The sequence below is a fragment of the Acidovorax sp. JHL-3 genome (assembly GCF_000526295.1).
Classification (GTDB): Bacteria; Pseudomonadota; Gammaproteobacteria; order Burkholderiales; family Burkholderiaceae_C; genus Acidovorax; species Acidovorax defluvii.
The window spans coordinates 2,442,091-2,671,659 of the sequence record NZ_JAFU01000001.1 but is presented as its reverse complement, the minus strand read 5'-3'; the positions used below and the strand labels follow the sequence as shown (position 1 = coordinate 2,671,659).

General features: G+C 63.8%; 207 protein-coding genes, 3 tRNA genes, 3 pseudogenes and 2 riboswitches (2 of these 215 cut by a window edge). Of the genes and pseudogenes, 96 read left to right on the top strand and 117 right to left on the bottom strand.

The genetic code is table 11. The features are described 5' to 3' along the window. The 4 genes from K226_RS0112525 to bioB all read left to right on the top strand — a co-directional run. Positions 1-95: the 3' end of an acetyl/propionyl/methylcrotonyl-CoA carboxylase subunit alpha gene (locus tag K226_RS0112525; protein WP_024815140.1), read on the top strand. The gene continues 1,960 nt to the left of window position 1, outside the view; 95 of the gene's 2,055 nt are visible here — the last part of the coding sequence; the start codon falls outside the window, past its left edge; its stop codon occupies positions 93-95. Positions 96-228: 133 nt separating this feature from the next. Continuing rightward, positions 229-705 (top strand): VOC family protein, encoded by a 477-nt coding sequence (locus K226_RS0112520; protein WP_024815139.1) that lies wholly within the window; start codon positions 229-231, stop codon positions 703-705. A 123-nt stretch (positions 706-828) separates the two neighbouring features. Next, positions 829-1,014 (top strand): hypothetical protein, encoded by a 186-nt coding sequence (locus tag K226_RS19545; protein WP_081739376.1) that lies wholly within the window; start codon positions 829-831, stop codon positions 1,012-1,014. A gap of 258 nt (positions 1,015-1,272) precedes the next feature. After that, positions 1,273-2,298 carry a biotin synthase BioB gene (bioB, locus tag K226_RS0112515; protein ID WP_369795471.1) on the top strand — a complete coding sequence of 342 codons (1,026 nt, stop codon included), beginning with the start codon at positions 1,273-1,275 and terminating at the stop codon, positions 2,296-2,298. A gap of 158 nt (positions 2,299-2,456) precedes the next feature. On the opposite strand, the gene K226_RS0112510 is transcribed toward bioB, so the two are convergent. From K226_RS0112510 to K226_RS0112470, 9 genes are all read right to left on the bottom strand, one after another. Beyond that, positions 2,457-2,813: a carboxymuconolactone decarboxylase family protein gene (locus tag K226_RS0112510; RefSeq protein WP_024815137.1), complete on the bottom strand. Its 357-nt coding sequence runs from the start codon at positions 2,811-2,813 to the stop codon at positions 2,457-2,459. A gap of 114 nt (positions 2,814-2,927) precedes the next feature. Continuing rightward, complete coding sequence (locus K226_RS0112505) at positions 2,928-3,119, bottom strand: DUF2892 domain-containing protein (RefSeq protein WP_024815136.1); 192 nt, start codon at positions 3,117-3,119, stop codon at positions 2,928-2,930. A gap of 86 nt (positions 3,120-3,205) precedes the next feature. After that, a complete protein-coding gene (locus K226_RS0112500) occupies positions 3,206-3,586 on the bottom strand; it encodes a rhodanese-like domain-containing protein (protein ID WP_024815135.1) in 381 nt (126 codons plus the stop codon). A 60-nt stretch (positions 3,587-3,646) separates the two neighbouring features. Next, the gene (locus tag K226_RS0112495) at positions 3,647-3,946 is read right to left on the bottom strand and encodes a rhodanese-like domain-containing protein (RefSeq protein ID WP_024815134.1); all 300 of its coding nucleotides are present in this window, start codon (positions 3,944-3,946) and stop codon (positions 3,647-3,649) included. 26 nt (positions 3,947-3,972) lie between these two features. Beyond that, a complete protein-coding gene (locus tag K226_RS0112490) occupies positions 3,973-5,346 on the bottom strand; it encodes a TolC family protein (protein ID WP_024815133.1) in 1,374 nt (457 codons plus the stop codon). Between the two features lie 14 nt (positions 5,347-5,360). Next, positions 5,361-5,570 carry a DUF2892 domain-containing protein gene (locus K226_RS0112485; RefSeq protein WP_024815132.1) on the bottom strand — a complete coding sequence of 70 codons (210 nt, stop codon included), beginning with the start codon at positions 5,568-5,570 and terminating at the stop codon, positions 5,361-5,363. A 48-nt stretch (positions 5,571-5,618) separates the two neighbouring features. Next, positions 5,619-6,908, bottom strand: a complete 1,290-nt coding sequence (locus K226_RS0112480; RefSeq protein ID WP_024815131.1) for an NAD(P)/FAD-dependent oxidoreductase — start codon at positions 6,906-6,908, stop codon at positions 5,619-5,621. 48 nt (positions 6,909-6,956) lie between these two features. Then, positions 6,957-10,277, bottom strand: a complete 3,321-nt coding sequence (locus K226_RS0112475) for an efflux RND transporter permease subunit (RefSeq protein WP_024815130.1) — start codon at positions 10,275-10,277, stop codon at positions 6,957-6,959. A gap of 1 nt (position 10,278) precedes the next feature. After that, positions 10,279-11,328, bottom strand: a complete 1,050-nt coding sequence (locus tag K226_RS0112470) for an efflux RND transporter periplasmic adaptor subunit (RefSeq protein WP_238324224.1) — start codon at positions 11,326-11,328, stop codon at positions 10,279-10,281. A gap of 146 nt (positions 11,329-11,474) precedes the next feature. On the opposite strand from K226_RS0112470, the gene K226_RS0112465 reads away from it, so the two are divergent. Both K226_RS0112465 and K226_RS0112460 read left to right on the top strand, forming a co-directional pair. Further along, positions 11,475-11,822, top strand: a complete 348-nt coding sequence (locus K226_RS0112465; RefSeq protein WP_024815128.1) for a helix-turn-helix transcriptional regulator — start codon at positions 11,475-11,477, stop codon at positions 11,820-11,822. 125 nt (positions 11,823-11,947) lie between these two features. After that, positions 11,948-13,093 (top strand): FAD-binding oxidoreductase, encoded by a 1,146-nt coding sequence (locus tag K226_RS0112460; RefSeq protein WP_024815127.1) that lies wholly within the window; start codon positions 11,948-11,950, stop codon positions 13,091-13,093. A gap of 71 nt (positions 13,094-13,164) precedes the next feature. Here K226_RS0112460 and K226_RS0112455 read toward each other — a convergent pair whose 3' ends face one another. After that, on the bottom strand, positions 13,165-13,878 hold the full coding sequence (locus K226_RS0112455) for a Crp/Fnr family transcriptional regulator (RefSeq protein ID WP_024815126.1): 714 nt from the start codon (positions 13,876-13,878) through the stop codon (positions 13,165-13,167). 62 nt (positions 13,879-13,940) lie between these two features. On the opposite strand from K226_RS0112455, the gene K226_RS0112450 reads away from it, so the two are divergent. The 5 genes from K226_RS0112450 to K226_RS0112430 all read left to right on the top strand — a co-directional run bounded on the left by K226_RS0112450 (position 13,941) and on the right by K226_RS0112430 (position 20,246). After that, on the top strand, positions 13,941-16,079 hold the full coding sequence (locus tag K226_RS0112450; protein ID WP_024815125.1) for a TonB-dependent receptor domain-containing protein: 2,139 nt from the start codon (positions 13,941-13,943) through the stop codon (positions 16,077-16,079). A 234-nt stretch (positions 16,080-16,313) separates the two neighbouring features. After that, the gene (locus K226_RS0112445) at positions 16,314-17,366 is read left to right on the top strand and encodes an ABC transporter substrate-binding protein (protein ID WP_238324223.1); all 1,053 of its coding nucleotides are present in this window, start codon (positions 16,314-16,316) and stop codon (positions 17,364-17,366) included. Then, complete coding sequence (locus tag K226_RS0112440) at positions 17,366-18,160, top strand: ABC transporter permease (RefSeq protein WP_035241047.1); 795 nt, start codon at positions 17,366-17,368, stop codon at positions 18,158-18,160. The genes K226_RS0112445 and K226_RS0112440 overlap by 1 nt, the downstream gene beginning before the upstream one ends. Next, a complete protein-coding gene (locus tag K226_RS0112435) occupies positions 18,157-19,017 on the top strand; it encodes an ABC transporter ATP-binding protein (RefSeq protein ID WP_024815122.1) in 861 nt (286 codons plus the stop codon). The genes K226_RS0112440 and K226_RS0112435 overlap by 4 nt, the downstream gene beginning before the upstream one ends. Further along, the gene (locus K226_RS0112430) at positions 19,008-20,246 is read left to right on the top strand and encodes an NnrS family protein (protein WP_369795433.1); all 1,239 of its coding nucleotides are present in this window, start codon (positions 19,008-19,010) and stop codon (positions 20,244-20,246) included. Before K226_RS0112435 ends, K226_RS0112430 begins: the two co-directional genes overlap by 10 nt. Before the next feature lie 411 nt (positions 20,247-20,657). Here the strand turns inward: K226_RS0112430 and K226_RS19540 are convergent, their stop codons facing one another. Continuing rightward, entirely contained in the window at positions 20,658-21,128 is a 471-nt protein-coding gene (locus K226_RS19540; protein WP_024815120.1) for a type I restriction-modification enzyme R subunit C-terminal domain-containing protein, read from the bottom strand. On the opposite strand from K226_RS19540, the gene istA reads away from it, so the two are divergent. Both istA and istB read left to right on the top strand, forming a co-directional pair. Further along, complete coding sequence (istA, locus tag K226_RS0112420; RefSeq protein WP_051463537.1) at positions 21,085-22,545, top strand: IS21 family transposase; 1,461 nt, start codon at positions 21,085-21,087, stop codon at positions 22,543-22,545. The two genes, K226_RS19540 and istA, sit on opposite strands and share 44 nt — an antisense overlap. Next, the gene (gene istB, locus K226_RS0112415; protein ID WP_024813819.1) at positions 22,538-23,323 is read left to right on the top strand and encodes an IS21-like element helper ATPase IstB; all 786 of its coding nucleotides are present in this window, start codon (positions 22,538-22,540) and stop codon (positions 23,321-23,323) included. Before istA ends, istB begins: the two co-directional genes overlap by 8 nt. Before the next feature lie 1,081 nt (positions 23,324-24,404). Here the strand turns inward: istB and K226_RS19830 are convergent. Next, the gene (locus K226_RS19830; RefSeq protein WP_155886518.1) at positions 24,405-24,734 is read right to left on the bottom strand and encodes a hypothetical protein; all 330 of its coding nucleotides are present in this window, start codon (positions 24,732-24,734) and stop codon (positions 24,405-24,407) included. Positions 24,735-25,217: 483 nt separating this feature from the next. After that, the gene (locus K226_RS0112410) at positions 25,218-25,418 is read right to left on the bottom strand and encodes a hypothetical protein (RefSeq protein WP_024815118.1); all 201 of its coding nucleotides are present in this window, start codon (positions 25,416-25,418) and stop codon (positions 25,218-25,220) included. Positions 25,419-25,589: 171 nt separating this feature from the next. Between K226_RS0112410 and K226_RS0112405 the strand changes: the two genes are divergently transcribed. Then, positions 25,590-26,387, top strand: a complete 798-nt coding sequence (locus tag K226_RS0112405) for an SDR family NAD(P)-dependent oxidoreductase (protein WP_369795470.1) — start codon at positions 25,590-25,592, stop codon at positions 26,385-26,387. Positions 26,388-26,462: 75 nt separating this feature from the next. Here K226_RS0112405 and K226_RS0112400 read toward each other — a convergent pair whose 3' ends face one another. After that, on the bottom strand, positions 26,463-27,869 hold the full coding sequence (locus K226_RS0112400; protein WP_024815116.1) for an MATE family efflux transporter: 1,407 nt from the start codon (positions 27,867-27,869) through the stop codon (positions 26,463-26,465). 77 nt (positions 27,870-27,946) lie between these two features. After that, entirely contained in the window at positions 27,947-28,435 is a 489-nt protein-coding gene (locus K226_RS0112395) for a MarR family winged helix-turn-helix transcriptional regulator (protein WP_155886517.1), read from the bottom strand. A gap of 94 nt (positions 28,436-28,529) precedes the next feature. On the opposite strand from K226_RS0112395, the gene K226_RS0112390 reads away from it, so the two are divergent. Together K226_RS0112390 and gloA are read left to right on the top strand one after the other, a co-directional pair. Continuing rightward, positions 28,530-29,081: a PaaI family thioesterase gene (locus K226_RS0112390; RefSeq protein WP_024815114.1), complete on the top strand. Its 552-nt coding sequence runs from the start codon at positions 28,530-28,532 to the stop codon at positions 29,079-29,081. After that, positions 29,078-29,491: a lactoylglutathione lyase gene (gene gloA / locus K226_RS0112385; protein ID WP_024815113.1), complete on the top strand. Its 414-nt coding sequence runs from the start codon at positions 29,078-29,080 to the stop codon at positions 29,489-29,491. Before K226_RS0112390 ends, gloA begins: the two co-directional genes overlap by 4 nt. Positions 29,492-29,758: 267 nt before the next feature. Here gloA and K226_RS0112380 read toward each other — a convergent pair whose 3' ends face one another. Continuing rightward, on the bottom strand, positions 29,759-30,301 hold the full coding sequence (locus tag K226_RS0112380) for an OmpA family protein (protein WP_024815112.1): 543 nt from the start codon (positions 30,299-30,301) through the stop codon (positions 29,759-29,761). Positions 30,302-30,358: 57 nt separating this feature from the next. Between K226_RS0112380 and K226_RS0112375 the strand changes: the two genes are divergently transcribed. The 4 genes from K226_RS0112375 (at position 30,359) to K226_RS0112360 (ending at position 33,741) form a co-directional block, all read left to right on the top strand. Beyond that, entirely contained in the window at positions 30,359-30,952 is a 594-nt protein-coding gene (locus K226_RS0112375; RefSeq protein WP_024815111.1) for a gamma-glutamylcyclotransferase, read from the top strand. 75 nt (positions 30,953-31,027) lie between these two features. Beyond that, positions 31,028-32,011 carry a calcium/sodium antiporter gene (locus tag K226_RS0112370; RefSeq protein ID WP_024815110.1) on the top strand — a complete coding sequence of 328 codons (984 nt, stop codon included), beginning with the start codon at positions 31,028-31,030 and terminating at the stop codon, positions 32,009-32,011. Positions 32,012-32,147: 136 nt separating this feature from the next. Continuing rightward, positions 32,148-33,032 carry a universal stress protein gene (locus K226_RS0112365; RefSeq protein WP_024815109.1) on the top strand — a complete coding sequence of 295 codons (885 nt, stop codon included), beginning with the start codon at positions 32,148-32,150 and terminating at the stop codon, positions 33,030-33,032. 187 nt (positions 33,033-33,219) lie between these two features. Continuing rightward, positions 33,220-33,741 (top strand): superoxide dismutase family protein, encoded by a 522-nt coding sequence (locus K226_RS0112360; protein WP_024815108.1) that lies wholly within the window; start codon positions 33,220-33,222, stop codon positions 33,739-33,741. Positions 33,742-33,788: 47 nt separating this feature from the next. Here the strand turns inward: K226_RS0112360 and K226_RS0112355 are convergent, their stop codons facing one another. The 4 genes from K226_RS0112355 to K226_RS0112340 form a co-directional block, all read right to left on the bottom strand. Beyond that, positions 33,789-34,361 (bottom strand): NTP transferase domain-containing protein, encoded by a 573-nt coding sequence (locus tag K226_RS0112355; protein WP_024815107.1) that lies wholly within the window; start codon positions 34,359-34,361, stop codon positions 33,789-33,791. Then, positions 34,361-36,646 (bottom strand): xanthine dehydrogenase family protein molybdopterin-binding subunit, encoded by a 2,286-nt coding sequence (locus tag K226_RS0112350; protein WP_024815106.1) that lies wholly within the window; start codon positions 36,644-36,646, stop codon positions 34,361-34,363. Before K226_RS0112350 ends, K226_RS0112355 begins: the two co-directional genes overlap by 1 nt. 11 nt (positions 36,647-36,657) lie before the next feature. Next, positions 36,658-37,116 (bottom strand): (2Fe-2S)-binding protein, encoded by a 459-nt coding sequence (locus K226_RS0112345; RefSeq protein WP_024815105.1) that lies wholly within the window; start codon positions 37,114-37,116, stop codon positions 36,658-36,660. 174 nt (positions 37,117-37,290) lie between these two features. Beyond that, the gene (locus tag K226_RS0112340) at positions 37,291-37,863 is read right to left on the bottom strand and encodes a TetR/AcrR family transcriptional regulator (protein ID WP_024815104.1); all 573 of its coding nucleotides are present in this window, start codon (positions 37,861-37,863) and stop codon (positions 37,291-37,293) included. A gap of 105 nt (positions 37,864-37,968) precedes the next feature. Between K226_RS0112340 and pdxH the strand changes: the two genes are divergently transcribed. Then, a complete protein-coding gene (gene pdxH, locus K226_RS0112335) occupies positions 37,969-38,616 on the top strand; it encodes a pyridoxamine 5'-phosphate oxidase (RefSeq protein ID WP_024815103.1) in 648 nt (215 codons plus the stop codon). Positions 38,617-38,713: 97 nt separating this feature from the next. On the opposite strand, the gene K226_RS0112330 is transcribed toward pdxH, so the two are convergent. From K226_RS0112330 to K226_RS0112295, 7 genes are all read right to left on the bottom strand, one after another. Then, positions 38,714-39,670 (bottom strand): AEC family transporter, encoded by a 957-nt coding sequence (locus tag K226_RS0112330; RefSeq protein WP_024815102.1) that lies wholly within the window; start codon positions 39,668-39,670, stop codon positions 38,714-38,716. 126 nt (positions 39,671-39,796) lie between these two features. Beyond that, on the bottom strand, positions 39,797-41,044 hold the full coding sequence (gene chrA / locus K226_RS0112325) for a chromate efflux transporter (RefSeq protein WP_024815101.1): 1,248 nt from the start codon (positions 41,042-41,044) through the stop codon (positions 39,797-39,799). Between the two features lie 136 nt (positions 41,045-41,180). Then, a complete protein-coding gene (locus tag K226_RS0112320; RefSeq protein ID WP_024815100.1) occupies positions 41,181-42,128 on the bottom strand; it encodes a sensor domain-containing diguanylate cyclase in 948 nt (315 codons plus the stop codon). Positions 42,129-42,211: 83 nt separating this feature from the next. After that, positions 42,212-43,090, bottom strand: coding sequence for a hypothetical protein (locus tag K226_RS0112315; protein WP_024815099.1), 879 nt, complete (start codon positions 43,088-43,090; stop codon positions 42,212-42,214). Between the two features lie 448 nt (positions 43,091-43,538). Beyond that, a complete protein-coding gene (locus tag K226_RS0112305; protein WP_024815098.1) occupies positions 43,539-44,573 on the bottom strand; it encodes a patatin-like phospholipase family protein in 1,035 nt (344 codons plus the stop codon). A gap of 276 nt (positions 44,574-44,849) precedes the next feature. Then, positions 44,850-45,362: a GNAT family N-acetyltransferase gene (locus K226_RS0112300; RefSeq protein ID WP_024815097.1), complete on the bottom strand. Its 513-nt coding sequence runs from the start codon at positions 45,360-45,362 to the stop codon at positions 44,850-44,852. A 489-nt stretch (positions 45,363-45,851) separates the two neighbouring features. Further along, positions 45,852-46,847, bottom strand: coding sequence for a GlxA family transcriptional regulator (locus tag K226_RS0112295; RefSeq protein WP_024815096.1), 996 nt, complete (start codon positions 46,845-46,847; stop codon positions 45,852-45,854). Between the two features lie 161 nt (positions 46,848-47,008). Between K226_RS0112295 and K226_RS0112290 the strand changes: the two genes are divergently transcribed. Further along, complete coding sequence (locus K226_RS0112290; RefSeq protein WP_051463485.1) at positions 47,009-47,917, top strand: MBL fold metallo-hydrolase; 909 nt, start codon at positions 47,009-47,011, stop codon at positions 47,915-47,917. Positions 47,918-47,984: 67 nt separating this feature from the next. After that, a complete protein-coding gene (locus tag K226_RS0112285) occupies positions 47,985-48,473 on the top strand; it encodes an isochorismatase family protein (protein WP_024815094.1) in 489 nt (162 codons plus the stop codon). A 330-nt stretch (positions 48,474-48,803) separates the two neighbouring features. Here K226_RS0112285 and K226_RS0112280 read toward each other — a convergent pair whose 3' ends face one another. The 7 genes from K226_RS0112280 to K226_RS0112250 form a co-directional block, all read right to left on the bottom strand. After that, positions 48,804-50,951 (bottom strand): TonB-dependent receptor domain-containing protein, encoded by a 2,148-nt coding sequence (locus tag K226_RS0112280; RefSeq protein WP_238324222.1) that lies wholly within the window; start codon positions 50,949-50,951, stop codon positions 48,804-48,806. A gap of 328 nt (positions 50,952-51,279) precedes the next feature. Then, positions 51,280-51,837: a hypothetical protein gene (locus K226_RS0112275; protein ID WP_024815092.1), complete on the bottom strand. Its 558-nt coding sequence runs from the start codon at positions 51,835-51,837 to the stop codon at positions 51,280-51,282. Between the two features lie 42 nt (positions 51,838-51,879). Beyond that, the gene (locus K226_RS0112270; RefSeq protein WP_024815091.1) at positions 51,880-52,500 is read right to left on the bottom strand and encodes a DUF3299 domain-containing protein; all 621 of its coding nucleotides are present in this window, start codon (positions 52,498-52,500) and stop codon (positions 51,880-51,882) included. Positions 52,501-52,674: 174 nt separating this feature from the next. Further along, entirely contained in the window at positions 52,675-52,926 is a 252-nt protein-coding gene (locus tag K226_RS0112265) for a hypothetical protein (protein WP_024815090.1), read from the bottom strand. A gap of 49 nt (positions 52,927-52,975) precedes the next feature. Further along, positions 52,976-54,214, bottom strand: a complete 1,239-nt coding sequence (locus K226_RS0112260) for an FtsX-like permease family protein (protein WP_024815089.1) — start codon at positions 54,212-54,214, stop codon at positions 52,976-52,978. Further along, positions 54,211-54,894 (bottom strand): ABC transporter ATP-binding protein, encoded by a 684-nt coding sequence (locus K226_RS0112255; protein WP_024815088.1) that lies wholly within the window; start codon positions 54,892-54,894, stop codon positions 54,211-54,213. Before K226_RS0112255 ends, K226_RS0112260 begins: the two co-directional genes overlap by 4 nt. Next, positions 54,891-55,316: a Fur family transcriptional regulator gene (locus tag K226_RS0112250; RefSeq protein WP_024815087.1), complete on the bottom strand. Its 426-nt coding sequence runs from the start codon at positions 55,314-55,316 to the stop codon at positions 54,891-54,893. Before K226_RS0112250 ends, K226_RS0112255 begins: the two co-directional genes overlap by 4 nt. 336 nt (positions 55,317-55,652) lie before the next feature. On the opposite strand from K226_RS0112250, the gene K226_RS18955 reads away from it, so the two are divergent. Beyond that, entirely contained in the window at positions 55,653-56,843 is a 1,191-nt protein-coding gene (locus K226_RS18955; RefSeq protein WP_081739374.1) for a DUF1513 domain-containing protein, read from the top strand. 92 nt (positions 56,844-56,935) lie between these two features. Here K226_RS18955 and msrA read toward each other — a convergent pair whose 3' ends face one another. Continuing rightward, positions 56,936-57,472 carry a peptide-methionine (S)-S-oxide reductase MsrA gene (gene msrA / locus K226_RS0112240; RefSeq protein WP_024815085.1) on the bottom strand — a complete coding sequence of 179 codons (537 nt, stop codon included), beginning with the start codon at positions 57,470-57,472 and terminating at the stop codon, positions 56,936-56,938. A gap of 95 nt (positions 57,473-57,567) precedes the next feature. Here msrA and K226_RS0112235 point away from each other — a divergent pair, with 95 nt between their 5' ends. From K226_RS0112235 to K226_RS0112210, 6 genes are all read left to right on the top strand, one after another. Continuing rightward, on the top strand, positions 57,568-58,248 hold the full coding sequence (locus K226_RS0112235; RefSeq protein ID WP_024815084.1) for a TetR/AcrR family transcriptional regulator: 681 nt from the start codon (positions 57,568-57,570) through the stop codon (positions 58,246-58,248). Between the two features lie 4 nt (positions 58,249-58,252). Then, positions 58,253-59,434, top strand: coding sequence for an efflux RND transporter periplasmic adaptor subunit (locus K226_RS0112230; RefSeq protein WP_024815083.1), 1,182 nt, complete (start codon positions 58,253-58,255; stop codon positions 59,432-59,434). A gap of 6 nt (positions 59,435-59,440) precedes the next feature. After that, the gene (locus K226_RS0112225; protein ID WP_024815082.1) at positions 59,441-62,728 is read left to right on the top strand and encodes an efflux RND transporter permease subunit; all 3,288 of its coding nucleotides are present in this window, start codon (positions 59,441-59,443) and stop codon (positions 62,726-62,728) included. 24 nt (positions 62,729-62,752) lie between these two features. Beyond that, complete coding sequence (locus K226_RS0112220) at positions 62,753-63,466, top strand: protein-L-isoaspartate O-methyltransferase (protein WP_024815081.1); 714 nt, start codon at positions 62,753-62,755, stop codon at positions 63,464-63,466. Between the two features lie 21 nt (positions 63,467-63,487). Then, complete coding sequence (locus K226_RS0112215) at positions 63,488-63,829, top strand: rhodanese-like domain-containing protein (protein WP_024815080.1); 342 nt, start codon at positions 63,488-63,490, stop codon at positions 63,827-63,829. A 126-nt stretch (positions 63,830-63,955) separates the two neighbouring features. Then, the gene (locus K226_RS0112210; protein WP_024815079.1) at positions 63,956-65,284 is read left to right on the top strand and encodes a TolC family outer membrane protein; all 1,329 of its coding nucleotides are present in this window, start codon (positions 63,956-63,958) and stop codon (positions 65,282-65,284) included. A 70-nt stretch (positions 65,285-65,354) separates the two neighbouring features. Here K226_RS0112210 and K226_RS0112205 read toward each other — a convergent pair whose 3' ends face one another. From K226_RS0112205 to K226_RS0112195, 3 genes are all read right to left on the bottom strand, one after another. Then, entirely contained in the window at positions 65,355-68,045 is a 2,691-nt protein-coding gene (locus K226_RS0112205; RefSeq protein ID WP_024815078.1) for a bifunctional acetate--CoA ligase family protein/GNAT family N-acetyltransferase, read from the bottom strand. 172 nt (positions 68,046-68,217) lie between these two features. Next, positions 68,218-69,579 carry a 3-deoxy-D-manno-octulosonic acid transferase gene (locus K226_RS0112200; protein WP_024815077.1) on the bottom strand — a complete coding sequence of 454 codons (1,362 nt, stop codon included), beginning with the start codon at positions 69,577-69,579 and terminating at the stop codon, positions 68,218-68,220. A gap of 19 nt (positions 69,580-69,598) precedes the next feature. Beyond that, a complete protein-coding gene (locus K226_RS0112195) occupies positions 69,599-70,987 on the bottom strand; it encodes a phosphomannomutase/phosphoglucomutase (protein ID WP_024815076.1) in 1,389 nt (462 codons plus the stop codon). A gap of 144 nt (positions 70,988-71,131) precedes the next feature. On the opposite strand from K226_RS0112195, the gene K226_RS0112190 reads away from it, so the two are divergent. The 4 genes from K226_RS0112190 to K226_RS0112175 are packed head-to-tail and all read left to right on the top strand — an operon-like array spanning position 71,132 to position 77,631. Further along, positions 71,132-72,730 carry a DNA-3-methyladenine glycosylase 2 family protein gene (locus K226_RS0112190; RefSeq protein WP_024815075.1) on the top strand — a complete coding sequence of 533 codons (1,599 nt, stop codon included), beginning with the start codon at positions 71,132-71,134 and terminating at the stop codon, positions 72,728-72,730. Between the two features lie 60 nt (positions 72,731-72,790). Next, entirely contained in the window at positions 72,791-73,393 is a 603-nt protein-coding gene (locus K226_RS0112185) for a methylated-DNA--[protein]-cysteine S-methyltransferase (protein WP_024815074.1), read from the top strand. After that, on the top strand, positions 73,390-74,319 hold the full coding sequence (locus K226_RS0112180) for a DMT family transporter (protein ID WP_024815073.1): 930 nt from the start codon (positions 73,390-73,392) through the stop codon (positions 74,317-74,319). The genes K226_RS0112185 and K226_RS0112180 overlap by 4 nt, the downstream gene beginning before the upstream one ends. A 9-nt stretch (positions 74,320-74,328) precedes the next feature. Beyond that, entirely contained in the window at positions 74,329-77,631 is a 3,303-nt protein-coding gene (locus K226_RS0112175) for an EAL domain-containing protein (RefSeq protein ID WP_024815072.1), read from the top strand. A gap of 118 nt (positions 77,632-77,749) precedes the next feature. Here the strand turns inward: K226_RS0112175 and K226_RS0112170 are convergent, their stop codons facing one another. The 5 genes from K226_RS0112170 to K226_RS0112150 all read right to left on the bottom strand — a co-directional run bounded on the left by K226_RS0112170 (position 77,750) and on the right by K226_RS0112150 (position 84,551). Beyond that, on the bottom strand, positions 77,750-79,711 hold the full coding sequence (locus K226_RS0112170) for a propionate--CoA ligase (protein WP_255346686.1): 1,962 nt from the start codon (positions 79,709-79,711) through the stop codon (positions 77,750-77,752). A 166-nt stretch (positions 79,712-79,877) separates the two neighbouring features. Further along, entirely contained in the window at positions 79,878-81,191 is a 1,314-nt protein-coding gene (locus tag K226_RS0112165) for a DUF2254 domain-containing protein (protein ID WP_024815070.1), read from the bottom strand. 181 nt (positions 81,192-81,372) lie between these two features. Beyond that, positions 81,373-81,978 (bottom strand): isochorismatase family protein, encoded by a 606-nt coding sequence (locus K226_RS0112160; RefSeq protein ID WP_024815069.1) that lies wholly within the window; start codon positions 81,976-81,978, stop codon positions 81,373-81,375. Positions 81,979-82,035: 57 nt separating this feature from the next. Next, complete coding sequence (locus K226_RS0112155) at positions 82,036-82,950, bottom strand: ribose-phosphate diphosphokinase (RefSeq protein ID WP_024815068.1); 915 nt, start codon at positions 82,948-82,950, stop codon at positions 82,036-82,038. Positions 82,951-82,952: 2 nt separating this feature from the next. After that, positions 82,953-84,551 carry a thymidine phosphorylase family protein gene (locus K226_RS0112150; RefSeq protein WP_024815067.1) on the bottom strand — a complete coding sequence of 533 codons (1,599 nt, stop codon included), beginning with the start codon at positions 84,549-84,551 and terminating at the stop codon, positions 82,953-82,955. A 113-nt stretch (positions 84,552-84,664) separates the two neighbouring features. Between K226_RS0112150 and K226_RS0112145 the strand changes: the two genes are divergently transcribed. Next, positions 84,665-85,237: a C40 family peptidase gene (locus K226_RS0112145; RefSeq protein WP_024815066.1), complete on the top strand. Its 573-nt coding sequence runs from the start codon at positions 84,665-84,667 to the stop codon at positions 85,235-85,237. A gap of 51 nt (positions 85,238-85,288) precedes the next feature. Here K226_RS0112145 and K226_RS0112140 read toward each other — a convergent pair whose 3' ends face one another. Further along, a complete protein-coding gene (locus K226_RS0112140) occupies positions 85,289-85,663 on the bottom strand; it encodes a hypothetical protein (RefSeq protein ID WP_024815065.1) in 375 nt (124 codons plus the stop codon). 334 nt (positions 85,664-85,997) lie between these two features. On the opposite strand from K226_RS0112140, the gene K226_RS0112135 reads away from it, so the two are divergent. From K226_RS0112135 to K226_RS0112115, 5 genes are all read left to right on the top strand, one after another. Further along, a complete protein-coding gene (locus K226_RS0112135) occupies positions 85,998-86,249 on the top strand; it encodes a GlsB/YeaQ/YmgE family stress response membrane protein (RefSeq protein ID WP_024815064.1) in 252 nt (83 codons plus the stop codon). A 66-nt stretch (positions 86,250-86,315) separates the two neighbouring features. Continuing rightward, positions 86,316-86,810 carry a hypothetical protein gene (locus tag K226_RS0112130; RefSeq protein WP_024815063.1) on the top strand — a complete coding sequence of 165 codons (495 nt, stop codon included), beginning with the start codon at positions 86,316-86,318 and terminating at the stop codon, positions 86,808-86,810. 220 nt (positions 86,811-87,030) lie between these two features. Then, positions 87,031-89,874: a DEAD/DEAH box helicase gene (locus K226_RS0112125; protein WP_155886548.1), complete on the top strand. Its 2,844-nt coding sequence runs from the start codon at positions 87,031-87,033 to the stop codon at positions 89,872-89,874. Positions 89,875-90,008: 134 nt separating this feature from the next. Then, positions 90,009-90,518, top strand: coding sequence for an EVE domain-containing protein (locus tag K226_RS0112120; protein ID WP_024815061.1), 510 nt, complete (start codon positions 90,009-90,011; stop codon positions 90,516-90,518). A gap of 134 nt (positions 90,519-90,652) precedes the next feature. Continuing rightward, entirely contained in the window at positions 90,653-91,447 is a 795-nt protein-coding gene (locus K226_RS0112115; RefSeq protein ID WP_024815060.1) for a hypothetical protein, read from the top strand. Between the two features lie 345 nt (positions 91,448-91,792). On the opposite strand, the gene K226_RS0112110 is transcribed toward K226_RS0112115, so the two are convergent. The 5 genes from K226_RS0112110 to K226_RS0112080 form a co-directional block, all read right to left on the bottom strand. After that, the gene (locus K226_RS0112110) at positions 91,793-92,785 is read right to left on the bottom strand and encodes a class I SAM-dependent methyltransferase (RefSeq protein WP_024815059.1); all 993 of its coding nucleotides are present in this window, start codon (positions 92,783-92,785) and stop codon (positions 91,793-91,795) included. 417 nt (positions 92,786-93,202) lie between these two features. Continuing rightward, entirely contained in the window at positions 93,203-94,825 is a 1,623-nt protein-coding gene (locus K226_RS0112095; RefSeq protein ID WP_024815058.1) for a GMC family oxidoreductase, read from the bottom strand. Positions 94,826-95,041: 216 nt separating this feature from the next. Next, positions 95,042-95,548 carry a hypothetical protein gene (locus tag K226_RS0112090; RefSeq protein WP_024815057.1) on the bottom strand — a complete coding sequence of 169 codons (507 nt, stop codon included), beginning with the start codon at positions 95,546-95,548 and terminating at the stop codon, positions 95,042-95,044. 120 nt (positions 95,549-95,668) lie between these two features. Continuing rightward, positions 95,669-96,721 carry a carboxysome shell carbonic anhydrase domain-containg protein gene (locus K226_RS0112085; protein WP_024815056.1) on the bottom strand — a complete coding sequence of 351 codons (1,053 nt, stop codon included), beginning with the start codon at positions 96,719-96,721 and terminating at the stop codon, positions 95,669-95,671. Then, entirely contained in the window at positions 96,697-97,062 is a 366-nt protein-coding gene (locus K226_RS0112080; RefSeq protein WP_024815055.1) for a hypothetical protein, read from the bottom strand. The genes K226_RS0112085 and K226_RS0112080 overlap by 25 nt, the downstream gene beginning before the upstream one ends. Here K226_RS0112080 and K226_RS19825 point away from each other — a divergent pair. Beyond that, on the top strand, positions 97,061-97,279 hold the full coding sequence (locus K226_RS19825) for a hypothetical protein (protein WP_155886515.1): 219 nt from the start codon (positions 97,061-97,063) through the stop codon (positions 97,277-97,279). The two genes, K226_RS0112080 and K226_RS19825, sit on opposite strands and share 2 nt — an antisense overlap. A gap of 74 nt (positions 97,280-97,353) precedes the next feature. Here the strand turns inward: K226_RS19825 and K226_RS18950 are convergent, their stop codons facing one another. From K226_RS18950 to aceE, 6 genes are read right to left on the bottom strand one after another with little or no spacing between them, the layout of a single operon-like run. After that, positions 97,354-98,199: a hypothetical protein gene (locus K226_RS18950; RefSeq protein WP_051463484.1), complete on the bottom strand. Its 846-nt coding sequence runs from the start codon at positions 98,197-98,199 to the stop codon at positions 97,354-97,356. Positions 98,200-98,238: 39 nt separating this feature from the next. Continuing rightward, the gene (locus tag K226_RS20065) at positions 98,239-98,517 is read right to left on the bottom strand and encodes a glutaredoxin (protein WP_202899886.1); all 279 of its coding nucleotides are present in this window, start codon (positions 98,515-98,517) and stop codon (positions 98,239-98,241) included. A 60-nt stretch (positions 98,518-98,577) separates the two neighbouring features. Further along, on the bottom strand, positions 98,578-98,802 hold the full coding sequence (locus K226_RS0112070) for a DUF3079 domain-containing protein (protein ID WP_024815054.1): 225 nt from the start codon (positions 98,800-98,802) through the stop codon (positions 98,578-98,580). A 28-nt stretch (positions 98,803-98,830) separates the two neighbouring features. Then, on the bottom strand, positions 98,831-100,666 hold the full coding sequence (gene lpdA / locus K226_RS0112065) for a dihydrolipoyl dehydrogenase (RefSeq protein ID WP_024815053.1): 1,836 nt from the start codon (positions 100,664-100,666) through the stop codon (positions 98,831-98,833). Between the two features lie 16 nt (positions 100,667-100,682). After that, complete coding sequence (gene aceF, locus K226_RS0112060; RefSeq protein ID WP_024815052.1) at positions 100,683-102,377, bottom strand: dihydrolipoyllysine-residue acetyltransferase; 1,695 nt, start codon at positions 102,375-102,377, stop codon at positions 100,683-100,685. Positions 102,378-102,399: 22 nt separating this feature from the next. Next, entirely contained in the window at positions 102,400-105,138 is a 2,739-nt protein-coding gene (aceE, locus tag K226_RS0112055; RefSeq protein ID WP_024815051.1) for a pyruvate dehydrogenase (acetyl-transferring), homodimeric type, read from the bottom strand. Positions 105,139-105,307: 169 nt separating this feature from the next. Between aceE and K226_RS0112050 the strand changes: the two genes are divergently transcribed. From K226_RS0112050 to K226_RS0112030, 5 genes are all read left to right on the top strand, one after another. Further along, positions 105,308-107,872: a PAS domain S-box protein gene (locus K226_RS0112050; RefSeq protein WP_024815050.1), complete on the top strand. Its 2,565-nt coding sequence runs from the start codon at positions 105,308-105,310 to the stop codon at positions 107,870-107,872. After that, positions 107,869-108,495: a response regulator transcription factor gene (locus K226_RS0112045; protein ID WP_024815049.1), complete on the top strand. Its 627-nt coding sequence runs from the start codon at positions 107,869-107,871 to the stop codon at positions 108,493-108,495. The genes K226_RS0112050 and K226_RS0112045 overlap by 4 nt, the downstream gene beginning before the upstream one ends. Positions 108,496-108,568: 73 nt before the next feature. After that, entirely contained in the window at positions 108,569-109,435 is an 867-nt protein-coding gene (gene folD / locus K226_RS0112040) for a bifunctional methylenetetrahydrofolate dehydrogenase/methenyltetrahydrofolate cyclohydrolase FolD (protein ID WP_024815048.1), read from the top strand. An 88-nt stretch (positions 109,436-109,523) separates the two neighbouring features. Continuing rightward, the gene (locus K226_RS0112035) at positions 109,524-111,557 is read left to right on the top strand and encodes a M3 family metallopeptidase (RefSeq protein ID WP_024815047.1); all 2,034 of its coding nucleotides are present in this window, start codon (positions 109,524-109,526) and stop codon (positions 111,555-111,557) included. Positions 111,558-111,611: 54 nt separating this feature from the next. After that, positions 111,612-112,253, top strand: a complete 642-nt coding sequence (locus K226_RS0112030) for a glutaredoxin family protein (RefSeq protein ID WP_024815046.1) — start codon at positions 111,612-111,614, stop codon at positions 112,251-112,253. A gap of 46 nt (positions 112,254-112,299) precedes the next feature. Here K226_RS0112030 and rpiA read toward each other — a convergent pair whose 3' ends face one another. Continuing rightward, positions 112,300-112,992 (bottom strand): ribose-5-phosphate isomerase RpiA, encoded by a 693-nt coding sequence (gene rpiA / locus K226_RS0112025; protein WP_024815045.1) that lies wholly within the window; start codon positions 112,990-112,992, stop codon positions 112,300-112,302. Positions 112,993-113,030: 38 nt separating this feature from the next. Here rpiA and K226_RS0112020 point away from each other — a divergent pair, with 38 nt between their 5' ends. Continuing rightward, the gene (locus K226_RS0112020; protein WP_024815044.1) at positions 113,031-114,113 is read left to right on the top strand and encodes a quinone-dependent dihydroorotate dehydrogenase; all 1,083 of its coding nucleotides are present in this window, start codon (positions 113,031-113,033) and stop codon (positions 114,111-114,113) included. Between the two features lie 63 nt (positions 114,114-114,176). Here the strand turns inward: K226_RS0112020 and K226_RS0112015 are convergent, their stop codons facing one another. The 15 genes and pseudogenes from K226_RS0112015 to uvrB form a co-directional block, all read right to left on the bottom strand. Beyond that, on the bottom strand, positions 114,177-114,485 hold the full coding sequence (locus K226_RS0112015) for a hypothetical protein (protein WP_024815043.1): 309 nt from the start codon (positions 114,483-114,485) through the stop codon (positions 114,177-114,179). Further along, entirely contained in the window at positions 114,482-114,877 is a 396-nt protein-coding gene (locus K226_RS0112010; RefSeq protein ID WP_024815042.1) for a phage holin family protein, read from the bottom strand. Before K226_RS0112010 ends, K226_RS0112015 begins: the two co-directional genes overlap by 4 nt. Before the next feature lie 39 nt (positions 114,878-114,916). Continuing rightward, a complete protein-coding gene (locus tag K226_RS0112005) occupies positions 114,917-115,219 on the bottom strand; it encodes a YqjD family protein (RefSeq protein WP_024815041.1) in 303 nt (100 codons plus the stop codon). Between the two features lie 141 nt (positions 115,220-115,360). Further along, positions 115,361-116,458 carry an NAD(P)/FAD-dependent oxidoreductase gene (locus K226_RS0112000; RefSeq protein WP_024815040.1) on the bottom strand — a complete coding sequence of 366 codons (1,098 nt, stop codon included), beginning with the start codon at positions 116,456-116,458 and terminating at the stop codon, positions 115,361-115,363. Between the two features lie 275 nt (positions 116,459-116,733). Then, positions 116,734-116,808, bottom strand: a tRNA-Val gene (locus K226_RS0111995). A 43-nt stretch (positions 116,809-116,851) separates the two neighbouring features. Beyond that, positions 116,852-116,926 (bottom strand) — tRNA-Val (locus K226_RS0111990). Positions 116,927-116,963: 37 nt separating this feature from the next. Continuing rightward, positions 116,964-117,677, bottom strand: a complete 714-nt coding sequence (dnaQ, locus tag K226_RS18945; protein ID WP_035241781.1) for a DNA polymerase III subunit epsilon — start codon at positions 117,675-117,677, stop codon at positions 116,964-116,966. A 72-nt stretch (positions 117,678-117,749) separates the two neighbouring features. Further along, positions 117,750-118,088, bottom strand: coding sequence for an ISC system 2Fe-2S type ferredoxin (gene fdx, locus K226_RS0111980; RefSeq protein ID WP_024815039.1), 339 nt, complete (start codon positions 118,086-118,088; stop codon positions 117,750-117,752). Positions 118,089-118,213: 125 nt separating this feature from the next. Next, positions 118,214-120,067, bottom strand: a pseudogene (hscA, locus tag K226_RS0111975) (Fe-S protein assembly chaperone HscA); the annotation flags it as partial. A 68-nt stretch (positions 120,068-120,135) separates the two neighbouring features. Continuing rightward, positions 120,136-120,654, bottom strand: coding sequence for a Fe-S protein assembly co-chaperone HscB (gene hscB / locus K226_RS0111970; RefSeq protein WP_024815037.1), 519 nt, complete (start codon positions 120,652-120,654; stop codon positions 120,136-120,138). An 83-nt stretch (positions 120,655-120,737) separates the two neighbouring features. Then, positions 120,738-121,061 carry an iron-sulfur cluster assembly protein IscA gene (gene iscA, locus K226_RS0111965; protein ID WP_024815036.1) on the bottom strand — a complete coding sequence of 108 codons (324 nt, stop codon included), beginning with the start codon at positions 121,059-121,061 and terminating at the stop codon, positions 120,738-120,740. A gap of 2 nt (positions 121,062-121,063) precedes the next feature. Beyond that, on the bottom strand, positions 121,064-121,465 hold the full coding sequence (iscU, locus tag K226_RS0111960) for a Fe-S cluster assembly scaffold IscU (protein ID WP_024815035.1): 402 nt from the start codon (positions 121,463-121,465) through the stop codon (positions 121,064-121,066). Between the two features lie 29 nt (positions 121,466-121,494). Then, positions 121,495-122,715, bottom strand: a complete 1,221-nt coding sequence (locus K226_RS0111955; RefSeq protein ID WP_024815034.1) for an IscS subfamily cysteine desulfurase — start codon at positions 122,713-122,715, stop codon at positions 121,495-121,497. A 100-nt stretch (positions 122,716-122,815) separates the two neighbouring features. Continuing rightward, positions 122,816-123,352, bottom strand: a complete 537-nt coding sequence (iscR, locus tag K226_RS0111950) for a Fe-S cluster assembly transcriptional regulator IscR (RefSeq protein ID WP_024815033.1) — start codon at positions 123,350-123,352, stop codon at positions 122,816-122,818. A gap of 242 nt (positions 123,353-123,594) precedes the next feature. After that, positions 123,595-125,685 (bottom strand): excinuclease ABC subunit UvrB, encoded by a 2,091-nt coding sequence (uvrB, locus tag K226_RS0111945; protein WP_024815032.1) that lies wholly within the window; start codon positions 125,683-125,685, stop codon positions 123,595-123,597. Positions 125,686-125,790: 105 nt separating this feature from the next. Between uvrB and K226_RS0111940 the strand changes: the two genes are divergently transcribed. From K226_RS0111940 to K226_RS0111930, 3 genes are all read left to right on the top strand, one after another. Continuing rightward, positions 125,791-126,987, top strand: a complete 1,197-nt coding sequence (locus K226_RS0111940) for an amino acid aminotransferase (protein WP_024815031.1) — start codon at positions 125,791-125,793, stop codon at positions 126,985-126,987. A gap of 127 nt (positions 126,988-127,114) precedes the next feature. Beyond that, positions 127,115-127,999, top strand: coding sequence for a CaiB/BaiF CoA-transferase family protein (locus K226_RS0111935; protein ID WP_024815030.1), 885 nt, complete (start codon positions 127,115-127,117; stop codon positions 127,997-127,999). Between the two features lie 30 nt (positions 128,000-128,029). After that, positions 128,030-128,746: a cold shock and DUF1294 domain-containing protein gene (locus K226_RS0111930; protein WP_024815029.1), complete on the top strand. Its 717-nt coding sequence runs from the start codon at positions 128,030-128,032 to the stop codon at positions 128,744-128,746. Between the two features lie 49 nt (positions 128,747-128,795). Here the strand turns inward: K226_RS0111930 and K226_RS0111925 are convergent, their stop codons facing one another. Continuing rightward, complete coding sequence (locus K226_RS0111925; RefSeq protein ID WP_024815028.1) at positions 128,796-131,183, bottom strand: YgiQ family radical SAM protein; 2,388 nt, start codon at positions 131,181-131,183, stop codon at positions 128,796-128,798. Positions 131,184-131,343: 160 nt separating this feature from the next. On the opposite strand from K226_RS0111925, the gene K226_RS0111920 reads away from it, so the two are divergent. The 8 genes from K226_RS0111920 to K226_RS0111880 all read left to right on the top strand — a co-directional run bounded on the left by K226_RS0111920 (position 131,344) and on the right by K226_RS0111880 (position 143,783). Next, the gene (locus K226_RS0111920; protein ID WP_024815027.1) at positions 131,344-131,946 is read left to right on the top strand and encodes a YigZ family protein; all 603 of its coding nucleotides are present in this window, start codon (positions 131,344-131,346) and stop codon (positions 131,944-131,946) included. Between the two features lie 98 nt (positions 131,947-132,044). Beyond that, a complete protein-coding gene (locus tag K226_RS0111915) occupies positions 132,045-134,972 on the top strand; it encodes an EAL domain-containing protein (protein WP_024815026.1) in 2,928 nt (975 codons plus the stop codon). 234 nt (positions 134,973-135,206) lie between these two features. Beyond that, a complete protein-coding gene (locus K226_RS0111910; protein ID WP_024815025.1) occupies positions 135,207-136,688 on the top strand; it encodes a dihydrolipoyl dehydrogenase in 1,482 nt (493 codons plus the stop codon). Between the two features lie 77 nt (positions 136,689-136,765). Further along, positions 136,766-136,969 carry a YjfB family protein gene (locus tag K226_RS0111905; protein ID WP_024815024.1) on the top strand — a complete coding sequence of 68 codons (204 nt, stop codon included), beginning with the start codon at positions 136,766-136,768 and terminating at the stop codon, positions 136,967-136,969. Between the two features lie 131 nt (positions 136,970-137,100). Beyond that, a complete protein-coding gene (locus K226_RS0111900; protein ID WP_024815023.1) occupies positions 137,101-137,409 on the top strand; it encodes a helix-turn-helix transcriptional regulator in 309 nt (102 codons plus the stop codon). Positions 137,410-137,439: 30 nt separating this feature from the next. Then, positions 137,440-138,759: a type II toxin-antitoxin system HipA family toxin gene (locus K226_RS0111895; protein ID WP_024815022.1), complete on the top strand. Its 1,320-nt coding sequence runs from the start codon at positions 137,440-137,442 to the stop codon at positions 138,757-138,759. A gap of 22 nt (positions 138,760-138,781) precedes the next feature. Then, positions 138,782-142,444 carry a DNA methyltransferase gene (locus K226_RS0111890; protein WP_035241034.1) on the top strand — a complete coding sequence of 1,221 codons (3,663 nt, stop codon included), beginning with the start codon at positions 138,782-138,784 and terminating at the stop codon, positions 142,442-142,444. A gap of 250 nt (positions 142,445-142,694) precedes the next feature. Then, positions 142,695-143,783 carry a sensor domain-containing diguanylate cyclase gene (locus K226_RS0111880; protein ID WP_024815019.1) on the top strand — a complete coding sequence of 363 codons (1,089 nt, stop codon included), beginning with the start codon at positions 142,695-142,697 and terminating at the stop codon, positions 143,781-143,783. Between the two features lie 37 nt (positions 143,784-143,820). Here the strand turns inward: K226_RS0111880 and K226_RS0111875 are convergent, their stop codons facing one another. Next, positions 143,821-144,528: a VIT family protein gene (locus tag K226_RS0111875; protein ID WP_024815018.1), complete on the bottom strand. Its 708-nt coding sequence runs from the start codon at positions 144,526-144,528 to the stop codon at positions 143,821-143,823. Between the two features lie 1,002 nt (positions 144,529-145,530). Here K226_RS0111875 and K226_RS0111870 point away from each other — a divergent pair. Continuing rightward, a complete protein-coding gene (locus tag K226_RS0111870) occupies positions 145,531-145,815 on the top strand; it encodes a DUF6150 family protein (RefSeq protein ID WP_024815017.1) in 285 nt (94 codons plus the stop codon). A 108-nt stretch (positions 145,816-145,923) separates the two neighbouring features. Here K226_RS0111870 and K226_RS0111865 read toward each other — a convergent pair whose 3' ends face one another. Both K226_RS0111865 and K226_RS20370 read right to left on the bottom strand, forming a co-directional pair. Further along, a complete protein-coding gene (locus K226_RS0111865) occupies positions 145,924-146,769 on the bottom strand; it encodes a fumarylacetoacetate hydrolase family protein (protein ID WP_024815016.1) in 846 nt (281 codons plus the stop codon). A gap of 95 nt (positions 146,770-146,864) precedes the next feature. Next, entirely contained in the window at positions 146,865-146,996 is a 132-nt protein-coding gene (locus tag K226_RS20370) for a hypothetical protein (protein WP_255346683.1), read from the bottom strand. Positions 146,997-147,102: 106 nt separating this feature from the next. Between K226_RS20370 and K226_RS0111855 the strand changes: the two genes are divergently transcribed. Together K226_RS0111855 and K226_RS0111850 are read left to right on the top strand one after the other, a co-directional pair. Continuing rightward, positions 147,103-147,693, top strand: a complete 591-nt coding sequence (locus tag K226_RS0111855) for a chromate transporter (RefSeq protein WP_024815015.1) — start codon at positions 147,103-147,105, stop codon at positions 147,691-147,693. After that, entirely contained in the window at positions 147,690-148,283 is a 594-nt protein-coding gene (locus K226_RS0111850; RefSeq protein WP_024815014.1) for a chromate transporter, read from the top strand. The genes K226_RS0111855 and K226_RS0111850 overlap by 4 nt, the downstream gene beginning before the upstream one ends. A gap of 24 nt (positions 148,284-148,307) precedes the next feature. Here K226_RS0111850 and K226_RS0111845 read toward each other — a convergent pair whose 3' ends face one another. Beyond that, on the bottom strand, positions 148,308-149,057 hold the full coding sequence (locus K226_RS0111845; RefSeq protein WP_024815013.1) for an NAD-dependent deacylase: 750 nt from the start codon (positions 149,055-149,057) through the stop codon (positions 148,308-148,310). 71 nt (positions 149,058-149,128) lie between these two features. Beyond that, positions 149,129-149,791 carry a TetR/AcrR family transcriptional regulator gene (locus tag K226_RS0111840; RefSeq protein WP_024815012.1) on the bottom strand — a complete coding sequence of 221 codons (663 nt, stop codon included), beginning with the start codon at positions 149,789-149,791 and terminating at the stop codon, positions 149,129-149,131. Between the two features lie 251 nt (positions 149,792-150,042). Between K226_RS0111840 and K226_RS18940 the strand changes: the two are divergent. The 5 genes and pseudogenes from K226_RS18940 to K226_RS0111820 all read left to right on the top strand — a co-directional run bounded on the left by K226_RS18940 (position 150,043) and on the right by K226_RS0111820 (position 152,583). Then, positions 150,043-150,528: pseudogene (locus tag K226_RS18940) on the top strand (VOC family protein). A 37-nt stretch (positions 150,529-150,565) separates the two neighbouring features. Then, positions 150,566-151,003 (top strand): VOC family protein, encoded by a 438-nt coding sequence (locus K226_RS0111830; protein ID WP_024815011.1) that lies wholly within the window; start codon positions 150,566-150,568, stop codon positions 151,001-151,003. Between the two features lie 65 nt (positions 151,004-151,068). After that, positions 151,069-151,717, top strand: a pseudogene (locus K226_RS18935) (dihydrofolate reductase family protein); the annotation flags it as partial. Positions 151,718-151,750: 33 nt separating this feature from the next. Continuing rightward, the gene (locus K226_RS19530; protein WP_081739420.1) at positions 151,751-152,167 is read left to right on the top strand and encodes an SRPBCC family protein; all 417 of its coding nucleotides are present in this window, start codon (positions 151,751-151,753) and stop codon (positions 152,165-152,167) included. Between the two features lie 29 nt (positions 152,168-152,196). Then, positions 152,197-152,583, top strand: coding sequence for a VOC family protein (locus tag K226_RS0111820; protein ID WP_024815010.1), 387 nt, complete (start codon positions 152,197-152,199; stop codon positions 152,581-152,583). A 22-nt stretch (positions 152,584-152,605) separates the two neighbouring features. On the opposite strand, the gene rlmB is transcribed toward K226_RS0111820, so the two are convergent. After that, positions 152,606-153,355, bottom strand: a complete 750-nt coding sequence (gene rlmB, locus K226_RS0111815) for a 23S rRNA (guanosine(2251)-2'-O)-methyltransferase RlmB (RefSeq protein WP_024815009.1) — start codon at positions 153,353-153,355, stop codon at positions 152,606-152,608. Between the two features lie 291 nt (positions 153,356-153,646). Between rlmB and sstT the strand changes: the two genes are divergently transcribed. Next, the gene (gene sstT / locus K226_RS0111810; RefSeq protein ID WP_024815008.1) at positions 153,647-154,870 is read left to right on the top strand and encodes a serine/threonine transporter SstT; all 1,224 of its coding nucleotides are present in this window, start codon (positions 153,647-153,649) and stop codon (positions 154,868-154,870) included. 23 nt (positions 154,871-154,893) lie between these two features. On the opposite strand, the gene K226_RS0111805 is transcribed toward sstT, so the two are convergent. Further along, positions 154,894-155,586, bottom strand: a complete 693-nt coding sequence (locus K226_RS0111805) for an ABC transporter ATP-binding protein (protein WP_024815007.1) — start codon at positions 155,584-155,586, stop codon at positions 154,894-154,896. Between the two features lie 15 nt (positions 155,587-155,601). Here K226_RS0111805 and K226_RS0111800 point away from each other — a divergent pair, with 15 nt between their 5' ends. Beyond that, entirely contained in the window at positions 155,602-156,267 is a 666-nt protein-coding gene (locus K226_RS0111800; RefSeq protein WP_024815006.1) for an arylesterase, read from the top strand. Between the two features lie 16 nt (positions 156,268-156,283). Here K226_RS0111800 and K226_RS20270 read toward each other — a convergent pair whose 3' ends face one another. The 4 genes from K226_RS20270 to K226_RS0111780 form a co-directional block, all read right to left on the bottom strand. Next, the gene (locus K226_RS20270; RefSeq protein WP_024815005.1) at positions 156,284-156,472 is read right to left on the bottom strand and encodes a hypothetical protein; all 189 of its coding nucleotides are present in this window, start codon (positions 156,470-156,472) and stop codon (positions 156,284-156,286) included. A gap of 68 nt (positions 156,473-156,540) precedes the next feature. Further along, on the bottom strand, positions 156,541-157,326 hold the full coding sequence (locus K226_RS18930; RefSeq protein WP_035241774.1) for a DUF2189 domain-containing protein: 786 nt from the start codon (positions 157,324-157,326) through the stop codon (positions 156,541-156,543). Positions 157,327-157,475: 149 nt separating this feature from the next. Further along, positions 157,476-158,723 (bottom strand): PLP-dependent transferase, encoded by a 1,248-nt coding sequence (locus tag K226_RS0111785; protein ID WP_024815004.1) that lies wholly within the window; start codon positions 158,721-158,723, stop codon positions 157,476-157,478. 94 nt (positions 158,724-158,817) lie between these two features. Further along, positions 158,818-159,306, bottom strand: coding sequence for a BON domain-containing protein (locus tag K226_RS0111780; RefSeq protein ID WP_024815003.1), 489 nt, complete (start codon positions 159,304-159,306; stop codon positions 158,818-158,820). A gap of 186 nt (positions 159,307-159,492) precedes the next feature. Here K226_RS0111780 and K226_RS0111775 point away from each other — a divergent pair, with 186 nt between their 5' ends. Genes K226_RS0111775 through K226_RS0111760 form a run of 4 tightly spaced genes read left to right on the top strand, consistent with a single transcriptional unit; the run spans position 159,493 to position 163,712 of the window. Further along, the gene (locus K226_RS0111775; protein ID WP_024815002.1) at positions 159,493-161,217 is read left to right on the top strand and encodes a SulP family inorganic anion transporter; all 1,725 of its coding nucleotides are present in this window, start codon (positions 159,493-159,495) and stop codon (positions 161,215-161,217) included. A 34-nt stretch (positions 161,218-161,251) separates the two neighbouring features. Continuing rightward, a complete protein-coding gene (locus K226_RS0111770) occupies positions 161,252-162,016 on the top strand; it encodes a GGDEF domain-containing protein (RefSeq protein ID WP_024815001.1) in 765 nt (254 codons plus the stop codon). Between the two features lie 10 nt (positions 162,017-162,026). Further along, positions 162,027-162,884 (top strand): MinD/ParA family protein, encoded by an 858-nt coding sequence (locus tag K226_RS0111765; protein ID WP_024815000.1) that lies wholly within the window; start codon positions 162,027-162,029, stop codon positions 162,882-162,884. A gap of 60 nt (positions 162,885-162,944) precedes the next feature. Continuing rightward, entirely contained in the window at positions 162,945-163,712 is a 768-nt protein-coding gene (locus K226_RS0111760; protein ID WP_024814999.1) for a sulfurtransferase, read from the top strand. Between the two features lie 66 nt (positions 163,713-163,778). Here the strand turns inward: K226_RS0111760 and K226_RS0111755 are convergent, their stop codons facing one another. The 4 genes from K226_RS0111755 to K226_RS0111740 all read right to left on the bottom strand — a co-directional run bounded on the left by K226_RS0111755 (position 163,779) and on the right by K226_RS0111740 (position 166,565). Beyond that, positions 163,779-164,666 (bottom strand): pirin family protein, encoded by an 888-nt coding sequence (locus K226_RS0111755; RefSeq protein ID WP_024814998.1) that lies wholly within the window; start codon positions 164,664-164,666, stop codon positions 163,779-163,781. After that, on the bottom strand, positions 164,663-165,070 hold the full coding sequence (locus K226_RS0111750; RefSeq protein ID WP_024814997.1) for an OsmC family protein: 408 nt from the start codon (positions 165,068-165,070) through the stop codon (positions 164,663-164,665). The genes K226_RS0111755 and K226_RS0111750 overlap by 4 nt, the downstream gene beginning before the upstream one ends. Before the next feature lie 27 nt (positions 165,071-165,097). Further along, a complete protein-coding gene (locus tag K226_RS0111745; protein ID WP_024814996.1) occupies positions 165,098-165,652 on the bottom strand; it encodes a flavodoxin family protein in 555 nt (184 codons plus the stop codon). Between the two features lie 211 nt (positions 165,653-165,863). Beyond that, positions 165,864-166,565, bottom strand: a complete 702-nt coding sequence (locus tag K226_RS0111740; RefSeq protein ID WP_024814995.1) for a pirin family protein — start codon at positions 166,563-166,565, stop codon at positions 165,864-165,866. Between the two features lie 105 nt (positions 166,566-166,670). On the opposite strand from K226_RS0111740, the gene K226_RS0111735 reads away from it, so the two are divergent. From K226_RS0111735 to K226_RS0111715, 5 genes are all read left to right on the top strand, one after another. Beyond that, positions 166,671-167,609, top strand: a complete 939-nt coding sequence (locus K226_RS0111735) for a LysR family transcriptional regulator (protein ID WP_024814994.1) — start codon at positions 166,671-166,673, stop codon at positions 167,607-167,609. A gap of 75 nt (positions 167,610-167,684) precedes the next feature. Continuing rightward, complete coding sequence (locus K226_RS0111730) at positions 167,685-168,827, top strand: NAD(P)/FAD-dependent oxidoreductase (protein ID WP_024814993.1); 1,143 nt, start codon at positions 167,685-167,687, stop codon at positions 168,825-168,827. Continuing rightward, the gene (gluQRS, locus tag K226_RS0111725; protein ID WP_024814992.1) at positions 168,824-169,831 is read left to right on the top strand and encodes a tRNA glutamyl-Q(34) synthetase GluQRS; all 1,008 of its coding nucleotides are present in this window, start codon (positions 168,824-168,826) and stop codon (positions 169,829-169,831) included. Before K226_RS0111730 ends, gluQRS begins: the two co-directional genes overlap by 4 nt. A gap of 8 nt (positions 169,832-169,839) precedes the next feature. Beyond that, positions 169,840-170,595 (top strand): tRNA (guanosine(46)-N7)-methyltransferase TrmB, encoded by a 756-nt coding sequence (gene trmB, locus K226_RS0111720; RefSeq protein ID WP_035241764.1) that lies wholly within the window; start codon positions 169,840-169,842, stop codon positions 170,593-170,595. A 57-nt stretch (positions 170,596-170,652) separates the two neighbouring features. Next, entirely contained in the window at positions 170,653-171,705 is a 1,053-nt protein-coding gene (locus K226_RS0111715) for a GGDEF domain-containing protein (RefSeq protein ID WP_024814990.1), read from the top strand. 173 nt (positions 171,706-171,878) lie between these two features. On the opposite strand, the gene alaS is transcribed toward K226_RS0111715, so the two are convergent. Continuing rightward, positions 171,879-174,503 (bottom strand): alanine--tRNA ligase, encoded by a 2,625-nt coding sequence (gene alaS, locus K226_RS0111710; RefSeq protein WP_024814989.1) that lies wholly within the window; start codon positions 174,501-174,503, stop codon positions 171,879-171,881. Positions 174,504-174,712: 209 nt separating this feature from the next. On the opposite strand from alaS, the gene K226_RS0111705 reads away from it, so the two are divergent. Further along, positions 174,713-176,203, top strand: a complete 1,491-nt coding sequence (locus tag K226_RS0111705; RefSeq protein ID WP_024814988.1) for an NAD-dependent succinate-semialdehyde dehydrogenase — start codon at positions 174,713-174,715, stop codon at positions 176,201-176,203. A 473-nt stretch (positions 176,204-176,676) separates the two neighbouring features. Here the strand turns inward: K226_RS0111705 and K226_RS19820 are convergent, their stop codons facing one another. The 4 genes from K226_RS19820 to K226_RS0111690 all read right to left on the bottom strand — a co-directional run bounded on the left by K226_RS19820 (position 176,677) and on the right by K226_RS0111690 (position 181,852). Next, positions 176,677-177,048 carry a hypothetical protein gene (locus tag K226_RS19820; RefSeq protein ID WP_155886514.1) on the bottom strand — a complete coding sequence of 124 codons (372 nt, stop codon included), beginning with the start codon at positions 177,046-177,048 and terminating at the stop codon, positions 176,677-176,679. A 188-nt stretch (positions 177,049-177,236) separates the two neighbouring features. Further along, positions 177,237-178,160, bottom strand: a complete 924-nt coding sequence (locus K226_RS19525; protein ID WP_081739372.1) for a replication initiation protein — start codon at positions 178,158-178,160, stop codon at positions 177,237-177,239. A 185-nt stretch (positions 178,161-178,345) separates the two neighbouring features. Then, complete coding sequence (locus K226_RS0111695; protein WP_024814987.1) at positions 178,346-181,432, bottom strand: AAA family ATPase; 3,087 nt, start codon at positions 181,430-181,432, stop codon at positions 178,346-178,348. A gap of 3 nt (positions 181,433-181,435) precedes the next feature. Further along, a complete protein-coding gene (locus K226_RS0111690; protein ID WP_024814986.1) occupies positions 181,436-181,852 on the bottom strand; it encodes a hypothetical protein in 417 nt (138 codons plus the stop codon). Between the two features lie 273 nt (positions 181,853-182,125). Here K226_RS0111690 and K226_RS0111685 point away from each other — a divergent pair, with 273 nt between their 5' ends. After that, positions 182,126-182,407 carry a hypothetical protein gene (locus K226_RS0111685; protein ID WP_024814985.1) on the top strand — a complete coding sequence of 94 codons (282 nt, stop codon included), beginning with the start codon at positions 182,126-182,128 and terminating at the stop codon, positions 182,405-182,407. 85 nt (positions 182,408-182,492) lie between these two features. Here the strand turns inward: K226_RS0111685 and K226_RS19520 are convergent, their stop codons facing one another. Then, on the bottom strand, positions 182,493-183,167 hold the full coding sequence (locus tag K226_RS19520) for a hypothetical protein (protein ID WP_081739371.1): 675 nt from the start codon (positions 183,165-183,167) through the stop codon (positions 182,493-182,495). 66 nt (positions 183,168-183,233) lie between these two features. On the opposite strand from K226_RS19520, the gene K226_RS0111680 reads away from it, so the two are divergent. Both K226_RS0111680 and K226_RS0111675 read left to right on the top strand, forming a co-directional pair. Further along, on the top strand, positions 183,234-184,202 hold the full coding sequence (locus tag K226_RS0111680; RefSeq protein WP_024814984.1) for a site-specific DNA-methyltransferase: 969 nt from the start codon (positions 183,234-183,236) through the stop codon (positions 184,200-184,202). Positions 184,203-184,300: 98 nt separating this feature from the next. Continuing rightward, positions 184,301-184,903 carry a hypothetical protein gene (locus K226_RS0111675; RefSeq protein WP_024814983.1) on the top strand — a complete coding sequence of 201 codons (603 nt, stop codon included), beginning with the start codon at positions 184,301-184,303 and terminating at the stop codon, positions 184,901-184,903. A 478-nt stretch (positions 184,904-185,381) separates the two neighbouring features. On the opposite strand, the gene K226_RS19815 is transcribed toward K226_RS0111675, so the two are convergent. The 6 genes from K226_RS19815 to K226_RS0111645 form a co-directional block, all read right to left on the bottom strand. Then, positions 185,382-186,251 (bottom strand): DUF6731 family protein, encoded by an 870-nt coding sequence (locus tag K226_RS19815; RefSeq protein ID WP_155886513.1) that lies wholly within the window; start codon positions 186,249-186,251, stop codon positions 185,382-185,384. A gap of 19 nt (positions 186,252-186,270) precedes the next feature. Further along, the gene (locus tag K226_RS0111665) at positions 186,271-186,621 is read right to left on the bottom strand and encodes an H-NS family nucleoid-associated regulatory protein (protein ID WP_024814981.1); all 351 of its coding nucleotides are present in this window, start codon (positions 186,619-186,621) and stop codon (positions 186,271-186,273) included. Between the two features lie 44 nt (positions 186,622-186,665). Continuing rightward, entirely contained in the window at positions 186,666-187,988 is a 1,323-nt protein-coding gene (locus K226_RS0111660; RefSeq protein WP_162150979.1) for a tyrosine-type recombinase/integrase, read from the bottom strand. Positions 187,989-188,109: 121 nt separating this feature from the next. Next, positions 188,110-188,183 (bottom strand) — tRNA-Gly (locus K226_RS0111655). A gap of 129 nt (positions 188,184-188,312) precedes the next feature. After that, positions 188,313-190,382, bottom strand: coding sequence for a methyl-accepting chemotaxis protein (locus tag K226_RS0111650; RefSeq protein WP_024814979.1), 2,070 nt, complete (start codon positions 190,380-190,382; stop codon positions 188,313-188,315). Positions 190,383-190,537: 155 nt separating this feature from the next. Continuing rightward, on the bottom strand, positions 190,538-191,443 hold the full coding sequence (locus tag K226_RS0111645) for a pseudouridine synthase (protein ID WP_024814978.1): 906 nt from the start codon (positions 191,441-191,443) through the stop codon (positions 190,538-190,540). 136 nt (positions 191,444-191,579) lie between these two features. Here K226_RS0111645 and K226_RS0111640 point away from each other — a divergent pair, with 136 nt between their 5' ends. Next, on the top strand, positions 191,580-193,766 hold the full coding sequence (locus tag K226_RS0111640; RefSeq protein WP_024814977.1) for an AsmA family protein: 2,187 nt from the start codon (positions 191,580-191,582) through the stop codon (positions 193,764-193,766). A 594-nt stretch (positions 193,767-194,360) separates the two neighbouring features. Here K226_RS0111640 and K226_RS0111635 read toward each other — a convergent pair. From K226_RS0111635 to K226_RS0111610, 6 genes are all read right to left on the bottom strand, one after another. Further along, positions 194,361-197,651 carry an error-prone DNA polymerase gene (locus K226_RS0111635; RefSeq protein ID WP_238324221.1) on the bottom strand — a complete coding sequence of 1,097 codons (3,291 nt, stop codon included), beginning with the start codon at positions 197,649-197,651 and terminating at the stop codon, positions 194,361-194,363. Positions 197,652-197,682: 31 nt separating this feature from the next. Further along, positions 197,683-199,209: a DNA polymerase Y family protein gene (locus K226_RS0111630; RefSeq protein WP_024814975.1), complete on the bottom strand. Its 1,527-nt coding sequence runs from the start codon at positions 199,207-199,209 to the stop codon at positions 197,683-197,685. Continuing rightward, the gene (gene imuA / locus K226_RS18920) at positions 199,172-200,029 is read right to left on the bottom strand and encodes a translesion DNA synthesis-associated protein ImuA (RefSeq protein ID WP_024814974.1); all 858 of its coding nucleotides are present in this window, start codon (positions 200,027-200,029) and stop codon (positions 199,172-199,174) included. The genes K226_RS0111630 and imuA overlap by 38 nt, the downstream gene beginning before the upstream one ends. Positions 200,030-200,341: 312 nt before the next feature. Beyond that, the gene (locus K226_RS0111620; RefSeq protein ID WP_024814973.1) at positions 200,342-201,640 is read right to left on the bottom strand and encodes an HD-GYP domain-containing protein; all 1,299 of its coding nucleotides are present in this window, start codon (positions 201,638-201,640) and stop codon (positions 200,342-200,344) included. Positions 201,641-201,749: 109 nt separating this feature from the next. After that, entirely contained in the window at positions 201,750-202,388 is a 639-nt protein-coding gene (locus K226_RS0111615) for a 3-oxoacid CoA-transferase subunit B (protein ID WP_024814972.1), read from the bottom strand. Positions 202,389-202,390: 2 nt separating this feature from the next. Further along, positions 202,391-203,098: a CoA transferase subunit A gene (locus tag K226_RS0111610; protein ID WP_024814971.1), complete on the bottom strand. Its 708-nt coding sequence runs from the start codon at positions 203,096-203,098 to the stop codon at positions 202,391-202,393. Between the two features lie 76 nt (positions 203,099-203,174). On the opposite strand from K226_RS0111610, the gene K226_RS0111605 reads away from it, so the two are divergent. Then, on the top strand, positions 203,175-203,720 hold the full coding sequence (locus tag K226_RS0111605) for a PAS and helix-turn-helix domain-containing protein (RefSeq protein ID WP_024814970.1): 546 nt from the start codon (positions 203,175-203,177) through the stop codon (positions 203,718-203,720). A 26-nt stretch (positions 203,721-203,746) separates the two neighbouring features. Here the strand turns inward: K226_RS0111605 and K226_RS0111600 are convergent, their stop codons facing one another. The 3 genes from K226_RS0111600 to K226_RS0111590 all read right to left on the bottom strand — a co-directional run bounded on the left by K226_RS0111600 (position 203,747) and on the right by K226_RS0111590 (position 207,648). Further along, on the bottom strand, positions 203,747-204,142 hold the full coding sequence (locus tag K226_RS0111600) for a carboxymuconolactone decarboxylase family protein (protein WP_024814969.1): 396 nt from the start codon (positions 204,140-204,142) through the stop codon (positions 203,747-203,749). Positions 204,143-204,270: 128 nt separating this feature from the next. Further along, positions 204,271-206,424, bottom strand: a complete 2,154-nt coding sequence (gene katG, locus K226_RS0111595; RefSeq protein ID WP_024814968.1) for a catalase/peroxidase HPI — start codon at positions 206,422-206,424, stop codon at positions 204,271-204,273. A 306-nt stretch (positions 206,425-206,730) separates the two neighbouring features. Continuing rightward, positions 206,731-207,648: an SMP-30/gluconolactonase/LRE family protein gene (locus K226_RS0111590; RefSeq protein WP_024814967.1), complete on the bottom strand. Its 918-nt coding sequence runs from the start codon at positions 207,646-207,648 to the stop codon at positions 206,731-206,733. Between the two features lie 101 nt (positions 207,649-207,749). Here K226_RS0111590 and K226_RS0111585 point away from each other — a divergent pair, with 101 nt between their 5' ends. Beyond that, entirely contained in the window at positions 207,750-208,889 is a 1,140-nt protein-coding gene (locus K226_RS0111585; RefSeq protein ID WP_024813185.1) for an IS481 family transposase, read from the top strand. Here K226_RS0111585 and K226_RS0111580 read toward each other — a convergent pair whose 3' ends face one another. The 5 genes from K226_RS0111580 to K226_RS0111560 form a co-directional block, all read right to left on the bottom strand. Further along, positions 208,890-209,846: an amidohydrolase gene (locus K226_RS0111580; protein WP_024814966.1), complete on the bottom strand. Its 957-nt coding sequence runs from the start codon at positions 209,844-209,846 to the stop codon at positions 208,890-208,892. 3 nt (positions 209,847-209,849) lie between these two features. Next, on the bottom strand, positions 209,850-210,806 hold the full coding sequence (locus K226_RS0111575; RefSeq protein WP_024814965.1) for a tripartite tricarboxylate transporter substrate binding protein: 957 nt from the start codon (positions 210,804-210,806) through the stop codon (positions 209,850-209,852). 72 nt (positions 210,807-210,878) lie between these two features. Then, entirely contained in the window at positions 210,879-211,820 is a 942-nt protein-coding gene (locus K226_RS0111570; RefSeq protein WP_024814964.1) for an NAD(P)-dependent oxidoreductase, read from the bottom strand. Beyond that, complete coding sequence (locus tag K226_RS0111565; protein WP_024814963.1) at positions 211,817-212,503, bottom strand: RraA family protein; 687 nt, start codon at positions 212,501-212,503, stop codon at positions 211,817-211,819. The genes K226_RS0111570 and K226_RS0111565 overlap by 4 nt, the downstream gene beginning before the upstream one ends. A 198-nt stretch (positions 212,504-212,701) precedes the next feature. Next, positions 212,702-213,637: a tripartite tricarboxylate transporter substrate binding protein gene (locus K226_RS0111560; protein ID WP_024814962.1), complete on the bottom strand. Its 936-nt coding sequence runs from the start codon at positions 213,635-213,637 to the stop codon at positions 212,702-212,704. 297 nt (positions 213,638-213,934) lie between these two features. On the opposite strand from K226_RS0111560, the gene K226_RS0111555 reads away from it, so the two are divergent. Both K226_RS0111555 and K226_RS0111550 read left to right on the top strand, forming a co-directional pair. Continuing rightward, positions 213,935-214,708 carry an IclR family transcriptional regulator gene (locus K226_RS0111555; RefSeq protein ID WP_035241745.1) on the top strand — a complete coding sequence of 258 codons (774 nt, stop codon included), beginning with the start codon at positions 213,935-213,937 and terminating at the stop codon, positions 214,706-214,708. A gap of 50 nt (positions 214,709-214,758) precedes the next feature. After that, entirely contained in the window at positions 214,759-215,343 is a 585-nt protein-coding gene (locus tag K226_RS0111550; RefSeq protein ID WP_024814960.1) for a peroxidase-related enzyme, read from the top strand. Between the two features lie 63 nt (positions 215,344-215,406). Here K226_RS0111550 and K226_RS0111545 read toward each other — a convergent pair whose 3' ends face one another. The 3 genes from K226_RS0111545 to K226_RS0111535 are packed head-to-tail and all read right to left on the bottom strand — an operon-like array spanning position 215,407 to position 217,524. Beyond that, positions 215,407-215,829, bottom strand: a complete 423-nt coding sequence (locus K226_RS0111545; RefSeq protein WP_024814959.1) for a thioesterase family protein — start codon at positions 215,827-215,829, stop codon at positions 215,407-215,409. Continuing rightward, complete coding sequence (locus tag K226_RS0111540) at positions 215,826-216,752, bottom strand: DMT family transporter (RefSeq protein WP_024814958.1); 927 nt, start codon at positions 216,750-216,752, stop codon at positions 215,826-215,828. The genes K226_RS0111545 and K226_RS0111540 overlap by 4 nt, the downstream gene beginning before the upstream one ends. Next, on the bottom strand, positions 216,742-217,524 hold the full coding sequence (locus K226_RS0111535) for an SDR family oxidoreductase (RefSeq protein WP_024814957.1): 783 nt from the start codon (positions 217,522-217,524) through the stop codon (positions 216,742-216,744). The genes K226_RS0111540 and K226_RS0111535 overlap by 11 nt, the downstream gene beginning before the upstream one ends. A gap of 142 nt (positions 217,525-217,666) precedes the next feature. Here K226_RS0111535 and K226_RS0111530 point away from each other — a divergent pair, with 142 nt between their 5' ends. The 4 genes from K226_RS0111530 to K226_RS0111515 all read left to right on the top strand — a co-directional run bounded on the left by K226_RS0111530 (position 217,667) and on the right by K226_RS0111515 (position 222,366). Next, positions 217,667-219,373, top strand: coding sequence for an electron transfer flavoprotein-ubiquinone oxidoreductase (locus tag K226_RS0111530; RefSeq protein WP_024814956.1), 1,707 nt, complete (start codon positions 217,667-217,669; stop codon positions 219,371-219,373). 210 nt (positions 219,374-219,583) lie between these two features. After that, a complete protein-coding gene (locus tag K226_RS0111525; RefSeq protein WP_024814955.1) occupies positions 219,584-220,555 on the top strand; it encodes an ABC transporter substrate binding protein in 972 nt (323 codons plus the stop codon). Between the two features lie 103 nt (positions 220,556-220,658). Beyond that, positions 220,659-221,549, top strand: coding sequence for an ABC transporter permease (locus tag K226_RS0111520; protein ID WP_024814954.1), 891 nt, complete (start codon positions 220,659-220,661; stop codon positions 221,547-221,549). Positions 221,550-221,571: 22 nt separating this feature from the next. Next, a complete protein-coding gene (locus K226_RS0111515) occupies positions 221,572-222,366 on the top strand; it encodes an ABC transporter ATP-binding protein (RefSeq protein WP_024814953.1) in 795 nt (264 codons plus the stop codon). Positions 222,367-222,449: 83 nt separating this feature from the next. On the opposite strand, the gene K226_RS0111510 is transcribed toward K226_RS0111515, so the two are convergent. Continuing rightward, a complete protein-coding gene (locus tag K226_RS0111510; RefSeq protein WP_024814952.1) occupies positions 222,450-222,908 on the bottom strand; it encodes an Lrp/AsnC family transcriptional regulator in 459 nt (152 codons plus the stop codon). A 403-nt stretch (positions 222,909-223,311) separates the two neighbouring features. On the opposite strand from K226_RS0111510, the gene K226_RS0111505 reads away from it, so the two are divergent. The 6 genes from K226_RS0111505 to gcvP form a co-directional block, all read left to right on the top strand. Beyond that, a complete protein-coding gene (locus K226_RS0111505; RefSeq protein ID WP_024814951.1) occupies positions 223,312-224,283 on the top strand; it encodes a TRAP transporter substrate-binding protein in 972 nt (323 codons plus the stop codon). A gap of 99 nt (positions 224,284-224,382) precedes the next feature. Beyond that, positions 224,383-224,877, top strand: a complete 495-nt coding sequence (locus K226_RS0111500) for a TRAP transporter small permease (RefSeq protein ID WP_024814950.1) — start codon at positions 224,383-224,385, stop codon at positions 224,875-224,877. Positions 224,878-224,962: 85 nt separating this feature from the next. Continuing rightward, positions 224,963-226,240 carry a TRAP transporter large permease gene (locus K226_RS0111495; RefSeq protein WP_024814949.1) on the top strand — a complete coding sequence of 426 codons (1,278 nt, stop codon included), beginning with the start codon at positions 224,963-224,965 and terminating at the stop codon, positions 226,238-226,240. A 6-nt stretch (positions 226,241-226,246) separates the two neighbouring features. Then, positions 226,247-226,346, top strand: a riboswitch (glycine riboswitch). Between the two features lie 13 nt (positions 226,347-226,359). After that, positions 226,360-226,482: riboswitch (glycine riboswitch) on the top strand. A 44-nt stretch (positions 226,483-226,526) separates the two neighbouring features. Then, a complete protein-coding gene (gene gcvT, locus K226_RS0111490) occupies positions 226,527-227,672 on the top strand; it encodes a glycine cleavage system aminomethyltransferase GcvT (RefSeq protein ID WP_024814948.1) in 1,146 nt (381 codons plus the stop codon). 56 nt (positions 227,673-227,728) lie between these two features. After that, the gene (gene gcvH / locus K226_RS0111485; protein WP_024814947.1) at positions 227,729-228,103 is read left to right on the top strand and encodes a glycine cleavage system protein GcvH; all 375 of its coding nucleotides are present in this window, start codon (positions 227,729-227,731) and stop codon (positions 228,101-228,103) included. A 128-nt stretch (positions 228,104-228,231) separates the two neighbouring features. Next, positions 228,232-229,569, top strand: the 5' portion of a protein-coding gene (gene gcvP, locus K226_RS0111480; protein ID WP_024814946.1) for an aminomethyl-transferring glycine dehydrogenase. It continues 1,557 nt past the right edge of the window; 1,338 of the gene's 2,895 nt are visible here — the first part of the coding sequence; the start codon lies at positions 228,232-228,234; its stop codon lies beyond the right edge, outside the window.

The window sequence follows — 229,569 nt, the reverse complement described above, 5'->3', positions numbered from 1 at the left end:
TCCTCTTTGCTGCGCAAGACGGCGTGGTGGGCAAGATCGTGGCGGGCAAGGGCGAATCGCTGGCGGTGGATCAGGTGATCCTGGAATTCCAGTGATCCCTGCCGAAATCCAACCCGAGGGGGCTTGCCCCCTTTTTTATGAGTGTTTTTGGCCTCTAGCGCTTATGCAGTAAGCGCGAGTAGCTATTGAAATAGAAGTAAAAAACGCTTCAGCCACTGGAGAATTTCCATGACAAACAACACCGTGCAACGCCCTTTCAGGGTGCTGGGCATCCAGCAGGTGGCCATTGGCGGCACCAACAAACAGCGCATGAAAGCCCTGTGGGTGGACATGCTGGGCCTGGAACAGACCGGCACTTTCAAAAGCGAACGCGAGAACGTCGATGAAGACATCCTGGCCATGGGGCAGGGCGCCTTCAAGGTCGAGGTGGACATCATGCAGCCACTGGACATCGATAAAAAGCCTGCGGTGCACACCACGCCGCTCAACCACATCGGCCTGTGGATCGACGACCTGGCCGCCGCCGTCGAGTGGCTCACCGCGCAGGGCGTGCGCTTTGCGCCCGGTGGCATCCGCAAGGGCGCGGCGGGTTTTGACATCTGCTTTCTGCACCCCAAGAGCAACGACGAGTTCCCGATTGCGGGCGAGGGCGTGCTGATCGAGCTGGTGCAAGCGCCCCCGGATGTGATCGCCGCGCTCGGCTGAGGCGTTGGCCCTACTGAACACGGCGCCAGGTCGCATTGTGGTGCCCACAAATCACGCGGCTGAAGCAAACCTTTCGGCACATCAAAGCTGGCTCTGTGAAATCCCTTTGGACGGACAGGAAAAATGGAACGACGACACGAAACAGACCGGCGCAGCGGTCAAGACAGAAGGCAGCAAGAGCAAGGCCCGCCGACGAGTTTTGAGCAGCGCCGCACCATTGAGGCCCGCCAGCCCGAATTGACCGAGCTGGAACTGAGTGATGAAGAGTTGAAAGCGTTGGGATTCACTCCATCCACCCAACCCACATAGAACCGTTTGCCCCGGTCAAAATGATGTGGTGGCACTTGTAAGGCGCGATCCGCAGCCTTTTTAACCGCCATGAAAACACCGCTCCTGCGCATCGCCTTAGTGCGGTGCGGTCGGGAATTGGTCTGTTTCACCTGATATAAACCGCATCGAATGCTCGCAATGGGGCGATTTTTTTCCCCGTTACGCACTCGCTGCCCCCCACCTCAAAGGCCCTTCATGTCCTCTACCGCCACCCCATCCTCCAGCCAGCCCCTGCAGATGCACCGCCGCGTGGCGCCCTCTGCGGCCCAGGGCCCGTGGACGGTTGATGCCATTCAGGCGCTGCTCGACAAGCCCTTGCTGGACTTGCTGTTCGAGGCGCAGACCGTGCACCGCCAGCACTGGCCCGCGGGCGATATCGAGCTGGCCACGCTGCTGTCGGTCAAAACCGGCGGCTGCCCCGAAAATTGTGGCTACTGCCCGCAGTCTGCCGAGTTCGACACCGGCGTGAAGGCCGAGAAGCTGATGGAAGTGGACGAAGTGGTGCGCGCTGCGCAAGCCGCCAAAGACGCCGGCGCCACCCGCTTTTGCATGGGCGCCGCCTGGCGCGCCCCCAAGGACCGTGACATCGAAAAAGTCAGTGCCCTCATTGGCGCCGTGAAAGGCCTGGGCCTGCAGACCTGCGCCACGCTGGGCATGCTCGAATCGCACCAGGCGCAGGCGCTCAAGGATGCGGGCCTCGACTATTACAACCACAACCTCGATACCGCCCCCGAGTACTACACCGACGTGGTCAGCACCCGCGCCTACCAGGACCGACTGGACACCCTGCAGCATGTGCGCAGCGCAGGCATCAGCGTGTGCTGCGGAGGCATTGTTGGCATGGGCGAGGCGCCCGTGCACCGCGCGGGCCTGATCGCCCAGCTGGCCAACCTGCAGCCCTACCCGGAATCGGTGCCCATCAACAGCCTGGTGCGCGTGCCCGGCACCCCGCTGGCCGACAGCGAACCGGTCGATCCGCTGGACTTTGTGCGCGTGATCGCGGTGGCCCGCATCACCATGCCCAAGGCCCGCGTGCGCCTGTCGGCAGGCCGCCAGCAGTTGGGTGATGCGGTGCAGGCGCTGTGCTTCATGGCCGGGGCCAACTCGATTTTTTATGGCGATAAATTGCTGGTGACCGGCAACCCTGATGTGGAAGCCGATGTGCAACTGCTGGCCAAACTGGGCCTGAGCGGCCACCGCATTACTACCACCGAGGCAGATGACCTGCAGGCGCTGTCGCAACCTCAGGGGGCGTGCGCCTGAGCCCGGTGTACCGCATGCGCACAGAAGGGTGAGTGCGATGGATGGTTGCTATTAAAAAAATAGCTGCTTGCGCTTTATCCATAAGCGCTAGCAGCTATTTTTGTATAAATCCGCAAAAACGTGCCTTTGCCCTTTGAATAGGCAGTTTGGGCTTGAGCTCAGGCGGTGTGGGCTTCGGCCATGGTGTCCCAGGCCTTGAGGGCTTCGGCGGCGTACATCAACGATGGCCCGCCGCCCATGTAAACGCTCACGGCCAGCATCTCTTCGAGTTCGGCGCGTGTGGCGCCCAGTTTCAGCAGTGCCTTGACGTGAAAGCCGATGCACCCCGAGCAGTGCTGGCTTACGCCAATGGCCAGGGCAATCAGCTCTTTGTGCTTGGCGCTGATCGCGCCCTCGGCCATGGAGGCCTGGGCGAGTTGGGCAAACCCGCGCATGGCGTCAGGCTGGGCCTTGCGGAAGGTGGCCAGGCTTTCATTGATGTTGTGTATCAGACCTGCATGGTCAAAGGTACTCATGACTGAAGTTCCATGAAATAGGGAGTCAAAACAGGCGGGTCGAAAAAATCACTTTCGGGGCCGCTGGCTGGCGCGGCCCCATCCGCCGCTCTCGCGCGGCCAGGGCTGCGTCAGTTATCGCTTCAGGGGGCAGGTGTTGATGCCCAGCAGCGTGTAGGCGGGGCAAAAGCGGAACAGGCCGGTGGCCAAAGGCACCACGCCCAGCCAGCCCCACCAGCCCACGGTGCCGGTGGCAGCCAGTGCGATCAGTACCAGTCCGGCCACGATGCGCAAGACACGATCAATGGTTCCAACGTTGATTTTCATGATTTTTCCTTTGCTTTGGGACTTTGCAGCCCTTGAGCGGACTGCTTTGCGAAAAGGCAGAGCGGCCCGCAAGCCGCTTCACCTGGTTACTCGAAAGAAGGCGCCACGGGTTTGACCACGGGTTTACCGGCTGCCACCCAGGCATCAAACCCGCCGGCAATCGATTGCACCTGCAGATATCCCATGTCCTGCATGGCACATGCGGCCAGCGCTGCACGGCCACTGGTCTTGCAATACACAACCACCTTGAGGTCGCGTGACTCGAGCGCGGGGGTGCTGCTGAGCTTGAACTCCAGCAGGCCGCGCGAGGCGTGGATGGCGCCGGGCAGGTGTCCTGCGTGGTATTCGTCGGCCTCGCGCACGTCGATCAGCACGTCGGCTTCACGGATGGCCTGCTCGGCCTGGTCCACGGGGATTTCCTGGGCCCGGGTTTTTGCGGCGGTGACCAGGTCGTGGGCGGTTTTCATGGCGGTTCCTTGTGGTGTGTAGAAATATACAAAAGATAAAGCGGGCAGGGTTGCGCTACCTCAGCCGCGGCGTATGGGACGCTGCAGCTGCAGCGCCACGCTGCCCACCGAGCCGCCGTTGGCCACCTGCTGGTAGCCCTGCTGCCGCAGCCACTGCGCCGCCATGCCGGAGCGTGCACCCGACAGGCAGCACAGCACAAGGGGCGTGGCTTTGTTCGGCAAGACTTGCGCGCAATCGGCGCCCAGGCGGTCTAGCGGCAGGTTGATGGCGCCGTCCACATGGCCGGCTTCAAACTCGCCGGGTGAGCGCACATCAACGACCAGGGGCGCGGCGGGCGGCTGGAGTGTGGTGGTTTCCATGGTGTCTCTGGGAAGATGAATGGGGGTTACTTCGGGGCTGGCGCATCCACGGTGGCGGCGTGCAATGCACGTTCGTCCAGTTGCCCCGTCAACGCCAGCAGGCGCAGGCGCTCCAGCGTGAGGGATATGCGCAGCTGCGCCATGGCCAGCTCGGCACCGGCCGCATCGTTTTGCGCGTTGAGCAGGTCCAGCGTGGTGCGGTCTCCTACCTGGCGGCCGAGCTGGGTGGCATCCAGGCGGGCCTGGCTGGCGCGCAGGGCTGCGTTCTGTGCCTCGGTGCGCGCTGCGCCTGACTGCAGGCGCAGCCACGCGGCGCGGGTTTGCTGCGCCACCTGTTGGCGTGCGCGGTCGAGTTCGGCTTCGGCCTTGGTCTGCAGGTGCAGCAGTTCTTGCTGGCGTGCGCTGCGCTGGCCGCCGGTGTAAAGCGGCACGGTGACCTGCACGCCCACCATGTGCTGCTGGGCGGTGTTGCTGCCGTGGCCGTAGCGGCCCGAGCCGCTCAGGTGCTCGCGGCTTGCCTGTGCGACCAGGTCCACGGTGGTGCCTGCGCCGCGGGCATATTGGGCGACATCCTGGCGCGCCACCTCGACGGCCAGGGTTTGCTGGCGCAGGCCAGGGTTGGCCGCTGCCGCCTGGTCCAGCCACTGGGGCAGGGCAGGCAGGGCGGGGGAGGCCAGCAAAGCCGGTGCCGGCGCCACCTGCAGCGCGTCGACCGACCAGCCGGTGGTGTCCGCCAGGGCGCGCTGGGCGATCTGCAAATCCACCTCGGCTGCAAGCACCTGCGCATCGATGCCACGGGCGCGCGCAGCGGCTTCGTGGGTGTCGGTGACGGGAGCATCTCCCAGTTCAAAGCGGTCTTGCGCCTCCACCAGTGCCTTGTTGACGGCCGTTTGCTGGCGCTGCAGCAGGCGCAGTGCGTCCTGCGCCAGCGCCACGGCAAAGTAGCGCTCGGCGGTTTGCAGCATGAGGGCCTGTTCGGCAGCCTGCCACTGCACATCGGCCAGATCGGCAGACAGCGTGAGCTTGCGGCCCTGCGCCGTGCGTTCGGGGCTGTAGATGGGCATGCGGGCACCAATGCTCCAGCGCGCCCCCGGGCCGTTGTCCACCGACGTGTTGAACGCCACATCTGACGAGGTGCCCATTGCGGGCGCAGAGAACGACGCCCCGGCGGTCGAGGTTCTGGAGCCCATGGCACCCCCCGCCGCCGTGGCAGCCACAGTGGGGCGCCACAGCGCGCTGGCCTGATCCCGCCGCGCCTGGCCCGCCTGCAGCGCAGACTGCGCCACGGCCATGTCGGGGTCATGCTGGCGTGCAGCCTGCCAGGCCTGCAGCAGGTCGGCCGCGTGGGCGCCCGTGAGGCCCAGCGCCAGCAAAGCAGCCCACAGCGGCTTCATGCGCATGGTGTGACCTCCGCTCAATTGCCTGCCGCCGCGCCCAGCTTGCGCATGATGGTTTCCATCAAGCACCACCGGGTGAAGCCGCTTTGCAGCAGATTGACGCCCACAAAGGCGGTAAACCACAGCCAGTTGGCGTTGTGATAGATGGGGCTGCCCGCTACGCCCAGGGCCAGCGACAGCAGGATGAAGAAGCCGCCGATGATGCGAACGAGTTGCCAAGAGGTCATTGTGAATCTCCGAAGTTGAAGGATGGAAAAAACAAAAGGGTTGCAGGTTTACTTGGGGCCGGAGGGCTCTTGCAGGCGCGCGATGCCCAGGATCTTGAGCACATATTTCTCGTAGATCGGGTCGGTATTGCCGGACTTGATCTTGCCGAGGAAATATTTCTCGAATGCGATCTTGCCCAGGTGTACCCATTTGCCCTTCTTGAACCAGTTGACGTTGCGCGGCGGAATCTGCGGCAGCGCCACAAAGGCTGCGCCGGTGTCGCCCATGTCGGCCAGGCAGATTGCATTCCAGGTGGCGGTGGCGGTGGCGGGGTGGCCTTCCAGGTCGGCCGCGATGTTGTGCACGATGGCCGACACCATGGTTTCGATCATGTAGCCGGTCTTGGGTGCGCCGGTGGGCACGGGCGTCACCTCCACGGGCGGAATGGCCACGCACACGCCCGCTGCAAAGATGTTGGGGTAGGCCTTGCTGCGCTGGTGCTCGTCGATCAGCACAAAGCCGCGCGGGTTGCACAGGTTGGGCACGGCGGCCACTGCGTCCACGCCCTTGAAAGCGGGCAGCATCATAGAGAGCTTGAATGGCAACTCGTGCTGCTTGATCAGGTTGCCCTGTTCGTCGAGCTGGTCCACCATCATCTTGCCGTCTTCCACACGCGTGGTGCGGGCGTTGGTGATCCACTTGATGTCCTGGCCGCGCAACTCGCTCTCGAGCATGCTCTTGCTGTCGCCCACGCCGCCCAGACCGAGGTGGCCGATGTAGGGTTCGCTGGTGACATAGGTGAGGGGCACCTTGTGGCGCAGCTTGCGCTTGCGCAGGTCGGCTGAAACGATAAAGGCAAACTCATACGCCGGGCCAAAGCAGCTGGCGCCGGGCATGGCGCCAATCACCATCGGCCCGGGGTTTTCAAGGAACTTCTCGTAATCTGCCCAGAAGCCCAGGGCATGGTCCACCGTGCAGATGGAGTGCGTGTGGCCGTCGATGGGGCCTGCGCCCGGCACTTCCTCGAATGCCAGGCGCGGGCCGGTGGTGATCACCAGATAGTCGTAAGGCACGGTCTGGCCGTTGGCCAGCGTGACGCTGTTACCGGTGGCGTCGATGGTTTGGACAGCGCTGGCAATGAAATCAATGCCCTTGCGCTGCAGCAGCGGGCCGATTTGCAGCACGATATCGTCGCGTTTTCGCCAGCCCACCGCGATCCAGGGATTCGAGGGCACGAACTGGAAGTAGTCCACCGCGCTGATCACGGTGACGCGATGTTGCGTGGACAGCTTGCCGCGCAGCTCGTAGGCTGCGGGCATGCCGCCAATGCCTGCTCCGATAACGACGATATGGGCCATGGTTTGTCTCCTGTGGTGCCTTGTTGAAAATCAGTGCATATCAGTGAGTCAGTGCGGCGCAGCCTCTGTCGGGCCACTATTGCCAGCGGGTGAAGTGGATTGCCCGGAAACGGACTGGCCGCTGCCAGGGTGCCGGTGCTGCTTGCGGTAGGCCGCGTAATACAGCGTAGGGATGACCACCAGCGTGAGCACGGTGGAGACAAAGATGCCGAAAATCAGCGAAATGGCCAGGCCATTGAAGATCGGGTCATCGAGGATGAAGAACGCACCAATCATGGCCGCCAGCCCCGTCAGCACAATGGGCTGGGCGCGGGTAATGGCCGAGTGCACGATGGCGTCTTTGAGCGGAGTGCCTTCACGCACCTGCAAATTGATGAAGTCGACCAGCAGAATGGAGTTGCGCACGATGATGCCGGCCAGCGCGATCATGCCGATCATGCTGGTGGCCGTGTACTGCGCGCCCAGCAAGGCGTGGCCTGGCATAACGCCAATGATGGTCAGCGGGATAGGCGCCATGATGATCAGCGGCGTGAGGTAGCTGCCGAACTGCGCCACCACCAGCAGGTAGATGAGGATCAGGCCCACGGCGTAGGCGGCGCCCATGTCGCGGAAGGTCTCAAAGGTGATTTGCCATTCGCCATCCCATTTGATGGCGTAGTCGCGCAGCGCATCCGAGGGCTGGCGCACAAAATATTCCACCAGCGGGCCGCCACCCGGGGTCTCGATCTGCGCGATGGCGCTGCGCATCTGGAACATGCCGTACAGCGGGCTGTCCACCTTGCCGGCCATGTCGGCCACCACAAAATTCACCGGCAGAAGGTCTTTGTGATAAACGGGCTGCTCGCGCACGGTGTCGCTTACCGTGACCAGCTCACTAATAGGCACCTGCTTGCCCGACGCGCCGCGCACGGTCAGCTGCAGCAGCGCGGCCAGATCGCCATGGCTTTCTTCGGGCAACTGCAGCACCACGGGGGCGGGGTATTTGCTGGCGTCGTGCAGATAGGTGGCGGCTTCGCCGGCCAAGCCAGCACGCAGCGTGCCCACAATGGCCTGCTGGGGTATGCCCAGCAGCGCGGCCTTGCGCCGGTCGATCAGCAAAAGCTTGCGCGGCGCGCTGGCAATGCTGCTGTCATCCACGTCCACCAGACCGGCGGTCTGGCTGAACACTGCACGCACGGCCTTGGCCATCTGGCGCCGACCTTCGGCTTCGGGGCCATAGATTTCGACCACGATGGGCGACAGCACCGGCGGCCCTGGTGGCACTTCAACCACCTTCACATTGGCACCCATGCGCTGCCCGATCTGCTGCAGGGCAGGGCGCACCCGTGTGGCAATGGCATGGCTCTGGTCCTTGCGGTGCGATTTGTCCACCAGGTTCACCTGGATGTCGCCCACATCGCCCCCTGCGCGCAGGTAATACTGGCGCACCAATCCGTTGAAGTTGATGGGTGCGGCCGTGCCCGCGTAAGCCTGGTAATCGGTGACCTCGGGCACGGTGGCCAGGTAGGCACCGAGCTCATGCAGCACAGCAGCGGTCTGCTCCACCGGTGTGCCGGCAGGCATGTCCACCACCACCTGAAACTCTGACTTGTTGTCAAACGGCAGCATCTTGAGCAGCACCAGCCCTGTGGCGGGCAGGGCCACCGACAGCGCAATCAGTACCGCCACGCCCAGTCCCAGCAACCGGCGGTTGCGGGGGCCGCGCTGGTCGTCGAGCAAGGGCGTGAAGATGCGGGTGAAAAGGGGGGTGATGCGGGCCGCCATGCCTGAGGGTGCAGCGGGGGCGTGGCCTGCGCTGCCGCCTTGTGCAGGGTGCGCCTTCATCCACAAACGCGCCAGCCAGGGCGTGACCACGAAGGCGATGGCCAGCGACAGCAGCATGCCCATGCTGGCGTTGATGGGGATCGGGCTCATGTAGGGGCCCATCAGGCCAGACACAAACGCCATGGGCAGCAGCGCGGCAATCACCGTGAACGTGGCCAGGATGGTGGGGCCGCCCACTTCGTCCACCGCGCCCGGAATGATCTGCGCGAGTGTCTTGCCCGGAAAGAGCTGCTGGTGCCGGTGAATGTTTTCAACCACCACGATGGCATCGTCCACCAAGATGCCGATGGAGAAAATCAGCGCGAACAGCGACACCCGATTGAGCGTGAAACCCCAGGCCCACGAGGCAAACAGCGTCACGGTGAGCGTCAGCACCACGGCCGTGCCCACAATGGCGGCCTCGCGTCGGCCCAGCGCAATGAACACCAGCGCCACCACCGAAGCCGTGGCAAACAGCAGTTTCTGGATGAGCTTTTGCGCCTTGTCGTTGGCCGTGGCGCCGTAGTTGCGCGTTTCGGCCACTTCAACGCCGTCCGGAATGACGGTGTTGCGCAGCTGCGCCACCCGCTGCATGACGGCGTTGGCCACGTCGATGGCGTTCTCGCCCGGCTTCTTGGTGACCAGCAAGGTGACAGCGGGGTATTCGCCGCCACCGTTGGCCTCGGCCTTGCCGTGCCACACGTAGCGGCTGGGGGGCAAGGGGCCATCGTTGACTTCGGCCACGTCTTTCAGAAAGAGGGGTTTGCCGCCACGCACCCCCACCATCAGCTCAGCGACGTCGCTGGCCTGCATGAGAAACGGGCCCGCCTCCACGGCCACCGCCTGGTTGCCGCTGATGAGCTCGCCCACGGGCATGCCCATGTTGGCGGACTGCAGCGCGCTGCGCAGATCCTGCACGGTGGTGCCGGTGCTGGCCATGCGCGCCGGGTCCAGGCGCACCATGACCGCCCGGCCGGGGCCGCCCACCGTCTGGACTTCGCGCGTGCCCGCAACCCGCTTGATTTCAGCTTCCATGCTGTGGGCCACGCGCTCCAGCGCAAAGGCGCCGGTGTCTGCGTTCTTGCTGAAAAGTGTGAGGGTGACGATGGGAACATCGTCAATGCCCTTGGGTTTGATGATGGGCTCCAGCACCCCCAGATCGCGCGGTAGCCAGTCGGTGTTGCTTCGCAAGGTGTCATGCAGCCGCACCAGCGCTTCGGTGCGCTCCACGCCCACCTTGAACTGCACGGTAAGCACCGCCACGCCCGGGCGCGAAACCGACATCACATGCTCGGTGCCCGCCATTTGCGAGAGCACCTGCTCGGCCGGGGTGGCCACCATCTGCTCCACATCGGCCACCGAGGCGCCCGGGAATGGAATCAGCACATTGGCCATGGTCACGTTGATCTGCGGCTCTTCCTCGCGCGGCGTCACCATCACGGCAAACACGCCCAGCAAAAACGCCACCAGCGCCAGCAACGGCGTGATCTGTGCGCTCTGGAACAAGGCCGCAATGCGGCCCGAAATGCCCAGGGCCTGCGGTGTGGGGTTGTTCATGTCGTCCATCTCAGCGCACCTTGGCGGCTGCCTGCGGATCGGTGGCTACCTTGTCACCCGGACGCAGGCCACTCAGCACCTCGACCTGTTCGCCGCTGCGACGGCCCAGCCGCACCTGGCGCAACAGGGGCCGGCCTTGCGCATCCAGCACATAGACCCCCGTCATTTCTGCACGGCGCACCACCGCACTGGCAGGAATCTGCACCCGCAGCTCGCCCGCTGCGAGGGTGGCTGCAGGCAACCACAGCCGGGCAAACATGCCAGGTGTTGCGCCCTGGAGGTCGGGGGCGAGTGCGACACGCAACTGCACTGTGTGCGTGGCGGCGTCCACCGTGGGTAGCAACTGGATTTGGCTGGGCTGCACAGCAATATTCGACGTTGTCAGCCCGGGTATTTCAGCTTGCAGGTTCTGGCTGCCGACCAGTGCAGTGGCCGCCATCTGCGGGACCATGGCGGTCACGCGCAAGGCCGAGGGGTCATACAGCCGCACCAGTGGGCGCCCCGGCATCGCCATGTCGCCCAGCGCCACGGGAACCTCGCTGATGACACCAGCGTAGGGCGCTTTCAGCACATAAAAGCCCGACTGCGTGGTGGCGGCCCCTGCCTGCGCCTGCAACGCCTGCACCTGGGCCTGGCTGGCCTGCAACTGCGCTTGGGCGCGGTCAAGCGCCGCCTGGCTGATGTATTGTTTTTGAAAAAGCTGCTTTTGGCGCTCGAACTCTTTGCTGGCCACCTGCATGCTGGCGCGGGCTGCATCCACCTGCGCCACGCTGGCGGCGGCACTTTGCGAAGCCGCCCGGGCATCAATACGCACCAGCTCCTGCCCGGCCTTGACCGTATCGCCCACTTTCGCGTGGAGTGCAACGATGGCGCCCTGCACCTGGGCTGACAGCGTGGTGTCACGCACGGCCTCCACTACACCATCCACGCTGGCTTGCCGGGTTGCGCCATTGGCCAGCACTTCGTGGGTTTTGAGCGGTGTGGCTTCAACAGCCCACGCAGTTTGCACAACCAACAGGCAGGTCAGCAATGCGGCAGTGGCGAGTCGAGGCATCAGCATCCGGTTCTCCATACCCATCAGTGGGTTCAATAGCAGTTTGTTCATTATTTAACTAAATAGCTAATTAGTCAATTATTGTATGATAGCGACTGGCCTGATCTTGGGTAGCGCTGGTATCTCCAGCCCTTCAGGCCCAGGAGTGACGAATGAAAAACATGCCTCCAGAAGCGCTGGAAGAGGTTGCCGGGTACTTTCAGGTGCTGGCTGAGCCCACGCGCCTGCGCATCCTCAACATCCTGCGAGAAGGAGAGCGCAACGTGGGTGATCTTGCGCAAATGTGTGGCTATACGGCTGCCAACGTGTCGCGCCACCTTTCGTTGATGACCAAGAACGGCCTTGTGACGCGGGAAGGGCGGGGCACCAGCGTGTATTACCGTTTTGCAGACGAATCCGTGTATGCGTTGTGCGACCTGGTGTGCGACAACATTGCCCGCCAGATCGCGCGCTCGGAAGCCAGCAGGGCCAGTTTTTCAGTGTCCTCTGATTTGGAGTAGCGGCTGCCCGGGGTCGCACTGCCCGATTGCTGCAAGCTTTTTGCAAAACCGGGTCGGGCCGCTGCTGTGGCAAGGCCGGTAAAGTACCGGGGCGGAAGCGACGCACGAACCACTCTGAACGCCCCATGAGCACCACCCCCACCCCCATTCAGACCGATTTCCTCATCATCGGTGCCGGAATTGCCGGCGCTTCGGTGGGCTATTGGCTCGCCCCGCATGGCAAGGTGGTCATCCTTGAGCGCGAATCCCAGCCGGGCTACCACTCCACGGGAAGGTCGGCTGCCCTTTACATGGCCAGCTACGGATCGGAGCAAGTGCGCGGCCTCACGCGCGCCAGCCTGGATTTTTTCCAGAACCCGCCCAGCGGGTTCACTGATTACCCGCTTCTCAAGCCACGGGGCGCCATGATGGTCGCCACCGCCGGGCAGTTGGATGCGCTCAACGCGCACTGGAAAATGCTCAGCGCGCTCGACCCCCATGCACAGTTCATCACCGGAGAGGACGCGTGCGCGAAGGTTCCGATTTTGCGTGCCAACCAGGTAGTGGCGGCGGTTTACGAGCCCGATGCCTACGACATGGACGTGGACGCTATCCACTCAGGTTTTCTGAAAGGCATTCGCCGCGCGGGCGGCAAGGTGCAATGCAATGCGCAAGTGACCGCGATGCAGCGACAGGACAACGCATGGGTGGTGACGGCAGGTGAGCAAAGCTGGACTGCGCCCGTCGTGATCAACGCAGCCGGCGCCTGGGCCGATGACATTGGGCAACTGGCGGGGGCCCAGCGAATCGGGTTGGTGCCTTGTCGTCGTTCGGCATTTGTGTTTCCCGCGCCGCCAGGCTGCAACACAGAACACTGGCCCATGGTCATTGGCGCCAGCGAAGACTGGTACCTCAAGCCGGACGCCGGGATGCTGCTGGGGTCGCCAGCCAACGCGGATCCTGTTCAGCCGCAAGATATCCAGCCAGAAGAGCTCGACATTGCCATGGGCATTGCTCGCATTGGTGAAATGACCAATCTGGAAATCCGGCGCCCCACCCGTACCTGGGCGGGGTTGCGCTCGTTCGTTGCAGACGGTGGATTGGTGGGTGGACCGGACGCGCAGGCCCCCGGGTTCTTTTGGGTGGCGGGGCAGGGTGGCTACGGCATCCAGACCTGCGCGGCCATGGGCGAGGCATGCGCGGCGCTGGTGCGGGGGCTTCCAGTGCCACAGCACATTCAGCGGCAGGGCGTGACAGAAACGGCTCTGAGTCCGCAGCGGCTATTGGCATAGCAGAAGCTCAAGGCCCCCAAGCGTGGCCTTGGACCTCGCCGCACCGAACTCGTTTCGGGCAAGCGGCCTTGCTAAAAACTGCGGACACACCCGCCGGCCAGGTTTTGCAGCGACGCGGTCTCGATCAGCGCCCAGATGCGCTTTTCGCCACGGATCCAGCAGCGCATGCGCCACTCGGAAAGCAGACGGCTCAGCGTTTCGGCGCGGATGCCGAGGTAGGCGGCCAGTTGGCGCTGGCTAAAAGGCAGTTCCACACGATTGCCCTTGTCGGCGGGCAATTGCAACAGATAAGCGGCCAGCCGCTGGGGCGCGCTGCTGGTCGTCAGCCATTCAACTTCATTGACATAGCGGTATAGGCGCCGGCTGAAATCTTCCAGCAGTCGGAGCGCCAGGGCTGGGTGCGCCTGGCAAGTTTCGCGCAGTGCGTGGCGCGCCATGCGCCACACGGTGGTGGCGCCTGCGGCGCGCGCCATCATGGGGTAGCGCCCGTGGCCCATGAACATTGCCACCTCGGCAACGCTCTGGCCGCTGGGGTAGCTGTGGAATATGCGCTCCTGTCCATTGCTGCTGAACCGAACCAGCTCCACGCTGCCTTGCACGACCAGAAGCCAGTGGTGGGCGGTGGCACCTTCATGAAACACGATGTCACCGCTGCGGTAGTGGCGCAGTTCTGCCTGTTCGACCAGCTTTTGCAAAACAGAGGGTGGCAGCCCCTGCAGCAAGGGGTGAGCGTTCAGCCAGGCACCGGGGCCGCTGGCGGCGTCGCAGTTGTTGATAAATGTCATTGGTGTGAATTTTCAATTCGCGGATCATATTGCAAATGCGAATGACTACCAATAACGTTTACATGTCCACGCCTCCTATGACTCCCCTTTCGTGTTTCTCCTTGCGCACCACTGCGGGCGTGCTGCTCGTGGCGGCCCTGGTTACCCAGGCGCAGGCGCAGGAGGCGGTCAGCCTGCCATCCGTGACAGTGCAGTCCAGCCCTTATGGCGCCGACATGCCCGCGCGCAACGGCGTGGAAAAAGAGCGCAAGCGCCTGCAACAGGTGCCGGGCGGCACCAACCTGGCCGAGCCGCAGAAGGAGGCGCGCATGGCCACCCTGCGCGATGCGCTCGATTACCAGCCCGGCATCGTGCTGCAGGACTTTTTTGGTGGAACCGACCAGCCGCGCCTGGGTATCCGTGGCTCGGGCATTCAAAGCAACCCGGTGAACCGGGGCGTGCTGCTCTTGCAAGACGGCTTGCCGCTCAACGAGGCCGACGGCTCTTTCATCATTGGCCTGATCGAGCCGCGCAACGCGGCTTACGTCAGCGCCCGGCGTGGCGCCAATGCCATCACCCCCGGTGCCACCACGCTGGGCGGCGAGGTGGATTTTGTTTCGCTCACCGGTGCCGACGAGCGTGGCCGCGTGCGTGCCGAAACCGGCAGTTTTGGCCGCCAGGGCCTGCAGGGCGCTGTGGGCGTGGTGGGCGAGCAGCTCGATGGCCGTGTTTCCGTCAGCAGCGACCGCTATGACGGCTATCGGCATCACTCCGCGTCGCAGCGCGACGCTTTACAGGCCAATGTGGGTTTCCAGGGCGATGGCGGATTTGAAAACCGCACCTACCTGAACTGGACCGACCTGGCCTTCCAGATCCCCAGCGTGGTGCCCAAAGACCGCATCGGCTCCGACCCGCGCGGCGTCCTGGGCGACGGCAAAACGCCGCAAGACCAGTTGCTCAACGTTTACAAGCGCGACCCGCGCCGCGCTGCCACGCAGCTGCGTCTGGCCAACCGCTCCACCTGGGGCAGCGAGGCGCTGCGCCATGAAGTGGGTGTGTATTGGCAGGACACCGACGATCTGTTCAACAACCAGACCAACCACACCGTGACGCACAGCCGCACCACCGGCGCGCAGTGGCAAGCCAGCGGCCGGCCCGACGGCACTGCTGGCGCCTTGGGCTGGCGCTCCGCGCTGTCGTGGGCGCAGAGCCAGATGGAGCGCGACCTGTACGCCACCAACCCGGCCAACGGCCAGCAGATGCAGCGCTTTGGCTCCTACGACCTGGACGCCAGCAACCTGCAGGCTCTGGCTGCGGCCGACTGGCGCGTAGCCCCGGGCTGGACGGTGCTGGGCAGCCTGCAGTGGAGCCAGCTCACGCGCGATGCCGCCAGCCGCACCAGCGCGGCCCAGCTCGACCAGGACTGGAACTTCGCCACGCCCAAGATCGGCGTGAACTGGGAGCTTTCGCCTGCCACGCGCCTGTGGGCCAACCTCAGCCGCAGCCACGAGGCGCCCACCTACTGGGAAATCCTTGGCGCCACCGTCGCGCCCAATAACCCGGCCGCTGCCAGCGCCGAGCTGGTGCGCCTGAAAACGCAGCGCGCCACCACGCTCGAACTGGGCGGCCAGGGCCGCCTGGGCGAGGGCGCGCAGGCCCTGCAATGGAACGCGGCGGTGTACCGCAGCGTGGTGGCCGACGAGCTCATCTCCACCACCGACGCCAATGGCATCAAGGTGGGCACCTACAACTACCGGGGCGGAACGCTGCACCAGGGCGTGGAGTTGGGCCTCTCGGGCAGCCAGCGCATGGGCGTGGGGGCGCTGGACTATCGTGGAAGCTGGACCTACAGCGACTTCCACTTTCGCGCGGGTGAGTACGCGGGCAAGCAGATCGCCGGCGTGCCGCGCCACCTGATCAATGCCGAACTCATGGTTCGCCTGGGTGCCTGGCGATTTGGCCCCAACCTGCGCTGGGTGCCGGTGAGCACGCCCACCGACCACGCCAACACAGCGGGCACCCAACAGGAGTCGTATGCGCTGCTGGGCCTGAAAGTCGAATGGCGCGACGGCCCCTGGGCCGTGTACCTACAGGCCGACAACGTGACCGACCGCCGTTATGCCAGCAGCTACGCCATCCGCAACCAGGCCACGGCGGCCCAGCCAGGCTACCTGCCGGGTCTGGGGCGCAGCCTGACGGCGGGGCTGACCTACAAATTCTGACCTTCCCCGTGCCGCTTCGCTCCTTTCCCCCTCTCTGCTTGGCTTCGCTGCGCGAAGGGGGAACGCCGCCAGCGCGGCGGGGCGGCCCTTGCGCGGCGGCCAATGGCCCGGGCCGCGCCGGTTGCATGGTGCGCGGGAAATGCATGCGCCATGAAAAACAGAGGAAACCCTTTTATAGGCCCTTGCGGCCCGTGCCCCAGTGGCAATGGGCCGCAGCGGCCTTGGAGTACGACCATGCACGATGACTTCCTGAACCCACAGACCACGCTCTCGCGCCGCCATGCGCTGGCACTGCTGGCCGCACCCCTGGCCGCCGCACCCGCGCTGGGCGTGGCCGCAGCTCTGCCGCAGATCACGCTGGCCGGGCCGCCCGCCATCGTTTCGGCGCCGCTGATCCACATGGCCGAAACGGGAGCCCTCAAGGACGCAGCGCAGCGCACGGTTTTCACCGCCTGGCGCGACCCCGACCAGCTGCGCATGATGGCCATGGGCGGCAAAGCCGATGTGCTGGCCATGCCCAGCAACGTGGCGGCCAACCTGTTCAACCGTGGGGCAGGGGTCACGCTGCTCAACATATCCACCTGGGGCGCGCTGTGGATCGTCACGCGCGACGCTCAGCGCAAGACGCTGGCAGATTTCAAGGGCGAAGAGATTGCTGTGCCCTTTCGGGGTGACATGCCCGACATCGTGCTGCAATTGCTGCTCACCAAACAGGGGCTGGACCCGCTGCGCGACTTCCGCATCCGCTATGTGCCCACGCCCATGGAGGCCATGCAGCTGCTCATCACGCGCCGCGTCTCGCACGCGCTGCTGTCCGAGCCCGCCGTCTCGCTGGCCCTGCGCAAGACGCGCTCTTTCCCCGTGGGGTTGATTGCGCCGGATCTGCACCGGGGGGCCGACCTGCAGCAGGAATGGGGCCGCCTGCTGCGGCGCGCGCCGCGCGTGCCACAAGCGGGTATTGCCGCTGTGGGTGTGGTGCGCTCACAGCCGCAGGTGCTGGATGCCGTGGCGCAGGCCTATGCGCGCTCGCTTGCCTGGTGCCGCGACAACGCCCTGGAATGCGGCCGCATGATGGCGCGCCACATCGACCTGCTCACCCCCGAGGCCGTGGCCGACGCCATTGCCGTGAGCCAGATGGACGCCGTGCCTGCCGCTGCCGCACGCGCCGAACTGGAGTTTTTCTTCGGACAGCTCATGACCCCAACCCCCCAGCTATTGGGGGGCAGGCTGCCAAGTGAAGCGTTCTACCATGCCAGCGCGCAGCGACCACTGAGAGGAGGGCAGTGATGTTGCGTTTGCTGTGGCGTGTGTTTGCGGGTCTTCCCGCGTATGTATGGAGTGGCTGGGGGGCTGCCGCCAGCCTGCTGCTGTTGCTAACAGCCTGGGAGGCCGTGGCCGCGTTGTACGACCCGCTCATCCTGCCCGACCCGCTCACGGCTTTTGCCGCGCTGTGGGCGCAGGTGGAGCAGGGCGCTGCCTGGCCCGCGCTGTGGGCTACGGCACGCCGCGCGCTCATGGGCCTGGCCCTGGCGCTGGGTGTGGGCAGCGTGCTGGGGCTGCTGGCGGGGCTGTCTGTCACCGCCTCGGTGCTGGCGCGCCCGCTGGTCACCGTGCTGCTGGGCACGCCGCCCATTGCCTGGTTGGTGCTGGCCATGCTGTGGTTTGGCATGAGCGACGGCACGCCGGTGTTTACCGTTTTCATTGCCTGCTTTCCGGTGGTGTTTGCCAGCGCGCTGCAGGGCACGCGCACGCTCGATTTGCAACTGCGCGACATGGCGCGCGCCTACCGCCTGCCGCTGGGCATGGCGCTGCGCGAGGTGTACGGGCCGCATGTGCTGTCGTACCTGTTTCCGGCCTGGGTCACCGCGCTGGGCAGCGCCTGGAAGGTCGCTGTGATGGCCGAACTGCTCGCCAGCACCGACGGCGTGGGCGCCGCGCTGGCGGCCAGCCGCTCGCAACTGGACACTGCCACCACCCTGGGCTGGATCAGCGCCGTGGTGGGCTGCCTGCTGGTCGTCGAATACGGATTTTTGGAACCGCTCAAGCGCGAAGTCGAACGCTGGCGGGAGGCACCGCGATGAGTTTGCTGCTGCAAGACGTGCGCCACAGCTACGCGCTGACCGAGGTGCTCGGCGGCGTGGGCCTGGCGCTTTCGCCCGGCGGCGTGCTGGCGCTGGTCGGCCCCTCGGGCTGTGGCAAGACCACGCTGCTGCACCTGTGCGCGGGCCTGCTCGATGTGCAGGAGGGCCGACTGGAGAACTCCTTTGCGACCCCCGCGCTGATGTTCCAGCAACCACGCCTGCTGCCCTGGCAAACCACCGCCGACAACATCGCCCTGAGCCTGCGCGCGCAAGGCATGGCGCGTGCCGCCGCACGTGAGCGTGCCCACGCCATGGGTGCCATGCTGGGGCTCGATGCCGAGGCCATGGTGGCCTATCCGCACCAGCTCTCGGGCGGCATGCAAAGCCGCGCCGCGCTGGCGCGCGCGCTGGTGCTCGAACCCGATCTGCTGCTGATGGACGAACCCTTCGCCGCGCTCGACATCGGCCTCAAGGCACAGCTGCACCGCCTGCTGCTGCGCCACCAACGCGAGAAGGGCACAGCGGTGCTGATGATCACGCACGACCTCATGGAGGCCGTGCGCCTGGCCGACACCGTGCTCGTCATGGCCGCCGGGCCGGGCTGCATCGTGCACCAGCACAGCCCGCAAGCCCCGGCCCTGGCGCGCACCGACGCCATGGTCTACCACGACACCGCCGAGTTGCTGCGCGTACCCGCCGTGCGCGCGGCCTTCGGGCTCGATGTGCTGCAGGACGAGGGCGCCTGCGCCACGGCGCCCGGCTGGGCCGTCAACGTGTTGCCGCTACAGGGCCATCGCCTGCAGGCCTTGCAGCCCGCGCCAGCGCAAGATGAAAAGAAAGGAATGCGATGCGGATGACAAATACGGCGCCTTTAATCCAGGCGCCGAACTGGTGGGCGCTGGAGCACCCGCTGTGGATGTGCGCGATGCGCCCCTTTTTTGTGTTGACCATGGGCTCGGCCGTGCTGTTGGTGGCCTTGTGGAGCGCTGTGTTGGCCCTGGGTCTGCCGCCGCCCCGGGTGGCGGGCGGCGCGCTGGTGTGGCACGCACACGAACTGCTGCTGGGGTTTGGCCTGGCTGCGGTGGCAGGCTTTGTGCTCACTGCTGTGCCCGAATTCACTGCCACGGCAAGCGCCAGCCCTCGCACCGGGCGTCTTCTGGTGCTTCTTTGGCTACTGGGCCGTCTGGGGGTTTGGCTATCGGGTGCTGCGGGGTTGCCGGCTCTGGCCCTGGCCGCCCTGGCGCACCTGGGGTTGATTGGCGGCCTTCTGATACTGCTGTTGCCCGCGTTGCGCACCGTGGCCGGAAGGCGCCAGCATGCCTTCGGCTGGGCATTGGCGGCGCTGTTCCTGCTGGCAGCAGGTTTTTACGTTGATGCGCTGCGCGGCCAGTACCCCATGCGCTGGCTTTTGGCCGTGCTGGGACTGGTGATGGTTCTGATCATCGTGGCCATGAGCCGAATTTCCATGCGTATCGTTAACCGGTCCATCGATGAGGCGGGCGAGGGCGGTGCTCCCTATCTGGCGCGTCCTCCCAAACGCAACCTGGCCATTCTGTGCATCGTGCTTTTCACGCTGGCCGAGTTTTGGCACCCGGGCGGTCGCGTCAGCGGCTGGTTGGCCTGCGCCGCCGCTGCCGCGCTGTGCAACCTGATGGGCGACTGGCATGTGGGCCGTCCGCTGCTGCGGCGCTGGCCTTTCATGCTCTACGCCGTGTACGTCTGCATGGCGCTGGGTTACGCGCTCATCGGCACAGCCTTGCTCGCGGGCGGGCCAGGCGCTAGCGCGGGTCGCCACCTGCTCACCATGGGGGCACTGGGTCTTTCGATCTATGTGGTCATCAGCATTGCAGGGCGTGCGCACTGCGGCCACCCCTCGGACGAGCGCCCCTGGGTGGTGCAAGGCGCCCTGTTGATCGGTGCTGGGGCCATGCTGCGCGCGGGCGCTGCCTTTGCCCCCGAAGCCGCCACGGCACTGCTGGGCATGGCCGGTATGTGCTGGGTGGGCAGCTTTGGCCTGATGGCATTGCGCATGCTGCCGGTGCTGTGGGGCCCCCGGCCCGATGGAGGACGCGGCTGTGAGGGGTGACGTCCACACTGCTTGGGCGCCACACCCGTCTTCTGTGTCGCTGCAATGGATTCACTCGGACTGCAACAACGGGGGTCGAAATCGTCGCATAGGCCTGACCAAGGATACGCTGGTAGGTCAGCGCCCAAAACTACCCACAGCAACTCCGAGGTTCGTCGGGCTAATTTTGCCGCTCGCTATTTTGTGTTGGATCGCCTCCGGACATGCTTCGATGGAAGCGAGGTCATATTCAGGTTGCCGCCCAGATCCGCGTGATTGGCGCAATGTAAGTTAACATAATATACATCGTATCTAGTCGCAGAATTTGGCGCAGGACGCTACACCAGATGTGTCGGGCCAACGGAATTTTGGTAACCAAGACAAAAATTTTGGTAACCGGTCATCCAAACCGACGGAACCAGCTAGCCACTGTTAGGCGACTGCCCGCTCACGTATCTCTTCAAGCACCCGCACCATCTCCGTCACCTTGGCGGGCCGAAACAATGCCTCTGGACCTTGCTGGCTGATGTCTGTAAACGGTGACTCGTATAGCCGTGCCGCGTCCATCACACCGTTTTCTGTCAGGTGCTGCACGATGAGGTCAATGAACTCCAGCTGGCTGGCCGTGGCTGTTGTGCCAACGACGAACTCGCTGAACGATTGCTTGGCCGTTTCTCGGTCCAGTCCTACCAGCGAGCGGATGAAGATTCCCAGCCCTTGGCTTTGCTCGGTGGCTTGCTGGATGACCTCCGGCGACCCGCCAGCCTGCACCAGCATTCGCTCTAACTCTTCAAGGTCTGAACGCGTCAAAGGTTGGTTACGGCGCAGCCGCTGTAAGGAAAGATGGTCCTCATGGGCCCTGAGGAACTGGCGCGCCTTGTCCTTGAACTTGGCCAGATTCATTCCGGTACTTACACCTGGCAGGACAATTGGGGCGCTTTCGCCCAATTCGTCTTCAAAGTCGGCGCACGAGGCGGAGCTCAAGCAAGCCTTGAAGGCCGATGCCAAGCGGCCCAAGAAGGAGCGGCGCACGGCCAAGGCCTTGTTCACGCAGATCAAGGCAGCGGGCTACGAAGGTGGCTACACGCGGGTGACGGACTTCATCCGCAAGTGGCGCCAAGGTGAAGGCCAACAGGCGGCCTGCAAGGCCTTCGTGCCATTGACCTTCGAGCTTGGCGAGGCCTTCCAGTTCGACTGGAGCGAAGACGGCTTGCTGGTGGGCGGGGTGTACTACCGCATGCAGGTCTCGCACATGAAGCTGTGTGCCAGTGGGGCCTTCTGGCTGGTGGCCTACCCCAGCCAAGGCCACGAGATGCTGTTCGATGCGCACACCCGCAGCTTTGCAGCGCTGGGTGGCGTGGCACGCCGTGGCATCTACGACAACATGAAGACGGCGGTCGACAAAGTCAAGAAGGGCAAAGGCCGCGTGGTCAATGCGCGCTTTGCAGCCATGTGCGCGCACTATCTGTTCGACCCTGATTTTTGCAACCGTGCCAGCGGCTGGGAGAAGGGGCGCGTGGAGAAGGATGTGCAAGACAGCCGCCGTCGCATCTGGGTGGAGGCGGGGCAACGGCGCTTTGGCAGCTTTACCGAGCTCAATGCGTGGCTGGGCGAGCGCTGCCGGGCTCTGTGGCGAGAGCTGCGCCACCCGCAGCACAAAGCGTTCAGCATCGCCGAGATGCTGGAGCTGGAGCAAAGCCACCTGATGCCGATGCCGGTGGCCTTTGATGGCTATGTTGAGAACCCGGCCAAGGTGAGCAGCACCTGCCTGGTGACGGTGGCGCGCAACCGCTACTCGGTGCCCTGCGAATGGGCGGGGCAAATGGTCAGCACACACCTGTACCCGGCGCAGATCGTGGTGGTGGCCGGCGATGCTATGGTGGCCACGCACGAGCGCCTGAGCGATCGCAACCAGACCCGCTACGACTGGCAGCATTACGTGCCGCTGATCGAGCGCAAGCCGGGCGCGCTGCGCAACGGCGCGCCCTTTGCAGACCTGCCCGAGCCATTGCAGCGCATGCGCAAAGGCTTGCTGCACCAGGAGGGGGGCGACAGGGTGATGGCGCAGGTACTGGCCGAGGTGCCCAAGCAAGGGCTGGACGCCGTGCTGGTGGCGGTGGAGTTGGCCCTGGAGAGTGCGCCGCCATCGGGGCGGGTGAGCACCGAGCACGTCATCAACGTGCTCGGCCGCCTGCAAGCGCAGCCCCTGCCCGAGACGGTTGCGACCAACCTGCAAGTGAGCCAGACACCCCTGGCCGACACGGCGCGCTATGACCGCCTGCGCGCTGGCAGCGACATGCAGGAGGCCGATCATGCGTGAGCTGGACAAGGAGTTCAAAGAGCTGCGCCTGTACGGCATGGCCGGGGCCTGGGAGGACCTGGTCAAGCAACGCGGCCACGCCACGCTGGAGAGCTCGCGCTGGCTGCTGGAGCACCTGCTGCAAGCGGAAGTCACGGACAGGGCCATGCGCTCAGTGAGCTACCAGATGCACACGGCGAAGTTCCCCGTGCACCGCGACCTGGCGGGCTTCGACTTCGAATGCTCGCCCGTGGACAAAAAGCTCATCGAGCAGTTGGCCAGCATGGCGTTCACCGAGCAGGCGCACAACGTGGTGCTAGTGGGTGGCCCCGGCACGGGCAAGACGCATCTGGCCACGGCCATCGGCGTGGCGGGCATCACGCGCCATGGCTCACGCGTGCGGTTTTACTCCACGGTGGATCTGGTCAACGCACTGGAGCAGGAGAAGGCCCAAGGCAAGGCAGGCCGCATCGCAGCGAGCTTGCAGCGCATGGACCTGGTCATCCTTGATGAGCTGGGCTACCTGCCCTTCAGCCAGGCAGGCGGCGCCTTGCTGTTCCACCTGCTGAGCAAGCTCTACGAGCAGACCAGCGTGATGATCACCACCAACCTGGACTTCAAGGAATGGTCCAGCGTGTTCGGCGACGCCAAGATGACCACGGCACTGCTGGATCGACTCACGCACCACTGCCACATCGTCGAGACGGGCAACGAGTCCCACAGGTTCATGCACAGCACAGCCGTGGCCAAGAAACGCATCAAGGCACGCGAACAGGCCAAGAAGGCTGAGCCGTTCTGAGCGGTTCAAGGGCAAGCCGCTACGGGCTTCGCCCTGCGCGGCTTGCCCTCAACGGACGACCACCGAGCTCGATCACCAAGGAGACCAAAACCGACCCAAGGCACTACACTTATCCACAGCCGACCTTCACAGGTTGGCCATTAGCCCTGGCTCAAAATTCAATCGGCACGGTGGCTCAATTTTGAATCGGCGCCAACACTCATGCTTTGCGAGTGGATAGCATGCGGGAGGCGACTTGAATGTTCCTGTCGCGCGTGTATATGTGCGCAGAGCTACCGGTTAAAGCAAGCCGCAATAACTGGCCCATGTGTACCCGGCCGACTAGAACGCCTGCCAGACGAAAAGGAGGGCGGAACACACTGCTACATTGACTTTCTGTGGGCGATGCACAACCCAAGGCTTGAGCAACAGGCTGACTACTGGCTGTTGGGCTGGCCCCTCGACCCGCAAGCCATCAGTACCAATGCTGCCAACCGAACGATACGTAAGCTACGCATGAGGCACGCCCACGTCAAGTAGGGTTCGCCGGACGTGGACCTGGGCATCAAGGGAAGTTGCTTAGCGAATTGAGGATTCGAGACAGTTGGCTTGGTGCCCTCCTTCAGCGCCCGCTTCGGGTAGTTTTCGCGGGTTCGGGCAGTAGGGAAACGGTCACTGGCGCTGCCACAACCATCGCGTGAACGTCCTACGGGGGCGGTCCCTTCAGTGTCTACATTTGGGCCAGCGCTTTTTTGTCAGACCCAACGACTGCACGGTGCCAGGCAGCGCAGGTACGCGCGTCGGCTGACATCGACGGCAACCGCCGCAAATAGGACAATGCTGGCACTTCACAGGCGAGCGCAAAAACAGGGCTCAGGTTGTCGGCATGAACAACTGAACATAGCACAATAGCTGCACAGCGACAAATCTGCCAACAAAATAGCTGCGCAGCGACATTTGAGGCCTTTACCGACCTCAAGTTAGTTGCTACGCGACATGAGCCAAATGCGGATTAGAGCTAGCTCGGCGCTTCCAATTCACGTCGCGTGCGCAGTTGCAGGAGCGTCGAGAAAAGTCAGTGCGTAGTCAGACTCGCCACAACTCAGTCACCAGTTGGAATGGCGTCACTCACTCGGCCCATACACCACGCGATTTCGGCGGCCGTGAGCCCCCACCCTTTCTGTTCCAGTGCCTCATTGATACGGGCCAAGAGCTGTTCCCGGGAACGATTAGGTGGTTGAGTCTTTTTTCGATGGTAATAAGCGATGAGTTGGGTCACCAAATCTGCGCAGATGTCGTAGCGTGTCGCGCGCTCCTCGTCTGTGTGGCCACTGACATATTTTCCGCCAACGAGACGGATTGCAATTTTTGGTTGTGCGCCCGCCAGTGCGGTAGGGTCAGATTGCCAAGGAAAATCGGACGGTATGGTCATGGCGCGTCTCCAAATCGCGCACGTTACGCAAGTAGCTCAGCTTTGGCATTTCGGTCACTGATGCTTTCGCGTTCAGTCGAGAGGTAAGTGGTAATCACGGTCTGCTTCAGGGCGCGGCAACAATGTCTAAGGCTGACTTGGTGTGGTGCTCTCATGCCCTAATTCGACCATCAAATGCTGTGTAAAACAACAGGTTCTCGCGGTATTGGATGCGCCACATTTGGAACTTTCACAGACTCGAAATGAGCTGGGTGGGTAGTTGACTTCGACCTAACGTAACTAGGCAGGGAATCGGCCGTGGTTACCAAAATTTCTCAGCTAACTCCGCGGAAGCTTTCGTACCGCTAGCTAACCCCTTGATTTGAAAGAAAATTTCTTTCAAACTGATAAAATGACTTGCACAGTATCGAAACGGCGTAACTCGTTGATTCCTAAGAGCTTCGGTTACCGGCATTTCGTTGGCCCGACAAGATGCGCAGATTGTCAAAGCATGGTGCGCTTCACGACGACGAACACCACCACAGCCAGGACGAACAGCGCGAGCTTGACGAAAATTGCCCGCCATTCGCTGGCGTGCTTTGCCCGCTGCCTGTCAGCCTCAGAAATGCGAAAACCGGCCCGTTCAACGTAGCCGGTTTTTTTTCGCCACCAATCCCTGTACCAATCGCGGTTGTCTGATGCCATGGGCCGATGATAGTCCATGAGCCCTTCGCGCAATACCGGTTTTTCAGTCAAGACTAGACGCACACGCATAGCACGCAGCTTCCCAATTGGCCTGTCGGACACACTCCTGCATCTGCACACCGCTGCTTGTTCCATAGCTTTTCCGACCCGCTACCATCCATGTCCATGTCCATGACCCTTTCGCCCCCCGCACCTTCGAGTTCGTCCATCCATTTCGGCCACCAAGGTCGGGTTTGCATCGTCACCGGCGGCGCGCAAGGGATTGGCGAGGCCTGTGTTCGCCGCTTTGCTGCCGATGGCGCCAGGCCGGTGATTGTGGATGTGGACGATGCGCGTGGCCAGGCGCTGGCACTGGAACTGGATGCGCTTTACATACGTTGTGACGTGGGCGACAAGGCGCAGGTGGATGCGCTGGTGACCCAGACACTCGCAACGCTGGGGCGCATCGACGTGTTGGTGAACAACGCGGGCATCTTCCGCGCGGCCGACTTTCTGGATGTGACCGAGGCCGACTTTGACGCTGTGCTGCGCGTCAACCTCAAGGGCTCATTCCTGGTCGGCCAGGCCGTGGCGCGGGCCATGGTCGCTTCGGGCGGTGGGTCTATCGTCAACATGAGCTCGGTCAACGGTGTGCTGACCATTCCCAACATCTCCAGCTACAACGTGAGCAAAGGCGGCGTGAACCAGCTCACGCGCGTGATGGCCCTGGCGCTGGCCGACAAGAACATCCGCGTGAACGCCGTGGCCCCCGGCACCATCGCCACCGAGCTGGCTGCCAAGGCCGTGCTGACCAGTGATGACGCCCGTAAGAAAATCATGAGCCGCACCCCCATGAAGCGGCTCGGCGAGCCGTCGGAGATTGCCGATGTGGTGGCCTGGCTGGCCAGCGATGCCGCCAGCTATGTGACCGGCGAGATCGTGACGGTAGATGGCGGGCGCATGACGCTGAACTACACCGTTCCAGTTTGATTCAACAAAAACTACTGAATTGATAGCTGCTAACGCTTTATGTATAAGCGCTAGCGGCCATTTTGATCATATTTTTTAAACCTGAGGCATGCGCCGCAGCAAGCCCGCCATGCTGCGCGGCCAACCCACCGGGCCGAACCAGGCACCACCCGCAATCGCCCAGGCGTTGACCACGCCGTACAGCACCAGCGCCATGCCCTGCGCGGCAAAGACCGCAGCCAAGCCACCGCCCCAGCGCAGCGCCAGCCAGCCTCCCGTTACCGCGACGGCAAGGCGCACGATGTTGCCGATCACCGGCCAGAGCAAGCGCCCTGCCCCTTGCGAGGCAAAGTACAGCACCAGGCCCAGGCCAAAAAAGCCGTACACCGGCCCGACGGTGCGCAGATACTGCGCGCCCGCCTCCAGCATGGCGGGGTCGCTGTTGAATAGCGACAGCCACACGCCCGGAAACGCCGCTGCCCACAACCCTATCGCTTCGGCCATCACAAACGCCATGGCCGCGCCGATCCAAGTGGCGCGCAGCGCTCGTTCGCGCTGGCCTGCACCAATACAAGTGCCCACCATGGCCACCAGCGGTGCGCCCAGGCCGAATACCAGTGGCACCAGCAGATATTCAAGCCGCGACGCAGTTCCATAGCCCGCGATGGCCGCCGTGCCAAAGCCGCCCACCAACGCGGTGGTGACGCCAATCGACAGATTGGTGGCGACGGTAGAGACGGTGCCCACCAGCCCGACCCGCAGGATGTCCTTGAACAAGATCCAACGAAATCGGATGTGCTTGAACGAGGGCTGGAGCAAGCTGCGCGGGGACCACAGATATGCCGCCAGCACCACACTGCCGATCAGGTAATACGACATCAGCGCGATCGCACCCCCGGCAATGCCCAGGCCGGGCATGGGGCCCCAGCCAAAGATGAAAAGCGGCGACAGCGGCACCAGCACCACCGCACCCAGCACCGTGACATACGCGGGCACGGCCATGTTGCCCGTGCCCCGGATCACGGCCGACAGCGTGTTGAACAGCCACACCAGAAAAGCGCCCGCAAACACCCAGTTGGAATAGACCAGTGCCGCATCCAGCGCGCCTCCGGTGCCGCCCATGCGGGTATAAAGCCAGCGCCCTCCTCCCACCACGCCCACCGTAAAGATCAGCGAGAACACCGCCGCAATCGCCAGCGCGTGCAGCACCAACGCGTCGGCATCGTCCCGCCGCCGCGCGCCCAAAGCGCGGGCAATGGCCGACGCGATGCCGCCGCCCATGGCACCGGCAGAGGTCATCTGCATCAGCATGACCACCGGGAACACCAGCGCCATGCCCGCCAGCGCATCGGTGCCCAGCTTGCCGACAAAGTAGGTCTCGATAAGCCCGACGCCCGCCTGCGCCAGCATCACCAGCACATTGGGCGCAGCCAGTCGCAGCAGCGTGGGCGCAATGGGCGCCTCCAGCAGCATGCGGGTGCGCGGGTTCAGGGTGTCGGTCATGTCGTCACCGCTGCAGCAGCACGGGGTTTGCGCGGCACCATGATGCGCACGGTAAACAGTTGCAGCACATCGGGGACTCATTCGTCATGGCCAGCCTCGTGCATGGGCAGCGCCGCCAGCAGATCCATGGATTCATCCACGAGTGCATGCAGCGCCATCACGCGTTCGGCGCCCAGCGTTTCGTTCAGCGCCAGTTGGGCTGCCTTCCAGTGGCGCTGCGCTTCGGCGCGTTTGTCGCGGCCGGTGTCGGTGATGTGCGCCAGGCGGCTGCGCGCATCGGCGCCGGCCTCCAGCGTGACCCAACCGGCATCGACCAAAGGGCGCAGGTTGCGGGTGAGGGTGGAGGCATCCATTTTCATGGCCACCGCCAAGTCGCCTGGGCGGATTGGCCCCAGCTTGAGCACATGCGACAGCAACGAATACTGCGTGGTCTTGAGCCCGCACTGCGCCATTTCGGCGTCGTAGTGGGTGGCCACGCGGCGCATCAGCTGGCGCAGCTTGAAGTTGGTGCAGCCTTGCGGCAGCGCCTGGGGCGCCTGGGAAGCGGGCGCTCGGGCAGAGTCCATGGGGGTTGTGTCGGCTTGCATGAATTTAATTGTATCTGCAATAATTGCATATGCAATACATGCGTTTCGACTCCACCACCGACCACGACACCCCATGACCCAACACAACCACCTTGAACACTGGCTTGCGCAAGAACGCGAGATCCTGGAGCGGCTGGAAGTCGGCCCCGGCCCGGGCGTGGCGCAGCGTGAACAGATTGCCCACCTGAACGGGCTGGAACAGATGCTGGCCATGCTGCGCGGCGAGCTGCCCTACGCCGCCATCGCCAAGACGCTGGATTTTCTGATTGTGGAAGTGGGAGAAGGCACGGCCATCTTCCAGGGCACTCCGCGCGCCGAGCACCTCAACCCCATGGGCACCGTGCACGGCGGCTGGTTTGCCACCCTGCTCGACTCGGCGCTGGGCTGCGCCGTGCACACGCGCATGGAGCCCGGGCGTGGCTACACCACGGCCGAGCTGGGCATCAACCTGGTCAAGGCCGTCACGCCCAAGGTGCAACGCGTGCGCGCTGAAGGCCGCGTGATCCACAGCGGGCGCCAGTTGGCCACGGCCGAGGCGCGCCTGGTGGGCCCGGACGGCACGCTGTATGCCCACGCCACCACCACCTGCCTGGTTTTTGACTTGCCTGCACAATCGAGGGCATGAAATTCCTCCACACGATGCTGCGCGTTGGCAACCTTCAACGCTCGATTGATTTCTATACCCAGGTGCTGGGCATGCAACTGCTGCGCCAGTCTGAAAACCCCGAGTACAAATACTCGCTGGCGTTTCTGGGATTTGATGGCGGCAACCCCGGTCAGGCCGAAATTGAGTTGACCTACAACTGGGGCACCGAGAGCTACGACCACGGCAACGCCTATGGCCACATTGCGCTGGGCGTTCCAGACGCCTACGCAGCATGCGAAAAAATCAAGGCCGCTGGCGGCAATGTGACGCGTGAAGCAGGCCCCGTCAAAGGCGGCAGCACCGTCATCGCGTTTGTCACCGACCCCGATGGCTACAAGATTGAGTTGATCCAGCGCACAGAGGGCGCGGGCGGTACGGGTTTGCGTTGAACCGTGCGTTCAAGCAGGTGACGGGCAGCAGACCCGATTTGCTATTAATACTGTAGCTATTAGCGCTTTATCCATAAGGGTTAGAGGCATTTTTTATACGAATAATTGGTGCTTCTGACGCCACCGCTTGCTGGTGGGCACCGCACCCCCAGCGCGGGAAATCCGCAGTTCACCCGCAAAAAAGCCCGGCAACGCCGGGCTTTTGTTTTGCATGGGGGCAGGCAGGGGTGGCATGTATGGCTCCCCTGCCCCCACTTGGGCTTGGGCTTACATGCCGCCCAGGACCACTTCCACACGGCGGGCTTCGGCGTTGCTGCCGGTGGCGGTGGTTTCTTCGGGCTTCTTCAGCTCAATCTTGTCTTCAGCCACGCCCAGGCCCTTGAGCGCGTCGCGCACGGCAAGGGCGCGTTGCTTGGCCAGCTCGGCGTTCAGAGCGGCGTCGCCCGTGGCGTCATGAAAACCAGACACCACGGCCATTTTTCCGTCGGCTACACCCTTGACGACATCGGCCAGAGCTTCGTTGGCGCCTGCAGCCAGGTCGGCCTTGCCGCTGGCAAAGTAGAACTTCACCACGCCGTTTTCCACGCGCACGCTGGCGCCGTCGGCTGCCATTGCATCAGCGTCTGCGGCCGCCGCTGCTGGCGCGGTGCCTGCAACAGCCGTTTCCGCAGGCTGGGATTGGGCCGATCCGCCCAACTGCTTGACCACCACGGTGCCCACTACCACAGAGATCAACAGCGCAATCAGCGCAATCAGGAAACCGAGGGCAAAACGCTGCTGGCTGTCGTCGTCAGAACTGTTGAATGACATGGGAAAACTCCGTAAATAATGACCTGTTGGACCAACCAACAATTGTAAAGTGTTGCCATGACGATGCTCTCCGCGCCCACCCGTGACCCGGCACCCATGCTGGAGCGTGCCTTGCAGCAATGGGGCGGCCGCAGCGATCTGTGGGTGTTTGGCTATGCCTCGCTGATCTGGCGGCCCGACTTCGACTTTGCCGAGCGCAGAAGCGCGCGGGTGCACGGCTGGCATCGGGCGCTCAAGATGTGGAGCCGCATCAACCGGGGAACGCCCGAATGCCCTGGCCTGGTGTTTGGCATGCTCTCGGGCGGCAGTTGCCGGGGGATGGTGTTTCGGGTGGAGCGCGCCCATGCGCACGATGTCATGGTCAACCTCTGGCAGCGAGAAATGCCTCTGGCGGTCTACGACCCGCGCTGGCTCACCTGCCACACCATGCAAGGCCCGGTGCAGGCGCTGGCCTTTACCTTGTCGCGCCAAAGCCCCAGCCATACGGGGGAATTGCACGAGGACGAATACCGGCGCATTTTTCTGCAGGCCAGCGGGCGCTATGGCACCACACGCGACTACGCGCAGGCCACCTTTGACGAGTTGCGCCGCCAGGGCATTCACGACCGGGCGCTGGCGCGGCTGCTTGCGTTGTCCCTCCCCAAAAGCTGAGCCACTTGCCATTTGCCGATGGCGCGTGGTGCATGGTCTCGCGAACGGCCCGTACCGCCTCCCATAATGGAACGCATGCACCTGGTTGCCATCACCTCTTTTATCGCCGGACTCATTGTTGTCATCGTGGGGGCGGAGCTCATCGTTCGTGGCGGATCACGGGTGGGTGCCCTGTTGGGGGTTTCACCCATGGTTCTTGGCCTGACGGTGGTGGCCATAGGCACCAGCACACCCGAGCTGGCCGTTGGGTTGACGGCGGCGGCAGAAGGCAATGGTGGCCTTGCGGTGGGCAACATTGCCGGCACCAACATCGTCAACATCCTGCTGATTCTGGGTTTGAGTGCATGGATCCTGCCGCTCAAGGTACAGCTGCTCAGTCTGAAACTGGATTTGCCCGTGATGGTGGGCTCGGCGCTGGCGCTGCTGTGGATGGCGTGGGACGGCCTGCTCAGCCGCCAAGAGGGCGCCTGGATGGTGGCCGCATCCGTGCTCTACACAATAGCCATGGTGCGCCTGAGCCGGCGTGAAAGCCTGCCCATCCAGCAAGAGTTTTCGCGCGAGTACAGCGCCAAAAATATCCTGCCCCGAGTTGCCACGCTGCAGGGCACGGTCAGTGTGCTCATGCTGCTTGCTGGCATCGTGGTGGTAGTGGTGGGTGCAGAGCTGCTGGTTTCGGGGGCTGTAGACATTGCCAAATCACTGGGTGTTTCGGACGCCGTGGTGGGCCTCACCATCGTGGCCATTGGCACCTCGGCGCCCGAGCTGGCCACCACCATCATGGGAACGCTGAAAAACGAGCGGGACATTGCCATTGGCAACCTCATCGGCAGCAGCACCTATAACATCCTGTTCATTCTTGGAGCCACCTGTCTGGCGAGTCCCGCCGGAGTGCCGGTAGACGCATCGCTGCGCTACATTGACCTTCCGCTGGCCGCACTGGTGGCGCTGGTGTGTGTGCCGGTGTTCGCGTCCGACCGCCTCATTTCTCGCAAGGAGGGTGCCTGCTTTGTGGCAGCCTATGCGGTGTATCTGGGCACGCTGATTTTCTGGCGCGCATGAACACCCCCGAGCAGCCCAGCAGTGGAAGAGAAACCTGCACATCGGGCGCTGCAGGCTCCTTTGCGGTGCCGGGCTGTACCTGCCCGTCGTAGAGAATGAAACGCCCCAGCCCTCGTTTGCCCGTTGGAGAATCACCATGGCCACCTTGAACCGGCTTGTCGCCGCCACCGATCTTTCTGCCCCCGCGCGCCACGCGGTCGAGCGTGCCGCCAGCGTGTCACAGGCAACCGGGGCGCAGCTCGATCTGGTGCACGTTGCCACGCCCGCGCCCATAGAAAGGCTGCGGCGCCTGGCCGGGCAGATTCCGTCGGATCTGGAAAAGCGCATGCTGGATGCCCCGCACAACGCCATGGAAGAGCTGGCCAAGGCATTGGCGCGGCGCCATGGCGTCACGGCGCAGGTGCATGTGGCCAGTGGCTCGTTGCTTGCTGAGTTGCGCCAGCACACCGAAACGATCAACGCCGACCTGGTGGTGCTGGGCGCGCGGGGCGCCAGTTTCATGCGGCACATGCTGCTGGGCTCCACGGCCGACCGCATGGTGAGCAGGGCCGCGCGCCCCATGCTGGTGGTCAAACAGGCGCCGCACGAGCCCTACAAGACGGTGCTGGTGCCTGTGGATTTTTCTGCGGCATCCCTGCGCTCCATACGCCTCGCGCAGGCGGTTGCGCCGGGCGCAGCGCTCATCTTGCTGCATGCCTTTGACGTGCCTTTTGAGGGAATGATGGAATTCGCCGGTGTGCAAACCGATCAGATCCAGCAGTACCGCGCCAACGCGCGCCAGGAAGCACGGCAAAATATGGAGGCGCTGTGCCTGCAGGCAGGTCTGAACCCGGCATTGACCCCGGCGCTGGTGATGCACGGGGACCCGTCACTCGTGCTGGTTCAGCAAGAGCAGGAGTTCGATTGCGACCTGATCGTCATGGGCAAGCAAGGGGAAAGCTCCGTGGAAGACATGCTTTTGGGCAGCGTCACGCGCTATGCCCTGGCCCAGTCGCAGTGCGACGTGCTGATTTCGGTGTGAACGCCGCGCACAGCCACCGCACGACATTCGGCTGACTGCGCACTGTGGCTGACAGCAGTTGTGGTTATGGGTTGCCGGATGGAGAATGTGCCCCAGACACCAAGGCGCCCACCGGCAGCGCCTGGGGCAAGCCCCCATCTCCGTGAATGCCGGTGGTTTCCCTCAACCCACTTCAGGAGTCTTCGCCATGTCCTTTCACACCGCTTTCGTGTCGGCCGCCGTGGTGGCCTCGCTGGCCGGCTGCGCCGGGTATTCGTCAGGCCCCAGCGCCACGGCCAAACTGGAACCCACGCGCGGCAACACCGCAGCGGGCACGGTGACCTTTGTGCAGAGGGGCGAGGTGGTGAAGGTGTCGGGCTCCATCAGTGGCCTCAAGCCGGGCGCCGAGCATGGTTTTCATGTGCATGAAAAAGGCGATTGCTCCAGCGGCGACGGCCTGAGTGCCGGCGGCCACTTCAACCCGGGTGGCAAGCCGCATGGCCACCATGGCATGGGCGAGCACCACACGGGCGACCTGCCCAGCGTTAAGGCCGACGCCAGTGGCGTGGCTGCAATCCACTTTGAATCGCGCACGATCCGCGTGGGCGGCAGCGCCAACGACATCGTGGGCAAGGGCCTGATCGTGCACCGCGACCCCGACGACTTCAAGACCCAGCCAACCGGCAATGCAGGCCCGCGCCTGGCCTGCGCCGTCATCACGGCCAAGTAACGGGCGGCGACGGATTGCAACGTTTTGCGTTAGCCACTTCACCCACGTTACCCGCGCGCCGCCAGCCTCTGCGCGGCGCGCTCCAGGTCCTGCACGGTGTCCACATCGGTCACCGTGCCTGCATCATCCACATCCACCCACCGCACCCTGCCCTGCTGCGCCTGCTGGCGCACCACGCTGGCGGCGCCCTGCTCGCCGGTCAGGGCCAGTAGCCCTGGTTGGCATTCGGCTGTAAAGCCCACGGGGTGGCCGCGCTCGCCTTGGTACAAAGGCACGGCCACGGCACAGTCCGCCAGGGCGGCAGCGATGGAGCGCAGGGTTTCGGGCAACACCAGCGGCAGGTCGCCCGGCAGCACCAGCCAGCCAGGCGTGCCCGCCGTGGCGCGCACCGCCGCCGCTATCGAATCGCCCATGCCCGGGTGCCCTGCATCCTCCAGATGCCAGGGCAAGCCGCTGGCGCGCACGGCGGCCAGCGTGTGCTCCAGCACTGTTTTGTCGCCCAAGGCGGCGCGCAGCTTGTGCACCATGCCGCCCGATGCCGCAAAGCGCTCGCCCCGGCCTGAGGCCAGCACCAGCACCACGGGCTGTGCGGACGCTTTGGCGCGGTCTTTTGCTGCCATCACGCCAGCTTGAACGGCAGCTCGCGCGGCGTTTTGCCCGTGATTTGGGCAATGGCGTTGGCAAACGCAGGTGCCAGTGGCGGCAGCCCTGGCTCGCCCATGCCCTTGGGTGGGTCGGCGCTGGGCACGATGTGCACGGTCACCTGGGGCATGTCGGTGATGCGTGGCACGGCAAAGTCGCCAAAGTTGCTTTGCTCCACCACGCCGTCTTTGAGCGTGATGGCCGCCCCCGGCAGGCACATCGACAAGCCCATCAGTGCCGAGCCCTCCACCTGGGCCTCCACGCTTTTCGGGTTGATGGCCAGGTTGCAGTGCACGCCCGCCGTCACGCGGTGCAGCTTGGGCATGCCGTCTTTTACCGATGCCTCGACCACATAGGCCACCACCGATTCAAACGACTCATGCACCGCCACGCCCCAGGCGCGGCCGGGTGCCAGCTGTTTTTTGCCGTAGCCCGACTGCGCCACGGCCAGCTGCAGCGCGGCCTTGTGGCGCGGGTGCTTGTCGCCCATCAGGGCCATGCGGTAGGCCACGGGGTCTTGCTGGGTGGCGCGGGCCACCTCGTCGATGAGGGTTTCCATGACGTAGGCCGTGTGCGTGGACCCCACGCTGCGCCACCACAACACGGGCACGTTGACCTCGGGGTGGTGCACCGAGAGTTTCATGGGCACGTCATAGGGCTCTTTCATGCCCTCGATGGCCGTGGCGTCGATGCCGTTCTTGACCATGAAAGCCTCGAACAGCGAGCCTTTGATGATGGACTGGCCCACGATGGTGTGGTCCCACGCCAGGATGCGGCCCTTTGCGTCAAACCCGATCTCGGCGCGGTGTACGTGCATGGGGCGGTAGTAGCCGCCCTTGATGTCGTCCTCGCGGCTCCACAGCGTGCGCACCGGCGCGCTGATGCCCGCCGTGCGCACGGCCTTGGCCACGCCGCAGGCCTCGACCACGTAGTCGCTGCTGGGGATGGCGCGGCGGCCAAAGCCGCCACCGGCCATCTGCGTGTGCACTTGGATGTTCTGCGGCGGCAGGCCCAGTGTTTTGGCAGCGGCCATCGCATCCAGGCCGGGCATCTGCGTGCCCATCCACAGCTCCGCCTTGTCGCCATCGAGCTGGATGGTGCAGTTGAGCGGCTCCATGGGCGCATGCGCCAGGTACGGAAATAAGAATTCGGCGCTGATCTTGTGGGCAGCGCCCGCCAGTGGCGCCATGTCGGCATGCATGGCCACCAGGCCCGGCTTGGTGGCCAGTTCGCGGTATTGGGCCAGCAGCGCCGTGCTGTCGGGCTTGCCCACGGCGCTGGTGTCCCATTCCACCTTGAGCGCATCGCGCCCCAGTTTGGCGGGCCAGTAGCCGTCGGCCACCACCGCCACGCCCTCGCCGCCCCGGTCGGTGGGCACGCGCAGCACGGCTTTTACGCCCTTGATGGCTTTGGCGGCGCTGTCGTCCAGCGACTTCACCTTGCCGCCAAACACCGGCGGGCGCGCCAGCACGGCCGTCAGCATGCCGGGCAGGCGCACGTCAATGCCGTAATCTTGCTGGCCGCTCGATTTGGCCTGGGCATCCAGCCGCCCGGTGGGCTTGCCGATCAGGCGGAACTGCTTGGGGTCCTTCAGGGCAACCTTTTCGGGGACGGCCTGCTTCATGGCGGCTTCGGCCAGCGCGCCGTAGCCCAGCTTTTTTCCGCCGGGGCCCACCACAAAACCATTGCTGGTGCGCAGTGCCGACGCATCCACGCCCCACTGCGCTGCAGCGGCCGCCACCAGCATGGCGCGGGTGCGCGCGCCCAGTTCGCGGTATTGGGTGTACGAGTTCTTGATGGAGTTGGAGCCGCCCGTGAGGTGCATGCCCATCAGCGGGTCGGCATAGGCCGCGCTGGCATCGCCGTGCACGCTGCGCACCTTGCTCCAGTCGGCGTCCAGCTCTTCGGCCAGGATCATGGGCAGGCCGGTCTGCACGCCCTGGCCAAATTCCAGCCGGTTGATGGTGACAGTGACGGTGCCGTCGGCGTCAATGCGCACAAAGGCCGAGGGCTGCTCAAACGGCTTGAGGCCTGCGGGCGCCGTGGCCGACCCCGCGCGCTGCGCAGCGGCCACGAGCGGAAACGCGCCCAGCGCAAAGCCCGAAGCCGCCGACACCTTGAGGAAGGTGCGGCGCGCCACGCCTTCCATTGGATCATCAACTCCTGAATTGATAGCTGCTTGCGCATTACCCATAAGCGCTTGAAGGTGTTTTGGCATAAAACGGTGTGCCTGGCCCTGCAGGGCGTCGGTGTCGAAGTGCATGGTGATCTCCTTCAAGCCAGAGTTTTGGCCGCGTCATGAATGGCGGCACGAATGCGCACATAGGTGCCGCAGCGGCACACATTGCCCGCCATGGCAGCGTCAATGTCGGCGTCGCTGGGCTTTTTTGTGCCCTTGAGCAATGCGGTGGCGCTCATGATCTGGCCGCTTTGGCAATAGCCGCATTGCGCTACGTCGTGCTTGACCCAGGCGGCCTGCACGGCCCGGCCCACCCTGTCCTGGCCCACGGCCTCGATGGTGGTGATTTTTTGCCCGGCCGCTGCCGAAATGGGCGTGGTGCACGAGCGCACGGGCACGCCATCCAGAAGCACCGTGCACGCCCCGCACAAGGCCTGGCCGCAGCCAAACTTGGTGCCGCTCATGCCCAGCGTGTCGCGCAGGGCCCAGAGGATGGGGGTGGATTCATCGGCATCCACAGCCGTTTCTTTGCCATTGATGTGGAGGATGGGCATCGTGGGTTCTCCGTGGGAAAGGGGTTGTTGTATGGCGGATATGCAAACAGATGGGTGCAGCGTCAGCAACGCCATCGGGCACGAAAGGGTTGAAGTGAGATGGGTGACATTTTTAAAAGAATATAAATTCGGTTAACAAATGTATTTCTGGCAGATAAGCGCACCGATGTCTTCTCAGGCCTTCAACGCATCCCAGCACAGCCCAAAAGCCATCTGGTGCACGGCCTCTTCGTCGGGCAGCACCTTGGTGCGGATCAGGTTGCCCGTCTCGCGCACCGAGCCCACCAGGCTGGCCGTGAGCAGTGGTATCGGCACGGCTTTCAAAATCTCCTGCTGCTGGCCCTCTTCCATCAAGGCAAAAAACCCCGCCATCAGACGGGTCGAGAATTCGCGGTTGCCCTCGGTAAACCAGGGCGAGTTGTAGTACTGCTCCTGGAAAACCACCTCGGCATACTGGTCCAGCCGGTGCCGCAGCAGGTTGCCCCAGGCACGGCGCACCCGCGCCCGGTAAGGCAGGCCGGGCACCACGCCCTCCATGATGCGGGCGGCAGTCACCGTCTTGGCGTCCTGATAGAGCTGGCTGATGAGCTCGTCCTTGGATGGGTAATACACATACAGCGTGCTGGTGGCAATGCCCGCAGCGCGGGCAATGTCGGCCATGGTCAGGCCGCTCAGGCCCGTCTGGGCCACCAGCTCGAAGGTGGCCTGGGCGATGGCGCGCTGCTTTTCGTCGTCTTTGGGTTTCATTGCCGCGCCAATATAAGCGAATATTAATTCGACCACAACAGGGGCGACCCGGGATATCAAAAAGCGGTAGCCGGCTCAGGAATCGCGGCGTGCACAATCGTGCCCATGACCTCCTCCATCGCCGACCTTCGCAAGAGCTACGAGCGCGCCGAACTCAACGAAGACGCCTCACACGCCGCCCCCCTGCAGCAGTTTGACCAGTGGCTGAAAGAAGCCATTGCCTCGGAAGTGCCCGAGCCCAACGCCATGACCGTGGCCACCGTGGGCAGCGACATGCGCCCCAGCACGCGCGTGGTGCTGATCAAGGGATTTGACGAGCGCGGCATCGTCTGGTTTACCAATTACGACAGCCGCAAGGGCCGCCAGATTGCCGGCAACCCCTATGTGGCACTGCAGTTCCACTGGGTAGAGCTGGAACGCGTGGTGCGCATCGAGGGCATTGTCGAAAAAGTGAGCGACGCCGAAAGCGACGAATACTTTGCCAGCCGCCCGCTGGATTCGCGCATTGGCGCCTGGGCCAGCCCGCAAAGCCAGGTGATCTCGGGCCGCGGCGTGCTGGTGGCCAATGCCGCCAAGTTTGGCGCGCAGTTCATGCTGATGCCGCCGCGCCCGCCGCGCCCGCCGCACTGGGGTGGCTACCGCCTCAAGCCTGATCAGTGGGAGTTCTGGCAGGGCCGCAAGAGCCGCTTGCACGACCGCCTGCGCTATCGCCAGGACGGCGACGGCTGGGTGCGCGAGCGCTTGGCGCCCTGAGCGCCTGGCATCGGCCCCGAACCCCGGCGCCGCACCCCGGCGCCGCATTGCGCGCCGGGCTGGCCCGGCGGCCGACGGCCGCCAGCGCCATGCGCCCTTACAAACCTGCCACGGCCAGAATCACCGCCGGCACCGTGACCAGCGCCAGCGCCGTGGAAACCGCAATGCTGGCGGTGACTTCTTCTTGTGCCACCTCGTAGCGCTGGGTAAACAAAAACACATTGGCGCCCACCGGCAGCGCCGCCGCCACAATCATCACGGCCAGCGGCATGCCCGACAGGCCCAGCGACCACCCCAGCGCGGCCAGCACGAGGGGGTGCACCACACATTTGACCAGCGCGATGCGCAGCGCCGCCCCAAACTGGTGGCCCACCTTGGTGAAGGCCAGCGTGACCCCCACCAGCAGCAGGGCAATAGGCCCCAGCGCCTGGCCCAGCAACTGCAGCGGCTTGCCCACCACTTCGGGCAGCACCAGCCCGGTTTGCGCGAACAACAGGCCCGCAATGATGGGCAGCGGCACCGGGTGCACGATGCCGTTGCGCACGGCCTGCAACACGGTGCGCCACATGGGCTGCTGCGTGCCGCCGCCGTCGCCGTCTTTGGCCGCGTGTTCGCGCGCGGCGGCCAGCTCAAAAACTACTGTGGCGCCGGTCAGCAAGATAAGGGCGTGCACCGAGATCAGCGTGAACAGCGTGACCAGCCCGGCCTCGCCAAACGCCAAACCCACCAGCGGCACGCCGATCATGATGGTGTTGCTGAAGGTGTTGGCCAGGCCGCGCGCGGCCGCCAGGGTGCTAAAGCCCTGCACCCCCAGCGTGGCGGCAAAAATCAGACCGGCGGCGGCGAAATAGATGGCCACGGGGCCAAAGTCGAGGTCTTGCACATGCACCGTGCTCATGGTGCGAAACAGCAGCGCGGGCGTGAGCACCATGAACACCAGGTTGGACAAATCCTTGACCGAGGTGGCCCGGATCCAGCCGCGCCGCCCCGCAAAAAAACCCAGCGCAATGAACAAAATGACCGGAATCAGGGACGCAAAAACGGGAGAGTTCACGGTGTGGCGGGCGCGGTGCGCTGAAAACGACGGGTTGAGTCCGGCACCCTGCGTGTGCCGTAACTATTATTTTGATAGCTGTTAGCGCTTATCCATCAAGCGCCACAGGCCATTTTGACTCAAAATTCACAACCATGCGGCCAACACGGCGCCGCCCACACCGCAGGCCAGCACCACCGCCCAGGGCGGCGCGCGCCAGAACACCAGCGCCACAAAGGCGGTCAGCGCCAGGCCAAAATCAGCGCCGCCGCGGATGGCGCTGGTCCACACCGGGTTGTAAAGTGCCGCCAGCAGCAGCCCCACCACCGCCGCATTCACGCCCGCCAGCGCCGCCTGGGCGTGCGGGTTGCGTCGCAGTGGCTCCCAAAACGGCAAGGCACCGGCCACCAGCAAAAATGACGGCACAAAAATCGCCACCAGGCACACCACCGCCCCCAGCCAGCCGCCCGGCCAGACCTGCATGGACGCACCCAGAAACGCCGCAAACGTGAACAGCGGCCCCGGCACCGCCTGCGTGGCGCCATAGCCCGCCAAAAACGCATCGGCCGACACCCAGCCCGGCCCCACCACCTCGGCCTGCAGCAGCGGCAGCACCACATGGCCGCCGCCAAACACCAGTGCGCCCACGCGGTAAAACGCATCCACCATGGCCAGCAGCGAGCCGGGCCACAGGCGCGCGGCCAGCGGCAGCAGCACCAGCAAGGCGGCAAAAACCACCAGCAGCGCAGCCCCGGTGCGGCGGCGCAGTGGCAACAGCAGGGCGTCTGGCGCGTCGTTGGGTGTTTCGGGCGTGGCCGCCCTGCCCCGCCCAAACAGCCACCAACCGGCCCCGCCCGCTGCCAGCATCACGCCCACCTGGCCCCACACGCCGGGCACCAGCAGCACGGCGCAACACGCCAGCGCCATCAGCGTGACCTTGGCACGCCCCACGCACAGGCTGCGCGCCATGCCCCACACCGCCTGCGCCACCACGGCCACCGCCACCACCTTGAGCCCGTGGATCGCGCCCGCCGGCAACACCGCATACCCGCCCGCCAGGCCCAGCCCCAACAAAGCCAGCACCAGCGCCGAAGGCAGCGTGAACCCCAGCCAGGCCGCCAGCGCCCCCGGCATGCCCGCCCGCATCAACCCCAGCGCCATACCCACCTGGCTGCTGGCCGGGCCGGGCAGAAACTGGCACAGCGCCACCAGATCGGCATAGCTGCGCTCGGTCAGCCACTGGCGGCGCTGCACGAATTCATCGCGAAAGTAGCCCAGGTGCGCCACCGGGCCGCCAAACGAGGTGAGGCCCAGGCGCAGAAAGATCCAGAACACCTGCCATGCACAGGTGTGAACCGAGGGCGTTGCGGCCGGTGCCGATGGGTGTTGAGGCATGGGCATCAAAAAGAACGGTGAGCGCCGCGCCCAGCACAGGCGCGCCCATTCCGCCCTGGTCGGCATACACAACGGCCGTGGCCACCAGCGAGGTTCACTTCAGCACGCCATTGCGGCATGCACCGGGCCGTCGCGTTCAAGCCGCCACCTGAACCGTCTCGATCCGGTTTCTGCCGTTTTTCTTGGCCGCATAGAGCTGCTGGTCCACTGCCTCGATGAAGCTGGAGGGTTTCATGTGGTCGCCTGGCGTGACGGTGCCAACGCCAATGCTGACGGTGACGCGCTGATCCAGCGGTGATTGCGCGTGGGTGATGGCTTGCTTTTGAATCAGCCGCTGGCAGCGTTCGGCAACTTTCAGTGCCACCGAGGCATCCGCTTGCGGCAACAGCACAACAAACTCTTCGCCACCAAAACGCGCAACCACGTCGCGCGGGCCATCCAGCGCCAGGCTCAGCGTTTGCGCAATCTCGATCAGGGCTTTGTCGCCCCGCACATGCCCGTAAAGATCGTTGTACTGCTTGAAAAAATCGATATCGAACAACAGGAGGGACAGCGGCTGCCCGTTGCTGCGTGCGCTTTCCCATTCCACTTCGAGGCTGACATCAAACCGGCGCCGGTTGGCGATGTTTGTCAGTCCGTCCTTGAACGAAAGCGCCTCCAGCTCTTTTTGCAGAGCGAGCAACTTCTCTTCGGTCTTTTTGCGCTCGCTGATGTCGAACATGAAACCAATCAGCGCCTCGGGTTCGCCGTTGTCCTTGCGCACCACATGCACCACATCACGCAGCCACACATAGCCGTTGTCCTTGGTCAGTGCCCGGTAGTCCGCTTCATGATCGATCCCGGCCTGGGATTGCGCTACGCAGAAATTCACTACGTATTCTCGGTCCTCGGGGTGCATGCGCGTCGCCCAGTCTTCCACGGTCATCCAGCTTTCGGGGCTCCAGCCCAGCAGCGCTTCGATCTGGGGGCCGATGTAGGCAAACTTCTTGGTGTCCCAATCAATCTTCCACGGAATGGCCTTGGTCGATTCCAGAAGGGTTCTGTAAACCGCGTCGTCTTTGCTGAGGTCGCTCACGTCGGACATGTTCTATCCCTCCCTGGTCAGTAAGGCTGAAATTATTGCTTACATTTTGTCGGACATCACAGGTGCGTCTGCTCCTGTCGACTTCAGGGGTTCAAAGGACTGGCCCCCAGCCACAAGCCACTGCGCAAACCCTCGGGCCGATGCGGCGACCACACCTGTGCGCTGGAATCCCAGGTTTCCTGCTGCACATTGAGCCCGGCATACACGCCATAGCCATGCCCCGCGCGGATGTCTTCACCCGCACACAGGCTTTCGCCGGCTTTGATGGCGCCCTGGGTGTGAATGCACTCGCCGGCCTTGATGCCCCAGCCCGCCTCCAGGTGCGCCACGCCGGTAATGGCACCGCCCACCACAATGCCCTGTCCGGCCCGCAGGCTATCGGCCCCCGTCAGGTGGCCGCCCACACGCAGGCCCTTGCCGCACTCCACCAGGCCGTCGACGATAAGGTCTTGCCTCACAAAGGCGCCGCCTTTCAGCGACAACTTGCCGTGGCACACCACATCCCATGCGCCGCGCAGGTCGCCTAAGCAGGTGATGTCGCCTTGCACCTCTACGCCCCAGTCTGCGCGCACGTCGCCGCCCGCCTGCAGCGTGCCCTGGCTGATGATGCTGCCCGCCACGCGAATGTCCTCGCCCGCCACAATGGCGCTGCCCGCGCGCAGCCCGCCGCCCGCGCGGATCGACCGCCCGGCCTGAATCACCGTAGCCACGTCAATCGAGCCGCGCACCTCCACCGTGCCGGCAAACACAATGGCCTCGGCCTCCAGCGCATCCACCTCCAGCACGGCGTTGGTTGGGCCAAACTGGCCCAGCAGCCAGCAGGCGTCCTCCACCCGCCCCGCGTTGACCAGCGTGTCCAGCGCCTCCTGATAATCGGTGCCGTCTTCCACATGGCGGCTGAACCACCGAAATCCGTCTGCGCACGGGCTTTTTGCCCGCAAAAACTTCTTGGTGAATTCCATGGCCATCACTCCGTGCGCAGCGCGGCGGCTGCTACCAAAAGTTGGGCGGGATTAGCGGTAATGGCGGGTGTGGCAAGCAACGCGCCGGTGGGCGTGGCGCCACCGGCAAGGTTTGGGGGGTACATGACGCATCTCCTGAAGGAGCGGCGCGGTGTGCGCTACAAAGCGACCGGCCGCCATCGCGCTGGGCGGGTGCCCGGCGATGGATGTTCTGCGCAGATGAGGGAAAAGAAGGTTTATCGCCGGGCAAAGGAATGTGCGACCGGCTTGTAGGGCCAGATCTCACGCACCACGGCGCCCCCGCCCACGCACAGGCAGCCACGCAGCAGGCCTGGTTGGTTGGATGAGGGCAAGAAAGGCATGGGGGCGGATGGTAGCAGCGCAAAGGTACCGCACTGCGGCGCCCGGGTATGCGCGGCGGGGCCGCCGCCGCAGCGGTGGCAGCCCGTCAGGGCTGGGCGCAGGCGCTGTCCAGCCCCACCGTGCCCGCCAGCTTTTGCAGGCGCGAGCGGTTCTCCAGGCAGGCCTGGTGCTGGGCGTCGGCCGTTTTTTCCTGCGCCAGGCGTGCGGCTTGGGCGCGCTCGGCCAGCAACTGGGCCACGCGTGCGCGCAACTGCGGCATGGCGGCCAGAGCGGCTTTTTCGCCCTCTACGATGGCATTGGCGCGCTGGCTGAAATCTGTCGAGCCCATGTCCAGCACCTGGGGGCGGATGATGACATCGGCCCGCGCCAGCTCGGCCTGCCCCAGCTTCTGGCCCATGATGGCAATCGACTGGCCCAGCGTGCCCAGCATGTCGCCCGGCGACTTGCCCCGCGCCTTGTTGGAAATGTCTACCGCCACCACCACATCGGCACCCAGCTGGCGCGCCGCGTCTACTGGCACCGGGCTCACGATGCCGCCGTCCACAAAGTGGTATTTGCCAATGGTGACCGGCTGAAACACACCGGGCACGCTGCTGGAGGCCCGCACCGCCTGCCCCGTGTTGCCGCGCGCAAACACCGTGCGCTCGCCGTCTTCGAGCCGCGTCGCCACTGCCACAAAGGGCTTGGCCAACTGCTCCAGCGGCTTGCGGCGCACCTGCTCGTTCACGTAGTCTTCCAGCTTCTGGCCCTGCACCAGCCCGCCGGTAGAAAACTGCAGGTCGCGAATCTTGCCCTCGTCCAGCGCCACGGCCTTTTCCTGCAGCGCAAACGCATCCATGCCGCTGGCATACAGCGCCCCCACCACACTGCCCGCACTGGTGCCCGCCACCACGGCAGGCGCAAAGCCATTGGCTTCCAGCATCTTGATCACACCAATGTGCGCAAACCCCTTGGCCGCGCCGCCGCCCAGGGCGACGCCGATCTTGATGGCGGGCATGGAGGTGGTGTTTGCCGTGGGCGCAGGGGCGGCCGGGGGCACGCTGGGCGGGGTGCTGCCGCAGGCGGCCAGGGTGGCAACAAGCAGGCAGGCCAGGGAGCGAGGGGAGGCGATCAGGCGCATTTGGGGAGGTCGGTCTTTGCCAAGTTCAACAGGTTGTTCGCCAGTCAGCATTGTGCTTGGCATGCCGCGAAAGGTGGGCGGTGGCGCATTCAATTGCAATGATTCAGGGGACAAGGAGCCTGTCGGACTTGGAGCGTCGAAAGCGAAAAGCGGCCCCAGCGAGGACAGTTTTTGCCGGATTTGCAGCCCCATAGCCCCGCTATGGGGCAAAAAGACGGTAAAAAATGGACCGCTGCGGCCGATTTGCAGCCGACGATTTCCAAGTCCGACAGGCTCCTAGTGGTTCGCCCTGAAGGCGTCGTGGAAGGTGACGGCCCCGTGCGGCATGTGCCCGTCAAACGAGAGGGCAAAAAAAACTTCCGGTGGCACCCCCTCCAGCCCAAGCTCAGGCGTGTTTTTGAAACCGAACTTCCGGTAATACGCAGGATGCCCCACAAGGCAGCAGCCGCGGGCGTTGATGCCTTTCAGACGGGACAGCCCTTCCTCAATCAGCGCCTTGCCAATGCCTTGGCGCTGAAACTCCGGCAGCACCGACACAGGCCCCAGGCCGAACCACTGCGGTGTGCCGTCCGACAGCATGACGGGAGAGAAAGCAATGTGTCCGATGACACGGCCATCCAGTTCAGCAACCAGCGAAACCGTCAACGCCTTGGCTGCGCGCAGCGCCGTGACGACAAATTGCTCGGTGTGGTCGCTGACCTCGAGGTTTTTGAACGCTGCAACCGTGACGTCGGTAATGGCGTTCACATCAGAGTCCATTTCGGGCCGGAGCCTGATCTCTTGATTCATGTGGGTTTTTCCTTGTACCGGGCGAGAAACGGGTGGCGGCCCACCGTACTACTTGAAAGACGTTGCCCGGATTGCCGAGTCCGAATTATCCGACGGGGGCGTGCGTGCCAAGAACCGAAGCCTTGTGGCTGGTTCAGGACGCTGGCTAAGTGGCGTGGGTTCGGTATGCCTCGGTGCACGCGCCCGGGCAAACCTGCCCAGCCGTTTTTGACCCACGGAGTCTGGCCATGGTCACGCCAAAGGGCAAGTGCGAGCAGTGGCAGTGCCACGCCACACGCGACCAGGTCCCGCAGCCAAATGCGGCGCTTGACGGCTTGCCCAATCGATCTGTTTGGGAGCGGCTGAAATCGGCCAGGAGCTGATTTTCGAAGTGCCGGGACGGCCGCCCGCTTCAGGCTGGTTGCTGCCGGTGACAGGTCTTGACGAATAGGCACTATCTGCCAAAGCAGTCTTCCATGCCCCAGGGGCTTTACAGGCTTTGATGGGCTGTCAAGTCTCTCGTGGGAGTGAGGCATCCAAAGCGCCGTGCTGGCCTTCACAAAAGAGCCGCCTGTATGCAGATGGTGAAGTGTGCAGCTGGCCCGCAAAGTGTTGACGCAGGGACAATGCAGAGCCAAATCCCACTTCGGTCGCAACCTGTTCAATCGGCAATTCCGTGGTTTCCAGCAGCTGTTGAGCTCTCGCGATACGTTCGGCAGCCAGCCACTTGACGAACGTCATGCCCGTGGCCTCGCGAAACCGCCGGGTAAAGGTTCGCCGACTCATGCGCGCTACGTCGGCCAGCACATCCAGTGACAGCGGCTCGGGCAAATGCTCGCGTGCCCACTCCAGAACGCCGGGTAAGCGGCTTTCACTGGGCAGCGAAGGCACCGGCTGCTCGATGTATTGCGCCTGTCCGCCCTGGCGGTGTGGCGGTGTTACCAGTAGCCTCGCCACGCGATTGGCAACGTCAGCGCCGTGACGCTGACGCACGATGCTCAGACAGCAATCAATCGCAGCAACTGTACCGGCGGACGTGATGACGTTACCGTCGTCCACATAGAGCACGTCAGGCAGAAAGTTGGCCCTGGGAAAACGCAGGGCGAAAAGTTCGCGACAAGCCCAATGGGTTGTCGCGCGGCGCTGGTCCAACAGGCCCGCATCACCCAGCACAAAGGCGCCCAGGCACAGGCCGACAACCTGGGCGCCGCGTGCGTGGGCCTGTCGCAGTGCGTCCGACAGGACTGCTGGCGCAGCCTTTTCTGGATGGTTCCAGGCCGGGACGATGACGATATCGGCATTCTCCATCGCGTCGAGGCCGCCAGGCACCTCAATCTCCACACCCTGGTCGCAGCGAACGCGACCGGGAGCCGGTGCGCAGTAGCGCACTTCGTACGGCGGCAGTCCAGCTGGCGCTGGCGTTACCCCGAACACGATGCCCGGCACCGAGAGATGAAAAAGGCTGACGCCCTCGAAAGCAAGGACTGCGACATGGACGGGCTGCATGGAATCTCAAGAGACGATGGCCATAAATTGGCCCGATTTTATCTACCGTTGTCATTTGGGCCAATGGTGCGAAACCGATCCCATCCGCAAAATTGACACCAACGCACAAACGGAAAATCGATTGCGCGCAATCAGCGAATTATTGAAAAGGAAACGTTTCTATGAAAGTCTTTAACCCATTGCGCAGCGCCATCGTCCTGAGTGGCATCGCCGTGCTCGTTGCCAGCGGCACAGCTTATGCCGATACAAGCGTAACGACAGCTACCACTTCTGTGGCGAGCTCCGTCGAGGTCCAGCAAATTCGAAATGCTACCGTCAAGATTGACTTCTCTGGCACCACATTTCTGGTCGATCCCATGCTCTCACCCAAGGGGGGATTCCCAGGCTTTGAAGGCACCTATCGCAGCGAGTTGCGCAACCCATTGGTAGAAATGCCTTTCTCGGTCGACGAGGTGCTGAAAAGCGTCGACGCCGTCGTGGTGACCCACACCCACACGGACCACTGGGATGAAGCTGCGCAAAAGCAGATTCCCAAGAACATGCCCATGTTTGTGCAAAACGACGCAGATGCCAAAACACTACGTGGTCAAGGCTTCAAGGATGTGCGTGTCCTCAAGGGCGCCGTCACTTTCAATGGCGTGAAACTGAGCAAGACCGGCGGCCAGCACGGCAGTGATTTGTGGTTTGCAGACCCCGCACGTGCTCAAGCGATGGGCCCCGTCATGGGGGTCGTGTTTTCTGCTCCCAAGGCCAAAACCGTGTACGTGGCCGGTGACACGGTATGGCGCCCGCAAGTGGATCAGGCGCTGAAACAGCACAAGCCAGACGTGGTGATTCTCAACACAGGGAGCGCGCTCATGACGGGTTGGGAGGAGCATCCCATCATCATGGGCAAGCAGGACACCCTGCAAGCCACCAAGGCAGCACCCAAGGCAGCCATCGTGGCCGTCCACATGGACTCCGTGAACCACATGTCGCTCAGCCGCAAGGAATTGCGTGAGTTTGTGCAAGAGAACAAGATTCGGGATCGGGTAATGATTCCTGAAGATGGCGAGGTCATGAAGTTCTAAAGAAATAAAGCTGCCTGAAAGCACAGGCAGTTTTTCCAATCCCTCTCATCCTGCAAAAGGAAACCCAATGAAAAACGCATTGATCGTTATCGACATTCAGAATGATTACTTTCCTGGTGGCGCATTCACACTGGAAAATGCCGACGAGGCTTGCAAAGTTGCAGTGGAGGCCATTGAACAAGCGAAGCGCGATGGGTGGCTGGTGGTTGGTGTGCAGCACGTCAACTCTCCGGATGCCCCCTTTTTCAAGCCCGACACCGAAGGCGTGAAAACCCACAGCGCCATTGCTGCCGCGTTGGTCGATGCGCCTACCGTTGTCAAGAGCGAGGCCGACAGTTTCTTCAAAACAAACTTGGAGCAAATCGTGCGCGAAGCAGGCATCACCGATATTTATCTCACCGGCATGATGACCCAGCACTGCATCACCCACACTGCGCTGTCTCCGCAAGCGAGCGGCATGAAAGTCCACATCATCGCCAAAGGCTGTGCAGCCCCCGCCAAAGCCTTGAGCGACTTGGCCCTGCACGGCCTGAGCGCTCGGTGCGACGTGGTGTAGAGCCACCACTGCGCATTATTGGGTTCGAGTAAGCACTGTCTTGGCATTCCTCGTACCGCAGTCGTTCGGTGGTGCCCGAGACCTCGAATCGGGCGACTGCAAGTTGACCGTGATGGTGGTCTGGCCCGTCGGCGGTGACCTACAGCAATCGCTGCAAAGCGGGTGTCAGCCGCCAAGGCTCAAACAGCAGCAATAGGTCGCAAGCTGTCTCCAGCAGATCCCGCCCACCGCGGGTTCATTACCAACTCACCAATTGCAAACGGCGCCAGCAGCGCGCTACTCTCCACTGCCAGCCCGGTCGCGCCAAATCACATCAAACCGTTATCCACATCAAAACGCCACCTTCACCCCCACGGTGATATTGCGCCCCATTAACGGCGCTGCGTTTTTGATGAAGCTGGTGTGCGCATACGCCAAGCGATCCGTCAGGTTGTTGGCCTTCAAGTAAACCTGCCACGGCGTGCCGCTGCTCAGTTGGCCGCGGTAGCTCACCCCCAGGTTCAGCATGCCGTAGCCGGGCGTGGCGGTTTCAAACGCTGCCACGCGGTTTTGGCGGGCCACTTGCACCCATTCGACCTGGCCTTCCCAGGCGTTCCAGTTGGCATCCAGCCGCACGCCTGCGCGGGTGGCGGGGATACGTGGCAGCAGGCCGCCGCCGTTATCGAGCTTGGCGCGCACGGCATCGCCGAACAGGGTGATGCCCAGGTTGCGCGTGACGCGCTGGCGCACCTCGCCTTCGATGCCGGTGAAGGTGGCGTCGGCCTGGCTGTATTGCAGCAGTTGCAGGCCGTCCACTTCATCCAGCGTGCGGCCGTAGATGTAGTTGCTGATGCGGTTGCGAAAGACGCTGATGCCAAAGGTGGTGTCGCCGCTGGTCTTCTTCAGGCTCAGGTCGATGTTCTGCGATGTTTCAGAGCGCAGGTTGGCGTTGCCGCGTTCGTAGGTGCTGGTGGCCATGTGCAGGCCGCGCGCATACAGCTCTTCGGCCGACGGGGCGCGGCTGGCGCGGGTGAAGGATGTACCCACCTGGTAGCCGGGCGTGAACTTCCACACCGCGCCCAGCGATGCGGACGTGCCGTTGTGGCTGCGTTCGGTGCCGCCGGCCGAACCTGACGCTAAGGCCTCGGCCGTCTGGCGGTCGTGGCGCAGGGCGGCTTCAAAGCGCCAGTCACCGTACCAGTCGTTCAGGCGGTATTCCTCCAGCACAAACAGGCCGGTTTTGCGGGTAACAGTGGGCTGCACATAGGCCTCTTCGCCAATGGCGCTGAACTTGCGCTGCGAGGTTTGCAGGCCGACCACGCCCTTGAACCCGGCAATCGGCTCGTGCTGCAGTTCGATACGGGTGTCGTAGGCCTTGTTTTTGAAGGTGGTGGCAATAGCGCCGTCTTCGACTTCGTCATGCACGTAGTCGGTAACACCCGCGCGCAGGCGCAGGGCTGAAAAGCCGGTGAAGGGGTTGCGCAGCTCGCCACGCACGTCAAAGCGCTCGCTGCGCAGGTCGACCACGGGCACGTCGCCATGCTCTTCGGCGCCGTGGTCGTGGCCGTCTTCTTCGTCGTGGGCACCGCAATGCAGGTGGTTGCCGTGGGTGTGGCAGCCTTCAAAGCTGTGGTTGTGGCCCGGCAGGCCGTATTTGGCGGTCTGGCGGGTGTAGGCGGCGCCCAGGTAACCCCGGTCGCCCACCCACGACAGGCCCACGCTGCCGGTGTCGGTGCGGTTAAAGCTGCCCGGCACTTTGCGGGTGGGCTCGCCATCGGGCGCCCAGCCTTTGCCCACCCGGTAGTCGCCCGCGTCGCGCGCCACGCCTTCTACGTGCACGGCCAGGTTGCCAGCGCCGCCGGTCAGCGAGAACGCCCCTGCCCCCTCGCCCGCGCCGGTGTTGGCGCGCAGCTCAGCGCTGCCCTCAATGCCCTTTTGCGGGATGGCGGTGGGTACCTTGCCGTCGAGCACGTTGACCACGCCACCCACGGCGCCGCCGCCATACACCAGCGCCGAGGGGCCGCGCAGCACTTCGATCTGCGTGGCCAGCAGGGGCTCGGACGCCACGGCGTGGTCGGGGCTGATGGTGGAGGCGTCGTGCAGCTCGGCGCCATCCGACAGCACCTTGACGCGGGGGCCATCCATGCCGCGAATGATGGGGCGGCTGGCACCGGCGCCAAAGTGGCTGCTGGTGATGCCGGGCTCGTTGCCCAGCGTTTCGCCCAGCGTGGGTTCGCGGCGGCGCACGAGTTCGTCGCCCTCCAGCACGGCGGTGGGCGTGGTCATTTCGTTGGCGCCCAGTTGCAGGCCGCTGGCCGACACGGTGACGGGGGGCAGGCTGCCTGCGGTTGGTGGTGCTGCCTGCGCATTGGCCTGTGCATGTGCCAAACCGGTGCCCCACAGCGTGAGGATGGCGGCCAGGGCCACAGGGTGCAGAGCTGGGTGGCGATGTGCAGTGCGGCGAACGGCTGGGCAAAGGGGGTGCGTGTGGTGTGTCATGACTGCGTTGCAATAGAAATAGGTGGGCGTGCCGGGCGGCACGCGGCTTTCCGGCCCGGGGACAGGAAACCACCAAAAATATGAGTAAAAAGTGCCTCTAGCGCTTTATGGATAAGCGCTAGCAGCTATGAAATCAGGAGTATTTGCAGCAAAAGGCGGCCATTGCGGTGCGCGCAAAGGGCTTCCGACCGGCACGGGGGAGTGCAGACCTGACACCTGGCGCTGCGCCGGGGTGGCGTATGGATTCAAGCCCGATGAAAGTGGCCTGCCCGCCCACACGCTGACAACGCAGCGCAGGGCAGCCAACACGCTCAACCGGCTGAACCCGTCACCCGACCGCAGGCGGGCCGCGGGCCTGAAAAAGCGCAACATGGCGGGCCGCTGCGGTGGCGGCCGGGTGCACCAGCGGCGCCTGCGCGGGCGTCGGGGCGGCAAGCGCTGTGGGGGCGCTGTGCAATGCGTCGCCCAGCGCCAGCTGGTCGAGCAACAGGCAATCCACCGGCGCGTGGTGGGCCAACAGCAAATCGAGCAGGCCCTGTGCGTGGGCGGTGTGGCTGGATTCGCCGGTGTGCGCGGCGGTAACGGGTGCGCCCGCCCCTTCTGCGGCTGGCGAAAGTGCGTGCGCCTGCAGCGCCGGGGCGTGCATTACCTGGTGCAGGCGCCCCAGCGAAGGCACCACCACCAACGCCAGCAGCAGCCACACCAGCGCGGCCTGCGCCCAATGGGTGTAACGCCGCCCGCACTTGCCAGATGTGCCAGGCGTGCCAAGCGCTCCGGGTGCGCGCAGCCCTGCCCTGCGGCGGGCAACGGCTTTGGCTTGCCTGGGTGCAAGGCTTGCCGTTGGGGCGTGCGGATGGGGGTGGGCGCGGGTCACAGGGCTGGTCACGGGGCCGGGGCGAATGGGCAGCAGAAAAGAAAAAGGCGGCGGTTATTTCACCGGCACCGCATCCACCATGCGGTAGTACAGGCCGTAGGGGTCGTTGGAGAGCACGGTGAATTTGCCCTCCACCACCACCGGTTCCAACGAATACCGCACGGGGGTTTTGGCCTTGACCTCGACCATGCTCTCCGGCCCGCCCGGCGTGCAGAACGAGCAGGTTAGCGGCACCGAGGTGAGGATGAAGTGGGTCTGCGTGGGCTTGGCGTCCAGCGGCACCATGAAGCCCTGGATGCGCTGCGTGGTCTTGTCCAGGCCCTTTTGCGCGTCGTTGAACATGGGCACGATGCGGTCTTTGGTGGTTTTCTTGGTCAGGTCGGTCAGCACCGACCATGGCACCACGTCGTTGCGTTGGGGCAGCGGCGCAATCGGGCTGCTGGGGCTGTGGTAACCGGCGCCCGCGCCCGCTGGCACACCTGCAGCCGCCCCCGCTGCACCACCGGCGCCGGGCAACGAAGCGCCAGGCGCTGGTGCCTCGGCTGCAGGCTTGGCGCCCTGCGCACCCACCTGCGCGGGGGCCGCAAAGCACGCGGCCAGCGCCACCACCAGTGCGGCAGCGCACCGTGGGGCAGAGCCGTATTGCAGGGAACAAGCCAATGCGGGATGGGGCATGGAAATAACCTTCAGTGAACTGCCTTGCAGCAACAGGGCCGGATTATTTTGCGCAGTTTCAACGCGCGTAAGTGCGTGGGCGCCTCAAGCCCGTGCCACCGAGGCCAGGCCACCGGTGGCGTCCCCCTTGGGGGAAGGCGCTGCAAGCAACGCAGGTGGGCTCAGGTGCGGACTTCAGTGGCTGTGGCGCATGCCGCAGTTTGTGCCAATGCCCAGGCCTTTGCAGGCGGTCTGGAGTTCTTTTTGGCAAACGTCGTGGCCCTTGCCCGACTCAAGGCACTTGGCAGCGGCCTCGTGCGCGGCGGCCATGGCACGGTGGCGCTCGATGTCGGCCTTGGTTTCCTTGTCGCTGTGGGTCTGGGCATGTGCCAGGGCACCAGCCAGCAACAGGGGGGCCAGGGCCAATGCGGTGAGGAGTTTTTTCATGGAGAGCCTTTCAGGTAGGTGGGGTTGAAAACAGGAGTCACTGGGCGGGTCAGGGCTGACTCAGCAAGTCGGCCACGTCGGTGCGGTAGGCCTGCACGGCGGGCAGCAGCGCCGCCAGCGCGGCCACGCCTGCGGCCAGCAGCGGCACACCGGCTTCGGCGGGCAGCCAGATCCAGCCGGTAACCGGCAGCAGGCCCTGCGCCTGCAGCGCCCAGCCCAGGCCGTGGGCCAGTGCGTGGCCCAGCAGCAGGCCCAGGGCAGACGCCAGCGAAGCCAGCCACAGCGCCTCGCACAGCACCAGCCCGGCCACGCGGCCCGGGGGCGCGCCCAGCATGCGCAGCATGGCCAGGTCGGCGCGGCGCTCGCGCACGGCGTTCCACAGCGCGATGAAAACGCTGAGCGCCGCCATGGCCAGCAGCACGCCGCCAAAGGCGCGCAGCACATCGGCGCCCACGCCCAGCAGGCGCAGCAGGCGCGTGACCTCGATGGCGGGCGCCGCTGCCTGCAGGGCGGTGTCGGCATTGATCTGGCGCGGCAGCGTGATGGCGGCCATGGGCGTGCGGTAGCGCACCAGGGCCACGGTCACCTCGCGCTCTTCTTTCAGGATTTCCAGGTCTTCGGCATCGGTGGCCGTGGCGGTCTCGTGCACCATCCACACCGATTCGGTGCTGGTCAGGATGAGCCGGTCGAGCACGCAGCCACAGGGCGCGAGCACGCCGCTGACACGGTAGGGGTGGTCGCCGTGCGCGTGCCCTCCCCCACCCAGGCCGTGGCTGCCGATGAAGGTGGCGCCCACCAGCGGCGCGTCCGCATGGCTGGCTTTGACAATGCCGCGCGCCACGCTGGCGCCCAGCACCGCGTCCATGGGCTGCTGCCACAGCGCGCCTTCGGCCAGCGTGGCCTCGTAGTGCACCACGTAGTCGGGCGTGGTGCCCACAATGCGAAAGCCCTGGTAGCTGTCACCCAGGCTCAGCGGAATCACCTGCGCCACCAGCGGGTTCTTCTGCAGGGCCTGCACCTCTTGCAGCGGGATGTTGCCCGCGGGCACATCGATGTGGAACACGCCCGCCAAAATGAGCTGCAGCGGGCTGCCTTTGGCACCCACCACCAGGTCGATGCCTGCGAGGTCGCGCTCAAATGCCTTGTCGAGCTGGGTGGCCACCAGCAGCACCAGCGTGATGGCGGCCAGGCCGAGCGTCAGCACCAGCAGGTTGAGCACCGCCGCCAGCGGGCGGGACCACAGGTAGCGCCATGACAGGCGCGCCAGTTTGAAGACTCCTGAATTCATAGCTGCTCGCGCTTATCCAATAAGCGCTGGGCGCCAATTTCATTCAAATTCAGCTGCTGCACACCGGCCAGGGCCTGCACCACACGCTGGTCGTGCGTGGCAATCACCAGGCTGGCATCGCAAGCGGCGGCGCTTTGCTGCAGCAGCGCCAGCGCGTCGGCAGCGGCCTCGTCGTCCAGGCTGGCCGTGGGCTCATCGGCCAGCAACAGTTGCGGCGCCAGCAGCACAGCCCGCGCCAGCGCCACGCGCTGCGCCTGCCCGCCCGAGAGCTGGTGCGGCTTGCGCGCGGCCAGCTCGGCCACACCCACCTGCGCCAGCGCGCGTGTGATGGCCGCATCGTCGCGCGGCAGCCCGGCCGCAAAGTAGACCAGCGCCAGGTTGTCGGCCACCGTGAGCGCACTCGAGAGGTGCAACTTTTGCGGCAAAAACCCGATGCTGCGGGCGCGCCAGGCGTCCATTTCGGCCCCGCGCTGCGTGCCCAGCTGCGTGCCCGCTACAAACAGGTCGCCCTCGCTGGCCCCGCGCAGCCCGGCTATCAATGACAGCCAGGTCGATTTGCCCGAGCCCGAGCGCCCGCGCAGCAGCAGCGTGCCGCCCTGGCGCAGGTCCACATCGGGAAAGCGCAGCGGCGCGGTGCCGCCGGTGGCATAGCGATAAGAAAGGCCCCGGGTGCGGATCATGCGGCGGCACCCCCGGCCGGGTGGGCGCAGTCTGCGCAGCGCCCATGCACCGCAATGTCTACCGCCAGGCTCTCATGCCCGGCCGTGGCCAGCGCCTGCAGCACCTGCTTGAGGGCCGTCTGCACCTTGGCCGAACCCTGGGACAGGCGGAACTGGCGGTGGCAGTCGTCGCACTCAAAGCGCGGCGCCGCGCCATCGCCACCCTGCGGCGCCAGCACATAGCGCGTGACGCGGGCAGCATCCACCTGCTTGTGCAGCAGGCCTGCGGCGGCAAAGCGGTCGAGCAGGCGGTAAACGGTGACTTTGTTGACGGCGGCACCTGCGGTGGCAAGGGCTGTCTCTACTTCGGCTTCGGACAGCGCTGCGTCTGGGCGGGCCTCGTACAGCCGCGCCAGCGCCCGCGTGGCACGGGTGGCGCGCATGCCGGGCGGCAGCGTCCAGGGCGTGCCGAGGCGGGAGGTAGAAAAGGTGGATGAGCTCGGCATGGGTTACGGATAGGCGGCAAGCGCGTGTAACGCAATCGGGTTGCATTATGCCCTGATGCAATCCGTCAGCAGATTCATCCCGTCGGCCTTGCGGGTGGATGCCTGCCGCCCTCGTTGCCGGCACGGTTTTCCGTCACCTCAGGCGGCGCTGGCGGCTGCCTTGTGGCAAAGCTCTCGTTTGAGCCACCGCAAAACACTTCGCTGCTCTCCAGTGCGGGACGCGCACACGCTGCCTATAGTCTGCAGCTTCGCTTGAAATGAATGAATCTATAGATGCTCTCCTCCCTGAATCGTCGACATAGCCTGCGTGTGATGGGCGCCATCAGCGCCTGGACAGCGCTTGCCTCGGCACAGACCACCGCCCTGGCCACTTCATCCCATGCAGACCGCAAAGCCGACCCGCTTGCCCCGCAAACAGTGGCCATGGCCTGGCGTGCCGGCGCTGCACCCGCTGAAGACAGCGACCCCAAAGCCCATCGCATCGGGCTGCTGCAGGTTGACTGGGGCCAGCGGCGCAGCACCTGGAGCCGCGTGCAGCCTGTGCCCAACCGGGCACACGGGCTCACGCCCGACGGGCGGGGTGGTCTCTATGCAGTGGCCGCGCGCCCTGGCGACTGGCTGGTGCACCTGCCAGCCGATGCGGCACAGGCGCCGCGCTGGCTGCACCCCGGCCGCGACGAGGCATCGACCCGCACTCTCAATGGGCACCTGCTGCTCAGCTCGGATGGCCGCTGGCTTTACAGCAGCGAGACCGGGCGCGATGACGGCAGCGCCTGGGTGGTTCGCCGCGATGCGCAGACGCTGCGCGCTGTTGCCGCGTGGCAGCTGCCGGGCGTGGATGCGCACCAGATGCTGTTTGACGCCGATGAACGCCATGTGCTCGTCGCCCTGGGCGGCATACCCCGCGACGAACGCGGCCGCCGTGTGCCCCACAAGCGCCTGGCGCCTGCCCTGCTGCGCCTGGACACGGACTCTGGCACCGTGCAGCAGCGCTGGGCGCTTGAAGACCCCCGCCTGAGCGTGCGCCACATGGCATGGTCAGTGGACGGAGACCAGCGCCTGCTGGGCATTGCGCTGCAGGCGCAGCACGACGAACGCCAGGAGCGCCGCAACGCGCCCATGATCGCCGTGTGGGACGGCAGCACGCTCACGCTGCCCCCCTGCCCCGCCATCGACCATCAAGGTTATGCAGGCGATATTTGCGCCGGCCCCGGCGGCAGCTTTTTGCTCAGTGCCCAGCGCAGTGGCAACGCCCTGTTGTGGCACCCCGATGCGCCCGACGGGTTGATCCCGCTGGGGGAGCTTAAGGAAGTCTGCGCCCTGGGCAGCTGGCGCGACGCGCGTGGCATGGGCATGTTGATGGGCGCAGGCCGCGGCCTGGCCCGGTGGCAGGCAGGTGAAGCACAAATGCTGCCCTGGCCCGAGATGCTGGCCCCCGACAACCACCTCGCGCTGCTGCTCTGACTGGGCTGGTGCGCGGCCTGCCCGCAGGCAACTGTTGCCGAGGCGGCCCCGCGCATCGCCGTGAATGGGCGGTGGCCCGCTGGTGGCGCGCCTTACGCTTTCAAATACCGCGCAAATGTCTTGCGAAACTTTTCCACCTTCGGCCCCACCACAAACGCGCAATACCCGGCATTGGGGTTGTTCGCAAAATAGTCTTGGTGGTACGCCTCGGCCGCGCTGTAGTTGGTCAGTGGCTTCACCTCGGTGGTGATTGGCGCGCCAAACAGCTTGTCTTGCGACATCTGGCGGATCATGTCGTTGGCGATGTCGCCGTGCTCGGGGGACTCGTAATAGATGCCGCTGCGGTATTGCGTGCCCACGTCGTTGCCCTGGCGGTTAAGGGTGGTGGGGTCGTGGGTGTGGAAGAAGATTTCCAACACCTCCTGCAGGCTGATCTCGTCTGCATCAAAGGTCAGGCGCACCACCTCGGCGTGGCCGGTGTCGCCCTGGCAGATCTGCTCGTAGCTGGGATGGATGGTGTGGCCGTTGGTGTAACCGCTTTCCACATCGGTGATGCCGCGCACGCGGTCAAAAACCGCCTCGGTGCACCAAAAGCATCCGCCTCCCAGGGTGATGGTTTGCTGTGTCATGGATGTTTCCTTGCCAAGGTGGTTGTGCAACACCGCATTATGAATTGACGCTGTAGCAGGCGCTTGCTACATTACTAACCAGTCAGTCAGTAAAAATGCACGTCCCCACCTCTTCACATCCCACCACTGCGGTCAAACGCGAACGTCGCAAGGAAGCGCGCCCCGGCGAACTCATCGAAGCCGCGCTGGAGCTGTTTGTCGAAAAGGGTTTTGCGGCCACGCGGGTGGATGAAGTGGCGGCGCGTGCGGGGGTGTCCAAAGGCACACTGTTTTTGTATTTTCCCAGCAAGGAAGAGCTGTTCAAGGCCGCCGTGCGCGAAAACATCGCTGGCCGGTTTGCCGAATGGACGCTGGAGCTGGACGCTTTTGAGGGCAGCACGGACGACTTGCTGCGCTATTGCTACAAGGTGTGGTGGGAGCGCATTGGCAACACCAAAACCTCGGGCATCACCAAGCTCATGCTGAGCGAAGCGCACCATTTCCCCGAGATCACCGAGTTCTATCAGTGCGAAGTGATGCGCCCTGGCCAGATGCTGATTCGCCGGATACTCCAGCGGGGCGTGGACCGCAACGAGTTTCGCCCGCTCGACATGGACTACGCGGTGTATCTGGTACTGGCCCCGATGATCTTTCTTACGCTGTGGAAACACTCCATGGGCGCCTGCGTGCCAGATGCCCTGGACCTGGACCCCGAAAAATACCTGGCCATGCAGGCCGACAACCTTCTGCACGGCCTGTATGCGGCTGCGCCCTCCCCGTCCCCTACACCGCTCTGACACCATGAAACGCTGGATTCTCTGGGTGGCCGTCGCCATCGCTGTGGTGCTGGTGGGCGGTGGCGTCTGGCGTGCCCTGGCCGCGCGGCAGGCGCAGCAAAAGGCCCTGGCCGAATCCAGCGCGCAACGCAAAGAAGCCACCCTGGACCTGGCGCCCGGTGAAATGGTCACGGTGCAGCGCCAGCGCATTGCGCTGGGGGTGCCCGTGTCTGGCTCGCTGCGCGCCGTCGAATCGGCCATGGTCAAGGCCCGCGCGGCAGGCGAATTGCAGGGCCTGACCCTGCGCGAGGGCGACAGCGTGCGCGCCGGGCAGGAAATCGCCCGTATCGACAGCACCGAGGCGCGCGCACGCCTGCGCCAGGCCCAGCAGCAAGCCGATGCCGCCAAGGCCCAGGTGGACATCAGCCAGCGCCAGTTCACCAACAACCGCGCGCTGGTGGACCAGGGCTTCATCTCTGCCACGGCGCTTGCCACCTCGCAAGCCAGCCTGGACGCCGCGCAGTCCACCTACCGGGCGGCGCTGGCCGCTGCCGATGTGATGCGCAAATCGCTCGACGACACGGTTGTGCGCAGCCCGCTGACGGGCCAGGTGTCGCAGCGGCTGGCGCAGCCCGGCGAGCGCGTGGGCATGGATACCCGCATCGTCGAGGTGGTGGACCTGTCAAAACTGGAGCTTGAGGCCCTGCTGAACCCTGCCGATTCGTTGGCCGTGCGTGTGGGCCAGAAGGCCCGCCTGCAGATCGAGGGTGTGGCCGCCCCCATCGAGGCCACGGTGGCCCGCATCAACCCCAGTGCACAGGCCGCCAGCCGCACAGTACCGGTGTACCTTGTCATCGAACAAGGCGCAGCGGCATCGGTGCTGCGCCAGGGTCTGTTTGTGCAGGGCACGCTCGACACGGGCCACGCCGATGTGCTGGCCTTGCCACTGGATGCCGTGCGCACCGACAGGCCAGCGCCCTATGTGCAGGCGGTGCAAAACGGCCGCGTGGTGTATGTGCCGGTAAAACCGGGCGCCCGTGCCGTGGTGGCGGGTGACACGCTGGTGGCGATTGAGGGCGTTGCCGAAGGCACGGCGGTGGTGGCCGGGCGCATGGGGTCGCTGCGCGAAGGCACTCCGGTGCGCGTACAGGACGCGCCAGCCGCGCCTGCTGCCGCCGCAACCCCTGCATCGCGCCCCGCGCCGTAACCTGCCATGTGGTTCACCCAGGTCAGTCTGAAAAACCCGGTGTTCGCCACCATGGTGATGCTCGCCATCGTGGTGCTGGGTCTGTTTTCTTACCAGCGGCTCAAGGTAGACCAGTTTCCGGACATCGACTTTCCGGTGGTGGTGGTCACGGTGGACTACCCCGGCGCTTCGCCCGAAATCGTGGAGAGCGAAGTCACCAAGAAAATCGAGGAAGGCGTCAACTCCATTGCGGGCATCAACGCCCTCACCTCGCGCAGCTACGAGGGCACGGCCGTCGTCATCATCGAATTTCAGCTGCACATTGATGGGCGCAAGGCCGCAGAAGACGTGCGCGAGAAGGTGGCCATTGTTCGCCCCACGCTGCGCACCGAGGTGAAAGAGCCGCGCGTGCTGCGCTTTGACCCGGCCAGCCGCGCCGTGTGGTCGCTGGCGGTGCTGCCGGATGACAAGGCCGGGGCAACAGAGCGCAGCGTGAGCGCCGCCGTGCCGCCCCAAGGCGCGAAGACCCCCTCGGGGAGCAGCGAACCACGCGCAGCGGGAAACGTGGGGGCTCCCTCTGCAGTGGAGCTGACCACCTGGGCCGAACAGATTCTCAAAAAACGGCTCGAAAACGTGCGTGGCGTGGGTGCTGTCAATCTGGTGGGCGCCACCAAGCGCGAGATCAACATCTACCTGAACCCGCAGGCATTGGAAGCCTTTGGCGTGACCCCCGACCAGGTGGCCGCTGCGGTGCGCAACGAGAACCAGGACTTGCCCGTGGGCGCCATCCGCTCGTTGGCGCAGGAGCGCGTGGTGCAGATCGATGCGCGCATGCAGCGGCCCGAAGACTTTGGCCGCATCATCGTGACGCGCAAGAACGGCGCGCCCGTGCGGGTGGAGCAGCTGGCCCGCGTGCAGGATGGCGCGCAAGAGGTGGAGAGCCTGGCGCTTTACAACGGCCAACGCACGCTGCTGCTGTCGGTGCAAAAGTCGCAGGGCGAAAACACCATTGAGGTGGTGGATGGACTGAACGCTGCCGTGCTTGAGCTGCGCGACCAGTTGCCGCCCGGCGTGCGCCTGGAGACCATTGGCGACAGTGCCCGCCCGATTCGCGTGGCCGTCAACAACGTGCGCCAGACCCTCATCGAAGGTGCTTTGCTCACGGTGCTGATTGTTTTTCTGTTCTTGAACTCGTGGCGCTCCACCGTCATCACGGGTCTTACGCTGCCCATTGCGCTGATCGGCACGTTTTTGTTCATGAACATGTTCGGCTTCACCATCAACATGATCACGCTGATGGCCCTGAGCCTGTGCGTGGGTCTTTTGATCGACGACGCCATCGTGGTGCGCGAGAACATCGTGCGCCATGTGCAGATGGGCAAAGGTGCCTACCAGGCAGCCATGGACGGCACGCAGGAGATCGGCCTGGCCGTGCTGGCCACCACGCTGTCGATCGTGGCGGTGTTCATGCCCATCGGTTTCATGGGCGGCATCATTGGCAAGTTCTTCCATGAGTTCGGCATCACCATCGTGGCGGCGGTGCTGATCTCGATGTTTGTGAGCTTCACGCTCGACCCCATGCTGTCGAGCATCTGGCACGACCCCACCATCCACGCGCACGGGCAGCGCACCGAGCCCGTCACTTTTTACGACAAGACCATCGGCCGTGTCACCGGCTGGTTTGACCGCGCCACCGATGCCCTGGCCGAAGGCTACCAGGGCATCCTGCGCTGGTCGCTGGTACACAAGCTGTCCACGCTGGGCATTGCGCTGGCCATCTTCGTGCTGAGCGTTTTCATGGTGCCGCTGCTGGGCACCGAGTTCGTTCCCAAGGCCGATTTTTCGGAAACCACCGTCAACTTCTATACGCCCGTGGGCTCGTCGCTGGAGGCCACCGAGGCCAAGGCGCGGCAGGTGGAAGGCATCCTGCGCGAGTTTCCCGAGGTGCGCTACACGCTGTCCACCATCAACACCGGCAGCGCGCAGGGCAAGATGTACGCCAGCATTTATGTGCGCCTGGTCGACCGCAGGGACCGCAGCCGCAGCGTGGATGCCATGTCGGGCGTGCTGCGCGAGCGCCTCAAGCAGGTGCCAGGCATTACCGTGACCCATGTGGGCCTGCTGGACCCGGTGGGTGGCCAAAAGCAGGTGGAGTTCTCGCTGCAGGGGCCTGATCTGCAGGAATTGGAGCGCCTGACCCGCATCGTCAACGAGAAGATCCGTGATATTCCGGGCCTGGTGGACCTGGATACGAGCGCCAAGCCAGACAAGCCGGTGATTGCGCTCGATGTGCAGCGTGATGCAGCGTCCGACCTGGGGGTTTCCGTGGCCCAGCTGGCCGCATCGCTGCGCACGCTGGTGGCCGGCACCACGGTGGGCAATTGGCGTGCACCCGATGACCAGACCTACGACGTGAATGTGCGCCTGGCGCCGGAAGCCCGCACCACCCCACAAGACCTGGAGCGCCTGCCCTTTGCCCTGACGGCGGCCGACGGCAGCACCCGCATCGTGCGACTGAACCAGGTGGCCCGGGTGACGGAGTCCACTGGCGCCAACCAGATCAACCGCCGTGACCTCACGCGCGAGGTGGCAGTCACCGCCAACGTGGCCGACCGTTCTGCGGGCGAGGTATCCAACGACATCAAGAAGGCGCTCGACAGCGTGGTGTTTCCACCGGGCTACCGCTACCAGTTTGGTGGCTCCACCAAAAACATGGCCGAGTCGTTTGGCTATGCCATCTCGGCGCTGGTGCTGGCCATCGTGTTCATCTACATGATCCTGGCCAGCCAGTTCAAGAGCTTCTTGCAGCCGCTGGCGCTGATGACCTCGCTGCCGCTCACGCTGATCGGCGTGGTGCTGGCGCTGCTGATGTTCCGCTCCACGCTGTCGATGTTCTCGATCATTGGCGTGGTGATGTTGATGGGCCTGGTCACCAAGAATGCCATTTTGCTGGTGGACTTTGCCATTCGCGCCCGCGAGGAATTCATTGACGACACCGGCCGCACCGTGCCCGGCCTGCCCCGTGCCGAGGCCCTGTTGCTGGCCGCCCGCGTGCGGCTGCGCCCCATCCTCATGACCACGCTGGCCATGATCTTCGGCATGGTGCCGCTGGCGTTTGCGCTGTCCGAGGGTTCGGAGCAGCGCGCGCCCATGGGCCAGGCAGTCATTGGCGGCGTCATCACCTCGTCGCTTTTGACGCTGGTGGTGGTTCCGGTGGTGTATTGCTACATGGATGATCTGGCCCGCTGGGCACTTGCCCGCATGGGCCGCGGCCAGCCCGCGCCCGTGCCCCCTAAAATCAAGGGTTTGTCCTGACCCGCCTTCCCCTGGAGAGATTCCATGAACATGCCTTTGAACACGTCCGCCAACATCAGCGACCCTATTGAACAGGCCCGCTACAACATGATCGAGCAGCAGATCCGCCCGTGGAATGTGCTGGACGCAGACGTGCTGGAGCTGCTGGCTGTGGTGCACCGCGAAGACTTCGTGCCCCCGGCCTGCCGCAGCATGGCGTTCATGGACATCGAAATCCCCCTTCTGGGCACCGATGCCGAAGATGCCGTGCGCCTGGGTCACAGCATGCTGCAGCCCCGGATTGAGGCCCGCATCCTGCAAGACGTGAAGATTTTGCCCACCGACCGTGTGCTCGAAATCGGTGCGGGCTCGGGCTATATGGCCGCCCTGCTGGCGCACCGTGCGCAAAGCGTGGTCTCGCTTGAAATCTTGCCCGCGCTGGCTGAAATGGCACAAGACAACCTGCAGCGTGCCGGCGTCACCAACGCCCATGTGCGTGTGTCCGACGGTTCCCGCGATGCCGTGCCCGAAGGCCCGTTCGACGTGATCGTGCTCAGTGGCTCCGTGGCTGAAGTTCCTAAACACCTGTTGTCGATGCTGCGCGATGGCGGCCGCCTGGCTGCCATCGTGGGCCAGGAACCCGTCATGCGCTTCACGCTGGTGCGCCGCACCGGTGATCGTTTTGACACCACCTCGCCCTGGGACACCGTTGCCCCGCGCCTGGTCGGCTTTGCCGAACCCTCGGGCTTTTCGTTCTGATCTGGCGTCCTGGAGTTCTGCGTGATCGACCATGTCCGCCCTGCGCTGCTGTCCGACTGGTTTGCGCAGGCCGCTGCCGAAGGCCAGCCCCTGGTGCTGGACGTGCGCGAGCCCTGGGAGCTGCAGACCGCCAGCGTGCGAACAGACGGCTTTGAACTGGTTGCGATTCCCATGGGCGAGCTGCCCGGCCGACTGAGCGAACTGGACCCGTCGCGCCCCTTGGCGTGTCTGTGCCACCATGGCGTGCGCAGCCTGCATGTGGCGGTTTTCCTGGATCAGCAGGGTTTTGAAACACTGGCCAACATCACAGGTGGCATTGATGCCTGGTCCCGCGAACGCGACACCAGCGTGCCTCGGTATTGAGCGGCGGTGAGTGTTTTGATCATGTGCGCCCACCTTGCCCAAAACCGCCAGCTCGTTGTTGCCCGTGCTCACCACAGCCCTTGGTTCACAACCCCTTGCCCGCGCAGAACTACCTGAAGGACCTCCATGAACCCGCTTCGGCTTCTTCCCCTGTCCCTGGCACTCAGTGCCGTTTTTTGCGCGCCGGTGCACGCCCAGAGCCTTTTGCAGCTGGTGGATGCCGCGCGTGGCTACGACACGGTGTGGCAGGCAGCCAAGCTTCAGCTGGATGCGGCCTCCAGCCGCGCTGAACAAGCCCTTGCCGGCCTGCTGCCCAGCGTGGGCCTGTCTGCAGGAGTGTCCCGCGCCAACACCGAAGTCACCCGCCCCCCGGTGGACTTCAGTGGCAGCGCGCAGAACGTGGGGTTGAGTGCATCGCAACCCCTGTACCGCCCGGCCAACCGCATCAATTTTCAGCAGGGCCAGCGCGGTATCGACGTGGCCCGTGCTCAGCTCGAAGCCGCCACCCAGGACCTGCTGGTGCGCGTGAGCCAGGCTTACTTTGACGTGCTGGCTGCCCAAGACACGCTCACCTTTGTGCAGGCGCAAAAAGCGGCGGTCTCCGAGCAGCTGGCCTCTGCCAAACGCAATTTCGAGGTGGGCACCTCCACCGTCACCGATTCCCGCGAGGCCCAGGCCCGCTACGACCTGGTCATTGCCCAGGAAATCGCCGCCGAGAACGACCTGCGCGTGAAAAAGCTGGCGCTTGACCAGCTGGTGGGCATCACCGGCACCCAGCCCGTGGCACTGGCCCAGCCGGTGCAGTTGCCCAGCGTGCAGCCCGACGATGTGGCAGCCTGGGTGCAAACGGCACAAGACCAGCAGCCCGGCGTGCGCCAGGCCCAGATCGCCCTGGACATTGCGCGCCTTGAAACGCGCAAGGCGGGCACCGGGCATTTGCCCACGGTGGACCTGCAGGCGGGCTACAACATTGCGCGCAACCCGAACGGCACCGTCACCACACCGGGCATGAACAGCCGCACCAACAATGCCAGCGTGGGCGTGGCACTCAACCTGCCTTTGTTTGCGGGCTTTGCGGTGCAAAACCGCATCAAGGAAACGCTGGCCCTCGAAGAAAAGGCCCAGGCCGATCTTGAAACCACGCGCCGCAACGTGGCGCAGGCCACGCGGGCGGCATTTTTTGGCGTGCAGTCTGGCCAGGGTCAAGTGCGGGCACTGGAGGCCGCTGAAGCATCCAGCCAGAGCGCGCTGGATGCCAACAAGCTGGGTTACCAGGTGGGCGTGCGCATCAATATTGATGTGCTCAATGCACAAAGCCAGCTCTTCCAGACCAAGCGTGACCTGGCCCAGGCGCGCTACAACGTGCTGCTGGGCACCCTCAAGCTGCGCCAGGCGGCAGGCTCGCTGAGCGAAGACGACGTGGCCGCCATCAACCGCCTTTTGCTCCAGCCCTGACCGCCGCGCCAGCCCGGCACCAATGGCCGGGACGCGACGCGCCAGGGTCGCAGGACAGGCGCGTGATGGACTACAGCGTGTGCGTCACCAGCTTGAAATCGGCATCTTCCGGGAAGGGCTTGACCACAAACCCCAGGCTGCGCATCAGCTTGAGCATGCCGGGGTTGTTGGCCAGCACCAGGCCGTCGATCTCGGCCAGGCCTTTGTCGCGCGCCACATCCATGATGCTCAGCATCAGGCGCGAGCCCAGGCCCTTGCCATTGAAGTCGTCGGCCACCACCAGCGCGAACTCGCAGCTCGACTGATCGGGGTTGGTGACGTAGCGCGACACCCCCACGATGCGATCGGTTTCCTTGATCTCGCCGTCAGCACCCACCGTGCGCTCGCGGAACACGGCCACCAGGGCCATTTCGCGGTCGTAATCGATCAGCGTAAAGCGCGCCAGCATAGAGGCGGGCAGCTCCACCATGGACGAAATGAAACGGAAATACCGGCTTTCGGGCGACAGGTTCTGCACCAATTGCTGCAGCATCTGCGCATCGTCGGGGTGAATGGGGCGCACCAGGTATTCACCGCCACCGCGCATGGGCCACAGCTGCTCATAGCGCGCGGGATAGGGCAGGATGGCCAGGTGGCTGAAGTTGTCTGCCCGCCCGCCCGAGGTGTTGGCCGCCTGGTCAATGGCAATGCGCGCATCCACCGCCACGGCGCCCTGCTCGTCCACGATGAGCGGGTTGATGTCCATCTCGCGCAGCTGGGGCAAGGCACACACCATTTCCGACACGCGCAGCAGCACCTGCTCCAGCGCGTCACGATCGACCGCGCTGGCGCCGCGCCACTCGCCCAGTGTCTCGGCCACGCGGGAACGTTCGATCAGCCGGCGCGCCAGAAACTGGTTGAGCGGCGGCAGTTCCATGGCGCGGTCGTCGATCAGCTCGATCATGGTGCCGCCCGCACCAAAGGTGATGACCGGGCCAAACGGATCGTCTGTGACTAGGCCGATGCAGATCTCGCGCCCGCGCCGGGCGCTCGCCATGTTCTGCACGGTCACACCATTGATGCGTGCCTGCGGCTGCAGACGCGCCACGCGCTGAACCATATCGGTATACGCGTCGCGGGCGGCAGTGCCGCTGTGGATGTTGAGGGCAACGCCGCCCACATCCGACTTGTGGCTGATATCGGGCGAATCGATCTTCAGCGCCACCGGGAAGCCCATCTGCGTGGCGATCATCATGGCCTCGTGCGCATTGCGCGCAAGGATGGTCTTGGTCACCGGAATATGGAACGCCGCCAGCAGCGTCTTGGATTCCATCTCGGTGAGCACTTTGCGCCGCTCGGCCAGCACGCTTTCGATCACCAGGCGCGCGCCTTCAATGTCCGGTTTGGCCAGTGTGGACAGCGGCGGCGGTGTTTGCTGCAGCAGCTGCTGGTTCTGGTAGAACGAGGCGATGTTGCCAAAGGCCCCCACGGCGGCCTCCGGCGTGCGAAAACTCGGGATGGAGGCATCGCGAAGGATGGCGCGCGCTGGCACCACCGAGGCATCGCCCATCCAGCAGGCCAGCAGCGGCTTGCTCATGTGCTTCTTGACCTCGGCGAGCGCGGTGGCCACCCCGCACGAGTCCGAACCCACCTTGGGCGAATAGATGGCCAGAACCCCATCCACCTGACGGTCTTTGCTAGCCGCCTCGATGGCCAGGCGAAAGTGTTCTGCACCGGCGTCTTCCGACAGATCGATCAAGTCTGACAGCGACGCCAGGGGCGGCAACTGCGGCGTGAGTGCGCGCACCGATTCGGGCGACAGCTTGCCCAGGTTGAGCAAAATTTCATTGACCCAGTCGGCAGCCAGCACACCGGGCCCACCGCCATTGGTGACGATGGCCAGGCGCTTGCCCACCGGCCGGTAACGCGACGCCAGGCACTTGGCTGCCGAAAACAGCTCGACAAACGAACGCACGCGTACCGCGCCCGCGCGGCGCAGGGCTGCATCAAACACATCGTCGCTGCCCACAATGGTGCCGCTGTGCGTCTGGGCGGCCTCGTTGCCCGCGGGCTTGCGCCCGGCCTTGAGCACCACCACCGGCTTGGCATTGGCCGCCGAACGCAGCGCGCTCATGAAACGGCGTGCGTTGGAAATGCCTTCCATGTAGACGACGATGCTTTGCGTGCGCGCATCGTGGGCCAGAAAATCGAGCACCTGGGCAATGTCCACGTCCGTGTTGGGCCCGAGCGACACCACGGCCGAAAAACCCACGGCGTTGTTGCTGGCCCAGTCCAGGATCGACGAGGTGAGCGCCCCCGACTGGCACACCAGCGCCAGAGGGCCATCGCTGGCCAGCGGGCCGGCCGCGCTGGCATTGAGTTGCAGGTGCGGGCGCTGGAACCCGAGTGAATTGGGGCCCAGCAGATACAGGCCCTCGCGGCGCGCTATTTTCTTGAGGTTGGCGGCCTGGTCTGCATCCATGCCGCTGGACAGCACCAGTGCGGCGCGGCAGCCAATGCGCCCCGCCACTTCCAGCGCGGCGGGCACTTCGGCCGGGGGCAGCGCGATGATGGCCAGGTCCGACTTTCTTTGCGCCAGGTCGGCCAGCGTGCCGCTGGTGTGGGTGTCCACAAACTGCAGGCTACCGGCAAAACGCTGCGCCCGCAGGGCCGGATGCAGTGCCTGCGCATACGAGGTCAGCGATTCGGGGTTGTCGGCCCTGCCCGCCAGAACGGCAATGGAAGCAGGCGCAAATAGCGGCGTGAGGTAGTGTTTGTCCATGGGTGTTGCAGCAGCGTCGGTGGGGCCATCAAAAAACTTGCGGCGTTTGGGTGTGACTGTGGCACAGCTCGCGCCCAATCCACACAAAGCCGAGTGCCCGAGGTGACATTGTCAGGGTACAAGATGGCCCAAAACACCGGGCGCAGGGCATTCGGCCCCCACGCAACCCTGTTCAGGGCGTGGAAGGAATGCCCAGCAGGGCCCGAATGGCGGTGGCCGTCAGGCGCGCAGCGCCCCGGTGCTGCAGGGTGAAGTCCTGGGTCAGGCCACGGGCAGCGGCCAGCCGGGGGGCGTTGGTGGCCAGTTCGCAGGCCTGCTGCACGCCCTGCCCGATGTCGGGCACGCGGTGGGCCACGCCCTGCTCACAGGCCAGCGCGGCCGCCTCGGCAAAATTGAAGGTATGAGGCCCCAGCACCACGGGGCAGCCGCAGGCAATGGCCTCGATCAGGTTCTGCCCACCCAGGGGGGCGAAGCTACCGCCCAGCAAAGCCACATCGGCCAAGCCGTAGTAAAGCACCATCTCGCCCAGCGAGTCGCCCAGCCAGACATCGGCAGGCTCGGGCGCGTCGGCCCACTGGCTGCGGCTGGACACGGTCAGGCCGGCGCTGCGCAGCAGCTGCTGCACCTCGGCAAAGCGCTGGGGATGGCGCGGCACCACCAGCCACTGCACCGGGCTGGCGCCCTGGTTTGCTTCACTATTGATAGCTGCAGGCGCTTGCTGCGAAATGGCTGGGTGCCAATTTCGCTTAAAAACATCCAGCCACATGGCTTCTTCGCCTTCGCGGCTGCTGGCGAGCATCACCACGGGCCGGGCACTGCGCGCGCGCCATGCTCGCCCCCGCGCCCGTTGCGCGGCATCCGGAATCACGTCGAACTTGAGGTTGCCGAATACGCCCTGCACCGGCGCGCCCATGCGCAGCAGGCGTTCGGCGTCGGCATCGGTCTGTGCCCAGACGGCCGTCAGCCCGCCATAGGCCGGCCGGGCCAATGCGCCCAGGCGCTGCGATTTGCGCAGCGATGTGGCGTTGAACCGCGCATTGGCCAGCACCAGGGGTATGCCGCGCTGCTGGCAACCCGCCACGAGGTTGGGCCAGACCTCGGTTTCCATGAGGATGCCGATGGCGGGCCGGAACTGGCGCAAAAAACGGCGCACCGCCCCCCGCGTGTCCCAGGGCTGCCACACCTGCACATCGCCCGGCAAAAGCAGCTTTTCGCCCTCGGCGCGGCCGGTGGCGGTGCCGTGGGTGAGCAGCAGCCGCATGCTAGGCAGCTGCTGGCGCAACTCGGCCAGCAAAATGGCGGCGGCCCGGGTTTCGCCCAGCGATACGGCGTGGATCCAGACAAAGCTGTGCAGCGGGTCGGTGCTGCTCTGGGGCATCAGGCTGTCGATGGGCCGTGCATAGCGGCCAAACCGCTCGCCCACCGCGCGGCCATAGCCGGGCTCAGCCACGGCGCGGCGCCGCAGCTTGCGCAGCAGCAACGGCTGGGCAGCCCAGGTCAGGGCCGAATACAGCCAGAGTGCGGTATGTGCCATGGGCGGCTGAAAGCGGCGCTCAGTGCGCCGCGCTGCCCACCTGGGCGTCGGGTTTGACGCGGTGCAACAGGGCCAGCATGGCCGCTTCGATGCGGGCCAGCGCCTCAGGCGTGTGGCCTTCAAAGCGCAGCACCAGCACGGGCGTGGTGTTGCTGGCGCGGATCAGGCCAAAACCATCGGGCCAGTCCACCCGCAAGCCATCAATGGTGTTGATCTGCGCCGGTGCTGCAAAGGTGCCTGCCGCCAGGGCCTGCAGCTCGGTCGTGAGGCGGTGCGGCTCGCCCTCGGCGCAGGCCACATTGAGCTCAGGGGTGCTGAAGCTGGTGGGCAACGCATTGAGCACGGCGCTCGGGTCGGCGCTGCGGCTCAGAATCTCGAGCAGGCGGCAGCCCGCATAGGTGCCGTCGTCAAAACCGAACCAGCGTTCCTTGAAGAAGATGTGACCGCTCATCTCGCCGCCCAGGGGCGAGTTGAGCTCTTTCATGCGCGCCTTGATCAGAGAGTGCCCCGTTTTGTACATCACCGGCACGCCGCCCGCTGCGGCAATGGCGGGCGCCAGGCGCTGGGTGCATTTCACGTCGAACAAAATATGCCCGCCCGGCACGCGGCTGAGCACGTCTTGTGCAAACAGCATCATCTGGCGGTCGGGGAAGATGTTGGTGCCGTCCTTGGTGACGATGCCCAGGCGGTCGCCGTCGCCATCAAAGGCCAGGCCCAGCTCGGCATCGCTGGCCTGCAAGGCAGCAATCAGGTCGAGCAGGTTTTCGGGCTTGCTCGGATCAGGGTGGTGGTTGGGAAAGTTGCCATCCACCTCGGAAAACAGCTCAATCACCTCGCAGCCCAGCGCGCGAAAGATGGCCGGGGCCGACGCGCCGGCAATACCGTTGCCGCAATCAACCACGATCTTCATCGGGCGGGCCAGCTTCACGTCGCCGGTGATGCGCTGCGCATAGGCAGGCAGCACATCCACCGTGCGCACGCTGCCGCCGGGCAGCAGTTGCCAGGTCTCGGCCTCCATGGTGCGGCGCAGCGCCTGGATTTCATCGCCATAGATGGCGCGGCCGTTCAGCACCATCTTGAAACCGTTGTAGTCGCGCGGGTTGTGGCTGCCGGTGACCTGGATGCCGCTGGTGCACAGCGTGCTGGCCGCGAAATACAGCAGGGGCGTGGTGACCAGGCCCACGTCGATCACTTCGATGCCCGCTTCGATCAGGCCTTGCACCAGCGCGCTGCTGATAGCGGGGCCGGAGAGCCGGCCATCGCGCCCCACGGCCACCGTGGTCTGGCCTTCGGCGCGGGCGGCGGTGCCAAAGGCCCGGCCCAGGCCCAGGGCCACTTCTTCGTTCAGGGTGGAAGGCACGATGCCGCGGATGTCGTAGGCCTTGAAGATGGCGGGTGTAGGTTGCACGGAAAGGTCTTTCGCTGCGAGGGGGGTCGAATGTCCGCTGCATTGTAGGGGCGCCCCGCGCAGTACCCCACCCAAGCCCGGGGAGCGCAGGCACAGGTCCGAAAACGGCCAGCCCGGCCGCACCGGCGGCCTATCATCGAGCCCATGACAACGCCCGCCCCTCGCCCCGCCCCGCCAGCCGACACGGCAGTCGACCCGTCGGCTGACGATGGCTGCTACCGTGCCCTGCAGGCCCGGGATGCGCGCTTTGACGGGCGGTTTTTCACTGGCGTCACCTCCACCGGCATTTACTGCCGCCCGGTGTGTGCCGTGCGCACACCCCGGCGCGAAAACTGCCGGTTCTTCACGCTGGCCGCGCAGGCCGAGGGCGCAGGCTTTCGGCCCTGTCTGCGCTGCCGACCCGAGCTGGCGCCGCAGGCACTGGCGTGGTCGGTGCAGGACGCCAGCGGCATTCTGGTGCGGCAGGCCGTGCAGCTGCTGGATGCCCCCGACGCCTGGGATGCAAGCCACGCCCCCAGCGAAGGCCGCAATGCCACCGTGGCCCGGCTGGCGGCTCGCCTTGGCGTGAGCGACCGGCACCTGCGCCGCATTTTCGAGGCGGCATTGGGGGTGTCGCCGCTGCAATATCTGCAGACGCGGCGGTTGTTGACCGCCAAGCAGTTGCTGACCGACACGCCCATGCCTGTCACGCAGGTGGCCTTGGCCAGTGGTTTTGCGAGCGTGCGCCGTTTCAATGCTGCGTTTGCGCAGCACTATGGGCTCAACCCGACCGCGCTGCGCCGGGGCGGCACCCGGGCCGCGGGCGTGCAGGCGGCCACGCTGCGGCTGGCTTATCGGCCACCGCTGGATGTGCCGGCCTTGCTGGCCTTTTTTGCCCGCCGCCAGTTTCACGGGGTGGAGTGGGCGGGCGACGCGGCCACCCCGGCGCTGCGCCGCACGGTGCGCCTGCAAACTCGGGGTGCTGGCGGGCTGCAAGACCATTGCGGCTGGCTGAATGCCCACTTTGACCCCGACCGCCACCAGGTGCTGGTGCAGACCAGCGACAGCCTGTACCCCGTGCTGCCACTGGTGATGCGCCGCGTGCGCGCCATGCTCGACCTGGACGCCGACCCTGCGGCCATCAATGCCGTGCTGCACGCCAGTTTTCCCGAGGGCGATGGCCTGCGCGTGCCCGGCGCTTTTGATGGTTTTGAGCTGGCCGTGCGTGCCGTGCTGGGGCAGCAGATCACCGTGGCGGCCGCACGCACGCTGGGGCAGCGGCTGGTAGAGCGTTTTGGCGAGCCCATCGCCACGCCCTGGCCTGAACTTACACGGCTTTTCCCCTCCCCGGCCGTGCTGGCGCAGACGCCCGGCGAAGCCTTGGGGCAGCTGGGCATCGTGCGCCAGCGCCAAGCGGCCATCGTGGCGCTGGCGCGGGCGGTGGACGGCGGCCAGCTGCAGTTGCAAGGTGGCGCAGACGTGGCCGCCACCACGGCGGCGCTGTGCGCATTGCCCGGCATTGGCGACTGGACGGCGCAGTACATCGCCATGCGCGTGCTGCGCTGGCCCGATGCGTTTCCGGCGGGCGACGTGGCGCTGCAAAAATCCCTGGGCGTGCAGGCGCACAAAAACCCGGCACGCGCGGCCACCCAGGCCTCGCTGGCCTGGCAACCCTGGCGCAGTTATGCCGTGGTGCGCGCATGGGCGGCGGGCAGCATCGCCAGCAACCCCAGTGCGACAGCGATGGAATTAATATCAAAATAATAGCTGTTTGCGCTTATCCCATAAGCGCTACAAGTCAATTTCATTCAATATTGATTGACCATGCAATACCACCCCTCCACCGTGCAGACGAGCACCTCTACCCGCCTGGGCACTGTGCGGCTGGCAGCATCTCCCCAGGGTCTGGTCGGCCTTTGGTTTGACGGCCAGCGCCACCAGCCCGCGCAACTCTACGGGCCCCACGCCTGGCCGCAAGACCTGCACCATCCGGTGCTGGTGGCCGCCATCGAGCAACTGCACCAGTACCTGCGTGGCGAGCGCACCGGGTTCGAGCTGCCGCTGGATCTGGCGGGCGGCACGCCGTTTCAGCAGGACGTGTGGCGCGCGCTGCTGTCCATCGGGTGTGGCCACACCACCAGCTACGGCGCGCTCAGCCAGCAACTGGGCCGCCCGGCCGCGGTGCGCGCCGTGGGTGCCGCCGTGGGACGCAATCCGGTCAGCGTGGTGGTGCCATGCCATCGGGTGCTTGGGCGTGACGGCAGCCTGACGGGCTACGCCGGCGGACTGGAGCGCAAGGCGGCATTGCTGCAGCTGGAGGGCGCCCTGCCCTCCGAGCCAGAAAAACGGGCCACGCAACCAGAACACGCGCATGCCAAAGCACAGCCAACAGGACGGGCCAAGGCCCCGGCAAAGGCCGCTGCATGAGCGCAGCACCCGTCACCCAACCGGTTTCCGCGTGGATCGGCGAGTTTGTCGTGCTGGCGGCCCTGTGGGGCGCCTCGTTTCTGTTCATGCGCATGGGTGCGTCAGAGTTTGGCCCGCTGTCCACGGCCGGGATGCGGGTGCTGCTGGCCACGGTGTTCCTGTGGCCCATCCTGCTGTACCAGGGCCAGTGGCCGCAGCTGCGCCAGCACTGGAAGCCTGCGCTGCTGTCGGGGCTGGTGAATTCGGCCATTCCGTTTGCGCTGTATTCGTGGGCGGTGCTGCATATCACCACGGGGCTGGCCTCCATCCTCAACGCCACGGTGCCGCTGTTTGGCGCCCTGGTGGCCTGGGTGTGGCTGGGCGATCGCATCAACCGCCTGCGCGGGCTGGGGCTGGCCATTGGTTTTGTCGGGGTGGCGCTGCTGGCCTGGCGCGCGCCGGGGGGGGCGGGCATCAAGTCAGACTATGCGCCCTGGGCCATTGCGGCCTGCATGGGCGCCACCACCTGCTATGCCATTGCGGCCAGCTATGCCCGGCGCTACCTGGTGGGCGTGCCGCCCCTGGCCGCGGCCACGGGCAGCCAACTCGGTGCGGCGCTGGGGCTGTTGGTGCCCATGCTGTGGTTCTGGCCCGCCACCATGCCGGGGCCGCGCGCATGGGCCGCCATCGTGGCCATTGCGGTGCTTTGCACCGGCATCGCCTACATCCTTTACTTTCGCCTCATTGCCCACGCCGGCCCCAGCCGGGCTTTGGCGGTGACGTTTCTGGCGCCGGTGTTTGCACTGCTGTACGGCACCGTATTCCTGAACGAGGCCATCACGCCGTGGATGATTGGCTGCGGGCTGGTCATTGTGTGCGGCACCATGTTGTCAACGGGGCTTATCAGTACGTCGCGCAAGCCTTTAGAGGCTGCGAAACGGACCTAAACTCCCTGCATGGATGTTGTGCCGGCCCTCAAAAAATGCCTCGTGGCCTCGCAGTTGGCCAACCACCAATTGCGCGAGCGCGACCAGCAGATGCGCCTGGCGCTCGATTCGCTGGGCGGAGGGCGCTGGGAATGGGACATTGCGCACCAGAAACTCAGCTGCTACGGCCGTTTCTATGCCGCCTTCGGCATGGAGGCCGCCGACAGTGACGACGCCTGGGAACGCTGGCACGCCCGCAGGCACCCGGCCGATGCTGCCCGCCTTGCTGACAAGATGGAGCGGGCCAAGCGGGGGCAGCTGGCCACCTACGAAGCCGAGTTCCGCATTCTTGACACGGCGGGCCGTTGGCGCTGGGTGATATCGCGGGGCCTGGTGGGCGAGCGCGATGCCGCCGGCCGCCCCTTGACGATGATAGGCATGGACGTGGACATCACGGCCCAGCACGAGGTCGAGGATGCACTGCGCGCCTCGGAAGCCAAATACACCACCATCTACCAGACACTGCCCGACGCTGCGGGCATTTCGCGGATTTCGGACGGGTGCTACATCGACGTAAACCCCGCCTTTTGTGCACTGCTGGGTGCGGAACGCGAAGCCGTACTGGGGCGCACCTCCAGAGAGCTCAATATCTGGGCCTCGGACCAGGAGCGCGCGCGCATGCTGGAAACCTACCAGCGCGAAGGCAAGGTGGACCGCCTGCCCATGGTGGCGCATCGTGACGGTGTGCGTGTGCCCGGCCTGATGTCGGCCCGCCCTGTGGTGGTGGAGGGCGAAGACTGTTTCCTGTTCGTCTTTCACGACACGACCGAGGCGCAGCGCGCCAGCGACGAGTTGCGGGCACTGAACAACCTGCTGCAGCAGGCCGGCCGTATGGCCCGTCTTGGCGCGTGGGAGAGCACGCGCGAAGCAGGCATGGTCTATTGGTCGGATGTCTGCTGTGACATCCACGGCCTGCCCCCGGGCGCCCCGCCACCCCACGATTATGTTCAGCGCTTCGTGGCGCCCGCCTGGCAGGAAATGGTGCGTGCCAAATTACACGACTGCCACCACCACCAAACTGAATGGAGCCTGGAACACGAAATCATCCGTGCCGATGGACGCCAGATATGGGTGCGCGCACGCGGCGAACCGGTGTTGCAGGACGGCACCGTCACCGGCATGCGCGGTGTGCTGCAGGACATCGACGAGGCCAAGCGCTCCGAGCAGCGGTTGCGCCAGTCAGAAGACCGCTTCTCGCGCATCTTCCAGCTCATGCCCTACCCCATGGGGATGACACGCCAAAGCGACGGGTGCTATGTCGAGGTGAATCCTGCGTGGGAACAAATGCTGGGCTACACCCGGGCGCAAGCGGTGGGCGTTTCACCCATCCAGCTGGGCATTTTTCAGGCGCAGGATCGTATCCGCCTCATTGACGAGGCCCGAAAGACCGGCCAGCTCGATGCCTACGAGGTCAAGATCATCACGCGCAGTGGCGAAGAGCGCACAGCGCTGCAGTCGATGCGCGCCACGGAGTTCGATGGCGAGCCCTGCTGGCTGTTCGCCGTGCACGACATCACCGACCGCAAGCGCAGCGAGGAGCAGGTGCGCGAACGCGAGGCGCTGCTGTCGCTCACCATATCGGCAGCCGCGCTGGGGCTGTGGGACTGGGATCTGCAAACCGGCATGGTCCACGGCGATGCGCGCTGGTGCGCCCTGCGCGGTGCTCCCACCGGCGATGCCTCCGCGCCCCCAGTGCACTGGACGACAGGAGTGGCGGCCGAGGCGCTGGCCGGCATCTCGGCGGAACTGGCCCGCCACACGGACCATCCGGCCACCCCGTTCGACGCCACCTGGAAAGTGGTGCTGCCCCAGGGAGGCGCCCGCTGGATACGCAACGTGGGCAAGATCATCGGACCGGACGACGCAGGCCAGCCCGCGCGCATGCTGGGCGTGGCCATCGACGTCACGCCGCAGCATGAGCAGCAAGAGCTGCTGCAAAAACTGGCCCATTACGACGCCCTCACGGGCCTGCCCAATCGCGTGCTGCTGGCGCACCGGCTGCAGGCCGGCATGGCCCAGGCCCGCGCCCACGGCACCCAGCTGGGCGTGGCCTATCTGGATCTGGATGGCTTCAAACCCATCAACGACCGCCTGGGCCACGGCGCCGGCGACCGGCTGCTGGTGGTGGTGGCGGGACGGCTTTCGCGCGCGCTGCGCCCGCAAGACTGCGTGGCCCGCCTGGGCGGCGACGAATTCGTAATCCTCATGCCGGGCCTGAACACGCACACGGATGGCGAACGACTACTGGGGCGCGTGATGGAAAGCATTTCTTCGCCCTACACCCTGGACACCGAGCGCGTGGCGGTAACGGCCAGCATTGGCTACACGGTGTTCCCCTGTGACGACGCGGACGCCGACACCCTGCTGCGCCACGCCGACCAGGCCATGTATGCCGCCAAACAGGCGGGTCGCAACCGGTTTCACCAGTTCGACGCAGCGCAGGAGCGCGCCCAGCGCGAACACCATGAGCAGGGCCTGCTCCTGAGCGAAGCGCTGACGCAGGCGCAGTTCGTGCTGTTTCTGCAACCCAAGGTGGTCATGCAGACCGGACAGGTGGTGGGCGCTGAGGCCCTGGCACGCTGGCAGCACCCCGAGCGCGGCCTGCTGCCCCCGGGCGCCTTTTTGCCGCTGCTGGACGGAACCGCCCTCGAAATCGTTTTTGGCCAGTGGGTGGTCGAAGCGGCGCTGGCCCAGCTTGAACGCCTTCAGGAGGCGGGCCTGCACATGCCCGTGAGCATCAACATCTCGGCCCGGCACCTGCAGCACCCCGGCTTCGGGGCGTGGATCGTGCAATGCCTGGCCCGCTACCCCCGGGTAGCGCCCAGCCGGGTCGAGCTCGAAATTACCGAAAGCGCGGCGCTGTACGACCTGGCCGCCGTGGCCGACACCCTGGCCGGGCTGCGCGCTCTGGGCCTGTCGGTTGCGCTGGACGATTTTGGCACCGGCTACTCATCACTGACCTACCTGCGCCGCCTGCCCATGGACACACTCAAGATCGACCAGAGCTTCGTGCAGGGCATGCTGGACGACACGGGCGACCGGGCCATTGTGCAGGGGGTGATCGGGCTGGCCCGGTCGTTTGGCTACCAGGTGATTGCCGAGGGCGTGGAAACCATCGAACAGGGACAGATGCTGCAGCAGCTCGGTTGCGCCCATGGCCAGGGTTACTGCATTGCGCGCCCCATGCCCATCGACACCTTCATCGACTGGGCCCGCCGCTGGCAACCGCCTGTGCAGTGGCAGCACCAGCATGCCGAGGATTATTCGATATGAAAATAGCCGCAGCGCTTATCCATCAAGCGCTTGCAGCTATTGTTTTTGACAAGATTTTTTGACAAAACCCAGGCCACGGCAGGCCTGGGCGTTGTCCGGCAGCCGGGCTATCGGGCCATCAATCACCCACCAGGTCTTTGACCTGCTGCAGCGCGGCGGGGTCGTCCATGGTGGTCAGATCGCCCGGATCGCGGCGCTCGGCCACGGCCTGCAGGGCGCGGCGCAGCAGCTTGCCGCTGCGGGTTTTGGGCAGCACCGTTACAAAGTACACGCGCGATGGACGCGCCACGGCGCCGAGCTGGGTGTCCACCTGCTTCATCACCTCGCCTTCGAGCTTGAGGCGCGCGGCGTCGTCAGTCAGGCCCGAGGCATCGCGCGGCACGGCAAATGCCATGGCCACCTGGCCCTTGAGGCTGTCGGCCACGCCCACCACGGCCACCTCGGCAATGTTGGGGTGCGAAGAGATGGATTCTTCGATCTCGCGCGTGCCCAGGCGGTGCCCGGCCACGTTGATCACGTCGTCGGTGCGGCCCAGGATGAAGTGGTAGCCGTCGGCGTCGCGGATGCCCCAGTCGAAGGTGCTGTAGATCATGCGGCCCGGAATGCTTTTCCAGTAGGTGTTCACAAACCGCTCGTCGTCGCGCCACACCGTCTGCATGCAGCCGGGGGGCAGCGGGCCTTCGATGGCGACCACGCCCTTCTGGTTGGGCTGGGTCAGCTCTTCGCCATTGCTTTCGTCGATCAGTTTGACGTGGTAGCCATACATGGCCTTGCCGGGGCTGCCAAAGCGCGTGGTCTGCTGCTCCACGCCGTTGGCCAGCGTCAGGATGGGCCAGCCGGTTTCGGTCTGCCAATAGTTGTCGATGATGGGCACCGAGAGCGCATCGCTGATCCACTGTGCCGTGGGTTCGTCGAGCGGCTCCCCCGCCAGCCACAGGGCCTTGAGGGTGGAAACGTCGTATTTCTTCAGCCACGAAGCGTCGTGTTTCTTGAGCACGCGCACCGCCGTAGGGGCCGAGAACATGTGCGTGACCTTGTATTTTTCGACAATGCTCCACCAGACGCCCGCATCGGGCCGCGTGGGCAGGCCTTCATACATGATGGTGGTCATGCCGGCAATCAGCGGGCCATAAATGATGTAGCTGTGCCCCACCACCCAGCCAATGTCGCTGGTGGCAAAGTAGGTCTGTCCGGCTTTGGCATCAAAGATGTGCTTCATGCTGGCCGCCAACGCCACGGTGTAGCCACCGGTGTCGCGCTGCACGCCCTTGGGCTTGCCGGTGGTGCCGCTGGTGTAAAGCGTGTAGCTGGGGTGCGTGGATTCCACCCACTCGCAGGGCACAGTGGCGTTCAGGTGCTGCTCGCGCAAGCTGGCCCAGAGGTGGTCGCGCCCGGCCACCAGGTCCATGGGCGCCAGGCCCCGGTCCACCAGCAGCACGGCGGCAGGTTTGTGGCGCGACAGGCGAATGGCCTCGTCGAGCAGCGGCTTGTAGGGCACGGCCTTGCCGCCGCGCGAACCTGCGTCGGCACTGACAATGGCCACCGGCTCGGCGTCTTCGATGCGGGACGCCAGCGAGCCCGAGGCAAAGCCGCCAAACACCACCGAATGCAGCGCGCCAATGCGCACGCAGGCCAGCATGGCAAAGGCCGCCTCGGCAATCATGGGCATGTAGATCAGGACCCGGTCGCCCTTTTTGACGCCCAGCGCAATCAGGCTGGCGGCCATGCGCTGCACCTCGGCGTGCAGCTCGGCAAAGCTGTAGCTGCGCTCGGTATCGGTTTCGGTGGAGATGGCCACCAGTGCCGGCTGGCTGGCGCGGTCTTTCAGGTGGCGGTCGATCGCGTTGTGGCACAGGTTGGTGGTGCCGCCGACAAACCATTTGGCAAACGGCGGGTTGCTGTAGTCGCACACCTGCGCAGGCTGGGTCTTCCAGTCGATCAACTTCGCCTGTTCGCTCCAGAACGCGTCGCGGTGATCGATGGATTGGCGGTAAAAGTCAGCGTATGCGGTCATGGTGTGGTGTCTCCTCAACTCTCTCTCCCTGCCGGGACAGCAGGTTTTGAATTCATAATTATTCATGACGGGCTTGCGGGAAGCTGACGCAGTTGTGCGTGGCCGAGTCCGTCGACCTTCAAGGATCGACGACAGCAATTGCTGCGTATTTATAGCTATTCGCGCTTTATCCATCGGCGTCAGAGCAAAAAAGACTGTCAACTCAAAGAAAGGACGCCACTATCGCACGGCTTTACCGCAGAGTATTCGACGACCCGTCCGTGGCCAGCGGCACGCCCACGCTTTGCGCCAGTGTGCGAATCGTGCCAACCTCGTGCGGCAGGGACAGCGCCTGCTCCGCCCTGGCGAGCGCATGTTGAGCGTGTTTCACGGCCGCCACTCGCATGGCGTCGTCGCCCGCAGACGCCAACGATCGAAGCGATTTTTGCAGCCGTACGCCCACTTCCACCGCGCCAGCGCCATCGCGGGCGATGGCGGTGAAAGCATCATCGAACAGGTCGCCCACTTGCAGCAAGGGAACCACTACCCGGTCGAACTCAACAGGCTGCCCTGCAAGGTTTTCATCCCGCTGTGCCCACAGTGTGAACAAACGCACCAGCGTGCCCAAGACGCCGATGGCCGTGCCAGGATCATTGACGCCTGGAGACAACGCACGCCCGGCAATCTCGGACAGGACGATCAGGCCCAGGCGCGGGTCGTGGTCAAAAATGCGGTCACGCCCGATCGTGAACGCCGAGACCACCCGCTGTGCATCCGTATCGCCTGGCGAGACCGCGCCTTGGACGACGTGCGCCAGCGCAGTACCCGGCATGGCGAACGTGCCCGGCAGCGCATCCACCACGACCCAACCACCGATGTCCTGCGCAAATGCCTGCAGGGCTTGCGCGTCAATCTGCTGCACATAGCCCACTTCAGAGGCATAAACCGCCACCCCCGTCGCCGGGGCCTGTGGGTCGCGCGCAATGCCGCCGAGCGCGGGTGCCTTCAGGCGGCGTTGCAGGGCTGAGGCGGTTGCAGCCTCCACCTGTTGTACCGTGGCCCCCAGCCGCCCCAGGCGCGCGATGCGGTCTGTCCAGCGCACAAAGGTGAACACTACGAAACCCAGAACAGACACCGTCATCGAAAAAAGCGTGAAGCGCCCGGCGATGTCGAAGTAGCCGTTTTTCATGGCCACGAGGGCCACGACACTGAAAATGAAGGCCCCCACAAACGTGGACAACGCGTTCTGCGACACATCGTCTGCAATCACCAGAGGAAACGCGCGCGGAGTCGCCGTGGTGCTGGCGGAGGAATACGCTGCCACCATGGAGGCCACCGCAAAGGTGGCAATGGCCAGCATACTGGCCGCCATGATGGACAGAAGGCTCTCCAACGAGCCGTTCGACACGTCGGGTGCCAGGCGCGCCAGTGGCAAGGTGTCCGACACCTTGGCGCCGAACACCGCAATGATCGAGACAGCGCAGATCAACAGCGGCTTGACCCACAAACGCTCGCGGATGCGGCGCATCAGAAAACGCCACTTTTCTAGCGACACCACCCATTTCATGTGCACTCCTCCACCCTGTAGCGTCGCTGAATTGTGGGCACCACAGGGCTTTGTTGACGGACCCGCGAAGGCCCTCGCAGCGTTGATGGCAGCAATGTCCGGGCATTGCAATTGCTATAGCTTACATAGCTGCTCGCGCTTTCTGAGAAAGCCCTGAAGGCCAAAAATAACCAAGAACCGGTTACTTGATCAACCCCAAAACGTCCTTGAACGCCGGGTGCTCGCAGCTGCCCAGCCATTCAAACGCCACCATCTCGGTGGTCACCAGCTCGGCGCCTGCGCCGGCCAGGCGATCGAAGGCGGCATCGCGGTTGCGTTCGGTGCGCGAGCTGCAGGCATCGGTCACCACCCACACTTCGAACTCGTCCTCAATCAGGTCCAGTGCGGTCTGCATCAGGCACACATGGGCTTCGCAACCTGCAATCACGATGGTGCCGCGCTCAGGCGCCTGCAGGGCGGGCTTTTGCAAATGCTTGGGCAGGCTGCGAGCATTGCCGCCCTGCTGGGGCTTGGCGGGTGGGCGCAACCATTCGCCCAAGCCTTCTTCGGCGGCGCTGAAATGCATCTTGGCCAGCGTTTTCTGGCACAGGGCGCGCAGCGCGGGATCGTTGCCACCCAGGCGCGAAGGGTTTTGCTCGGTGCCCCACACGGGCACTTCCATGAGCTGGGCGATTTGGGCCAGGCGCAGCGCATTGGCCAGCGCGGCAGGGCCCTCAAAGATGGCGGGCATGAGGCGTTCCTGGTAGTCCACCAGAACGAGTTGGGATTCAGAGGCGTCGAGCAGCATGGTGTCTTTCGAAAGCGGTCAGTGGCACGCGGAAGGCGGTGATTGTCGCAGCCCGGTTCAGGCGGGCAACAGCGAACGAAACGCCTGCGCCAGGGGCTCGGCCATGGGCACGGCGTTGCTGGCGTGGGGAATGCAGTCGGTGCTCCACACCTCGCCTACTCCGGCATCGTGCAGGGCTTGCAGTGCATCGCCGGCAAACAGCGCATGGGTGACGGCCACATCCACCGAGGCCGCGCCCGCCGCCCGCAGCAGCCGGGCCGCCTGGGCCAGCGTGCGGCCGGTGCTGGCCATATCGTCCAGCAGCACCACAGCACGCCCCTGGGCATGGAGCGGCGGCAGCTCGATAGTTACATCGCGATCGCCATGGCGCACCTTGGTGCAAACGGCATGGTCAAAACCATGGCGGGCGGCTGCCTGGGCAATCCACTGGGCCGATTCGCCATCGGGCCCCACCAGCAAGGCGTTGGGATGCCGCTGCGCGATCAGGTCGGCCAGCGGCTCGGCGCCGCTGAACACGATGGCCTGGGGCACGGCCATCGCCTCCTGCAGCGTTGCCACGCGGTGCAGGTGCGGGTCTACAGTGATGACGGCGTCCACCAGCCCGGCCAGAAACGCACCAACCACCTGCTGGCTGACCACCTCGCCCGGCGCAAAGGCAATGTCTTGCCGCATGTAGGCCATGTAGGGCGCCACCAGCGTGATGTGCCGGGCGCCCAGCGTGCGGGCGGCGTGGGCAGTCAGCAGCAACTCGACCAGCTTTTCGTTGGGGTCATGCAGGCTGCGCAGCAGCACCACATGGGCAGGCAGGCGCCCTGCCCCATCCACCGGCAGTCGCAATTTGAGCTCGCCATCGGGGAAACGGTGGCGGTCGATCATCTTCACGGGCAGCTGCGCGGCCTGGCCCAGGCGCTGGGCGGCAGCGGTTTCATCGTCAAAATGCAGCAGGCAGGCCTGCGATGGGGCAACCGACATGGTCAGAACTCCACAAACACCTGGGGCACCGCGTCGGCATCACCCAGGCGGTAGCCAATATCCCGGGCACTGGCCTGCCGGGCGAATTCGAGGTCGGCAGGGTAGCCCGCGTGCACGCGGTACAGCACATCGCCCTGCGCCACCGTTGCGCCCAGCTTGTGCATCAGGTCCACGCCCGCGCCCTGCACCTTGGGCGCGCCCGCCAGCCGCGCCACACGGGCGATCTGGAAATTGTCGATGCCCACCACGGTGCCGCTGGCGGGCGCGCAGACCTCAAAGGTCAGCGGGCCCAGTTGCGGGTGCAGGTGGTCGAACCCCTTGCTGCCTTGCGCGGCGATGATGTCTTCCATGCGCCGAAGCGCCCGGCCAGAGTCGAGAATGTCGCGCGCAATGGCATAGCCATCGCCGCCGCGCACGTCGGGGTCGCATTCAATCAGGCGGCCCGCCAGTCGCAGGGATTTCTGGCGCAGGTCGTTGGGTGCATCGGGGTCGTTTTGCAGCACGCGCATCACGTCGCGCGCCTCCAGCACCGGGCCAATGCCGTTGCCCACGGGCTGGCGGCCGTCGGTGATGACCACGTCCAGTGACAGGCCCATGCGCCGCGCCACATATTCAAACAGGCGGCGCAGGCGCTGGGCCTCGGGCATGGAGCGCACCTTGGCCGTGGGGCCGATGGGAATGTCGAGCACCAGATGGGTGGCACCGGCGGCCACCTTCTTGGACAAAATGGAGGCCACCATCTGCCCGGGCGAGTCGATCGACAGGGGGCGCTCCACCGAGATCAGAACGTCGTCGGCCGGGGAAAGATTGGCCGTGCCACCCCAGGCGAGGCAGCCGCGGTAGTCGCGCACGATGTCGGCCAGCTGCTCAAACGGCAATTCCACCTTGGCCAGAACCTCCATGGTGTCGGCCGTGCCAGCCGGGGAGGTGATGGCACGCGATGAGGTCTTGGGGCACAACATGCCGTGCGCTGCCACGATGGGCACGACCAGCATGGTGGTGCGGTTGCCGGGAATTCCGCCGATGCAGTGTTTATCCACCACCAGCGGCTCGTGCCAGTCGAGCCGCCGGCCGCTGGCCACCATGGCGTCAGACAGGAAGAACACCTCTTCGCGGTCCAGTTCGTCGCGGTTGCAGGCCACGACAAAGGCCGTCAGCTCAATCTTGGAATAGTGGTGGCCGGCAATGTCGCGCACGATGGCCGCGTAATCGGCCCGTGTCAGGCGCTCGCCGGCAATTTTGCGAAACAGCGCGCCCATCGATTCGGGCGGCTCTGCCTGCGTGACCGATACGGTGTGGCCGTTTTCCACATCGAGTTGGGCAAAGGCGTCTTGCGACAGCCCCAGTTCGTTGCAGCCGACGATGGAGGCGTCATCCACCACATTCACGGTGGCCAGGACGTGGCGCCCGTTGGCGCGCACCTCTATCTTGGACAGCGCCTGAAAACCCTCGGCCCGGTACACCGCGCAATCGCGGTGCAGGTAAGCCACGTTTTCGCGCCAGGTGTCGATGGCCACACGGCGCAAGGCCAGTCGTGAGGGGGTTTGGTTGGTAACGGGTGCAGGGGGAAGATCCCGGGGTTCGCTGGTCTCGATATGCATGGGCATCAGCCTACACCGGAATGACGGGCACCCAAGCGGGAAAACGATGATGCACATCAAGCGCTGCCATCCGGTTACAGATCCTTGCGCAAAGCGTGTTACCCTCCGCCCCCATGTCTCGCTGGATCATTGCCTTACTTCTCACCTGTGCCTCTGCTGCGCAGGCTGCGCCTGCAACGGCTTCCCCCGAAGAAATTGAGCGCATCGAACGATTTCTGACAGACAAAGGGTTGTTGGTGCAACTCGATGATGTGCGCCATTCGGTCGCAGACAAAGCCCATGTGGTCGCAGACCGCACCGCCGATCTGATTGGCAACGCCATGGGATTCATTGGCGTGCCTTACCGCCGTGGCGGCACCAGCGCCTCCACTGGATTTGACTGCAGCGGCTTCGTGCGCGCTGTTTACGAAAAAACCGTGGGCATGGTCCTGCCGCGCAAGGCCGCTCAGCAAGCTGCCAGCACCCAGGTCATCGACAAAAAAGAACTGCAACCCGGCGATCTGGTGTTCTTCAACACCATGCGCCGCGCCTTCAGCCACGTGGGCATTTATGTGGGCGACGGCAAATTCATCCATTCACCCCGCACAGGCAGTGAAGTGCGGGTGGAAGACATGCGCCAGTCCTACTGGCAGCGCCGCTTTGACGGCGCGCGCCGTGTCACGGTCGAAGCAAAGGCCCAGCCCTAAGGCACGGACTGCAGTGCCTGCAGCGCTGCCGTTGTGCAGCGCCCACCCCGGTCAGGGTTTGACCACCGTCACCGTTTCAGTGCTTCGAATGGGTCCACCGGTGATATTGACCGGGCCCAGATTCGGGTTGCTGCGCATGGCCCGCGCATCGGCCATGTCCTGCTGATAGCGCGACCGGGCATCACCCTCGCACGCCTTGAGATCCTTGCCTGCGGGCAGGGTCTTGCACTCCTGCAGGCTGATCTTGAGCCCGCCTCCCGCCTCGCGGATAGCAGACTGGTAACGCTGCTGCGCGGTGGTATCGGGTGCCGCACCACGCTTCAGCGATGCCTCATCGCCACCTTGCGCAAATGCTGGCATTGAAAAAACGCCCGCCACCACCCACGCTGCGGTGGCCAACAGGCCGGTGGTCGAATAGTTCTTCATGCGGTTTCCTTTTGATTCCATCAGAGTGCTTGACTCTAGGGGCCGCACTGCACCGCACGCCTAGGCCAGCCCCCAAGCCCAGCGAAGGCGAGCAGCGCGCCGGGCTGTCAGACAAACACCCACGCACCGCTGTCATGCCACTGCCCAAAGGCTGCTACAAAACAACGACCCGGGAGCCTTTGCGGCCTCCATACCCCTTGCCGCATACCCAAAGCGCCTCGCCTGCCAATCCGGCGGATACAACCGCTTCGCACCCGCACAAACGGTCTTGTCTGACAACCCTCCGTTCAGATATGTCTTAGAGTGACACCCATCTTTTTCATCGGGTGCACACATGCTTTCTATTCTCGGAACCATTCTTGTCGGACTCGTTGTCGGCTTCATCGCACGGGCGGTCAAACCGGGCGACGACAAGCTGGGCTGGATCATGACCGCCTTGCTGGGCGTGGCGGGGTCTTTTCTTGCCAGTTACGTGGGTACCGCCATGGGCTGGTATGCGCAAGGTGACGCCGCAGGCTGGATCGCCTCGGTGCTGGGCGCCGTGGTGCTGCTGGTGATCTACAGCATGGTCAAAGGCAAGTCCTGACCCACGGCTGCGTTCGAAAGAACGGGCTCTGACCCCAGTTCAACCACCACAGGCAAGGCACGCTTCATGGCATCTGCCCAACAAATGGCTGCTGACAACCCCCAACTGGCTGCGGCCGTGCAGCGCAGCCGCCGCCTGCTGCACCGGCGCGCGCTGGTGGCGGCAGCGGCCAGCACCGTTCCGGTGCCGGGGTTGGACTGGGCGGTGGATGCCGCCCTGCTGTCGCGGCTGCTGCCGCAAATCAGTGCCCAATTCGGGCTCACCCCCGAGCAGCTCGATCAGCTGGACCCCGGCAAGCGCGAACAGGTACAAAAAGCGGTCACCCTGGTGGGGTCGGTGCTGATTGGCAAGTTGATCACCAAAGAGCTCGTGCTGCGCATCACCCGCACGGTGGGCCTGCGCCTCACCACCAAGCAGCTCGCCAAATATGTGCCCCTGGCAGGCCAGGCGGTGGCCGCCACTGTGGGCTATGCCACCTTGCGCTACCTGGGAGAGCAGCACCTGCGCGATTGCGTTCTGGTGGTGCAACAGAGTCAATTGCAGCTGCCCGTGCCCCGCTGATTGCTCCTGAAAAAGGAGCTGCTGGCGCTTTATGTGCAATGGCCAGAGGCACTTTTAGCCATTAACTTATCGCCCAGGGGCCAGTGGCACGCGCTGCGTCGCACCAGGTCGCCCGCCAGCGCCCTGCCCCAAGGCAGAATCGCAGCCCATGGCCACCGCAGGCAAAAGTGCCCCTTCCCTCTCAAACCAAGACCCCGCGGTGCACGAAAACGCCGTGGCAATGTGGCTGACAGCCCTGCGCAGCCATGCGGACGCCGCCACGCTGCAGCAGCTCCCGCCCTTGACCGATGCCGACGCCGCCCGCGTGATGGCACGGCTGCGCCACGAAACGCCAGGTGCCACGCCTCCCGCACACCCCACACAGCCAGCCGCCACGCCCGGCATTGCCACGGGCCACTTTCGCCCGCGCATCACCCTGATGACCCTGGGGCGGGGCGACGGCCTGCTGGGCCTGCGCCCGCAAGGCCCGCTGGGCCCGCGTGGCGACAGCGTGACGCTGGCGCAGATCGACTGGACGTACACCACCCATGCGGGAGAGAGCGCGGCGCCCAACACCATCGCCTGGCACACACCTGCGCCTAACTCGGTGCTCAACTCCCGCCCACCCGCCATACAAGAGCTGTTTGACACCGGCGGCCCGGTGCTGCGCATGCAGCGCAACCTGGCTGCCGAGGCCGACGCCATGGACCGCGTGTGGGACCTGGGCCTGATCCCTGTGGACGCCAACAAGCTTCAATGGCGCCACCGCGCAGCCGCCGCCGCACTGGGCCCCGTGTGGACGCTGGCGCAGGAGGCGCACTTTGGCGACTTCTGGGCCGAGCAGATTCCCAAGCTGCGCGCCGAAGGCTGGAGCGTGGTGGTGCAGCCCGGCTTTGCGCACGAAAGCGTGCCGGTGCAGCGCTGGAAGCTGCTGATTGCCCCCGACACCGGCGAGCTGCTGGGCAAAGAAGTGGACGGCCCGCTGGGCGAGCGCCTGCGCCCCGTGCAAAAACTGCAACTGCCCGAGCGCGAAGGCGCCTGGCTATTGAGCCTGGGCATCGAGATCGACGGCGAAACACTGGACCTGGCGCCCATGCTGGCCGATCTGCTGCGCCGTGATGCCCGCTGGCTCCATGCGCAGCAGATGGCGGCCATTGACGACATCGCCATCATTTCACTGCGCGCACCGGGCGGCAAACGCATCGACGCGCCCGCTGGGCCGCTCAAGGCCATCGTGGGCGCGATGGTGGACCTGCTGACCGACCCCACGCGCAACCAGCGCAAGGACGGCGACCCGCTGCACCTGGGCGCATGGGAAGCCCGCCGCATCGAAGCCCTGCGTGCGGGGCTGGTGCAGGCCCACCGCGTGGGCACGGTGAATGGCTGGAACAACGCCTGGCAACTGCAGGGCGACGCCGGCCTGGCGCAACTGGCCCAGCGCCTGCGCACCATCGGCACCCCGCAGCCGGTAGCCGCCCCACAGGGCCTGCAGGTGCAACTGCGCCCCTACCAGCTCGAAGGCCTGGCCTGGCTGCAATACCTGCGTGCACAAGGGCTGGGCGGCATTCTGGCCGACGACATGGGCCTGGGCAAAACCGCACAAGCCCTGGCCCATGTGCTGACCGAAAAAAATGCCGGGCGCCTGACCCGCCCCGCCCTGGTGGTGCTGCCCACCTCGCTGCTCTTTAACTGGCAGGCCGAGGCCGCGCGCATGGCCCCCGGCCTGCGTGTGCTGGCGCTGCATGGCCCCCGGCGCGCGCACAGTTACGCCGACATCGCGCGGCACGACCTGTTGCTGACCACCTACCCCCTGCTCTGGCGCGATGTGGACGCGCTGGCTGCCCAGCCGTTTCACCTGCTCATTCTGGACGAAGCACAGATGGTGAAAAACGCGGGCAGCCGCAGCGCCCGCGCCCTGCGCAAGCTGCAGGCCCCGCACCTGTTGTGCCTGACGGGCACGCCGCTCGAAAACCACCTGGGCGAGCTGTGGGCGCAGTTCGATTTTTTGATGCCCGGCTTTCTGGGCGACGTGCGCAGCTTCAACGCCCGCTGGCGCAAGCCCATCGAGGAGAACGGCGAAACCCTGCGCGCCCAGCTGCTCGCCCAGCGCGTGCGCCCCTTCATCCTGCGCCGCCGCAAGCAGGACGTGGCCACCGAATTGCCGCCGCGCACCGAAACCATCCTGCGTGTGCAGCTCCAAGGCAAGCAGCGCGACCTGTACGAGGCCGTGCGCGCCACCGCCGACAAACAGGTGCGCCGCGCGCTGGAGCGCCAGAGCTTCGAGGGTGCGCAGATCACCATCCTGGATGCGTTATTGAAACTGCGTCAGGTCTGCTGCGACCCGCGCCTGGTGAAAGGCATCCAACAAGGCCCCCACGCTCCGCCGCATCTTCGTGAAGGGGAGGCCTTTTTGCCTGGGGGCGGCCCAGCGGCAAAAAGAACCGCACAGACGATGGAACGCGCCAAGCTCGAACTGCTGGCCGACATGCTGCCCGCCCTGGTCGATGAGGGCCGACGCGTGCTGGTGTTCTCTCAGTTCACCGAAATGCTGACGCTCGCTGCCGAGCTGCTGGACGCTTTGGCCCTGCCCTACCTCACCCTCACGGGCCAGACGCCGCCCCGCCAGCGCGGCGCGGTGGTGCGGCAGTTCCAAGCGCAGGACGACACCAGCGCGCCCATCCTGCTCGTCAGCCTCAAGGCGGGGGGCGTGGGCCTAAACCTCACCGCCGCCGACACCGTGATCCACCTCGACCCCTGGTGGAACCCCGCCGTGGAAGAACAGGCCACCGCCCGCGCCCATCGCATCGGGCAGGACCAGCCGGTGTTTGTCTACAAGCTGGTGGTGGAAGGCAGCATCGAAGAGCGCATGCTGGAGCTGCAGACCCGCAAGGCCGCGCTGGCGCAGGAGGTGCTGGGGCACGACGCCGAGGGCGCAGTGAAATTCAGCGCGGCCGACCTGCACGCGCTGCTGGCGCCGTTGAGCGAGCCGGCCAACAACCCGCTGGGCTTGCCGGGCGAAGACGCGCTGCGCTGGGGCGGCACCGGCCCGCGGCGGCCCCGGCCGATGCAACCGCCAGAAGTTTGAGTGTTTTGTGGCTCTAGCGCTTATCTAATAAGCGCAAGCAGCTATCAAAATTGAATCCAATGAGGCCTATCACCGCACCAGCGCAGGCCTCAGCAAGCCGGGCAACCCACCTGCCCGTTTACCACAATGGCGCCATGACCGCGCCTGCCATTACTCCTTCTAGCCCCCCAGTCCGCGCCCCGCGCTACTGGCTCATGAAGTCCGAGCCCGCAGAGTGCTCGATTGACGACGCACTGGCGGCAAAGGACGCCACCGTGCCCTGGACCGGCGTGCGCAATTACCAGGCCCGCAACTTCATGCGCGACGACATGCAGGTGGGCGATGGCGTGCTGTTCTACCACTCCAGCTGCCCCGAGCCAGGCATTGCCGGCCTTGCGCGCGTGGCCAGCGGCACGCGGCCCGACCCCGCGCAGTTCGAACCCGCATCGCCCTACCACGACCCCAAATCCTCACCCGATGCACCCCGCTGGCTGCTGCTGGATGTGCAGGCGCTGCGCAAGACACGGCTGCTGCCCCTTTCTGAACTGCGCAGCCATCCTCCACTGGCCGACCTGCGCGTGCTGCAAAAAGGCAGCCGCCTTTCCATCACCCCGGTGGACGCTGTGCACTGGAACCACATCGTGGCCCTGCTCGGCGAAGGCTGAGTCGCCCGCCTGGCAAGCGGCCCGCGGCCGATCTGCCCCCCAGCATCGCGGCCTGCGCCTACCGCCCACCACACACCGCGCACCTATGATGGCCGCTGACAACAACGCCTGCGGCATCCCCGCCCCATACCGCCATGCGCAACATCCTCGACTTCAGCTCCTGGCCTGCCCTGCTCTCCACCGTCATGGGTCTGCTGGTTGCATCGCTGGTCATGGTGGGCATCCGGCTGGTCTTCATGCAGACCATTCAGCGACGCCGCGAACGCGAGAACCGCCAGATCAACGAACGCCTGAAGACGCTGATCGCTGCTTACAAGACGCTGGGCGGGTCGTTCACCGGGCAACTGCAGGTCAGCCCGGCGCACATGCGCGATTTGCGCACCATCGGCACGCTGGCACCCGGCACTTCAACCGCCCCGGAAGGCACCGACGGCAGCGCCACCGACACCGCAGCCCCCATTCACGCAGACCCCGATGCGGCATCGCCCACCAGCGGCTCCGAGCGCCAGCGCCGCATCCGCGATGCCGTGGAAGCCGCCCTTTCAGATGTCATCCTGCTCGGCACCGAAGAGCAGGTGCAACTGGCCGCCGCCGCCGCACACGAAATGGTGGCCGGGCGCAGCGTGGAAGTCGCTCAACTGGTGGTATCACTGCGCCAGTTCATCCGCGCGGCGCTGGACCTGGAGCCCATTCCCTCCAGCCTGCTGATTCCCCACCAGGGCCCCCTGCGGCCCGGTGGCGCGGCTGGTGGCGGCGCATCGGGCCGACGGGGCAGCAGCGGCCAGGGTGCCGCAGCCGCAGGTGGACGTGCAGGTGGCGGTGCGGGTGGCGGGGGGGCCGGCGGCGGCGGTGGTGGTGTTGGAGCAATGGCACTCGGTGCGGGCGCACACGGCATCACCAGCGACGCGCCCGGCAGCGACCCACGGTAAGGCGGGCGGTAGAGCGGGCCTGCACAAGCTGCCTCAGGGCATCGTCAGTGGCACATACGCCTTCTCAACAGCGCAACTTGCAACCTTGAGGTCATTTCACGCGCTAGCCCTTGGTAGTAAAGCGCTATCAGCTATCAAAATCAAAGCAATCGCGGCCTGTCCAGGGCGTGCGCAACCTGGTTTGCGCCCGCCCCTGCGCTGGCCAAGCCAGCGCCAGCAATGCCGTGCGGCACGCAACCTGGCAGACGTGGCGCGCGGCCTTGGCCTGCGCAAGGCCATGGTCGCAGGGCCGGGTGACGGGGTTTCTTGCACGTGTGCGAACACGCGTTGCGCCCGCACCCGCTTTCACCCGCCCTGGCTGCCCTCGCTGCTATGGCCGGGCAACTCAGGCGCCTGGTACACCAGCACCTTCAGCGCCCGACCGTCCTGCACGTCGGCAAACACTGCCGGGTTGGCCACGCGCTCTACAAACTTCAGCTCGGGCGCGAGTTCCTGCATCTGGCTTTGCAAAAAGTCCACGCCCAGCTCGGGTGCGTTCAGGCACAGCAGCGCGTGGCCGCCGGGTGCTAGCAGATCAGGCAGGCGGCGCATGAGGCGGGCGTAGTCTTTGGTGGCCACAAAGCTGCCTTTTTGGTAGCTGGGCGGGTCCACGATGACCACGCCATAGGGCCCGCTGCGGGTGATCTTGCCCCAGCTGCTGAAGATGTCGTGCGCCAGAAAGCTGGCGCCCGTGGTGATGCCATTGAGCTGGTGGTTCTGCTGCCCAATCGCAATGGCTCCGTGGCTCATGTCCACGTTGACCACCTGCCTGGCGCCCGCCTGCAGCGCCACCACCGAAAACGCGCAGGTGTAAGCAAACAGATTCAGCACCTTGAGGCCATAGCGGTCGGCGCTGTGCGCGGCCGCGTAGTCGCGCACCCAGCGGCGGCCCTCGGCCATGTCCAGAAACAGGCCGTGGTTCTGGCCGCGCAGCACATGCACCTTGAACCGGGCGCCCTGCTCGGTCACCACATGGGGGTCGGGCACGCTGCCCGCCATCAAGCGCGTTTCGGTGCGGCCCTGGGTGCGCAGCGCCTCGTTGCGGCACTGAAACACCCAGTTCAGCGGCTGGCCCGGCGCCAGGGCCTCCCAGCGCTGGGCCAGCGCGGCACCAATGCTGGCCAGTTGCGCCTCGGTCTCGTCGCCCGCGGGCAGAAAGCTGGTCAGCACCCAAACGGGCGGGTAGGCATCGAGCGTCCACTGCTCGCAGCCGGGGAAGCGCCCACCCCGGCCGTGAAAGATGCGGCAGGCGTCGGTGGGCAAGGGCATGGCGGCAATGGCGTCGAGCAAGGGCTGCATAAAATATTAGATGTTTCAGGCCTCTATAGCTTACTGGATAAGCGCAGATAGCTATTAATAACGTAGCGTTTCGAACCACTATCAATCAGGTTGCCGTGGCACGGTGCGGGTCTGCCAGAGGCCTCCACTGCGTTGTGACCACAGGCAGCGCGCGTTCAAAAGCTGCCGAACACCGTGCCCAGCACAATGAGCAGCACCAGCACCAGCACCAGCACCAGCACCAGCACCAGCGCGGGCAGCATCGCGGCGGCGCAGACGGCCGCCATCAGGTTCGCCCTGCCCTTTGCCGATGTGATGCTACTGGCGATTGCCTTGTGGCGCGGCGTGCGCAATGACTGGAACGAGGAGCAACGCCGCGAGCGCGCCCTGCGCAAGCGCATGCGCGAGATGGTGGACGCACCCGGGCGGTAATCGCTCTCAGGCCAGCGCCTGCGCCTCGGCCTGGCCGGTCAGGCGCTGCACCAGCCCCTGCGCAAGCCGGTTGACGACGCCGTAGACCGACAACTGCGGGTTCGCCCCGACGCTGGTGGGAAAGAGCGATCCGTCGTGCACCGAGAGGTTTTCCAGCTGCCAGTGCACGCCATCGGGCCGCACCACGCCCATCCGCTCATCGGCCGCCAGGCCGCAGCCGCCCATTACGTGGGCGCTGACCACCCTGGTCAGCAGCGGCTTCATGGGCAGTTGCCCGATGGCCTCCCTGGCCTGCGCCCAGGAGGTGTAGAGCTGGCCCATCTCATGCACGGGCAGCACCTGCTTTGCGCCGGCGGCAAACTGGATTTCGGTCATGGCCAGCATGGCGCGGCGTGCACCGTCCATCACATAGTCGGTGAGCGGGTAGTCGAGCACGGCCGAGCCATCGCCGCGCAGCTTGACGTGCCCGCCCCGGGCCTGGTCGTGGAAGCCGTCGCGCAGCAGCGCCAGCAGCACATGTGTGTGCGGAAACTGGCTCAGCAGGTCAGCCTGGGGCTGCCCCGAGCCGGGCATCGACGTGGCCAGAATCAGTGGATGCAGCGGCGGCGCCTCGATCTTGAAGCCCATGGGGCCGTCGATGGGCTGGGTGCGCAGGTAGTGGTCGGAGTACAGCGACTGCGGTGCACCCGCCCAGCCCTCCACACGCTGCTCCATCACGGCGGCCGTCATCACCACCGGGTGCAGGAAGGTGCGCTGCCCCAGGCGGCCATGCGGGTCGGGGACGCCCGAGCGCATCAGCACGGCGGGCGAGTTGATGGCCCCGCCCGAGAGCACAAAATGCCGCGCCGTGATGGTGGTGCGCACGGCGTCTGCCGCCACCGCGCCGTTGAGTTGCACGCCCACGCAGCGCAGTGCCTGCACCTTGCCCGAGGCCAGATCGAGCTTCTCGGCACGCGTCTGCACCAGTAGCGTGGCGCCTTTGTCGAGCGCAGCCGGAATGGTGGTCACCAGCATGGACTGCTTGGCATTGGTGGGGCAGCCCATGCCGCAGGAGCCCAGGTTCCAGCAGCCCTGCACGTTGCGCCGGATCGACTCGACCGGAATGCCCAGCTTGACCGCGCCAGAACGCAGCAGTTCGTTGTTTTCGTTGGGCGGCACCTGCCATGACGACACGTTGAGCCTGCGCTCGGCCTGCTCGAAATACGGCTCCAGCGCCTGCTCGTTGTAGTCCTTCAGCCCGAAGTATTGCTCCCAGTAGGCCAGGGTGGCGGGTGGCGTACGGAAGGAGCTGGTCCAGTTCACCGTGGTGGAGCCCCCCACGCAGCGCCCCTGCAGGATGGAGATGGCCTTGTCCTCGGTCTTGCGGCCGGCGCTTTCCTGGTAAAGCTGGGGGTAGGCCTCAGACTCGCGCTGGCGAAAATCGCTGCTGCTGCGCAGCGGGCCCTCTTCGACGATGACCACGGACAGACCGGCGCGGGTCAGCAGCTCGGCCGTGATGCCCGCACCCGCGCCCGAGCCGATGATGGCCACGTCGCAAGCGATGGTTTGCGGCGCGGCGCCGTGGGGGCCGCCCAGCACTTTCCAGCCGCGCTGCAGGCCACTGCGAATGGGATCGGGGAGTTTGCTCATGGTGTTTGGTTCATAAGGTGTGACGAACGGATGGGTTCACACCGGTTCGGGGGTCAGAGGTTGAGAGTTTTTTGCTCGTGCCCGAAAGGTGCGTCAAAACACCGCTGATCAAGGCCCAAAGCACAGCCATCGCACGGGCGATGGCGAGCATTTGCAACACGGAGCAGGGGTGTTTTGGCGTGCAAGGCGGGCACAGGCAAAAGACTTCTCAGCCGCTCAGATATCCACAGGGCCTGGGTAACCCAGGGTCGACCAGGTGGCTTCGTCAGAAAAATAGGCACCGCCCACAATCTCGTGCAGCGCCTGGTAGGCCTGCTGGCGCACCGCCAGGCGCGAAAAGCGCATGTCCTCGAGTGCAGCCAGCACCTGTGCCGGGTCGGCATCAAGCCAGTCGCTGGACAGGCCGGCCAGCCCCCGGCGCCCGGCGCTGGTGCACAGCAGTCCCACCAGTTGCGACAGTTCGGCCTGCACATGCGGTGGCAGGTTTTGCGCCAGGGCGTCCACACGGTCTGCCATGCCCTGCAGCGCCTGCTGCTGGGCGCCCGCGTCTTGCGGCAGTGTGCCCTGCAGAATGGCACGGCCCGCGCTGATGAACAGCCCCCGCCCCGCGTCAGACAGGCGCCCCTGCACCAGACCCGGCTGCAGCAGCATGGCCGCCCCGCCCGCCAGCGCCAGCACAGCGCCCGACACCAGGCCCAGCTTCAATAAAGTTCGTCTTTGCATTTTTCGACTATCGCACGCACCAGCCCCCTGCCTCTAGACGCAGCCGCCTAGAGGGTGTTGGGGTTTTCATTGATACCGCAAATGCGGTATGGGCAAGCCCGCCTCCACAGGTGCGCAGGCTCAAACCGGCTCCAGCCTGCGCGAGCGCCAGTCCAACACAGCGGTGCGCACATGCATCTTGCCCGCCAGGGCGGGCGATTGGCGGGCAATCACCCCGGCGGCAAAGTCCGCCAGAAAGGCCGACTTGAGCCCTGCCCGGGCGCTGTCCACCCCCAGTTCCTCGTAGGGCACCGAAGCCAGCAACAAAAAACCATCGTCCGGTATGCGCCCTTTGGCCATGTTGGCTTCGATGATGGCCGCCGCCTGTCCCACGGGTTCGGCCAGCTCGGGGCTGTAGGGGCCGACGATCAAGGCGATGTTGGGCATGTGCAGAAAGTCAAAGCCCCGGCCCAGGCAAATCATCCATTCGCGGTGCTCGATGTCGGCGGCCCGATGCATCTGCCGCACTTCGTCGATGCGCCGCAGGTTGCCTGCCAGCAGCGGCAGCAGGTCTTCGCGCATCTGGCGGGCCATGTCGGGAAACAGCGCTGCCAGGTGCTGGGCCAGTGCGTCCTCGGCCATGCCGGCGCATAGCGCCAGGTCCAGCAGCCCGCCCTGCTCACCATGCACCAGCAGGGCGTCTTCGTCGGTTTCAAAGCCGCACAGCACGGGGTACACAGTGTCGCGCCCCTGGCCGAACACGGTTTCCACCTGCTGCTTGATGCGCCGGGTGTGCGCGATGGCCGCTCCCGTGTCGCCATGAAAGCCCGCACACCCCCGGTGCACGCTGCCGCGCGAGAAGTGGTAAGTGATGAGCAGCAGCACCCGACGCCCTTCACACACGCAGCGCTGCACATACCCGGCCAGCACCTCGCCCAGGTGCGGCCAACCCAGGTCGAACATGCCCCCCAGGTTGCGAAACGGCTGGATGATGCCCAGTGGCGTGTGCGTGGCCACCGGAATGTTGATGCGCCCGTCCATGCACTTGAGCACGCCAATGGCCGTGGGGTGCAGCGCCAGGTAGCGCTCGCGGGCCAGCCAGTTCTCGGGGCTGCAAAATTGGGCCGAGTGGTCACGCGCGCGCTCAAAAAGCCAGTCGATGCGCTGGGCTATGGGTTTGCTGTGGATGTCCATGGGCGTTCAGGGGTTGCAGGGTGCCGCCGTGACGCGGTTGCACGCTGGTTCTTGGACTGGTACAGGGCATGGTCGGCGCGGTGCAGCAAGGGGGCTTCAGACTGGCCCCGGTTGCGCGCCGCCTGTGCAGCCCAGAGCATCTGTCCCACAAAAGCCTGGGAGTCCTCCCAGTCCAGCGCTGCGGCAAAAGCCTCCAGGCGCTGCATCAACTGGCCTTGCCAGTGTGGCCCCAGCGGCTCCTCGCCGGGCCATGTGCCCGCAGCATCCTGCGGCAGCGCCACCCACAGCTGCGCCGCCCAGGTGGGCAGACTGCATTTCCATTGACCAGTGGCAGGGACCATGAGAGAGGCATCCGTTCACACGCCAGCGCGTGCTGCGCAGGCAGAGCGTTGCGCCGCTACAGGCTACAACCCCCTCGCCCGCCACGGCCCCTGTAAAAACCCTGCTTTACCCTGCGCAATACCCAAAACCCTGCTCATCGCTTACGAGTCGATGACCGGCGGCACCGGCCAGATGGCCGAGGCGCTGCTGGGCGGCGGAGCGCAAAAAGCCGCGTGAATCGTGGGGTAAGAACTACACGAAACGGGGGGCAGGTCAATGGGAATCTGGCGCATGGCGCTGCGCGGCAAGCCTCACCCCAGCCACTGCGGCCGCAACAGCATGACCAAGCCGAGCGCAAGCATCACCAGACCAGAGAGCAGCTTGAGCCAGCGCCCACCTTGCTCTGTGAGCTTGCTGCTGGCGAGTGCGCTGACCGCAAGCGTGACCATCAGTGCGTCGTCGGTGATGTAGCCAATGATGTACAGGCCCAGGTAGCCGTGGTATGCAAGGTGTCCCAGGTCCTGCTGCGTCAGGATTGCCGTGTAGATGGCTGGCAGACCCGCAGTGCACAGCAATTCAATCAGATTGACGGCGATGGCAAGCAGCGCGACACCGGCCATGGCCGCCGGCAGCGATGGCGCGTTCATCACCCGGCGCATTCGCTCAAAGAGGCCGGGTTTGGCCTTTTCGGGAATCGACAGCGAGACACCGCGTCCCCATGCAAAGTAGTCCTTGGTATTGATGGAACCAATGGCGATGGCCAGCAGGGCCAGCCCCACGCGCAGCGGCACTGACAGGCCGACCGCAAGGAAAAGGTTGAGCCACGCCGCCATCATCGCGTAGTAAACCGCGCCACTGACCAGCACAAAGGTGCCGGCAATCAGCGCCATGCGTCGGCGGTCGTGCAGCCGCACCAGCAGCGAGAGCAGGAAGAGCAGCACCCAGGTGGCGCAGGGATTGAAGCCGTCGAGCAGACCGATGGCCAGCGTGAACAGCGGCAAGCCGAGCTGTGCGACGCTGAGCGTGCCAACAAGCGGCGCGTCGATCGCCTGGCGCGGTGCAGGCAATGCCTGCGGTGCAGATGCGGCGGGCGGCGCCGCATCGAGCAGCGCAAGCAGCTCAGGGCCGCTGTCTGCGGCGTCCCCGAAGCCGATCATCACCCGCTCGCCGACGACAAAGGTCGGAACGCCCGGCGGTCAGATACCGGCCTGGCGCGAGACCTGCTCCAGTGCTTGGCGTGCTTGCGGGTCGCGGTCGATGGCGCGGTAGTCAATGCGCAGCGCGGGTCTCTCGCGGGCCAGCCCGGCAAGATAGGCCTTGGCATCCGCACAGTGCGGGCAGCCATCGCGCACAAAAACGGTCAGCACCGGGCCGTTCCCGTCCGGCTCTGCTGCAGTAAACCGGGCAGGCCACAGGGTGGCGACAAAAAGAATCAGGACCCCGAACAGGCCCGTCAGCAATGAACGTCGAAGCACGATAAGTCAAACGCAGAAAAAAGGGACCGCACGCAAATACGCCCAGCCACGATACCGCATTCAACGCACAGAGGGTTTTCCCATTTCTGCCGTGGCATCGGGCGGCGTACCCCGGTCGTCCAGCAGGCCCCACTGGTCCCAATCGTCCCCAAACAGCTCCGCCGGGTGCTGCGTGCGGTCCGACCCATTGCCGCAGCGCATGTCCTTGGCAGGGCAGTACAAGTCGCAGCCCCAGCACACCCGCTCGGGGTGGGCGGGGGCCTGGGGGAACTTCTTGACTGCCATGGCCAGGCTCCGGTGGCTGTGCTCCGGCCTACTTGCGTGCCGGGGGCACGTCGGTGCACGACCCGTGCGCCACTTCCGCTGCCATGCCGATGGATTCCCCAAGTGTGGGGTGCGGGTGGATGGTCTTGCCGATGTCCACCGCATCGGCGCCCATCTCGATGGCCAGGGCAATCTCGCCAATCATGTCGCCTGCGTGGGTGCCCACCATGCCGCCGCCCAGGATCTTGCCGTGGCCATGGGCCTCTGGCGAGTCGTCGAAGAGCAGCTTGGTGACGCCTTCGTCCCGGCCATTCGCAATGGCGCGGCCGGAGGCCGTCCAGGGAAACAGGCCCTTCTTGACCTTGATGCCTTGGGCCTTGGCCTGGTCTTCGGTGAGGCCCACCCACGCCACTTCGGGGTCGGTGTAGGCCACGCTCGGGATCACGCGGGCATTGAAGGCGGCGGCTGCCAGCTCCTTGTTGCCCTGCAGTTCACCGGCGATGACTTCGGCCGCCACATGTGCCTCGTGCACCGCCTTGTGCGCCAGCATGGGCTGGCCCACGATGTCGCCAATGGCGAAGATGTGCGGCACGTTGGTGCGCATCTGGATGTCGACGTTGATGAAGCCACGGTCGGTGACGGCAACGCCAGCCTGGTCAGCGGCGATCTTCTTGCCGTTGGGCGTGCGGCCCACGGCCTGCAGCACCAGGTCGTACACCTGCGGCGCGGGGGCGGCGCCACCCTCTTCCGCTGCGGCAAATGTCACCTCGATGCCTTCGGGTGTGGCCTTGGCGCCCACCGTCTTGGTCTTGAGCATGATGTTGTCGAAGCGCTTGGCGTTCATCTTCTGCCAGATCTTGACCAGGTCGCGGTCGGCGCCCTGCATCAGGCCGTCCATCATCTCGACCACATCCAGACGCGCGCCCAGGGTGGAATACACCGTGCCCATTTCGAGGCCGATGATGCCGCCGCCCAGGATGAGCATGCGCTTCGGAACACCCTGGAGCGCCAGCGCGCCGGTGGAATCGACCACGCGCGGGTCGTCGGGCATGAAGGGCAGGCGCACGGCCTGACTGCCGGCGGCGATGATGGCGTTCTGGAAGGCGATGACCTTCTTGGTGCCGGTCTTCTCCTGGCCCGAGCCGGTGGTTTCTTCCACTTCGACGTGGTTAGCACCGACGAACGCGCCGTAGCCGCGCACCGTGGTCACCTTGCGCATCTTGGCCATCTGGGCCAGGCCGCCGGTGAGTTTGCCGATGACTTTCTCTTTGTGGCCGCGCAGCGTGTCGACATTGACAGTGAGCGCGCCAAAGTCGATGCCTGCCGCTGACAGGTGCGACACCTCGTCGATCACTGCGGCCACGTGCAGCAAGGCTTTGCTGGGGATGCAGCCCACGTTCAGGCACACGCCGCCGAGTTGGGCGTAGCGCTCGACCAGCACCACCTTGAGGCCCAGGTCGGCCGCGCGGAAGGCGGCGCTGTAGCCGCCGGGGCCACCGCCGAGCACGAGCAGGTCGCACTCCAGATCGGCACTGCCGGTGAAGCCGGACGCTTCTGTTTTGATAGCTTCAGGAGCTTGTACAGCAAGCGGATGGGCCTGTTTTGGCTCTGAAACTGCGGGTGCAGGCGCACCGGCAGCTGCTGCGTCGGCGGTTTCCAGCGTCAGCAGCACGCTACCCTCGGCGATCTTGTCGCCGAGCTTGACGCGCACCTCGCGCACCACGCCAGCGTGGCTGGAGGGGATTTCCATCGAGGCCTTGTCGGACTCGACGGTCACGAGGCTCTGTTCGACCTTGATGGTGTCACCCGGCTGGACCATCACCTCGATGACGGCCACCTCGGCAAAGTCGCCGATGTCGGGCACCTTGATATCGATTGTTGCCATGTGCGTTGCCCTTTCGTTACATCACGATGCGGCGGAAGTCCGCCAGCAGCGAGGCAAAGTACACGTTGAAGCGTGCGGCGCTGGCGCCGTCGATCACGCGGTGGTCCCAGCTCAGGCTGAGCGGCAGCATGAGGCGCGGTGCGAACTGTGTGCCGTCCCATTGGGGCTCCAGGCTGCTCTTGCACACGCCCATGATGGCCACCTCAGGCGCGTTGATGATGGGCGTGAAGTAACGCCCACCAATGCCGCCCAGCGAGCTGATGGAGAAGCACCCGCCGGTCATGTCGGCCGGGCCCAGCTTGCCGTCGCGCGCTTTCTTGGCCAGGTCGCCCATCTCCTGGCTGATCTGGACGATGCCCTTCTGGTCGGCGTCGCGGATCACGGGCACGACCAGACCGTTGGGCGTATCGGCCGCAAAGCCGATGTGGAAGTAGTTCTTCATCACCAGCTGGTCGCCGTCGAGCGAGCTGTTGAAGTCGGGAAACTTCTTGAGCGCAGCCACGGCGGCCTTGATCATGAAGGCGAGCATGGTGACCTTGACGCCACTCTTTTCGTTCTCTTGGTTGAACTGCACGCGGAAGGCTTCGAGGTCGGTGATGTCGGCATCGTCGTGGTTGGTGACGTGCGGGATGACCACCCAGTTGCGGTGCAGGTTGGCACCGCTGATTTTCTTGATGCGCGAGAGGTCTTTGCGCTCCACGGGGCCGAACTTGGTGAAGTCGACCTTGGGCCAGGGCAGCAGGTTCAGGCCCTCGCCCGAGCCGCCGCTACTGGCGGCGGGTGCCTTGGCTGCCTGCGCCTTGGTTTGCGTGGCGCCGCCCATCACCGCCTTGGTGAAACCCTGGATGTCGTCTTGCGTGATGCGACCCTTGGGGCCAGTGCCCCTGACTTCGTGGAGCGGCACACCGAGTTCGCGGGCGAATTTGCGCACCGAGGGGCTGGCGTGTGGCAGGCCGGCAGCGGGCGTGCCGGGCTGGTGCGCGGGCACGGAGGCAGAGGCGATAGCGGTTGCGGGGGGCGCAGCCGCTGCCACAGCGGCGGCAGGAACTGGCGCTGCTGATGCGGCCGGTGCGGCTGGAGCAACCGCCGCTGGTGCATTGCCCGCCGAGCCTTCCAGCACGGCCACAAGGTCGCCGATGTTGACGGTGTCGCCGATCTTGACCTTGAGTTCCTTGATCACGCCCGCAGCGGGCGAAGGGATCTCCATGGATGCCTTGTCGGATTCGACCGTGAAGAGCGATTGCTCCAGCTTGACCGTGTCGCCGGGCTTGACCAGCAGCTCGATCACGGCCACGTCCTTGAAGTCGCCGATGTCGGGCACGCGCACTTCGATGGGGCCGACAGGCGCCGCTGCGTCGGGCGCCGGTGCAGCAACGGGAGCGGCGCTGGGCGTCGGTGTTTTTGCTATTTTTTCAATAGCTGCTTGCGCTTGCTGCGATTGGGCTGGTGTTGAATTTGATTCAGAAACAGCACCAACCACTTCGAGCGTGAGCACCACCGAGCCTTGCTTGACCTTGTCGCCGACCTGCACCCGCAGGTCCTTGACCACGCCCGCATGGCTGGAGGGAATCTCCATGGATGCCTTATCGGACTCGACCGTGATCAGCGATTGCTCGGCCTTGACGGTGTCGCCGGGCTTGACCAGCAACTCGATCACGCCGACTTCGTCGAAGTCACCGATGTCCGGAACTTGGATTTCTACCAATGCCATTGTTGTCTCCAGTTGGTTCGGTTTACGCGTACAGCGGGTTGACCTTGTCGGCCTGGATGTTGTACTTGGCAATGGCCTCGGCCACCTTGGTGGCGGGCAGCACACCGTCTTCGCTCAGCGCCTTGAGGGCGGCCACCACGATGTAGTGGCGGTTGACCTCGAAGTGCTCGCGCAGCTTGCTGCGGAAGTCGCTTCGGCCAAAACCGTCGGTGCCCAGCACCTTGTAGGTGCGGCCCTTCGGGATGAACGGACGGATCTGCTCGGCATAGGCCTTCATGTAGTCGGTGGATGCCACTACCGGGCCGGTGTTGGTGCCCAGCTGTTGCGCCACGAAGGGCACGCGCGGGGTTTCCAGCGGGTGCAGCAGGTTCCAGCGCTCGGCGTCCTGGCCTTCGCGGGTGAGCTCGTTGAAGCTGGGGCAGCTCCACACGTCGGCCTGAATGCCCCAGTCGGCAGCCAGCAGGGTTTGGGCGGCGATGGATTCGCGCAGGATGGTGCCCGAGCCCAGCAGCTGCACGCGCTTTTCACTGGCGCCGGAGGTGCCCTGCGGTGGCACGGCGCCGGGCTTGCACATATACATGCCCTTGATGATCTGCTCTTCGGTGCCCGCCGTGAGGCCGGGCATGGGGTAGTTCTCGTTGAGCAGCGTGATGTAGTAGAAAACGTTCTCCTGCTGCTCGACCATGCGCTTCATGCCGTGGTGCATGATCACCGCCACTTCGTGGGCGAAGGTGGGGTCGTAGGTCACGCAGTTGGGGATGGTGTTGGCCAGGATGTGGCTGTGGCCATCTTCGTGTTGCAGGCCTTCGCCGTTGAGCGTGGTGCGGCCCGACGTGCCGCCCAGCAAAAAGCCGCGCGCCTGCATGTCACCCGCTGCCCAGGCCAGGTCGCCAATGCGCTGAAAGCCGAACATCGAGTAGTACACGTAGAACGGCACCATGATGCGGTTGTTGGTGCTGTAGCTGGTGGCCGCGGCAATCCAGCTGGCCATGCCGCCGGCTTCGTTGATGCCCTCTTGCAAAATCTGGCCGGCCTTGTCTTCGCGGTAATACATCACCTGGTCGCGATCGACCGGGGTGTAGAGCTGGCCCTTGGGGTTGTAGATGCCGATCTGGCGGAACAGCCCTTCCATGCCGAAGGTGCGGGCCTCGTCCACCAGGATGGGCACCACGCGCGGTCCCAGGGCCTGGTCGCGCAGCAGCTGGGTGACAAAGCGCACATAGGCCTGCGTGGTGCTGATCTCGCGGCCCTCGGCCGTGGGCTCCAGGATGGCCTTGAAGGTTTCGATGGCGGGCACGGTGAAGTGCTCGTCGGCCTTGACGCGGCGCTTGGGCAGGTAACCGCCCAGTGCCTTGCGGCGCTCGTGCAGGTATTTGATTTCCGGCGTGTCGTCGGCAGGCTTGTAATAAGGAATCTTGTGCAGCTCGCTGTCCGGGATCGGGATGTTGAACCGGTCCCGGATGTACTTGATGTCCTCATCACTGAGCTTCTTGGTCTGGTGCACAGTGTTTTTGCCTTCACCGGCCTTGCCCATGCCGTAGCCCTTGACGGTCTTGATGAGCAGCACCGTGGGCTGCCCCTTGTGCTCGTTGGCTGCATGAAAAGCGGCGTAAACCTTGGTGGGCTCATGGCCGCCCCGGCGCAGCTCGAACACTTCCTCGTCGGTCATGTGCTCGACAAGTTGCAGCGTCTCGGGGTATTTGCCAAAGAAGTTCTTGCGCACGAAGGCACCGTCGTTGGCCTTCATGGCCTGGTAGTCGCCGTCCAGCGTCTCCATCATCAGCTGTTTGAGCTTGCCGGTCTTGTCCCGGGCCAGCAGCGCATCCCAGCCAGCGCCCCACAGCAGCTTGATGACGTTCCAGCCGCTGCCACGGAACTCGCCTTCGAGCTCTTGCACGATCTTACCGTTGCCGCGCACCGGACCGTCCAGGCGCTGCAGGTTGCAGTTGACCACGAAGATCAGGTTGTCGAGGTTTTCGCGCGCGGCCAGGCCAATGGCGCCCAGCGATTCGGGCTCGTCCATTTCGCCGTCGCCACAGAACACCCAGACTTTCCGGTTTTCGGTGTTGGCAATGCCCCGGGCGTGCAGATACTTGAGAAAACGCGCCTGGTAAATGGCCATCAGCGGGCCCAGCCCCATCGACACGGTGGGGAACTGCCAGAACTCAGGCATCAGCTTGGGGTGCGGGTAACTCGATAGCCCCTTGCCGTCCACTTCCTGGCGGAAGCTGTCGAGCTGCTCTTCGGTCAGACGGCCTTCAAGGAAGGCGCGGGCATAGATGCCGGGCGAGCTGTGGCCCTGAATGTAGAGCAGGTCGCCGCCGTGGCCCTCGCTCTCGGCGTGCCAGAAATGGTTGAAGCCTGCCCCAAACATGCTGGCCACTGAGGCGAACGAGCCGATGTGGCCACCCAGATCACCGCCGTCGGCCGGGTCCAGCCGGTTGGCGCGCACCACCATGGCCATGGCGTTCCAGCGCATGTAGGCGCGCAGGCGCTTTTCGATGGCGATGTTGCCGGCGCAGTGGGCCTCCTGCTCGGGCTCGATGGTGTTCACGTAACCCGTATTGCCCGAGAACGGCATGTCAATGCTGCTCTGGCGGGCATGTTCGAGCAATTGTTCGATCAGGAAATGGGCGCGCTCAGCACCTTCCTTGTCGATGACTGCGGACAGCGCATCCATCCACTCACGGGTTTCTTGCTGATCGGTGTCGGTCGCGGGCGCGGCGCCGTTTCCGGCCTGGGGGTCGGGCTGAGCTGACATGCTTGTCTCCTGTGTGTAAGGGTGCAATTTAGTACGTTGCCCGAAGTTTCGCATATTTTTCTTTAATTTCAAATTGTGCTTATACATTCCGCATAATGGAATTTACGTGCCAACAACCACAACCCCCGCAGACCCAAAGCCCCGGCCTGCCCCTCTACACTTGGCACCTATGAACACCACCCCCATCACGGACCAAACCACGCCGGCAGCCCCCCTGGCCACCCCCGCGCACTGGTGGCGTTCGTGGTGGCGCAACCTCTCGCCGGCCCGGCAAGACCGTTTTGCTGCACTGGCACCGCTGGCTGCCGTGCTGCTGTTCATGGCGGCCATCGTGGCGGCTTTCTGGTATTTGCGGGCAGAGGAGGTCGAACGCGAACACGAAGCCCTCAAGCGCGATGTGGAATACGCCCAGCAGCGCGTGCGCCTGCGGCTGCTGGAGCGCCAGGAACAACTGATGCGCGTCGCGCGCGATTTGTCCAACCAGGAAGTGGATCGCGCAGGTTTTGTGAGCCAGGCCGAATCCCTGATCAGCCAGCACCCCGAATTGCAGGCCATCACCTGGATCGATGAAAAAAAACGCATCCGCGCCAGCCATGCCGCTCCCACGCTGGGCAGCAGCGAGTTGCGCGTGGCCGGCGAAGTGCTGACCCCTGGCGACACCGCAGACACCTTTGAGCTGGCACGCGACCTTCAGCAACCCGTGTATTCGCAGCCCACCGCAACCCAGGGCGACTCCGCGCCGCTGCTGCAATTGCAGGTGCCCCTGAGCCACCAGGGCAAATTCAGTGGCGTGGTGCTGGGGGAATATTCCATCGACAGCCTGTTGCGCTATGGCACGCCCACCGAAGTGCTGGCACGTTATGCCGTCACGCTGCTCGATGGCAACAACCAGTTGCTGGCCGGCACGCCGCTGGGCCCTCGCGACTCCAGCATTCCGGTGTTGCCCTGGCGCCAACGCGCGAACCAGTACGAAGTGCCCGTCTCGCCGGTGGGCAACGGACTGGTGCTGCGGGCGCAGGCCTACCGCACGTCCCTCGGTGTGGTGGGCAGCGGCCTGTTCTGGCTGGTGGGCACGCTCAGCGCCATGACGGCCTGGATGCTGATAGCCACCTGGCGCCACACCCGCCGGCGCATGCAGGCCCAGCAAGCGCTGGTGGCCGAAACCAACTTTCGCCGGGCCATGGAAAATTCTGTGCTCACCGGCATGCGCGCGCTTGATCTGGAGGGGCGCATCACCTATGTCAATGCGGCTTTTTGCCAGATGACCGGCTGGAGCGAGTCCGAACTGGTGGGCCTGACACCCCCTTTCCCCTACTGGCCCGAATCCGACTATGAAACGCTGTACGCCAAGCTGCGCGAAGAGATCAGCGGCAAGACCGTGCCCGGCGGGTTTCATGTGCGCGTGCGGCGCAAGAGCGGCACCCAGTTTGATGCGCGGCTGTATGTGTCTCCGCTGATCGACGCCCACGGCCAGCAAACCGGCTGGATGACGTCCATGACCGACATCACCGAGCCCAACCGCATTCGCGAGCAGCTGACAGCCTCACATGAGCGCTTCACCATCGTGCTCGAATCGCTGGACGCCTCGGTTTCGGTGGCGCCGCTGGGCAGCCAGGAATTGCTGTTTGCCAACAAGCTCTACCGCCAGTGGTTTGGCTCGCAAACCGTTGGACATTTGCAGCTGGTGGCCCAGGCGGGCGTGCTGCCGGCCTCCGACAGCAACCCCACGGGCATGGACGACGAGGACGGGCTGATGGGCTTGCCCACTGACTCCCTGACCAGCGCGCGCGCCGAGAACGCCGAAATCTACCTGCCCGAGCTGGGCAAATGGCTGGAAGTGCGCTCTCGCTACCTCAACTGGGTGGACGGCCGCCTGGCCCAGATGGTGATTGCCACCGACATCACGCCGCGCCGCCTGGCCGAAGAGCAGTCGGCCCGGCAGGCCGAGCGGGCCCAGTCGGTCAGCCGCCTGATCACCATGGGCGAGATGGCGTCGAGCGTGGCGCACGAGCTCAACCAGCCCCTGACGGCCATCAGCAACTACTGCAGTGGCATGGTTTCGCGCATCCAGAGCGGCCAGATCACCGAAGAAGCCCTGCTCACCGCCCTGCAAAAAACTGCGCACCAGGCCCAGCGCGCGGGCCAGATCATCCAGCGCATCCGGGCTTTTGTGAAAAAAAGCGAACCCAATCGTGCACTGGCCGATGTGCACTCGATGGTGGACGAGGCCGTCGAGCTGGCCGACATCGAGCTGCGCCGCCACAACGTGCGCCTGACCCACTACGTGGCGGCGCGACTGCCGCCGGTGATGGCGGACACCATCCTGATTGAGCAGGTGCTCGTCAATCTCATGAAAAACGGGGCCGAGGCGATCCAGATGGCCAACCGCCCCACTTCGGGCCGCAGCGTGGAACTGCGCGTGGTGCCCAAGCACATCGAAGACCGCGAAGTGGTGGAGTTTTCGGTGCAGGACACCGGCAAAGGACTGGCGCCCGAAGTGCTCGAACGCCTGTTTGAAGCCTTTTTCTCCACCAAGGAAGAAGGCATGGGCATGGGCCTGAACCTGTGCCGCAGCATCGTCGAATCGCACCACGGCCGGATGCAGGCCGAGAACCTCTACAATGGTTCCGAGGTCATAGGCTGCCGGTTCTCCTTCTGGCTTCCGCTTGCCAAGCCTGTGGATGCCACTACAAATTCTGTAGCAAACGCACAACCCCCAAGGACAATTGCATGAGTTTGATTCCGAAAAAAGGCACCGTTTACGTGGTGGATGACGACGAGGCGGTTCGCGACTCGCTTCAGTGGCTGCTGGAGGGCAAGGACTACCGGGTACGCTGCTTTGATTCGGCCGAAACCTTCCTCTCGCGCTACGACCCGCGTGAGGTGGCCTGCCTGATCGTCGACATCCGCATGGGCGGCATGACCGGGCTGGAGCTGCAGGACCGCCTGATCGAGCGCAAGTCGCCCCTGCCCATCGTGTTCATCACCGGCCATGGCGATGTTCCGATGGCCGTCAACACCATGAAAAAAGGCGCGCTCGACTTCATTCAGAAGCCTTTTGATGAAGAAGAGCTTGTCGGGCTGGTCGAACGCATGCTCGACCACGCCCGCGAAGCCTTTGCCGGCTTCCAGCAGGCGGCCAGCCGCGACGCGCTGCTCTCCAAGCTCACGGGCCGCGAATCCCAGGTACTTGAGCGCATCGTCGCCGGCCGTCTGAACAAGCAGATCGCCGATGACCTGGGCATCAGCATCAAGACCGTGGAGGCGCACCGCGCCAACATCATGGAAAAGCTCAACGCCAACACGGTGGCCGATCTGCTCAAGATCGCCTTGGGCCAGAGCGCCCCCAAAACCTGATTGCTCATTAATTGATAGCTACTAGCGCTTATCCATAAAGCGCTACAGGCCATTTTGACTTGTATTTTTTGATATGACCGCACAACTCATAGACGGCAACGCCCTGTCCCGCCAACTACGCACCGAAGTCGCCCAGCGCGCTGCAGCCCTCAAAGCACGGGGCACCACGCCCGGCCTCGCTGTAGTACTGGTCGGCGACAACCCGGCGTCGCAGGTTTATGTGCGCAACAAGGTCAAGGCGTGCGAAGACAGTGGCCTGCATTCGGTGCTGGAAAAATACGAAGCCGGCATGACCGAAGCCGCGCTGCTGGCGCGCGTGCAGGCACTCAACAACGACCCCGCCATCCACGGCATCCTCGTGCAGCTGCCCCTGCCCAAGCACATCGACGCGCAAAAAGTCATCGAGGCCATCTCGCCCGCCAAGGACGTGGACGGTTTTCACATCGCCAGCGCCGGGGCGCTGATGACCGGTATGCCCGGTTTCTGGCCCTGCACGCCCTATGGCTGCATGAAGATGCTGGAGTCGCTCAATGACGGCAAGGGCTACGACCTCCGGGGCAAGCACGCGGTGGTCATTGGACGCAGCAACATCGTGGGCAAGCCCATGGCGCTGATGCTGCTGCAAAAAGATGCCACCGTCACCGTCTGCCATTCGCGGACAGCCGACCTCAAGGCCCAGACGCTGCAGGCCGATGTGATCGTCGCCGCCGTGGGCAAGCGCAACGTGCTGACTGCCGACATGGTCAAGCCCGGCGCCGTGGTGATCGACGTGGGCATGAACCGCAACGACGAAGGCAAGCTGTGCGGTGATGTGGATTTCGAGGGCGTGAAAAACGTGGCCGGCTGGATCACCCCTGTCCCCGGAGGGGTGGGGCCCATGACCATTACCATGCTGCTGGTCAACACCCTTGAAGCCGCCGAGCGCGCTGCGGGTGCATGACACCTGTCGAGCGCTGATTGCCAATTGCCGCCCACTTATCGCCGTTTCGCAACTTGAACCCGCGCCCCCAGGCGCCATCTACCACCGCATGAGCAACGCCCTCCTCGACTTCTCCGACCTTCCCCAGTTTGACCGGATCACGCCCGCTGACGTTGCCCCTGCGATGGACGCGTTGCTGGAGAAGGCCAGCGCGGCCCTTGAAACGGTCACGGCCGCCGATTTTCCGGCCCGCTGGGACGCCATTGCAAAGGTGCTGGATGTCGCCACAGAACATCTGGGCACGGCCTGGGGGGCCGTCAGTCATCTGAACAGCGTGGCCGACACCCCAGAGTTGCGCGCCGCCTACAACGCGGCGTTGCCCCGGGTCACCGAGTTCTGGACCCGCCTCGGAGCCGATGAGCGCCTGTACGCCAAGTACAAGGCCATCGACCCTGCCAGTCTGACCCCTGAGCAGCGCCAGGCCCACAAAAACGCCGTGCGCAACTTCGTCCTGAGCGGCGCCGAACTCACGGGGGCCGCCAAGGAGCGTTTCGCCGAGATCCAGGAGCGGCAGGCCGAGTTGAGCCAGAAATTCAGCGAAAACGCGCTCGACGCCACTGACGCCTTTGCCTACTACGCCACGGCCGAAGAACTGGATGGTGTGCCCGCTGACGTGCAGCAAACGGCGCTGGCTGCTGCCCAGGCCGAAGGCAAAAGCGGCTACAAGCTCACGCTGAAGATGCCTTGCTATCTGCCGGTGATGCAGTTCGCCACCCGCAGCGCACTGCGCGAAACCATGTACCGCGCCTACGTCACGCGTGCCTCTGACCAGGCCGAAGGCGACGCCCGGCGCTTTGACAACTCGGCGCTCATCGGTGAAATCCTGGTGCTGCGCCGCGAAGAAGCCCGGCTCCTTGGTTACGACAACTTCGGACAGGTGTCTGTAGTGCCCAAGATGGCCCAGTCGCCCGAAGAAGTGGTCACCTTCCTGCGCGATCTGGCGCGCCGCGCCCGTCCCTACGCCGAAAAAGACGTGGCCGATCTGCGCGATTTCGCAGCCAGCCAGCTGGGCCTGCAGGATCCACAGGCATGGGACTGGCCCTATCTTGCCGAGAAGCTCAAGGAGGCGCGCTATGCCTTCAGCGAGCAGGAAGTCAAAAAGTTCTTCACGGCACCCAAGGTGTTGGCGGGTCTTTTCAAGATCATCGAAACACTGTTCGAGGTCAGCATCCGCCGCGACAGCGCCCCTGTATGGAACGCCGCCGTAGAGTTTTATCGCATCGAGCGCAACGGGCAGCTGGTGGGCCAGTTCTATCTCGACCAACCCGCCCGCACCGGCAAACGCGGTGGCGCCTGGATGGATGACGTGCGCACACGCTGGCTGCGGCCCGACACCGGCGTGCTCCAGACGCCCGTGGCGCATCTGGTGTGCAATTTTGCCGATGGCGTGGACGGCAAGCCACCGCTGCTCACGCACGACGACGTGATCACCCTGTTTCACGAGTTCGGCCACGGCTTGCACCACATGCTGACGCAGGTGAACGAGCGCGACGTGTCCGGCATTGGCGGTGTCGAGTGGGATGCGGTCGAGTTGCCCAGCCAGTTCATGGAGAACTTCTGCTGGGAATGGGACGTGCTGCGCAACATGACCGCCCACGTTGACACTGGCGAGCCGCTGCCGCGCGTGCTGTTCGACAAGATGACCGCCGCCAAGAATTTTCAGAGCGGTATGGCAACCCTGCGCCAGATCGAGTTTGCGCTGTTCGACATGCTGCTGCACACCGACCACGATCCTGCCCAGGACTTCATGCCCTTGCTGGCCGAGGTGCGCAGCGAAGTGTCGGTGATGCCACCGCCCTCCTTCAGCCGCACGGCCCACACCTTCAGCCATATTTTTGCCGGCGGCTATGCCGCAGGCTACTACAGCTACAAATGGGCAGAAGTGCTGAGCGCCGATGCCTATGCGGCCTTTGAAGAAACCGCCCTCAGCGACGGTTTACCCAGCACCGAAACGGGTCGCCGCTACCGCGAAGCCATCCTGGAAGTGGGTGGCAGCCGCCCTGCCATGGAATCCTTCAAGGCATTCCGCGGGCGCGAGCCCAATCTGGACGCCCTGCTCCGCCACCAAGGCATGGCAGACTAATCCCTCGGCCCATCATTCTTTTGTACCGACTCTGACTCACCAGGAGATTGACCCATGCGCAAGCCATTGTGTACCCCGTTGCTGGCCTCGTTGCTGTTGGCCCTGGCGGGTGTCGGCGCCCATGCCCAGGCCGTGTATCGGATTGTCGGCCCCGATGGAAAAGTAACCTTCTCCGACCGGGCACCAGACACCGCCGCCAAGCCTGCTCAAAGCACCACGTCGGGCACGGGTGCCACCGGTGCGGCCCTGCCCTATGAGCTGCAGCAAGTCGCCACGCGTTTCCCGGTCACGCTTTACACGGGCACTGACTGCACGCCATGCAACAACGCGCGCAATCTGCTGGTGGGGCGCGGTATTCCCTTTACCGAGCGCACGATCACCACCAATGAGGACATTGATGCGCTGCAACGGCTCAGCGGAGGCAACGGCCTGCCGTTCGGCACGATTGGCGGCCAGCAACTGGCCGGGTTCTCCGACAGCGAGTGGACCCAGTACCTGAACGCTGCGGGCTACCCCAAGCAATCGCAATTGCCCTCAAACTACCGCCGCCCGCCCGCCACACCGCTGGTGGCCGTCAAGGCCGCGCAACCTGCGGCGCCCACGGCACCCGAAAACAGGGCGCCTGCAGAGCGCCAGCGCCCCGCTCCTGCAACAGACGGGCCCACGCCCAGCAATCCGGCAGGTATCCGGTTCTAAGCCCTGCTGCTGAAGCCGGCATGTGCCGGCCAAGCGGGCTCGTGCGTCAGTAGGTGAAGGTCTTCACCACACCCTGCGCTGTACCCAGAAGGCAAGCCGATGCCTTCTGGTGCGCAAACACTCCCACCGTCACCACCCCCGGCCACTGATTCACTTCAGATTCGAACGCCAGTGGGTCGGCGATGGTAAGGCCCGTCACATCCAGAATTTGCTGCCCGTTGTCCGTGAGCAGTGGTTGTCCATCTTTCATGCGCACCCGCGCCGCGCCACCCAGCGCGGCAAATCGCCGCGTGATGTGATGCGCCGCCATGGGAATCACCTCGACTGGCAACGGAAAGCGGCCCAGGGCCGCCACCAGTTTGGACTCATCGACGATGCAGACAAAGCGGCTGGCCAGGGCGGCCACGATCTTTTCGCGTGTCAGTGCAGCGCCCCCCCCCTTGACCATATAGCCGTGGCCGTCGATCTCGTCGGCACCGTCGATATACACCGCCAGCGACTCCACCTCGTTGGCATCGAACACCGGGATTCCCAGCGCCTTGAGCCGCTCGGTGCTGGCCACCGAGCTGGACACCGCGCCCCGAATCTGGTCCTTCATGCCGGCCAGTGCATCGATGAATTTGTTGACCGTGGAGCCCGTTCCAACGCCCACAATGCCGCCAGGCACCACGTATTGCAGGGCCGCCTGGCCTACCAGGGCCTTGAGTTCGTCTTGGGTCAGAGGGTGTGAAGTCGTCATGGGGGAGAATCAGAGGGTAATTGTCGAATTATCCCTCCATGTCCCTGATCCCCTACGCACTCACCCGCCCCCTTCTTTTTGGCATGGATGCCGAAGCTGCCCACGAACTCACCATGGACATGCTGGCGCGCGGACAGCGCACGCCGCTGCAGTGGGCCTGGTGCAATGAGACGGTGGATGACCCCATCGAGCTGGCCGGACTGACCTTTCCCAACCGCGTGGGCCTGGCTGCAGGCCTGGACAAAAATGCCCGCTGCATCGACGCACTGGGTGCGATGGGCTTCGGGTTTGTCGAGGTAGGCACCGTCACTCCCAAGGCACAACCGGGGAATCCCAAACCGCGCATGTTCCGCCTACCCGAGGCACGGGCACTGATCAACCGTCTGGGCTTCAACAACGATGGCCTGGACGCATTTCTCCGCAACGTGCAACAGGCACGCTTTCGCACGCTCCCGCGCAAGCACCCCATGCTGCTGGGCCTGAATATTGGAAAAAACGCCAGCACACCCATCGAAAACGCCACCAGCGATTACCTGACCTGTCTGGAGGGCGTGTATCCGCACGCGGACTACGTCACGGTGAATATCAGTTCACCGAACACGCAAAACCTGCGCGCACTGCAAAGTGACGCAGCACTCGACAGCCTGCTGGGCGCCATTGCCGAGCGCCGTGAAGCCCTGACCGAGCAATACAGCCAGACTGATGGCAGGGGCGCAACAAAGCCCCGCTGGGTTCCCATCTTCGTCAAGATCGCCCCCGATCTTGACGAAGCGCAGGTGTCGGTGATTGCGGCCACCCTTCAACGCCACGGCATGGATGGCGTTGTCGCAACCAACACCACAATCAGTCGGGAAGCCGTCAAAGGAATGCCCCATGCCAGTGAAATGGGCGGGCTCAGCGGTGCACCAGTGCTCGAATCCAGCAACCAGGTCATCCGGCAGCTTCGCTCAGCGCTGGGAAGCCGATTTCCGATCATCGGAGTGGGCGGCATCATGAGTGCAGAAGATGCACTGAGCAAGATTCGTGCGGGAGCAGATGTGGTTCAAATCTACACCGGCCTGATTTACGAAGGCCCTTCGCTCGTCTCGAAAGCAGCACGCGCTATCAAGGCGATGGGCTGACAGGCGGCTTGACCAGCAGCATCATGCGGATAGACGAAGCCATCACTGGCTCCGTCTTTTGGGTCAGCGCCGCAGGCGCATCACGAGAGGTAACACGACCCCCGCCCACCGGATCAGTCGGCGTGGGCCGGCTGCAATCGCTACGCCTGCCAGGGCGGCCACGGCGGCAGGATGTTGGCGGGTAAAGGCAATTGCGCGTGCCAGCAGCGGCGCATCTGCGTCGTCCCCCGCCGATACCTCGGCCAGGGCCTGGGACTGGATTCGGGCGGCGCGGCGCGCACGCAAGCGCTCCCGCTGCACGGCAATGCGTTCCAGCACCCGTTGTTGTGCCTGTGTTGCGTGTACAGGCAATGCCTGTTCAGAAGAACTCACAAGCGCTCCTTGATATCACGCCAGTCTTGCGACAATTCGCGCCGAGTGAGGGCAAAGCCACTGCCTGTGCTGCGCGCCACCGAAACGAGTTTGATGATGGCTGCGCACCAGGCCACCAGCCATACGCCAGCGACCACCCAAGCGACCATCACGCGGTGCGGCGTGTCCCAGAACTGCACCAGTATGGCGATCGACACCAGCACCAGGGTCACTACAGTAAGCCCGGTTACAGCAATCAACAGCACCAGCAGTTGTTGCAGGCGCTGCTTTTGGTCGAGCCACTCGAGGCGCGCCAGTTCCAGCCGGTCTTCAGCGGCTATGGCACCTTCAATGACATTCGCACGCCACCGCGCCACAAAGGCTTCAAGCCCAAGCAAGGAAAGCCAGTTCATACAAACCCTCCCTGCAACGGTGCGATGACCTGACAACGATCAGCGGCGCGCAAGCAAAAAGCCTACCAAAGCCCCTACCGCCAGCGCTGCGCTGGCTACGCGCCAAGGCTCATCATGTGCATAACGATCGGCAGCAAGTGCCGCATCCTTGGCCTGGCGGGCAGCTTCCTGTGCGGCGCGCACTGCCGATTCACGCACCGAATGCATGCCGTCATCCAGACGCTGGCGAAGCACCTTGATCTCGGGAAAGGCGTCCAGATCCCTGCTGGCCAACAAGCCGCGCAGATCGGAAACCAGTTTTTCGAGTTCGCCCTGGGTGGTGGTGGTGTCAGAAGCAGTCATACATCCCTTTCATTGCAATAAGTGAGCAGCCATGCAGCACAGATGTTGCGCCGGCATAAGGACCATCTTAGCGACATGCCCAAAAACCTTTCATATCGCTTGGTCGCAAAACGTTACCAACAGACAAAACCTTAACGCAGGTCAAACCAAGTGACGCACATGGTCAGCGATGGCCAGTGCGCTGGTGAGGCCCGGAGACTCGATGCCAAAAAGATTCACCAGCCCTGGCACGCCATGGTCTCGCGGCCCCTGGATCAGAAAGTCCGCCGCGGGCGCACTGGCGCCATGAATCTTGGGGCGGATACCGGCATAGCCCGGCGCCAGCGCTCCGTCGCGCAAGTCAGGCCAGTATTTGCGTACTTCGGCGTAAAAGGCGTCACCCCGCGCCGGGTCGACCAGCAGGTCATCGGCCGAATCCACCCATTGCACATCCGGACCGAACTTGGCCTGCCCACCCAGATCCAGCGTCAGGTGTACCCCCAGGCCTGCCGCCTCTGGCACCGGGTAGATCAGGTGGCTAAAGGGGGCCTTTCCAGTCAGCGTGAAGTAACCGCCCTTGGCGAAGTGCGCTGCAGGAACATGGCGTGCGTCGAGCCCGGAGAACTGCCGGGCCAGGGACGGCGCATGCAACCCCGCGGCATTGACCACCGTGCGGGCTTGCAGCCGCGTGCCATCCTTAGCTTCTAGAAAAATAGCATCTTGCGCACACTTGGCAAGGGCTAGAGGCGAATTTAATGCCACAAGCCCCCCGGCATGCTCCAGATCGCCTTGCAGTGCAAGCATGAGCGCATGGCTGTCCACGATCCCCGTGCTGGGCGAATGCAGGGCCGCCACGCATTCAAGGGCAGGCTCCAGCGCCCGGGCGACATCGCGTTCGAGCCACTGCAGGTCCAGAACACCGTTTGCAACGGCACGCGCCTGAATCGACCGAAGGCCTTCCAGCTGCTCCGTCGAAGTGGCCACCAGCAGCTTGCCGCAACGGCGATGCGGCACGCCGTGGGCGGCGCAATAGGCGTACAAAAGATCACGGCCCTGAACGCACAGGCGAGCCTTGAGCGAGCCCGTGGGGTAATACAACCCGGCATGAATGACTTCGCTGTTGCGCGAACTGGTGCCCGTGCCAATGGCGTCCGCCGCCTCCAGCACCATCACCTCCCGCCCTTGCAGCGCCAGCGTGCGGGCCACGGCAAGGCCCACAACGCCCGCCCCCACCACTACGCAATCGACCTGGTCTGTCATCTTTGTGGTCCTTTGTTCAAGACAAGCAGCCTACTTTAAAGGCTGGCGCAGGGCGCTTTTGAAAAGCGACTCCCCAAAATTGTCACCCCCAACGGCTGCAACATCGAAAGCTCGCACGCAGCGGGTTGGCGCAGGCCACCACAGCCAGCACCGGCATTGCCTGAATGCGCATGTGCACCGAAGCCGGTCAAGATATTGTCTGTGTGCCCGATGGGGACGAGCCAAAGAAAAAGGGCCTGACATTTCTGCCAAGCCCTTGATTTCATTCGAAAAACTGGTGGGTGATACATGGATCGAACATGTGACCCCTGCCGTGTGAAGGCAGTGCTCTACCGCTGAGCTAATCACCCGTCGCACACCCCATTACAGGAATTGCGATGCTGTCAACAGACTTGGTGGGTGATACATGGATCGAACATGTGACCCCTGCCGTGTGAAGGCAGTGCTCTACCGCTGAGCTAATCACCCTTGTCGCTGTGACAGCCTTCAATTATGGCACAGCTTTTCAGACTGTCTGAGCGGATCGCCAAATTGTTTTGCCACCACTGGCCTTGTCGATCTGTGTCAAGACTTCACTGTGGGCCTGGGCTTCCTGCTCGCTGGCCTGGATCACGGCCAGGGTGAAGCTGCGCAGGTCGATCGGAACAAAATCGGCACAACCGCCGCCTTCCTGCGCATCGTCGATGATCAAGAGTGCATCCTGGCCCCGCGTGAGGTTGATGTACACGTCGGCAAGCAGCTCGGCATCGAGCAAGGCGCCGTGCAGCGTGCGACTGGAGTTGTCCACGCCCAAGCGGTCACACAACGCGTCAAGCGAATTGCGCTTGCCGGGATAGAGTTCCTTGGCCATGGCCAGGGTGTCGGTAATGCTGTCCACAAAGCTGCGAAACGCGGGGCGCCCCACCAGTTCCAGCTCCTTGTTCAGGAAGCTCACGTCAAACGCCGCGTTGTGGATGATGATCTCGGCGCCCTGCAGATAATCAAGCAACTCGTCCGCCACGGCTGCAAACTTGGGCTTGTCCTTCAGGAACTCGTTGCTGATGCCGTGCACCCTTAGCGCGTCCTCGTGGCTGTCGCGCTCAGGGTTCAGGTAAAAATGCTTGTTGTTGCCCGTGAGCTTGCGTGCCACGAGCTCCACGCAGCCAATTTCAATGATGCGGTCGCCCCCTTCGGCGGACAGACCGGTGGTTTCCGTATCGAGAACTATCTGGCGTGACATCAGGCCTCCCGAGGTGCGCGCGCTGCGCGGCGCTGGGCATTCATGCGGCGCTGCCAATGAGCACGGTGCATTTCAGTGGTTTTCCTTGGCATGGTTGATGGAATATTTGGGAATCTCCACCACCAAGTCTTTCTGCGCGATGATCGCCTGGCACGAGAGGCGCGACTGGGGTTCCAGCCCCCAGGCGCGGTCGAGCAAATCCTCTTCTTCTTCCTCAGCCTCGTTGAGCGAGTCGATGCCCGCGCGCACAATGACGTGGCAGGTGGTGCACGCACAGCTCATGTCGCAGGCATGCTCGATGTTGATGTGGTTTTCCAGCAGCGCTTCGCAGATGGACGTGCCCGCAGGTGCATTGATCTCGGCGCCAGAGGGGCAATATTCAGGATGGGGCAGTATCTTGATGACGGGCATGGCGTCGCTTTTATAGACAGGTCTTGCACAACCGGTGCCGCATCCCCACGGGATACTTCGCCAAAATCAGCGACTGGACACCTGCGTTGATGCAGACCATGGTGGGTTAAAGGGTTTGTACGTTTTTTTCCGGCCAGGGCCTGCCGAATGCCGCGGTTCATGCGCTGCGCGGCAAAGGCTTCTGTGCCCTTGGCAAGGGCCTGGGTGGCTGCTTCAATGACGGCAGCATCGTCGCAATCGCGCTGCGTGGCCAAAGCCGCCATCAAGGCATCGATATCGGCGCGCTCTGACGCAGACAACACGTCGCCATCGGAGTCAAGGGCGCTCTGGGTGGCAATCAGCATGCGATCGGCATCCACGCGCGCCTCCACCACGGCCCGTGCGTGCATGTCCTGCGCTGCGGTGGCAAAACCATCCTGCAGCATCCGGGCGATCTGGTCGTCCGACAGGCCGTAGGAAGGCTTCACATCAATCCGGGCCTCTACACCACTGCCCTGCTCTCTGGCATTCACGCTCAAAAGGCCATCGGCATCGACCGTGAAGGTAACGCGGATACGGGCCGCGCCTGCCGCCATGGGCGGGATGCCACGCAATTCAAACCGCGCAAGGCTGCGGCAATCCTGCACCAGATCGCGCTCACCCTGCACCACATGGATGGCCAGTGCCGTCTGGCCGTCCTTGTAGGTGGTGAAATCCTGCGCCTTGGCGGTGGGAATGGTTTCATTGCGGGCCACGATGCGCTCTACCAAGCCACCCATGGTCTCAATACCCAGCGAGAGGGGAATCACGTCGAGCAGTAACAAATCTCCCGCCGTGTTGTTGCCCGCCAGCTGGTTGGCCTGAATGGCGGCTCCCAGTGCAACCACCTCATCCGGGTTGAGATTGGTCAGGGGCTCCTTGCCAAAAAACTCGGCTGCCGCGCGCTGCACCTGGGGCATGCGGGTGGAGCCGCCCACCATGACTACGCCCTGCACGTCATCGCGCGCAAGCTTGGCATCGCGCATCACTCGGCGCACAGCGGCCATGGACCGCGCGGTCAACTCGGCGGTAACCGCTTCAAAATCTGATTTTCTTACATCAAAATGCACTCTTCCGCCCGTCAGATCAGCGGTAAGCGCTACCATTTCAGTAGCTGTCAATGCCTCTTTGCAGGCTCTGGCTGCCATGCGGATGGCGGCCTTGTCGTCGGGGGTGTCGGCGGTCAGACCCTGCTGCTGAAGCACCCAGTTGGCAAGCGCCGCGTCATAGTCGTCGCCGCCCAAAGCAGAATCGCCACCCGTAGCGATCACTTCAAAAACGCCTTGCGTCAGACGCAAAACCGAAATGTCGAAGGTTCCACCGCCCAGGTCGTAAACGGCATAGACGCCTTCGCTGGCGTTATCAAGGCCATAAGCAATGGCCGCCGCAGTGGGCTCATTGATCAGGCGCAGCAGATGGATTCCCGCCAGCTTGGCCGCATCCTTGGTGGCCTGGCGCTGGGCGTCATCGAAATAAGCCGGCACAGTAATGACCGCACCGTACAGATCGTCATTGAAGGTGTCTTCGGCGCGGTAACGCAGCGTGGCCAATATCTCGGCGCTGATTTCGACCGGTGACTTGATGCCATCCGCCGTCACCACACTGACCATGCCACCAGCGTTGTTGTCAGGGTTCTGGACGAATTCGTAGGGCAGTTCTTCTGCCTGCGCCACGTCCTGCAGGCCGCGGCCCATGAAGCGCTTGGCCGAGGCAATAGTGTTGCGGGCATCACTGGACTGTGCCGCCACCGCGTCGTAGCCAATCTGCCGCCCACCCTGCTCTAGGTAACGCACCACCGACGGCAATAGCACACGCCCTTCGCCATCGGGCAGGCACTCGGCCACGCCGTTGCGCACGGCGGCCACCAGTGAATGCGTGGTGCCCAAATCAATGCCAACCGCGATGCGCCGCTGGTGCGGATCCGGGGATTGCCCGGGTTCGGAAATCTGCAAAAGCGCCATGGAAATTCTGTATTCTGCGTAATGAAGCCCGCGCCCCGCGGAAAATGCCTCGAAAAGGGGTTGTGCCTCTATTGTCCCAGTTGATCCCGACGACGCTCGATATCGTCGGCCAATCGCGCAATGAACATGAGGGCTCTGACCTGCCGCGCGGCACCGGCGTAGTCTGTCTGCTGATCGAGCAATTGTCCGCACAGGGCCAGCGCTTCGCCACGCGCATGCTGCACACCCTCATCCAGGGCATCCAGCTCGACTGCCGACCGCGCTTCCTCCAGCGATTCGCGCCATTCCATCTGTTGGATCAAAAAGGCTGCCGGCATGGCCGTGTTGTCTTCGGCCTGAATGGGCGCGCCATGCAGTTCGCACAGGTAGGCGGCGCGGCGCATCGGGTCTTTCAGGCGCTGATAGGCCTCGTTGATGCGAACCGACCATTGCATGGCCACGCGCTGGGCTGCGGCCCCTTGTGCGGCAAATTTATCAGGGTGCGCCTCGCGCTGCAGCTCTTTCCAGCGTGCATCCAGTGCCGCCCGGTCCTGGGCGAAGCGTTGCGGCACGCCAAACAGTTCAAAATCGTCAGATTGCAGATTCATGCCCACACCAGGTCACACCGGATCAATAAAAAACCGCCAGCACAGAGCGCGATGGCGGTTGGATGGCAGCGCAGCAGAAGGCTTCAAACCCGAAAACTCTCTCCACAGCCACAGCGGTCCCGTTCATTGGGATTGTTGAACTTGAAGCCTTCATTCAGGCCTTCGCGCACAAAATCCAGCTCGGTACCGTCAATGTAGGCCAGGCTCTTGGGATCAATGAGCACCTTGACGCCGTGGTTCTCGAAAACGATGTCTTCCGGCTCGGAATCGTCCACATATTCGAGCTTGTATGCCAGTCCGGAGCATCCGGTGGTTTTTACCCCCAGGCGCACACCCAAACCCTTGCCGCGGCGCGCAAGGTAACGGGTGACGTGCCGGGCAGCCGCTTCAGTCAGCGTGATGGCCATGGTCAGACTGCAGCCACCGCGCTGTTGTGCTTGGCCTTGTAGTCGTTTACCGCCGCCTTGATGGCGTCTTCGGCCAGGATGGAGCAGTGGATTTTGACGGGCGGCAGGGCCAGCTCTTCGGCAATTTCGCTGTTTTTCAGCGCTGCCGCTTCGTCCAGCGTTTTGCCTTTCACCCATTCGGTCACAAGCGAGGACGAGGCAATGGCCGAACCGCAGCCGTAGGTCTTGAAGCGTGCGTCTTCAATCACCCCGGTTTCAGGGTTCACCTTGATCTGCAGCTTCATCACGTCGCCGCAAGCGGGTGCGCCCACCATGCCGGTGCCCACCGAATCATCACCTTTGTCGAACGAGCCCACATTGCGGGGGTTTTCGTAATGGTCAACCACTTTGTCTGAGTAAGCCATGATGTGTACCTCTTCAATTCTTCAGGGATTCAGTGTGCAGCCCATTGGATGGTGCTGATGTCGATGCCGTCCTTGTACATCTCCCACAAGGGACTGAGCTCACGCAATCGGGCCACGTTTTCACGGATGGTGCCAATGGCGTAATCGATCTCTTCTTCGGTGGTGAAACGGCCGATGGTCATGCGCAGGCTGCTGTGCGCCAGTTCGTCGCTGCGGCCCAGGGCGCGCAAGACATAGCTGGGTTCCAGGCTGGCAGAAGTGCAAGCCGAGCCCGACGACACGGCCAGGCCCTTGATACCCATGATCAGGGATTCGCCCTCGACGAAGTTGAAGCTCATGTTCAAGTTCTGCGGTACCCGACGCTCCAGGCTGCCATTGATAAACACCTGTTCGATGTCCTTCAAGCCATCCAGCAGGCGCTGCTGCAGCGCCTTGGCCTTGGCATTGCTCTCGGCCATTTCTTCCTTGGCGATGCGAAAGGCCTCGCCCATGCCCACGATCTGGTGCGTAGGCAGCGTGCCCGAGCGCATGCCGCGCTCATGGCCACCGCCGTGCATCTGCGCTTCCAGGCGCACACGGGGCTTGCGGCGCACAAACAAGGCGCCCACGCCCTTGGGGCCATAGGTCTTGTGGGCGGTCATGCTCATCAGATCAATGGGCAACACATTCATGTCGATCTCGACTCGGCCCGTAGCCTGCGCGGCATCCACGTGCAGCAGGATGCCTTTTTCGCGGCACAACGCACCAATGGCCGGAATGTCCTGGATCACGCCGATTTCGTTGTTCACGAACAGGATGCTGATCAGGATGGTGTCGGGACGAATGGCAGCCTTCAGGGCATTCATGTTCACCAGTCCATCTTCCTGGACATCCAGGTAAGTCACATCAAAGCCCTGGCGCTCCAGCTCGCGCATGGTGTCCAGCACGGCCTTGTGTTCGGTCTTGAGGGTGATGAGGTGCTTGCCCTTGCCCTGGTAGAAGTGGGCAGCGCCCTTCAAGGCCAGGTTGATGGACTCAGTGGCACCGCTGGTCCAGACGATTTCGCGGGGGTCTGCACCAATCAGATCGGCCACTTGCACACGCGCCTTCTCAACCGCCTCTTCAGCTTCCCAGCCCCAGGCGTGGCTGCGGGATGCCGGGTTGCCAAAGTGCTCGCGCAGCCATGGGATCATGGCATCCACAACGCGTGGATCGACCGGAGTGGTGGCGCCGTAATCGAGATAAATGGGGAAATGCGGGGTCATGTCCATGGCTGGCTCAGTAAAAGTATCTGGCTGGCAACAAAAAGCTATGCAATCAAAATCGTTCAGGGCGCGGCTGGCCCCAGGACCGAAACAGGTGGCAATCAGCTCAGGATTTTGCGAACACGTTACCCAGTGCAAAGACCGAGTTGGGTGCGTTCACGCGGATGGGCTTGACCACTGGTGTGGTCGAAATGGCGCGCCGTGCCATGGGCTTGTCCTCAATCTGAACTCCCTTGGCAAGCTGCTCGTCCACCAGTTTCTGCAGCGTGACGGAATCCAGAAATTCCACCATGCGCTGGTTGAGCGAAGCCCAAAGTTCGTGCGTCATGCAGCGTCCGGCTTCGCCCAGGCAATTTTCCTTGCCACCACACTGCGTGGCATCAATGGGCTCGTCCACCGACACAATGATGTCTGCCACCGTGATGTCACCGGCCTTGCGGGCCAGCGTGTAGCCGCCGCCTGGGCCACGGGTCGATTCGACGAGCTCGTGGCGACGCAGCTTGCCAAAGAGTTGCTCCAGGTACGACAGCGAAATCTGCTGCCGCTGGCTGATGGCCGCCAGCGTGACGGGACCATTGTTCTGGCGCAAAGCCAGGTCAATCATGGCGGTGACCGCAAAACGGCCTTTGGTTGTGAGACGCATCGCAAGCTCCTTGTCTAGGCTTGTTCGTTATAAATACTGCTGACACTGGCAAATGCACTGCGTCAGCACCGTCTCCGCCCCTTACCCCCGTTCAGCCTTCTGATGCGGGGCCCTTCATCGTTGGGCTCTGTTCTTGAGTGTTTTGTGAGAGTATAACACAAATCCCTATCGAATTTGTCGGGTTAAAAAACCAACAAGTCACTATTCCACTGTTTGGTTTTTCCACCTCGGGGTGACGGACATCAAAGAGCGATCGAATCGCTGCCATGCGCACCAAAGGCCTGATCCTTGAGTCGCGTCAATTGGTCTCGCACCCGCGCTGCCTGCTCGAACTCCAGATTGCGCGCATGCTCCAGCATGAGCTTTTCGAGCCGTTTGATCTCCCGCGCCACATCTTTCTCTGACATGTCTTCCACCTGCGCACGCTGCATGGCTTCCTGCTCCAGCCGCTCAGCATCTTTGCCCGCCTTCTCGCTGTAAACGCCGTCAATCAGGTCTCTTACCCGCTTGACAATGCTGCGCGGCGTGATTCCGTGGGCCTCGTTGTGTGCGATCTGCTTGATGCGTCGGCGTTCCGTCTCGCCCATGGCTTTTTTCATGGACTCGGTGATGCGATCTGCATACAGGATGGCGCGGCCGTTGAGATTGCGCGCCGCGCGGCCAATAGTCTGGATCAGGCTGCGCTCTGCACGCAGGAAGCCTTCCTTGTCCGCATCGAGGATGGCCACCAGCGACACCTCGGGAATGTCGAGCCCTTCGCGCAGCAGATTGATACCCACAAGCACATCAAACGCGCCCAGGCGCAGGTCACGAATGATCTCCACGCGCTCGACCGTGTCCACATCGCTGTGCAGGTAGCGCACCTTCACGCCGTTGTCGGTGAGGTAGTCGGTCAGCTGCTCGGCCATGCGCTTGGTGAGTGTGGTGATGAGTACTCGCTCGTGCTTTTCTGCGCGAATGCGTATTTCTTGAAGCACATCATCCACCTGGTGCGTGGCCGGGCGCACCTCGACCACCGGGTCCACCAGCCCTGTGGGCCGCACCACCTGGTCCACGATCTGGCCTGAGTGGGTCTTTTCGTAGTCTGCCGGTGTGGCCGATACAAAAATGACCTGCCGCATGCGCTGCTCGAACTCCTCAAACTTCAGCGGCCGGTTGTCCAGCGCCGAAGGCAGGCGAAAACCATATTCGACCAGCGTGGTCTTGCGCGAGCGGTCGCCGCTGTACATGGCATTGAGCTGGCCAATCATCTGGTGGCTCTCGTCCAAGAACATGATCGCGTTCTTGGGCATGTAGTCGGTCAGCGTGCTGGGTGGATCGCCCGGCGCGGCGCCTGAGAGGTGGCGTGTGTAGTTTTCAATACCCTTGCAGTGCCCCACTTCGCTGAGCATTTCCAGATCAAACCGCGTGCGCTGCTCCAGGCGCTGGGCCTCCACCAGCTTGCCGTCGGCCACCAGTTGCTTCAGTCGTTCGGCCAGTTCTACCTTGATGGTCTCTACCGCCGCCAGCACCTTGTCGCGCGGCGTCACATAGTGGCTGCTGGGGTACACCGTAAAACGCGGAATCTTCTGCTTGACGCGGCCCGTGAGCGGGTCAAACAACTGCAGGCTCTCCACTTCGTCATCAAACAGCTCGATGCGGATGGCCAGCTCGGAATGCTCGGCCGGGAACACGTCGATAGTGTCGCCGCGCACCCGAAACTTGCCGCGCGAAAAATCGGCCTCGTTGCGCTGGTACTGCATGCGGATGAGCTGGGCGATCACGTCCCGCTGGCCCAGCTTGTCGCCGGTGCGCAGCGTCATCACCATGCGGTGGTAGCTTTCGGGCTCGCCAATACCGTAGATGGCCGACACTGTGGCCACAATCACCACATCGCGCCGCTCCATGAGGCTCTTGGTGCAACTGAGCCGCATCTGCTCGATGTGCTCGTTGATGGCGCTGTCTTTCTCAATGAACAGGTCGCGCTGGGGCACATAGGCCTCGGGCTGGTAGTAGTCGTAGTAGCTCACAAAGTACTCGACCGCGTTCTTGGGGAAGAACTCTCGAAATTCGCTGTACAGCTGCGCGGCCAGCGTCTTGTTGGGCGCAAAGATGATGGCCGGGCGCCCCATGCGGGCAATCACATTGGCCATGGTGAAGGTCTTACCCGAGCCCGTCACGCCCAGCAGCGTCTGAAAGGTCTCGCCGTCGTTCAGCCCCTCCACCAGCTTGTTGATGGCCTCAGGCTGGTCGCCCGCAGGCGGGTACGGCTGGAACAGCTCGAACGGCGAATCGGGGAAACGGACGAACTCGCCGTCGTGCTTTTCGGTGATGACTTCTGTGATATCCGGCATGGGGGCGGTCAACAATGGGAGTTGGCGGGCCGTTAAAATCAGCCCAACCCGGCACAGTACACCACGCCCGGATTCTTCGCTACTGACAACCTTTCAAGGATTTTCATGTCTCTTTTCACCGCCGTCGAAATGGCCCCCCGCGACCCTATCCTGGGCCTCAACGAGCAATTCAACGCCGACACCAACCCCAACAAGGTCAACCTGGGTGTTGGCGTTTATTTCGACGACAACGGCAAGCTGCCCCTGCTGCAGTGTGTGCAGGCCGCAGAAAAGACCATGATGGCCACCCCCACCGCCCGTGGCTACCTGCCCATCGACGGCATCGTGGCCTATGACAACGCCGTCAAGAGCCTGGTGTTTGGCGCCGACAGCGAACCCGTCCAATCCGGCCGCGTGGCCACCGTGCAAGCCATTGGCGGCACCGGCGGCCTGAAGATTGGCGCCGACTTTTTGAAGAAACTCAGCCCCAACGCCAAGGTGCTGATCTCCGACCCCAGCTGGGAAAACCACCGCGCGCTGTTCACCAACGCCGGCTTTGAAGTCGGCACCTACGCCTACTACGACGCCGAAAAGCGCGGCGTCAACTTTGAAGGCTTTCTGGCCAGCCTGAACGCAGCCGCACCCGGCACCATCGTGGTGCTGCACGCCTGCTGCCACAACCCGACGGGCTACGACATCACGCCCGAGCAGTGGGACCAGGTCATCGCCGCCGTCAAGGCCAAGGGCCTGACGCCTTTCCTCGACATGGCCTACCAGGGCTTTGGCCACGGCATCGCCGAAGACGGCGCCGTGATCGGCAAGTTCGTGGCCGCCGGCCTGAACTTCTTCGTCTCCACCTCCTTCTCCAAGAGCTTCAGCCTGTACGGCGAGCGCGTGGGCGGCCTGTCGGTGCTGTGCGCCGACAAGGAAGAAGCGTCGCGCGTGCTGAGCCAGCTCAAGATCGTCATCCGCACCAACTACTCCAACCCGCCCATCCACGGCGGCGCGGTGGTGGCAGCCGTGCTGAACAACCCCGAGCTGCGCGCCCTGTGGGAAAAGGAACTGGGCGAGATGCGCGTGCGCATCAAGGCCATGCGCCAGAAGCTGGTCGATGGCCTCAAGGCCGCCGGCGTGAAGCAGGACATGTCCTTCATCACCCAGCAGATCGGCATGTTCAGCTACTCGGGCCTCACCAAGGACCAGATGGTGCGCCTGCGCAGCGAGTTTGGTGTGTATGGCACCGACACCGGCCGCATGTGTGTGGCTGCGCTCAACAGCAAGAACATCGATTACGTCTGCCAGGCCATTGCCAAGGTGATGTAAGCGCTACAGTGGCGCTGCCCCCAAGCCGCCCCCGGGCGGCTTTTTTATGGTCAAAAGCGGCCCTGGCGACCGTCCGCAAAGCGCTAGCAGCTATTTAATATATAGCACTCAACGGAGACCCCATCCCATGACGCCCCTTCGCCCACTGCATGGCACCCGCATCCTGAGCCTGGCGCTCAACCTGCCCGGTCCTGCCGCCCTGCTGCGCTGCGCGCGCCTGGGGGCAGAGTGCACCAAGCTCGAACCCCTGCCCCAACCCGGCCAGCCCAGTGCCGACCCCATGGGCATCTACAGCCCGGCGGCCTATGGCGAGCTGCACCAGGGCGTGCGCGTGCTGCACGCCCACCTCAAGACCGACGAAGGCCAGGCCGCGCTGCACGCCGAGCTGGCACGCACCGATGTGCTGATCACCTCCTTTCGCCCCTCGGCGCTGGCCAAGCTGGGGCTGGGCTGGGAGGCGCTGCAGGCGCGCTACCCGCGCCTTTCGCTGGTGCGCATCGTGGGCGCGCTGGGCGAGCGTGCCGAAGAACCCGGCCACGACCTCACCTACCAGGCCGAGGCCGGGCTGCTGACCGGCCCGCAGGTGCCGCCCACGCTGTTTGCCGACATGGCAGGCGCGCTGATGGCGAGCGAAGCCGTGTTGCAGGCCGTGCTGGCACGCGGCCCGCAGGGTGTGGGCGTGTGCATCGAGGTGGGCCTGGCCGAGGCCGCGCAGTGGCTGGCCCTGCCCTTGCACTGGGGTCTGACCACCCCGCAGGGCGACGTGGGCGGCGCACACGCGGGCTACCGCATTTACCCCTGCCAGGATGGCCGCGTGGCCGTGGCTGCGTTGGAGCCCCACTTCGCCGCGCGCCTTTGCGAGGCGGCGGGCCTGCCTGCAGCGGGCGACATGGCTCACCTGCGCAACCCCGCCACGCACGAGGCCATTGCCCGCTTCCTGAAGGGTCAGACCCGCGCGCAGCTCAACGCACTGGCGCACGCCAAAGACATTCCGCTGCACACCCTGGCTTAGAACTTGTCCGTAGTCGGGCAACGCAAACCCATGCAAAAGCAAGGAACCGTGGTGCGCTGGAATGCCGAGCGTGCCTTTGGCTTCATCCGCAGCCAGGGCTCGGCTGCCGATGTTTTCTTTCACATCCGTGACTTCCGGGGCACCACACCGCCGCGCGAAGGCCTGACCGTGGTCTTTGAAGAAATCCATGGGGGTGGCAAGGGCCCGCGCGCCATGGCGGTGCAGGCCGCAGGCGCGCAAAGCGCCCCATCTGGCCACCGTGGCAGCGAAGCCCGGCGTGCACGCCGCCCAGAACCAACCCGCACAGGCCACAGCACAGGCCGCACCGCAACAGCCGCGAGCACGCCACGCACGCGCCGCAAAAACGCCCCTGCCGCGCCTGCGGGCGCCGCCCTGGCTTACGGCCTGATGCTGGCGTGGGTGGCATTGGTGGCCTGGGCCGTGTGGGCGCGGTACCTGCCGCTGTGGAGCGTGGCGGCCCTGGCGGGCTTGAACCTGGCCACTTTATGGCTTTATGCGGCAGACAAAAACGCCGCACGCCGGGGCCAGTGGCGCATCGCAGAAAAGCAACTGCACCTGCTGTCGGTGCTCGGCGGCTGGCCCGCCGCCTGGCTGGCCCAGCAGAACATGCGCCACAAATCCAGCAAGACCGCGTTTCGCGCGATCTACTGGGCAACCATCGTGCTGCACTGCGCCGCGCTGGCGGGGTTTCTGCACTGGGTGGGCACGTTCCAACCCTGGCTCTGATTGCGCAGCGCGCCAAGGCGCCGCGCTTTCACTACTGATTCAATAGCTATCAGCGCTTGCTGGTATTGGGCTTTTGCGGTTTTTTACCCTGAATGCCCGCCCGTGGCGGCAAGCCCGTGTGCTGGGTCAGGATCTGGCCCGGCTTGGGTCCTGCCTTGGAGGGCACCTTCTCAGTCACCATGGACGGAATGGTGAGGAAATTGTCTTTCTTGCGCGATGCGCAGCCGCCACCCGTGTTCAAGGGCTGGAAGGTCGGAATCAGGTGGTGCTTGCCGTTGCCAATGAGGTCGGCGCGGCCCATGCTTTTGAGCGCCTCGCGCAGCAGCGGCCAGTTGGCCGGGTCGTGGTAGCGCAAAAAGGCCTTGTGCAGGCGGCGGCGCTTTTCACCGCGCACCACGTCCACCTTTTCGCCACGTTCGTCACGGTGGATGCCCTTGAGCGGGTTGAGCCGGGTGTGGAACATGGTCGTGGCCGTGGCCATGGGGCTGGGGTAGAAGGTCTGCACCTGATCGGCCCGAAAGCCGTTCTTCTTGAGCCAGATGGCGAGGTTCATCATGTCCTCGTCGCTGGTGCCGGGGTGCGCGGCAATAAAGTAGGGAATCAGATACTGCTTCTTGCCCGCCTCGGCCGTGTACTTTTCAAAAAGCGTCTTGAACTTGTCGTAGTTGCCGATGCCCGGCTTCATCATCTTGGTCAGCGGGCCGGATTCGGTGTGCTCGGGCGCAATCTTGAGGTAGCCGCCCACATGGTGCTGCACCAGCTCTTTCACGTATTCGGGCGATTCGAGCGCCAGGTCGTAGCGCAGACCCGAGCCGATGAGGATTTTCTTCACGCCTTTGATCGCCCGGCCGCGCTTGTAAATCTTGATCAGCGGGTCATGGTTGGTGGTGAGGTTCTGGCAAATGCCAGGGTACACACAGCTCGGCTTGCGGCAGGCGGCCTCGATCTCGGGGGTGCGGCAGCCCAGCCGGTACATGTTGGCCGTGGGGCCGCCCAGGTCGGAGATGGTGCCGGTGAAGCCCTGCACCTTGTCGCGCACGTCCTCGATCTCGCGAATGATGGAGTCTTCCGAGCGGCTCTGGATGATGCGGCCCTCGTGCTCGGTGATCGAGCAAAAGGTGCAGCCGCCAAAGCAGCCGCGCATGATGTTGATCGAAAAACGGATCATCTCCCACGCCGGGATCTTGGTCGCGCCGTCGTGGCGGCCTTTTTCGTCGGCATAGCGCGGGTGCGGGCTGCGCGCGTAGGGCAGGTCAAAGATGTAGTCCATCTCGGCCGTGGTGAGCGGGATGGGCGGCGGGTTGAGCCACACATCGCGCGCGGTGGTGCCCTCGCCGTGCGCCTGCACCATGGCGCGGGCATTGCCGGGGTTGGTTTCGAGGTGCATCACACGGTTGGCATGGGCATAAAGCACTTCGTCGCTCTTGACCTGTTCGTAGCTGGGCAGGCGGATGACCGTGCGCTCCAGCGGCGGCAGCTTGCGCTTGCCCATCAACGCCGGGTTGGGCACAAAAGTGAGCTTGTGCGTGCCGTCGCTGGCAGGTTTTGCATCATTTTGGCCACTAGCCCTTGCTGGCTGTGCGCCATCAGCTATCGAAATAGTAGTATCCGGGCCGCTGCAGCTCCCGCCCGCTGCGGCGGCCTGCTCGCTGGTCGTCTGGTAGGGGTTGATGTGTGCTTCTACCGGGCCGGGCTGGTCCACCTCGGATGAGTCGATTTCAAACCAGCCCTCGGGCGTGGTGCGGCGCACAAAGGCGGTGCCGCGCACATCGGTGATGTTTTCGACCGGCTCGCGCGCGGCCAGGCGGTGCGCCACCTCGATCAGCGCACGCTCGGCGTTGCCAAACAGCAGCAGGTCGCATTTGGCGTCCACCACGATGGAGCGGCGCACCTTGTCGCTCCAGTAGTCGTAATGCGCGATGCGGCGCAGGCTGCCTTCGATGCCCCCGAGCACGATGGGCACGTCTTTATAGGCCTCGCGGCAACGCTGGCTGTAGACGATGGCCGCGCGGTCAGGGCGGCGGTTGCCCTCGGCACCAGGGGTGTAGGCGTCGTCACTGCGGATCTTGCGGTCCGCCGTGTAGCGGTTGATCATCGAATCCATGTTCCCGGCCGTCACGCCCCAGAACAGGTTGGGCTTGCCCAGCGCCTTGAACGGCTCGGCGCTTTGCCAGTCGGGCTGGGCAATGATGCCCACGCGGAAACCCTGGGCTTCAAGCGTGCGGCCAATCACGGCCATGCCGAAGCTCGGGTGGTCCACATAGGCATCGCCGGTGACCAGCACCACGTCGCAGCTGTCCCAGCCCAGCTGCTCCATCTCGGCGCGGCTCATGGGCAGGAACGGGGCGGTGCCGAACCGCTTGGCCCAGAACGGGCGGTAGCTGGTGATCGGCTTGGCCGCACGCGGAAACAGGGAGACGTCGACGAAGGCGTTCATGCGAGGGGGAAGTGCGGCCGCCCATGGGCTGGTGGGGCCATGGTGGGGGCGCGGTCTTGGTGGGTAACCGCGCATTTTACGGCGGCAGGCCATTTTTGTCGCCGTTTCGGCGCTTGTCCCTGCCGCGCACCCAGCCATCGTGCCGGTAAGCTTGGGGCCCATGTCCCAGACCCTGGCCGCGCCCGTCCACAGCGAAATCATCATCAAGAAGAGCCGTTTCATCGGCTGCGTGCAGCCCATGCCCGACCGCGCCAGCGCCCAGGCGCATGTCGATGCGCTCTGGAAGCAGCACCCCGGCGCAGCCCATATCTGCTGGGCGCTGCTGGCGGGCGGGCAATCGGCCGCCGTGGACGACGGCGAGCCCGGCGGCACCGCCGGGCGCCCCATGCTCGATGTGCTGCGCCACCAGGACCTCGAAGGCGTTCTGGCCACCGTGGTGCGTTACTTTGGCGGCGTCAAACTGGGCGCAGGCGGGCTGGTGCGTGCCTACACCGACTGCGTGGCCCAGGCCCTGCTCCACGCTCCCAAGGTGCAACTGCAGCGCATGGCCACGCTGCAATGCCAGGTGCCCTATGCACTGGAAGGCCTGCTGCGCCGCGAAATCGAGGCCGCGGGCGCCGAGCTGCTGGGCGTTCAGCATGGTTCGCTCGTCACGCTGCAACTGCGCCTGCCCCAAACCCAGGCCAGCGCCTTTGTGCAGCGTATCAACGACCTCGGCCAAGGCCGTGTGGGCTGGCCCGATCAACTGACCGGCGGGTCATAAACAGCCCGGGGAACACCGCTTTACAACTACTACACTTGCACACAGACCTGTTTCGCCTACCCCCGCGGTACCCCCCGGTAACTGACACCACCCCGTCAATGCTGATCCACCCAAGCCACCAGACTGCAGCCCGCCAGGCCATCCGTGCCGTGGTCGCGCCGTTGGTGCTGTTGCTGCTGGTCATGGCGCTGCCCATCCTTCCCGGCCTGCAGGGCGTATCGCACTATCTGCCCCTGCACATGGCGCTGGAAACGCTGGCGATTGTGGTGGCGGCGCTCACCTTTGGCATGGCATGGAGCGTGCGGCGCGAACAGTTGCCACTCAATGCCCTGTTGCTGGGCTGCGCTTTCCTGGGCGTGGGCCTGCTCGACTTCAGCCACATGCTGTCTTACAGCGGCATGCCCGATTTCATTACCCCCAACACGTCCGAAAAAGCCATCCACTACTGGCTGTCGGCGCGGCTGCTGAGCGCACTGGCCCTGCTGGCGGTGGCCTGGCTGCCCTGGGGCAGCACCGCCACGCGCTCGCAGGCCACGCTGATGACGGCGGCGGTGCTGGTGCTGGTGGCCGCGCTGCACGGGCTGTTCTTCCTGGCGCCGCACCTGTTGCCCGCCACCTACGTGCCGGGCCGCGGGCTGACTGCCTTCAAGATCGCTTTCGAATACACGCTGATGGCGCTGTACCTTGCCGCCGCAGCCCGGCTGCTGTGGCACATGCGCCGCCAGCGCAGCTTCAACGCCAGCGGCCTGTTTGCGGCGGCGTGCGTCATGGCGCAAAGCGAGTTTTTCTTTACCCGTTACGCCGGCGTCACCGACATCTACAACCTCACGGGCCACTTTTACAAAGTGCTGGCCTACGCCTTTTTGTACCGCGCGGTTTTTGTGGAAACCGTGCAACGGCCTTACACCTTGCTGCGCAACTCGCAACGGCAGCTGCAGGCCACGCTGGATGCCCTGCCCGACCCGCTGCTCGAACTCGACGACGATGGGCGCTACGTCGACGCACGCGCCGGCCACGCAGGCGCCCTGGTCGCACCCACCGTCTCTCTGCTCGGTAAAACCCTGCAAGAAGCCCTGCCCGCCGAAGCCGCGCGCATCTCGCTGGCCGCCCTGGACGAAGCCCGCCAGACCGGCTTCTCGCGCGGCCGCGTGGTTGCCCTGCAGGTGCCCGACGGCCAACGCTGGTTTGAGCTGTCGGTGGCGCGCAAGGCCCCGCAGCCGGGTCAGGGCCCGCGTTACGTGGTCATCTCGCGCGACATCACCCAGCGCCTGCAAAGCGAAGAGGCCATGCGCAAGCTCTCGCAGGCGGTTGCGCAGAACCCCTTGCCCATCGTCATCACCGACCTGCAAGGCCGCATCGAATACGTCAACGACGCCTTCACCCGCTCCAGCGAATACACCGCCGCCGAAGTGCTGGGGCAAAACCCGCGCATCCTGCAGTCGGGCAAAACGCCCGATGCCACCTACCGGGGCATGTGGGCCCAGCTCACCCAAGGCAAACCGTGGCACGGCGAGCTGAGCAACCGCAGCAAAAGCGGCCGCGAATACACCGAATCGGTGCTCATTTACCCCTTGCGCAACGCCGAGGGCGAGGTCACCAGCTACCTTGCCCACAAAGAAGACGTGACCGAGCGCAAACAGGCTGCCGAGCGCATACAGCAGCTCTCGCACTACGACCAGCTCACCGGCCTGCCCAACCGCACCCTGCTGGGCGCGCACTTCCAACACGCCTTCAGCCAGAGCCCCGCCCTGGCCTTGCTGTGGATCGACCTTGACCGCTTCAAGGACATCAACGACTCGCTGGGCCACAGCGAGGGCGACATGCTGCTGCTCGAAGTCTCCCACCGCCTGCGCTCCAGCCTGCAAGACCACGACACGCTCTCGCGCCATTCCGGTGATGACTTTGTCGCCCTGCTGCCCCACACCAGCCAGGACGAAGCCGCCAAGCTCTGCACCCGCCTGCTGGATGCACTGGCCCAGCCCCTGCAGGTGGCGGGCCAAGAGATTTTTGTGACCGCATCCATTGGCATCGCCATCGCCCCCAACGACGGCGAGCAACTCGACGCCCTGCTCAAAAACGCCGAAACCGCCATGTACCGCGTCAAGGAAGACGGGCGCAACACCTACCGCTTCTTCACGCCCGAGATGCAGGCGCATTCTGCGCGCGCGCTGGCCCTGGGCAACGCCCTCAAGCAGGCCCTGCCGCGGGGCGAGCTGCACCTGGTGTACCAGCCCCAGGTGTCGCTGCACGATGGCCGCATCGTCGGCGTCGAAGCGCTGCTGCGCTGGACCCACCCGCAATGGGGCGTGGTCTCGCCTGCCGAATTCATTCCGCTGGCCGAAGCCAACGGCCTCATCGTGCCCATTGGCGAATGGGTGCTGCACACCGCCCTGTGCCAGTTGCGCGCCTGGCTCGACGGCGGCCTGCCCATGATGACCGTGGCGGTCAACCTCTCGGCGGTGCAGTTTGGCCAGCCCGGGCTGCCCGACATGGTGGGCCGGCTGCTGCAGCAAACCGGCGTGCCGCCCGAAGGCCTGGAGCTAGAGCTGACCGAAGCCGTCGCCATGAAAGACCCCGAAACCGCCGCACTCAAAATGCAAGAGCTGAGCCAGCGCGGCATCCGCCTGTCGATCGACGACTTTGGCACCGGGTATTCGTCGCTCAGCTACCTCAAGCGCTTTCACATCAACCAGCTCAAGATCGACCAGTCGTTCGTGCGCGACATCGGCACCGACCCCGACGACCAGGCCATTGCCACCGCCATCGTGCAAATGGCCCACAGCCTGGGCATGAGCACCATCGCCGAAGGCGTGGAAACCGCCGAGCAACTGGACTACCTGCGCGCACAGGGTTGCGACCAGGTGCAGGGCTACCACTACAGCCGCCCGCTGCTGCCCGAGCACCTGGAAACCTTTGTGCGCGCCAACCTGCAGGCCCACCCGAGGGGCGCGGCCCACCCGGCGCACACCGCACACCCCGCCGTTGCAGCGCAGCGCCGGGTTCAGGCCGTCGAAAACGCTACATAAACAGTAGCTGCTAGCGCTTTACCAGAAAGCGCCAGGCCTCAAAAACCCTGTTACCCGGCCTGCATCTGCCAAGGCCCGGTTCGCCCCCACGGGCCGACCACGCCAGCGCACCCTGCAGGCCCCGCACCCGCACATTGCCGCCCCCCACCGCCACGCGCAATGCCTGTGCGCCTACACGCCAAACGGCCGCTGGGCCCACACACTGCGGGTTTTGTGGCCCCGGGGAGACACCGCATGAGCCAACCGCTCGACACCCTCATCATCGGCGCAGGCACGGCAGGCCTGGCCGCGCTGCGCGAGGTGCGCAAGCGCACCGACCGCTACCTCATCGTCAACGAAGGCCCCTGGGGCACCACCTGCGCACGCGTGGGCTGCATGCCGTCCAAAGCGCTCATTGAAGCGGCCAACGCCTTTCACCGGCGCCATGCCTTTGAGGCGTTTGGCCTGCGCGGCGCCGAGGGCCTCACCGCCGACATCGCCGCCGTGCTGCAACGCGTGCGCACCCAGCGCGACCAATTTGTAGCCGGGGCCCTGCAAGCCACCGACACCCTGGGCGCTGCCCGCATGGCAGGCCGCGCCACGGTACTGGGCCCCAACGCGGTAGACATAGACGGCACCCCTTACGCCACGCGCAGCATCATCATTGCCACCGGCTCGCGCCCCCGCGTGCCGGATGAATGGCTGGCCTTTGGCGACCGCATCCTCACCACCGACACCCTGTTCGAGCAGCCCACGCTGGGCCCGCGTGTGGCCGTGATCGGCATGGGGGTGATTGGCGTGGAGATTGCGCAGGCGCTGGCCCGCCTGGGCATCGAAGTGGCCGCCTTCACCACCAGCCCCCACCTAGCCGGCCTGAAAGACCCCGCGCTCAACGCCGAGCTGGCCGCCGTGCTCAAAGAAGAAATGCTGCTGCACACCGGCGCCCCGGCCGAGCTGCGCGAGGTGGCGGGCGGCATCGAGGTCAGCAGCGGCCCCAACCGCGTGGTGGTGGACCAGGTCATCGCCGCCATGGGCCGCGTGCCCAACATCGAACACCTGGGCCTGGAAACCCTGGGCGTGCCGCTGGACAAACGCGGCATGCCCGCCGTCAACCCGCAAACCCAGCAGATCGGTGACCTGCCCGTGTTTTTGGCGGGCGACGCCAACGCACAAGTGCCGCTGCTGCACGAAGCTGCCGACGAAGGCCACATTGCCGGCATCAACGCCATGGCCTGCGCCCTGACACCTGCTGCGGCGCCCGCTGCGGCACCGGCGGCCATACCCCCACCCCCCACACCCACGCGCTTTCAACGCCGCACGCCGCTGGCCATTGTTTTTTGCGATCCGCAGGTAGCCATGGTGGGCAAGCGCCTGGCCGACCTGGACAGCGCCCACACCGTCACCGGCACCGTCAGCTTTGAAAACCAGGGCCGCGCCCGCGCCGCCCAGCGCAACCGTGGAGCCCTGCATGTGTATGCCGACCGCGCCACCGGCCGCCTGCAAGGCGCCGAAATGTGCGCCCCCGAAGGCGAGCACCTGGCCCACCTGCTGGCACTGGCTGTGCAGCAAAAGCTCACGGTGCACGATCTGTTGGGCATGCCGTTCTATCACCCGGTGCTGGAAGAAGGTCTGCGCACCGCGCTGCGTGACGCGGCCCGCCAGCTGGCGGATGCTGCCAACGCGCCCGAATCCGACCTCGCCTCGTGCCCCGCCCTCGGTGTGCCCGCACTGGAGTAGCGGGCGCCCCAGATGTAACACCCCTCCAGCGCGGCGCGCACCTGCCGATAACAAGGCAATACTCCAAGGAACATTGCATGGACGTCGGCCTCACCAACAGCATCGTCAGCACCTCCACCGCCCTGGCCAGCCGCCAGACGTCGGATGCCATCAACATCACCGTGCTGAAAAAAGCCCTGGACGTGCAGGCCAGCGCCGCAGCCACCCTGCTGCAGGCCCTGCCCCAGCCCGCCCTGGCCACCTCGGGCACGCTGGGCACCCAGGTCAACACATTTGCATAAACCCACAAGGTTTTTGCCAGCCCCAACCTCTCCAAGGTAAACCCTCGCGGGCCGCCCTCAACCGGCGGCCTTTTTTTGCCAGCATGAAACTCAAACTATACATTTCTAATTAAAAGCGTATATTTACGATCATGCACAACGACCTGATCACCACCCTCGCCGCCGCCCGCAAGGCCCACCAGATGACGCAGGCCCAGTTGGCCGAAAGCGCGGGCCTTTCGCGCATGACGGTGCAGCGCACCGAAGGCGGCGACCTCGACCCCCGCTACTCCACCCTGGCCGAAATGGCGCGCGTGCTGGGCATGGACATCATTGCCGTACCCAGCAGCCTGCGGCCCAGCCTGCAAGCGTTCATCCAGTCGGGCGGCAAATTTTTGGGCCAGCCCGAGGGAGTAGACGCGCCCCCTTCAGTAATTGACAGCCTCAGCCGCCCCGCTTGATCCACCCCGCACCGGATGATCGGCACCACCATGTCCACCTCCATCCGCTACCTGCGCCTGTACCTGCACCGCCCTGCCCAGGCCAACGGCACAGCGGGCGGGCGCGAGGCCATTGGCTACCTCTCGCAATATGGCGACATCCTGCGCGTGTCGTTTGACGAGGCCTACATCCGCAACCCGCAGCGCCCCACGCTGTCGCTCAGCTACCAGGGCGCCGACGAAGCCGCCACGCAGCAAATTCTGGCGTCGGCACGCGATGCACGGCTGGTGCGCACCGATGGGCGCTGGCCCGTGTATTTTCAAAACCTGCTGCCCGAGGGCCACAACCGCGAGCGCCTCGCGCGCGAGCGCGGCTGCAGCCCCGACGACGAGTTCGAGCTGCTCGCCGCCGCCGGCCACGACCTGATGGGCGCGCTGGAGGTAGAGCCCGTGCCCGCGCAAGACGGCATTCCTGATGTGGTGCGCCACTGGCACACCACCCAGGGCCTCGATGTGCTGGAGCCGGGGTTTGTCGAATACCCCGTGGAAGACGCCGCCTCGCTGCCCGGCGTGGTCACCAAGTTCAGCGCCGTGCAGGACGGCCGCCGCTACACCGTGCACCGCCAGGGCGCGGCCGGCAGCGTGATATTGAAGCTGCCCACCACCGCCCACCCCGACCTGGTGGCCAACGAATACACCGGCTACCAGCTGTGCAAGGCGCTGGGCCTCAACTGCGCCCAGGCCCGCGTCATCACCCGCGCCGAGGCCGACCTGCCCGCCGCCGTGCCCTTCAACGACATATTGGCCGTGCAGCGCTTCGACCACCTGCCCGGCGGTGCCCGCGTGCACATGGAAGAGTTCAACCAGGTGCTGGGCTACACCCCGCGCCAGAAATACGGCAAAGGCATCCAGCAAGACTGGGCCACCATGCTGCGCGTGCTCAACCGCCTGAGCAGCCAGCCCGTGCAGGACACGCGCGAATTTTTAGCCCGCATGGTGGCCTTCATTCTCATGGGCAACACCGACGCGCATTTAAAAAACTGGGCCCTCATCTACCCCGATGGCCGCACGCCCCAGCTCGCCCCGGTGTACGACCCCGTCTGCGTGGCCGCCTTTTTTGACGGCGTGCCCGAGGTCCAATACGCCGTCAACCGCGCAATCGACCGCACCCTGCGCGCCTTCACCTGGGCCGACCTGCAGGCCCTGCTCAAATCCGCCGGCCTGCTGCGCGTGCCACGGCACCTGGCTTTGTTACGGGATGTAGTTAGACTGGCGCAGGCCGACTGGCCGCAGCTGCTGCACACCGCCCCGCCTGCCATGCAGCGCACCGTGCTGCAACGCCTGCAAGGCGCCACCGCCCTGGGCCTTTGACCCCTTTGCCAACCCCCATTGCATGACCTCTACCGCCACCGCAGCCACCGCAGCCATTGACGCCACCGCCACCCACGCCTTCATCCAGCGCTGGCAACACAACACCGCCAGCGAGCTGGCCACCGCGCAAAGCTTTGTGATGGACCTGTGCGCGCTGCTGGGCGTAGAGCGCCCGCACCCCACGCCCGAGCAAACCTACATGTTCGAGCGCCCCGTCACCTTTGCCCATGGCGACGGCAGCACCAGCGCCGGGCGCATTGACTGCTACCGGCGCGGCCACTTTGTGCTGGAGGCCAAAAAGCTCAAGGCCGGCAGCCACACCAAGGGTTTTGACGACGGCTTGCTGCGCGCCCGCAGCCAGGGCGAGGCCTATGCCCGCGCCCTGCCCGCAGCCGATGGCCGCCCGCCCTTTGTGCTGGTGGTGGATGTGGGCACCGTGATCGAGGTGTATGCCGAGTTCAGCAAAACCGGCGGCACCTACACCCCCTACCCCGACCCGCGCAGCCACCGCCTGCAACTGGCCGACCTGGCCCGGCCCGAGGTGCAAGACCGCCTGCGCCGCATCTGGACCGACCCCGACAGCCTGAACCCCGCCCGCATCAGCGCCCAGGTCACCCGCGACGTGGCCGCGCTGCTGGCCCAGCTGGCCAAGTCGCTGGAGGGCCATGGCGCAAACTTCAAGCTAAATCAGCCTCCAGCGCTTACACAGCAAGCGCCAATAGCTCCTGAAACCGTAGCAGCCTACCTCACCCGCTGCCTGTTCAGCATGTTTGCCGAAGACGTGGAACTGCTGCCCAAAGGCGCCTTTCTCGGCCTGCTGCAAACCCACAGGGGCGACCCCGCCACGCTGCAGCAAATGCTGCGCATTTTGTGGGCCGACATGGACCGGGGCGGCTTTTCTGCCGCGCTGGCCAAGCCCGTGCTGCACTTCAACGGCAAGCTCTTCAAAGGCGCGGGGCAAGACGGCTACAGCCTGCGGCTCACCCCCGAGCAGATTGATTTGCTCATTGCCGCCGCCAAGTCGAACTGGCGCGAGGTCGAACCCGCCATCTTCGGCACCCTGCTGGAGCGCGCCCTGGACCCCACCGAGCGCCACGCCCTGGGCGCCCACTACACGCCCCGCGCCTATGTAGAGCGCCTGGTGCTGCCCACCGTCATCGAGCCCCTGCGCGCCGACTGGGCCAACGCCCAGGCCGCCGCCCTGGTGCTGGCGCACGAAGCCGCCGCGCTGGAGGGCAAGGCCGCGCAGGCCAAGCTGGCCGAGGCCCGCGCGGAGGTCAAAAAATTCCACCACCAGCTGTGCACCACCCGCGTGCTGGACCCGGCCTGTGGCAGCGCCAACTTTTTGTATGTGACGCTGGAGCACCTCAAGCGCCTGGAGGGCGAGGTCGTCAACCAGCTGGAGGCTTTGGGACACATGCAAGACCAGCTCGGCTTTGAAGGCGAAACCGTCACCCTGCAGCAACTGCGCGGCATCGAGCTGAACGAACGCGCCGCCGCCCTGGCCGAACTGGTGCTGTGGATTGGCTACCTGCAATGGCACATCCGCACCCGAGGCAACGCCGCCGTGGCCGAGCCCGTGGTGCACAACTACGGCAACATCGAATGCCGCGACGCCGTGCTGGCCTGGGATACGCAAGAGCTGGCGTATAACGACGCCGGCCAGCTGCTCAGCCGCTGGGACGGCACCACGTTCAAGACGCACCCTGTGACGGGCGAACAAGTGCCCGACGAAGCCGCCCAGGTGCCGCAATGGCGCTACGTGGGCGCCCGGCAGGCGCAGTGGCCGCAGGCGGATTTCATTGTGGGGAACCCGCCGTTTATTGGCGCCGCCAGCATGCGTGCTGCTTTGGGCGACGGCTACGTGCAAGCCCTGCGCGGTGCCTGGCCCGAGGTGCCCGAGAGCGCGGACTTTGTGATGTTCTGGTGGCACCACGCCGCCGCGCAGGTGGCTGCGGGGCACACGCGGCGCATGGGCTTGATTACGACCAACAGCCTGCGCCAGACGTTCAATCGGCGCGTGGTTGAAGCAAGATTGTCACCCCCCCCCACGAAAGCGACAATTCAAACGGTGCAGCCGCTGCATCTGGTCATGGCGATTCCCGACCACCCGTGGGTGGACGGCGCCAACGGCGCCGCCGTGCGCATTGCCATGACGGTGGCTGCGCCCGGTGTGGGCGAAGGGCAGTTGCTCACGGTGACAGACGAGCGACCCGGTGAGCATGGGGAAGTGACGGTGGCGCTGCAGGAACGGCGCGGTTTGATTCATGCCGACCTGAGCGTGGGCGCCAATGTGGCGGCGGCCATACCTTTGCAAGCTATGGCACGCATTTCTTCGCCCGGGGTGAAGCTGCACGGCGCTGGCTTCATCGTGACACCCGAGCAAGCCGCCGATTGGAATAACCCAGCGCTGGTACGCCACTACCGCAATGGCCGCGACCTGACGGACAGGCCGCGCGGCTCGATGGTTATTGACGCCTTCGGCTTGACCGCCGAGGAATTGCGCACACAGCACCCCAGCGTGTACCAGTGGTTATTGGAGCGGGTCAAACCCGAGCGCGACCAAAACAATCGAGCCGTGTACAGAAACAACTGGTGGGTTTTTGGCGAACCCCGCAGAGAATTGCGGCCAGCGCTCGCTGGCCTGCCTCGCTACATCGCCACGGTCGAAACCGCCAAGCACCGCACCTTCCAGTTCCTCGACGCCAGCATCCTGCCGGACAACAAGCTTATTGCCATCACACTGAATGACGCATTCCACTTGGGCTTGCTCTCCAGCCAGTTGCACATCGACTGGGCGCTGGCCACCGGCTCTTGGCTGGGCGTGGGCAACGACCCGGTGTACGTCAAATCCCGCTGCTTCGAAACCTTCCCCTTCCCCGACGAAGACACCGGCCTGACCCCGCCCCTGCGCGAGCGCATCGCCCACCTGGCCGAGCAGATCGACGCCCACCGCAAGCGCGTGCTGGGGCAGGCGGGGACTGCGGGGGGCGATTTCGCAAGCGAAGCGCGTATGAGCCCGCCGCAGTCCCCGCCTGCCCCGGCACTACCCGCAACAACGCCTGCCGCATCCCCCGCCAGCGCCGCCCTCACCCTCACCGGCCTCTACAACGTGCTGGCCGCCCTGCGCGAAGGCCGCGCGCTCACGCCCAAAGAAAAAACCATCCACACCCAGGGCCTGGTGGGCGTGCTGCGCGAGCTGCACGACGAGCTGGACGCGGCGGTGCTGGCGGCCTACGGCTTGCCCGCCACGGCCAGCACCGACGACATCCTGGCCCACCTGGTGCAGCTCAACACCCAGCGCGCGGCCGAAGAAGCCCAGGGCCGCGTGCGCTGGCTGCGGCCCGCGTTTCAAAACCCGCAAAATTCACTGCAAAAACAAGAGCTGCTACCGCAAGAGGATAAAGCGCCAGAGGCCGATTTGGATAGCGAAAAATCGCTATCAAAACCAGAGCAAACCAAACCCACCCAACACCCCTGGCCCCCCACCCTGCCCGAGCAAGTGCGCGCCGTGGCCGCCGTGCTGGCCGCCAGCCCCGCGCCGCTCACCCTGCCCGCCATCGAAGCCCGCTTCAAGGGCCGCGGCCCCTGGAAGAAAAGCCTGCCCACCCTCTTGCAAACCCTCGAAGCCCTGGGCCGCGCGCAGGCGGTGGCCACCGATGGCGAAGTGGCGTGGCGGGGGTGATGCAAGCGCTCTTAATTCAATAGCTATCAGCGCTTACCCTTAAAGGGCTGGCGGCACTTTTTGCTGATAATTGGCCTGCCGGAGTGGAATCCCGATCGCCCGGCGCGGGTCGAAGGTCTGCAACCCCCAGCGTGCACCGGATTCGACAAGCGCAGCCCAAGCGGTGCGCTGCACGAATCCAAGGCGCCATGGGCCTTTCACCCGGCGGGCAAACACACAAAAACCAAAGCCTTCGTTGCTACCATGTGCCATGGAATCCAAACCACCGAGACCTGCCAGTGAAGCCCAGATACAGGCTGCATTGACCAACCTTCAGCGCTTGGAGGCAGTGCGCAGCACCGGTCTGCTCGACACCCTTCCCGAAGAAAGCTTTGACCGCCTGACCCGTCTGGCGGCCAAGCTCACCGGGGCGCCGGTGACCTTTGTGTCGCTGCTCGACTCGTGCCGCGACTTTTACAAAAGCGCCTATGGCCTGGGCGAGCCCCTCAACACCACGCGCCAGCTGAGCGGGCGCACGTTTTGCCACTATCCCCTGGTGTCGGGCGAGCCGCTGGTGCTGGACGACGTTACCCAGTTGCCCGTTTACGGCGATGTTCCCACCGTGCAATCGCTGGGGGTGCGGGCGTATGCGGGCATTCCGCTGCGCACGGAAGATGGCGAGGTGCTGGGCAGTTTTTGCGCGGTGGATTTCAAGCCCAGGCAGTGGACCGAGCGCGACGTTGAAGTGCTTACCGAGCTGGCCCACTCGGCCATGCGCGAGCTACGGCTGCGCAAGGCGCTGCAAGACGCCGAAACCCTCAACCAGCAGTTGCAGGCCCAGGTGCAACAGGTGGATGCGTTGAACCGCGCGCTCAGCGAGCTGGCCACCACCGATGTTTTGACGGGCCTGAGCAATCGGCGGGCCTTTGATCACCACCTGAAGCTGGAGCTGGGCATCGTGGACCGCCGGGACACGCCGCTGAGCCTGCTCGTGCTGGACGTGGACCATTTCAAGCGCATCAACGACACCCACGGCCACGAAACGGGCGACAAGGTGTTGCAAGCCATTGCCCAGGTGCTGGCCCGGTGCGCCAGGGCCATTGACATGATCGCCCGCGTGGGGGGCGAGGAGTTTGCCGTCATCCTGCCCAACACCGACGCCCATGGCGCCCTGGAAGTGGCCCAGCGCATGCGCATCGCCGTGGCGCAGGCCCACTGTGCCGGGCATCAAGTAACCATCAGCGAGGGCAGCGCAACGCTGCAAAGCCACGAAGACGCCACCAGCCTGTTTTCGCGGGCAGACGCCGCGCTTTACGCGGCCAAGGCTGCCGGGCGCAACCGGGTGGTCAGCGCTGCGTAAACGGGTGGTTTGGGGGTGCGGCGCCGTCCCATCTGCCTTAGACCGGCGCCCCGAACAGCGCCCCCACACCCGCCGTGATGGCCATGGCCAGCGCGCCCCAGAAGGTGACGCGCCAGGCGCCCACCAGCACGCCCGCGCCGCCCGTGTGCGCGGCCACACCGCCCAGCAGGGCCAGAAACACCAAAGCCGTGCCGGACACCCAAACCAGCAGGCTGCTGGCGGGCGCCACGGCAGCCACCAGCAGCGGCAAGGCGGCGCCGGCGGCAAAGGCGGCGGCCGAGGTCAGCGCGGCCTGCACGGGGCGGGCGGTCATGGCGCTGGAGATTTCGAGCTCGTCGCGCGCATGGGCGCCCAGCGCGTCGTGCGCCATAAGTTGCTGGGCCACCTGCTGTGCCAGCGCGGCATCGAGCCCCCGGCGCTCGTAGATGCTGGCCAGCTCGTGCGCTTCGGCGGCGGGGTCGGTGGCGAGTTCGCTGCGCTCGCGGTCGAGGTCGGCTTTTTCGGTGTCGGCCTGCGAGTGCACCGACACGTATTCGCCCGCCGCCATCGACATGGCCCCGGCCACCAGCCCGGCCACCGCCGTCATCAAAATGGTGGACTGGCTGGCCTGCGCCGCCGCCACGCCCACCACCAGGCTGGCGGTGGACACGATGCCGTCGTTGGCCCCCAGCACGGCGGCGCGCAGCCAGCCGATGCGGTCGGTACGGTGGCGTTCAAGGTGCAGGCGGCGTGTGGCGGAGGACATGGCGAAGTCTTTGTGCGGGTAGTGAAGGCTGGCAGGGTATGGGGCATTGGGGTGGGGAGTCAACCAAGCGGGGCGTTATGGACAGGAGACACCCGCGTTCTGAACATCCCGCTTTGCCCAACCAGATCGGCATGTTCTGCGGCAGAAATTACGCTTGGCTACGTGCGGATAAACTAAATCGCATTACCCACTACCCAGGACCCCCAATGAGAACCCTCATCGCAATGTTTATTCTTGCAGCCGCTACCACTGGCTGCGCTGTTTACACACCATCCGGCTCTGTAGTCGTGGACCCAAAGGGTTCGCACGATTCGGGCAAAGGCAAGTTTTGCCCTCCTGGCCAAGCGAAGAAGGGCAATTGTTAAGGATGTCCGGCACAACCCCAGCGAGTCGGTGGTAGTGCGGATCGGGATGGACCACAAGGCGTCTTTTGGAGACCAGTAGCTCGGCTATTGGCAACAAAAGCAACGCAGTGGACCGCCCGAGACCGCGCAATCACAGACCGCAGGGAGTTATGCAGGTCATCCTCAAGGGTTGCCTACAGACATGCGCAGGCGCACCATCGCAATGCTCAAGGCCCCCAACCCCGCGCCGGGCTGGCTGGTGTGGCCGCTTGCCACGGCTCGGCATGGTGGAGGCTCTCATAAACCGCATGGTGTTGGGGCTGGGTCTTGCGTTGCTGGTGCCCTGCGCAGAGGCGCACGGTGCTGGGGCGCGGGCCCACAGCCGCACCGCGTTGCCCACGTCGTCGTTTACCAGCAAAACGCCGCGCAGGTGCACGAGCCGTGCCCACCCACATAGGCACCACTGGCCGACGTGCGCACACCGGCATTTTTGCCTGCGGTGCAACCCGCTTGGAGAATTTTCACCTTCGCACGCCACGGCGCGCGCAACCGCCGCTGTTCGGGTGATGGGGGGTGATGGGGTTGCCCACCATGCACTCAGGTGTGCAGTTCGATAACATGCACGCGTTGGTTTTTCCCCTTTCGCAGGAGGTTGCGCATGGCAAAGATTCTGGTGGCAGCGCTGGCGAGCAAAGCCGACGCAAGCGTGTTTGAGGTGCCTTTTGAGACCCAGGCCGACCTGTGCTGGTATGAACTGCCCTACCGCCAGCAGGCCGAGGGTGACGCGCAGTGGTGCTTTGTGGACTACGAGGCCGATGCCACGTTCAAGATCTTCCGCGTCAAATACGCCACCCAGGCCGACATCAAGACTTTCAAGGTCAAATACCCAGAACAGGCGGGCTGGCGCAACAAGGCGCACCGGTTCTGTGGGCAAATCGGCTGAGGGACTGGCCTGTGCATGGCGCTGAAGGCGATGGCCTCACCGGGTGAGGCCGCACCGCACCTACGCCAGCGCCATCTCCATATTTCTCCCCAATGCGGGCCCCTGCCCTCACCCGCCCACGCAGGTCTGCACCTGCTCGCCCAAGCCCGTGCCGCCCAGGCGCATCACGTCGCCGGGCTTGAGGAACCAGGGCGCGGGCTTTTGGCCCAGGCCCACACCGGCGGGCGTGCCTGTCAGCACGATGTCGCCCGGCTCCAGCGTCATGAACTGGCTGACATACGACACCACGGTGGGCACACCAAAGATGAAGTTGCGCGTGTTGCCGTTTTGCACGCGCTGGCCGTTCACTTCCAGCCACAGGTCGATGGCGTGCGGGTCGGGCATCTCGTCGGCGGTTAGCAGCCACGGGCCGATGGGGGCGAAGGTGTCGTAGCTCTTGCCCTTGTCCCACTGGCCGCCACGCTCGGTCTGCCAGGCGCGCTCGGACACATCGTTGGCCAGCACGTAGCCCGCCACATGCTGCAACGCGGCGGCTTCGCTGACGTGGCTGGCCCGGGTGCCGATGACGATGCCCAGTTCGACCTCCCAGTCGGTCTTGCGCGCGCCCGGTGGAATGCGCACCGCGTCGTTCGGGCCGCTCAGGGCGGTGATGGCTTTCATGAACAGCACGGGCTCGGCGGGCGCCTGCATACCGGCTTCGAGCGCGTGGTCGGCATAGTTCAGCCCCACACAAACGATCTTGCCCACGCCCGCCACCGGGCAAGCCAGGCGCGGCGCACCCTGCACGGCGGGCAAACGGCTGGCATCCAGGGCCGCCAGGGCCGACAAGGTGCGCGGGGCCAACTGAGCGGGGCCCAGTTCGGGCAACAGCATCGACAGATCGCGCAGCACGCCTTGTGCATCCAGCACGCCGGGGCGCTCGGCGCCGGGTTGGCCATAACGAACCAGTTTCATGGGTTGTCCTTGTGTGTCTTGGGTACCGTCCGGCCGCATGCCGCATGTCGCATGTCGCATGTCGCAGGCGGGCGGGCAGCGGCGCGGCATCTATCCTAGTCCAGCGGCACGGTGCGGGTAGCTGCGACTTGCTGATGTGCACGCGCCCACCCATCAGCATTCATGATGCCCCTGTCGCCGTTGGCGATGCCGGGGCCATGGGGCAGCAGGCCGGTGCGGCTTAACATGGTGGGCTTTTCCCGGCGCCTTGCCTGGCGGCCTGGAAACTCCTGTTTTGATAGCTGCTTGCGCTTATGGATATTGCGCTAGAGGCATATTTCTATCCAAAAACCCATGTCCGCGCCCTTGCACCCTGTTGACGATTCTCCATCGCGGCCCCGGCCGCGCAACCCGGCCGACCTGTTCTGGTCGTTCACCTGGCTGGCGCTGCAGGGCTTTGGCGGTGTGCTGGCGGTGGTGCAGCGCGAACTGGTGGAAAAAAAGCGCTGGATGACGAACGAGGAGTTCGTCGAAGACTGGGCCGTGGCCCAGATCATGCCGGGGCCGAATGTGGTGAACCTCTCGGTGATGATTGGCGACCGCCATTTCGGCTGGCGTGGCGCGCTGGCGGCGCTGGCAGGCATGCTCGCCTTTCCTCTGCTGGTGGTGCTGGCGCTGGCGCTGGTGTATGCGCAATTTGCCAGCCACCCGGCCGTGGCGGGCGCGCTGCGGGGCATGGGCGCCGTGGCTGCCGGGCTGATTGCGGGCACGGGCTTCAAGCTGGCGGCGGCGCTGCGCAATCACCCGCTGGGCCCCTGGCTGTGCGCCGCGCTGGCCGCCCTCACCTTCGCTGGCATGGCGCTGCTGCGCTGGCCGCTGGCCTGGGTGCTGCCCGCACTGGGCGGCGTGGCCTGCGTGCTGACGTGGCGAAAGATTGCGCCATGAACCACGCCATTGCACTGCAGCCGCTGGACTGGCTGAATCTGTTTTTCTATTACATCTCGATCTCGCTGCTGGCCGTGGGCGGCGCCATTGCCACCGCGCCCGACATGCACCGCTTTCTGGTGGAGCGCCAGGGCTGGCTGACCGATCTGCAATTCAACGCCTCCATTGCCATCGCCCAGGCGGCGCCGGGGCCCAATGTGCTGTTCATTGCGCTGCTGGGCTGGAACGTGGGCATCAACGCGGGCGGCGCCGGGCCGGCTGGCTGGGCCAGCGGCGCTTTGGGCATGGTGCTGAGCATGGTCGGCATCATGCTGCCCAGCACCACGCTCACCTGGCTGGCCACCCGCTGGGGCCACCGCAACCGCGAGCGGCGCAGCGTGCGCGCCTTCAAGCAAGGCATGGCGCCGGTGGTGATAGGGCTGCTGCTGGCCACCGCCTGGCTGCTGGGCAGCGCCCACAGCAACCCCGCCACCGACTGGGCCCTGTGGCTGCTGACGGCGGTGTGCGCGCTGCTGGTGTGGCGCACGCGCCTGCACCTGCTGTGGCTGCTGGGGGCGGGGGCGCTGCTGGGGGCGCTGGGGCTGGTGTGATCTCGCCTGGCGGGCGAATCTGAATCACACGCCCGCCAGCAAGGCTGGCAACACGCTGCCTGCGGTGCCACTCAACAGCGCATGGGCCACATCGTCCAGGTCGCTCGCGGCCGGGTTGATGATGGCCACGCGGGCGCACGCCTGGCGCGCAACTTGCGCCAGTCCCGCTGCCGGATACACGGCGCCCGCCGTGCCCACCACCAGCATCAGCTCGCAGGTGCGGGCGGCCTGTTGGGCGGCTTCCAGCGTGGCATATGGCAGCGGTTCGCCAAACCACACCACGCCCGGCCGCACCAGGTTGCCGCAGCGGTCGCAATACGGCGGGTGGCCGGCCACGGCGTGGTCGATGTGGCAGCAGTTGCGCGGGGTGTCGAGCCAGCGGTCGGCAAAGATGTCGCCATGCAGGCACAGCGTGCCGATGCTGCCCGCGCGCTGGTGCAGGCCGTCCACGTTCTGGGTGATCAGCGTGAGGCGCCCGGGGTGCTGCTGCTGGAACTGCGCCAGCGCCACATGTCCGGCATTGGGATGCACGCCAGCCAGCAAATTGCGCCGGTGCTGGTACCAGTCCCACACACGCCGCGGGTGGGCGCGAAAGCCCGCTTCGGTTGCCATGTCTTCCGGGCGAAACTGCGCCCAGTAGCCGGTTTGCGCCTCACGGAAGGTGGGCACGCCCGATTCGGCGCTGATGCCCGCTCCGGTCAGCACGGCAATATGGGCTGCGCCCTGCAGCCATTGCCGCACCTCGTAAGCACCCGCAGGAAGAGCGATGTTCATGCGCGCAGCTTAGCAAGCCAGGGACGTGCGGATTCTCGCGATCCTTTCTGCCGCGGCTGCCCGGGAGGCGCTCAGCCCGCCAGCCCCTGCTCCACCATCGCCACGGCGCGCTGGGCCATGGCCTCGATGTGCGCGGCGGGCAGCGCACGCAGCGGGCCGTCGAGCGCCAGCATGGCCAGGCCGTGCACTGCCGACCACGCCAGAAACTCGGCGCCCGGGCGCTGTGCCGCGCCCAGTGCGCCGGCAGTCACCATGTCGTCGAGCGTGCCGCACAGGATCTCGAACGGATCGCGCCCGCTGTCGCCACGAAAGTCGTCGCGGCTGCCGTTGGCCACGTCGAAGGGCTGGGCCACGAAGGCCGTGCGAAACAGGCCCGGCTCGGCCAGCGCAAAGCGCACGTAGCCCGTGCCAACGGCCTTGAAAGCAGCGCGTGCCCGTGCAACAGGCGCGCTCAGGTGGCGCGTGGCGTGGTCGATCTCCGCCTCCATGGCGCGTGCCATCAAGCCCAGTGCGGCGCCGCGCACGGCATCGAGCAATGCCGCATGGCCGGCGAAATGGCGGTAGGCGGCGTTGGGCACCACGCCGGCGCGGCGCGTGGCCTCGCGCAGCACCAGCGCCGGCGGCCCGCCCTCGCGCACCAGCGCAATGCCGGCGTCCAGCAGCGCGCGGCGCAAGTCGCCATGGCGGTAGGTTGGGCGCCGCGCGGTCTGGCCCGCCGGTGCGGCAGGGGTCACAGGAGTGAGAGGAACGGAATGTGAAGCGCTCAAGACGGCGTCCCTGTTGTGCGAAGGGTTAAATGTGGACACTGTTCATTTTACGACGGCACAATGAAGTGGACGTCGTACACATATTGTTCCATTTGCCGCTTTCTACAGGAGACCCGCATGGATACCAACCGCTTTCTCAACGGCTTCCTCTGCACCGTGCCGACTGCGCGGCGCGACACATACCGCCCGCGCTCCGCCCCCTTGCAAGGAGACCCACCATGACCCCATCCAAAAACACCGTCTGCCTCTGGTACGACAACGACGCTGAAGAAGCAGCGCGGTTTTACGCCACCACCTTTGCTGACTCGGCCGTCGGCGCCATCCACCGCGCACCGGGTGACTACCCCGCAGGCAAGGCGGGCGACGTGCTGGTGGTCGAATTCACCGTGCTGGGCCTGCCCTGCATGGGACTGAACGGCGGGCCGGGCGTGGAGCACAGCCACGCGTTCTCGTTCCAGGTGTCCACCGCCGATCAGGCCTAGACCGACCGCTACTGGAACGCCATCGTCGGCCACGGCGGCCAGGAGGTGGAATGCGGCTGGTGCCGCGACAAGTGGGGCATCTCGTGGCAGATCACGCCCGTGGCACTGGCCCAGGCCTGGACCCACCCCGACCGCGCCGCCGCCAAGCGCGCCTTCGACGCCATGATGACCATGAAGAAGATCGACGTCGCTGCCATCGAGGCCGCGGTGGCGGGCCGCTGACCCGCCGCACCCCACACCTGTTCAACCCGGAGGCACCATGCAATTCACCCCCTACCTCAACTTCGACGGCAACTGCCGCGAGGCCTTTGCCTTCTACAAGGATCTGTTCAAGGGCACCGTGGTGCACCAGAGCACCTTCGGCGAGATTCCGCCAGACCCGCAGAACCCACCGATCCCGCCCGAGGCGAAAGACCGCCTGATGCATGTGCACCTGCAGGTCGGCGCGCAGGCGCTGATGGGATCCGACACCCTGCACGGCGCCAGCGACGTGTGCGCGGGCGGCTATGCCAAACCGCAAGGCCTGTGGGTGTCGATCCAGGCGGACGATGTCGCCAAAGGCCGGCGCGTGTTTGACGCCCTGGCGCAAGGCGGCCAGGTGACCATGCCGTTCGACAAGACCTTCTGGTCGGCCGGCTTCGGCATGGTGACCGACCGCTTTGGCACGCCTTGGATGATCAACGTGAACGCCGGCTGAGAGCGCGGACCCGACCAAGGCTGCAGGGCCGGCACACATCAGGCGCCGAAACCGAGGAAAAAACCATGACAAGTGTTCGCGTGGAGAGCTTCACCATCTCGCTCGACGGATATGGAGCGGGCCCGGACCAAAGCCTCGATGATCCGCTCGGCGTGGGCGGAACGCAGCTGCACCAGTGGCTGCTGCCGACCCGCACGCTCCAGCGCACGCTGTTCGGCCAGGACGGCGGCAGCACGGGGGTTGACGATGATTTCGCCGCGCGCGGCTTTCAGAATGTTGGCGCATGGATTCTGGGGCGCAACATGTTCGCCCCTCATGCGCGGCGAGTGGCAGGACAACACCTGGAAAGGCTGGTGGGGCGACGATCCGCCCTACCACGTTCCGGTCTTCATTCTGACCCACCATGCCCGGCCGCCGATCGAGATGGAAGGTGGCACAACGTTCCACTTCGTCACCGGCGGCATCCATGAGGCGCTTGAACGGGCACGCGATGCCGCTGGCGGCAAGGACGTGCGGATCGGCGGCGGAGCCAACACCATCCGGCAGTACCTGCGTGAAGGCCTTATCGACGAACTGCACATCGCGGTCGCGCCGGTGTTGCTTGGCCGGGGAGAGCCGCTGCTGCAGGGGCTCGACCTGCGGGCGCTGGGCTACGAATGCGTTCAGTTCGTGGCGTCCGACAAGGCCACGCATGCCGTCCTGCGGCGCCACGCTAACCCGGCGCCTGAGCAGGCGTCGGCACAAGGCATGCCCATGAAGATCACCATCGAAACCAGTGTCCACGCGCCCATCGACCGCGTGTGGGCCGCCTGGAATGACCCGCGCGCCATGGAGCAGTGGAACGCCGCCTCGCCCGACTGGCACACACCGCGCGCCAGCGTGGATCTGCGCGAAGGTGGCAAGTTCTGCGCGCGCATGCAGGCGCGGGACGGCAGCGTCGGCTTCGACTTCGAGGGCACGTACACCCGTGTCGCACCGCAGCGCCTGATCGAATACACCCTGGGCGACGGGCGCAAGGTGCGCGTCGAGTTCACTCCACTGGCCAATAGCATCAGGGTGCGCGAGTCCTTCGACGCCGAGGAGAGCCACAGCGCCGAACAGCAGCGCCAGGGCTGGCAAGCCATCCTGGACAACTTCGCGCGGTACGTCGAGCACCGCGCCTGATTCACCCACAGCAACGCAAGGAGCAACCCATGAAACCCAATCCCGTCGTCTGGTTCGAGATCCATGTGCAAGACATGGCGCGCGCGCGCAAGTTCTACGAAGCGGTGTTCCAGTGCCAGCTGGAAACACTGAAATCACCCGCGGGCGAAGCCAACGGCATGCAGATGCTGTCCTTCCCCGGCGACATGACCACCATGGGCGCCAGCGGCGCGCTGGTCAAGATGGAAGGAGTGCCCTCCGGGGGTGGCGGCGGCACGCTGGTTTACTTTGCCTGCGAGGATTGCGCTGTCGAGCAGGGCCGGGTCGAAAAGGCCGGCGGCAAGGTGTTCAAGCCGAAATTTTCGATCGGCGAATATGGCCAATGCGCTCTGGTGAACGATACCGAGGGCAACATGATCGGCCTGCATTCAATGTAATGACGCAGGCCGTGCAGGCTGGCTAGCCGCCGCGTTGCCGCAGCGCTTCGTAGAGGCACACGCCACTGGCCACCGACACGTTGAGGCTCTCCACCGCGCCCTTCATGGGGATGCTCACCAGTTCGTCGCATGTCTTGCGCGTGAGCTGGCGCATGCCGTCGCCCTCGGCGCCCAGCACCAGGGCCACGGGGCCTTTCAGATCAACCTGGTACACGGTTTTGGGCGCGTCGTCGCTGGTGCCGATGCACCAGATGTTGCGCTCCTTGAGTTCACCCAGCGTGCGTGCCAGGTTGGTGACCATGAAGTACGGCATGGTCTCGGCCGCGCCGCTGGCCACCTTGGCCACGGTGGCATTGATGCCCACGGCGTGGTCCTTGGGGGCGATGACGGCATGCGCGCCCGCACCGTCGGCCACGCGCAGGCAGGCGCCCAGGTTGTGCGGGTCGGTGACGCCGTCGAGCACCAGCAGCAGGGGCTGCTCGATGCCGGCGGCTTCGAGGTTTTCAAGCAGTTCGTCGAGCGAGGTGACCTGCGCCACGGGCTCCACGCGCGCCGCGACGCCCTGGTGGCCATGGCTTCCGGCCAGCTTGGCAATGCGCACGCTGTCGGCCTCGATCAGGCGGGCACCGGCCTCGCGGGCACGGTCGAGAAACTGGCGCATGCGGGCATCGCGCCGCGTCACCTCGTAATAAATCTCGATGATGGATTTCGGCGCGGTCTTCAGACGCACACCCACGGCGTGAAAGCCGAAGAGAACTTTGGGGCTGGACATGGGGGGATTATCCGGGCATTGCCGGCGCCCCCAGAGTTGCGCCCTTCAGGCAACGGGCCACACAAGTGCATCGAGAGGCAACGGGGTTGCGCAAAGGGCTTGCTCTCAAGCGCCTAAAATCGCGGTCTTCCATTTAGCGATCTGCTGGACGGCGCTGCTTTTACGTGCCGTTTTTGCTGCCCATGTGGCTTTACGGGTTGGACTTTTTCCAACCCCCTTGATTGATGGCCCCCCGCGGTTTTGTGCACATGTTGCCGCGGCCACTGGCCTGTTTTACCTTTGTTCAATACCATGATTTTTAACCCGCTTCGCTGGGCACAGCGCACGAGCCTGGTCACACAAATTGTGATCGCCATGATTGCAGGCATCGCGCTGGCCGTGTTGTTTCCGGCTGCCACACCCAAGGTGGCCATTTTGGGCACGCTGTTCATTTCAGCTCTCAAGGCCGTGGCACCTGTGCTGGTGTTCATTTTGGTGATTGCCGCCATCAGCAACCACAAGCCCGGCGAAGCCACCCACGTGCGCCCGGTGCTCTTTTTGTATCTGGTGGGCACACTGGTGGCGTCCGTGGTGGGCGTTACGGCCAGTCTGTGGTTTCCGTCCACGCTGGTGCTGCAAGCCCCGGCGCAGGCGGCTAACGCTCCCATGCACATCCAGGATGTGCTGCTGACGCTGCTCATGAACGTGGTGGACAACCCTGTGCGGGCGCTGATGAATGCCAACTACATCGGCATCCTGGCCTGGGCGGTGGGCTTTGGCATGGCCATGCGCCACGCCAGCGCGGGTACCCGCACCGTCATGCACGACTTGTCGGCCGGCATCACGGTCATCATTCAGGTGGTGATCCGCTTTGCACCACTGGGCATTTTTGGCCTGGTGGCCAGCACCTTTGCCGAAGCCGGTGCGCAGGCGCTGTGGGGCTATGCGCACCTGCTGGCCGTGTTGCTGGGCTGCATGGTGTTTGTGGCGCTGGTGATCAATCCGCTCATCGTTTTCCTGGCGCTGCGCATCAATCCGTATCCGCTGGTGTTTACCTGCCTGCGCGAGAGCGGCGTGACGGCGTTTTTCACGCGCAGCTCGGCGGCCAATATCCCCATCAACCTGACGCTGGCAAAGCGCCTGGGCCTGAACGAGGACACCTACAGCATCGCCATTCCGCTGGGAGCCACCATCAACATGGCTGGTGCGGCCATCACCATCAGCGTGCTGTCGCTGGCGGCAGTGCACACGCTGGGCATTGCGGTTGAAGTGCCCACCGCCTTGCTGTTGTGCGTGGTGGCGGCCGTCTGTGCCTGCGGTGCTTCGGGCGTGGCCGGTGGCTCGCTGCTGCTCATTCCGCTGGCGTGCAGCCTGTTTGGCATCAGCAACGATGTCGCCATGCAGGTGGTGGCCATCGGTTTCATCATCGGCATCCTGCAGGACTCGGCCGAAACGGCGCTCAATTCTTCGACCGATGTGCTCTTCACGGCCGTGGCCTGCCGCTGGGCAGAACCACAGCCGCCGTCAGCGCGCTAAAACGTTACCGGACACCGACCGGGTCAGGTGCTGACCCGGCCTGCCTCGATGCTGATAAGGCGGTCGCAGCGCTGGGCAATGGCCCGATCGTGCGTGACCAGCACCAGCGTGGTGCCCTGCTCGCGGTTGAGGTCAAACATCAGCTGCATGATGGTTTCGCCAGTGGCGAAGTCGAGGCTGCCGGTGGGCTCGTCGGCCAGCAGCACGGCGGGCTGCATCACAAAAGCACGTGCCAGCGCCACGCGCTGCTGCTCGCCACCGCTCAGCACCTTGGGATAATGCCCCAGGCGCTGACCCAGCCCGACATGCTTGAGCATCTCGGTGGCCGCCTTGCGGGCATCGCTGCGGTCGGCCAGTTCGAGCGGCAGCATGACGTTTTCAAGTGCTGTGAGGTTGCCCATCAGCTGAAAACTCTGAAACACGAAACCCACCTTTTGCGCACGCAGCGCGGCCCGGCCGTCTTCACTCAGCGCAAACAGATCCTGGCCGTCAAGCCGCACGGTGCCGCGCGTAGGCGTATCAAGGCCCGCAATGATGGACAGCAGCGTGCTTTTTCCAGAGCCGGACGCGCCAACAATGGCCACGGTTTCCCCAGACTCCAGGCGGAAATCGATATTACGCAGAATGTCCAGTGTGCCGGTGGAATCCGTCACCGACTTGAATACATGCTCGACCGCAATAATGGGTTTGGCTGGTGACTGGGTAGGTTCGGACATGAAAGGTTTTTTATTTTGATTTGCGATCTGCATCGACGCCACTTTATCCTGACCGCTGCAGCCGGCGCGCTGGCGGGGCTTTATGCCCCGGCAGCGATGGCGCAAAAGCCGGCCCCGGTGCGACCACAGGTCATTCTGGTGCTGGGCGATTCCCTCAGCGCCGAATATGGCCTGCCGCGCGGAACGGGTTGGGTGGCACTGCTGGAAAAGCGCCTGGCGCAGGAAGAGATAGCCGCCACTGTGGTGAACGCCAGCGTGAGCGGAGAAACCACGTCCGGCGGGCGCTCCCGCCTTGCGGCGCTGCTGACGCAGCACCAACCCAGCCAGGTGGTGATCGAGCTGGGCGGCAATGATGCCCTGCGGGGCCTGCCACTGAAAAATACCGAAGAAAACCTGACGTGGATGGTGCAGACGGCCCAGAAATCAGGAGCCAAGGTACTGCTGGTGGGGATGCAGGTGCCCCCCAATTACGGAACCGACTATGCCAACCGCTTTGCGGCCACCTTTACAACCGTGGCCAAGGCGCGCAAGGTGGGAGTGGTGCCGTTTTTCCTCAAGGGCGTGGCCGATGGCCCCGACCCGACCCGACTGTTCCAGCCAGACCGCATCCACCCGCGCGCCGAGGCGCATCCGCAGATGCTGGCCAATGTGTGGCCGGAACTCCAGAAGCTCTTGCGTTAAAGAGCCCCGGGGGAAATCAACTGCCGGTTGACTCCGATGGGTTTGCAGGTGCGGGAGACGCAAAAGCGGCGGGGCCGTCGGTGGGCTGCCCATCTTGCGGCTCGTCAGGCCGGCGGTGAGTTTTGGCTTTGAGCTTCTCTTCCTTTTTTTTCTTTTTGGCGAGTTCGCGCTGGCGCTTTTCGTATCCGTAGTTGGGTGTTGCCAAGGTATTTGCTTCCTAAAGTAGGGGCCCACTGTAACAGCTTGCCCCTGGAGGCGGGCCCAGACCGCGCTTCACTGCGTGGGGGAAACCGCTGCGCGGTAGGCGTGCCAGCTGGCGTGGCCCAGCACCGGCCCGGCCAGCAACAGGCCCGCCCCCCAGAACCACAGTGACACCACCACGATGAGGGTGATCAACAAACCCCACAGCAGCATGACGGCGGGGTTTTCCAGCACCACCCGCATACTGGTGATGCCTGCGGTCAGCGCATCGGTATCACGGTCCAGGATCATGGGAATGGAGACCACCGAGGTCGAGAAAACCAGCGCTGCAAAAGCGCCCCCCACCGCCATGTAGACGCCGACAAATCCCCAGTTCTGGGGGTTGAAGATGGCCGCCATCACCCCTGTGGTAGAGGGCATTCCGGTATTGAAAAACACCGCAAACACCACCAGCGACGCCCGGCCCCACAGCAACTCCAGCACCACCAGCACGAGCACCAGCATGCCCATGCTGCCCATGTGCTTGTCCCAGCAGGTGATGGACTGCCCCAGATCGGGCGCCTGGCCAGCCTCGCGGCGCCGACTGGTGTCATAAAGGCCCATGGCCAGAAACGGCCCTACCAGCAGGCACCCGCTGGCCAGCGACATGGTGTATTCGGGCCGTGTGCGAAACACCCAGCCCAACACCAGCGCCATGCACCAGAAACATGCTCCATAAAACAGGGCGATGCCGGGCGCGGCCACCACATCCTGAAGGCCCTTGCGCAGCCAGCGAAAGGGATCTGCGAGGCGCAGGGGATTGAGTGCGATCGCCACGGCGGTGGCGGGCGGTACTTGGGCGGCAGGAGGTGCGGACATGGCGGTGATGGAGGTAATGGCAGAAGGTGCAAGAGGGTTTATGGGGACGACGGACACACCGTCCGTTGACACATATCAACACCCTAAGCCACCTGACCGCCACGCGCCACTGAGGAAACTACCACCCCCGCAGCACTCCCGCCCCGCCTTCAGGCCGCTCCAAATGCTCCGCGCATGGCCTGCTCCAAATCCTGGCGGAGGTCTTCCACCTCCTCCAGCCCCACCGAAAAGCGCACCAGGGTGCCAGGCTGCAGGTGCGGCGCGGGCCGGCTGCGCATGGATGCAAGCTGGTAGGGAACCACCAGACTCATGGGGCCGCCCCAGCTGTAGCCCAGCTTGAAAAGGCGCAAGCCATCACAGAACGCGTCAACCTGCTGCTGGCTGAAACGCGCGTCGATCATCACGCTGAACAAACCAGCCGCAGCGCCATGGCCATCGTTTGCAGCGCCGCACAGCGCCTGCCAGTGGGCGTGGCCCGGTGCACCGGGCAGCACCGGATGCAGCACCTGCGCCACGGCGGGCTGCTGCTGCAACCACTGAGCCAGCTGGCGTGCCGCAACGTCGTGTGCACGGTAGCGCAAACCAATGCTGGGCAATGCGCGCAGCACGGCTTCGGCATCGTTGGCTGCGATGCCCAGGCCCAGGCGCATGTGCGTGAGCTTGACTTTCATGTGCAGCGCCGGATCGCGCGTGATCACACTGCCCATCAGCACATCGCCGCCGCCACTGGGGTATTTGGTCAGCGCATGCACCGAAATATCGACGGCCAGGCAGCCGCTGCCGTCTCCTGCCAGATCAAAGGGCGCAAACGCGAGGCCAGCGCCCCAGGTGTTGTCGAGCGCCGACGTGACCCCCCGGCCGCGGCAGATGCGGACCTGTTCACACAGATCAGGGAATTCCATGGTCACCGAACCAGGTGCCTCCAGCCACACCAGGCGCGTGGCCGGCGTGATGCGCGCTGCCAGATCGGCGGGGTCGAGCGGGTCATACAGCACATGGTGAATGCCGAAGCGAGCCAACTCGCCGTTGGCCAGGTCTTTGCTGGGACCGTAGGCGTTGTCGGGAATCAGGACTTCATCACCAGGCTGGAGCAGGGCCAGGGCCACATTGGCAATGGCCGCAAGGCCACTGGGCACCAGCACGCATTGCAGCCCGCCCTCCAGGGCGCACAGGCGCTCTTCCAGCGTGAACGTGGTGGGCGTGCCATGCAGGCCATAGGTGTAGCCGCTCTTGTCTTTCCATTCGCGCGAACGCATCGCGGCCACGCTAGGGAAAATAACCGTAGATGCCTTGAACACACCAGGCTGCGGCGCGACAAATCCGGCAGGCGGGACATAAGGGTGATGGACGATGCGGGTTGCAGGCCCAAAAGTGGTGTCTTCAGTCATGCCAGCCATGGTAGCGCGCCCACGGCCGTAGCCTGCGGTACCACCGGGCCGCAAGCCCGGGTGCAGCGCCCCCATGCGTAGGTGGGGGCGAGATGCCTGTGGCTTAGCTGGGCACCTTGAGGTTGTTGGTGACCGATGTCACGCCCTTCACCTCTTTGGCGATGGTTTCAGCGCGCTCGCGGGCGCTTGCATTGGGTGCGGGACCCGAAAGTGTGACTGCGCCGGCACGGGTGTCGACGTCGATCTTGAACGCGCTCAGATCTGGGTCCTTGGCCAAGCCAGCAGACACCTGCGCTGTGATCGTCGCGTCATCCATTGCGCCCATGGCAGCAGTGCCCATTTCCTGGGCGCCCGACTGCACCTTGGCAGCGCCCTCTTCGACCTTGGTTTCCGCATTCTCGAGGGCGTTTTCTGCCTTCACCTTCGCATCCGCGGCGGCCTGTTCGGTTTGTTGCACAGCGGAATCGAGTTTTTGGCCCACGGTGGGCTGCTCTTGCTTGTCGCACGCGGCCAGACCCAAAGCCAAGGCGCTGACACCAAGAATGCTCAGGATGCGCTGCGAACCACTGTGCGAAAAATGACGGATATTCATGTGATCACTCCTTCCAGATAAAAGATGGTGTGAATGTAGGCAGCACATCGTGACGCCTGGGGTCGGACAGCGCCGAATGGGCTGTAGGACAACAGCACCAACCTGCTCTGCCCCTCGCGAAAGACAGTTGGCGCGCGGGGATGCCTTCGGGTGCGCCAGGCCGATGCAGCGGCGACAATTGCAACGATGTCACTGAACACCTTGTCCCGCTGGCTTCCGTTTCTGAACTGGCCGCGCCCAGAACCGGCCTTGCTCAAGGGCGAATTCTGGGCAGGAATGACCGTCGGCCTGATGCTGGTGCCGCAGGGCGTTGCCTACGCCGCGCTTGCAGGGATGCCCCTGGTGACCGGCATCTATGCATCCCTCGTGCCCGCTCTGGTGGCCGTGCTGTTCAGCGCCTCCACGCGCCTGGGCGTGGGGCCCACGGCACTGACCAGCCTTCTGATCGGCGCATCGCTGACGGGGCTGGCCGAACCCGGCAGTGCGCAGTGGGTGGCCATGGCGGCCTGGATGGCGATCCTGTCAGGACTGTTGCAGCTGGTGATGGGGCTGGCGCGCTTTGGCTGGTTGCTCAATCTGGTGACCTCACCGGTGCTCAGCGGCTTTACCCAGGCAGCGGCGCTGCTGATTCTTTCGTCCCAGCTCGGGGCACTGACCGGGCTGCGTTCCGATCTGGGCGCCTTGTGGACGACGCCCTCGCTGGGCCATTTCGATCTGACAGCAGCGGCCTTCGGCCTGGGTAGCCTGGTGTTGCTGATAGTGGCGCGTCGGCTGCGCCCGGGCTTTCCGGCTGCCATCGTGGTGCTGGGGGCTGCGGGTGCCGTCAGCTGGGCCCTGGGCTACGCCGAGGCCGATGGTGCGGTGGTGGGAGCCTTGCCGGCCGGCCTGCCCAGCTTTTACTGGCCGGGCGCCCTGCCCTGGTCCAGCTTTTCGGCACTGGTCATGCCGGTGCTGGTGGTGACGCTGGTCAGTTTTCTCGAAACCGCTTCCAGCGCCAAGGTGGACAGCCAGCGCTCGGGAGAGCGCTGGAACGAAAACCAGGACCTGATCGGTCAGGGACTGGCCAAGATCAGCAGCGGCCTGTGTGGCAGCTTTGCCACCAGCGCTTCATTCTCTCGCTCGGCCATCAACCTGTATGCCGGCGCCCGCAGCGGCTGGGCCACCGTGTTTGCCATTGCCCTGGTGCTGGTGGTGCTGCTGTGGCTGACACCAGCGCTTTACCATGTGCCGCAATCGGTGCTGGCCGCCGTGGTGGTGACGGCTGTCACCAGCCTGATCAAACCAGGCAGTTTTGTGCGGTTGTGGCGGATTTCCCGCATCGAGGCGGTCATTTCTGGCGTTACCTTCGGTTTGACGCTGGCCACAGCCCCCCGCATGTACTGGGGTGTGCTCGTGGGGCTGCTCATGAACCTGAGCCACTTCCTTTACCAGCGCCTGCACCCCCGCATCATCGAGGTGGGATTGCACCCCGACGGCAGCCTGCGCGACCGGCACCTGTGGCAACTGCCCGCGCTGGCACCGCACCTGCTGGCCCTGCGCATGGACGCGGAACTTGACTTTGCGTCCGCCAGCGCGCTGGAGCGCCGGGTAATGGACCACCTGGGCGCCCACCCCGACGTGGTGCATGTCTGCCTGCTGGCCCAGCCCATCAACCGCATCGACGTGACGGGTGTGGAAACCTTTTCCAACCTGGTTTCCACACTGCGTGCCCGCACGGGCACGCTGCACCTGAGCGGGCTCAAGCTGCCCGTGGAACAGGGACTGCGCCGCGCCGGGGTGCTGGAGCCCGGCCCGGGGCTGGCCATGTACCGCACCGACGCCGAAGCCTTGCTGGCCCTGCAGCAACTGCCGGGACCGGCCCACAACGCCAGTGATGGCGTCGCAGACAGCCAAAAAGCAAGGGCCGACTGATACACTCGCAGGCTACTTATGGCCCTCAAAATCCGTGCCTGATCCGGCTTCCCACATCGTAGACCTGCGCGACCTGCGCCTGGACACTGCGCACGCTCTGGTAGCCCAGGCCAGCGGGAGCGAGGCTGCCCTGCGCCGCGATCAGCCCTCACGGCACCTGCAGGGCCTGATCGACGGGCTGTGCGAACTCTCTCTCAAAGACCACCTCACCGGGCTGGCGAACCGTCGCCATTTCCGTGCGGTGCTAGAGCGTGAAATCGACCGCGTGACACGCTCGGGTGAAGCCGCCTTGCTGCTGATCCTGGACATCGACCATTTCAAGCAGATCAACGATACCTACGGGCATCTGGCCGGTGACGTGGTGCTGCAGTCGGTGTCGCGCACCCTGAGCGCCTGCGTGCGCCCCATGGACACACTGGCGCGCTACGGTGGCGAAGAATTTGCAGTGGTGCTGCCCGCCTGCCAGGCAGGCTTTGGCAAGGTGGTTGCCGAGCGCATTCGCCGTGCCGTGGCCAACACGCCGGTGCGCATTTCGCCTTCGGTTGAAGTCAACGTCACGCTCAGCATTGGTGGCGCTTTCGCCATGCAATGGATCCGCTCCACCACCCTGCTCTGGACAGACCGCGCAGACCACCAGTTGTATAACGCAAAATCCATGGGCCGCAATTGTGTGAGCATTGAGGAGCAACCCGACAGCACGGTCAGTGCCGAAGAAAAGAGCCTGTTGTTCGGCCCGCTCTACACGCCGTCGGGCTGGGGCGATTTGCCTTCGCTGGACCCCGCAGGCAGCGTCTACTGAAAGTAATGAGATGAGCGACGCGCTGTCCCCCCCCAACAACACCCCGGCTGCCCCTGTGCCGCCCACCACGCCCCCCGTTGCGGCGCCAGGCACCGGTGCACGCATCATTGCCGTCACCAGCGGCAAAGGCGGCGTGGGCAAGACCTTTGTTTCTGCCAACTTGGCTGCAGCCCTGACCCGACGAGGCCAGCGTGTGCTGGTGCTCGACGCCGACCTGGGCCTGGCCAACCTTGACGTGGTGCTGAACCTGCACCCCAAGATCACGCTGCACGACGTATTCACCGGCAAGGCTGCCCTGCAGGACGCCATCATCCAGGCGCCCGGCGGTTTCTCGGTGCTGCTGGCGGGCTCGGGCATGGTCGAGTATTCGCGCCTGACCCCCGAGGTGCGCAACCAGTTTCTCAACGTCATCCAGGCGATCACGCCCAAGTACGACGTGGTGCTGCTCGACACCGGCGCCGGCATCTCTGATGTGGTGCTGTTTTCCGTTTCGCTGGCATCCGAGGTGCTGATCGTGGCCACCCCTGAGCCCACCTCGCTCACCGATGCCTATGCGGCCATCAAGGTGCTGGCCATGCAGCAAAAACGCCAGCATGTGCGCATGGTCATCAACCAGGCCGCCCGCCCGGGCGATGGCCGTGCCATCACCAGCCAGTTGCAGCAGGTGCTCGACCGCTTTGTCAGCACCGAATCGGGCCGCGCCATGCGCCTGATTCACATGGGCGACATCCCGGCCGATCCTGCGGTGCGGGATGCCGTCATGCGCCGCCAGCTGCTGCTGCTGCAAACGCCGGGCTGTGCTGCGGCGCTGGCCATTGCCCAGCTGGCCAACAAGATCGAATCCACGCTGCTGGTGCCCACCGCCTGAGCGCACGGCACCGGTGCAGCGCCTGCCCGCGGGCGGGTGCGCCGTTCTGAGATATCCGCCGTGAACCCAGTCCTGAACATCTCCTGCTACAAGTTCGTGCCCTTGCCCGATGCAGCGGCATTGCGCGATCTGCTGCACGAGCGCGCCATGGCTGCCGCGCTCAAGGGCACCATTTTGCTGGCCCATGAGGGCATCAATATGTTTTTGGCAGGCCCGGCAGCGGCGGTACGCGGCTTTGTCGATGCCCTACGCACCGACCCGCGCTTTGCCGACCTGGCCCCCAAGGAAAGCTGGTCAGGCACTGTGCCGTTTCGCAAGATGCTGGTGAAGGTCAAGCGCGAGATCATTCGCATGGACCACCCCGCCATTCAGCCCTCGGCAGGCCGGGCACCGGCCGTGACACCGGCCACCCTGCACCGCTGGCTGGCCCAGGGCCACGATGATGCGGGCCGCCCGGTGGTGACGCTGGACACACGCAATGCCTTCGAGGTGGATGAAGGCACGTTCGACAACGCCATCGACTGGCGCATCGACAAATTCACCGAGTTCCCCCCGGCCCTGCGGGCCCACAAGGCCGAGCTGGCGGGCAAGACGGTGGTGAGCTTTTGCACCGGCGGCATCCGCTGCGAAAAGGCCGCCATCCTGATGCGCGAGGAAGGCCTTGCGCATGTTTACCAGCTCGAAGGCGGCATCCTGAAATATTTCGAAGAGACGGATGGCGCGCATTACCACGGCGGCTGTTTTGTGTTTGACGAGCGCCGCACGCTGGCCGCTGATCTTGCGGTGGCCACCCTCAGCGCCAAGGCTGAAGACGCTATAAATACATGAGCTATCAGCGCTTACGCCATAAGCGCTAGAGGCCTATTTAGCTGCAAACCTGCGTACAACCTTGCATCACGGCTTGAAACGGTGCGCCGGCAAGGGAATCCGCTCGGTGTCTCCGGGCACCTGACCCATCTGATCGGTTTCCCAGTCGTGGGCTGCCTGCACGATGCGGTCTTTGCTGCGGGAGACAAAGTTCCACCACATGTGGCGGGGTGCATCCAGCGGCGCACCGCCTATCACCATCAGCCGCGCCCCCGTGGGGCCCGCCTGCAACCGCGCCGATGCGGCGGGCGGCAACACGGCCATGGTGTGCTCGGCCAGCGGCTGGCCATCAAGCCGCACGGCGGCATCCACCGCGTACACCGCCATCTCCTGCGCCAGGGCGGGCAGCTCTAGCACGCCTTGTGGCGGCAGCTGCACATCCAGGTACAGCGTGGGCAACATCGCGGCCACCGGCGAGGTCACGCCAAACGCCGACCCGATGAGCACCCGCACCGTGGCGTCGCCCACCGATCGCTGCGCAATGGCGCTGGCAGGTGTGTGCGTGAACGAAGGCGGGCAGTCTTCCTGCCCCAGTGGCAGTGCAGACCACAGCTGGATGCCGTGGTTGACATAGCTTTGGCTGGCCAATGCCAAAGGCCGGCGCTCGGAATGCACGATGCCGCGCCCGGCGGTCATCCAGTTGATGGCGCCGGGCTCGATCTGCTGCACGCTGCCCAGGCTGTCGCGATGCAGGATGGCACCCGAAAACAGGTAGGTCACGGTGGCCAGGCCGATGTGCGGGTGCGGCCGCACGTCGTATTCGTCCGTGGGCTGCACGGTAACGGGGCCAAAGTGGTCAAAAAACAGAAACGGCCCCACCGATTTGCGCTGCACGGCGGGAAGGAGCCTGCGCACCGTAAACCCGCCCCCCAGATCCTTCAAATGACCGGAGAGCACCAGTGGCGCCATGCTCATGCCATGCGCTCCACGGTAGTGGTGATTTCAGTGGTGACGGCCGTCATAAGCTTGTGCACCGGGCATTTGTGCGCAACGGCCTGCAGCTCTTGCAACTGGTCATCGCTGAGATCGCCACTGATCTGCATACGGGCTGCAAGGTGGTAGGTGCCCGCGCGCTCGGCCGAAGCGTCGCGCTCGATCACCGTGCGCACGTCGGTCACGGGAATGCCCTTGCGGCGCGCGTACCAGAGCACCGTAAGCGCCTTGCACGAGCCCAGCGCCGCGTCGTACAGGTCGTGCGGGTTGGGGCCTGTGTCGTCGCCTCCCTCTGCAGCGGTGCCATCCACCACCAGCGCGTGGCTGCGAATGGTCAGCGTTTGCGCCATGGGCGTGGAGACGATGCGATTGAGTTCAATGGCCATGGGGCGACTCCAAAGTGGTTTGATGTATCAGTCGCCCAGGCGTGCCGCAACCGCCGCCACGCGCTGGCCCAGCAACCGGCCCGTTTCCAGATCGCCGGGCAACATTTCGGCGGCAGAGGCATCCGAGGGCGACTGCGCCATGGCGCCGCTGAACGCGCCCATCCAGTTGACATCGTTGCGCGTGGCCGCCTTCGAGTTGGCAGGCATCATGCCCGCGCCCACCCACAGCCCGCCATGCTGCATGGCCAGATGAAACAGATAGTCGAGCGTGACCTGCTTGTCGCCGTTGATGCTGGCACTGTTGGTGAAGCCCGCAAAGAGCTTGTCTTTCCAGGACTGGTTGAACCAGGGCTTGGACGAGGCATCCGCAAATTTTTTGAACTGCCAGCTTGGGCCTGCCATGTAGGTGGGAGAGCCCATGATGATGGCCTTGGCGGCCAGCAGGGTCTCCCAGCCGCCGTCGGGCAGGTTGCCGTCGGCATCAATCGCCACCAACTGGGCGTCCGCGCCATCGGCCACGGCCTGGGCCATGCGCTGGGTGTGGCCGTAGCCGGAGTGATAAACCACTGCAATCAAAGACATGGATGAATCCTTCTATGCAAGAGAAAAAAGACCCACGCGTCACCCTCGGAAAGGTGGGGTGGACCGAGAAATACGTTCGCAGAGCTTAGCTGGCTGCGCGCTGGCCGTCCACGCTCCAGGCGCCGGCACCACGGCCATCGGATTTTGCAAAGAGGCCGATAGGGTGAGCGCCAGAAAAAAAGAATCAGACAAACCGACAGCGGCGCAAATCTCAGGCGGCAAGGTCAAACACCAGCACCTCGGCGTCCTGGCCACCGGTCAGCGCCAGGGACGATTCGTTTTCGAGCAGCGCGGCATCGCCTGCGGCCAGTGGCTGGCCATTCACACACAGCGCACCGCGCACCAGGTGCACATAGGTCTTGCGTGCCGGGTTGAGGGGCTGGGTGACGGCCTCCGGGCCATCCAGCAGCCCCGCATACAGCGTGGCATCGGCATGCACCGTGACCGAGCCCTGCGCTCCGTCGGGTGAGGCCACGAGCCGCAATGCACCGCGTTTTTCGGCGGCAGTGAAAGTCTTTTGCTCGTAGCTGGGCGCAATGCCCCGCTCGTCGGGCACTATCCAGATCTGCAGAAAATGCGTGGTCTCGCCGGCAGCGTGGTTGAACTCGCTGTGCGTCACACCGGTGCCAGCGCTCATGCGCTGCACGTCGCCGGGCGGAATGCCCTTGACGTTGCCCATGCTGTCCTTGTGGGCCAGCTCGCCCGACAGCACATAGCTGATGATCTCCATGTCGCGGTGGCTGTGGGTGCCAAAGCCGGTGCCGGGCGCAATGCGGTCTTCGTTGATGACGCGCAGGTTGCCAAAGCCCATGTGGCGGGGATCGTAGTAACCCGCGAAGGAAAAGCTGTGGAAGGAATGGAGCCAGCCATGGTCAGCGTGGCCCCGGTCTTGCGATTTTCGAACAGTCAGCATGGTCATTGCTCCTTTCAAGACTCGACTGTAGGGGGCGGGCCTGCGCTGCAGGGTCTGGGGGATTGTCGGAATCGTTCAAAAAATCTGAACTAACATTGCTGCACCATGCCCCACGCCTACGACGTTCTCACCCCGGACAGCCTTGCCATGCTGCAGGTGATTTCGGAAACCGGCAGCTTTGCGGCCGCAGCCCGGCACCTGGGCCTGGTGCCCAGCGCGCTGACCTACCGGGTGCGCCAGATCGAAGACGCCCTGGACGTGCTGCTGTTTGATCGCACAGCCCGCCAGGCACGCCCCACCGAAGCCGGCGCCGAGCTGCTGCGCGAAGGCGCACGGCTGCTGCGCGAGATCGATGCCGTGGCCAACCGCGTGCGCCGCGTGGCCACAGGCTGGGAGCCCCAGCTCACGATTGCCGTGGACGGCGTGGTCTCCCCACACACCCTGCTGGAACTGGTCGATGCGTTTTATGCCATGGCCCCGCCCACCCACCTCAAACTGCGCGACGGCATCATGACCGGCACCCTGGAGGCGCTGACCACCGGCAACGCCGATCTGGCCATTGGCGTCTCGGCCGAGGGCTCGAACGTGGCCGGCCTGCAGCAAGGGCTGCTCGGTGAGTTGCGGTTCATCTACGTGGTGGCACCGCACCACCCGCTGGCGGCGGTGCCAGAGCCCATCACCGACGCCACCTTGCTGCAGCACCGCGCGGTGGCCGTGGCCGACTCGGCGCAGCGCGGCGGTGCCACCATGGGCCTGCTGGGCGGGCAGGATGTGCTCACGGTGGACACCATGCAGGCCAAGGTGCAGGCGCAGCTGCGCGGCCTGGGCGGAGGCTTTTTGCCGGAACCCATGGTGCGCCCCTACGTGGAGGCCGGCCATCTGGTGGCACGCCGCGTGGCCCGGCCCGAGCGCAGCCTGCGCATTCACTATGCATGGGGCGGCCCCGGTTTCACGACGCCCGGGCGCGCACTGCAATGGTGGCTGAATCAGCTGCAAAGCACGGCCACGCGCCATGCCCTGCTGGAAAACCACCATCATTTCTGATGTCCGACCCCGCGCCACGCGTGTAGAGTGGCTCTTATTAGATTTCTCCAGCCGACCGTCTCCGAAAGGCCTTCCATGACAAAACCCGTTTCCCGCCCCGCCAAACGGCCCCGACGCCCAGGCACCCCGGCAGCAGCACCCGCCCAGCGCCAGTCCGGCAAGGCAACAAAGACCGGCAAGACACCACGCCATTTCGCCATCATTGGTGCAGGCATGGCCGGCGTGGTGTGTGCGCGCACGCTGGTGCAGGCAGGCCATCAGGTCACCGTTTTTGAAAAATCGTCCAAGGCCGGTGGTCGAACCACCACCATCGACTCCCCCTTTGGCAGCTTTGATGCGGGTGCGCAATATTTCACCGTACGCGACCCGCGCTTTGCCCAGGCCATCGACACCGTTCCCGGCGTGTGCCGGCCCTGGAGCGCCAACGCCGTGCGCGTGCTCGACGCGGCTGGCCGCGTGGCGGCCGCGGGCCTACCCACGCGCGAACCCCACTGGGTGGCCAGCCCGGGCATGAACGCCCTTGTCACCACCTGGGCCGCCCCCTTGCTGCAGGCAGGCCAGCTCATCACCGACACCCGCGTGAGCAGCATTGAACGCGACCCCCTCAATGGCACCCACTGGCAAGTGCGCACCGAAGGCCAGGGCGGTGCACAGCATGTCTATGCCGGTTTCGACGCGGTGCTGCTGGCCCAGCCCGCCACGCCCGCCCAGGCACTGCTGGCGGTGTCGGGGCTGGACACCCCGCTGAACGCCGCCCTGTCGCGCGTGACCACTGCGCCCTGCTGGACACTCATGCTTGCCTACCCGCAGGCCGTGCGCCCGGACCTGACCACCCTTGGCCCCCAGTGGAACGCGGCACGCAGCACCCACCACCGCATTTCGTGGCTGGCACGCGAGTCGTCCAAACCCGGCCGCACCACCGTCGAACGCTGGACGGTGCAAGCCAGCCCGGCCTGGTCGGCAGAACACCTTGAAGACGACGCGGATCGCGTGCAATCCAAGCTGCTGAAGGCGTTTTCCGAGGTCACCGGCATTCGGGCGCAACCCGCCCATGCCGACACGCGCCGCTGGCGCTATGCCCAGACCACGCAGCCCCTGGGGCAAAGCCATCTGTGGGACGCCAGCCTGGCCTTGGGCGCCTGCGGCGACTGGTGCCTGGGCCACCGCCTGGAAGACGCTTTTGTGTCCGGCCTGGAGATGGCACTCGCCGTGGCATGACGCGCGGCGAAGGGGCCCAACGGGAGGCCACCACCTACCAGGGCCGCTTCGCCCCCTCGCCCACCGGCCCGCTGCATGCAGGCTCGCTGGTGGCGGCGCTGGCCAGCTGGCTGGATGCGCGGGCCTGGGAAGTTGGCCACAGCGGGCGCGGCGGGCGCTGGCTGGTGCGCATCGAAGACGTGGACATACCGCGCTGCGTTCCTGGCGCGGCCGATGTCATCTTGCAGCAGCTGGCCACCTGCGGCTTGCTGCCCGACGCACCGCCGGTGTGGCAATCCGCACGCGGCGCCCTGTACCAGCAGGCACTGGACCAGCTCATTGCGCAGGGCCATGCCTACCCCTGCGCCTGCTCGCGCAAAGACATCGAAGACGCCCACGCGGCGCAAGGCCATGACCGCATACGCCATGCCACCTTGCCCTACCCCGGCACCTGCCGCCACGGCCTGCGCGGGCGGCCCGCACGATCCTGGCGGTTCAACACCACGGACTTCAAGCCAAAAAACCCTCTAGCGCTTATAGATAAAGCGCAAGGAGCTACATTTTCAATAGCAAATGGCACAGTGCGTTGGGCAGACCGCCGCCTCGGCCCCCAGGCGCAGCATGTGGCCAGCGCGGTGGGCGACTTTGTGCTGCGCCGCGCAGACGGCCTGTGGGCCTACCAGCTGGCCGTGGTGGTGGACGATGCAGCCCAGCACATCACCCACGTGGTGCGCGGCGAAGACCTGGCCGACAACACACCCCGCCAGATCCTGCTGCAGCAGGCACTGGGTGTGGCGACCCCCAGCTACCTGCACACCCCGCTGGTCTGTGGCGCCAACGGCGAAAAGCTCTCCAAACAGAATGGCGCCGCAGCGCTCGATCTTCACGATCCCTTGCAGGCCCTGGGAGCAGCCGCCCGGGTGCTCGGCCTTCCTGCCGTGGAGCAGCTTCACGAAAATACGCCAGCGCAGGCCCTGGAGATGTGGGTCAACGCCTGGGAGCGAACCTACAATGGGCGACCGTGACAGAACCGATCATTTCTCCCGACTCCGCGCACCCTGCAGCCGCTTCATCCGCTGGCGCCGGTGCCCCCGATGGCACACCGCCCCCCGGCGTGGCCTACCCCAAAACCATCAAAAGCTTTGTGCGCCGCGCCGGCCGCACCACCACGGGCCAGGCCAAAGCCTTTGAAGACCTGGGACCCCGCTTTGTGTTGCCGTATGCAGCCGCCCCGCTCGACGCGGCCGCCGCCTTTGGCCGCAGCGCGCCGCTGGTACTCGAAATCGGCTTTGGCATGGGCGAGGCCACAGCCCACATCGCCCGCGTGCGCCCAGACGACAATTTCCTGTGCTGCGAAGTGCACGAGCCCGGTGTGGGTGCGCTGCTCAAGCGCATTGGCGAGCAAGGCCTGACCAATATCCGCATCCTGCAGCATGACGCTGTCGAGGTGATTGACAACATGCTGCCGTCCGCTTGCCTGGACGGCATTCACATCTTCTTTCCCGACCCGTGGCACAAGAAGAAGCACAACAAGCGCCGCCTCATCCAGGCGCCCCTTGTTGCCAAGCTGGCCGAGCGTCTCAAGCCCGGCGGCTATTTGCACTGCGCCACCGACTGGCAACCCTATGCCGATCAGATGCTGCAGGTGCTGGGCGCAGAACCCATGCTCGCCAACACTGCCGAAGGCTTTGCTCCGCAACCCGATTACCGTCCCTTGACCAAATTTGAAAACCGTGGCCTGCGACTGGGGCACGGCGTCTGGGACGTAGTTTTCGTGCGACGCAACTGAGCTCCCGACAGGCTTTCGCTCACTCCCGCTCACCTCTACCAGCGCCGCAGCTCCTTCATGAAGCCCATCTTGCAAAACCTGGTCGAAATGACCGGCCACCGAGACCATTTGCGCCTTGAGGTGTCCGTGCTCTCAACCCTGCAAAAGCTCAGTGCCACCACCGAAGTGCGAGCCCTCGAAGTGTTCACCGACGACGGTGCCACCCACGTGCGCCCGCGCACCTGGGTGCAGGATGGGGACCTGGTCTCCACCGACTCGGAAGCCGCCAGCGACCCGCAACGCGAGCCCCTGAACAGTTACCCGGCCCTGTGCCAGTGCATTGAAAAACGCGAAATCCGGGCCACGGCCAGCATGGACAAGGGGCGCTACACACTCTGGCTGCCCGTGTGGATGCACGACAAGGTCAGCACCTGCCTCGAGATCACGCAGTCGCGCCCCTTTTCGGCCCACAAGCTCGATGTGATCCAGGGCATTTTTCACGTTTACCAGAACTACCAAAGCCTGCTGGACTACAGCGAACGCGACGCCCTCACGGGGTTGCTCAACCGCAAGACCTTTGACGAGCAGTTTTCCCGCAGCACCGCCGATAGCCTGGCCCGCCGCTTGCGCCCAGCCACAACGGGCCTGGCGGTTGACGAAGAGGCATCATGCTGCGAACCCCCTGTCGAGCAATGGCTGGCCGTGGTGGACGTGGACCATTTCAAGCAAGTCAACGACCGCTTTGGCCATCTGTATGGCGACGAGGTGCTGATCCTGATTGCCAACATCCTGCGCAGCTCCTTTCGCAGCCACGACCGCATTTTCCGCTTTGGCGGCGAAGAGTTTGTGGTGCTGCTGCGCGCCACCAGCCTGGCCACGGCCCACAAGGTGTTCAACCGCTTTCGCCTTGCCGTGCAGGAATACCCGTTTCCCCAGGTGGGCCAGGTTACCGTGAGCCTGGGCTTTGTCAGCACATCCAGGGGCGCGCCGGTAGAGATCCTGGGTCAGGCCGACCAGGCGCTCTATTACGCCAAGGAAAACGGCCGCAACCAGGTCTGCTTTTACGATGAGCTCATCGCCAGCGGCCAGCTGAAAACCAAGGTGGCCAACGAGGATGTGGAGCTGTTTTGAGAGCCTGGTGAAGACCTGCGCACGCGCATCGATCCGGCGGATGGCTTTCTAGACCAGCAGCCGCTCGATGGCACCCAGGTCCACCGCATCGCATTGGGCGGCAGGCAAATAGCGCTGGGCAAAGTCCCACCACCCCCCTTTTTTTGACGATCAGCGGGCATGGCCGCTGACCGTTACACCTGCTGGGTCACCCAGCCGACCACCGAGGCCAGGGCAGCAGGCAGCTTGGACGCATCGGTTCCACCGGCCATGGCCATGTCGGGCTTGCCGCCGCCCTTGCCGCCCACCTGCTGGGCCACAAAGTTCACCAGCTCACCGGCCTTGAGACGGCCCACGCTGTCGGCCGTGACGCCTGCGGCGATCTGCACCTTGTCGCCATCCACAGCAGCCAGCACGATGGCGGCGGTCTTGAGCTTGTCCTTGAGCTTGTCCATGGTGTCGCGCAGGGTCTTGGCGTCCGCACCGGGCAGCACCACGGCCAGCACCTTCATGCCCTTGACATCCACCGCCTGCGTCAACAACTCGTCGCCCTGGGCGGACGCCAGCTTGCCCTTGAGCGCAGCGACTTCCTTCTCCAGCGTGCGGGCGTTCTCCAGCGCCTGGGCAATGCGGGCGTTCAGCTCGGCCACGGGCGACTTGAGGGAGCCAGCGGCCTGGTTGACGGTGTCTTCCAGCGTCTGCAGGTAGGCCAGCGCGTTGGCGCCGGTCACCGCCTCGATGCGGCGCACACCGGCGGCCACACCGCCCTCGCCCACCACCTTGAACAGGCCGATGTCGCCCGTGCGGTGCACGTGCGTGCCGCCGCACAGCTCGCGGCTGGTGCCGATGTCGAGCACGCGCACGGTTTCGCCGTACTTCTCGCCAAACAGCATCATGGCGCCGGTCTTCTGGGCTGATTCGATGTCCATTACGCGCGCCTGCGTGGCCACGTTGGCCAGGATTTCCTCGTTCACACGGCGCTCGATCTCGCGGATCTCGGCATCGGCGACGGGGGCGTTGTGCGCAAAGTCAAAGCGCGTGCGGTCGGCGTTGACCAGGCTGCCCTTTTGCTGCACGTGGCTGCCCAGCACTTCGCGCAGGGCCTTGTGCATGATGTGCGTGACCGAGTGGTTGCGCATGGTGGCAGCGCGCACAGCGGTGTTCACCTGGGCCTGCACGGTGTCACCCACATTCAGGGTGCCCTCTTCAAGCGTGCCGTGGTGGCCGAACACGTCGGCCTTGACCTTGAGCGTGTCGCCCACCGCAAAACGGGCCGAGCCGCTGGTGATGACTCCCTCGTCACCCACCTGGCCGCCGCTCTCGGCATAAAACGGGGTCGTGTCGAGCACCACCACACCGGTTTGACCTGCTTTAAGGGCTGCGGCGCTTGTCCCGTCAACGTAAATTGCTACGATTTTTGCAGTCTCGGCAAGGTTTTCGTAGCCCGTGAACTGGTTGGCCACGCCGGTGTACTCCAGCGCCTTGTCCATCTTGAACTTGCCTGCAGCGCGGGCTTGTGCCTTCTGCTTTTCCATGGCGGTTTTGAAGCCCGCCTCGTCCACCTCGACGTCGCGCTCGCGGCACACATCGTTGGTCAGGTCCAGCGGGAAGCCGTAGGTATCGTGCAGCTTGAAGGCCACCTCACCGGGCAACACCTTGGCACCGCCGTCCAGGGTTGCGTCCAGAATTTCCATGCCGTTGGCCAGCGTTTCAAAGAAGCGCTCTTCCTCGGCCTTGAGCACGTCGGTGATGCGCTGCTCTTGTGTGCGAATCGACGGGTAGGCATCCCCCATCAGGCGCACCAGATCGGCCACCAGTTTGTGGAAGAACGGCGTCTTCTTGCCCAGCTTGTAACCGTGGCGGATGGCGCGGCGCACGATGCGCCGTTGCACGTAGCCACGGCCTTCGTTGCTGGGGATCACGCCATCGCTCACCAGAAACGCGGTGGCGCGGATGTGGTCGGCAATCACGCGCAGGCTCTTGTTGTCCAGGTCGGCAACGCCGGTTTCGCGGGCTGCGGCCTTGATGAGCTGGTCGAAGATGTCGATTTCGTAGTTGCTGTGCACGTGCTGGAGGATGGCGGCCAGGCGCTCCAGGCCCATGCCGGTGTCCACGCAAGGTGCGGGCAGCGGCGTGACGGCGCCGGTTTCGTCCATGTTGAACTGCATGAACACGTTGTTCCAGATCTCGATGAAACGGTCGCCGTCTTCATCAGGGCTGCCTGGGGGGCCGCCGGCAATGTGGTCGCCGTGGTCGTAGAAGATTTCGCTGCACGGGCCGCAAGGGCCGGTGTCGGCCATCATCCAGAAGTTGTCGCTCTTGTAACGGCCGCCCTTGTTGTCGCCAATGCGGATCACGCGCTCGGGCGGCAGGCCGATTTCCTTGGTCCAGATGTCGTAGGCCTCGTCGTCTTCCTGGTACACGGTGGCCAGCAGGCGCTCGGGTGGCAGCTTGTAGACCTCGGTCAGCAGCTCCCACGCCCATTTCAGCGACTCGCGCTTGAAATAGTCACCAAAGCTCCAGTTGCCCAGCATCTCGAAGAAGGTGTGGTGGCGCGCGGTATAGCCCACGTTTTCCAGGTCGTTGTGCTTGCCACCGGCACGCAGGCAGGCCTGCACCGAAACGGCGCGGTTGTAAGGGCGCTTGTCGGAGCCCAGAAACACGTCCTTGAACTGCACCATGCCCGAGTTGGTGAACATCAGCGTCGGGTCGTTGCCCGGCACCAGCGGGCTGGATGCCACGATGGTGTGGCCTTTGGAGGCGAAGAAGTCCAGAAAGGACTTGCGGATGTCGGCAACGGAAAAAGTTGGAGTGCTCATGGTGTGTACGTTGGGTTGTGCACGGGGCGATGCCGCACAGGGTTGGCACGCGTGGGCCAACCGGTGATTATAAGTTTGCAACCTTGTCACCATCGACGCAGCCACTGGGCTGTGAACAGGCTATTCTTTTGCCTCGTTTGTGCCTGCTTGCCAGCATTTCGGCACCAGCCACCCCGTTCACCCCTCAACTCACCCGGATGCCTACGGCCATGTCCTCTTCGCCTCTTACACAGCTCAAAGACCCGACCCTGCTCAAGACCGACGCGCTCATCAACGGGCAATGGGTGGCCGGTGCCAGCCGCTTTGATGTGCACGACCCTGCCACCGGCACCAAACTGGCCGACGTCACCAACCTGGGACCAGCAGACGCCGAGGCGGCCATTGCCGCCGCCAACGCCGCCTGGCCGGCCTGGCGCACCAAAACCGCCAAGGAGCGCAGCATCATCCTGCGCAAGTGGTACGACCTGCTCATGGCCAACCAGGACGATCTGGGCCGCATCATGACCGCCGAGCAGGGCAAGCCGCTGCCAGAGGCCAAGGGCGAAGTGGCCTACGGCGCCAGCTTTGTGGAATGGTTTGCGGAAGAAGCCAAGCGCGTCAATGGCGAGACGCTGCCCCAGTTCGACAACAACCGGCGCCTTTTGGTCCTGAAGCAGCCCATCGGCGTGTGCGCAGCGATCACACCCTGGAATTTCCCGCTGGCCATGATCACCCGCAAGGTCGCCCCGGCGCTGGCCGCCGGTTGCCCGGTGGTCATCAAGCCCGCAGAGCTGACGCCGCTAACCGCCCTGGCCGCCGCCGAGCTGGCGGTGCGCGCGGGCATTCCGGCGGGTGTGCTCAACATCCTCTCGGCCGATGCCGCCAACTCCATTGCCATCGGCAAGGTGCTGTGCGCCAGCGACGTGGTGCGCCACATCAGCTTCACCGGCAGCACCGAGGTGGGCCGCATCCTCATGGCGCAGTCGGCCCCCACGGTCAAGAAAATGTCGCTCGAACTCGGCGGCAACGCTCCCTTCATCGTGTTTGACGATGCCGACATCGACAGCGCCGTGGAAGGCGCCTTTGCCAGCAAGTACCGCAACGCCGGGCAGACTTGCGTGTGCTCCAACCGCTTTTATGTGCAGGAAGGCGTGTACGACGAATTCGTGGCCAAGTTCGCCGCCAAGGTCAAAACCGCCAAGGTGGGCAACGGCTTTGAGGACGGCGTGAACCAGGGCCCGCTGATCGAGGAGGCCGCACTGGAAAAGGTGCAGCGCCATGTGGATGACGCGGTGGCCAAGGGCGGCGTGGTGATGGTCGGCGGCAAACGCCTGCAAAGCATGGGCTCGGGCCAGTTCTTCGAGCCCACGGTGGTGGCCAACGCCACGCCCGACATGCTGTGCGCACGCGAAGAAACCTTCGGCCCGTTTGCCCCGGTGTTCCGCTTCAAGACCGAGCAGGAGGCCATTGCTGCGGCCAACAACACCGAGTTCGGGCTGGCGAGCTACTTCTACAGCCGCGACGTGGGCCGCATCTTCCGCGTGGGCGAGGCGCTCGAATACGGCATGGTGGGCATCAACGTGGGCATTCTGGCCACCGAGCATGTGCCCTTCGGCGGCGTCAAACAGTCGGGCCTGGGCCGCGAGGGCTCGCACCACGGCATGGACGACTACGTCGAGATCAAGTACCTGTGCCTGGGGGATATCCTGGAAAAGCAATGAACGATCGTGCGTCAACTGCTATTATTTTAATAGCTACTAACGCTTTATGGTAAAGCGCTAGAGGCCAAAAATACCTAAAACCATGGAGAGCACCACCCCTGCGTGAAACGGGGCGTTGGTGCCTTGCGCTCCGCCCGCCCCCGAACAACAGCCCGGCTGCAATGGCGCAAAGGAGCGCAAACATGCCGCCTCCCGCACAACGCACGCGGGGCAAGCCAGAACAAGAAGGGGAAAGAGGCTGAATGCGTTCAGCCAGAGGCTGAACGCGGTGACTGGAGCGGGTGAAGGGAACAAAACTTCTCGATCCCTCAGCCTCAACAAAATCAACAACTTACCTCAAAAAATGCCTGATTTTTAGGCAGAAATGTGTGGGTTGGATGTGTGGGTAGATCCTAGCAGCACTCAGCTAGTGCGTCGACTTCAACGACGTCTTCTGTCCTTGGTGTGAAGTGCTAAGCCAAGATGCTACGTCCTCAGGAGGATGATTCCTTTTCATTCTCTTCTTTGAACTCTCGCACTGTATTGGTCACAGTCTTGTCAATTAAGTAGGCGATTCTTTTTCCCTCAGCAACACCAGGCCTCATTGCAAATATCAGAAAAGCTGGTGAGCACAGACCCCACCAACCAAGCAGTTGTACGGAAATGTACCCATTGCAGATTAAAAGAATAAACCAAACAAAGCTAAACTTCATCCAGAACGAACTTACAAATCCCTGTTGCACTGCAAGAATAACATTTACCTCAACCGAACGATGATCACTCATCAAAAAGCCAATTGCCCTTCCTGCTCGTGGCGCAACGTAAAGGGATGCGAAAAATAAAACTAACAAAATGAATTGCTCCATATGGCCTCCTAGTGTTTCTGAGGCTAAGAAATCGGAGCTGAAAGTCAAGTATTAGAAAATCGCCAATTTTATTCTAATTCTTTGTTATATATGCTGCGCATCCCATTTGGAAGCGCTCTGCATTGATTCCTAAAGGCTGGGTGTCAGATATTTCCAAGGGCTTATATCTGATATGGTTCAGGTATAAATCAAGCCTTGCACCAGACAGAAACACTTTTCTGTGTAGTAAAAAGAAGATTGGCTATCTCCTTCTGACCAAGTCCCATAATTGAATAGAGATTTGCCATCACTCTTTGCTCAAGTGTTTTGTGAAACCTTGCAGTTCCAGATTTTGAACCTCTCTTCGCTTGGATGAGACTGAATTCATCATCACTCATTCTCCCTGTGTATTTGTTCCAAGTCCATTTGGCAATGCTCTTTGCTGTGGCTTGTACTTCTGGGAAGCTCAAGGGTGCTGGGAACTGCTGATTTTTCTGAATGGCATAGTTCAGAACTGCATTGAAGAACTCTTCTTTTGCACCAGACAAGCGGTAGCTGAGCACCTGTGCATATGCCCAAAATCTGGTGTCGTCAAAGAGAGATACATTCCTCCCGAGTCCATAGGCGGCTTTTCTGCTTGCCCTTTTGGGTGGAATTTCTAAATATTCAAGGAATTCTGCTAAGTCCCAAGGCTGCTGCCTAACCTCCTGCACCTCCCAAGCCTCATGGAGAGGGTTCTTGCAGATGAGGCCAGAGTACCCTTGGTCTGCCTCCAGTTCCAGGCACAACTGCTGCTCTATGGCTGCAAGAAGCTCAAGGGGCTTTCTGCGAGCATTCTGTACTGTGTAGACCTCCACCCCTAAGCAGTAGAAGACATGGCTTCTGCCGCTCTTTCTGTTGTATGCAATCAGATTTGGAGGGGGTAGGCAGTTGTTCCTGATGTGCTCTGTCACTCCAGCATAGTCAATATCAAAAGCAAGATATTTGACTGATGTGGGCTTGTTGTGCTGAATGTACCGTCTGATGACGGCTATATTTCTGCTGCGAATTCGTAGGCCATATTGAAGCTCGTCAGTGCAGTATGGCTTCTTGGGTAGGTTTTGCTCAAATGTCTTTAGTTGCTCTGTAATCATAAAATCCCTCCAGTTGGGCCTGAAAGGATTTGGTTACTCTTGACTTTTCTATTTGTTTGGAATAAACTTGAATTGTCAGTTGTAATCAAATTAGCTTCTCAGGGCCTTGATTACCAAAGAAAGTCGCTTCATGCGGCTTTTTTTGTTTCTGAACTCAATTTATCAATTAAAGAGCAAAAGTCAACTCACTTGATTGTCATTGGTGGAGTGTTTTGAGTGGGTGGCCTCATTCCTGGTGGCTGTGGAGTAAGTTTCATCATAAGACTGCTCCTGCCTTTCTGCTTTTCCTGCTCGACAATCAGGTATTTCTTGTCTTCTTCCATTTTGTTCTTGATGGCCTCAAGATTGTCTATGGTTATCGGGATTTCTGGGTGTTTGGCTGCAAACTCTGAGGCCTTGGGTGAAGCCTTGAATTTTTCAAATTCCAGTTTTCTAACTGCTGCTAGGTCAGCAAGTTTCTTCTGGGATTTTTGCTTCTCTTCCTCAAGTATTTCAGAATAGTTTTTCTTTGGCTCAGAATAAGATGAGAGTGGCTTTTTCATCTTGTTCATAACAGAAGTCATCTTGCTTCGTTTTTGAGCCTCTATGTCTTTTCTTTTCTCTAGTGCAGCCAGAGCAAGCTTGTCTTCAGCAGCAGAGACTTTGATCTGTGCCTTCTTCGCACTTTCCTTGAAATTCTCAAGATCGTCTGACTGAATGTAGAGCTTGACCTTCTCTTTGTGTCTTGAGAAATTCACATATGCACTGTTTGAAGACATGGTGCCAGTGCCAAAGACATAAGCGTTCTCTACTGTCTGACCTTGGCTCTTGTATGTGGTGACTGCATAAGCATGGTTGAAAGTCCTGTGCTCAGTCGCATTGAAAGTCACTTCCTTTCCTGCAATATCAACAGTTAAAAAGACTGACTGTCCCTTCTTGTCAATCCTCTTGACTGTTGCTACTTCTGAATTCTTCAGCTTTTCTGTTTTGCTGATTTTGATGTTCTCAGTGAAAACTATTCTGTCACCTTCAGTAAAGAATCTGCCTGCTTCTGTAGCAGCCCCATTGCCTGACTTCCTGGTGACGTTTACCAGAACTTGAGTCTTTGCTGCCTCTTTGGAAATCTGGCCAGCTTCGATCAGTCTTGTTCTTATTTCATCATTGATTGCGTCACAGTCTGCATTGTTGTATGCAAGAACCAGCTTTGAATTGGACTGGTCATTGATGTAGTCATTTGCAATCGTTTTATAGAGATCAGCCTTCTTGTCTGAAGTCTGGAGCAAGCCATTTTTTCCAAGCAGTTCTGTGGCTTCCTTTGTCTTGCCATCTCTGAAAGCTTCAGCCACATCCTGAGCCACCTTGTTCTTCTGCCTCATGTTCTGCCATAGGCGTGCCTTGAATGAGTGATCCAGCTTCCTTTCAATGGCCCTCAATGTGTCACCGTGTTGAACAGAAGCAAGCTGTTTGACGTCACCCACCAGAACTAGTCTAGAGTCTGTTTTCAGGCAAAAATCGGTGAGTTTTCTGTAGTGTTCTGCTCCAACCATGCCAGCTTCATCAATGATAATTGCAGACCTCTCGTTATCTATGAGTGCCTGCTTTTTGAACTGGCCTGTCTCTGCATCTGTGACTCTTGCCAAAAACTCTGCAATTGAATAATTTTTTGAAATGCCAGCTTCAGACAGTGAGCTTGCTGTCTTGGTTTGTGTCGCAAGTCCGATGACCTTGCCCTTATTGGAATACATGTCGTTGGCAAACTTGATGACTGATGTGGTCTTGCCTGTACCTGCGTCACCTTCTATATATGTTATGCCTCTACGCTGTGCGACTAACTCCATTGCTTTGATTTGACCTTCATTGAAATCAAAGCCAGTCTTCTGCTTCATTGAAGTGCAGTATCTGTCTACGATTGTTCTGAACTCGTCTGGATGGTGTGTTTTGTATGCGGTGTATTTTTTTGAAAGCTCAGCGGCATTTTGAATAGCTTCCACCTCGTTCTCAATGACCTTGAGAGTGGTGTAGCTGCCGCTATCCTTCCTCACAAGTTTCATCTCTTCCTCAAGCCTTGCCAGATGGGTATTCACATCATTGTCTAGCTCTTCCAGGCTGCCGTAGCTCTTGGTGAACCTCAGTGCATTGGTGATCTGTGCCTTGATGTTTGGCTCAGACATTTCGCCCTTCAAGTCAAAATCTGGATGACTCTCAAGCCTTGATAGTGACTCTTCTGGGCTGGCTGAAAAGGTGGTTTCTTGCTGCTGTGCTGCCTCAAGTGCTTGTGAATTGATCACTGCTGCTGTGTTGTTTTTTATAAGAACGTGAATCTCATCAGCACTGGTGATCTTCTTCTCGTTCCTGCTCTTCCTTGATAGTTCTTCCTCAAGCTGCTTTGTGGATGAAAAGAACTTGTCTTCATCTGCATATTTTGCTGTGAGGCCTTCAATCTCTTTGTGCCTTGATGATAGGTTTATCTCCATCTCCCTTGAGATTCCCTTCACTCTCAATGAGTGCTCAAGGCCTGGCTCACTGCAAGCCTCTGTTTGAATTCCTATCATATTGAGTTCAGTGGCTAGCAATGTATTGAACTTGGCTGTCAGTTCTTTTGTGGCCTTGAGCAGGTCAGACGCATCAATTCCCATCATTTTGGTTTGACCGTTTTCAAGCGTGAATTCAGCGAAGTTCATCAATTGCTTGTGCTTGTGCAGGTGTGGCTCTAGCCTGCTTCCATTCGCGGCAACTGTTCTGGCTTCGTAGTGCCAGAACTCAAAGAAGACTGCTTTGGTCTTGGACGGGTCAATCTGCTGATATTTGGCCTTCCTATTTGATGGCCTCAAGCGCCTTTGCATCTCTTCTGTGATCTGACTGTCAGCCTTGTTGATTGCCTCCCTGATCCTCTTCTGGGTGGCACTGTCAGAGACTGCATAGAGCATGGAAATGGACTTGCTCATGGCGAGTGCTCCAGAGTAGCCAAGCTGCTTCTTCTCGGACTTCCTGAGCACTGACTTGCCATCTGCATACCTGCCATTTGTCATCTTGACGAACAGGTCCTGGGAGTACTTCAGCTTGAGCTTGTCGGCAAGCTTCCCTGTGACCTTGGCTTCCTCGTGGTTGTCTTCCAGGCTGAGGTAACGCTCGAAGTCTTGCTTGTCTGCTGGGTTGAGTGAGAGGGCTTTCATCTCACTGCTCATCACATCAAGAGGCTTCAACCTTCGCTTGGTCGAAGAGCGGTGTTCTGACTCGGCATCTGTCAGATATTTGGTCACACCGTCATCAGCGGTCTTGATGAAGTTGTACAAGACTCACACCCCAAGCCCCATCTTCTGAGTGAGAGATTTCGGCTTTTTAATATTCTCGATTTCAGTGTTGATTGCTTGAATGCGTTTGCTGTGCTTATCCGCTCTTTCCTTGATTTCTTCAAATCGCTTTTCTGCAACCTTCACAAATTCCTCAGCCAGTGCTCGCTGCTTCAAAAGCTCAGACTGAAGTGAGTGAACCATGCTGTCTAAATTGAATACTTGCTCTTCAAGCTCAGCCACCCTCTCATATCTGATTTCGCTGATTGACTTTGCGCCTGCAATCTGTTTCTGTGCGACTTCAATCACTTTTTCGAAGGCGTCTCCCTGATTTAATTTGAGGTACTTCCTGAGTTCCTCAAACTCAATCCATGCCTTTTTGCTGATCCCTCTAATGGTTTTGGCCTTGTGTTTTTCAATCATATTTGCCCCCTTTCTTTTTAGAATAGCGCGTTAAAAACACATGTCAACAGTATGTATGACATGCGGTTTCATAGGGAAAGCAAGGGGGAGAGATTACAAAAACGCTCCAAATTTCAATTTGGAAGTATGGTGCTTAGCTGCTAATTCCCCGAATTTAGACCAATCCTGACAAAGAAGGGAGTGGGGGAGAAAAGGTAAAGTCAGGAGGGTGTGGGCACACCAGACGTTGACTTTGCCTTTTTGATCGCTAATCTGAAGTCAACGGAGGTGATTATGAAAGTGGACAAAAAATTGATTGAGAGGGCAATGATTTTGGAGGGGAAGGTCAAGCCTGTGGAATGGGCGGCAGATTTTTCAACAGTTGAAGAAATGCTGAGGCTGGGTGTTGGTTGGAGGACTATTCAGACTGTTCTGGGCGAAAAATATCAAAAAACGTTCACCGTAAACGGTCTGATCCGTTCATATTCCAAATTTCACCTTAAGAATAAAACATCTGAGACTGTCGTTCCAGACGCACCCAAAGTGTTACTCCCCGATCAAAACTCTACAGAGTAACGGGGTAAGTAAAATAGGTTGATCTGCAACTCCTTAAAGTCGGCATAAAAAAACCGCCTTTCGGCGGTTCTATGGCTGCTTTGATTTATAGCCAGCTTATGCACTCTTCAAGGCTGTCAGTCCAGTTTCCGAGTTTGGTAGGTGGTACTGGCTGCATGATTTCAATGAGATCTGGCTCTTTTGGTCTTGGAAAAAGCTTGACACCTGGTGTGAACATGAACTTGGTCCAGTTGTTTGTAGAAGGGTGCAAACACACTGCCAGAATATCAAATTCTCCGAACCTGTACGGCCTTGTTGCTGCACCTTCTGCATCTGTGCCAGTTCTGGTCTTTTGGCATTCAGCTATCCACCAATCAGCATAACCAGCAAACTTTTTGGCTGACTGCTCACCAGCTTTAAGTGGAACGCCTTTTTTTAATCGTTGATTTTTGACTTGAATTTTTATCTCGCGGTTTCCATTTTTCAGGTGTGAGTCATATGGTTGATCTCCAACGATGGTCTGCGGAATCCATCCTTTTTGTGCTATTGGCTTGATGATATAATTGTCAAAGCATAGCTCTGCAATTATGCCGCGAACACCTCTTTTGGTTATGTCTTGGCTTCTGGCAATGGCTTCAAGTACAAAGTCTGCTGAAATATTCCACTGAGCTTCAAGTGGGTGCACCAGGTGGTTCTGGAGTAAAGGCTGAAAAAGTTCTTTCTGTTGCTCAGCACTTAAGGCTTCGATCAGTGTTCTGAGTTCTTGCAGTTGCTTGGTCATTTTTAAGGGCCTTGCGCCCACCTTTCTTACGCGTCACACTTGCACCGTTGATCAAAAAAGCCACCCATGAGTACAGTCACCCAAGAGCAAGAAGACCTTTTTGCTGCTTCCCTGAAGCCGCCCACTGAACTCGTCAAAGGATCGAAACCCTTCTTCAAGTCGAAAAAGGGCCTCGTCTATCACAACGATTCTTTGGAAATATTAAAGAAAATCCCCGATAACTCCGTCAATCTGGTCTTCACGTCTCCACCGTATGCCCTCCACTTCAAGAAGGAGTACGGCAATGCCGACCAAGCTGACTATGTGGACTGGTTCCTCACTTTTGCTCAGGAAATCAAACGTATCCTAACTGACGATGGATCGTTTGTTCTGAACATCGGGGGCACATGGCAGAAGGGGCAACCCACTAGGAGCATCTATCACTACAAGCTGGTGGTGGCCATGGTGGAGACTCTCGGCTTTCATCTTGCTCAAGAGTGCTTCTGGTACAACCCAGCGAAGATGCCAGTGCCTGCTGAGTGGGTGACTGTCAGGCGCATTCGTGTGAAGGACGCTGTGGAGTACGTCTGGTGGTTCTCCAAGACTCCTTGGCCAAAGGCTGACAACAAGAAGGTTCTTCGTCCCTACTCGAAGGACATGCTCAGGCTTGCTGCAAAGGGTGTGAAGACCACTGTTAGACCTTCTGGTCACAACATCACCGACAAGTGGGACAAGCTGCACTCTGGTGGCTCCATCGCTCCCAATGTCATTGATGACGAGATCCCGACTGAAATGCTGAAAATGGGGAACAACTCAGCCAATGACGTTTACACCAAGAAGTGCAAAGAGGCTGGGATCAAAATTCATCCAGCACGCTTTCCTGCCCAGCTTCCTGAATTTTTTATCAAATTCTTGACCAACGAAGGTGATATTGTCCTTGACCCATTCGGTGGGTCAATGACGACTGGAAGCGTTTCCGAAACTCTCAATCGTCGGTGGATTGGTATTGATAACGTTGAAGAATACTTGGATGGTGCCAAGTTTAGGTTTGGGTGATGTTTCGCGGATGTAAAAGGGGCCTCAATTGAGGCCCTTTTTATTTGACAAATCATTTTCCTTCTGTATGTGTATATATGCACACAAGGAGAAATGTCATGTCATTGGAGAAATTGGCGGGTGGGATGGGTTCGTTAGTCAAGATAATCCTATTTGGATTTATCTTGTTCGTTGTTGCTGGTCTGTTTATGGCATATATGCTAACCAATGGCGAGCCAAGAGACGTTCCTGCAAGTGTGAGTAAGATTGACTCTCAGACAGTAAGCACAGCAGAAAACGTAGTCCAAAAAGTGCCGAAGGACGAATCTGCCGAAGCCGCAACGGTGCCAGTTGTCGTCCCAAGCCAAGATATACCTGTGGACTCAGTCGAGAGCAAGATCAAACTCGACCTTGTTTCTATCGCCCCGAAGGAATTCAACGAGATTGCCAATGCGTATTCAGGAATTGGCTTGCAAGTGAAGGTGACAAATGGCAGTGAAAAAGTAGTTCACGGAATAAAAGGGACACTTGTCTTGAGGGATGCCTTCGGTGATTTGGCGGGTAGTTTTGGAATAAAGATCGATCAGACACTACAACCAGGCGAGACAAAGAGCTTCGATTGGGTCTATGAAATCAACTTGTTCAGCTCAAGCGACCAGAAGATGACGCAGTTGAACAAGTGGCAATCAACCTTTAAAGCAGAAAAGATTCTGCTTGACTAAAGAAAAGCCACCATGCGGTGGCTTTCTAATTTGATTCCGAGGAAAGTATAGAAAAGAAGGCGGACACGACTCTGTAAAAGGTAACTATTGAAAGACCATAGACGGAAACCAAAAGCGGAGTAACGAACTGCTTGGATTGCTCTGGTAATTCTGATATATCAAGAACCAAAAATACTAACAGGACAATACAGGCTAGAAAGCTACAATTAAAAGCAGACTTGAGATATCCCAGTAAAAGCCGCCACATCGTTGCATTGTTCTTAAGCCATGAATATCTTGCCGACCGAAAGCTCAGCAACATAGCTTTGGAGGTTCCAAGAAATCCAAGAAAGATCGCGCTTACGCTTATCGCAGATGTCAACAGACTCTCAAGTTTTTGCTGGGTTAGTTCGACTTCAAACCACCAGCAAGCAAATCCTGCGACAAGTGACAAAGCGTAGGGATAGGCCTTCTCTGCGTATCTTGGTAGGCTCATAAATCAGACCCACTGCTTAAGGCATTGCTCAAGAAGTCCGAATAGCTGGTTTGAATCGTATCGTCGTCCAATAGTTCTATCGACTTGATCTGCATTAAATTCAGTAAACTTTCTTGCCTCTAATAGGTCGATCACTTCCGCTGTGTCATCCTCGTTAGCCTTTGCTGCAACCTTTAGAGTGTCGTTATCACCAGCACGATTCCTTATTCCATCGACCAACGCAGCAATCCAACCCCTGTCAACCTTGTTTCTCTTCACTCTGGCGTCCACAGAAAAGCGGAACTCGAATTTGGTTGCTTTGCTTTCTATGGATTTTTTGAGGGCGCCTTCTAGTCCGGTGCCTTCCATGACAGCGATGTCGGCTTCACTTATTCCCTCAATGCATGCATCAATAGAAGTGACAATCTGCTTGTTTTGATATTTTTCGAGTGCTTCGTTTGTAAGGATTGGAGTTAGAGAATATTGCATTGCTGGGTCGGCAATGCACTGGTTTAAATATTCCCTTATTTTGGATGCTCTCACTCCAAAGTGGTTGTATTGAATTACAAGCCGGTCATTTTTTGTGGAGTAGATGGCAACTGTCTCTTCGGAAAGTATTTCGCCATCCTCTAGTTCGAGATCTTTTGCTGGTTGACCTGCCGCAGCTACGCCGGGCCAATTGTCATCTCGAAATTTGCTAAATTTTAGGTGCCAATTGACTGTGCCATCTGCGTGATGTCTCTCAGAGATTTCGTCAAGGCGAATTGTCTGAACTCCGCAAATTTTCTCCCTTAGGCCAAGATCCTGCTGCTCAAGATCTTTCAGAAGTTCTTCTATGGCTGGCGCACCGGGTGGTGCAAAAAACTGATAATAAAAAACCTTGATTCTTTTCATTTATTCCTCCCTGCTGCGCTCAGACCACCAGATACTTTTCAATGTCTTCACCGGCATTGATTTTTTCGAGCACCCAGTTGGGTTTCCGGCCACGTCCACCAGACCAAGTGTTCTCACCGTCACGGTACTTCACTACCGCTTCCTCACTGTTCTTCTTGGTGGCCCTTGCAACCTTTTCACCCATGCTCTTGGCAAAGCCAAGCTCTGTGGCAGTGATCCTGTAAGCTGCAATGTTCTCCTTCATCTGGGCGATGATCGGCTCACGTTCCTTGGCGAGCAGCTCAGCTTCTTGCTTCTTGAGTACTTCCAGTTGGGCGCGAACTTCTGCGAGAGTGGGCATCTGTTGATCCTTGGTGATGGTTTTTGCCATAGAAATTTTCCTTTGAAAAAAAATCGCTGTCAATGAGGTTTGGACTAGTCAAACACGGTAAAAGAAAGCGCGTGGTTGAAGCTGCTGAAGTCGATTCTCTCATGCCAGTCAAGTGTTTCAATCGCTTCTTTCAGCACCTTCATGGGAACCTCATGGAGATAGTTGTAATGCGCGGACTTGTCACTCACATGCCCAGACAGGACATAGATTGTTGAGTTGTTCACATTCCTGGCAACAAGTCTTGTGATCACCGTATGCCTGAGAGAGTAGAAGCAATTGTCATCTTGCTTGACTCCAACGGTGGTGAGATATTCCGAGAACCTGCGGGACAAGTTTTTCTTCGTGCCATTGTGGCCATTCTTCAAATACCAGAATAGCTTCTCTTTGTCTTTAATTTTTTTAATGTAGTCAAAGAGACCCAGCTTGATAAGTGCGGAGTGAATGGGAATGGATCGAACGCCTGCTTGGGTTTTCGCGTCTTTAACTTGGAAAAAGTGAATTCCATCATCCTGCCTGATGTTTTTCACTTCAAGAGTGGTGATCTCTTCTGGTCTCATCCCTGTGTACAAACAGATCAGAGGGCCCCAAAAATAGTCTGGCTTTGTGGCGTAAATTTTATAATTCTTCCAGTCAAAAATCTCGCTCAAGTCATCTTCATAGAATTGATCTCGTGACTTAAGCTGCTTTTTGCTGTTCTTGATGTACATGCCATCAACAGGATTGACTTGCTCAGTCCTGAGTCCGTTTTTGATGGCATATTCAAACATTGCCCTCAAGCACCCAAGAAAACCATTGATGGTGTGAGGTGCCTTTCCCTCTGCAAGCATTTTATTCTTGAATGTCTTGATGTCTTCCTTGGTGTAGGAGTTGATGTCCACATTTGAGAAGTAATTCTTGAAGAATTCAAAAGTCTTCTTGTACTTATAGACTGTGGTGGCTTTCAGTGTTGGTGTGACTTCAGCCAAAAAGTCTTTGACTACCTCATCATAGGTAGATACTTTCTGAGCAGAAACAGGCAATGTAGACGCGCTCAGCAATGCCTGCGGGATGGTCGACTGGGTAGCTTGTGCTTTACCCATAGCCTCCAAAATCCTCAGACCAAGCTCTTGCTCTGCTGGTGTGTCAGCTTGAAAAACGCCGTTCTTTAAATCAATATTGATTAATTTACGGAGACCGTCAAAGTCAAGGTCAGGCTTTGTCATTTCAACTCGCAAATTCAGTACAGCAGCTTTGGCTCGTGCCAGTTTATTTTCACGCGTTTTGAGTGAAAGATAAACAGACCTCTGTTGAGACCCTGAAACTGAGCGAGGAAGGACCACCCTGAAGAAGTAGACCCCTGACTTGGAGTCCCTGATGAGGCGTGGCATGTGTGTAGGCATGTTGGAGGCTCCAACTGCCTAAAACTTCAGCACCTGTGTGAGTATCAGGTGTGAGTTTGCTGATCCGATTCCAGGTAAAAATCGTTATAAATCAACGACTTACGTGAAATGGAGCGGGTGAAGGGAATCGAACCCTCGTATGAAGCTTGGGAAGCTGCCGTTCTACCATTGAACTACACCCGCACAGCCTTGCATTATAGGCGCCCTCACCGGCGCAATCCGGGTGCGCGCCGCCACACGATGGGGCGGCGCGGGGGCTGCATAAAAGTACAACAGACCACAGTGCGGCGGCACGCACCGCTGGCTTTTGGCTCAGGCGCCCAGCCGTTTCTGGCCTGCCCGGCCAGAGGCCGGCGATTGCAATGTGCGCTGGCCCGAATCGCCTGTGTTGCCCAGGTTGAAGCGCGCAATCGCCATCACCATCTGCTCGGCCTGTCCGCTCAGGCTGCTGGCAGCAGCCGCCATTTCTTCGACCAGCGCAGCGTTTTGTTGGGTGGTCTGGTCCAGTTGCGTGACGGCCTCGCCCACCTGGCTCACGCCGGCGGTCTGTTCGTTGCTGGCGGCGCTGATCTCGGACACCATGTCGGCCACGCGCTGAATGGAGCTGACCACCTCCTGCATCGTGGTACCCGCCTGATCGGCCAGCACCGATCCTTGCTGCACCATGCTGCTGCTGGCCCCGATCAGCTCCTTGATGGCCTTGGCTTCGGCGGCGGTGCGTTGCGCCAGACTGCGCACTTCGGTGGCCACCACCGCAAAGCCGCGGCCCTGCTCCCCCGCACGGGCTGCCTCCACGGCCGCGTTGAGCGCGAGGATGTTGGTCTGGAAAGCGATGCCGTCGATCACGCCAATGATGTCGGCGATTTTCTGGCTACTGGCGTTGATGTCGTGCATGGTGCGCACCACCTGTGACACCACTTCACCGCCCTGCGCTGCCACGCGGCTGGCGCCCACGGCCAGCTGGTTGGCCTGGCTGGCGCTATCGGCGTTGTGGCGAATGGTGGCCCCCAGTTGCTCCATGCTGGCGGCTGTTTCCTCCAGCGCGCTGGCCTGGCTTTCGGTCCGACCAGAAAGGTCCTGGTTGCCTTGTGCGATTTCGGTGCTGGCGGCCGACACGCTGTCGGCACTGGTGCGCACCGTGCCCAGGCTTTCCACCAGGCGCACGCGAAACCCTTCCATGGCTTGGGCCAGAGACCCGATTTCATCGCGGGAGCGGATAGAGACCTCATGGGTGAGGTCGCCCTGCGCCAGGTAACCGAGTGCCGTGCTCAGCTGCTGCACCGGCAACCCCACCAGCCGGCGTGTGGCCGCCACCAGCACCACGGCCAGCAGCGCAAGCGCCACGGCCAGACCCAGCCACAGCCAGGTGAGTACATAGCGCGCCTCGCCCATCATTTCGGTCAGGGGTGCCTCGGCAACGATGGCCCAGGACCAGGGCTTGTAACGCTCTATTGCCACGAAGCGCGTTGCGCGGTCGCCCTCTGCACTGCGGCGTGGTGACCACTTCGACTCCAGATTGCCGGCCTGCTCGATGGCTGCCAGCGAAGCCAGCCAGGTCTTGGCGTCATCGTCCTTTTCATCCACCTTCAGCGATTTGCCAGCGCCGGGCAGGCCAAAGACACTGCCACGCGCAGGGCCCGACGAGAGGTTGACGGCATACACGGCACCCGAGGTGAAGAGTTTTTGCGCTGCCATCACGGTTTCGAGCTTGCCCAGAATGGCGCCGATGTCGGAGCCGATGTACAAGATGCCGATGGTGCGGTTGCCTTCACGAATGGGCTCATAAACAGACATGTACTCGCGGCCAAAAAGGCTGGCCCGGCCGACATAGGTTTTGCCCTCATTCATCAGGGCATAGGCCGGGTGGTTGCGGTCCAGCAACGTCTTGAAGGCACGCTCACCATCCTGCTTTTTGACCGAGGTCGTCACGCGGATAAAGTCGTCCCCCGTGCGCGCAAAGATGGTGGCCGTGGCACCCCCGCTTATTTTGAGAAACTGGTCCACCACATTGAAGTCACCGTTGAGAGCCGCACCCTCATACGACAGCACGGCCTCGGGCTTGCCATCTGCCCCGGGCATCTCGGCCACTTCAAACTTGCCCGGGAAATTGGCTTTGAAAATGGCGAAATCGCGGTGGGCCTGGTCTTGCGCGGTCTCGTCAAAGGTTTGCACCAGCGCGCGCACCTGGGCGGCATATCGGCTCACCTCTTCGGTAGACATGCGGCCAAAATCTTTCCAGAGCAGGCCGCTGACGATGCCCATGGTGATCAGCAAGACCACCAGCAAGCTGACCAACGCAGCCAGTGACAGCTTGAAGGCTACAGAGCGGTGGGCCGCAGGCTTGGGCCCAGATGTGGGGGCGCTAGTCGACGTGGGGTTCATGGGGTTTTTCCGCTCCGGGGTTATCTGCACAAAGCTTGTTTTCAGTTCAATTTATTGGCATCCGTACACGAACCGCCGCACACAAACCCTGTTGCAGCGTCAGGAACTTGTGTAATAGATGCACAAAAATTGCATCTAATGGTAAACCCGCAGTCTTACAAAATCAATCTTTGCTGGCTCTCAAACACCCGGGGCTCTGTGGTAAGCGGGTCCACAAACTCCAGCGACCGCGCCAGCAGTTGCAGCGGCCGCGAATAGTCGCCCTCGGGCGGGTCGTTGACCACCGGGTAGAACGGGTCGTTGCGCAGCGGCAGCCCCAGCGCCGCCATGTGCACGCGCAACTGGTGGCGCTTGCCGGTGATGGGCGACAGGCGGTACAGCGCCCACGCGCCAGCCACCTGCAACACCTGCATGTGGGTGTGGCTGTTGGGCTCACCGGGCACTTCGTGCATGCGAAAAAACTGTGGGCTTTCCTCCAGGCGGCTGCGGTGGTCTCGCGGAAAGTGCACATCGCCGTGCCAGGGCGCAACGGCGTCGTAGTGCTTGGTGATCTGGCGGTCGCGAAACAGCGCCTGGTAAACGCCACGCGTGCGCTGCTGTACCGAGAAAAGCACCAGCCCGGCGGTGTCCCGGTCGATGCGGTGCAAGGGCGACAGCTCGGGCAGCCCCAGGCGGCGCTTGAGGCGCACCAGCAGCGTTTGCTGCAGATACCGCCCCGATGGCGTCACAGGCATGAAATGCGGCTTGTCGGCCACCAGCAGGTGCTCGTCCTGGTAAAGCACCGTTTCTGCAAAAGGCAGAGCGGACTCAGCCTGCAGGTGACGGTAGTAATACAGGCGAATGCCCCCTTCAAATGGCCGGTGCGGCAACACGGCCACACCGCGCTCGTCCACCACATCCCCCGCTTGCATGCGCTGCAGCCATTCGCTGCGCTGCACGCCCGGCAGGCGCTGGGCCAGAAAATCCAGCATGCTGCCCTGCCCTTGCGAAGGCAGCACCACGCAACTGGGGCCCACGCCGTCGCGCAGGGGCAAGACAAAGGCATGGCGGGGGTTGTGCATGGCGTGCGGATTTTAGGGCGCGCCAGCTGCAGGGCGCGCGGTGCTGTGCCGGGGCTGTAGGACAACTGCGCCAATACGCCTTTCATCCTGCGGGATCGTCCAAAAAGCGCACGCTGCGGGCTAGCATGGCTTCTCCATGACAGAACCCCAGACTGATACCAACACCGTGCCGGCATCGGCCCCCTCAAAGCCCGTGACGCCATCGCGACGCGCTAGAGGGCAGCGCTTGGCGCTGGGCCTGGCAGGCGGCTTGGTCGGGCTGTTGGTGATTGGCGGCATCGTGCTCACCCAGCTTGACTGGAACCGCGCAAAACCCTGGCTGAACCAGACCCTGAGCGACGCCACAGGCCGCCACGTTGCAGTGGAAGGCGATCTCTCGGCCACCTGGCAGTGGCCGCAAACGTTGGACGATGGCTGGCGCCGCTGGGTGCCTGGTGTCACGGTGCAAGGCACGCAACTGGTCATGCAAGACCCAGCCGGTTTTGCCCGCCCCGGCAAGGCAGCCGAGCCCCGGCCCATGGCCCGGGCCGAGATGGCACGCGCATCGCTGCACATCTTGCCCCTGCTGGCGCGCGAGGTGGCCATCGACACCCTCGAACTCACCGGCCCCGACATCGCCCTGGCCCGCCTCGACGACGGCCGCAACAACTGGACCTTTGAGCCCCAGCGCGCTCTCGGCGACACCACGCCGCGCTGGACGGTCAGCATTGATCGGCTGGTGGTGCGCAAGGGCCAGCTTGCCTACGCGGATGCGGGCAGAGACCTGAACCTGAGCGCGCACATCGACACCATCAACGAAGCTGCACCAGCCACTGAAACCGAAGGCCCGGCAATGCCCGCCTCGGCGACCGCATCCTCAACTGCCAGCCCAGCCGCGGCCCCGGTCTATGGCGTGCGCTTTGACCTGAAAGGCACGCTGGGCAAGGCCCGCATCGAGGGCCAGGGCAAGGCAGGCCCCGTGCTCACGCTGCGCGACAAGGAGGTGAACTACCCCCTGCAATTCACCGCCAAGGCCGGCAGTGTGGAAACCGCGGTAGAGGGCATTCTGGCCAACCCGGGCGCGCTGTCGGGCATGAATCTGCAGGTGATGCTCAAGGGCGCCAGCATGGCCGACCTGTATGCGCTGACCGGCCTGGTGCTGCCCAATACGCCCGCTTTTCAGACCAAGGGTCAGCTGCAGGGCAGCCTGCAACCTGGCCGGGCGGTGTGGGACTACCGCGACTTCACCGGCACCGTGGGCCAGAGCGATCTGCATGGCAACCTGCGCTTTGTTTCGGGTGCGCCGCGCGGCAAGCTCTCGGGCAGCGTCACATCCCGGCAGCTGCGCCTGGCAGACCTGGGCCCGGTGCTTGGCACGGCCACCACAACTTCTGCCAAGGCCGGCCGCGGCGGCAAGGTGCTGCCCGATGCCCCGTTTGCCACCGACCGGTGGAATGCCATGGACATGGACCTGAAATTTGCGGGGCAGCGCGTGGTCCGGCAGGGCAGCCTGCCGCTCGAAGACCTCAGCGTGCATGCCCTGCTCAGCGATGCGGTGTTGCGCCTGGACCCGCTGCATTTCGGCGTGGCCAAGGGCAAGATCGAATCGAAGGTGGTGCTGGACAGCCGCAACACACCACTGACCGTGCACATGGATACCCGCGTGCAGAACCTGCGGCTGGCCTCGCTCTTCCCCGAGGTCGAACTCACCAAAAAAAGCCTCGGCCGGCTCGATGGCGCGATGGCGCTCAACGGCAAGGGCACCTCGGTGGCGCAATGGCTGGGCACCAGCAGCGGCGAAGCCCGCCTGTATGTGCGCGACGGCACCCTGAGCCGCGAACTGCTCAACCGCGCCGCGCTCAACGTGGGCAGCGTCGTGGTGGCCAAGCTGTTTGGCAACGACAAAGAGGTGCAATTGCGTTGCGCCGTGGCCGACCTGGCCGTGCGCGACGGCGTGGCCACCGTGCGCACCGGCAAGCTCAGCACCAACGAGGCCATTGTGGACGCCAGCGGCACCATCGACATGGCCCATGAGCGCCTTAACCTGCACATCAAACCCGAATCGCTGCAGTGGAAGTTCTTCTCGCTGCGCACCCCGCTGTATGTGCGCGGCAGCTTTGCCAATCCCGATGTAGGTGTGGAACCCGGCCCGCTGCTGCTGCGCGCAGGCGCGGCGATCGCGGCGGCAGTGGTGGCCCCGGCAGCGCTGGCGCTGCTGCCCGTGACAGTGCCGGGCGCCGACGACGATACGCAGTGCGCCCCCCTGCTGGCGCAGGCCACACAACCGGTCAAGGCGGGCCGTGCGGGCAAGCCCGCAGCGCCTGCACGCCCTGCGCCGCGCTGAAAATCGCCCGCAACACGGCGCTATGCCGGCGCCTAGATAACTCATTTTTTGATAGCTGCTAGCGCTTTATTCATAAGCGCTATAGGCCATTTTCATTAAAACCTTGAAAAAGGCGGTATGCCACTGACGGCAGCCAGGATGGCAAACGCTTGCAGCGATGCTTCAACCTAAAAATCGCAGTTGACCGCTTGCAATCCCTGGATAGGCCCTGTGAAAACTTGCTTTGTATCTCTTTGGAACGTTCACCTTTTGGGTGATTGCGCTATGCACCTGCCAGCACCATGCTCGACGCGCCATGCGGCGTTGCTCCTCGTTGCGCACAGGAGTGCGCTGCCTCGTCGCGTCTTGCCTGGCACGCCGATCATGGCACTGGCAGGCGCATCCAACTGCGGTTTTTAGGTTCAAACCCTCATGAGGCTCCATGGCCTGCGTTCAACCTGCAAACGGCAGTTGACCGCTTCGTACCCTTTGCCCAGCCGCACGAAATTTATCGTTGTTGATTTCGATGGCCTTCACCTGATGGGTGAAGCGCTATGCACCCGGCATTGCCGCGCTCTGGGCGCCGGCGGGCGCATCCAGCTGCCGCTTCCGGGTTCAATGAAAATCCCGGCTGCCCTGCAACGCCTGCGCCATGCGCCCCAGCAGGGGCGTGAGGTCTTTGAAGCGCTGGGCCACCAGGTGGCGCACCACGGCCTGGCCGTCGGGCCCATGGGGGCTGCACTGCCACACGCCCTCCACCGCCAGCAGGCGCGCACCCAGTAGTGGCTGACGCCAATGCTCCACCAGTGCGGGCCACACGATCACGTTGACGGGGCCGGTCTCGTCTTCGAGCGTGACAAACATCGTGCCCTTGGCCGTGCCGGGGCGCTGGCGCATGGTGACGATGCCGCAGGCGCGCACCTTGCGGCCGTTGGGTGCGCTGTGCAGCTGCAGTGCGGTCTGCAGGCGCCAGCGGGCCAGGCGCGGGCGCAGCAGGGCCAGCGGGTGGCGACGCAGGGTGAGACCGGTGGCTGCATAGTCGAAGACGATTTCCTCGCCCTCGTGCGCAGCGGGCAGCGCCAGCGGCACTTCGTGCACGGGCACATCGCGCCACAAGGCAGGTGCGGTGTGCTGCGCAGCGGCATCCCACATTTGTTGACGGCGGTGGCCCGAGAGGCTGGCCAGCGCATCGGCTGCGGCCAAGGCCTGCAGGTCTTGCTGGCTCAGTTGCGCACGTAAGGCCAGGTCTTCGGTGCTGGTGAAACATGTGGCAGGCACGAATTCGGGCGCAAGCGCGGGTGCGGGTGCAGCGCCTGGCTTGCCCGCCACGGCCGCGTCGTGCAGCGCTTGCCGGATCTGCACCAGCCGCTGGCCCGCAGCGGTGGCCAGGCCACTGACCAGCCGCAGCCCCAGGCGCACAGCGGGCTGGGGCAGTGCCACGCCCGGCACGGCGGCCAACGGGCCTTCGAGGGTGCAATCCCAGTGGCTGGCCAGCACATCAATGGGCAGCACGCGCACGCCGTGGCGGCGCGCGTCTTGCACCAGTTGCGAAGCGCTGTAAAAACCCATGGGCAGTGAATTGAGCAGCGCCGCCAGAAAACACGCGGGTTCGTGGCACTTGAGCCAGCTGCTGGCATAAGACAGCAGCGCAAAGCTGTGGGCGTGGCTTTCAGGAAAGCCGTATTCGCCAAAGCCCAGCATCTGCTGAAAAATAGCCTGTGCGAATTCGGTGCGGTAGCCGCGTGCCTCCATGCCGCCGATCAGCGGGCGCTCGAACCGGTGCACGCCGCCCTTGCGCTTCCAGGCGGCCATGGACCGGCGCAGGTCGTCGGCCATGCCGGGGCCAAAGCCCGCCGCGATCATGGCGATCTGCATCACCTGTTCCTGAAAGATGGGCACGCCCAGCGTGCGCGCCAGGGCGGCTTCGAGTTCGGGTTTTTCCAGCTCCAGCGGCTGGCCGTGCCGCCGCCGCTCGCGCGCCTGCAGGTAGGGGTGCACCATGCCGCCCTGGATGGGGCCGGGGCGCACGATGGCCACCTGGACCACCAGGTCGTAGAACACGCGCGGCTGCAGGCGCGGCAGCATGCTCATCTGCGCGCGGCTTTCGATCTGGAACACGCCCACGGTGTCGGCGGCACAGATCATGTCGTAGGTGGCCGCATCTTCGCGGGGGATATCGGCCAGCCCCCATGGCTCGCCGCGCAGCACGGCACGCAGCTGGAGGCAGCGGCGCAGCGCGCTGAGCATGCCCAGCGCCAGCACATCGACCTTGAGCAGCCCCATGGTGTCCAGGTCGTCCTTGTCCCACTGGATGACGGATCGGCCCTCCATGCTGGCGGGCTCCACCGGCACCAGGCGCGTGAGCTTGCCCTGGGTGAGCACGAAGCCACCCACATGCTGGCTCAGGTGGCGCGGAAACCCCTTGAGCTGCGCGGCCAGCTCCAGCCACAGCGCGGCGGTGTGCCGGTGCAGCGGCACCCCCAGGCCTTTCGCCAGCTCTTGCAGACGGTCGGCAGCAATGCCTTCGTCAAACCAGTGGTGGTCTTTGGCAAAGGCATCCACCAAGGCGGGCGCCACGGCCAGCGCCTTGCCCACATCGCGCAGGGCGCTGCGCGTGCGGTAGGTGGCGACCACGGCGGTAATGGCGGCGCGCTCGCGGCCGTATTTGGCATAGATGTACTGGATGACCTCCTCGCGCCGGTCGTGCTCGAAGTCCACGTCGATGTCGGGCGGCTCGCTGCGCTCTTTGCTGATGAAGCGCTCGAACAGCAGGTGCGAATCCTCGGGATTCACTGCCGTGATACCCAGCACATAGCAGACGACCGAGTTGGCGGCCGAGCCCCGCCCCTGGCACAGGATGCCCTGGCTGCGCGCAAAGCGCACGATGTCGTGCACTGTGAGGAAGTACATCTCGTACTGGCAGTGCGCAATCAGCGCAAGCTCCTTGCGGATCTGTGCGGCAATCCAGTCGGGCACCCCTTGCGGATAGCGGCCCATGGCCCCCTCTTGTGCCAGCCAGGCCAAGGCCTGGGCCGGCGTCATGCCGGAGGGCACGGTCTCCAGTGGGTACTGGTAGCGGATCTCGCCCAGGCTGAAAGTGCAGCGCGCTGCCACCGTGAGCGTGGCGGCCAGCAGCTCGGGCGGGTAGATGCCTGCCAGGCGCACGCGCTGGCGCAGGTGGCGCTCGGCATTGGGCTGCAGGGCAAAGCCGCATTCGGCCACGCTGCACCCACGCTGCACGGCCGTGATCACGTCCTGCAGCGGCTTGCGCGAGCGGGCGTGCATGTGCACGTCGCCCGCCGCAACTAGCGGCAGGCCCAGCGCCGCGCCCGCACGCTGCAGCGTGGCCAGCCACAGGCTGTCGTCGGGGGCCAGATGCAGCTCTACCGCCAGCCAGAGGTGGCCGTCAAAATTTAAGCAAAATTGGGCTCTAGCGCTTGATAGGCAAGCGCTGACAGCTACGAAATCAGAAGCATCCATGCGCTCGCGGCACGGGGCCAGCAGCAGCTCGCACCCCTGCAGAAGGCTGAAGGGGCTGCCGGGGCCTACGTGGTATTGCCCCTTGGGCGCTGCCGCACGGGCCGCGGTGATGAATTCGCACAGGTTGCCCCACCCCTGCGCATCCCGCGCCAGGGCCACCAGCCGCAGGTCGCCCCACACAAACTCGCTGCCCACGATGAGGTGCACGTCGCACTCCTGGGCCGCCTCCCAGGCGCGCACCACGCCCGCCACCGAGCACTCATCGGTCAGCGCCAGGGCCTGGTAACCCAGTTGGGCGGCACGGGCCACCAGTTCCTTGGGATGGGAGGCACCGCGCTGAAAACTGAAGTTGGACAGGCAATGCAGCTCGGCATAGCCCGGCAAGGGCGCAGGCGATGGCATGGCGCCCCCGGATGGAGCGGACATTGCGGACGGCATGGAGGAAGACGCCATGGTCTCACCCAAAAATGCCGTGCAGGAACCAGCGGTGCGGCTGCGCGGCCGTCATCGCGCCCTTTTGCGTTGCGTCCTTTTGCGTCGCGTCCTTTTGCACCGCACCGCCTGGCTGCGGTGCCAACCGCTCACGAAACACCCACACCAACCCCGCCACATCGTTATGCGCCACAAAATAGTCGCGCAGCGCCAGGCCAGCGCAGGCATTGCCCGGGTCGCCAGCGCCCTCGTCCTCGGCCGACCACCAGCCCGCCTCGAACCGGTGCGGCCCCGCCAGCAGGCGCAGCACGCCGTGGTGGCAGGGGCGGTTGCCCTGCACCGCCAGCCGCCGGGGTGGGCGCAGCAGCCAGGTGGGCCACAGGGTGGCATCGGGGGCTTTTGTACCGGTGTTTTGGACGCCGGTGTGCGCTCGATTCTGGCCCAGCACCTCGGCCGCAGGGCACCACTGCTGCATGCGTTCGGGCCGGTGGTCGGCCTGCAGCACGGGGGCCACCACATGGTCGGCCCCCAAGCGGGCCGACAGGCGCTCAAGCAACTGGTGCAAGGCCTCGCCGGGTGCTCCACCCGGGTCGTCACGGCCACCGCCCACGCCATCCCCGGACGGCAGCAAACTGGCACTTCGGTGCGGCAGCGGGGCGGATTCGAGCAGGCGCAGCGTGATCTGGTTGACCGGTGCCGCCAGTGTTGTGCGCGCCAGGTTTTCAGACAGCAGGCGCCGCAGGTGCGCCATGTCTTGCGTGGCTTGGGCGGTGCGCACCGGCAGGGCCTGCGTGGGGGCAATTGCCACGCCATCAATGCGCCGCAGGTCGTGGCGCCAGGCCAGCTCCAGCGCCAGTGCGCCCTGCTGGCGCGCCTGCAGCCAGCCCTGCAGGGCCGTGAGGCAGCGGCTGACACTCCAGAGCAGCGCATCGGCCGACTCGGCCAGTGCAGGCAGCTCGGCGGTCAGCGCAAACTGCTCGGGCAGCTCCAGCCAGGCATGGGCTTCGGGGGCATCGCCCAGGGCCTGATCCAGCACCCTCAGTACCTTGGCACCAAAACGCCGGGCCACCCCGGCACGCGGCAGCGCCCGCAGGCCCCCCCAAGTTCGGCAACCCATGCGCTCCAGGCTGGCCACATGCGGGCGCAGGGCGGTCAGCGTGTGCAAAGGCAAGCCCTCCACGTTGTGCCCTGATGGCGCACGCCCGGCCTGCGCCATGCGCAGCCAGGCCTGCGCTACCAGGGCTGTCGGCCCGCAGCCCCACACCGCCTGCGTGCCAGGCGGTGGTACCCCCGCCTCCCGGGTGGCTGGGTGATCCGGCAGCCCGACCGATGCATCGGCCCAGGCCTGCAGCACCTGCGCCAGCAAGGCATCGCGCCCGCCCCAGAGCCGCTCGGTGGTGGACACCTCCAGCAACACCGCTTCGCCATCCACCAGCGCCACGCGCGGCGTAAAGCGCAAGGCCCACCAGCCCGTCGCCGCCGCTTGCATGGCAGCGCCCGGAATTGCCGCGGGCTCATCGCACCAGGGCAACGGCAGCGCGATCCAGTGCATGGTCTTTCCTCTCTGGCATGGCCCTCAGAGTCCTTGGTGCCAGGCGCAGCGGCAATGCTTGTGCGGGGCTGTGGCGCACCACCGTTGCACGGGCCACCACCTGCGCAGCGCGCCGCCGCTCGGCCTGCGCCGCCAGCACCTGTGCCAGACGGGGGTGGCAGCCCGGCAGATCCAGCCCCTGCACCAGGGGCGGGCCCCGGCGCTTGAGGATCTGCACCTGCATGCCGGGCGATATGACGGTATCCCCCGGCAGGGCCAGCCCCTGCACCTGAAGCCGCAGCAAGGCGGGCGATGCCTGCGGTGCTGCACTGGCCGGGCGAAACACCCACAGCAGCTGCTGCTGTTGTGCCGCTGCCAGCTGCAACCTGCGCAAGGCGGCAGATTGCGCCTGGGGCAACCAGGCCATGACAGCCAGCACTTCACGGCAGCGCAGCGCCTGCTCGGCCGCCCAGAGCGCAGCCTTGGCGTTGTCGGCACGCACCACGCACAAGCGCTCTGCCAAAAGCCCCTGCGCCTTGAGTGCCGGGACAAAAGGTTCACACGGTGGCGCCACCACCACCACGCACCCCACGCGCCGGGCCGCTGCCTGCGCCAGTGCGGGCAACACCAGCTGCCATTCGTGCAGGCCCGCCATGGGTTGCAATACCTCGCTCAAGGCCCCCACGGGCCAGCCACCGCCTGGCAGCTGGGCATCGAGCAGCGCGTATCCCGTGGGCTGCGCTGGCTGCGAGCCCGCACCCAATGCGTCCGCATGCCAGACACCGGGCACGGCAGAAGGCAGGTCGAACGCAACCCGCAGATGGGGGCGTGGTGCAGGCATGGTGGTACAGGGGCTTCAGAAAACGAAAACACTGTAAATATAACCAGTATTTTGAATCGTGGGCCAAAACTTGCCACAGGGTTTTGGGCGGTCGGCCCTTCTTGCCTGCGCCCAACGAAGAAAGTGCCACCATGGCGCCCGCAAGACAGCAGCAGGTGAACGCACGCCCTGGTCCCGTCGCAAGGCGGCCATCCATGACCATGCCCCGGCGCATTGGCACAGGGCAACTCTGCCGCCCCCAGTTGGTTTGTCGTGACAGCCGCCCACGGTTCTGGGCGAACCATGGCAACCGTGTTTCCGAAAGGCTGACGGCTACAACTTGCGCATCGCCCAATCACACCAGTCGGCCACTGCCGCATCCGCAGGGCTGGCGCGATCCGTCAGCTGGGGCCAGCGGCGGTAGCAGGCGTTGACGATGCTTTGTAGCTGCCACAGCGCTTCGCGCCCTACCAGAGCGACTTCGGCCAACCCCAAGGCGTCGCCTTGCAGCTGTTCAAGCAGATCGCCTTGCTGCCGAGGGTGGGATCCGGCTTCGATCAGCGCCTTTTGCAGTGCCTGCAGCCGGATATCGGCAAAGGCGAACACACTGCCCGGCACTTGCCTGGCGGCGGGGGGCAATGCCGCCTTGAGCTGCTCCCATTGCTCAAAGGCGCCCGCCAGGGTATCGATTTGCACCGGCGCGTCGGCGCCCAGGGGCATCAGGGCGGAATCGCGCGCCACGTCTTCCTGCAGCAGGGGCAGTACATGGGCCACCAGTGCGGCCGGGAACTTGCGGTGGTTCAGGCGCAGCACCAGAGACAACCGCTGGGCGGGCATGTCGGTGTATTTTTCGTAGAAGGCCGTCACCACCTCGGCCAGCAGCAGGATGCGCCCCATGGGCGAAATTTCCGCCCCAGGCAAGCCGCGCGGATAACCGCTGCCATCCATGCGCTCGTGGTGCTCTAGCACGGCAATCTCCACCGATCGGGGATAAACGCCGGCATCCTTGAGCATCAGCATCGAGGTGATGGGATGGGCCACCAAATGCTTGCGCTGCACACCCGTGACCTTGTTGAGGGGGTCCATCCAGGAGGGATCCATGTGCAGCACACCGGCGTCATGCAGCAGCGCGGCAGCGGCCAGCGGCACGCAATCACGTTCGCTCAGGCCACTTTTCAGCCCCAGAAAAACGGCCACCATCATCATTTGCAGGCTGTGCTCGAAAAGGCCTGGCCGCTGGTCGCGCATGACGGTGAGTTTGAAGGCAACAGGATCGGGCAGAGACACGGAGCGCAAAGGCGCCAGCAGCTTGCCTGCAGAACCCAGGGCCTGCGCCAGCATCTGGGGCAAGACGCCCTGTTCGGCCAGATCCTGCCCGGCTGCAATCAGCGCCGGCACATCCACCGCATTCTCGACCGTGAGGTGCCGATCGATGGGTTCGCGCAGCTTGTGCTGCACCAGCCGGTCGTAAAGGCGGCTGTCGATGCGGGCCCCTTTTTCCACCAGCTTGATGCCGTTGTCGGTATAGATGGCGTCCTGGGTTACCACCGCACGCCGGTCGGCCATGTCGGTGAGCGCACGCAGGTAGTGCGGGCTGTCAGGGGCAGTGGCCGCCAAAAATGGATCAGTCATGCGGAAACTTCAAATGGGACTGCCTTGAATATAAGACCATAGCGGTCGGACTTCGCTGGCAAAAGGCCCGCTTGCGCGGGCCCTTCTTGAGTGAAGTCAAGCTCTGCCCTCACTGCAGCAGCGTGACACCCGTTTTGGACTGCAGCGTGTCAAACGTCACGCCAGGCGCCAGCTCCACCACCTTGAGGCCCAGCGGCGTCACGTCCATCACGGCCAGGTCGGTGATGATGCGGTCCACCACGCCCACACCCGTGAGCGGCAGCGTGCACTGGGGCAGGATCTTCATGTCCTCGGTGCCGTCTTTCTTGCGCGCCACATGCTCCATGAGCACGATCACGCGCTTGACGCCAGCGACCAGGTCCATGGCGCCGCCCATGCCCTTGACCATCTTGCCGGGGATCATCCAGTTGGCCAGGTCGCCCTGCTCGCTGACCTGCATGGCACCCAAAATGGACAGGTTGATCTTGCCGCCACGGATCATGGCAAAGCTGTCGTGGCTGCCAAAAATGGACGAGCCGGGAATGGTGGTCACGGTCTGCTTGCCGGCGTTGATGAGGTCGGCGTCCACCTTGTCTTCGGTGGGAAACGGGCCGATGCCCAGCATGCCGTTCTCGGACTGCAGCCACACTTCCTTGTCGCCGGTGAAGTTGGCCACCAGCGTGGGAATGCCGATGCCCAGGTTTACATAGAAACCGTCTTCGAGTTCTTGGGCCGCACGGGCGGCCATCTGGTCTTGGGTCCAAGGCATGGTCAGGCTCCTGCTTTCTCTGTGACGGTTCTTTTCTCGATGCGCTTTTCAGGGTGGGCGTTGTGCACGATGCGGTGCACATAGATGCCGGGCAGATGGATCTGGTCGGGGTCGATCGCGCCCGTTTCCACCACCTCTTCCACCTCCACGATGCACAGCTTTCCGGCCATGGCCACGGCGGGGTTGAAGTTGCGTGCCGTCAGGCGAAACTGCAGGTTGCCCGATTGGTCGGCGCGCCAGGCTTTGACCAGCGAAACATCGGGCACCAGCGAGCGCTCCATCACATAGGTTTCGCCATCGAACTCACGCAGCTCCTTGCCATCGGCCACGATGGTGCCCACGCCGGTCTTGGTGAAGAAGGCCGGAATGCCGGCGCCACCGGCACGCAGCTTTTCGGCCAGCGTGCCCTGGGGTGTGAACTCCAACTCCAGTTCGCCGGCCAGGTACTGGCGCTCGAACTCCTTGTTCTCGCCCACATAAGACGAAATCATTTTCTTGATCTGGCGCGTTTCGAGCAGCTTGCCCAGGCCAAAGCCATCCACACCGGCGTTGTTGGAAATTACCGTGAGGTTCTTCACCCCGGTATCGCGCAGTGCATCGATCAATGCCTCGGGAATACCGCACAGGCCGAAGCCACCCACGGCCAGCAACTGGCCATCGGCAACCACGCCCTCAAGGGCCTTGGCTGCAGAAGGAAATAACTTTTTCACCACGCTCTCCTTGATAGATTGGATACGCTACGATACTACGTAGACTTATAAGTAGTACCCCGTAAAGATTTGCACTATGGACGTTGATTACAGACTGGCCTTTGAATTTGCTCCCGTGGGTTTGGTGCTTTCACGCAACCGCACCATGATGGACTGCAACAGGCAAGTCTGCGAAATGTTTGGGGCCTCGCGCGAGGTGCTGATCGGGCAATCCTTTCAGATTCTCTACCCCAGTGCCGACGAGTACGAACGCCTCGGTGCACACATGGAACCCATCCTGAACGCCAAGGGCCACTACGCCGACAACCGCATCATGAAACGGGCCAACGGTGAAGTGTTCTGGTGCCATGTGTCCGGCCGGGCCCTCAACCGCCAAGCACCCCACGAATCGGGTATCTGGAGCTTTGAAGACCTCAGCTCGCAGCGCACCGTCAAGGCCGAGCTCACCGGGCGCGAGCGCGAAGTGGCGGCCAAACTGCTGGAAGGCCTGACCTCCAAGGAAATCGGCAAAGCCCTGGAGATCAGCCACCGCACCGTGGAAATCTACCGCGCCCGCCTGATGCGCAAGTACAACGCCTCCACCGCCGCCGATCTGGTGCACAAGCTGGTGGCCGGTAGCTAGCTCCACACCACCCGCAGTTTCCGCCGTCAGGGCTTCTTGCCGCTGCCGTCCACCACCTCGGATGCGGTGCGAAAAGCTTCTACTGCTGCCGGAAGGCCGCAGTAAATGCTGGCGTGCAGCAGCACTTCCTGAATCTCTTGCACCGTGGCGCCATTGTTGATCGCACCACGCACATGGCCCTTGAGCTCGTGCTGCTTGCCCAGCACCGTGAGAAACGCCACGGTGATCAGGCTGCGGGTTTTCATGTCCAGCCCTGGGCGCTGCCACACATCGCCCCAGGCATTGCGGGTAATGAATTCCTGAATCGGCTGGGTGAAGGGCGTGGCATTGCCAAAGGCATTGGCCACGAAGTCCTCGCCCATGACCTGCTTGCGCGTGGCCAGGCCTTTGTCGAAGTCTTTGGTGGATGGGGGTTGGGTCATGCGGGCTCTCCATTGCGGCTTGAGAAAAAGGGCTGCCATGTTAGCCGCCCCGCCCGTCTGAAAAGCAGAACGCCACCTGCCCGGCCCATGGCGGGCCAGACAGGTGGCGTTATCAAGACCCTCAGACGTTAGGCAGTTGTTTCAGCCAGGTCGAAGCGGTCCAGGTTCATCACCTTGGTCCAGGCCGCGACGAAGTCGCGCACGAACTTTTCCTGGGCATCGGCGCTGGCATACACCTCGGCCAGGGCGCGCAGCACCGAGTTGGAGCCAAACACCAAGTCGTTGCGGGTGGCGGTGTATTTGGCCGCGCCAGTCTTGCGGTCGCGGCCTTCAAACACCTGTGCCGTTTCGTCCACTGCCTTCCAGACGGTGCCCATGTCCAGCAGGTTGACGAAAAAGTCGTTGCAGAGCACGCCCACCTTGTTGGTGAACACGCCGTGCTGGCTGCCGTCGTAATTAGCGCCCAGCACGCGCAGACCACCCACCAGGGCTGTCAGCTGCGGCGCCGTGAGGGTCAGTTGCTGGGCCTTGTCGAGCAACAGTTCTTCGGTTGCGGGGCCGCTGGCAACGCGGCGGTAGTTGCGCAAGCCATCGGCCACCGGCTCCATCACGTCAAAGGACGCAACATCGGTCTGGTCCTGGCGCGCATCGACCCGGCCGGGGGCAAACGGCACTTGCACCGACACGCCCGCCGCCTTGGCGGCCTGCTCCACGCCCACCACACCGGCGAGCACGATCACATCGGCCAGCGATGCCTTGCCGGACGCCTGCTGGATGGCTTGCAATTGGGGCAGCACGCCCACAGCGATGGCGTTCACCGCCCAGTCCTTTTGCGGGGCCAGCGCCAGGCGCGCACCGTTGGCACCGCCGCGCTTGTCGCCGCCGCGGAACGTGGAGGCCGACGCCCAGGCCACCGACACCAGTTCGCTCACCGACAGGCCCGAGGCCGCGATTTTTGCTTTCAGGTCGGCAATGTCTGCAGCCGTGGGCTTGTGCAGCGGCGCGGGCAGCGGGTCTTGCCAGACCAATTCTTCCTTCGGAACTTCGGGGCCCATGTAACGCGCCTTGGGGCCCATGTCGCGGTGGGTGAGCTTGAACCAGGCGCGGGCGAAGGCCTCGTTGAACGCCTGCGGGTCGTTCAGGAAACGGCGCGAGATTTTCTCGAACCCGGGGTCAAAGCGCAGCGTCAGGTCGGTGACCAGCATCGTGGGCTTGCGCTTCTTGGCGGGATCAAACGGGTCGGGAATGATCTCGGGCGCGTCCTTGGCCTCGAACTGGATGGCCCCGGCCGGGCTGCGCGTCTGCACCCATTCGAACTTGAACAGGTTCTCGAAAAAGTTGTTGCTCCACTGGGTGGGGGTCTGGGTCCACACCACCTCCAGGCCGGAGGTGATGGCGTCGGCGCCACTGCCGCTGCCGTGGCTGCTGGTCCAGCCCAGCCCCATCTGCTCGATGGGCGCCGCCTCGGGGTCCACACCCACATGGCTGGCCGCGCTGGCACCGTGGGTTTTGCCCAGCGTGTGGCCACCAGCGATCAGCGCCACGATTTCTTCATCGTCCATGGCCATGTTGCCAAAGGTGGCGCGGATGGCCGCTGCGGCCGAGCGCGGGTCGCCACTGGCGTTGGGGCCTTCGGGGTTGACGTAAATCAGGCCCATTTCGGTGGCGGCCAGCGGGTTCTTGGCCAAGGCCTCGGGGCTGCGGTGGGTGAGCCAGGCTTTCTCATCGCCCCAGTTCACGTCCATGTCGGGCTCCCACACATCTTCGCGGCCGGCGGCAAAGCCAAAGGTGCGAAAGCCGGAGTTTTCCAGCGCCACATTGCCGGCCAGGATCATCAGGTCGGCCCACGAGATTTTTTGCCCATACTTTTGCTTGACCGGCCACAGCAGGCGGCGCGCCTTGTCCAGGCTCACGTTGTCGGGCCAGCTGTTGAGCGGGGCAAAACGCTGCTGGCCACGGCCGGCGCCGCCACGGCCATCCACCGTGCGGTAGGTGCCCGCGCTGTGCCATGCCATGCGGATGAACAGGCCGGCGTATGTGCCCCAGTCGGCGGGCCACCAGTCCTGCGAATCGGTCAGCAGCGCCTTCAGATCGGCCTTGAGCGCGGAGTAGTCGAGTTTCTTGAACTCTTCGGCGTAGTTGAATTTCTCGCCCAGGGGGTTGGAGCGCTCGGAATGCTGGTTCAGCAAATCCACGCGCAACTGATTCGGCCACCAGTCACGGCTGGTGCGGCTGCTGCTGGCACCAGCGGCGTGGAATGGGCATTTGGATTCTTCGGTCATGTAGCGCTCCTTGTCTTGCGTGTAAGGCCGTTATGGCGAATTGCAAGCCAGATGATAGGGAGTGACCTTCGAATCAATAAGTCAATTAATACAAATTCATCGATAGTTTTTTATTAAATTCTTCACAAATAAGATAGCCGTAGAGAGGGCAGTATTACGCCCGTGATCGCACTGTTTTCGATAGCCGCCTGCGCCTTACCCGTTGGGATCTCAAAAGCAGACATCACAGGAAACAGCGTAATCAAGGGCGGGCTGCTGCTGTTTTGATAGTCCGCCCTTCTTTCCGAGACCCGCTGCAACCGCTGCTCAGCGTGGCCAAGTCAATCGCAGGCCCGGTGTGTCCAGATCCGCGTGCAGGAGTTGGCCGTGCGTCGAGTCGGTGACGTACACCACCCTGTTCCCTTCTCCGCCGAAAGCCAGATTGGTGGTGGAGGCCCCGGTGGGGCCGCGCAACACGCATTCCGGCTCGGCCCGATGGTTCAGAACCCACACGTAGCCCAGGCCCGGATTGGCCACCAGCAGGCGGCCTGTTGCATCCACCGCCAGGCCGTCCGGACCGCTGGGGCCATGGGAGGTGAAGAACTGCCCCACCTTGGCCACGCTGCCATCGCGCAGCAGCGGCACCCGCCACACGCAGTTGCCCCGCGTCACCGCCAGGTACAGCACGCGGCCATCGGGCGACAGGGCCACGCCGTTGGGGCTGGGCACGTTGGCCAGCAACAGGTCAAGCTGGCCATTGGGACGCAGGCGGTACAGGCGGCCGCTGGGGTCGTGCAGGCCGCTCTGGCCCTGGTCGGTGAAATACAGGTTGCCATCGGCATCGAAGACCAAGTCGTTCACGCCCTTGAAGCGTTCGCTATTGCGCCGCTCCAGGTAGGGTGTAATGACCCCTGTGGCCACGTCCAGGCGCACCAGCCCGTTCTTGTAGTCGGTGATGAGCAGCGTGCCGGCATCCATGAACTTCATGCCGTTGGGCTCGCCGTCGTACTCGGCGACGAGCGACCAGGCGCCCTGCGGGTCGATGCGGAAGATGCGGCCCCACGGGATGTCGGTCACGTACAGATGGCCCGCGCTGTCGAAAACCGGGCCTTCGAGGAACGAATCGGTGATGATGCCGCCGCGATTGGCGTCGGCCCAGACGCTGCGCTCGCGGCGTCGGAAATGCTCGGGCATGGTCGTGAAGACTTCCAGTTCACGAACCTGGGGAGGGTGCAGCAAAAACATGAGGGTCTCTCGGATTCAGGATGGTGTATGGACCGGGCACATTGTTAACAGGTGTGCGAGGACATGGTTAACACTTTCGGTGAACTTCGCCGGAGGTCTATATGCCATGGAAGGCTTGCAACACCATGAACCTGAGACAGGAATTCGTTGAGCTGGCAAGGCAAGAAGGGGCCAACGTGCGTGAGCTGTGCCGACGCTTTGGCATCAGTGCCCCAACCGCGTACAAGTGGCTCAATCGCTTTGAAGAGCAAGGCAGTGAGGGGCTGGTAGATCGATCGCGCAGGCCCCGCAACAGTCCAAGCAGCTCCTCACCGCAGGTAGAGGCGGCCGTCATCGCGGTACGCACCGAGCACCCCTCGTGGGGCGGGCGCAAGATCAGCTGGCGTTTGCAGCATCTGGGTGGGCCCTGTGTGGCTCCCAGCACCGCCACCTCCATCCTGCGCCGCCACGGCCTGATCACGTCCGAGGCCAGCGAAGCGGCCAAGCCCTGGCAGCGGTTCGAACGTGAAGAGCCCAACGCACTGTGGCAAGCCGACTTCAAGGGTCACTTTCAGACTCTTCAGGGGCGCTGTTCGCCGCTGACCATGCTGGATGATCACTCGCGCTTTAACCTGGCTTTGCAGGCCTGCGGCAAGACTGCCACCGAGGTCGTTCAAGCGCACATGACAGAAGTATTCAGGCGCTATGGCCTGCCCGCGCAGATCAACTTCGACAACGGCGCTCCCTGGGGCTCACCAAGTGCGCCGGGCCAGCTCACAGTACTGGGCGTGTGGCTGGTACAACTGGGCATTCACGTCAGTCACAGCCGACCCTACCACCCGCAAACCAATGGCAAGGACGAGCGCTTCCATCGAACACTGGAGATCGAGGTGCTCAAGGGACGGTGCTTTGAGAGCTTGGAGAGGGTACAGGCGGCGCTGGATCGCTGGCGTGCGGTCTACAACCATCAGCGCCCGCACCAAGCACTGCATGGAGCTACACCGGTCACGTGCTATCGGCCCAGCAAGATAGCGTTCCCGGAGCAATTGAGCCTGCCCGAGTACAGCAGTGAAGACGAAGTGAGCACGGTCGACTGGAACGGGATCCTGAAGTTCAGGGGCAAGCGATACAAGCTGAGCAATGCCCTGCATCGCCACAAGGTGGGTATCCGGCCCAAGCAGGACAAGGACGGCTGCTTTGAGGTGTTCTTCGCACACCATCGCTGCTTGGTAATTGACCTGGCTGACACCGAGGCCGTTTAATCAGATCTGTAAACCATGTGTCCGCACATCTGTTAACAATGTCCCCGGTCCATACAAGGATGGGATATCGAAACCATACAGTCGCGCCGGGTTGTCCACGAGGATGCGATCGGCCACGGCGTCGCTGCCAGCCCAGGCCTGCAGCAGGTCCAGCAGATCGGCATCGTTGACGGTGCCGGGCGCCTCGGTGGTGTGCGGCCAGTCGCTGCCCCACACCAGCCGCTCGGGCGCAGCCTGCACCAGGGCGCGGCCCAGCGGCAGGGTATCGGCGTAGGCGGTGGCGTGCATGGCCGAGCGCATGTAGGCGCCTGAGAGCTTGACCCAGGCGTTGCCACCATCCAGCAGCGCACGCAACACGCCATACGCAAGGGCCTCCGGCCCCTGCGTCGGGTCGATGCGGCCCAGGTGGTCGATCACCAGCGGCACAGGCAGCGCCTGCAGCTGCGGCGCCATCGCCACGATCTGCTCGGGGTGCGCAAAAATTTGCACATGCCAGCCCGCGCAGGCCGGGTGCGCAGCCAGTTTGCGGGCCAATGTGGCCAGCATCTCAGGCGTGGTGGCGCCCCAGGACTGGGGCGAGACAAAGTTGACGCGCAGCCCGCACACGCGGCGGGCGGCCAGGCGGGCCAATTCGTCAGCGTCCACATCCTGGCCCAGCACGGCCACACCCCTCGCACGGTCGCCCAGCTGGTCCAGCGCATCGAGCATGCAGGCGTTATCGGTGCCGTAGGTGGATGGCGTGACCACCACCGCGCGCTCCGTTCCCAGGCGCCGCTGCAGCTGCCGATAGGCGTCTACGGGCGCGTGGGGTGGCGTGCGCGGCCAGTGGGGCGAAGGCGCAAAGTGTGCGTCGAAGATGTGCATGTGGCTGTCACATGCGCCGGGTGGCGGCGGGCGCTGCGGGCGGCTCAGGCCCACCGAGTGCGGCACGGGCGTGGTGAGCTCAGGCCACGGCATGGCTCAGTCCAGCTTGATTTGGCCCTTGCGCACCACCTCGCCCCACTTGGCATCTTCTTTTTTCAGGAAGGCGGCAAACTCGGCGGGCGTGGAGCCGATGGGCTGGGCGCCCATGTCGGCCAAGCGCTGCTTCACCTCGTCCTCCTTCAGCACCTCCTGCAGGGCCTGTTGCAGTTGGGTGGCCGCTGCTGCGGGCACACCAGCGGGCAGGAACATGCCGTTCCACTCATAAGCCTCATAACCCGGAATGGCAGCCTCGGCCACCGTGGGCACGTCGGGCAGGCGCTTGGAACGCTCAGGTGCCGACACCGCCAGCGCGCGCAGCTTGCCGCCCGACACATGGGGGTAGGTCGCGGCCACAGTGCCGAACATGAAGTCCACCTGCCCACCCATCACGTCGACGATGGCCGGGCCGCCGATCTTGTAGGGCACGTGCACCATGTCCAGGCCCAGCTGCTGGCGAAACAGTTCGGCCGCCAGGCGCTGCACCGTGCCGCTACCGCCCGAGGCAAAGTTGATTTTTCCGGGCTGCGCCTTGGCTTTGGCGATCAGGTCGCCCACGTTCTTGAAGGGTGCATCGGCTTTCACGATGAGCACGTTGGGTGCCAGCATCACCAGCGACAGCGGTTGCAGCGCGGTGCTGGCGTACGGCATCTTGGCGAACAGGTGCGGGTTGATGGAATGCGGGGTGGCGTCGTACAGCATGGTGTAGCCGTCGGCCGGGGCCTTGGCCACAAAGCTGGCGCCAATGGTGCCGCTGGCACCGGCCTTGTTATCCACCACCACGCTGGTTCCCAGCTTGGCGCCCAGGCGCGTGGCCACCACGCGGGCCACGGCGTCTGCCGCGCCACCGGGGGCATAGGGCACGACGATGGTGACGGGGCGCTCGGGAAAAGCGGCATGGGCCAGGCCCGATGCCAGGGCACAAGCGACGATGAGGGGTTTGAAGAAGCGGAACATGGTGGTCTCCTGTATCAGTGTCAGTGGGGGGGTCGGGGAATCTTCTGGGCTTTGATATAGGGCGAGGGGCACTCAGGCCACAGCCAATTCGCCCGGTGTGCGGGCCAGCACGGCCAGCAGGTTCTTCGCCGCGCCCACGCCCATGTTCACGTAGGCATCGCTGGTCACGCCGCCGATGTGCGGGCTGAGGATGAAGCGCGGCTCGCCCTGGAAAGGGTGACCGGCCGTCATGGGTTCCACCGCAAAGCTATCCAGACCTGCGGCCATGACCTGACCCGAACGCACGGCGGCCAGCAGCGCGGCTTCGTCGATCAGGCCACCGCGCGCGGTGTTCACCACGATCACGCCGTGCTTGCATTGCGCCAGCGTGGCGGCGTTCAGCATGCCGCGGTTCTCGTCGGTCAGCGGGCAGTGCAGCGAGATGGCATCCGATTCGCGCCAGATCGTTTCGAGTGGAACGCTCTGCACGTAGTCCGGCAGGTTCTTTGCAAACGGGTCGAACCCGATCACGCGCATGCCAAACGCATCGGCCATCTTCGCAAAGCGCAGGCCAATGGCGCCCAGGCCCACCAGGCCGACGGTGCGGCCGCCCAGCTCCAGGCTTTTGTGCGTTGCCTTGTCCCAATGGCCGGCGTGCATGCGCGCATCGAGCTGCACCACCGACTTGGCGCAGGCCAGCAGCAGCGCCAGCGCCTGCTCGGCCACCGCGGCAGCGTTGGCACCCACGGCGGCTACCACCTCAATGCCCCGCGCCTGGGCGGCCACCTTGTCGATGGTGTCGGTGCCGCTGCCGTGCTTGGAGATGACCTTGAGCGCGGGGCCCGCATCCATCACGGCGGCACCCACCTTGCCGTAGCGCACAATGATGGCCACGGGGTTGTGCGCCCGGCACAGAGCCACCAGGTCATCCTCTGTCGGCGTCTTGCCCGCGTAAACGATGTGGTAGCCCTCGAGCAGGTCCAGGGCCTGTGGTGCCAGGTCGGCACCGGTGACGATGATGGCGGCTGGGCTCACAGGGCCTCTCCTTCCTTCAGCACGCCAGCGGCGCGTAGCGCAGCAGGCAGCCATTTCGATGCGGTGTCGCCGCGTGCAATCGCCTCGATACGCGCAGCCTCGTCGGCCACCTTCTTGTCGGCCAGGGCCAGCATGGCGGGGGCTTTCTCGCGCTCGATGATGACCACGCCGTCGGCATCGCCCACGACCAGATCGCCCGGGTTTAGGGTTGCACCGCCGGCCGAGATAGGGTGGTTGATGCGGCCCGGCACATACTTCGTTGGCCCTGCGGGGTTAAAGCCCGCGCTGAACACGGGGAAGTCCAGCTCCAGGATTTCCAGCTTGTCGCGAATCGCAGCGTCCACGATCACCCCAGCCAGGCCGCGCTTCTTGCAGGCGCTGAGCATCAGCGTGCCCATGAGGGCCGCCGTCTGGTCGCCTTTGCCGTCGATCACCAGGACGTCGCCCGGCTGGGCCAGCGCGATAGCGGCATGGATCATGAGGTTGTCGCCAGGGCGCACTTCCACGGTAAAGGCGGGGCCTGCCACCTTCATGCTCTGGTGCACGGGCGCAACGCGGCCGTGCATGGTGCCGCGGCGGCCGGCCACATCGGCCAGTATCGCGGCCTGATACGTGGCGGCCTTGGCAACGACGTCGGCGCTGACGCGCTCGATGGTGCGGATGATTTCAGGGAGTTGGCTCATGGTGGAATCCTTGTAAAGAAAGCTGAGAAACAGGGGTGCAGATATGCACTGCAAATTGGGCAGCGCGTACAAAACGCCCGTGCTGCAGCAAAACAAGCCCCCTCGGGGTGGCGGCTGACGAAGTGCAGAGGAAATCGAAAGGTGAAGAAGTGGGGGGCCGGCAGGTGTCCAGAACACACCGGCCCCAGAATGAGCCCGTCAGTCCAGGCTGGCGCCCGAGTCCTTCACGATCTTTGCCCAGCGCGGAACTTCGGCCTTCAGTAGCGTGCTGAACTGCTCGGCCGTGCCGCCCAGCACGTCACCGCCTTCCGAGCGCAGCTTGTCGGCCACATCGGGCTGCTGCAGCGCCGCGTTGATGGCCTTGTTGAGCTGTGCCACGATGGGCGCGGGCGTACCGACTGGGGCCAGGATGCCGAACCAGGTCACGGCCTCGAAGCCCTTGTAGCCCGACTCGGCCAGCGTGGGCACATCCGGCAATTGCGGCGAGCGCTTGGCCGAGGTGATGGCGATGACCTTGAGCTTGCCATTGCGCACCTGGCCCAGCAGCGTGGGCACCGATGACATGTACAGGTCGATCTGCCCGCCCACCAGGTCCGTCATGGCCTGCGCCGCGCCCTTGTAGGGGATGTGGCGCAGCTTGATGTCGGCGGCGTTTTCGGCCAGCTCCCCGGCCAGGTGGGCCACGGTGCCGTTGCCCGAATAGCCCAGCGTCAGCGCATCGGGCTTGCCCTTGGCGGCCGCCACCACATCGGCGTAGCTCTTAAAGGGTGAGTTGATGGGCGCGGCCATGACGATGGGCGAGGACGACACCAGTGCCACGGGCACCAGGTCCTTGAGCGGGTCGTACGGCAGCTTGGGGTACAGCGTGGGGTTGATGGCCAGGTTGCTGGTCTGGCCCATGACGAGCGTGTAGCCGTCGGCCGGTGACTTGGCGGCGGCGTCCACCCCTAGGTTGCCGCCCGCGCCGGGGCGGTTGTCCACGATCACGTTCCACTTGTTCTGGTCCGTGAGCTTTTGCGCCACGGTGCGGGCAATCATGTCGGTGCCTCCGCCGGGAGGGAACGGGACGATCAGGCGGATGGGCTTGCTCGGATACGCGGCTTGCGCGTGGGCGCTGGCAAACGGCGCTGCCACAGCAACAAGGCCGAGAACGGCGGCGCACAGGGGGCGCCCAGGGCACGGGGAAGCAAACGGGGCGAAAAAGCGGGCATGCAATTGTCTCCTGGCAGGTGGTTCTTCGCGCCGCCCTGCACATGCTGCTGCAGGCCCGGCGCTGTGGACGCGACTTTACGCAGGTGTTTCAACCCATACAATGCCGTTTCGCACAATGAAACGAATTGCACCTTGAGCAACTTTCCAAAAAAACCACCCTCGCCCCTCGCCGCCGCCAGCGCGCCCTCGCCTGCCAGGTCCCCGTCACCCCGCAAGACCCTGCCGCAGGAGCCCACCGAACCGGAAGACAGCGCCGCCAAAGACACGGGCGGCGGCGTGATTGCCGTCACGCGCGCACTGCAGGTGCTGGAGGCCTTTGCACTGGGCGAATCCAGCCTGCCGCTGGCCGAGTTGAGCCGCCGCTGCGGCCTGCACAAGACCACCGTGCTGCGCCTGGCGCGCACGCTGGCGCAGTCGGGCTTCATGGTGCAACGCGAGGATGGCGACTGGCGCCTGGGCCCGGCCGCAGGCTGGCTGGGCGCGCGCTACCAGGCCGGTTTTGACGTGCAGAACGTGCTGGAGCCCGCGCTGCGCGAGCTGACCCTTGCCACGGGCGAAAGCGCCGCGTTTTATGTGCGCGAAGGCAATGTGCGGACCTGCCTCGTGCGCGTGGAAGGCCCGCAGGCGCTGCGCCACCACGCACGCATGGGCGAAGGCCTGCCGCTGGACAAAGGCTCGCCGGGCCGCGTGATCCTGGCGTTTTCGGGCGAGCCGGGCAAGGCCTATGAAGAGATCCGCAAGAAGGGCTACCACTGGTCGATTGGTGAGCGCGAACAGGGCGTGGCCACCGTGTCAGCGCCCGTGTTTGGCATGCACTGGCGGCTGATGGGCTCAGTGTGCATTTCGGGCCCGGCATCACGCCTGCCCGCCGAAAAGCTCGAAGCGCTGGCGCAGACTGTGATGGCTGCGGCCGCCCAGTTGTCGTATGCGCTGGCGGGCAATTCGGCAGCACCCGCCCAGAGTCCGGTGCGGGCGACCCACTGGCACCCTTGAGGCATCCGTGATACTTGCGGCATCCACCACAACAACCCCAGGAGACCGCCGTGAACCGCTACCCTTTTCCAGACCTCAGCACCCTGCCCGAAGACATCCGCGCACGCATCGTGGAAGTGCAAGAAAAAGCAGGTTTCATTCCCAATGTGTTCCTGGCGTTTGCGCGGCGCCCGGCCGAGTGGCGGGCGTTTTTTGCGTACCACGACGCATTGATGCTCAAGGAAGAAGGCAGCCTGACCAAGGGTGATCGCGAGATGATCGTCACCGCCACCAGCGCCGCCAACCAGTGCCTGTATTGCGTGGTGGCCCATGGCGCCATCCTGCGCATCTACGAAAAGAAACCCTTCGTGGCCGACCAGGTGGCTGTGAACCACCGCAAGGCCGACATCACGCCGCGCCAGCGTGCCATGCTCGACTTTGCAATGAAGGTGTGCCAGCGCGCACACGAAGTGGAAGACGCCGACTTTGCAGCCCTGCACGCCCACGGGCTGGATGACGAGGACATCTGGGACATTGCCGCCATCACGGCGTTTTTTGGCCTGTCCAACCGCATGGCCAGCTTTGCAGGCATGCAGCCCAACCCCGAGTTCTACCTGATGGGCCGGTTGCCCAAAGCCAAAAAGCCCACCGAATAGCTATTATTTTAATAGCTTATAGCGCTTTACCCATAAGCGCTACAGGCCATTTTTACTCAAAAATCATCCAGTGACCAATGCCCGCATCCAGTCGGGCAGCGGGGCAGCTTTTTGCTGTGGAAAATCCACCCAGATGGTGGTGGCGCCACCGGCGGCGCAAACCACGCCGGGCTGGTCCACGCGTTCCATCGTGCCCCAGGTCTCGAACGTGGTGCGCGCAGGGTCGCTCACATACAACTTGAGCAGCACGTCCGCCGGAAATTCGAGCTGCCGGTAAAAGTTGCAGAACGCATTGACGATCACAGGCCCCTGCCCTTTCGGGTCCGGGTTGCAGCCCACCGACACCATCCATTCGATGCGCGCCGTTTCCAGGTAGCGAAAGTAAACCGTGTTGTTCACATGGCCCATGGCGTCCATGTCGCCCCAGCGCACGGGAAAGCGCATTTCGTAAACCAGCTTCTTGACTTCGGGGATTTCGATCTTCATCGGTGTGCCTTGATGGATGCCAGGATGCCCAGCGTGAACAGCACACTGGCCGCCCACTGCGCGGGCGCGGGCCAGTGGCCGTCCCAGGCAAAAGAATAAACCAGCGCAAAGAGAGTCTCGCTGACAATGAGCTGCCCGCACAGGCTGGCCGACAGACGCTGGCTGGCCAGGTTCCACAAGATGGTGGCCAGCCAGCTCGAGCCGAAGCCGATGGCCAGGCACAGCAGCAGAAAAAAGCCGATGCCCGGCGTAGCGGCCAGCGCGGCAGCCGGGGTGCCTGCCAGCAGCCACAGCACCAGCCCTCCCAGCCCGGTGGCCACGCCCAGCCAGTTGGCCCATTCGGTGGCGCGCACCTCGGGGTGGCGCTTGAGCCAGGCCGCATTCAGCAATGCAAAGGCCGTCCAGCTCACCAGCGCCCCGCCCGCCGATGCCAGGCCGCGCCAAAAATGCAGTCCCTGGCTTGCGCCTTCATCCGCCCCGGCAGGAACATCAGCCATCAGCAGCAGCCCTGCCACCGTCAGCCCCAGTCCGGGCAGCAAGGCCGACCAGCGCAGCCCCTGGGGCTTGCCCAGCAGCATCACCCACACGGGGATGGTGCCGATGATGAGCGCCGGCATCGCCACGCCCATGTCTCGAATGGCCAGCACCAGCAGCAGGTAATAGCCGGTAAAGCCCAGCAGGCTCAGCATCAGCGCGGCGACAAACTGGCGCGGCGTGGGCAGGCGGCGGGTGTGCAGGCCCCAGGCCATCATGCCCAGCGCTACCAGCCCGTAGGTGATGAACCGACCTGCCGTCACATCCATGGCCGCAAAGCCACTGGCCATGCGGGGCGCTACAAACGACAGCCCCCACAGCGCGCCAGCCGCCAGCCCGGCCAGAATGCCGGCGCTGGTGCCAGCGCCCGCCGGCGCCTCAGACCGCAAAGCCGTCGTCGGCAGCGATCACGGCGCCATTCACAAAGTGGCTCTGGTCGCTGGCCAGCATCACGATGAGGGCGTCCAGGTCCTGCGGCTGCCCCACGCGCTTGCGCGGCAGCATGGAGATGAGTTTTTGGCCCTGCTCGGTCTGCCAGTGGCTGTGGTTGATTTCGGTATCGATGTAACCCGGGCAGAGGGCATTCACGTTGATGCCGAAACGACCCCACTCCAGCGCCATGGCGCGGGTCATCTGCACCACGGCGGCCTTGCTCATGCAATAGGCGCCGATTTGCGGCAGCACCTTGAGCCCGGCCATCGAGGCAATGTTGATGATGCGCCCGCCCGTGAAGCTGCCCGGCGCCGCGCCGCGCGAGCGCGCCAGCATGCGCTTGCCCACCTCTTGCGCCACAAAGAACGCACCCTTGACGTTGGTGTCGAAGATGAAGTCGTAGTCCTCAAGCGTCACATCCTGGATGCGCTGCGTGGTGCTTACGCCCGAGTTGTTGACCAGAATGTCGATGGACCCCATCTCTGTCTCGGCGTGGGCCACGGCGGCCTTGATGGAATCGAGGTCGGTCACGTCGAGTTCAACGACATGGGCGTCACCCCCTTCGCCTTCGATGCGGGCGCGCAGCTCCTTGAGCTTTTCCAGCCGGCGGCTGGCCAGCACCACGCCAGCGCCTGCGCGGGCCAGGGTGCGCGCAAACTGCGCGCCCAGGCCGCTGGATGCGCCCGTCACCAGGGCCACGCGGCCGGACAAATCGATGCTGTAAGCCATTTAAAGTCTCTCCATGGATCAAAAATAGAACGATCGTTCGATTGTGTGTATTCCCATGAATACAATCAGTCGCCAGCCAGACAGTGTTTTGCCGCACTGCCTGAAGAAAATCACCCCATTATCAAACGCCCGACGAGACGCTATGACAAACCAAGAAATCCTCGCCCAACACGGCCCCCGCGAAGCCATGGAATACGACGTGGTCGTGGTGGGAGGCGGCCCCGCCGGCCTGTCCACCGCCATCCGGCTCAAGCAGTTGGCCGCCGAAAAGGGCCAGGATGTGTCGGTGGTAGTGCTCGAAAAAGGCTCCGAGCCCGGCGCGCACATTCTTTCGGGCGCCATCATGGACCCCAAGGCGCTGACCGAGCTGATTCCCAACTGGAAGGAACTCGGCGCCCCGCTGAACCAGCCCGTCACCGACGACGCCATGGTGTTCCTGGGCGAGAAATCGTCGTTTCGCACGCCCAACTTCCTGCTGCCAGGCTGTTTTCAGAACCACGGTAACTACATCGTCAGCCTGGGCAACGTGACCCGCTGGCTGGCGCAGCAGGCCGAGAACCTGGGCGTGGAAATTTTCCCCGGCTTTGCCGCCGCAGAAGTGCTCTACAACGACAACGGCAGCGTCAAGGGCGTGGCCACCGGCAACATGGGCGTGAGCAAGGAAGGCGAGCCCACGGGCGACTTCCAGCTCGGCATGGAGCTGCACGCCAAATACACCATCTTTGCCGAAGGCGCACGCGGCCATCTGGGCAAGCAGGTCATCGCCCGCTTCAAGCTCGATGCCGAAAGCGACCCACAAACCTACGGCCTGGGCATCAAGGAGCTGTGGGAAATCGACCCCGCCCGCCACCAGCCCGGCTTCGTGCTGCACACCGCCGGCTGGCCCATGGACAACAACACCTACGGCGGCGCCTTCCTGTACCACATGGAAGACAACAAGGTCACGCTGGGCTTCATTACCGGCCTGGACTACGCCAACCCCTACCTCAGCCCGTTCGAGGAATTCCAGCGCTGGAAGACGCACGCCAACATCCGCTACTACCTCGAAGGCGACGAATCCAAGGGCATCAAGCCGGCCAAGCGCATCAGCTATGGCGCGCGCGCCATCACGGCCGGTGGCCTGATGAGCCTGCCCAAAACGGTGTTCCCAGGCGGTGCACTCGTGGGCTGCGACGCGGGTTACCTCAACGTCAGCCGCATCAAGGGCAGCCACGCCGCCATCAAGACCGGCATGCTGGCCGCCGAGGCAGCCTATGAGGCCATCACCGGTGGGCGCCAGCACGACGAACTCACGGCCTACCCCAAGGCGTTCGAGGCCAGCTGGCTCCACACCGAGCTGAACAAGGCACGCAACTTCAAGGCCTGGTTCAAGAAGGGCCTGACCGTGGCCACGGTGATGAACGGTATCGAGCAGTTCGCGCTCAAGGGCCACATCCCATGGACGCTGCACCGCGACAAGCCCGACCACGCCTATCTGAAGCCCGCCGCCGAGTGCAAGCCCATCGTTTATCCCAAGCCCGATGGCAAGATCACCTTCGACCGCCTCTCCAGCGTGTTCGTGAGCAACACCAACCACGCCGAAAACCAGCCAGCGCACCTCACGCTGAAAGACGCCAGCGTGCCGGTGAACATCAACCTGGTCAAATATGCCGGTCCCGAGTCCCGCTACTGCCCGGCCGGCGTGTACGAGTTCGTGCCCGATACGGCCAAGGGCGGCGATGCCCAGCGCCTGCAGATCAACGCGCAAAACTGCGTGCACTGCAAGACCTGCGACATCAAGGACCCGACGCAAAACATTGTCTGGGTCACACCCGAAGGCGGCGGCGGCCCCAACTACTCGGGCATGTAAAAACCATAGCAGCTCGCGCATGAAGGGCCTGCGCTGCAGGCCTTTTTTGTTGATATTTCAGCCACAACTGCGCTGAAAGCCCGACCCCGCCACGGGGAGGCTTGCTTGACCCAGCGTGGCAATGTTGCGCCGCAGTAAACTTGCCCGTCGGCCCCGCGCCTGCGAGTGCAGGCCGACCCGATCCATCCCAAAACCAGAAAGACCGCGCAGATGAACATGAAGAAAATGCCCTGGATGTCCCTGGGTGCCCTGGCCCTGGCCGTTGCCGCCGTGGCACCCGCCAGCGCGCAGCAAAAATCCGTGGCAGTGACCGCGATCGTCGAACACCCTGCCCTCGATTCCGTGCGCGATGGCGTGCAGGCCGCCCTCAAGGAAGCCGGCTTTGAAGCGGGCAAGAACCTCAAGTGGCAATACCAGAGCGCCCAAGGCAATACCGGCACCGCGGCGCAAATCGCGCGCAAGTTCATTGGCGACAAACCCGATGCCATCGTGGCCATTGCCACGCCATCGGCCCAGGCCGTGATTGCCGCGACCAAGACTGTCCCGGTCGTCTTCTCGGCCGTGACCGACCCCGTGGCCGCCAAGCTCGTGAAAAACTGGGAGCCTTCGCACACCAACGTGACCGGCGTGTCCGACCTGCTGGCGCTCGACAAGCAGATGGACCTGGTCAAGCAGGTGGTGCCCGGTGCCAAGCGCGTGGGCGTGGTCTACAACCCCGGCGAGGCCAACTCGGTCGTCGTGGTCAAGCAATTGCAGACGCTGCTGCCCAAGCTGGGCATGACGCTGGTCGAGGCCGCAGCGCCCCGCTCGGTGGACGTGAGCAGCGCCGCGCGCAGCCTGATCGGCAAGGTCGATGTGATCTACACCAGCACCGACAACAACGTGGTTTCGGCCTACGAGGCGCTGGTGAAGGTGGGCCAGGACGCCAAGATTCCGCTGGTGGCCTCGGACACGGATAGCGTCAAGCGCGGCGCCATCGCCGCCTTCGGCATCAACTACCGCGATCTGGGCGAGCAGACCGGCCGCATGGTGGCGCGCATCCTCAAGGGCGAAAAGCCCGGCGACATCAAGCCCGAGATCAGCACCAAGATGGAACTGTTCGTGAACCCCGGCGCTGCCGAAAAGCAGGGCGTGAAGCTGTCCGACGCGCTGGTCAAGTCGGCAGCGCAAGTGGTGCAGTAAGCACCGCCGTGCTGCAGGGCTGGGCGCATGCCCGGCCCCTCCGGCAGGAGCCATGCCCCGCGTGGCTCCTGCTTTGTTTTTCCCCTTGCTGGCCCCGCTGCCCATGTCCTTCTTTTCCCTGCTCGGCGCCGTTGAAATCGGCCTGATCTTCAGCCTGGTGGCCCTGGGCGTTTTCATTTCGTTCCGGCTGCTGCGCTTTCCCGACCTCACGGTGGATGGCAGCTTTCCGCTGGGCGGTGCCGTGTGCGCCATCCTGATCTCCACCGGCACCAACGCCTGGGTGGCCACGCTGGCCGCCACGGCGGCGGGGGCGGTGGCCGGGCTGATCACCGGCTGGCTCAACGTCAAGCTCAAGATCATGGACCTGCTGGCCAGCATCTTGATGATGATTGCGCTGTATTCGATCAACCTGCGCATCATGGGCGGGCCCAACGTACCCCTCATCAACGACCCCACGCTGTTCGTGCTGCTGCAGCCCGAAGGCATGCAGGACTACATTGCGCGTCCGCTGATCCTGGTCTTCATCGTGCTGGCCGCCAAGCTGCTGCTCGACTGGTTCTTTGCCACCGAACGGGGTCTGGCCATCCGCGCCACGGGCTCGAATGCGCGCATGGCCCGCGCCCAGGGCGTGAACACCGGCGCCATGCTGCTGCTGGGCATGGCCATTTCCAACGGCCTGGTGGGCCTGGCCGGCGCACTGTTTGCGCAAACCCAGGGCGGCTCGGACATTTCCATGGGCATTGGCACCATCGTCATCGGCCTGGCCGCCGTGATCGTGGGCGAAAGCATCCTGCCCTCGCGCCGCCTGGTGTATGCCACGCTGGCTGTGGTCATTGGCGCCATTGCGTACCGTTTTTTCATCGCCCTGGCGCTCAACAGCGACTTCATCGGCCTCAAGGCGCAAGACCTGAACCTGGTCACTGCCGTGCTGGTGGCGGTGGCGCTGGTGATTCCGCAGCTCAAGCGCAAGTTTGCCAAGCGCAAGCCGTCCTGAACCCGCGCACCGAAAGAGCCCCATGCTGAGCGCCCAACACCTCGAAATCACCTTCAACCCCGGCACGCCGATTGAAACCCGCGCCCTGCGCGGCATGTCGCTGGACATTCCGGCCGGGCAGTTCGTCACCGTCATCGGCTCCAACGGCGCCGGCAAGTCCACCTTTCTCAACGCCATCTCGGGCGACCAGTCGGTGGACAGTGGCCGCATCGCCATCGATGGCGTCGACGTCACGCGCATGCCCGTGTGGGCCCGCGCCGAGCGCGTGGCCCGCGTCTTCCAAGACCCGATGGCCGGCACCTGCGAAGACCTCACCATCGAAGAAAACATGGCGCTGGCGCAGCGCCGCGGCGCGTTCCGCAACCTGGGCCGTGCCGTCAAGGCGTCCATGCGCGAGGGCTTTCGCGAGCGCCTGGCCACACTGGGCCTGGGGCTGGAAAACCGCCTCACCGACCGCATCGGCCTGCTCTCGGGCGGCCAGCGCCAGGCCGTGAGCCTGTTGATGGCCGCGCTGCAGCCGTCCCGCATCCTGCTGCTCGACGAGCACACCGCCGCACTCGACCCCCGCACCGCCGACTTCGTGCTGCGGCTGACCGAGCGCATCGTGGCCGAAAGCCAGCTGACCACCATGATGGTCACGCACAGCATGCGCCAGGCGCTGGACGTGGGCGAGCGCACCGTGATGCTGCACCAGGGCCAGGTGGTGCTTGACGTTTCCGGCGAAGAGCGCAAGCGCCTGGATGTGCCCGACCTGCTGCAGATGTTCGAGAAAGTGCGCGGCGAAAAGCTGGCCGACGACGCCCTGCTGCTGGGCTGACACCCGCACGCTCACCAAAGCATTATCAAATAAATAGCTGCTAGCGCTTGTAGGACAAGCGCAAGCGGCTATTTTTTGGAAAATCAGTCCACAAACAGCGGCAGATCGGCTTTTTTGAGCGTGCGCAGCACAAAGCTGGAGCGGCTGTGGCGTATGCCCTTGATCTTGTAGAGCTTCTCGCGCAGCAGGCGCTCGTAGTCGCGCGTGTCTTTGACCACCACGCGCAGCAGGTAGTCGTAGTCGCCAGACACCAGGTGTGCCTCGATCACCTCGGGAATGCTGGCCAGGGTTTCGCCAAATTTTTCGAGCGTGTTGTCCGAATGGCTGTCGAGCGTGACCATTACCAGCACGGTGTCCGCCAGATCAAGCGCGCGCGGATTGAGGCGCACCGTGTAGCCCTCGATCACGCCGGCCTCTTCCATCTTCTTGATGCGCCCCCAGCACGGCGAGGGGCTCAGGCCCACGGCCTGGCCGATCTCCTGCAGGCTGGCGCGGGCGTTGGCCTGCAAAACGGAGAGAATTTTTCTGTCAAGACGGTCCATGGGCCGCATTATTTCAAAAATTGCGCTTTGGCAGAATATTTTTCTTTGAATAGCGAAAATCAACGCAAATTCAGAAGATTTATCGGCCTCCCGCGCTGCATACTTTGCTGCATCAAGGCGCTCGTACCCGGGTGCACAAACTGACAAGGCCCCGGCGGGTTACCGCCCGCCCGGGGCGCTTGGCAAGCCTCTCCCCTCGACGCCTTCTATTGCTGCCCTGTCCCGCATGCGACCCCGGTGCGCTGCGATGCGGCTGGCACGCCGCTGATAAGCATGCTTACCAGCACAAACCCCGATGCCCGGCGCCATGCTGCAGCGCCATAATTTTTGCAGTGCGCGGCGCAGGCCCGCGCCGCAGCCTGCACCGCAGGCCGCACGCAACCATCCCCCTTCAGGAGACACCATGCAATTGACCAGACTCGTCGTCGGCCTCGGTCTTGCCATCGGCTTCATGGCCAGCGCCGCCGCGCAGACCACCATGCGCATCAGCATCTCGACGGCGCAGAACTCCCACCAGGGGATTGCCATCGACACCTTTGCCAAGGAAGTCGAAAAGCGCACGGGCGGCCGCTACAAGGTGCAAACCTTCTACAACGGCGCACTGGGTGGCGAGCGCGAGTCGGTTGAAGCCGTGCAGCTGGGCACGCAGGAGCTGGCCTTCAGCTCCACCGGCCCCATCCCCAACTTTGTGCCCGAGACCAAAATTCTCGATGTGCCCTTCCTGTTCCGCGACAAGGTCCATGCGCGCGCCGTGCTCGACGGCCCAATCGGCCAGGAGATGCTGACCAAGTTCGACAGCAAGGGTTTCAAGGCGTTGGCCTGGGCCGAAAACGGCTTTCGCCACATGACCAACAGCAAGCGCGACGTGAAGGAGCCCGGCGACCTCAAGGGCCTGAAGATGCGCACCATGGAGAACCCCGTGCACATCGCCGCCTACAAGGGCTTTGGCATCATCACCACGCCCATGGCTTTCCCCGAGGTGTTTACCGCCCTGCAGCAAGGCACCGTGGACGGCCAGGAGAACCCGCTGCCCGTCATCATCTCGGCCAAGTTCGACCAGGTGCAAAAGCACCTCACGCTCACGGGCCATGTGTATTCGCCCTGCATCTTCGTGATGAACAAGGCCTCGTTCGACAAGCTCAGCGCTGCCGACAAGCAGGCTTTCCTCGATGCCGCCAAAGAAGGCACCAAGGCCAACCGTGCGCGCGTGGACGAGGACGATGCCAAGGGCGTGGCCGACCTGCGCTCCAAGGGCATGACCGTGATCGACAACGTGGACAAGGCCAAGTTCGTGGCAGCCCTGGCCCCGGTGAATGCCGAGTTTGAAAAGCAGTTTGGCAAGGCCACGCTCGACAAGATCCGCAACGTCAAATAAGCCGCCGATCGCTTTCTTTTTGATAGCTACCAACGCCCGTTGGCAAAGCGCCAACGGGCGTTTTTACTCTTACAATGCGCTTTCTGGCCCGTGCCGCCCATGAAAAACATGTTTCTTATCTTTGAGCGCGGTTGCACCTGGGCGGCCATGCTGGGCGCCTGCGCCATGCTGGCGCTGGCCGCTGCGCTGGGCATGTTCCAGATCCTCATGCGCTTCGTGTTCGAGCAACCCGCCGAATGGACCGAAGTGCTGATCCGTTTCAGCCTGATCTGGATGGTGTTTCTGGCCATCCCGGCCGCCTTTCGACAGGGCGCCATGGTGAGCGTGGACGTGCTGTACCGCTGGAGCCCGCCGCGCATTCGCCGCGTGCTTGACTGGGTGGTGTCACTGGCCGCGCTGGCACTGATCGGCGTGATCATCTGGTGGGGCTGGGACTACGCGCAGCGCGGCGGCGTGCAAAGCATGGCCGGGCTGGAATCGGTGTCGATGTTCTGGGCCTATCTCGCCATGCCAGTGGGTGGCCTGTTTTGTGTGATTGGCATCATTGGCAACCTGGTCGATCCCCAGCGCATGGAACTGGAGACTGCGCAATGAGCGCCGCGCCGAGCCGCCTCCAGCAAGCGAACTGCCCCCTCGGGGGGCAGCGAGGACATGCAATGCCGAGCGTGGGGGCCCTAATATGAGCATGGTCATGATCTCCACCATGGTGCTGTGCTTTGCACTCACCGTTTCCGTGGCCGTGTCGATCGGGCTGGCCTCCATCCTGGGCATTCAGGTGGCCAACGCCAACATGCTGATCGCGGTGAAAGAGATGTTTGCCTCGATCAACAAGTTTCCGCTGGCCGCCATTCCGTTCTTCATCCTGGCGGGCAACCTGATGGAAACCGGAGGCATCTCGCGGCGGCTGGTCGAGTTTGCCAAAAGCATCGTGGGTGGCGTGCAGGGTGGCCTGCCCATGACCTGCGTGCTCACCTGCATGATCTTTGCAGCCGTGTCGGGCTCGTCGGTGGCCACCACATTTGCCATTGGCGCCATCCTGATCCCCGCGCTCATCAAGCATGGCTACCCCACCAGCTATGCCGCAGCGCTGCAGGCCACCAGTGCCGAGCTGGGCGTGATCATTCCGCCCTCCATCCCGCTCATCCTGTATGGCGTGAGCGCCGAGGTGTCGATTGGCGAGCTGTTCATTGCCGGCTTTGGCCCGGGCCTCCTGATCAGCGGCGCACTGATGCTGTTTGTGTGGGCCTGGTGCAAATACAAAGGCTGGGGCAAGAACGATGGCGATGGCCGCATGCCCTTTGGCCGTGCCGCGCTGCAGGCCGGGTGGGCATTGTTCATGCCCGTGATCATTCTGGGCGGCATCTACGGCGGCGTTTTCACGCCCACCGAGGCGTCTGCCGTGGCCGTTTTTTACGCGTTGATCATCGGCGTGGTGATTTACCGCGAAATCAAGATCAAGGACCTGTTCGCCATTCTGCGCAAGTCGGCCATCTCGTCGGCGGTGATCATGTTCATCATCGCCAACGCCGGGTTGTTTGCGTTTCTCATCACGCGCGCCGGCGTGCCCGATGCCATTGGCCGCTGGCTGGAATCGGTGCTGCAATCCCCCGCGCTCTTTCTGCTGGGTGTGAACGCGGCGTTGTTCTTCATTGGCATGTTCATCGAGACCAGCGCGGCCATCATCGTGCTGGCGCCCATCCTGGCGCCCGTGGCCATGCACTTTGGCGTGGACCCGGTGCATTTCGGCCTGATCATGGTGGTGAACCTCGCGCTCGGCATGATCACGCCGCCTTTTGGCGTGAACCTGTTTGCGGCCTGCACGGTGGCGCGCATATCGCTGGACCGCGTCGTCACGCACCTGCTGCCGTTTGTCGGCGTGATTCTGGTGTGCCTGCTGGTCATCACCTACGTGCCCTCCATTTCGCTCACGCTGCGCGATCTGGTGTACGCGAAGTAAGTACAATCGGCCCCGTCAGGAGAGAGTGCTCCGCTTATCCGCGAGCAGCACCGCCGAAGGCGCAGGCACCCGCCGAACGCTCAGGCAAAAGGACTGGCAACCGCCCGCAGTGATGCGGGCGTTCCCTTGCTGGAGAGAGGTGGCCGCGCGCAACGCACAGGCCATCCACCGAAGGAGCAAGCCGCGCGGCCAGCCAGGGCGCCGTGGTGAATCTCTCAGGTAAAGCGGACAGCAGGGCAAATCCCGTGGCACTGGTGCCACGGCCCCCATTTGCCCTGGAGCTTTCATGTCCGCACCTGCCGCCGCACCCCTGCTCACCACGCCCCTCAACGCGCTGCACATCGAACTGGGCGCCCGCATGGTGCCGTTCGCCGGTTATTCCATGCCGGTGCAGTACCAAGGTCCAGGTATGGGCCTCATGGCCGAGCACCTGCACACCCGCCAGGCCGCAGGTCTGTTCGATGTGTCGCACATGGGCCAGTTGCGCCTGGTCGGCCCGGATGCCGCCGCAGCGTTTGAGAGCCTGATGCCCGTGGACGTGATCGACCTGCCCGTGGGCAAGCAGCGCTACGGCCTGCTGCTGAACGACGCGGGCGGCATCATCGACGACCTGATGTTCTTCCGCGTGGCACAGGATGAAATCTTCGTCATCGTCAACGGCGCCTGCAAGGTGGGCGACTTAGCCCATATCCAGGCGCGCATCGGCCAGCGCTGCCAGGTCATTCCGATGCCCGACCACGCCCTGCTCGCCCTGCAAGGCCCGCAGGCGGCCACGGCCCTGGCGCGCCTGGCGCCCGGCGTGGAGAAGCTGGTGTTCATGACCGGCGGCAACTTCCAGATTGCCGGTTGTGAGTGCTTCGTCACGCGCAGTGGCTACACGGGCGAGGACGGGTTCGAGATCTCGGTGCCCGCCGCGCAGGCCGACACCCTGGCGCGCGCGCTGCTGGCCCAGCCCGAAGTCAAACCCATCGGCCTGGGCGCGCGCAACTCGCTGCGCCTCGAAGCGGGCCTGTGCCTCTATGGCAACGACATCGACACCACCACCACGCCCGTGGAAGCGGCCTTGAACTGGGCCATGCAGAAGGTGCGCCGCACCGGCGGCGCGCGCGCGGGCGGCTTCCCCGGAGCCGACACGGTGCTGGCCCAGCTCGACAACCCCGCCAGCCTGACGCGCAAGCGCGTGGGCCTGGTCGCCCTGGAGCGCGTACCCGTGCGCGAGCACACCGAGCTGCAAACGACCGAAGGCCAGAAGATCGGCGAAGTCACCAGCGGCCTGCTGGGCCCCAGCTTCGACAAACCCATCGCCCTGGCCTATGTGGACCCGCAGCATGCCGCCGTGGGCACGCGCGTCCACGCCATCGTGCGCGGCAAGGCCGTGCCCATGGAAGTGTGCGCCACCCCCTTCGTGCCCACGCGTTACTACCGCGGCTAAAAGCCTGCAGCGCAGGCTACATTCCGGATTCCCTTCATCTTTCAGGAACCTTTCCCATGACGATCAAATTTTCCAAAGACCACGAGTGGGTCAACGCCGCCGACGCCAACGCTGCCGTGGTGGGCATCACCGTGCACGCCCAGGACGCCCTGGGTGATGTGGTGTTTGTCGACCTGCCCGCCGTGGGCACCACCTTTGCCCAGGGCGACGTGGCAGGAGTGGTCGAGTCCGTCAAGGCTGCTGCCGACGTGTACATGCCGGTCTCCGGCGAAGTCGTCGAGGTGAACGAAGCCCTGCGTGCCGACCCGTCGCTGGCCAACTCTGACCCGCTGAATGCCGGCTGGTTCTTCAAGGTCAAGCTGTCCGACGCATCGCAGCTCGATGCCCTGATGGACGAGACCACCTATTCGAGCTTTGCCGCCAGCGCCTGAGCGCCGCAGCAAAAACCATAGCTGCCCGCGCTTGAATTCAGGCACCTTCAATATGAAAAGTGCTTGAATCTGTTTAAATGCAAGCGCTGGCAGCTCTCTTTTTAATAGCCTTTGAGACTGGTTCCGCCATGCAGATGCCCGCCGCCCTGCCCTTGTCCGCACTCGAAAACACCACCGAGTTCCTGCCCCGCCACATCGGCATCGACGCGGCCGACGAAGCCCACATGCTGTCGGTGATTGGCGAGGCCTCGCGCCGTGCCCTCATCGACGGCATCGTGCCGCGCTCCATCGCGCGCAGCCAGACCATGGACCTTCCGCCCCCCGCGACCGAAGCCGCCGCGCTGGCCGAGCTCAAGGCGATTGCATCCAAAAACCAGGTGCTCAAAAGCTTCATCGGCCAAGGCTATTACGGCACGCACACGCCCGGCGTGATTCTGCGCAACATTCTGGAGAACCCCGCCTGGTACACGGCCTACACGCCCTACCAGGCCGAAATCTCGCAGGGCCGCATGGAGGCGCTGATCAACTTCCAGACCATGGTGTGCGACCTCACCGGCATGCCCATTGCCAACGCCTCCATGCTCGACGAGGCCACCGCCGCCGCCGAGGCCATGACGCTGGCCAAGCGCTCGGTCAAGGCCAAGGGCAACACTCTGATCGTCAGCGGCGACTGCCACCCGCAGACCATCGAGGTTATCCAGACGCGCGCCGCGCCGCTGGGCCTGATGGTCAAGGTGGTCCGCTCGGGCGACGAATGGATGGCCGCCATCGGCCAGGACGACTACTTCGCCGCCATCAACCAGTACCCCGGCTCCAGCGGCTGGCTGGCCGACTGGCAGATGAGCGCCGACGTCATCCACAGCAAGGGCGCCGCATTCATCCTGGCCGCCGACCTGCTGGCCCTCACGCTACTCAAGTCCCCGGGCGAGATGGGCGCCGACATCGTGATTGGCACCACCCAGCGCTTTGGCATGCCCATGGGCGCGGGCGGCCCGCACGCCGCCTACATGGCCTGCCGCGACGAGTTCAAGCGCTCCATGCCTGGCCGCCTGGTGGGCGTGAGCGTGGACGTGCACGGCAAGCCCGCTTACCGCCTGGCGCTGCAGACGCGCGAGCAACACATCCGCCGCGAAAAAGCCACCTCCAACATCTGCACCGCGCAGGTACTGCCCGCCGTCATCGCCAGCATGTACGCCGTGTACCACGGCCCCGAAGGTTTGAAGCGCATCGGTCAGCGCGTGGCGCGCTTCACCGCCATCCTGGCTGCAGGCCTCAAGCAACTGGGCTTTGCACCGCTGCACGCCACCGCCTTCGACACCCTCACGGTGGACCTGGGCAGCACTGATGCCGCCCGCGCCGTGGTTCAGCGCGCGCTGGATGCGGGCGCCAACCTGCGCCTGCTGCGCGGCCAATGCGTGGCCCTGTCGCTCGACGAAACCACCACGCGCGACGACCTGGCCTTGCTC

Coding starts and splice junctions, on each gene's coding strand:
- K226_RS0112120 (WP_024815061.1), top strand. CDS start 90,009: ATGACCGCGCCTGCCATTACTCCTTCTAGCCCCCCAGTCCGCGCCCCG.
- K226_RS0111645 (WP_024814978.1), bottom strand. CDS start 191,443: ATGCACAACCCCCGCCATGCCTTTGTCTTGCCCCTGCGCGACGGCGTG.
- K226_RS0112170 (WP_255346686.1), bottom strand. CDS start 79,711: ATGAATAATTATGAATTCAAAACCTGCTGTCCCGGCAGGGAGAGAGAG.
- K226_RS0112035 (WP_024815047.1), top strand. CDS start 109,524: ATGAGCAACGCCCTCCTCGACTTCTCCGACCTTCCCCAGTTTGACCGG.
- K226_RS0111930 (WP_024815029.1), top strand. CDS start 128,030: ATGCAAAAGCAAGGAACCGTGGTGCGCTGGAATGCCGAGCGTGCCTTT.
- K226_RS0112095 (WP_024815058.1), bottom strand. CDS start 94,825: ATGAGCAAACTCCCCGATCCCATTCGCAGTGGCCTGCAGCGCGGCTGG.
- K226_RS0112255 (WP_024815088.1), bottom strand. CDS start 54,894: ATGATCCGCACCCGGGGCCTTTCTTATCGCTATGCCACCGGCGGCACC.
- K226_RS0112520 (WP_024815139.1), top strand. CDS start 229: ATGACAAACAACACCGTGCAACGCCCTTTCAGGGTGCTGGGCATCCAG.
- K226_RS0111900 (WP_024815023.1), top strand. CDS start 137,101: ATGCACAACGACCTGATCACCACCCTCGCCGCCGCCCGCAAGGCCCAC.
- K226_RS0112405 (WP_369795470.1), top strand. CDS start 25,590: ATGACCCTTTCGCCCCCCGCACCTTCGAGTTCGTCCATCCATTTCGGC.
- K226_RS0112430 (WP_369795433.1), top strand. CDS start 19,008: ATGCGGATGACAAATACGGCGCCTTTAATCCAGGCGCCGAACTGGTGG.
- K226_RS0111620 (WP_024814973.1), bottom strand. CDS start 201,640: ATGACTGATCCATTTTTGGCGGCCACTGCCCCTGACAGCCCGCACTAC.
- K226_RS0112505 (WP_024815136.1), bottom strand. CDS start 3,119: ATGAAAATCAACGTTGGAACCATTGATCGTGTCTTGCGCATCGTGGCC.
- K226_RS19820 (WP_155886514.1), bottom strand. CDS start 177,048: ATGGAGCAATTCATTTTGTTAGTTTTATTTTTCGCATCCCTTTACGTT.
- K226_RS0111935 (WP_024815030.1), top strand. CDS start 127,115: ATGACGCCCCTTCGCCCACTGCATGGCACCCGCATCCTGAGCCTGGCG.
- K226_RS0112050 (WP_024815050.1), top strand. CDS start 105,308: ATGAACACCACCCCCATCACGGACCAAACCACGCCGGCAGCCCCCCTG.
- K226_RS0112350 (WP_024815106.1), bottom strand. CDS start 36,646: ATGCACTTCGACACCGACGCCCTGCAGGGCCAGGCACACCGTTTTATG.
- K226_RS0111495 (WP_024814949.1), top strand. CDS start 224,963: ATGAGCATGGTCATGATCTCCACCATGGTGCTGTGCTTTGCACTCACC.
- K226_RS0112435 (WP_024815122.1), top strand. CDS start 18,157: ATGAGTTTGCTGCTGCAAGACGTGCGCCACAGCTACGCGCTGACCGAG.
- K226_RS0111905 (WP_024815024.1), top strand. CDS start 136,766: ATGGACGTCGGCCTCACCAACAGCATCGTCAGCACCTCCACCGCCCTG.
- K226_RS0112320 (WP_024815100.1), bottom strand. CDS start 42,128: ATGTCCGACGTGAGCGACCTCAGCAAAGACGACGCGGTTTACAGAACC.
- K226_RS0111805 (WP_024815007.1), bottom strand. CDS start 155,586: ATGTCCGAACCTACCCAGTCACCAGCCAAACCCATTATTGCGGTCGAG.
- K226_RS0112000 (WP_024815040.1), bottom strand. CDS start 116,458: ATGACAGACCAGGTCGATTGCGTAGTGGTGGGGGCGGGCGTTGTGGGC.
- K226_RS0112465 (WP_024815128.1), top strand. CDS start 11,475: ATGAAAAACATGCCTCCAGAAGCGCTGGAAGAGGTTGCCGGGTACTTT.
- aceE (WP_024815051.1), bottom strand. CDS start 105,138: ATGTCAGCTCAGCCCGACCCCCAGGCCGGAAACGGCGCCGCGCCCGCG.
- K226_RS0112440 (WP_035241047.1), top strand. CDS start 17,366: ATGTTGCGTTTGCTGTGGCGTGTGTTTGCGGGTCTTCCCGCGTATGTA.
- K226_RS0111730 (WP_024814993.1), top strand. CDS start 167,685: ATGACAAAACCCGTTTCCCGCCCCGCCAAACGGCCCCGACGCCCAGGC.
- K226_RS0111735 (WP_024814994.1), top strand. CDS start 166,671: ATGCCCCACGCCTACGACGTTCTCACCCCGGACAGCCTTGCCATGCTG.
- K226_RS0112280 (WP_238324222.1), bottom strand. CDS start 50,951: ATGACACACCACACGCACCCCCTTTGCCCAGCCGTTCGCCGCACTGCA.
- K226_RS0112285 (WP_024815094.1), top strand. CDS start 47,985: ATGAAAAACGCATTGATCGTTATCGACATTCAGAATGATTACTTTCCT.
- K226_RS0112475 (WP_024815130.1), bottom strand. CDS start 10,277: ATGGACGACATGAACAACCCCACACCGCAGGCCCTGGGCATTTCGGGC.
- K226_RS0111640 (WP_024814977.1), top strand. CDS start 191,580: ATGACAGAACCCCAGACTGATACCAACACCGTGCCGGCATCGGCCCCC.
- K226_RS0112005 (WP_024815041.1), bottom strand. CDS start 115,219: ATGACTGCTTCTGACACCACCACCACCCAGGGCGAACTCGAAAAACTG.
- K226_RS0111650 (WP_024814979.1), bottom strand. CDS start 190,382: ATGAACCCCACGTCGACTAGCGCCCCCACATCTGGGCCCAAGCCTGCG.
- K226_RS0111500 (WP_024814950.1), top strand. CDS start 224,383: ATGAAAAACATGTTTCTTATCTTTGAGCGCGGTTGCACCTGGGCGGCC.
- K226_RS0112085 (WP_024815056.1), bottom strand. CDS start 96,721: ATGGACATCCACAGCAAACCCATAGCCCAGCGCATCGACTGGCTTTTT.
- hscB (WP_024815037.1), bottom strand. CDS start 120,654: ATGAATCTGCAATCTGACGATTTTGAACTGTTTGGCGTGCCGCAACGC.
- K226_RS0112110 (WP_024815059.1), bottom strand. CDS start 92,785: ATGCAGCCCTTGCTCGACGCCATTGCCGCCATGCCCTTGCCCACCGAC.
- K226_RS20370 (WP_255346683.1), bottom strand. CDS start 146,996: ATGTTAAGCCGCACCGGCCTGCTGCCCCATGGCCCCGGCATCGCCAAC.
- sstT (WP_024815008.1), top strand. CDS start 153,647: ATGATTTTTAACCCGCTTCGCTGGGCACAGCGCACGAGCCTGGTCACA.
- K226_RS0112070 (WP_024815054.1), bottom strand. CDS start 98,802: ATGGCAGTCAAGAAGTTCCCCCAGGCCCCCGCCCACCCCGAGCGGGTG.
- K226_RS0111585 (WP_024813185.1), top strand. CDS start 207,750: ATGCCATGGAAGGCTTGCAACACCATGAACCTGAGACAGGAATTCGTT.
- lpdA (WP_024815053.1), bottom strand. CDS start 100,666: ATGGCAACAATCGATATCAAGGTGCCCGACATCGGCGACTTTGCCGAG.
- K226_RS0112365 (WP_024815109.1), top strand. CDS start 32,148: ATGGCCACCTTGAACCGGCTTGTCGCCGCCACCGATCTTTCTGCCCCC.
- K226_RS0111775 (WP_024815002.1), top strand. CDS start 159,493: ATGTCACTGAACACCTTGTCCCGCTGGCTTCCGTTTCTGAACTGGCCG.
- K226_RS0111855 (WP_024815015.1), top strand. CDS start 147,103: ATGTCCGCGCCCTTGCACCCTGTTGACGATTCTCCATCGCGGCCCCGG.
- K226_RS0111505 (WP_024814951.1), top strand. CDS start 223,312: ATGCAATTGACCAGACTCGTCGTCGGCCTCGGTCTTGCCATCGGCTTC.
- K226_RS0112300 (WP_024815097.1), bottom strand. CDS start 45,362: ATGAATCAAGAGATCAGGCTCCGGCCCGAAATGGACTCTGATGTGAAC.
- K226_RS19525 (WP_081739372.1), bottom strand. CDS start 178,160: ATGATTACAGAGCAACTAAAGACATTTGAGCAAAACCTACCCAAGAAG.
- K226_RS0112165 (WP_024815070.1), bottom strand. CDS start 81,191: ATGAAATGGGTGGTGTCGCTAGAAAAGTGGCGTTTTCTGATGCGCCGC.
- K226_RS0111685 (WP_024814985.1), top strand. CDS start 182,126: ATGAAAGTGGACAAAAAATTGATTGAGAGGGCAATGATTTTGGAGGGG.
- K226_RS0112345 (WP_024815105.1), bottom strand. CDS start 37,116: ATGCCCATCCTCCACATCAATGGCAAAGAAACGGCTGTGGATGCCGAT.
- K226_RS0112290 (WP_051463485.1), top strand. CDS start 47,009: ATGAAAGTCTTTAACCCATTGCGCAGCGCCATCGTCCTGAGTGGCATC.
- K226_RS0111910 (WP_024815025.1), top strand. CDS start 135,207: ATGAGCCAACCGCTCGACACCCTCATCATCGGCGCAGGCACGGCAGGC.
- K226_RS19815 (WP_155886513.1), bottom strand. CDS start 186,251: ATGAAAAGAATCAAGGTTTTTTATTATCAGTTTTTTGCACCACCCGGT.
- K226_RS0112340 (WP_024815104.1), bottom strand. CDS start 37,863: ATGAAACCCAAAGACGACGAAAAGCAGCGCGCCATCGCCCAGGCCACC.
- K226_RS0111920 (WP_024815027.1), top strand. CDS start 131,344: ATGTCCCAGACCCTGGCCGCGCCCGTCCACAGCGAAATCATCATCAAG.
- K226_RS0112115 (WP_024815060.1), top strand. CDS start 90,653: ATGCGCAACATCCTCGACTTCAGCTCCTGGCCTGCCCTGCTCTCCACC.
- K226_RS0111755 (WP_024814998.1), bottom strand. CDS start 164,666: ATGAGCATGGCGCCACTGGTGCTCTCCGGTCATTTGAAGGATCTGGGG.
- gluQRS (WP_024814992.1), top strand. CDS start 168,824: ATGACGCGCGGCGAAGGGGCCCAACGGGAGGCCACCACCTACCAGGGC.
- K226_RS0112180 (WP_024815073.1), top strand. CDS start 73,390: ATGAGCGCAGCACCCGTCACCCAACCGGTTTCCGCGTGGATCGGCGAG.
- K226_RS0111850 (WP_024815014.1), top strand. CDS start 147,690: ATGAACCACGCCATTGCACTGCAGCCGCTGGACTGGCTGAATCTGTTT.
- iscU (WP_024815035.1), bottom strand. CDS start 121,465: ATGGCTTACTCAGACAAAGTGGTTGACCATTACGAAAACCCCCGCAAT.
- iscR (WP_024815033.1), bottom strand. CDS start 123,352: ATGCGTCTCACAACCAAAGGCCGTTTTGCGGTCACCGCCATGATTGAC.
- K226_RS0111780 (WP_024815003.1), bottom strand. CDS start 159,306: ATGAATATCCGTCATTTTTCGCACAGTGGTTCGCAGCGCATCCTGAGC.
- K226_RS18955 (WP_081739374.1), top strand. CDS start 55,653: ATGCTCTCCTCCCTGAATCGTCGACATAGCCTGCGTGTGATGGGCGCC.
- K226_RS0111830 (WP_024815011.1), top strand. CDS start 150,566: ATGCAATTCACCCCCTACCTCAACTTCGACGGCAACTGCCGCGAGGCC.
- K226_RS0112400 (WP_024815116.1), bottom strand. CDS start 27,869: ATGACCGACACCCTGAACCCGCGCACCCGCATGCTGCTGGAGGCGCCC.
- K226_RS19545 (WP_081739376.1), top strand. CDS start 829: ATGGAACGACGACACGAAACAGACCGGCGCAGCGGTCAAGACAGAAGG.
- K226_RS0111750 (WP_024814997.1), bottom strand. CDS start 165,070: ATGGCCATTGAACTCAATCGCATCGTCTCCACGCCCATGGCGCAAACG.
- K226_RS0111675 (WP_024814983.1), top strand. CDS start 184,301: ATGTCATTGGAGAAATTGGCGGGTGGGATGGGTTCGTTAGTCAAGATA.
- K226_RS0111575 (WP_024814965.1), bottom strand. CDS start 210,806: ATGTTCCGCTTCTTCAAACCCCTCATCGTCGCTTGTGCCCTGGCATCG.
- K226_RS0112445 (WP_238324223.1), top strand. CDS start 16,314: ATGCACGATGACTTCCTGAACCCACAGACCACGCTCTCGCGCCGCCAT.
- K226_RS0112395 (WP_155886517.1), bottom strand. CDS start 28,435: ATGGACTCTGCCCGAGCGCCCGCTTCCCAGGCGCCCCAGGCGCTGCCG.
- K226_RS0112270 (WP_024815091.1), bottom strand. CDS start 52,500: ATGCCCCATCCCGCATTGGCTTGTTCCCTGCAATACGGCTCTGCCCCA.
- K226_RS0112230 (WP_024815083.1), top strand. CDS start 58,253: ATGAAACGCTGGATTCTCTGGGTGGCCGTCGCCATCGCTGTGGTGCTG.
- K226_RS0111530 (WP_024814956.1), top strand. CDS start 217,667: ATGACAAACCAAGAAATCCTCGCCCAACACGGCCCCCGCGAAGCCATG.
- iscA (WP_024815036.1), bottom strand. CDS start 121,061: ATGGCCATCACGCTGACTGAAGCGGCTGCCCGGCACGTCACCCGTTAC.
- K226_RS19530 (WP_081739420.1), top strand. CDS start 151,751: ATGCCCATGAAGATCACCATCGAAACCAGTGTCCACGCGCCCATCGAC.
- K226_RS0112175 (WP_024815072.1), top strand. CDS start 74,329: ATGGATGTTGTGCCGGCCCTCAAAAAATGCCTCGTGGCCTCGCAGTTG.
- katG (WP_024814968.1), bottom strand. CDS start 206,424: ATGACCGAAGAATCCAAATGCCCATTCCACGCCGCTGGTGCCAGCAGC.
- K226_RS0111875 (WP_024815018.1), bottom strand. CDS start 144,528: ATGTCCTCCGCCACACGCCGCCTGCACCTTGAACGCCACCGTACCGAC.
- K226_RS0112375 (WP_024815111.1), top strand. CDS start 30,359: ATGACGATGCTCTCCGCGCCCACCCGTGACCCGGCACCCATGCTGGAG.
- K226_RS0112315 (WP_024815099.1), bottom strand. CDS start 43,090: ATGGAATTCACCAAGAAGTTTTTGCGGGCAAAAAGCCCGTGCGCAGAC.
- K226_RS0112145 (WP_024815066.1), top strand. CDS start 84,665: ATGTCTCGCTGGATCATTGCCTTACTTCTCACCTGTGCCTCTGCTGCG.
- K226_RS0111545 (WP_024814959.1), bottom strand. CDS start 215,829: ATGAAGATCGAAATCCCCGAAGTCAAGAAGCTGGTTTACGAAATGCGC.
- K226_RS0112130 (WP_024815063.1), top strand. CDS start 86,316: ATGGCATCTGCCCAACAAATGGCTGCTGACAACCCCCAACTGGCTGCG.
- K226_RS0112010 (WP_024815042.1), bottom strand. CDS start 114,877: ATGAACTGGCTTTCCTTGCTTGGGCTTGAAGCCTTTGTGGCGCGGTGG.
- K226_RS0112125 (WP_155886548.1), top strand. CDS start 87,031: ATGTGGCTGACAGCCCTGCGCAGCCATGCGGACGCCGCCACGCTGCAG.
- K226_RS0112140 (WP_024815065.1), bottom strand. CDS start 85,663: ATGAAGAACTATTCGACCACCGGCCTGTTGGCCACCGCAGCGTGGGTG.
- K226_RS0111665 (WP_024814981.1), bottom strand. CDS start 186,621: ATGGCAAAAACCATCACCAAGGATCAACAGATGCCCACTCTCGCAGAA.
- msrA (WP_024815085.1), bottom strand. CDS start 57,472: ATGACACAGCAAACCATCACCCTGGGAGGCGGATGCTTTTGGTGCACC.
- K226_RS0111740 (WP_024814995.1), bottom strand. CDS start 166,565: ATGCTGACTGTTCGAAAATCGCAAGACCGGGGCCACGCTGACCATGGC.
- K226_RS0112455 (WP_024815126.1), bottom strand. CDS start 13,878: ATGACATTTATCAACAACTGCGACGCCGCCAGCGGCCCCGGTGCCTGG.
- K226_RS0112080 (WP_024815055.1), bottom strand. CDS start 97,062: ATGGTCCCTGCCACTGGTCAATGGAAATGCAGTCTGCCCACCTGGGCG.
- K226_RS0112090 (WP_024815057.1), bottom strand. CDS start 95,548: ATGCAAAGACGAACTTTATTGAAGCTGGGCCTGGTGTCGGGCGCTGTG.
- alaS (WP_024814989.1), bottom strand. CDS start 174,503: ATGAGCACTCCAACTTTTTCCGTTGCCGACATCCGCAAGTCCTTTCTG.
- K226_RS0111565 (WP_024814963.1), bottom strand. CDS start 212,503: ATGAGCCAACTCCCTGAAATCATCCGCACCATCGAGCGCGTCAGCGCC.
- K226_RS0112045 (WP_024815049.1), top strand. CDS start 107,869: ATGAGTTTGATTCCGAAAAAAGGCACCGTTTACGTGGTGGATGACGAC.
- K226_RS0112160 (WP_024815069.1), bottom strand. CDS start 81,978: ATGCTGCTCGACGCCTCTGAATCCCAACTCGTTCTGGTGGACTACCAG.
- K226_RS0112390 (WP_024815114.1), top strand. CDS start 28,530: ATGACCCAACACAACCACCTTGAACACTGGCTTGCGCAAGAACGCGAG.
- fdx (WP_024815039.1), bottom strand. CDS start 118,088: ATGCCCGTCATCAAGATACTGCCCCATCCTGAATATTGCCCCTCTGGC.
- K226_RS0112265 (WP_024815090.1), bottom strand. CDS start 52,926: ATGAAAAAACTCCTCACCGCATTGGCCCTGGCCCCCCTGTTGCTGGCT.
- folD (WP_024815048.1), top strand. CDS start 108,569: ATGACCGCACAACTCATAGACGGCAACGCCCTGTCCCGCCAACTACGC.
- K226_RS0112495 (WP_024815134.1), bottom strand. CDS start 3,946: ATGGAAACCACCACACTCCAGCCGCCCGCCGCGCCCCTGGTCGTTGAT.
- K226_RS0111765 (WP_024815000.1), top strand. CDS start 162,027: ATGAGCGACGCGCTGTCCCCCCCCAACAACACCCCGGCTGCCCCTGTG.
- K226_RS0111895 (WP_024815022.1), top strand. CDS start 137,440: ATGTCCACCTCCATCCGCTACCTGCGCCTGTACCTGCACCGCCCTGCC.
- K226_RS0112485 (WP_024815132.1), bottom strand. CDS start 5,570: ATGACCTCTTGGCAACTCGTTCGCATCATCGGCGGCTTCTTCATCCTG.
- K226_RS0111520 (WP_024814954.1), top strand. CDS start 220,659: ATGTCCTTCTTTTCCCTGCTCGGCGCCGTTGAAATCGGCCTGATCTTC.
- K226_RS0111890 (WP_035241034.1), top strand. CDS start 138,782: ATGACCTCTACCGCCACCGCAGCCACCGCAGCCATTGACGCCACCGCC.
- K226_RS0111870 (WP_024815017.1), top strand. CDS start 145,531: ATGGCAAAGATTCTGGTGGCAGCGCTGGCGAGCAAAGCCGACGCAAGC.
- pdxH (WP_024815103.1), top strand. CDS start 37,969: ATGACCTCCTCCATCGCCGACCTTCGCAAGAGCTACGAGCGCGCCGAA.
- K226_RS19825 (WP_155886515.1), top strand. CDS start 97,061: ATGAGAGAGGCATCCGTTCACACGCCAGCGCGTGCTGCGCAGGCAGAG.
- K226_RS0111745 (WP_024814996.1), bottom strand. CDS start 165,652: ATGTCTTTGATTGCAGTGGTTTATCACTCCGGCTACGGCCACACCCAG.
- K226_RS0111635 (WP_238324221.1), bottom strand. CDS start 197,651: ATGTCCGCTCCATCCGGGGGCGCCATGCCATCGCCTGCGCCCTTGCCG.
- K226_RS0111925 (WP_024815028.1), bottom strand. CDS start 131,183: ATGAACGCCTTCGTCGACGTCTCCCTGTTTCCGCGTGCGGCCAAGCCG.
- K226_RS0112355 (WP_024815107.1), bottom strand. CDS start 34,361: ATGGCAGCAAAAGACCGCGCCAAAGCGTCCGCACAGCCCGTGGTGCTG.
- K226_RS0111865 (WP_024815016.1), bottom strand. CDS start 146,769: ATGAAACTGGTTCGTTATGGCCAACCCGGCGCCGAGCGCCCCGGCGTG.
- K226_RS0112460 (WP_024815127.1), top strand. CDS start 11,948: ATGAGCACCACCCCCACCCCCATTCAGACCGATTTCCTCATCATCGGT.
- K226_RS0112370 (WP_024815110.1), top strand. CDS start 31,028: ATGCACCTGGTTGCCATCACCTCTTTTATCGCCGGACTCATTGTTGTC.
- K226_RS0112185 (WP_024815074.1), top strand. CDS start 72,791: ATGCAATACCACCCCTCCACCGTGCAGACGAGCACCTCTACCCGCCTG.
- K226_RS0112260 (WP_024815089.1), bottom strand. CDS start 54,214: ATGAATTCAGGAGTCTTCAAACTGGCGCGCCTGTCATGGCGCTACCTG.
- K226_RS0112135 (WP_024815064.1), top strand. CDS start 85,998: ATGCTTTCTATTCTCGGAACCATTCTTGTCGGACTCGTTGTCGGCTTC.
- K226_RS0112305 (WP_024815098.1), bottom strand. CDS start 44,573: ATGCGCCTGATCGCCTCCCCTCGCTCCCTGGCCTGCCTGCTTGTTGCC.
- K226_RS0111615 (WP_024814972.1), bottom strand. CDS start 202,388: ATGCCTTGGACCCAAGACCAGATGGCCGCCCGTGCGGCCCAAGAACTC.
- K226_RS18950 (WP_051463484.1), bottom strand. CDS start 98,199: ATGATCGGCTTCGGGGACGCCGCAGACAGCGGCCCTGAGCTGCTTGCG.
- bioB (WP_369795471.1), top strand. CDS start 1,273: ATGCACCGCCGCGTGGCGCCCTCTGCGGCCCAGGGCCCGTGGACGGTT.
- K226_RS0112150 (WP_024815067.1), bottom strand. CDS start 84,551: ATGCATATCGAGACCAGCGAACCCCGGGATCTTCCCCCTGCACCCGTT.
- K226_RS18930 (WP_035241774.1), bottom strand. CDS start 157,326: ATGTCCGCACCTCCTGCCGCCCAAGTACCGCCCGCCACCGCCGTGGCG.
- K226_RS0112220 (WP_024815081.1), top strand. CDS start 62,753: ATGAACATGCCTTTGAACACGTCCGCCAACATCAGCGACCCTATTGAA.
- K226_RS0112190 (WP_024815075.1), top strand. CDS start 71,132: ATGACAACGCCCGCCCCTCGCCCCGCCCCGCCAGCCGACACGGCAGTC.
- K226_RS0111680 (WP_024814984.1), top strand. CDS start 183,234: ATGAGTACAGTCACCCAAGAGCAAGAAGACCTTTTTGCTGCTTCCCTG.
- K226_RS0111955 (WP_024815034.1), bottom strand. CDS start 122,715: ATGGACATGACCCCGCATTTCCCCATTTATCTCGATTACGGCGCCACC.
- K226_RS0111690 (WP_024814986.1), bottom strand. CDS start 181,852: ATGATTGAAAAACACAAGGCCAAAACCATTAGAGGGATCAGCAAAAAG.
- K226_RS0112205 (WP_024815078.1), bottom strand. CDS start 68,045: ATGGACAAACACTACCTCACGCCGCTATTTGCGCCTGCTTCCATTGCC.
- gcvH (WP_024814947.1), top strand. CDS start 227,729: ATGACGATCAAATTTTCCAAAGACCACGAGTGGGTCAACGCCGCCGAC.
- K226_RS0111880 (WP_024815019.1), top strand. CDS start 142,695: ATGGAATCCAAACCACCGAGACCTGCCAGTGAAGCCCAGATACAGGCT.
- K226_RS0111785 (WP_024815004.1), bottom strand. CDS start 158,723: ATGGCTGGCATGACTGAAGACACCACTTTTGGGCCTGCAACCCGCATC.
- uvrB (WP_024815032.1), bottom strand. CDS start 125,685: ATGCCGGATATCACAGAAGTCATCACCGAAAAGCACGACGGCGAGTTC.
- K226_RS0112380 (WP_024815112.1), bottom strand. CDS start 30,301: ATGTCATTCAACAGTTCTGACGACGACAGCCAGCAGCGTTTTGCCCTC.
- K226_RS0111915 (WP_024815026.1), top strand. CDS start 132,045: ATGCTGATCCACCCAAGCCACCAGACTGCAGCCCGCCAGGCCATCCGT.
- K226_RS0112020 (WP_024815044.1), top strand. CDS start 113,031: ATGTCCCTGATCCCCTACGCACTCACCCGCCCCCTTCTTTTTGGCATG.
- rpiA (WP_024815045.1), bottom strand. CDS start 112,992: ATGACGACTTCACACCCTCTGACCCAAGACGAACTCAAGGCCCTGGTA.
- K226_RS0112030 (WP_024815046.1), top strand. CDS start 111,612: ATGCGCAAGCCATTGTGTACCCCGTTGCTGGCCTCGTTGCTGTTGGCC.
- K226_RS0111705 (WP_024814988.1), top strand. CDS start 174,713: ATGTCCTCTTCGCCTCTTACACAGCTCAAAGACCCGACCCTGCTCAAG.
- K226_RS0112360 (WP_024815108.1), top strand. CDS start 33,220: ATGTCCTTTCACACCGCTTTCGTGTCGGCCGCCGTGGTGGCCTCGCTG.
- K226_RS0112210 (WP_024815079.1), top strand. CDS start 63,956: ATGAACCCGCTTCGGCTTCTTCCCCTGTCCCTGGCACTCAGTGCCGTT.
- K226_RS0111715 (WP_024814990.1), top strand. CDS start 170,653: ATGAAGCCCATCTTGCAAAACCTGGTCGAAATGACCGGCCACCGAGAC.
- K226_RS0111510 (WP_024814952.1), bottom strand. CDS start 222,908: ATGGACCGTCTTGACAGAAAAATTCTCTCCGTTTTGCAGGCCAACGCC.
- K226_RS19520 (WP_081739371.1), bottom strand. CDS start 183,167: ATGACCAAGCAACTGCAAGAACTCAGAACACTGATCGAAGCCTTAAGT.
- K226_RS0111820 (WP_024815010.1), top strand. CDS start 152,197: ATGAAACCCAATCCCGTCGTCTGGTTCGAGATCCATGTGCAAGACATG.
- K226_RS0111660 (WP_162150979.1), bottom strand. CDS start 187,988: ATGCCACGCCTCATCAGGGACTCCAAGTCAGGGGTCTACTTCTTCAGG.
- K226_RS0112510 (WP_024815137.1), bottom strand. CDS start 2,813: ATGAGTACCTTTGACCATGCAGGTCTGATACACAACATCAATGAAAGC.
- K226_RS0112155 (WP_024815068.1), bottom strand. CDS start 82,950: ATGTCGGTTGCCCCATCGCAGGCCTGCCTGCTGCATTTTGACGATGAA.
- rlmB (WP_024815009.1), bottom strand. CDS start 153,355: ATGTCCAGCCCCAAAGTTCTCTTCGGCTTTCACGCCGTGGGTGTGCGT.
- K226_RS0111580 (WP_024814966.1), bottom strand. CDS start 209,846: ATGCCGTGGCCTGAGCTCACCACGCCCGTGCCGCACTCGGTGGGCCTG.
- K226_RS19540 (WP_024815120.1), bottom strand. CDS start 21,128: ATGAATCTGGCCAAGTTCAAGGACAAGGCGCGCCAGTTCCTCAGGGCC.
- K226_RS0111525 (WP_024814955.1), top strand. CDS start 219,584: ATGAACATGAAGAAAATGCCCTGGATGTCCCTGGGTGCCCTGGCCCTG.
- istB (WP_024813819.1), top strand. CDS start 22,538: ATGCGTGAGCTGGACAAGGAGTTCAAAGAGCTGCGCCTGTACGGCATG.
- K226_RS0111535 (WP_024814957.1), bottom strand. CDS start 217,524: ATGGCTTACAGCATCGATTTGTCCGGCCGCGTGGCCCTGGTGACGGGC.
- K226_RS0111630 (WP_024814975.1), bottom strand. CDS start 199,209: ATGCACTGGATCGCGCTGCCGTTGCCCTGGTGCGATGAGCCCGCGGCA.
- K226_RS0112235 (WP_024815084.1), top strand. CDS start 57,568: ATGCACGTCCCCACCTCTTCACATCCCACCACTGCGGTCAAACGCGAA.
- K226_RS19830 (WP_155886518.1), bottom strand. CDS start 24,734: ATGACCATACCGTCCGATTTTCCTTGGCAATCTGACCCTACCGCACTG.
- K226_RS0111590 (WP_024814967.1), bottom strand. CDS start 207,648: ATGTTTTTGCTGCACCCTCCCCAGGTTCGTGAACTGGAAGTCTTCACG.
- K226_RS0112450 (WP_024815125.1), top strand. CDS start 13,941: ATGTCCACGCCTCCTATGACTCCCCTTTCGTGTTTCTCCTTGCGCACC.
- K226_RS0111600 (WP_024814969.1), bottom strand. CDS start 204,142: ATGACCCAACCCCCATCCACCAAAGACTTCGACAAAGGCCTGGCCACG.
- K226_RS0111515 (WP_024814953.1), top strand. CDS start 221,572: ATGCTGAGCGCCCAACACCTCGAAATCACCTTCAACCCCGGCACGCCG.
- aceF (WP_024815052.1), bottom strand. CDS start 102,377: ATGGCATTGGTAGAAATCCAAGTTCCGGACATCGGTGACTTCGACGAA.
- K226_RS0111605 (WP_024814970.1), top strand. CDS start 203,175: ATGGACGTTGATTACAGACTGGCCTTTGAATTTGCTCCCGTGGGTTTG.
- imuA (WP_024814974.1), bottom strand. CDS start 200,029: ATGCCTGCACCACGCCCCCATCTGCGGGTTGCGTTCGACCTGCCTTCT.
- dnaQ (WP_035241781.1), bottom strand. CDS start 117,677: ATGTCACGCCAGATAGTTCTCGATACGGAAACCACCGGTCTGTCCGCC.
- K226_RS0112225 (WP_024815082.1), top strand. CDS start 59,441: ATGTGGTTCACCCAGGTCAGTCTGAAAAACCCGGTGTTCGCCACCATG.
- K226_RS0112200 (WP_024815077.1), bottom strand. CDS start 69,579: ATGGCACATACCGCACTCTGGCTGTATTCGGCCCTGACCTGGGCTGCC.
- K226_RS0111940 (WP_024815031.1), top strand. CDS start 125,791: ATGTCTCTTTTCACCGCCGTCGAAATGGCCCCCCGCGACCCTATCCTG.
- K226_RS0112470 (WP_238324224.1), bottom strand. CDS start 11,328: ATGCTGATGCCTCGACTCGCCACTGCCGCATTGCTGACCTGCCTGTTG.
- gcvT (WP_024814948.1), top strand. CDS start 226,527: ATGTCCGCACCTGCCGCCGCACCCCTGCTCACCACGCCCCTCAACGCG.
- K226_RS0112295 (WP_024815096.1), bottom strand. CDS start 46,847: ATGCAGCCCGTCCATGTCGCAGTCCTTGCTTTCGAGGGCGTCAGCCTT.
- K226_RS0112490 (WP_024815133.1), bottom strand. CDS start 5,346: ATGCGCATGAAGCCGCTGTGGGCTGCTTTGCTGGCGCTGGGCCTCACG.
- K226_RS0112480 (WP_024815131.1), bottom strand. CDS start 6,908: ATGGCCCATATCGTCGTTATCGGAGCAGGCATTGGCGGCATGCCCGCA.
- K226_RS0112410 (WP_024815118.1), bottom strand. CDS start 25,418: ATGGCATCAGACAACCGCGATTGGTACAGGGATTGGTGGCGAAAAAAA.
- K226_RS0112250 (WP_024815087.1), bottom strand. CDS start 55,316: ATGCGCGCCACCCGTGCCACGCGGGCGCTGGCGCGGCTGTACGAGGCC.
- K226_RS0111845 (WP_024815013.1), bottom strand. CDS start 149,057: ATGAACATCGCTCTTCCTGCGGGTGCTTACGAGGTGCGGCAATGGCTG.
- chrA (WP_024815101.1), bottom strand. CDS start 41,044: ATGCCTCAACACCCATCGGCACCGGCCGCAACGCCCTCGGTTCACACC.
- gloA (WP_024815113.1), top strand. CDS start 29,078: ATGAAATTCCTCCACACGATGCTGCGCGTTGGCAACCTTCAACGCTCG.
- K226_RS0112500 (WP_024815135.1), bottom strand. CDS start 3,586: ATGAAAACCGCCCACGACCTGGTCACCGCCGCAAAAACCCGGGCCCAG.